Consider the following 222,537-nt stretch of genomic DNA (forward strand, 5'->3'; position numbering starts at 1 on the left):
CGCGGAAGATGACGCCGCCGAGGATGTTACGGATGGTGCCGTTCGGCGAGCGCCACATCTTCTTGAGGCCGAACTCCTCGACCCGCGCCTCGTCCGGCGTGATGGTGGCGCACTTGACGCCGACGCCGTGCTGCTTGATGGCGTTGGCGGAGTCGATGGTGACCTGGTCGTCGGTGGCGTCGCGGTGCTCGATGCCCAGGTCGTAATACTCCAGGTTGACGTCGAGGTACGGCAGGATCAGCTGGTCCTTGATGAACTGCCAGATGATCCGGGTCATCTCGTCGCCGTCGAGCTCGACGACGGTGCCCTCGACCTTGATCTTGCTCACGTCAGACATTCCCTCTCTGCAGCCCCGGCCCCTCGGGCCGGGAGTCGGTCAGTCGCGGTGCCGAGGACTACAGCTCCGCGACGTCGGCCTGCTTGGCGCGCACGGCCTCCGCCGCCTCGCGCAGCCCGGCCAGTTCGCTCTCGGTGAGGTCCCCCTCGACCACCCGGCGCACACCCTGGCGTCCGATCTCGGCCTCGACGCCGAGGTAGACCCCCGAGATGCCGTACTCGCCGTCGACCCACGCGCACACGGGCATGACGGCGCCGGAGTCCTCCATGACGGCGCGCGCCATGCGGGCCGCGGCCGCCGACGGCGCGTAGTACGCCGACCCGGTCTTGAGCAGCGCGACGACCTCGGCCCCGCCGTTGCGGGTCCGCTGGACCAGGTGCTCGATGCGGTCGGCCGCCATCACGTCGGCCAGGGGCTTGCCGTCGACGGTGCAGCGCGAGGGCACCGGCACCATCGTGTCGCCGTGCGAGCCGAGGGTCAGGGTCCGCACCGAGCCGACCGGGACGCCGAGCTCCTCGGCGACGTTGTTGGAGAACCGGGCGGTGTCGAGCATCCCGGCCTGGCCCATCACCCGCTGCTTCGGGAAGTCCGTGGCGATCTGCGCCAGGGCCGTCATCTCGTCCAGCGGGTTGGACACCACGATGACGACGGCGTCGGGCGAGGTCGACGCGACGTTCTCGGCGACCTGGCGGACGATGCCCGCGTTGGTCTCGATGAGGTCCATCCTGCTCATGCCCGGTTTGCGGGGCAGGCCCGCGGTGATCACGACGACGTCGGACCCCTCGGTGCCCTCGTACGAGCCGCCGCCGACGCCGACGACCCTCGTCTCGAAGCCCTCGATGGGGCGGGACTGGTTCATGTCGAGGGCCAGGCCCTCGGGCTTGCCCTCGACGATGTCGGTGAGCACGACGGTCTCGAAGACGTCGTACTCCGCGAGCCGGAGGGCGGTGGTGGAGCCGTAGAAGCCGGCACCGACGACGGTGACCTTGCCGTTCCTGGGCTGCTCTGCCATGGGCGTCAACCTAGACCCGGCACCCGGCGCGCCGCCTGCGGGCCGGTGCAGTCAACTGCCGGGGACCACGACGCTGAGGACCGCGACCGCGACCCCGGTCCCGGCCATGAGGACGACGTCGACCGGCCGGCTGCGGACGGCGAGGAAGCCGACCCGGCGCTCCGGCAGGACCAGCCGCAGCAGCCCGGCGCCCACCAGCGCCAGCCCGACCACCAGCAGGCCGCGCCGCCAGTGCTCGATGGCGACCATCCCGAGCCCGACCGCGACCGCCACCAGCACCGCGAGCAGCGGCAGCTGGCGCAGCAGCCCGGCCAGGAACGGCCGGCGCAGGTGGAGCGGCGGGCGGGTCATCAGGCGGTGAGGACGTCGACCGCGGCGGCCCGCTCGGCGGCGAGGACCACGTTCTGCAGCAGCATCGCGCGGGTCATCGGCCCGACGCCGCCGGGGTTGGGCGCCACGTGCCCGGCCACCCCGACGACGTCCGTCGCGACGTCGCCGGCGATCTTCCCGTCCACCCGGCTGACACCGACGTCGAGGACCGCGGCGCCCGGCTTGACGACGTCGGCGCTGATCAGGCCCGGGACGCCGGCCGCGGCGACGACGACGTCGGCGGCGCGGAGGTGCGCGGCGAGGTCGCGGGTCCCGGTGTGGCAGAGGGTCACGGTGGCGTTCTCGGTGCGGCGGGTGAGCAGCAGCCCGAGCGGGCGGCCGACGGTGATCCCGCGGCCGACGACGACGACCTCGGCGCCGGCGACCGGGACGTCGTGGCGGCGCAGCAGCTCGACGATGCCGACCGGGGTGCAGGGCAGCGGCCCGTCGACGCCGAGCACGAGCCGGCCGAGGTTGACCGGGTGCAGGCCGTCGGCGTCCTTGGCCGGGTCCATCGCCTCGAGGACGGCGTACTCGTCGACCTGGCGAGGCAGCGGCAGCTGGACGATGTAGCCGGTGCACGCCGGGTCGGCGTTGAGCTCCTCGACGACGGCGAGCACGTCGGCGAGCGTGGCCGTGCCGGGCAGCTCGCGCTGGATGCTGGCGATGCCGACCTGCGCGCAGTCGGAGTGCTTGGCGTCGACGTACCAGCGGCTGCCCGGGTCGTCACCGACCAGCAGCGTGCCCAGGCCCGGCCGGTGCCCCGCGGCGGTCAGGGCCGCGACACGGGTGGTGAGCTCCTGGCGGATGGTCGCTGCGGTCGCCTTGCCGTCCAGGATCGTCGCGGGCACCCCGACAGTGTGCCGGAGGCGTCACCGCGCCGGCCGCCGCGGCCCTACGCTCGCGGCAAGGCCCCGCACGGCCGATCCCGCGAGGAGAGCTGATGACCGAGCGCGACCCGTCCACCCAGCGGTCCGGCGCCGCCGGGCGGGGGCAGACCGAGCCCGGTCTCGACCTCGTGACCGGCTCCTCCGCGGCCGGCGGAGGCGGGTACGGCTCCCCGGGCGGGTACCCCTCGACGAGGCCGGGCTACTCGAACGAGCCGGTGGCGGTACGCGGGCCGGAGTCGCTGGGCGGGCTGCTGCTCATCCTCGCCGGCATCGCCGCGGCGGTCAGCCTGGCGCTGCGCTGGGTGACCGGGAACGGCGACACCGGCTGGCGCCTGGTCCGCCGGGGCTTCGACGAGATCGCCGGCGGGTTCGGCGGCCTGCTCGACACCGGCTTCTGGCAGCCGCTGGCCGTCGTCCTCGGGGGCGGGGTGCTGTTCCTGCTCGGCATCCTGCTGTGGCTGCCCGCTCGGACGCACCGCTTCCTCGGCTTCCTCGCCCTGCTGGTCAGCGGGCTGGCGATCGCCGGGGTGGTCGTGCCCCTCGTCGCGGAGGGCTGGCAGACGTCGGCGTTCGGCATCGGGTTCTGGTTCGCCTGCGCCGTCGGCGTCCTCGGTCTGCTCGGCTCCCTCAAGGCCCTGCTCACCGGGCGCCGCTACCGGTAGGTCAGCCCTCGACCAGGGCGCCGTACGCGGCGGCGACCTGGACGGCCTGGACGAGGTCGAGCCGGACGCCGGTGAGCTCCAGCGCCCGCCACGGCACCGCCTCGGTGGCGGCGCCCCGCAGGTCGCTGCCGCGCAGCTTCGTGCCCTGCATGCGGACCCGGTCGAGGTCGGCGCCGGTGAGGTCGCACTCGCGCAGGTCGGTGTCGGTCAGGTCCGCCTCGCGGAAGCGCTGACCGGACAGGTCGCTGCCCGACAGGTCGACCCCGCGCAGCGACGTCCAGCTCCAGTCGGTGTCGGTGCTGGTCAGCGGCCGCAGGACGGCACCGGGGAACTGCGAGCCGGTGAGCTTGCAGCCGTCCCAGACGACGTCGATGAGCCGCGCGCGGTCGAACCGGCAGGACAGGAACGCGCTGCCGGAGTGCCGCGAGCCCCCCATCCGCACGCCGGTGAGGACGCAGGAGTCGAAGACGCAGCGGCGGGTGACGACCTCGGTGAGGTCGGCGTCGTCGAAGCGGCAGCGGGTGAAGGTGACGCCGTCGAGCTCCGCGCCCCACCAGTCGACGCGGGCGAGGTCGACGTCCTCGACCTCCTCCCCCGGCCCGGGCGGACGCAGGTGCGGTCGTGGCCCCGGGGAGGGGCCCGCCGCGAGCTTGCGGGGGGTGGGTGGCACGCGGCCCCCTCGCAGGGGTCCGCTGCGGGCCTGCGAGGGGCGGGGGGCGAGGGGGTCCTTCATCTCAGTGGGCGAAGTGGCGGGTCCCGGTGAGGTACAGCGGGACGCCGGCCGTGCGCGCCGCGGCGACGACCTCCTCGTCGCGCACCGAGCCGCCCGGCTGCACCACCGCGCGCACGCCGGCGTCGAGCAGCACCTGCAGGCCGTCGGCGAACGGGAAGAACGCGTCGGAGGCGGCCACCGACCCCGCGGCCCGCTCCCCCGCCCGCGTCACCGCGAGGCGGGCGGCGTCGACCCGGTTGACCTGTCCCATCCCGACGCCGACGGTCGCCTTGTCGTGGGCCAGCAGGATCGCGTTGCTGCGCACCGCGCGTACGCTGCGCCACGCGAAGACGAGGTCGTCGAGGCCGGCGGGGTCCAGCGGCTCCCCGCACGCCAGCGTCCAGGTGGTCGGGTCGTCGCCGGCGGCGTCGATGCGGTCCGCGGTCTGCACGAGCATCCCGCCGCTGATCGGCCGGAACTCGACGGGGTCGGGCTGCTCGGCAGGCACCCGCAGCAGCCGGACGTTCTTCTTCGCGGTCAGCGCGGCGAGGGCGTCCTCGGTGAACGACGGCGCCGCGACGACCTCGGTGAACACCCCGGCCACCTGCTCGGCCATGGCCAGGTCGACCTCGCGGTTGGCGGCGATGACCCCGCCGAAGGCCGAGACCGGGTCGCAGGCGTGCGCCTTGCGGTGGGCCGAGGCGATGTCGGCGCCGACGGCGATCCCGCACGGGTTGGCGTGCTTGATGATCGCCACGCACGGGTCGCGGTGGTCGTGGGCGGCCCGCCAGGCGGCGTCGGTGTCGACGTGGTTGTTGTAGGACATCTGCTTGCCGTGCAGCTGCTCGGCGTGCGCCAGGCCCGGCCGCCCGTGCCGGTAGAGCGCCGCGCGCTGGTGGGGGTTCTCGCCATAGCGCAGCACGTCGGCGCGCTCCCAGCTGCCGCCGGTCCAGGCCGGGAAGCCGGTCTCGTCGTCGGGCGCGAGGACGCTGCCCATCCAGGAGGCGACGGCGATGTCGTAGCTCGCGGTGTGCCGGAACGCGGCCACGGCCAGCCGCTGCCGCTCGGCGAGGGTGAAGCCGCCGGCGGTGACCGCGGCGAGCACGTCGTCGTAGCGGGACGGGTCGACGACGACGGCGACCGACGGGTGGTTCTTCGCTGCGGCCCGCACCATCGCCGGGCCGCCGATGTCGATCTGCTCCACGCACTCGTCCGGCGTCGCGCCCGAGGCCACCGTCTCGGTGAACGGGTAGAGGTTGACCACCACGAGGTCGAAGGCGGCGATGCCGAGCTCCTCGAGCTGGCTGACGTGGTCGGCCTTGCGGCGGTCGGCGAGGATGCCGGCGTGCACGGCCGGGTGCAGCGTCTTGACCCGCCCGTCGAGGCACTCGGGGAAGCCGGTGACCTGCTCGACCGGGGTGACCGGCACGCCGGCGTCGGCGATCCGCCGGGCGGTCGCGCCGGTGCTCACCAGCTCGACGCCGGCGCCGGCCAGCCCGCGGGCAAGGTCCTCGATCCCTGCCTTGTCGTAGACACCCAGCAGCGCGCGGCGGATCGGGGTGCGGTCGCTCATCGGGGGCTCCTCCGTCGTCCCGGTGACGAGTCGCGCCACCGTCTCCACCAGGAGCGTGCGCTCCACGGCCTTGATCCGTTCGTGCAGGCGGTCCTCGTCGTCGCCGGGCAGCACCGGCACCTCGCGCCGGGCGAGCACCGGCCCGGTGTCCACGCCTGCGTCGACCAGGTGCACCGTGCTGCCGGTGACGTCCACGCCCGCGGCCAGCGCGTCGCGGACGGCGTGCGCGCCGGGGAAGGCCGGCAGCAGGGCGGGGTGGGTGTTGACCAGCCGGCCCTCGTAGCGGGCCAGGACGGCAGGACCGACGATCTTCATGAACCCGGCGGACACCACCAGGTCGGGCCCGTGCGCGGCGATCGCGTCGGCCAGCGCGACGTCCCAGGCGCCCCGGTCGGGGAAGTCGCGCAGCCGCACGGTGAAGACCGGCAGGCCGCGGCGGCGGGCGTGCTCCAGGCCGGGGGCCTCGCGGTCCGCGCCGACGGCGACCACCCGCGCCGGGTAGCCGGCGTCGTCGGCGGCCTCGAGCAGCGCCGCGCACAGCGACCCGGCGCCCGAGAGCAGGACGACGACCCGCGCCCGCGGTGGAGACTCGGGGCCGGGCACGACCGCGACCCTATCGACGCGGCACGCGGCCTCAGCCGAGGGACCGCCAGCGGGCGGCTGCCGCCCCGACCCCCGCGGCGATGCCGGCCTGCACGGCGACCATCAGGGCGGTGGCCACCGGCGGGGCGCCGACGTCGGCGAGCGCGCCGTTCCCGAGGGACCCGCCCGCCACCGCGACGAGGACACCGGCGGCGACGCCGAGCAGCAGCCCGGTCAGCACGCCCCACAGGCCCGCGAGCACCGAGCCGCCGTCGTCGTCGGCCATGCGGCGCCCCAGGACCGCCCCGGCGACCAGGCCGGCCAGCGCCGGGACCGCCTGCGAGACGAAGGCCAGCAGCGGCACCGCCTGGGTGTCGGGCAGCGCGGCCAGCAGCGGCAGGGCAGGGACCGGCCCCAGGCTGATCCCGTGCACCGAGACGACGGTGCCGGCGCCGACCGTGAACCCGGGTCCGGCGGCCACCCCGAGCGCCGCCGCGGCGGCGTTGGGCAGCAGCAGCGCCCCGAGCGCCAGCAGCCCGGCCGCACCGGCACCCGAGCCGCCCAGGGCGTCCTCCACGGCGGCGTACCCGGCGGTGTCGGAGGCCACCGCGACGGCCACCACCGCACAGCCCAGTCCGACGGCGGCGAGCAGCCCGGCGAGCACGGCGGGCAGCAGCGGCCGGACCGGCCCGGGCAGCCGGTCCAGCGCGGTCTCGGGCAGGTCGGTCTCGCGCAGCACGCCCCAGCCGACGGCGACCAGGGCGAGGACGGCCGCGCCGAGGGCGCAGCGGAGCAGGTCGGTGCGCGCACCCGGCCCGTCGACGGCGAGCGCCAGCAGGACGGCCAGCAGCGCGTGCACCGCGACCCCGGCCGCCACGACGCCCGCGGCCGCGCGGGCGCCGGCCGGCTCGACGAGGCGAGCGACGCCCCGTCCGGCCCGGGACAGCCCCCAGGCGACGGCGAGGGTGAGCAGCAGTGGCGCGAGGACCAGCGGACCGGACTCCAGGCGGATGCCGCCGCCGTCGGCGAGCAGCCACAACTGGCCGCCGACCCGGGCCGCACCTGCGGCCGAGAGGCCGCCGGCCGGGTCGAGCGTCTCCACCACGACGACCGCCAGACCCAGGCCGAGCAGCCCGAGCAGCGTCACCGCGGCGGTGGCGACGGCGGTGAGGGCGGCCGGGTACCAGTGCCGCCGGGCACCGGGGCCGCGCTGGGCCGGCAGGGGCAGGCGCGCCAGCAGGGAGACCACGCCCCACTCTCGCAAGCGCGACCGCCGTCTGTCCGCCGCACGCGCCGGGACCTCGCCGGCGCACGGTCCCCGGACGTCGACGAGGGCCGGCGGCAGGTGCCGCCGGCCCTCGTCGGGACGGATGCCCCTCGCGGGGCGGGAGGTCAGGGCTGGCCGTGACCGGAGGCGGTGGAGCCGCCGGGCTGGCCGTGCTGACCGGAGGAATGCTGACCGGAGGAATGCTGCCCGGAGGACTGCTGACCGGGGTCGGTCGCCGGGGACGGGGTGTACGGCTGCCCGTACCCCTGCGGCGCCTGGCCCTGAGGTGCCGGACCCGGCTGGCCGTACGGACCGGGCTGGCCGTACGGCCAGCCGGGCTGGCCGTACGGGCCGGGCTGGCCGTACGGGCCGGGCTGGCCGTACGGGCCGGGGCTGGTGGACTGGCCGGGGCTGGTGGACTGGCCGGGGTTCGTGGACCGACCCGGGTGCCCACCCTGGCCGGCGCCGAAGTCCGGCGCCTGCTGGTTGGCCCACTGGGAGGCACCGGCGAAGGCCCCGGGCAGGGCCGGCTTGTTCCGCATCTCGGGCAGCAGCCGGAGGAGGGCGAACGCCGTGACGGCCGCGGTCACGAGGAGCGCGAGCAGGCCGACGAGGCTGAACTCCCACTCGAAGGTCTGGATCCAGGCGATCAGCGTGAGCAGCAGTGCCAGTGCGGCGAGGCCCACGGTGATCCAGCTGCGCGGGAAGCCCAGGCGGACCTCGGTCACCGCCGGCAGGAGCGCCCAGACGGCGGCGGCCAGCAACAGGACGAAGCTGAAGGTGACCAGGCCGCTGAAGGAGAACCCGCTGACGTTGTAGTCGTCGGAGAAGTAGATCTCGTCGAAGTCGATCCAGGTCAGGAGTGCGAGGACCAGGTAGGCGATCGCGCCGCCGGCGACGGCGTAGTCGGCGACCTTCAGCCGCTTGAGGTCGAACCCGGCGCCGGCGGGGCGGCCGGGGCCCTGCCCGAACGGCGACGGAGCGCCGTGGGGCTGGCCGTAGGGGGGCTGCTGACCGTAGGGCTGCTGACCGTAGGGCTGCTGACCGTAGGGCTGCTGACCGTAGGGCTGCTGCGCTCCGTAGGGCTGGCCGTAGGGCTGCTGACCGGGAGCCGGCTGGCCGTGGGGCTGCTGGCCGTAGGGCGCCTGGCCCTGCGGTGCGCCGTACGGCGGCGGGGAGGCCGGGGGCTGCTGCCCGTACCCCGGCTGACCGCCCGGGCCCGGCTGCCCGGGGACCCCGGGCTGCTGGGGCGGCTGGCTGGACGTCATCGATCGGCTACCTCTCGTCACTCCAGGTACGGCATCGCGGATGCTCTCCCCCACCGTGGCCCGGGACAACCGCGCCACGCGCGCGTCTCACCAGCACGGGCGAGATCGTGACCGCCTCGCAACCGGGCTGCTCGACGCCGCTGCCCCGGCCCCCGAGGACGGGGACCGGGGCAGCACGACGGCTTGGCCGGCCTCAGGAGCCGACGATCTCCCGCATGAGACGCGCGGTCTCCGACGGCGTCTTGCCGACCCTGACCCCGGCGGCCTCGAGGGCCTCCTTCTTGGCCTGCGCGGTGCCGGCCGAGCCGGACACGATCGCGCCGGCGTGGCCCATCGTCTTGCCCTCGGGGGCGGTGAAGCCGGCCACGTAGCCGACGACCGGCTTGGTGACGTTGGCCTTGACGAAGTCGGCCGCGCGTTCCTCGGCGTCGCCACCGATCTCACCAATCATGACGATGGCCTCGGTCTCCGGGTCGTCCTGGAACGCCTGGAGGGCATCGATGTGCGTGGTGCCGATGACCGGGTCGCCACCGATGCCGATCGCGGTGGAGAAACCGATGTCCCGGAGCTCGTACATCATCTGGTAGGTCAGCGTGCCCGACTTGCTGACCAGGCCGATCTTGCCCTGCTTGGTGATGTTGGCCGGGATGATGCCGGCGTTGGAGCGCCCGGGGCTGATCAGGCCGGGGCAGTTCGGGCCGATGATCCGGGTGGAGCCGCCCTGGGCGTGCGCCCAGAAGTAGGTCGAGTCGTGCACCGGGATGCCCTCGGTGATGACGACGGCGAGCCCGATCTGGGCGTCGACGGCCTCGATGACCGCGCCCTTGGCGCTGGCCGGCGGCACGAAGATGACGCTGACGTCGGCGCCGGTCTCCTTCATCGCGTCGGACACGCTGCCGAACACCGGCACGCTGGCGCCGTCGAAGTCGACGTTCTCGCCCGCCTTCTTCGGGTTGACGCCGCCGACGATGGCGGTGCCGGAGGCGAGCATGCGCTGGGTGTGCTTGCGCCCCTCCGAGCCGGTCATGCCCTGGACGATGACCTTGCTGTTCTCGTTGAGGAAGATCGACATTCTGGTGTCCTGTCGGGAGTCGGGACGGCGATCAGGCGGCGAGCTCGGCGGCCCGGCGCGCGGCGCCGTCCATCGTGTCCACCACGGTCACCAGCGGGTGGTTGGCCTCGGCGAGGATCCGGCGGCCCTCCTCGACGTTGTTGCCGTCGAGCCGGACGACCAGCGGCTTGGTCGCCTCGTCGCCGAGGATGCCCAGCGCGCTGACGATGCCGTTGGCGACGGCGTCGCAGGCGGTGATCCCGCCGAAGACGTTGACGAAGACGCTCTTGACGGCCGGGTCACCCAGGATGATGTGCAGGCCGTTGGCCATGACCTCGGCGGAGGCGCCACCGCCGATGTCGAGGAAGTTGGCCGGCTTGACGCCGCCGAACTCCTCCCCGGCGTAGGCGACGACGTCGAGGGTGCTCATGACCAGACCGGCGCCGTTGCCGATGATCCCGACCTCGCCGTCGAGCTTGACGTAGTTGAGGTCCTTCTCCTTGGCCGCGGCCTCGAGCGGGTCGGCGGAGGCGGCGTCCTCGAGCGCGGCGTGCTCGGGCTGACGGAAGGAGGCGTTCTCGTCGAGGGTCACCTTCGCGTCGAGCGCGAGCACGGTGCCGTCGGGGGCCTTGGCCAGCGGGTTGACCTCGACGAGCGTGGCGTCCTCCTTGGAGAAGACGTCCCACAGCTGCACGGCGATGGCGATGACCTGGTCGCGGACCTCGGCGGGGAAGCCGGCGGCGTCGACGATCTCGGCGGCCTTGGCCTCGTCGACGCCCTTGCTGGCGTCGACCGGGATGCGGGCCAGCGCCTCGGGCCGCTCGACGGCGAGCTGCTCGATCTCCATGCCGCCCTCCTTCGAGGCCATGGCCAGGAAGGTGCGGTTCCCCCGGTCGAGCAGGTAGGAGAAGTAGTACTCCTCGGCGATGTCGCTGGCCTGGGCCACCATCACCTTGTGGGTGATGTGCCCCTTGATGTCCAGGCCGAGGATGTCCTGGGCGCGCGCCTTGGCCTCCGCGGCGTCGTCGGCGAGCTTGACGCCGCCGGCCTTGCCGCGGCCGCCGGTCTTCACCTGCGCCTTGACGACGACGGTCTGCCCGATCTCGCGGGCGATCGCCTCGGCCTGGTCGGGTGTCTCGGCCACGCCGCCGGGCAGCACGGGCACGCCGTGCGAGGCCAGCAGGTCACGCGCCTGGTACTCGAAGAGATCCACGAACAGGGACCGTAAACCTCGTCCCATCCGGCCGCCGCACCGGCATCGGGGGCCGTGCCCGGGCTCACGGCCCGCCGGCGGCCTCGCGCAGCGCGGCGACGACGTCGTCGGGTGCGGCGCCGTCGGCGAACCCGCGGACGCCCTGCGGGAGACCGGCGGTCGAGCCCAGGACGAAGGCGGTGACGTCGTCGACGCCGGCGGCGGACAGCCGGTCCAGCACCTCGGCGAGCAGGTCCGGTGGCGCCCCGGCCACCCCGACCGCGTCGGCGTCCTCCTGGACGACGGTCGCGGCCAGCCGGCCGGCCGAGGTGACCTCGCCGGTCAGGACCACCTCGGCGCCGGAGTCGCGCAGCGCGCGGGCGAGGGCGACCGCCCGCGGGTCGTGCTGCCCGTCGGGGCCGGCGACGACGACGCGCAGCCGCTCGCCCGCCGTCACGAGGAGGTGCGGCGCAGCCGCCAGGCGAGGACCGTGAGCAGGACGTAGGCCAGCCCCGCGGCCAGCAGCCCCGCGCCGGGGACGGTCCAGTCCAGCTCGTCGGAGGCGACGGCGTCGCGCAGACCGCCCAGCCCGGCGGCGAGCACCGTCACCGCGACGGCGAGGAAGCCGCCGACCGCGGCCAGCCGCGGCCGCAGCGAGGGGGCGAGCACCGACCCGAGCAGCACCGCGCCGGCGAGGAGCAGACCGCCGAGCAGCGCCAGGCCGGGCCGCTCGAGCAGCGCCTGCGGGCCCGGCTGCTCGACCACGACCTCCAGGCCGGTGGACGGGTCGGCGACGATCCGGTCAGGGACGTCGGCGGCCGGGAGCGCCAGGCAGAGCACCGTGAGGACGCCGAGCACGACGGCGGCGCCGGCCAGTCCGGGGCGGGCCGGGTCGAGCGCGCCGCGGTCCTCCATGACCGTGCGGTTCCACGACGCCGCGGCGAGGACCCCGGCGACGACGGTCAGCGCCAGCGCGGCGACCTGCAGCCACCACCCGCCGCCGGTCTGCACGGAACTGGTGAGCACGCGCTCGCCGGCGAGCACCTCGATGCCCGGGCGGACGGTGGAGGTGCTGCCGCGGTAGACCTCGATGAGCATCGCGCCGAGAGCCAGCGCGCCGCCGACGCCGGCGTAGGCCAGCCCGAAGCGCGGCACCCGCCCGGCCGCCAGTCCCGCTCCCACCGCCACCGCGGTCAGCGGGACGACGAGGCCGGCCAGCGCGCCGCCGAGGCCACCGGCCAGCGCGAGTTCGCGGCCGCCGACGACGAGGTAGGTCGGGAGGAGCGCGGCCACGCCCGCGGGACCGGCGAGCACGAGCAGGACGCCGACGGCGCGGGCGGCACCGGGTGGGTCCCCGACGACCAGGCCGTCGCCCGGTGCAGGCGCGACGGCACCGGCCGCGGGGCGGGCCGGTCGCCGGTCGGCAGCGGGGCCCGTGCCGGTCCGCCGGTCACCGGCCCGGGGCGACCCGGTCCTGCGGGCACCGGCGGTCGTGGTGCGGCGGGCGCCCGCCGCGCCGCGGGGCCGGTCGTCGCGGGCTGAGCTCTCACGGCCGGCCACGGGTCCCCCTTCGTCAGGATGTGTTGCGTTCCGGTATCGATCTCGTCGAGATCCCCGCACCGTCTGTGTGACCGTGGACACACCAGGGCATTACCGTCCCGTGAACAGAGCACCACTCAGGTGCTCCGCCACGACGGACCCGGGTCCCGGGACGCCGCCGCGGCCGCCGAACGGGGAGGACGTCCATGCGCGCGACCGGCGACCCCGGGTGCCGTCCAGGGTGGCACACCGACGAGCTCTCCCCGGGAACGCCACGGGCCGCCCTGCGCTCCCTGGTCACCCCCGTGGCCGTCGCCGGCGGGCTCACCGAGCTGGCCTGGGTCGGCGCGCACGCGCTGCTCTACCCGCTCGGCACCCGCAAGGAGCAGCTCCGGCTGGACCCGCGCTGCCGGCCGGGTGAGCAGCCGCCGAGCGTGCGCGCGCTCTTCGCCGCCGACCCGCTCGCCGCGCGCATCCCCGTCCTGCTCGTCCACGGGCTCATCGACAACCGGTCGATCTTCACCGTGATGCGGCGCGGGCTGCGCCGGCGCGGCTTCGCCCAGGTCTGCACCTGGAACTACAGCCCGCTGCTCGGTGACGTCGCCGAGGGCGCCCGCGACCTCGGCGAGCACGTCGAGCGCATCTGCGCCCAGACCGGCCACGACCGCGTGCACCTCGTGGGCCACAGCCTCGGCGGGCTCATCTCGCGGCACTACGTGCAGCGGCAGGGCGGCGGCCGGCGGGTCGAGTCGCTGGTCACCCTGGGCACGCCGCACGGCGGCTCGGTGCTGGCCCACCTGCTTCCGACGCCGATGGTGCGCCAGCTGCGGCCGGGGTCGGCACTGCTGCAGGAGCTCGCCGAGCCCGCGCCGGACTGGTCGACGCCGACGACCGCCGTCTACAGCAACCTCGACCAGCTCGTCGTCCCCACGCGGCTCGGCCGTTGCGACCACCCGGACCTGCGGGCGCGCAACGTCCTCGTGCGAGGCGTGGGGCACATGTCGCTGCCGTTCCACCGCGGCGTCGTCGACGAGGTGGCCGCGACCCTCGCCGGGCTGCGCCCCGCCGCTCACGCGCCGCTGGCCTCCGCCGCCTGACCGTCTCCTCACTCGTAGGAGATTTGGCGACACACAGCGTCGCCTCCCGCGGTCGGCCCTGACGGAACGTTACGGTCCGATCACGGCGCCGGTACCCACCGGCGGGCGCCCTCCCGGGCGTCTCCACCACCGTCGCTCCCCCGACGGACCGCTCCGTGCGGTCGTCCCGGGTGCGTGGACGAAGGGTGTCGGCGTGACCTCGCTCCTCGAGCCCGCGGCGACCGGCCGCCGGCCGGCCGAGCCCGAGGCGACCGGCCGCATCTCCGCCGGCCCGCTGGGGAGGGCCGGCCTGCCCCCGCTCCGCCGGCCCGCGGTCCCGTCCGTGCCGGCTCCCCGTGCCGCCGTCGAGGACTCCCCCGCCGACGAGCACGTGATCGCCGGCGAGCACGTGTCCGCTGACGAGGACGTGTCCGCCGACGAGGACGTGTCCGCCGGACCGGTCGAGGAGACCGCCGAGCGGTCCACCGAGCAGTCCGCCGAGACCGGTGCGCGCCGTTCGGTCCGCCGTCCCCCCGGCCGCCGTGGACCGCTGTGGCTGGGCGCGCTCGTCGCCGGCGCACTCGTCGCCGGCATCCCCGCCCTGTCCGGCGGGACACCGGCCCCGGCCGCGTCGGTCAGCGCCGCCGACTACGGGCTGGGCGCCGCCGACATCGGGCTGACCGGCGAGATGGAGGAGGCCGGCGTCCGCCAGGGCATCACCCAGGCCGAGGCCGCCGTCCGGCTGTCCGAGCTGGCCGCCTCCCGCGCCGCCCGCGAGCCGCAGACCGCCCTGCCCACGTCGGGCCGCCTCACCACGTGCTTCTGCATGCGCTGGGGCTCGATGCACTACGGCATCGACCTCGCCGGCCCGCTCGGCACGCCGATCCACTCGGCCACCGACGGCGTCGTGCTGCGCGCCGGCCGCGCCTCCGGCTACGGCAACGCGGTCTACATCCAGGACGCCGACGGGAACGTGCACGTCTACGGCCACATGCGCTACTACGACGTCGAGGCCGGCCAGATCGTGCACGCCGGCGACCAGATTGCCAAGATCGGCAACGAGGGCCAGTCCACCGGCCCGCACCTGCACTACGAGATCCACCGCGGCGGCATGACCGGCCGGCCGATCGACCCCGAGGACTGGCTCGCCGACCACGGCGTCACCATCTGAGCCCCACCACCTGGCGACCTCCGGCCGCATCGCCGGCGTTCTTCGCGGTCTGCGGGCACTGCAGCACCCGCAGGGCACGAGGAACACCGGCAGTGCACCCCGCCCGCCCGGTGCAGGTCCGGCTCGTGCGGTGCCGGCCACGCTCCCGCGGCGGTGCAGCACCGCAAGAGCTCAGCGAACACCGCAGGAGCGCCTGGGCCTCCGCTCCTCGGGCCTAGAGCTTGACGAGCGGGGCGTAGCGCAGGACGAGGCGCTTGGTGCCGCCGGAGCCGAAGTCGACCGTCGCCTGGGCCTTGTCGCCCGCGCCGTTGACCTCGACCACCGTGCCGAGACCGAACGCGTCGTGGCTGACCCGGTCGCCGACGTCGACGGAGATGACCTGCCGGTTGCCCGCGCCGCCGCGCAGCCCGCCGGTGGACAGCCCGGTGGCCGCGACCCGCGACTGGGCCGACCCGTAGCCGGTGCTCGGCGCCGGCGTCGGGTCTGTGCGCGCCCAGTGGACGGTGTCGGACGGCAGTTCGTCGAGGAACCGCGACGGCGGGTTGTAGGCCGGCTGCCCCCAGCTGGTGCGCACGGTGGCGCGGGACAGGAACAGCCGCTGCCGGGCGCGGGTGATGCCGACGTAGGCCAGCCGCCGCTCCTCCTCCAGCTCCCGCGGGTCGCCGAGGGCACGCAGGTGCGGGAACACGCCGTCCTCGAGGCCGGTCAGGAACACGACGGGGAACTCCAGGCCCTTGGCGGTGTGCAGCGTCATCAGCGTGACGACGCCGGCGTCGTCGCCGGTCACGGGGATCTGGTCGGCGTCGGCCACCAGCGAGACCTGCTCGAGGAAGTCGGTGACCGTGCCGCCGGGGTTGGCGGCCTCGAACTCGGCGGCCACCGAGATGAGCTCGTTGAGGTTGTCGACGCGGCCCTCGTCCTGCGGATCGGTGCTGGCCTCGAGCTCGGCGAGGTAGCCGGTGCGGTCGAGGATGCTCTCCAGCAGCGCGGCCGGGCCGGAGCCGGTCTCGACGAGCTGCTCGAACTCCTCCAGCAGGGCCACGAACTCCTGCAGCGCCTTGAGCGAGCGCGGCGCCAGCGTGGTGATCTCCGGGCAGCGGCGCAGCGCGGTGGCGAAGGCGATCCGCTCGCGGTCGGCGAACTGCTCGATGCAGGACTCGGCCTTGTCGCCGATGCCGCGCTTGGGCGTGTTGATCACCCGGCGCAGGCTGACGACGTCGGCCGGGTTGGCGACCACCTTGAGGTAGGCCAGCGCGTCGCGGACCTCCTTGCGCTCGTAGAAGCGCACCCCGCCGACGACCTTGTAGGGCATGCCGACGCGGATGAACACCTCCTCGAACACACGCGAGGCGTTGTTGGTCCGGTAGAAGACGGCGATGTCCTTGGGTTGCGCCGCGCCCTCGTCGACCAGCGCGTCGATCTGCTCGGCGACCCAGGCCGCCTCGTCGTGCTCGTTCTCGGCGACGTAGCCCTCGATGAGCTCGCCGTCGCCGGCGTCGGTCCAGAGGCTCTTGGGACGACGGCTGGTGTTCTTCGCGATGACGGTGTTGGCGGCCTTGAGGATCCGCTGCGTGGAGCGGTAGTTCTGCTCCAGCAGGATCGTCGTGGCCTGCGGGTAGTCCCGCTCGAACTCGTCGATGTTGCGGATGGTCGCGCCGCGGAAGGCGTAGATCGACTGGTCGGCGTCGCCGACGACGCACAGCTCGGCCGGCGGCACGGGACCCTCACCGGTGCCGACCAGCTCGCGGACCAGCACGTACTGCGCGTGGTTGGTGTCCTGGTACTCGTCGACGAGCACGTGCCGGAACCGGCGGCGGTAGTGCTCGGCCACGTCGGGGAACGCCTGCAGCAGGTGCACCGTCGTCATGATCAGGTCGTCGAAGTCCATCGCGTGCGCCTGGCGCAGCCGCTGCTGGTAGAGCCGGTAGGCCTCCGCGAGCACCTTCTCCGGCGCCGTCTGCGGGACGTAGGCCTCCTCGTCGACCAGCTCGTTCTTCAGGTTCGAGACCTGCGCGGCGAGGCTGCGGCCCGGGTAGCGCTTGGCGTCGAGGTCGAGGTCGCGCGCGACCATCGACATGAGCCGCACCGAGTCGCCCTGGTCGTAGATCGTGAACGACGACTTGAGGCCCAGCTTGGCGGCCTCGGCGCGCAGGATGCGCACGCACATCGAGTGGAACGTGGACACCCACATCGCCCGGGCACGCGGCCCGACCAGCCGGGCGACCCGCTCCTTCATCTCACCGGCGGCCTTGTTGGTGAAGGTGATCGCCAGGACCTCGCCCGGCTGCACCCCGCGGGCGCCGAGCAGGTAGGCGACGCGGTGGGTGAGGACGCGGGTCTTGCCGGACCCGGCGCCGGCGACGATGAGCAGCGGCCCGCCCTCGTGGACGACGGCCTGGCGCTGGGGACCGTTGAGCCCGGCCAGCATCCGGTCCAGTTCCCGGCCGGCCGAGCCGGGAGCGGAACGCTGGAGCGCGGCGGTTCCGGGGAGGGCCTGCTGCACGCTGCTCATAGACACACCACTGTAGTTCGGAGGAGCGACAGGACCGCCCGACGCCGGGGCAGCTGTGGAGACCTCCGGCCGTGCTGTGGCACACTCTGCGCCGTGCTGCTCCCCACCTCCAGCTTTTCCTACGGGCACCGGGTTCCGGTGTCCGTCGCCGCTGGCTGAGCAGCCGCCGCAACGAACGCCCCGGGCCCGAGGAGCCCGGGGCGTTTCTCGTTCCCGGGGTCCGACGGCCACCGTCCCGCCCCGGAGGAAACGATGAGCACCGCCCTTCCCAGCAGCGCCCTTCCCAGCAGCGCCCTTCCCAGCAGCGCCCTTCCCGCCGACGAGCGCATCGCCGAGCTGCGGACCGAGATCGACGCCTGCGACGCCGAGATCATCCGGCTCGTGCAGCGCCGCCTGAGCGTGTCCTCCGAGATCGGGCAGCTGCGCAGCGCCGCCGGCGGCACCCGGCTGTCGCTGTCGCGCGAGCAGCAGGTGCTCGCCCGCTTCCAGGACGCGCTCGGCCCCGAGGGCGCCACCCTGGGCCTGATGCTGCTGCGCCACGGCCGCGGGCGTCTGTAGCGGCGATGTCACACCGCGGGCGGCTGCGTCGTCTCCAGGGCATCCCCGTCGGAGAGGACGCCGTCATGACCCCCAGCAGCACCGCCCGCATCCCGCTCGACCCGCCGCGCACCCTCGTCACCCGTGCCGTGGACTGGTACTCGCGCCGCACCTTCGGCGCGACGCTCACCCCGGCCGCCGCGATGGGGCACCACCCGCGCCTGCTCGTCACCCAGCTCCGCCACGAGCAGGCCCTCGCCAGGTGGGACCGGCTCGACCCGACGCTCAAGACGCTCGCCGTCATGTCGGCGGCGGTGACGGTCGGCTGCTCGTGGTGCGTCGACTTCGGGTACTGGGTCACCGTCCAGGAGGGCATCGACCCCGCCAAGCTGCGGGCGGTACCCACCTGGCGGGACAGCGACGAGCTCACCGACCTCGAGCGGCGGGTCGTCGAGTACGCCGAGGCCATGAGCACCACGCCGATGGGCGTCACCGACGAGATGGTCGCCGGCCTGCGGCGCGACCTCGACGACGCTGCCCTGGTGGAGCTGACGACGATGGTCGCCGTGGAGAACTCCCGGGCCCGCGCCAACAGCGCACTCGGTCTGCACAGCCAGGGCTTCCGCGACCGCTGCGAGCTCCCGGCCCGGGCATGACCGACGTCCTGGCGGCCTTCGACGCGCACCGGCGGCTGCTGTTCACCGTCGCCTACCAGATGCTGGGCAGCGTCGCCGACGCCGAGGACGCGGTGCAGGACGCCTGGCTGCGCTGGTCGGCGACCGACCGGGACGACGTCGCCGACCCGCGCGCCTACCTGGTGCGGGTCATCACCCGGCTGGCCCTCGACCGGCTCGACTCCGCCCGCGCCCGCCGGGAGACCTACGTCGGCCCCTGGCTGCCCGAGCCGCTGCTCACCGGGGGTGCCGGCGACCCGGCCGACGACGCCGTGCTCGGCGACGAGGTGTCGCTGGCGCTGCTCGTCGTCCTCGAGACCCTCTCGCCCGCCGAGCGCGCCGTCTTCGTCCTCCGCGAGGTCTTCGGGGTGCCGGCGGGTGAGGTGGCCGCCGTCCTCGGCCGCTCGGAGGCCGCGGTCCGGCAGCTCGGCCACCGCGCCCGGGAGCACGTGGCGGCCCGCCGGCCGCGGTTCGACGCCGACCCGCAGGCCCACCGGGAGGTCACCGAGCGGTTCCTGGCCGCGACCACGGGCGGCGACGTCGACGCGCTGCTGGCGGCGCTGGCCCCCGGTGCGGTGCTGGTGACCGACGGCGGTGGCAAGGTCAAGGCGGCGCTGCGGCCGATCACCGGCGCGGACAAGGTGGCCCGCTTCCTGACCGCGGTGGCGTCGGACGGCGCCTCGCTGCCGGGGCTGCGGATCGGCCTGGCGGAGGTCAACGGCCTGCCCGGGGTGGCGGCGTGGACCGACGCCGGCCCCTTCGTCGCGGTGTCGCTGGTGGTCGCCGACGGGCTGGTGCAGCAGGTCTTCGTCGTGCTCAACCCGGACAAGCTGGCCGGTCTGCGGAGGGACGAGGGTCCGCCTACGCTCCGCCGGTGACCGCTCCTGCGCCCCGGAAGCCCGCCGAGCACGTCGAGCGCGTCCTCTGCGTGCTCGCCCACCCCGACGACGTCGACTTCGGCAGCGCCGGCACGGTGGCGACCTGGACGGCGGCCGGCACCGAGGTCACCTACTGCATCGTCACCGACGGCGACGCCGGCGGGTTCGACGAGACGCCGCGCGAGCGGATGGGGCCGCTGCGGCGGGACGAGCAGCGCGCCGCGGCCGCCGCCGTCGGGGTGACCGACGTGCGCTTCCTCGGGTACCCCGACGGGCGGCTGGAGCTGACGCTCGACCTGCGCCGGGACATCAGCCGGGTCATCCGGCAGGTCCGGCCGCAGCGGGTGCTCACCAGCTCGCCGGAGCGCTGGTACGAGCGGGTCGGCGCCAGCCACCCCGACCACATGACCGTGGGCGAGTCGACCCTGCGCGCGGTCTACCCCGACGCCCGCAACCCGTTCGCCTTCCCCGAGCTGCTGGCCGACGACGGCCTGGAGGCCTGGACGGTGGACGAGGTGTGGCTGGGCGCCAGCCCGCGGGCCGACCACGCCGTCGACGTCACCGACGTCGTCGAGCTGAAGTTCGCGGCACTGAAGAGCCACGTGACCCAGGTCAGCCACGTCGAGGACCTCGAGGCCTTCGTCACGGGCTGGATGGCGCAGACCGCCCGCCGCTTCGGCCTCCCCGACGGGCGCCTCGCCGAGGCCTTCCACGTGGTGCACACCGCCTGACCGCCGCGGACGCGACGACGGGGCCGGCCCCGGAGGACCGGCCCCGTCGTCGGGGGTGTCAGGCGTCGTGGTGGTGACCCAGTCCGCCGTCCTCCCCCGCGAACGTGCCCTCGGGGCCGGCAGGCGCCGGCAGCTGGAACGGCCTGCCGGGGACCCGCTTGCCCGGCACGCCGTTCACGGACTCCGTGGAGTACGCGAACGTCAGCATCGCGAAGGCGATCAGGTCGCTGTTGACCTCCAGCGCGTGCGGGTCGAGGTTCTCGATGGTGTCGCACGCCTGGTGGTAGCACGGGTCGAACTGCTCCCCGGCCGTGCCGCCCCAGATCGCCGCCTGCTCCTCGGTCTTGATGACCTCGGCGCCGGTGAACAGGCCACCGGAGGGGATGCCGGCGAGGATGAACGCCTCGTAGTCGCTCCGCCCGGAGAACTCGGTGTCGTCGTAGGGCTCACCGACATGGGTGTAGTACGACTCGTAGAGGTCCTCGATCGCGATCGAGCCCGGCGGGATGGTGACACCCTCGGGCGCCGGGAACGTCGACTCGTCGGAGTCGTACACCATGAAGACGTAGTTCGGTGAGCCGACCATGTCGTAGTTCATGTAGAGCGCGATGCGGTCCCGCTCGGCCTGCGTCAGCCCCTCGACGTAGTCCGCCGAGCCGACCAGGCCCTGCTCCTCGGCGGCCCACCAGGCGAACCGCAGTGTGTTCTGCGGCTTGGTGTCGGCCATCATCAGCGCCGTCTCGAGGATCGCTGCCGAGCCGGAGCCGTTGTCGTTGATGCCCGGCCCCTCGATGACGCTGTCGAGGTGCGCGCCGGCCATGACCACGTTGTCGGCGTTCTTGCCCGGCAGCTCGGCGATCACGTTGTGGTCGATGCGGGTCTCGGCGGGCAGGACGTTCACGTACGCGGTCGAGGTCGCCGCGGCCAGCGCGAGGCCGTCCGCGGAGCTCGCGCCGACCACGGGGATGCCGTGGGTGACCGGCCCCGGAGCCCCTGGGATCGGCTCGTCCACGCTGGTGGCGTCGGCCACGATCAGCTCTTCACGCTCCGGGGTGTTGCCCTGGTTCATGACGATGACCGCCTCGGCGCCGGCCTGCTGGGCGTAGTAGGCCTTGGTCCCGAAGAAGCAGGTGCCGCGCTGCACGAGCGCGATGTCGTTCTCGCCGCTCCAGTCGACACCTTCGAAGTCCGCGGCCTCGCAGCCGCTGGTCGAGACCGCGGTCGGGCCCGTCTCCAGGTTGATGTCGACCGCGATGACCTGGCCCTCGACCGCGCCGGAGCCGCTGCCCGTGAAGACGCCGGTCTCGTACTCGGCTGCGCCCGGGGTGAGCTGGCGGAGCACCGCCGGGAAGTTGAACGTGATCTCCACCGGGTCCAGCGTGACCGCGTAACCGGCGTCCCGGAGCAGGCCGGCCACGTACTCGACGCTGTCCGCGTAGCCGTCGGTGCCTGCGGCCCGGGTCCCCGGGTAGACCGGGTCCGTGCTGTTGTCGGCGATCTTCTGGAACTCCTCCAGGTGCTCCATGACGCCTTCGAGCGTCACGCACTCCAGGAGCTTGTCGTAGGTGTTGTTGCTGCGGTCCTCGCACCCGTGACCACCCGGCGCCCCGTGGTGCGCCGGCCACCCGTGACCACCCGGCGTCGCCCCCGCAGCGGTCGCGGGCAGCGCGAGGGCCACCAGCAACCCCCCTGCGGCCGCTGCGACGGCCTTCGTGCCGGTCCTCGCGGACCCCGTCCGACGATCTGTCATCCCGTTCCCCCTCGTCAGGTCCGCCGGGCCACGATGACCGGCGGACACGTCCCGGTTCCCGATCGGGCGAGGATGGTCCGGGGCGGTCAGGAGGTACAGGGCCGCTGCCGACCGTCGGAGGACGGCGTCCACGGGTCCGGAGCTCCCCTCGTCCGCCTGTGAGACTGCTGAGAGCCAGCTGAGAGGCGTGCCCCACCGATCACCGGAGGAGTGTGACGCCGGACACGCCACCGCCATCTCCTGACGCTGCGTGACCGGCGCGGGACGGTCTGCTGCCCGCCGGACCACCTCAGAGCAGACGGTTGGTGGCCGCCCAGCGGGTGAGCTCGTTGCGGTTGGACAGCTGCAGCTTGCGCAGCACGTTCGACGCGTGCGACTCCACGGTCTTCACCGAGATGAACAGCCGCGAGCCGATCTCCCGGTAGGTGTAGCCGCGGGCCAGCAGCTGCATGACCTCGCGCTCGCGGGCGCTGAGCAGGTCCAGGCCGGGGTCGGTGGCCGGGTCCTCGGCCGGAGCCGACGGCGTGCTGGCGGCGAAGGCGTCGAGCACGAAGCCGGCCAGCCGGGGGCTGAAGACGACGTCGCCCTCGGCCACGCGCTGCACCGCGGACCGGAGGTCCGGCCCGGAGATGGTCTTGGTGACGTAGCCGCGGGCGCCCGCGCGGATGACCGCGATGACGTCCTCGGCGGCGTCGGACACCGACAGCGCCAGCCAGCGCACCTCGGGCAGCTCCGTGCGCAGCGTCTCGAGCACGGCGCGGCCGCCTCCGCCGGGGAGGTGGACGTCGAGCAGCACGACGTCGGGACGGGCGGCCCGGATGCCGGCGATCGCGGCGTCGGCGTCGGCGGCCTCGCCCACGACGGTGACGGAGTCGCCGAGCTCGGCGCGGACGCCGGCGCGGACCATCGCGTGGTCGTCGACGAGGAAGACGCGGGTGCTCACGCGGCCGCCTCGCGCGGCAGCACGAGCTCGACCTCGGTGCCCTCGCCGGGCGCCGAGCGCACCGTCGCCGTCCCGCCCAGGCGGGCCAGCCGGCCGGTCACCGAGTCGCGCAGGCCGCGGCGGTCGGCGGGGACGGTCGCCGGGTCGAACCCGGCGCCGCGGTCGCGGACGTACACCGACACCGACTGCGCACCCACCTCGGTGTAGAGGTCGGCCGAGGTGACCCCGGCGTGCTTGGCGGCGTTGAGCAGCGCCTCCCGGGTGGCCGCGCCGAGGGCGGCCAGTGCGTCGTCGAGGGGGGCGTCACCGACGACCACCGGGTCGACGGTCAGCGCGTGGTCGCCCTCCACCTCGGCGACCATCTGCGAGACCAGCGCCGCCCAGGTGCCGCCGCCGGCCGACGACGCCGGCTCGTAGAGCCAGCTGCGCAGTTCGCGCTCCTGGCTCCGGGCCAGCCGGGCGACGGCCTGGTGGTCGCCGGCGTGCCGCTGGATGAGCGCGAGGGTCTGCAGCACCGAGTCGTGCAGGTGCGCGGCGACCGCGGCCCGCTCCTCGGAGCGGACGCGCGCGGTGCGCTCGGCCTCGCGCGAGTCCAGCAGCCGCCGCCAGAACGGCGCGGTGGCCAGCACGACGCCGACCAGGATGACGATGGTGGCGACGAAGCCGTTGCGGGCGGCGGCCAGCTGGCCGGTGGTGGCGAGCAGCAGCACCAGGCCGAGCGCGGCGAGCACCGCGCCTCCGGCGAGCACCCACCGCACGCCGGGGCGGGCCAGCGTGCTGTCGGTGTCCAGTTGCCGCCAGATGACGGCCAGCCCGCCGCCGACCAGCAGCAGCGGGGCGATGAGGTCGTTGCTGCCCCAGGTGGCGAGGTTGGTGACCAGCACGAGCGCGCCGAGGCCGAAGAACGCCAGCCCGACGGCCTGCCGGCGACTCGGCTGGGACGTGGCGCCGGGGGCCACCTCGCCCAGCGGCACGAAGAACCACAGCACCGCGTAGGCGACGACGCCGATGCCGGTCACCGCGAGGACGACGAACGCCGCACGGACGACGAGCGGGTCGGTGCGCAGGTGTGCCGCCGTCCCCGCCGCGACCCCGGCGAGCAGCCGTCCCGACCGCGGGCGCACGAGCGGCGGGCGGGTGTCCGCCGACGCGGTCACCACGGCGGTCGCCCCCGCGGACACCAGGACGCCGCCGGTCGCCGCGGGGGCGCCGTCGGGCGGCGCCGGAGCTGCTGTGGGCACGGCGACGGGACCGACCGGCGGCGGAGCACCGGCCGGCGTCCCGCCCGGAGTGGGCGCCGTCCTCGTCACGGCACCGATCGTCGCACCGCAGGGACCCCGCCCGGTACCGGGAAGACCCCGGACGGGCCGGACCAGGGTCGGATGGGGGCCTTCCCCGATGTCGCACGGGACGGCGGACGGGGACGCTCTGTGCCATGACCGCCCCGTTCCCTCCTCCCGCTCCGTCCCTCGAGCCCCCGCCACCCGTCCGGCCCACGCTTCGGCGCAGCCGCAGCGACAAGATGGTCGGCGGCGTCGCCGGCGGGCTGGCCGAGTACAGCGGCGTCGACCCGCTGCTGTGGCGCGTCGGCTTCGTCGCCCTGACCCTCGCGGGCGGCACCGGCGTCCTCGTCTACGTGCTGCTCCTGCTCCTCATGCCCAGGGCGCCGCGCCGCGCCGCCCTCGACGGCGCACCCGCCGAGCCGCCCGGGCCGCGCTCCCCCGTCGCCGGGCTGACCGTCGCGGGCCTGCTCATCGCCGTCGGGCTGATGGTCCTGGTGACCCGCTACACCGACCTCGAGCCCGGGCCCCGCGGCTTCCTCGCCACCGCGCTCCTCGTCGTCGGCCTGGGCCTGGTCGCCTCGGCGGTGACCCGGGCACGGGCGCCACGCGGCGGACTGATCGCGCTGGGCTCGGTGCTCACGCTGGCGCTGCTGTTCACCTCGGCGGTCCCCACGTTGACCGAGGACGCCGGTGTCGGGGACCGGGAGTACCAGCCGGCCACCGCGGAGGACGTCCGCCCGGTCTACCGCCTGGGCGCCGGCGACATGGACGTCGACCTGTCCCGCGTCGACGTCGACGACCTCGACGAGCCGATCGAGGTCCGCATCGAGATGGGCGCGGGCGACCTCGACGTGGTCGTCCCCGCCGACGCCGACGTCCGGATCGAGGTGGAGCACGGCATCGGCGAGACCGAGGTGTTCGGGGACAGCTCCGGTGAGGGCTACTACCGGGCGCCCGGCGGCGACGACGAACCCGAGTTCGTCCTGAGCTTCGACCACGGGGTCGGCGACCTGGAGGTGTCCCGTGCCTGACTACAGCGAGTTCCCCACCACCCCGACGGCCTGGCAGGAGCGCGCGCTGGCCGAGGACTGGCAGCACGGCTCCACCCTCCTGCCGGTCGAGCAGCCGCCCCGGCGCCGCGTCGACCTGGTGGCCCTGGTGCCCGGCGTCGCCTTCGTCGTCCTCGCGCTGGTCTTCCTCGCCGGGGTCACCGTGCCGCTCGGCTTCCTGGCCGACGGCGGGCTGCTGTGGCTGGTCCTGGTCGGCGTCGGCGTGGCGCTGATGGTCAGCGAGCTGCGGAGGGCGCGCCGCAGGCGCGGCTGACCGCACGGGGCGGACAGGACGAGGGCCCGGGGAGCGACGAGCTCCCCGGGCCCTCGCGCGTCCTCAGCCGGTGACCCGGTCGACGAAGGCCAGCGCCTCGCGCCAGAGCCGCTCGGTGGCCGCCGCGTCGTACTCGGCGGGCAGGCCCGGGTCGGTGAACAGGTGACCGTCGACCGGGTACTCGAACACCTCCAGCTCACCGCCGGCCGCGGCCACGTCGTCCGCGAGGGCCCGATCCCACTCGTCGGACCGGAACGGGTCTCCGGTCGCCCGGTGCAGCTGCGCCGGGAGCCCGGCCGGCCAGGACGGCGCCCCGAGGACCGCCATCGGCAGCGCCCCGGAGACCAGCAGCACGCCGCTGACCCGGCGCTGCGTGGCCACGGACTCGGCCATCCCGGCGCCGTTGGAGAAGCCGGCGGACACGAACCCGTCGGGCAGGTCGCGGACGGCGTCGGCCGCCCGCGCCATCAGCGCCGGGAAGCCGACCTCCTCCACGTACGCGCCGGCCGTGCCGTAGTCGTCGAAGACCCGCCCGTCGTACTGGTCGACGACGAGGACCTCGTGCCCGGCGGCCCGCAGCCGGGCGGCGGCATCGGTGACGCCCTCGCGGACGCCGAGGACGGAGTGGAAGAGCGCGACGGTCGACATGGACCCACGGTGACGGAGGGTCGGTGACACCGTCCTGTCACCGTCTCCTGCGACGATCCGGAGCGTGAACCGCACCGACCGGTTGCACGCGCTGACCGAGGAACTGCGCCGGGCCGGCCCGCGCGGGCGGACGGCGCAGCGGCTGGCGGCGTGGCTGGAGGTCTCGCCGCGCACGGTCAAGCGCGACGTCGGCGCCCTACAGCAGGCCGGCGTCCCGATCTGGGCCAGCTCCGGTCCCGGCGGCGGCTACGTCCTCGACGCCGCGGCCACGCTCCCGCCGGTGAACCTCACGCCGGCGCAGGCCGTGGCGGTCGCCGTGGCGCTGGCCGGCGCAGCGGACGCGCCGTTCGCCGTCGACGGCCGCGCGGCGCTGGAGAAGGTGCTCGACGTGCTCGGCCCGCAGGCCCGCGCGGAGGCGGAGCGGCTGGGCGGACGGGTGTGGGTGCGGTCGCGCGCGGACGGCCGCCCCGACCCGGCGCCGGTGGTGGAGCAGGCGCTGGCGAGCCGCCGCGTCGTCGCGATCACCTACCGCGACCGCCGGGGGACGACGTCGCGCCGGCGGGTGGAGCCGCACCTGCTCGCCCGCACCGGCGACCGCTGGTACCTGGTCGGCTGGTGCCGCGAGCGCGACGCCCCGCGCTGGTTCCGGTGGGACCGCATCGAGGCCGCCGCCCTCACCCCGGAGCCCGCACCCGAGCGCGACCCGGCCGTCTACGGAACCCCGCCTCCGGACGCGCACGCCGTCAGGTGAGGCGCTGGAACGGCCCCGTCGCAGGGGCCCACGCCGAGCCTGCGAGGCGTGGGGGGCGACGGGGTCCTCCTACTCCCACTCGATGGTGCCCGGCGGCTTGCTCGTGACGTCGAGGACGACCCGGTTGACCTCGCGCACCTCGTTGGTGATACGCGTCGAGATCCGGGCGAGCAGGTCGTAGGGCAGCCGGGTCCAGTCCGCGGTCATCGCGTCCTCGCTGAAGACCGGCCGCAGCACGACCGGGTGCCCGTAGGTCCGCCCGTCGCCCTGCACGCCCACCGAGCGGACGTCGGCCAGCAGCACCACCGGGCACTGCCAGATCTCGCGGTCCAGCCCGGCGGCGGTCAGCTCGGCGCGCACGATGGCGTCGGCCCGGCGGAGTACGTCGAGCCGCTCCTGGGTCACCTCGCCCACGATCCGGATGCCCAGGCCCGGGCCGGGGAACGGCTGGCGCCACACCATCGCCTCGGGCAGCCCGAGCTGCGCGCCGACCGCGCGCACCTCGTCCTTGAACAGCGTCCGCAACGGCTCGACGAGGGTGAACTGCAGGTCCTCCGGCAGCCCGCCGACGTTGTGGTGGCTCTTGATGTTCGCCGTCCCGGTGCCGCCGCCGGACTCGACGACGTCGGGGTAGAGCGTCCCCTGCACGAGGAAGTCGACGCTCTCGCCGTGCTCCTTCGCGTCGCCGACGACGTCGAGGGCGGCCTGCTCGAAGACCCGGATGAACTCCCGGCCGATGGTCTTGCGCTTCTCCTCGGGGTCGCTGATCCCGGCGAGGGCGGCGAGGAACTGCTCGCGGGCGTCGACCACCCGCAGGTCCACCCCGGTGACGGCGACGAAGTCGCGCTCGATCTGCTCGGTCTCGCCCTCGCGCATCAGCCCGTGGTCGACGTAGACGCAGGTGAGCCGGTCACCGATGGCCCGCTGCACCAGCGCCGCGGCGACGGCGGAGTCGACCCCGCCCGACAGCGCGCACAGCGCGCGGCCCTCGCCGACCTGCTCGCGGATCCGCTCGACCTGCTCCTCGACGACGTTCGCCGTCGTCCAGGTGGGCTCGAGGCCGGCGATGTCGAACAGGAAGTGCTCGAGCACGGTCTGCCCGTGCGCGGTGTGCCGCACCTCCGGGTGGAACTGCACGCCGGCCAGCCTCCGGTCGACGTCCTCGAACGCCGCGACCGGCGCCCCGCTGGAGGTGGCGGTGACGGTGAACCCGGGCGGCGGGGTGCTGACGGCGTCGCCGTGGCTCATCCACACCGACTGCTGCACCGGCAGGTCGCCGAACAGCCGGCCGCCGGTGGTGACCGTCAGCGGCGTGCCGCCGTACTCACGGTCGCCGGTGTGCGCCACCGTGCCGCCGAGCGACTGCGCCATGGCCTGGAAGCCGTAGCAGATCCCGAACGCCGGGACCCCGCCCTCGAACAGCGCCGGGTCGACCTGCGGCGCGCCCTCGGCGTAGACGCTGGACGGCCCCCCGGAGAGCACGATGGCCGCGGGCTTGCGGGCGATGACCTGCTCGGCCGGCACGCTCGAGGGGACGATCTCGGAGTAGACGCCGGCCTCGCGGATGCGCCGGGCGATGAGCTGGGCGTACTGCGCGCCGAAGTCGACGACGAGGACGGTCGGGAAGTCCATCAGGACGCGCTGCTCCCCTGTGCACTGCCACCGATCACCAGGTCCACGCGCTGGAACTCCTTGAGGTCGCGGTAACCGGTCTTGGCCATCGTGCGGCGCAGCGCACCGAAGAGGTTGGTCCGGCCGTCGGCCGTCTCGGCCGGTCCGAGGAGCAACTGCTCCAGCGAGCCCACCGCCGGGACCGGCGCCGAGGTGCCGCCGCGCGGCAGCCGCGGGTGCGCGGCCACGGAGTCCCACCACACGCCGCCGGCCGGTGCCTCCCGCGCCGAGCGCAGCGGCTCGCCGAGCTGCACGGCGTCGGCTCCGCAGGCCAGCGCCCGCGCGATCGCGCCGCTGGTCTCGATCCGGCCGTTGGCGATGACGTGCACGTACCGGCCGCCGGTCTCGTCCAGGTAGTCGCGGCGGGCGGCCGCGGCGTCGGCGATCGCGCTGGCGAGGGGCACGCGGATGCCCATGACGGCGTCACCGGTGGAGAAGCTGTCGGCACCCACCCCGACGATCACGCCGGCCGCGCCGGTGCGCATGAGGTGCAGCGCCGTCGTGTAGTTGGCCGCGCCGCCCACGATCACCGGGACGTCGAGGTCGGCGATGAAGGACTTGAGGTTGAGCGCCGCGCCCTGGGTGGTGACGTGCTCGGCGGAGACGATGGTGCCCTGGATGACCAGCAGGTCCACGCCGGCGGCGAGCACCGTGGGCGCCAGCTGCTCGGTGTGCTGCGGCGAGACGCGCACCGCCGTCGTCACCCCGGCCTCGCGCATCTCCTTGATGCGGGCGGTGACCAGGTCGGGCTTGACCGGCTCGAAGTAGACCTGCTGCAGCAGCGACACCGGCGGCGGCGCCTCGGCGCCGGCCTCGCGCAGCTGCCGGTAGACCGGCAGCGGGTCGTCGTAGCGGGTCCAGAGGCCCTCGGCGTTGAGCACGCCGAGGCCGCCGGCCTGCCCGACGGCGATCGCCGTCGCCGGGCTCACGACGGCGTCGCTGGGGCTGGTGACCAGCGGGATGTCGAACCGGAAGGCGTCGATCTGCCAGGCAGTGGAGACGTCGTCGACGTCGCGGGTGCGGCGGGACGGGACGATCGAGACCTCGTCGAGGTCGTAGCCCCGGCGGGCGAAGCGGTTGAGGCCGATCTCGACGGTGTCGCGGGCGGGCATCGTCAGCGTCCTCGGTAGTTCGGGGCCTCGACGGTCATCTGGATGTCGTGCGGGTGGCTCTCGGTCAGGCCGGCCGACGTGATGCGCGTGAGCTGGCCGCGCTCCTGCAGGTCGGCGACCGTGGCCGCGCCCGCGTAGCCCATCGAGGCCCGCAGGCCGCCGACGAGCTGGTGGGCGACCGTGGCCAGCAGCCCGCGGTAGGGCACCTGGCCCTCGATGCCCTCGGGGACGAGCTTGTCGTCGGAGAGGACGTCGTCGGCGAAGTAGCGGTCGCGGCTGTAGGACTGGTCGCCGCGCTTCTGCATGGCGCCCAGCGACCCCATGCCGCGGTAGGTCTTGAACTGCTTGCCGTTCATGAACACCAGCTCGCCCGGGGCCTCCTCGACCCCGGCGAACAGGCCGCCGATCATCACGGTGTCGGCGCCGGCGACCAGGGCCTTGGCGATGTCGCCGGAGTACTGCAGGCCGCCGTCGGCGATGACCGGCACACCGGCCGGCCTGCAGGCGAGGCTCGCCTCGTAGATGGCGCTGACCTGCGGGACGCCGACCCCGGCGACCACCCGGGTGGTGCAGATCGAGCCCGGGCCGACGCCGACCTTCACCGCGTCCGCGCCGGCGTCGACCAGCGCCTGCGCCCCGGCGCGGGTGGCCACGTTGCCGCCGATCACCTGCACGCCGCCGTCGCCGCCGAAGTCCTTCCTCACCCGGGCGACCATGTCGAGGACGGCCCGCTGGTGGCCGTGCGCGGTGTCGACGACGAGCACGTCGACCCCGGCGTCGACCAGCAGCCCGGCCCGCTTGTAGGCGTCCTCGCCGACGCCGAGCGCCGCGCCCACGACCAGTCGGCCGTCGGGGTCCTTGGTGGCGTCCGGGTACTGGTCGCGCTTGACGAAGTCCTTGACCGTGATGAGGCCGCGCAGCCGCCCGGCGTCGTCCACGATCGGCAGCTTCTCGACCTTGTGCTGGGACAGCAGTTGCAGCGCGGTGTCGGCGTCGACGCCGACCGGGGCGGTGACCAGCGGCATCTTCGTCATGACGTCGCGGACGAGCCGGTGCGGGTCGGTCTCGAAGCGCATGTCGCGGTTGGTGACGATGCCGATGAGCACGCCCTCGTCGTCGACCACCGGGGCGCCGGAGATGCGGTACCGCCCGGACAGCGCGTCGACCTCGGCGAGGGTGTTGTCCGGCGAGCAGGTGACCGGGTTGGTGACCATGCCGGCCTCGGAGCGCTTGACCAGGTCGACCTGCCCGGCCTGCTCCTCGGCGGCGAGGTTGCGGTGCAGGACGCCGACACCGCCGACCCGCGCCATGGCGATGGCCATCCGGGCCTCGGTGACGGTGTCCATCGCGCTGGACAGCAGCGGGACGGCGATCCGGATCCCCCGGGTCAGCCGGCTGCTGGTGTCGACCTCGGCCGGGACGACGTCGGACTCACCGGGGATGAGCAGGACGTCGTCGTAGGTGAGGCCGAGCGGGGCGAACTTCGCCGGCAGCTCGGGGCGGTGCCCGTCAAGGCCGTGGTCGTCGGGCTGCATGATCGCCGCCACCTTCTCCGTCGGGTCAGCCCCCGCCGGGCGCGCGGGAACCGTCCCCGATCGTAGGCCGGACCCTCCCGCGCCCTGGACGCCGCCGGGCGCTGGGCGTGGGAACGGTCGGCGCAGGCGGCTACCGTGGTCCTCCGGACGCGCGAGCCCGCGCGTCCGGGCCCGGGACGACCGCGCCGCCAGCCCCGAGGGAGGAGGCACCCGTGAGCCCGTTCGACGACGACGCCCCGGGGCCCGACTTCGACTCGCCGTCGGACCCGCCACCGCTGTCGATGGAGGAACGGGCCGGCGTCCTCGACGACCTGGCCGAGCTCGAGGTGTTCCGCACGCTGCTCGAGCCCACCGGCATCAAGGGCATCGTGGTCGACTGCCCGGACTGCGACGAGGAGCACCACGTCGACTGGGCGCTGATGCAGGCCAACCTGCGCCAGCTGCTCGAGGAGGGGCAGACCGGCCGGCACGAGCCGCCGTTCGACCCCGACCCCGACGACTACGTCAGCTGGGACTACGCCAGCGGCTACGCCGACGGGGTGGCCGCGGTGGCCGAGCGCGAGGAGCCCGGCTCCGGCCGCAGCGGCCGCCACGCCCGCGACGACTGAGCACCCCGTCGGCCGACCGGCCGACACCGCGGCCAGGAGCCGTCCCGACCTGCGCTGAGCCGCTCCCGTCGCTCGATCGCGGGAGCCTCCGGCCCCCACTCCTCCCGACGCCTCGCAGGGCGTCTCCCATGGAGGAGGCGGCCAGGTGCCGTCACCTGGGGCTGGACACGCGCCGAGGGCCCCCTCCGGCAGTCGGAGGGGGCCCTCGGCGTGGGGTCCTGGTCAGCTCATCATGCCGCGGCGGAAGCCCGTCGCGACCGCCTCGGCGCGGTCCTTGGCGCCGAGCTTGCGGAACAGCCGGCGCGCGTGGGTCTTGATGGTGTCCTCGGAGAGGTAGAGCTCCCGGCCGATCTGGGCGTTGCTCTTGCCCTGGCTCATGCCGGTGAGCACCTGCATCTCGCGCATGGAGAGGGTGACGGCCGGCGGGGCCTCGCGGACGGTCGTGCTGACCGTGCGCGGCCCGGTGCCGTTGAGCGGGGTGGCCCAGGCCGGGGCGGGCGCGCCGACCGAGGACAGCGGCACCGGCGAGGGCTGCGGCGGGCGGCCGTCGGCGCGCAGGCCGACCCGGGACAGGCCCAGGCCCATCTCGAGGGCGCTGGCGTCCCAGCGGAGGTACCCGCGGGCCCCCACGGCGACCGCGGCGCGCACCGTCTCGGCGTCGTCGGGCGCACCGAGCACCAGCACCGGGATGCCGGGGTGGTTCCGGATGACCTGGCTGGCCATGGTGAGACCGGTGTCCACGGCGCGCTGCGTGCCGACCAGCAGCACGTCCGGCTGCCGGATGGCCAGGCGCTGCACGAGGGCGGCGGCGTCCCCGACGACCTCGACCCGGCCCACGAAGGGCAGGGCCACCAGGCGGGCGGCGACGTCGTCACGGACCCGACGGCGCTCGTCGTACACCCACACGGTCGTGGCCCCGTGGCCCGGGCCGCGCATCCTGTCGTCGATCACGCTGTGCTCCTCGTCTCCCCCGGCCGTGGAGGGCACCCGGGTCGTCCCGAGACCCGGAACGGCACCGGCCTGGAAGACACCATGACCGGCAGTGACCGAGGGGAACACCCGTGATCACCCTGCGGAGGGAGACGGGGACCGGGAAAATGCTCGATCCCGGTGTGTTTGACCTCCGTGACCCTCGGGCACCGGCTCCCTGCGACCGGACCGCCCCCTCCGGCTCGCACTGAGCCGAGGAGGACCGACATGGCCGACATCCGCCGTCTCCCGACGCCCGTCGCCGAGGTGTGGGACTGGCAGCTGCACGGCTCCTGCCGTGGTGAGAGCACCGCGCTGTTCTTCCACCCCGACGGCGAGCGCGGCCCCGCCCGTGCGCGTCGCCAGGCCGCCGCCAAGGCCGTCTGCGGCAAGTGCCCGGTCGTCGAGGCCTGCCTGAAGCACGCGCTGAGCGTCCGGGAGCCCTACGGCGTGTGGGGCGGCATGAGCGAGGAGGAGCGGGCCCGGCTGATCGCCGCGGAGCCCGCCGCCGTCGCCGCGGGGGTCTGAGCACCCCCTGAAGACGACGGGAGGGCCGGTCCAGCAGTCGCTGGACCGGCCCTCCCGTCGTCTGCGCCTCAGGACACGCGCTCGGCGGTCATCCGCTCGTCGTGCACCCAGCCGGCGCCGGCGTCCCAGGAGGACTCGGCCGACCAGGTGAAGCCGTCGGGCCGCAGGTCGGTGAACCGCCACCGCAGCCACGGGTCCTCGTCGTCGCTGAGCAGCACGATCCCCCCGTCGCCGTCGGGGCCGCCGACGAAGCGGCGGACCCGCCCGTTGACCGGGTCCATCCAGGTGGAGCGCCAGATGCCCGGCGCGGAGGGGTCGGGGAAGCGGACCGTCGTCCCGTGGAAGGCGCGCGGGGGGACGCCGGCGCCCGGCTCCCCCGGGCCGGGCACGATCCACACGTCCTGCACCGCCCGGCCGCCCAGCACCCGCCCGACGTGCAGCTCCCCCACGGCGGTCGACCAGCGGCCGTCCGGCTCGAGGCCGGTCCAGGCCAGGTGCCAGCTCCCCTCCAGTCGGGCGAACAGGGCCACGGGCCCGGGATCCGCGGACCCCGGGGCGTGCAGGACGTCGGCCAGCATCGCGGTCATCCTTCTGTCAGCGTCCTGTCGCTTTGACAGTATGCTGTCAAACATGACCGATGTCCAGGAGGCGTACCGGCTGCTGGTCGCCGACGTCTACGAGCTGGCCGGCACGTCCCGCCGGACCAGCGAGGCGATCGCCGCGACCACCGGCCAGACCTCCGCCCGCTGGCACGTGCTGAGCGTGTTGTCGGGCGGACCGGCGACCGTGGCGACCGTGGCCCGGCGCCTGGGCCTGGCCCGCCAGTCCGTGCAGCGCGTCGGCGACGACCTGGTCGCCGACGGCCTCGTGGCCCGGCACGACAACCCCGACCACCGCACCGCCCCGCTGCTGGCCCTCACCGGCGCCGGCCGCGAGGCGCTGACGGCGCTCGTCGCCCGGGGCGACGCCGCCCGCGCCCGGGTCCTGACCGAGGCGGGGGTCACCGCCCGCGAGCTGCTCGACTGCCGGGACGTGCTCCGCAGGCTGACCGCCGCCCTGTCCGCGTCGCCCTGACCCCCGGACGACCAGAGGGCCGGCCCAGCAGCAGCTGGACCGGCCCTCGGTGCTCGTCAGGCCCCGTCCGGAGGCTCACGCCGCGCGGAGCGGGGCGTGAGGAGGACGGGGTCCTCCTCAGTGGCTGTGGCCGTGACCGTGCGAGTGGCCGTGGGTGTGGTGCCCGGCCCCCGCGTGGTCGTGCTCCTCCTCCGGCGCCTCGACGACGGCGGAGTCGGTGGTGAGGATCATCGCGGCGATCGACACGGCGTTGCCCAGCGCGGCCTTGGTGACCTTGACCGGGTCGATGACGCCGTCGGCGGCCAGGTCGCCGTACTCGCCGGTGGCGGCGTTGAAGCCGTTGCCCACCCCGAGGTCGCGGACCCTGCTGACGACGACGCGGCCCTCGAAGCCGGCGTTGTCGGCGATGCGGGCCAGCGGGGCCTCCAGCGCGCGCCGCACGGCGCGGGCGCCGGTCAGCTCGTCGCCGGACAGGTCCAGCGCGTCGATCGCGGTGGCGGCGTGCACGAGCGCCGAGCCACCACCGGGGACGACGCCCTCATCCACCGCGGCGCGGGTGGCGGCGATGGCGTCCTCGATGCGGTGCTTGCGCTCCTTGAGCTCGACCTCGGTGGCCGCGCCGACCCGGATGACGCCGATGCCGCCGGCGAGCTTGGCCAGCCGCTCCTGCAGCTTCTCGCGGTCCCAGTCGGAGTCGGTGTCCTCGATCTCGCGGCGGATCTGCGCGACCCGGTCGGAGATCGCGCCGGCCGTGCCGCCGCCGTCGACGACCGTCGTCGTGTCCTTGGTGACGGTGACGCGGCGGGCGGTGCCGAGCACCTCCAGGCCGACCTGGTCGAGCTTGAGGCCGACGTCCTCGCTGACGACCTGACCGCCGGTGACGATGGCGAGGTCGGTCATGAAGGCCTTGCGGCGGTCGCCGAAGTAGGGCGACTTGACCGCGACGACGCGGATCGTCTTGCGGATCGAGTTGACGACGAGGGTGGACAGCGCCTCGCCCTCGACGTCCTCGGCCACGATCAGCAGCGGGCGGGCGCCGGAGCCGAGCACCTTCTCCAGCAGCGGCAGCAGGTCGGCCAGCGAGCCGACCTTGCCCTGCACCAGCAGCACGAGGGTGTCCTCGAGGACGGCCTCCATCGCCTCCTGGTCGGTGACGAAGTAGGGCGAGAGGTAGCCCTTGTCGAACTGCAGGCCCTCGGTGACGTCGAGCTCGGTGGAGAGGGTGTTGCTCTCCTCGACGGTGATGACGCCGTCCTTGCCGACCTTCTCCATCGCCTCGCCGATCAGCTGACCGACCTCGGCGTCCTGGGCCGAGATGGTCGCGACGCCGGCGATGGCCGCCTGGTCGTCGACCGGGATGGCGACCTCGTCGAGGGCCTTGCTGACGGCGTCCGCGGCGGCGCGCATGCCGCGGCCGAGCTCCATGGGGTTGGCGCCGGCGGCGACGTTGCGCATGCCCTCCTTGACGAGGGCCTGGGCCAGCACGGTGGCGGTGGTGGTGCCGTCACCGGCGACGTCGTTGGTCTTGGTGGCGACGTTCTTGGCCAGCTGGGCGCCGAGGTTCTCGTACGGGTCCTCGAGCTCGACCTCGCGGGCGATCGTGACGCCGTCGTTGGTGATGGTGGGGGCGCCGAACTTCTTGTCGAGGACGACGTTGCGCCCGCGCGGGCCGAGGGTGACCTTGACGGCGTCGGCGAGCTTGTCCACGCCGCGCTCGAGTGCGCGGCGGGCGTCCTCGTTGAACTTGATGATCTTGGCCATGGGGCCCTTCCGATCAGGGGGAGAACAGCGTGGGACGACGACCGCCCCGGGACCCGGTCAGTTCGGGTCGCCGGGGCGGTCGGGTTCGAGCAGGTGGTGCGGCCCCCTGCAGCGGCCCGCGGGGAGCGGGCGAGCCGTGGGGGGCAGGGGGTCCTTCTACTTCTCCACGACGGCGAGCAGGTCGCGGGCGGAGAGCACGAGGTACTCCTCGCCGGCGTACTTGACCTCGGTGCCGCCGTACTTCGAGTAGATGACGACGTCGCCGACGTTGACGTCGAGCGGGACGCGGTTGCCGTTGTCGTCGACGCGGCCGGGGCCCACGGCGATGACCGTGCCCTCCTGCGGCTTCTCCTTGGCGGTGTCCGGGATGACCAGGCCGGAGGCGGTGGTGGTCTCGGCCTCGTTGGCCTGGACGACGACGCGGTCCTCGAGCGGCTTGATGTTGACCTTGGTAGCGGTCGTCACGAGGTGACGCCCCCTTCGGGATCGGACGGCGGGTGGTTTCGCATGCTGTGGCACGGGGGCCGGGCCTGCCGTCGCGGGGGTCAGGCGCCTGCCCGTGTCGATTGGCACTCTACCCATGAGAGTGCCAGCCGCTCAACCGGGTCGCCGGTTCGGAGGAGCGCCGTCTGCGGGAGGCTGACCGCGTGCCCGACCAGCCCGCCGACTCCGCCGTGCTCGCGCTGCTCCGCGGCCCCGAGGGGAGCGCGGCCACGGCGCGGGCGGCGGCACTGCTCGCCGAGGGCGCCGACGTCCTGACCGGGGTGGCGCGGCTGCGCGCGGAGGTGAGCCCGGAGCTGGCCGGCCCGGCGTGGGAGCTGGCCCGGCTGCGCGAGCGCGCCCGGCCGGTGTTCGGCGCCGACGCCGACCGACTGTTCCTCACCGCCGACACCCTCGAGCAGGCCGGCCGGCCCGAGCTCGCCGCCCGCCGCGCCGCCCGGCTGCTCGCTGACGGCACCGACTCCGCCGCCGACCTCGGCTGCGCGGCCGGCACGGACACCGTCGCCCTCACCCGGGCCGGCGCGCGGGTGCTCGCCGTCGACCGCGACCCGGTGGCCCGGGAGCTGACCGCCGCCAACGCGGCCGCCCTCGGGGTGGACGACGACGTGTGGGTGGTCGCCGGCGACGTCGTCGAGCTGGTGGCGGCCGCCCGTGGCGGGGAGGTGGCCGGGTGCGGTGCCGCCGTCCTCGACCCCGCCCGCCGGGCCGGCGGGCGGCGGCAGCTCGACCCCGACCGCTGGTCGCCGCCGTGGTCGACGGTGACCAGGCTGCTCGACCGGGTCCCGCGTGCGGTGGTCAAGGTGGCGCCGGGGCTGGACCACGACCGCGTCCCCGAGGGCGTCGAGGCCGAGTGGGTCTCGGTGCGCGGGTCGATCGTCGAGGCGCTGCTGTGGGGCCGCGGGGTGTCGGCGACGTGGCGGCGGGCGACCGTCGTCCGCGACGGGACGGCGCACGAGCTGACCGCCGACGCCGACCCCGGCCCGGCCGGCGCCGGCCCGGTGCGCGCCTGGCTGCACGAGCCCGACCCCGCCGTCATCCGCTCGGGACTGGTGTCCCTGGTGGCCGCGGAGCTCGGTGCCACGCTGGTCGACCCGACGATCGCCTACCTGACCTCCGACGACCGGGCCGCGAGCCCCTGGGTGAGCTCGTACCGCGTCGACGAGGTGCTGCCGTTCAACCTCAAGAAGCTCAAGGCGCTGCTGCGGGACCGCGGGATCGGCCGGGTGGTGGTCAAGAAGCGCGGCTCGGCGATCGAGCCCGAGACGCTCACCCGGCAGTTGCGCGGCCCGGGCGCGGGGACGGCGACCGTCGTGGTCACCCGCGTGGCCGGTGCTCCCACCGTCCTCCTGTGCGCCATCAACCCAGGTTGACGGAACCGGTGTCATCAACCTAGGTTGATGCCCGTGACAGGCGGACCGGTGACGGTGCCGGGTCCCGAGGACCCGGAGGCGGCGCTCGCCGCCGTCGTCGCCCTGCGCCGGCTCGCGAGCCGGCTCGAGGTGGAGGCGGTGGCCGAGGCGGTCGGCCGGGGCTGGACGTGGGCCCAGATCGGCGAGGCCCTGGGCATCAGCGCCCAGGCCGCGCACAAGAGGTTCGCCACCGAGGTCCGCGCGCGGCGCGGACACCGACCGGAGAGGACTGAGTGATGGGGATCGTCACCGCGGTACGGGACCTGCGCACGGTGCGGGCGCTGCTGACCGGCGCGGAGGCCGAGGCGCGCAGCAGTGGCGAGCGGACACCGGGGCCCGAGCACCTGCTGCTGGCCGCCACCGCGCTGCCCGACGGCACGGCGTCCGCCGCCCTGGCGCGGGTCGGGGTCGACCGGGACCGGCTGCGCGCGGCCGTCGAGGCCGCGCACGCGGCGGCACTCGCCTCGGTCGGCGTGGGGGCCGACCCCGGCGAGCCCGCGCTGCGCGGCCCGGCCACCGGGCCGATGCGCTCGACACCGCAGGCCCAGCAGGTCTTCCGCGAGGCGGTCGCGGCGGCCAAGGCGGCGCGCTCCCCGCTGCGCGGCGCGCACGTCGTGGCCGCGGTGTGCGACCTCGAGCGCGGCACCGCTGCCCGGGCGCTGTCGGCCCTCGGCGTCGACCGCGAGCAGCTCCGCGACGCCGCCCACGACGTCAGCTAGGCAGCAGAGATGACCATCTCTGCCGCTATCGGCTGACGACGTCGATCGGCAGGGAGCTGTCGGCGCCGAGGTCGGGGGCCGACGGCGCGACGCCGGCGGTGACCAGCCGCGAGCCGAGCGCGGCGACCATCGCGCCGTTGTCGGTGCACAGCCGCGGGCTGGGCACCCGCAGCACGATCCCGGCCGCGGCGCAGCGCTCCTCGGCCAGTGCCCGCAGCCGCGAGTTGGCCGCCACTCCCCCGCCGAGCACCAGGTGGTCGACGCCGTGGTCGCGGCAGGCGCGCACCGCCTTGGCGGTCAGCACGTCGGCGACCGCCTCCTGGAACGACGCAGCGACGTCCGTCACCGGCACCGGCTCACCGGCCCTCCGCCGCGCCTCGACCCAGCGCGCGACGGCGGTCTTCAGGCCGGAGAAGCTGAAGTCGTAGGGGGCGTCGCGGGGGCCGGTGAGCCCGCGGGGGAAGTCGACCGCCGACGGGTCTCCCTCGCGGGCGGCGCGGTCGATCGGCGGGCCGCCGGGGAACGGCAGGCCGAGCACGCGGGCGACCTTGTCGAAGGCCTCCCCGGCGGCGTCGTCGATCGTGCGGCCCAGGGACCGCACCTCCAGGGCGAGGTCGGGCACCAGCAGCAGCGAGCTGTGCCCCCCGGAGACCAGCAGCGCCAGCGACGGCTCGGCCAGCGGGCCGTGCTGCAGCTCGTCGACGGCGACGTGCGCGGCCAGGTGGTTGACCCCGTACAGCGGCCTGTCGAGCGCGAGCGCGTACGCCTTCGCGGCGGCCAGCCCGACCAGCAGCGCGCCGGTGAGCCCCGGGCCTGCGGTGACGGCGACCGCGTCGACGTCGGACGCGGACACCCCGGCCTCGGCCAGGGCGCGGTGCACGGTCGGGACCATCGCCTCCAGGTGCGCCCGCGAGGCGATCTCGGGCACCACGCCGCCGAAGCGCTCGTGCTCGGCCATCGACGTCGCCAGCGCGTCGGCGAGCAGCGTGTGCCCGCGGACGATCCCGACGCCGGTCTCGTCGCACGAGGTCTCGAACCCGATGACCAGCGGCTCGCTCGACGTCACCGTCCGCTCCCGCGGTCGCTCCGCTCCTCGCGCGCAGGGCTCGCTGCGATGCCCACTCCCCGTCCGCTCATCGGATCTGCTCCCGCCTCATCACGACCGCGTCGGTGTTGCTCGGCTGGTAGTAGCCGCGCCGCCGGCCGATCTCGGTGAACCCGCGCCGCCGGTAGAGGCCCTGCGCCAGCTCGTTGTCGGCCCGCACCTCGAGCAGCACCACGGGGCTGCGCCGGTCGGCCTCGGCCAGCAGCGCGTCGAGCAGCTGCGCGCCGATGCCCTCCCCCTGCCGGCCGGTGGCGACGCCGATGGTGGCCACGTGCGCCTCGTCGTCGTAGGCGATCAGCCCGGCGTACCCGACGACCGCCCCCTCGTCCTCGGCGACCAGGTAGTGCCGGGTGTCGGTGCGGGCGAGCTCGTCGCGGTACATCGCCCGGGTCCAGGTGTCGGGCGCGAAGAGCTCGTCCTCCAGCGCCAGCACGGCGTCGAGGTCGGCCAGCCGCATCGGCCGCAGGCGGGCGGTCACGGCGTCGTCACCGGCTTGAACGACGTCGGCGGGACGGCGTCGGGCCGGCGCAGGTACAGCGGCACCAGCGGACCGGCGGACGACGGGTCGTCGAGCAGGGTCGCCGCGGCGCGCAGCAGCCCGGCCGTGGTCACCTCGGCCGGCTCGACCGGCGAACCGAGCCGCTCGGCGAACCGCGGGTCGCCGGCCAGCGGGCCGGTCAGCCGGGCGTCCTCCGGGCGGACGACACCGGGGCCGTCCACCCGTGCGCCGTCGGCGTCGTAGGCAGCCCAGTAGACCTCCTTGCGGCGGGCGTCGGTGACCACGGTGCGCGCCCCCGAGCCGACCGCGTCGAGCGAGCAGACGCCGACGGCGGGGACGCCGCGCGCGTCGGCGAGCGCCGCGGCGGTGACGACGCCGACCCGCAGGCCGGTGAACGGCCCGGGGCCGAGGCCGGCCACGACGGCGTGGACGTCGGCGAGGGCCAGGCCGGCCTCGGCGAGCGCCTCCCGCACGGCGGGGACCAGCAGCTCGGCGTGCCGGTTGCCCGAGGGGACCGCCCGCTCGGCGAGCACCTCGACGTCCCCGCCCTCTGACCGGCGGGCGACCCCGGCGACCAGCGTGGGGGTCGCGGTGTCGAGGGCGAGGACGAGCACGGTCGGCCAGGTTAGTCCGGCGTTGTCGGACGACGGTGCGGTCGGGCAGGATCGCGCAGCCCACCTGATCGAGGACGAGGACGCCGATGACCGCATCCCTGCTGCTCGTGCACGGCGCCTGGCACGGCTCCTGGTGCTGGGGACCGCTCCGGGACGCCCTCGGCGACGACGTCCGGGTGCACACCGTCGACCTGCCCAGCGTGGGTGACGACCCGGCCGCCCTGGGCGACCTGTACGCCGATGCCGCGGCCGTGCGGGGCGCGCTCGAGGAGGTGGACGGGCCGGTCGTCGTCGTCGGCCACTCGTACGGCGGCGCCGTGGTGACCGAGGCGGTCACCGCGGACAGCGGCGCCGCGCACCTCGTCTACCTGTGCGCCTTCCAGCTCGACGTCGGCGACTCGCTGCTGGGCACCGTGGGCGGGCAGGCGCCGCCGTGGTGGGACGTCCAGGAGCAGGCGATCGGCGTGGTCGGCCCGGAGCGGGTCTTCTACAACGGGGTGCCGGACGAGCTGACCCGCGACTCGGTGGCGCGCATCGCCCTGCAGTCCCGCGCGTCGGTCGAGCAGCCGCTGACCAACGCGGGGTGGCGGCACACGCCGAGCACGTACGTCGTCTGCGAGGAGGACCAGGCCATCCCGGTGTTCGCTCAGGAGGCGATGTCCTCGCGGGCCGGCGAGGTGCTGCGCCTGCCGTCCGGGCACTCGCCGTTCCTCTCGCACCCGGCCGAGCTGGCCGCGCTGCTGCGCCCGGTCCTCGACCGCGCCGGCTGAGGTCAGTCCGGCCGCGCCGCGGGCCCGGCCACCCGCTCGACCAGGCCGGCGTAACAGGGGTGCGCCAGCTCCAGGTCGCCCACCTCGGCCGCCCCGACCCACCGCAGCTCGTCGTGCTCGGCGGGCTGCAGGTTGCGCGGCTCCCCGCGCCAGGCGCGCACGACGTGCACCGTCAGCGCCACCTCGCCGTCGGTCACCCGCAGGACCGGCTCGTCGTCCACCTCGGTCGCCTCGACGCCGATCTCCTCGCGCAGCTCGCGGAGGAGGGCGGTGCGCTCGTCCTCCCCCGGCTCGACGTGGCCGCCGACGACATCCCAGACGCCGGGGTACCAGCCGCGGCCGGGCGACCGGTGGCCCAGCAGGACGCGGCCGTCGCGGACGAGCAGGCCCGCGACGACGTGGTGCACGGTCACGCGTCCAGCTCGTACACGGTCTCGAGGCCGTCGACCTCGTCGACCTGCTCGCCCACCTCCCGGAACCCGAACGGCCGCGCCACCGCCTGCGAGGCCGCGTTGTCCGGGGCGATCGAGAGGCGCACCACCCGGACGTCCGGCTCGCGGCGGGCCCGGTCCAGCAGCACCGCGAGGGCGGCGCGGGCGTAGCCGCGGCGCCGGTGCTCCGGCAGCACGGCGTAACCGATCTCGACCATGCCGCGGGCGTCGGGCGGGCCGTGGAAGCCGGCGCGGCCGACCACCTGCCCGCTGTCCACGTCCTGCACCACGCCGGTCACCCACGCGGCGACGCCGGGGTCGTCGGCCACCTGCTGCGCCCGCATCCGCCAGACCGGCGCCCAGCCGGGATCGGCGAAGGCCGGTGGCAGCGGCACCGGGGCTGCGGCGTTCGCAGCGGCGAGGTCGCCGTCGGCCAGCGCGGCGAACACCGGGTGCGACAGGGCCAGGACTCCCACGCGCGGCACGACTGGCGACGCTAGCGGTCCGGCGTCCCGTGCGACCCTGGCACCGTGCGCTGGCCGGCCGCGGACCTGGTCGAGACGCCGCGGCTGCGCCTCGAGCCGATGACCGTCGCGCACGCCGACGACCTGCACCCCGTCCTCGCCGACCCCGCGCTGTACCGGTTCACCGGCGGGAGCCCGCCGACGCCCGACGAGCAACGGGCCCGGTCCGCGCGACAGGCCGTCGGCGCCTCCCACGACGGGACGCAGGGCTGGCTCACCTGGGTCCTGCGGCTGCGGGACACCGGTGCCGTCGCCGGCTTCGTCCAGGCCACGCTCACCCGCGACGGCGACGTCCTCACCGCGGACCTCGCCTGGGTGGTCGGCACCGCCGGTCAGGGCGGGGGGCTCGCCACGGAGGCGGCCGTCGCCGTCGTCGCCCGACTGCGGGCGCAGGGCGTCGCCCGGTTCGGCGCCTGGATCTCCCCGGACCACGCCGCCTCGGCCGCGGTGGCCCGGCGGTGCGGGCTGACATCCACTGCGGAGGTCGCCGACGGCGAGGTCCGCTGGGCGGGATGACCGCTCAGCCGCCGAGCCGGGCCTCCCAGCCGGCTCCGTGGGGCACCAGCACGGCCGTGCGGACGTCGTCGTCGCGGCGGTCGAGCCGCACCTCCAGGTGCTCGTCGGCCAGCCGCTCGACCAGCCCGGCCCCCCACTCGACCACGGTCACCGACTCCTCGGTCGAGGCGTCGAGGTCCAGGTCGTCCACGTCGGCGACGCTGCCGAGCCGGTAGGCGTCCACGTGCACCAGCGGCAGCCGCCCGCCGCGGTGCACGCGGGCGATGACGAACGTCGGCGAGGTCACCGGCTCGCCGACGCCGAGCGCCGCGCCGAGGCCCTGGGTCAGCGCGGTCTTGCCCGCACCCAGCGGGCCGGTGAGGACGACCAGGTCCCCCGGCGCGACGACGTCCGCCAGCGCCGCACCCAGCGCCCGGGTGTCGTCGACCGTGGGCAGCAGGTGCTCGCGCCTCACGGCGCCAGGCTCCGCGCCACCGACGTCAGGTCCTCCAGCAGCCCGGCCCGCGGCGCCCCGGCCGGGCCGAACCGGATGGCCGCCGACGGGTGGTAGGTGGCCCAGACCGCCCGGCCGCCGACGTCGTGCGGCCGGCCGCGAACCTCGGCGAGCTTCGTCCGCGGCCCGAGGAACCACTTGGCCGAGGACAGCCCCAGCGCGACGACGACGGGCGGGTCGAGCAGCTCCAGCTGGCGGCGCAGCCAGCCGCTGCAGCGGGCCACCTCCGGCGTCTTGGGGGTGCGGTTGCCCGGGGGCCGGCACTTCACGACGTTGAGCACCGCGGCCTCGGCGCGGTCCAGGCCGGCCTCGGCGAGCAGCAGGTCCAGCAGCTGCCCCGACTTCCCCACGAAGGGCCGGCCGGTGTCGTCCTCGTTCGCGCCGGGCGCCTCGCCGATCAGCGCGAACCGCGCCCGGCCCCGGCGCGGGGGGTCCCCGACGACCACGTGCTGCCGGGTGGCGGCCAGCTCGGGGCAGGCGACGCACGGCGTCGCGGCCGCGGCGAGCGCCGGCCAGTCCGCGGCCGCGGCGGCGGTGCGGGCGACCTCCTCGGCCGTGGCGTCGGACCGGGGCGGACGGGGAGCGGCCACGCGCCGACCCTACGGCGGCCGATCACGAGCGGCCTCCGGGCTTCCCTCCTCCCCCGCCGCCTGTCACCGTTGACCCGGGATCCCGCGACCGGGAGGAGCCGCCATGACGCAGCCGGACGTGTACGACGTCGCCTGCCTCGCGGGAGGCCCGCACCGGGTGGTCGACACCGCGCTGGTGGCGCTGCTGGTCACCGGCCGGGTCCGCGCGGTCGCCCCCGGGGAGCTGCAGGTGGTCGAGGCGCGGCGTCGCCACCCGGTCGAGGCCGCGGTCCTCGACGCCGTCGGTGCTCGCGGCCGGCGCTCGGTGGAGACGGTGCACTGGCGGGCCGAGGCCGACGAGCGGATCGCCGGGATGGTCCGGCGGCTGCGCGCCGAGCGCCTGCTGGGCCGGTTCCTCGGCCCCACCGCGGCCGGCCGCCGGGTGCTCGAGCGCGCGAGGGCCGCCGACGTCGGTCCGGTGCTGCACGCCGCGCTCCTGGGGCCGGGGCAGCTCGCCGACCCGGCGCTGCGCGCGGCGGTCCTGGAGCCGCCGCGGCGGCCGGTGCTCCCGGACAGCGGCGTCTCGCCGTGGGTGCTGTCCTTCGCCGACGGCTGCGACGCCGCGCAGCGGACCCGCGACGAGCTGCTCGGCCGGTCGGTCGACGCCCGGGGCTGAGCCTCAGTCGCGGACGCGCGCGGTCGTGGCGACGACCCGGCGGAGCAGGCCCGCCAGCGCGCGGGTGACCTCCTCGGGCCGCTCCAGCGTCACCAGGTGGCCGGCGCGCGGGACGACGACGTACTCGACCATCGGCCCCTCGCCACCGAGCAGCTCCACGAGGGTGTCGCTGTGCTCCTTGGGGATCATCCGGTCCTCGTCGCCGGTGAGCACCAGCGTCGGGACGCCCCGCAACGGCTGCAGCGCGCCGGTCTCGTCGAGGCCGGCCAGCGCCGGGTAGAACTCCGCGATCACGTCGACCGGGGTGCCGCCGATCATCGAGTCCACGTAGCGGCCCAGGCGCGGGTCGACGTCGGTGGAGGCGAAGGACAGCGAGCGGGTGACGGCCGAGACGACGTCGGCGGCCAGCCGGCGGGTGCGCTCGGCGATCGCCGGGCGACGGCGCATGGTGAACGCGGCGATCGGCAGCACCGCGGCGCGCACGCGGGTGAGGAACTCGGGCATGCCGAAGCTGAGGTCGGCGAGGTTGCCGCTCGACGTGGACACCAGCGCGACGCCGAGGACCTTCGTGCCGAACAGCTCCGGGGCGACGTCGGCCAGGCCCATGACCGTCATGCCGCCCATCGAGTGCCCGACCAGCACGACCGGCCCCTCGGGGACGCGCGCGTCGAGCACGGTGCGGAGGTCGTGGGCGAGCTGCTCGATCGTCGAGTGCTCGGCCGGGCCGCGCGAGGAGGACCCGTGGCCGCGGTGGTCGTAGAACACCAGCCGGGCCTCGGGGCGGTGCCCGTTGGCGGTGGCCAGCTCTGCGCCCAGCGAGCGCCGCTGGTAGGTCCACGACGCCATCGACAGCGTGTAGCCGTGGACGAAGACGACGGTCAGCGGCGCGTCGAGCGGGCCGACCTCCTCGACCGCCAGCAGCACCCCGTCCTCGGCCTGGACGAGGGCGGTGCGGTCGGCCCGGCGCGACGCGGCGCCGAGCGGGTCGTCCTCGCGCAGCTCGGCGTCGCTGGCCCCCTCGGGCAGCGCGCCCGTCGGGCTGACCCGGTCGGCGCGCACCCGGCGCGTGGCGATCCGGGCCACGGCCACGCCGACGGCGGTGGTGGCCGCCGCCAGGCCGACGACGGCGCCGGCGACCCCGACCCCCGGGTGCCGCTCCAGCGCCCCGGTCACGCCCGAGCGCGCTGGCCCCTTGCTGCGTGCCATCAGATCGCCCCCGCGGACCCGACGTGGCGGCGCGTGAAGCGCCCGCCGACCCGGGTCACCAGCTCGTAGTGGATGGTGTCGACCGCGTCGGCCCACTGCTGCGCGGTCGGCTCGCCGCGGTCGCCGGGGCCCCACAGGACCACCTCGTCGCCCGGCGCCACGGCCGCGTCGCCGACGTCGAGGACGAACTGGTCCATGCACACCCGCCCGGCGATGGTGCGCTGCGCGCCGCCGGCGAGGACCGGCGCGCGGTTGCCCGCCGCCCGCGGCACGCCGTCGGCGTACCCGACCGGCACCAGCGCCAGCGTGGTCCCGGCGTCGGTCGTGTAGGTGTGGCCGTAGGAGACGCCGGCGCCCGCGGGCACCCGCTTGGTCAGCGCCACCCGCGCGCGCACGGTCATCGCCGGCGTCAGCCCGTGGGCGCTCGCGTCGCCACCGAGCGGGTCGAGGCCGTACAGGGCGATCCCGGGGCGGACCATGTCGTACCAGGTGTCCGGCAGGGCCACGGTGGCCGCGGAGTTGGCCAGGTGGCGGCGGCCGTGCAGCCCGGCGTCGTCGGCGATCCCCACGGCCTCCTCGAAGACCCGCACCTGCGCGCCGATCGTCGGGTGGGTGGGGGCGTCGGCGTAGGCCATGTGGCTCCACAGCCCGACCACCTCGACCTCCCCGTCGGCCTGCGCGCGGGCCGCCGCAGCGACCAGGCCCGGCCAGTCGGCGGTCGTGGCGCCCTCGCGGGACAGGCCGGTGTCGGCGCACAGGTGCAGCCGCGCGGTCCGGCCGGTGGCGCGGGCGGCGGCGACCACCTCGGCGAGGCCCCACTCCGCGTTGGCGGACACCTCGACGTCGGCGGCCAGCGCGGGCGCGAAGTCGGTGCCGGGCGCGTGCAGCCAGGCCAGCAGCGGCGCCGTCACCCCGGCGGCGCGCAGCGCGAGCGCCTCCTCGAGGACGGCGACCCCGAGTGCGTCGGCGCCGCCCGCGAGGACCGCGCGGGCGGCGGGCACCAGCCCGTGCCCGTAGCCGTCGGCCTTGACCACCGCCATGAGCGGCCGGCCGACCCGCTCGCGCAGCACGGCGGTGTTCGCCGCGATCGCGTCGAGGTCGACGACCACCTCGGCCCGGGGTTCGCTCACGCTCCCGAGTCTCGCAGGCCGAGGCCGCGCACCCGGCCCACCGTCGGGGAGAGCCGCCTCACCAGGTCGCCGGCGATCAGCGGCCCCGACTCGCCGGCGGCCTGCCCCGCGCGGCCGTGCAGGTGGGCGGCCGCCGCGGCCGTCTCCGCGGGCGGGGTGCCGGTGGCGAGCAGGGCGCCGAGGATCCCCGAGAGGACGTCGCCGGTGCCGGCGGTGGCCAGGTCGGTGGTGCCGGTGGCGTTCACGAACGCCGTGCCGTCGGGGTCGGCGACGACGGTGGCGTTGCCCTTGAGCAGCACGACGGCGCCCAGGTCGGCGGCCAGCCGCCGGGCGCTGCCGATGCGGTCGGCACCCACCTCGGCGCCGAACCGCGCGAACTCGCGGTCGTGCGGGGTGAGCACGGTGGGTGCGCTGCGCCGCCGCACGAGGTCGGGCTCGCGGGCGGCCATCGTGAGCGCGTCGGCGTCGACCACCACGGGCAGGTCGGTGGCCAGCACCTCGGCCAGCACGCTGCGGGCGTCGTCGTCGGTGCCCGTGCCGGGGCCGACCACCCAGGCCTGCACGCGGCCGGCGTCGCCGGGGCGGGCGTCGGTGACGATCGCCTCGGGCCAGGAGGCGCGCACGCCGTCGGCGGCGGTCCCGGCGTAGCGGACCAGGCCGGCGCGGGTGCGCAGCGCGGCCCCGGTGCACAGCACGGCGGCACCGGGGTAGGTGGCCGAGCCCGCGACGATGCCGACCACACCGCGGGAGTACTTGTCGTCGCCGTCGCCGGGCGGCTCGAGGTGCGCGGCGACGTCGTCGTCGGTGAGCTGGTACGCCCGCGGCCGGGCCAGGTGCGGGCCCAGGCCGATGTCGACCAGGTGGACGGTGCCGGCGTACCCGCGCCCCTCCCCGACGACCAGGCCGGGCTTGACCGCGCCGAAGGTCACCGTGTGGACGGCGGGGAACGCCGTGCCCTCGACCGCGCCGGTGTCGGCGTCCACCCCGCTCGGGACGTCGACGGCCACCGGGATGCCCGGGCCGGTGGCCGCGCGTTCGGCCAGCCGCGCCGCCTCGGGGCGCAGCCCGCCGCGGCCGCCGATGCCGGCGATCCCGTCGAGGACGAGGTCGGCGCGGTCGAGCCCGTCGGGGTCGCCGGGGCCGGTGACCCGCCCGCCGGCGCGGCGCAGCGCGGCGAGCCCGGCGGGGTGCGCGCGCCCGGGGTCGAGCAGGACGGCGGTGACCCGGGCGCCGCGGGCGGCGAGGTGCGCGCCGGCGAAGAGCGCGTCGCCGCCGTTGTTGCCGCCGCCGACCAGCGCGGTGACCCGCGTGCCGTGGGCCCGGCCGAGCAGCCGCAGGCAGACGGTGGCCAGGCCGGTGGCCGCCCGCTGCATGAGGGCGCCCTCAGGGGTGCGCGCCAGCAGCACGTCCTCGGCGGCGCGGACGTCCGCGACCGTGGACAGGCCGATCACCGGTCGCCCCCCTCGGCGACGACCACCGCGGAGGCGATGCCGCCGTCGTGGCTGAGCGAGAGGTGCCAGCTGGTGATGCCGAGGTCGGCCGCCCGCTGCGCCACGCTGCCGCGCACGGCGAGGTGCGGGCGGCCGTGCTCGCCGACGGTGACCTCGGCGTCGTGCCAGCGCAGCGCGCCGGGAGCGCCGAGCGTCTTGGCCACGGCCTCCTTGGCGGCGAAGCGTGCGGCCAGCGACTCCGCGGTGCGGGCGCCGCCGGACGGCGTCGTCTGCTCGTCGGCGGTGAACAGCCGGTCGCGCAGCCCGGGGGTGCGCTCCAGCGACTCGGCGAAACGGGCCACCGGGACCACGTCGATCCCGACCCCCACGATCACCCGGTCAGTCTGCCTGGTGACGTGCCGTTCGGCCCCTCTGCAGGGTCCCGCCGCGAGCTCACGAGCGGTGAGGGGCAGAGGGGCCCTTCACTCGACGGTGACGCTCTTGGCCAGGTTGCGCGGCTGGTCGACGTCGAACCCGCGGGTGTCGGCGATCTCGCACGCGAGGATCTGCAGCGGCACCGTGGTGACGACCGGGGCGAGCAGGGTCGGCGTGCGCGGCACCCGGATCAGGTGGTCGGCGTAGGGGACGACGGCCTCGTCGCCCTCCTCGGCGATGATGATGGTGCGCGCGCCGCGGGCCCGGATCTCCTGGATGTTGGAGACGACCTTCCCGTGCAGCAGGCTGCGCCCGCGCGGCGACGGCGCGATGACCACCACCGGGGTGCCCTGGTCGATGACCGCGATCGGGCCGTGCTTGAGCTCGCCGGCGGCGAAACCCTCGGCGTGGATGTAGGCGAGCTCCTTGAGCTTGAGCGCGCCCTCCAGCGCCACCGGGAAGCCCACGTGGCGACCGAGGAACAGGATCGTGTCGGCGTCGGCCAGCGACCGGCCGAGCTCGCGCACCGGCTCCATCTGGGTCAGCACCTGCCCGACGGCCTCGGGCAGCCGCTGCAGCTCGTGGACGATCGCGGCGACCTCGTCGGTGTACTTGATGCCGCGGATCTGGGCGAGGAACAGGCCGACGAGGTAGCAGGCGACGATCTGCGCCAGGAAGCTCTTGGTCGAGGCGACGGCGATCTCCGGGCCGGCGTGGGTGTACAGGACGGCGTCGGACTCGCGCGGGATGGTCGACCCGTTGACGTTGCAGATGGCCAGCACGCGCGCCTTCTGCTCCTTGGCGTGGCGCAGCGCCATGAGGGTGTCCATCGTCTCGCCGGACTGGCTGATGACGACGACGAGGGTGGAGCGGTCGAGCACCGGGTCGCGGTAGCGGAACTCGCTGGCCACCTCGACCTCGACCGGGATGCGGGTCCAGTGCTCGATGGCGTACTTGGCGATCAGCCCGGCGTGGTACGAGGTGCCGCAGGAGACGACGAAGATCTTGTCGATGTCGCGCAGTTCCTGGTCCGACAGCCGCACCTCGTCGAGGATCAGCTCGCCGTCCTCGCCGAGGCGGCCGAGCAGGGTGTCGGCGACCGCCTGCGGCTGCTCGGCGATCTCCTTGAGCATGAACCAGTCGTGACCGCCCTTCTCGGCGGCCGCGGCGTCCCAGTCGACGGTGTAGGCGACCGGCTCGACCGGGGCGCCGTCGAAGTCGGTGACGGTCAGGCCGCGGGCGCGGTCGATCTCGACGACCTGGTCCTGGCCGAGCTCGCGGGCCTCGCGGGTGTGGGCGATGAACGCCGCGACGTCGGAGCCGAGGAAGTACTCGCCGTCGCCGACGCCGACCACCAGCGGGCTGTTGCGGCGGGAGGCGACCAGCGTGTCGGGCTGGTCCGCGTGCGCCGCGACGAGGGTGAAGGCCCCCTCCAGCCGGCGGCTCACCGCGCGCATCGCCTCGGCGAAGCGGCCGGGGCCCTCGGGCTGCTCCTCGTAGGCGGCGGCCAGCAGGTGGGCGACGACCTCGGTGTCGGTCTCGGAGACCATCTCGACACCCGAGGCCTCGCACTCGGCCCGCAGCGCGGCGAAGTTCTCGATGATCCCGTTGTGGATGACGGCGACCCGGCCGTCGGCGGACAGGTGCGGGTGGGCATTGCGGTCGGTGGGGCCGCCGTGGGTGGCCCACCGGGTGTGGCCGATGCCCAGCGTCGCCTCGGGTAGCGGGGAGTCGGCCAGGGCCTTCTCCAGGTTGGCCAGCTTGCCCGCCTTCTTGGCCGAGGTCAGCTCACCCGAGTCGGCGCCGCCCACCCGGACGGCCACACCCGCGGAGTCGTATCCGCGGTACTCGAGTCGGCGCAGGCCCTCCAGGACGACGTCCAGGGCGTTCTGGGGACCGACGTAACCCACGATGCCGCACATGTGGACAGAGGGTACCGGCGGAGGCGGACCGATCCGTCCTATCGGGCACGGGACACGGCCGGTCCGCACCACCCGTCACAGCACACCCGCCGGCCCCCGGCCGCCACGCGTCGGACCGACGCCGCGTCAGGACCAGACGGTGACCGGGCGGGAGCGGGGCACGGCGTCCCGGACGAGTCCGTACCCGGTCTCCACCGACCAGTGGCTCGCCCCGCCCTCGGAGGCGCAGCACGTCCGCGTGTCGCCGGGCACCGGGGCGGCGGTCACGTCCTCGGCGGGCAGGTGCCGGCGGACCGGCAGCAGGGTCTCGAGCACCGGTCGCGGCCGCGTGGACTCCGCGAGCGACGTCCGGAGCGGCGCCCCGGTCCAGGGCCGCAGGGCTCAGTCGACGGCGGCCACGACGGCGGCCAGGCGTTGGGCGATGTCGTCGGCGAGCTCCTGCGTGGGCGCCTCGACCATCACCCGCACCAGCTGCTCGGTGCCCGACGGGCGCAGCAGCACCCGGCCCTCGTCGCCGAGCTCCTCCTCGGCGGCGTTGACCGCACCGGCCACCGCGTCGCTCTCCACGACCCGGATGCGGTCGCGGACCGGCACGTTGACCAGCGTCTGCGGCAGCCGCTTCACCACCGAGGCCAGCTCGGCCAGCGAGGCGCCCGTGGCGGCCATGCGGGACAGCAGCGACAGCCCGGTGAGCGTCCCGTCACCGGTGGTGGCGTGGTCGAGGAAGACCAGGTGGCCGCTCTGCTCCCCGCCGAGGGACAGCCCGCGGGCGCGCAGCGCCTCGAGCACGTAGCGGTCGCCCACGGCGGTGGTCTGCACCGCGATGCCGGCGTCGCGCATCGTGTGGTGGAAGCCCAGGTTGCTCATCACCGTCGCGACGACGGTGTCCTGCCGGAGCTCGCCGCGCTCCTTGAGGCCGAGCGCGCACACGGCGAGGATCGCGTCGCCGTCGACGACCCGGCCGTCGGCGGTGACCGCCAGGCACCGGTCGGCGTCGCCGTCGTGGGCGATGCCGAGGTCGGCGCCGGTGTCCCTGACGGCCTCGGTGAGCGGGCCGAGGTGGGTGGAGCCGATGCCGTCGTTGATGTTCCATCCGTCGGGCTCGCCACCGATGACGGTGACCTCCGCGCCGGCGCGGCGGTACACCTCGGGGGCGACCGTGGCGGCGGCGCCGTGCGCGCAGTCGACGACGAGACGCAGCCCGGACACGGGCGCCGGCACCGTGGACAGCAGGTGCGCGGCGTAGTCCGCGGCGCCGTCGGTCAGGTCGCGGACCCGGCCGATGTCGCCGGCGGTGGGGCGGATGCCGTCGGTGCTGCGGCGGGAGGTGGCGACGGCCGACTCGATCGCCGCCTCGACCGCGTCGGGCAGCTTGTGGCCGCCGCGGCTGAACAGCTTGATGCCGTTGTCGGGCATCGGGTTGTGGCTGGCCGAGATCATGACGCCGAGGTCGGCGCCGGTCTCGGCGGTGAGGAAGGCGACGGCCGGCGTGGGCAGCACACCCACGCGGAGCACCTCGGCGCCTGCGCTCGCCAGGCCCGCCACGACGGCGGCCTCGAGCATCTCCCCGCTGGCGCGGGGGTCACGGCCGACGACCGCGACGGGACGCGAGGTCCCGTCGCGGCCGGCGAGCACGGTGGCGGCCGCACGGGCCACCGACAGGGCCAGCTCCGGCGTGAGGTCGGCATTGGCCCGACCCCGGACGCCGTCGGTCCCGAAGAGGCGACCCACGGCGGTGCCGGTCAGCGCTTCGAGTACTGAGGCGCCTTGCGGGCCTTCTTGAGCCCGTACTTCTTGCGCTCGGTGACGCGCGCGTCACGGGTGAGGAAGCCGGCCTTCTTCAGGGCCGGACGGTCGTCGGCCTCGACCTGGATGAGGGCGCGGGCGATGGCCAGGCGCAGCGCGCCGGCCTGACCGCTGACGCCGCCGCCGTGCAGGATGCCGATGACGTCGTACTGCTCGCCCTTCTCCAGGATCACGAACGGCTCGCGGACGAGCTGCTGGTGGACCTTGTTGGGGAAGTACTGCTCGAGGGTCCGGCCGTTGAGGCGGAACTGCCCGCTGCCGGGCACGAGCCGCACGCGGACGATGGCCTCCTTGCGCCGGCCGACGGTCTGGACGGGACGCCCGTCGGCGTCGGTCACGGTCGGCGCCGCGGTCATGGGCGAGGTCACTGGGCCACCTGCTTGATCTCGAAGGTCTGGGGCTGCTGCGCGGAGTGCGGGTGCTCGGGCCCCGCGTACACCTTCAGCTTCTTCGCCATCTGCCGGCCGAGGCTGTTGTGCGGCAGCATCCCCTTGACGGCACGCTCGACGACGCGGTCGGGATGGGTGCGCAGCTGGTCGCCGACGTTGATGGCGCGCAGACCGCCCGGGTAGCCGGAGTGGCGGTAGGCGGTCTTCTGGTCGCGCTTGGAACCGGTCAGCGCGATCTTGTTCGCGTTCACGACGACGACGAAGTCACCGACGTCGACGTGGGGCGCGAACTGGGGCTTGTGCTTGCCGCGCAGCAGGATCGCGATCTGGCTGGCGAGTCGACCGAGCACCACGTCGGTGGCGTCGATGACGTGCCAGTCCCGCGCGATCTCGCCGGGCTTGGGGGTGTACGTGCGCACGGCGCTCGTGTCCTCCGTCGTCGTCGGGGCGGCTGGTGGGATCGCCTCACCGAGCACGGGAGACGGGACGGCGCGCGCGCACCAGCCGGCGGCCGCGCACCAGCCGACGACGATACCAGCAGGCGACCGGCGGGAACGGCCCCGTCCAGAGGCTCACCCCGAGCGTGCGAGGCGTGAGGAGGGCGGGGTCCTTCAACCGTCGATGAGGTCGCGCTGCGCGGGCAGCAGGCGGTCCATCGCCGCGACGTCGTCGGGGGCGCCGAGGCCGAGGACGTCCACGCTGGCGAGGTGGCTGCCGTAGCCGACGTAGCAGCGCTGGTAGTAGCTCTCCCCCGACTCGAACCAGAAGCACGGGGCGTCGGGGATGGAGGGCAGCTGGAACGCGGTGCCGCCGAACTCGGCGTCCTCGAGCTGGGCGAAGGCCGTGTAGACGGTGTTCGTCTCCGTCGACGAGGGGAAGGCGTAGAGCGCGACGGCGTAGCTGAGGTCGGCCTCCTCGGACTGCTTGGAGTAGAAGCCGGTGAACCCGTTGGCGGTGAGCAGGTCGCGCTCGCGGAACGGGTCGATGGCCAGCCGCAGGTAGCCCTCGAGGTCGTAGGGGCCGGAGAAGTCGGTGAAGTCCCCCGGCGGGTCGAGGGTCAGCTGCTGCAGGCCGTCGGGGTCGGTGGGCAGCGAGGGCACCTGGTCCTGCGGGGTGGGCTGGAACGACTGCAGCAGCGGCACCTGGTCGGCCATCAGCCGGCCGACCTCCTCGAGGCCCTGGCCGGAGCCGGCGGTGTGGTAGGCGTAGGCCAGCATCCGGCCGACCGGCACGAACGCCTGGACGACGTCCTCGCCACCGCTTCCCTGCAGCAGCACCGCGCCGTCGAGCCCGGGCACCTGCGCCGGCTCGTAGCCGCCGGTCGCCTGGTCGTCGGCGAGCTCCTGGGCGGCCCGCGCGGCCGACTCGGGGTCGGACAGCTCGGCCACCATCGTCAGCGTGCCGCGGCCGTCGGCGGGGTCGCTGTTGCACTGGCCCCACGCGGTGACGAAGCCCCAGCGGTCGAGGATCGGCCCGGCGGTCCCGTTGCCGAAGTAGGCCGCGTCGAGGGCGCCGGAGTCACTCCACGGGCCCGACGGGAAGCAGGTCTCGGTCCGGCTCGGGAAGGTGACCTGTACCAGGGAGGTCACCGACGCGATCCGGTGCGACTCCAGCAGGGTGCCCACGGTCGGCTCCGGGGCGGGCGTGACGTCGATCGGCGGCTCCGACGGGGTGGTGGGGGCCGCCGACTCGCTGGTGGTGGGCGCGGCACTGGCCAGCGGCGTCGCCGTCCCGCTCACCGTGCTCGTGCACCCCGCCAGCAGCACCCCCGCCGCCACGGCGGCTGCCACGCCCCCCGCCCGCCGACCACGCATCCCCGTCACGAGCGGGCAGCCTAGGAGGGGTGTCGGCGCAGGTCACGCACCTGCGTCGGGATCCACCCGGTGGAGCCGTCCGGTCTCGACGTCGTAGACGGTGCCGCAGATGTCCTTGGACACCAGGTACGGGCTCTCCCGCAGCAGCCGGATCGACTCGCGGACGTCCTCGTCGGCGTCGGTGAAGGTGCGCGCCGGCCACGGCGGCCGGGCGCCGGTGGCCTGCTCGACCAGGTCGGCGAAGGAGGCGTCGTCGGTCTTCTGCAGGCCGCAGTCGGTGTGGTGCACCAGCACGATCTCGCGGGTGCCGAGCACGTGCTGGGAGATCGTCAGCGAGCGGATGGTGTCCTCGGTGACGACCCCGCCGGCGTTCCGGATGACGTGGGCGTCGCCCACCGCGAGACCCAGCAGCGGGAACAGCGGCATGCGGGAGTCCATGCAGGCGACGACGGCGACCTTCCGTGCCGGGGCCACGGGCAGGCCGCCCTGGAAGTCCCGGGCCCACTCCTCGTTGGCGGCCAGCATCCGCTCGTACTCGGGCACGTGCGCGGTTCCTCTCGGGTCGGCGGCACAGGAGGCTCTCCGCACGTTCTGCACGTGCGGACGCGGGGACAGCTTCCTATGCCCCGGGTGCGCTGTCGCGGGCGACCCGGACGCGCGCCAGCCGCGCCGGGGCGCATCCGCCAGGATGGCCGGGTGCGCACGGTCGAGGAACACCAGGCGGCGGTCGCCGCCCTGCTCGCCCCGCTCGGCGAGGAGGAGGTGCCGGTGGCCGCGGCGCACGGCCGCGTGCTCGCCCGCGACGTCGCGGCCGGCGTGCCGCTGCCCGGCCACGACAACTCGGCCATGGACGGGTACGCCGCGCGCTCGGCCGACCTCGCCGCCCTCCCCGTCCGGCTGCCGGTCGCCGACGACATCCCGGCCGGCCGGACCGAGGTCGCCCCCCTCGCCGCGGGCACCGTGCAGCGGATCATGACCGGCGGGCTGCTGCCGCCGGGCGCCGACGTCGTCGTGCCGGTGGAGCTCACCGACGCCGCGACCGACGTCGTCGAGATCCGCGACGCCCCGGCCGCCGGCACCCACCTGCGCCGCACCGGGGAGGACATCACGGCCGGGACGGTGGCGCTGGAGGCCGGCAGCCCGCTCGGCGCCGCACAGCTGGGGTTGGCCGCCGCCGTCGGCGCGCGCACGCTGTGGGTCCGCCGCCGTCCTCGGGTGCTCGTGCTGTCCACCGGCAGCGAGCTGGTCGAGCCGGGCGAGCCGCTGCTGCCCGGGCAGGTCTACGAGTCCAACTCGCTGCTGCTGTGCGCCGCCGTCGAGGACGCCGGCGGCACCGCGCGGCGGCTGCACTTCGTCCCCGACGATGTCGACCAGTTCCTGACCACGGTGCGCAGCGAGCTCGCAGACGCCGACCTGCTGGTCACCAGCGGCGGGGTGAGCGCGGGCGCCTACGAGGTGGTCAAGGACGCGTTCCGGACGCTGGGCACCGTCGAGTTCGGCAAGGTGGCCATGCAGCCGGGCGGGCCGCAGGGCGCCGGCACCGTCGACGGCGTCCCCGTGGTCACGCTGCCGGGCAACCCGGTGAGCTCGTTCGTGTCCTTCGAGGTCTTCGTCCGACCGGCGCTGCGCCGGGCGCTGGGGCACGCCTCGCCCGACCGGCTGCGGGCGCCGGCGCTGCTCACCGCGCCGCTGCGCTCCCCCGCGGGCCGGCGGCAGTTCCTGCGCGGCCGCTACGACGCCGGCCGCGTCTCCCAGGTCGGCGGGCCCGGCTCGCACCTGGTCGCCCACCTGGCCCGGGCCAACTGCCTGGTCGTCGTGCCCGAGGACGTCACCGAGCTGCCCGCGGGCGCCGAGGTCGACGTCGTCCTGATCGAGGGAGCCCTGCAGTGACCGACCGCCTCACGCACGTCGACGAGAGGGGCGCCGCCCGGATGGTCGACGTCTCGGCCAAACCGGTCACCGCCCGGGAGGCCACCGCCGCCGGCCGGGTGCTGGTGAGCCCGGAGGTGGTGGCGCTGCTGCGCGGCGAGGGCGTGCCCAAGGGCGACGCCGTGGCGGTCGCGCGGATCGCCGGCATCGCCGGGGCCAAGCGGACGCCGGACCTGGTGCCGCTGTGCCACCCGATCGCGCTGCACGGCGTCACCGTCGACGTCGAGGTCACCGACGACGCCGTGGAGATCACCGCCACCGCCCGCACCGCCGACCGCACCGGCGTGGAGATGGAGGCACTGACCTCGGTCGCCGTCGCCGGGCTGACCGTCATCGACATGGTCAAGGCCGTGGACCCGCGCGCCTCGATCACCGACGTGCGGCTGCTGGCCAAGTCCGGCGGCAAGAGCGGCGAGTGGCGGCGGTGAGCGGGCTGCCGGCCGGCGCCCGCGCCGTCGTCGTCACCGCGTCCAACCGCGCCTCCGCCGGGGTCTACGAGGACCGCAGCGGGCAGGCGCTCGCCGAGGGGCTGCGGGAGCTCGGCTTCGCCGTCGAAGGCCCCCACGTGCGTCCCGACGACGCCGACGCGCTGGCCGCCGTCCTCCGCGAGGCGGTGGCGTCGGGCGCCGACGTCGTGCTGACCACCGGCGGCACCGGCCTGTCCCCCACCGACGTCACGCCCGAGGCCACGCGGACCGTGGTCGAGCGCGAGGCACCCGGCCTGGCCGAGGCCGTGCGGCGGTACGGCGAGCCGCAGGTGCCGACCTCGGTGCTGTCCCGCGGCATCGCCGGCACGGCGGGGCGGACGCTGATCGTCAACCTGCCCGGGTCGACCGGCGGGGTGCGCGACGGTCTCGCGGTCCTCGGCCCGCTGCTCCCGCACGTGGTCAGCCAGCTCCGCGGCGGCGACCACTGAGTCGATCGTCGGCCTACCGGCCTCCACCGCGGCCAGGTGCCGTCCCCGGCCTGGCGTGAGCCCCACCGGCGCTCGATCGCGGGAGCCTCCGGCCCCCACTCCTCCCACCGCCCGCAGGGCGCCTCGCCTCGGGCAGACGGCCAGGTGCCGTCCCCGGCTTGGCCTGAGTCCCACCGGCGCTCGATCGCGGGAGCCTCCGGCCCCCTAGTCGTCGAGGACGATCCGCTCCTGCCGGCTGTAGACGTTGCAGCCGTCGCCGCGCAGGAAGCCGACCAGCGTGATGCCCACGTCGGCGGACAGCTCCACCGCCAGCGACGACGGCGCCGACACCGCGGCGAGCACCGGGATGCCGGCCATCGCCGCCTTCTGGGTGAGCTCGAAGCTCGCGCGGCCGCTGACCATCAGCACGTGCCCGGTCAGCGGCAGCCGGCCGGCGCGCAGCGCGTCGCCGATCACCTTGTCCACGGCGTTGTGCCGGCCGACGTCCTCGCGCAGTGCCACGAGCTCGCCGTCGGCGGTGAACAGCCCGGCCGCGTGCAGCCCGCCGGTCTTGGTGAACACCTCCTGCGCCGCGCGCAGCCGGTCGGGCAGCGCCAGCAGGGTGGCCAGCTCCAGGCGCGTGGCGTCGGCGGCCACGTCGTGGCGGGTGCGCGTCCGGATCGCGTCGATGCTCGCCTTGCCGCAGACGCCGCACGAGCTCGAGGTGAGGAAGTTGCGGTCCAGCGCGGTGTCCGGCGGCTCCACGCCCGGCGCCAGGTCCACGTCGACGACGTTGTAGGTGTTGCGGCCCTCGTCGTCGACGCTGTTGCAGTAGCGCAGCCCGGCGACGTCCTCGATGTCCGCGATGACGCCCTCGGTGGCGAGGAAGCCGTGCACGAGGTCGAAGTCCGCGCCCGGCGTGCGCATGGTGACCGCCAGCGGCGATCCGTTCAGGCGGATCTCCAGCGGCTCCTCCGCGGCCACCGTGTCGGGTCGGGTGGTGCGCACGGGCCCCCGGATGCGGAGCACCGGGGTGCGGCTGGTGACTCGTCCCACGATCAGCGACGGTACCCACGCCCGGCCCCTACGGTTCGTCCGTGACCGCGCCGCACCCGCTCGCGCCCTACGCGGCGGTGGTGCTCGCCGGTGGCCGGGCGGCCCGGCTGGGCGGGCGGGCCAAGCCGCAGCTCGAGGTCGGCGGCCGCACGATGCTCGAGACGGTGCTCGCCGCGGTCGCCGACGCAGCACAGCGGGTCGTCGTCGGACCGCCGCAGCCGGTGCCCGCGGGTGTCCGCGTCGTCCGCGAGCAGCCACCCGGCGGCGGGCCGGTCGCCGCCATGCGCGCGGGCCTGGCCGTCGTCGACGCCGACGTCGTCGCGGTGCTCGCCGGCGACCTGCCGTTCGTGACGCCCGCGCTGGTCGCCGAGCTGCGGGCGCGCCTCACGGCCGACGGCGTCCTGGTCGTCGACGACACCGGCCGCGACCAGTACCTGCTGGGGGTCTGGCGGACCGCGGCGCTGCGGACGGCGCTGACCGGTGCCGACGGTCCTGTCCCGGTGCGCCGGGTGCTGGCCCGGCTGTCGGTCACCCGGTTCTCCCCCGCCCGCGAGCCGGGCACGCCGCCCCCCTGGACCGACTGCGACACCCCCGCCGACCTGGCCCGCGCCCGCGCCGCCGCCGGCGGGTGACCGGTCCGGGCGAGGGGTAGGGGCTGCGCATGCGCGTCGTCATCGCCGGAGCCCACGGCCAGGTCGCCCGCCGCCTCGGCCGGCTGCTCACCGGACGCGGGGACACCGTGGTCGGCATCGTCCGCAACCCCGACCACACCGCCGACCTCGAGGCCGACGGCGTCACGCCCGCGGTGCTGGACCTGGAGTCCGCCTCCGTCGACGACGTCGCCGAGGTGGTGCGCGGCGCCGACGCGGTGGTCTTCGCGGCCGGCGCCGGTCCGGGCAGCGGCGAGGCGCGCAAGCACACCGTCGACCACGGCGCCGCCGTCCTGTTGGCCGACGCCGCCGAGCGCGCCGGGGTCCGCCCCTACCTGCTGGTGTCCTCGATGGGCGTCGAGCAGGCCCGGAACGGCACCCCGCGGGGCATGGACCCGGTCTTCGCCGTGTACCTGCAGGCCAAGCTCCGCGCCGAGGACACCATCTTGCCGCGCACGGCCCTCGACGTCGTGATCCTGCGGCCGGGCGGCCTGACCGACGAGCCTGGTACCGGACGCGTGCGGCTCGAACACGGCGTCGAGTACGGCGAGGTCCCCCGTGACGACGTCGCCGCGGTGCTGCTCGCCCTGCTCGACGCGGGGAAGACGGACGAGGTCGTGGAGCTGGTCTCCGGCGACACCCCGATCGCCGACGCCGTCGCCGCGCTCCCCTAGGTGCGCAGTGCGCGCGTCACCAGCGCGCGAGCGGCCAGGTCGGCGTCCGGCGGGTAGTCGACCCGCAGGAGGGTCAGCCCGCCCGGCGGCGCGACGACGACCTCGTCGGCCCGCTGCCGGCGCTCGAGCAGGCCGGCCGGCCACTCCGGCGCCCGGCGGCCCTCCCCCACGGCGATCAGCGCGCCGACCAGGCTGCGCACCATCGAGTGGCAGAACGCGTCGGCGGACGTGGTGACGGTCACCAGGTCGCCGTCCCGGGTCACCGCGAGCTCCAGCAGCGTGCGGATGGTCGTGGCCCCCTCACGGCGGCGGCAGAAGGCGGCGAAGTCGTGCCGGCCGGTCAGCAGGCGCGCGGCGGCCTCCATGGCGGCGGCATCGAGCCGACGGGGCCAGCCGGCGGTGTCCGCGCGGCGCAGCGGTGGCGGACCGGCGTCGCTGTCGGTGAGCCGGTAGGCGTAGTGCCGCGCCAGCGCTCCGAAGCGGGCGTCGAAGCCGGGCGGGGCCTCCTCCACGGCGGGCACGGCCACGTCGGCCGGCAGGAGCCCGCGCAGCCGGCGCACCAGCCGCTCGCGCTGGTCCTCCCAGGCCGCCCGCGGGACGTCGGCGTGCGCGACCTGGCCGGTGGCGTGCACCCCGGCGTCGGTCCGGCCGGCGACGGTGAGCCCGACCGGGATCCGCAGCACGGTGGCCAGTGCGGCCTCGAGCTCGGCCTGCACCGTGCGGCGCCCGGGCTGCCGGGCCCAGCCGGAGAAGTCCGTCCCGTCGTAGGCGACGGCCAGCCGGAGACGGACGAGCCCGCCCCCGGGGTCGGGGGCGGGCTCGTCGGGGTGGTGCTGGGTGTTCAGGAGATCACTGGGGGTCGGGTGCCGACTCGCCGCCGGGGGCGTGGGTGCCCGCGCTCGCGGCGTCGCCGATCTCGGCGGCCTCGATCTCCGCGGCCGCCGCGGCGGCCACGTCCGGCGACAGCGCCGGGTCGTCGACCACGGCCAGGTTCTCCGCGCGCGGCTGCGGGGTCACGTTCCCGTCGTCCTGGCGGTCCCCGTCGGGGTTGTAGAGATCGGTGACGATCTGCTGCGCCTCGGGGTCGACGTCGCCGCCGGTGACGGCCGGCGAGGTGTCGCCGCCGGGCCCGGTGGTCTCGCCCGCGAAGGTCGCGCCCTGGTCACCGCCGCCGGCGGAGACCCCGGCAGCGCCGGCGTCGCCGCCCGCGCCCGGCTGCTCGCTCACCTGGGCCCGTCCGTGTCCCCGGCGTCGCCCGGGGTCTCGGCGTCGGCGGCCACGACCTCGGTGGTGTCGTCGGCAGCGACCGGGTCGACGGCGACCGTGTCATCGGCGACCGCGTCGTCCGTGGTCTCGACCTCGGCGTCGTCGGCGACGGTCTCGTCGACGTCGGCCGTCTCGATGGCGTCGGCGGTGACCTCACCGGAGGCGGAGGCGCCACCGGCGCCGGCGGCGAAGCGGGTGCCGCGGGCACGCTCGGCCTCGCCGACGGCCTGCTGGCCGACGGTCAGGGCCTCGACCAGCTCGATGACGGCCATGGGGGCGTTGTCGCCCTTGCGCGGACCGACCTTGGTGATGCGGGTGTAGCCGCCGGGCCGGTTCTCGTAGCGCGGGCCGATCTCGGCGAACAGGTGGTGGACGACGTCCTTGTCCCGGATGACCGTCATGACCTGCCGGCGGGCGTGCAGGTCACCGCGCTTGGCGAAGGTGACCAGCTTCTCGGCGTACGGGCGCAGCCGCTTCGCCTTCGCCTCGGTGGTGGTGATCCGCCCGTGCTCGAACAGCGACGTGGCCAGATTGGCCAGCATCAGCCGCTGGTGGGCGGCGGAGCCGCCGAGACGGGGGCCCTTGGTGGGGGTGGGCATGTCGGTCCTTCCTCAGGCGGCCGGACGGAGCGTTCGCCGGCTGCTACCAGGTGGTGCTGTCGTCGCTGTTCTCAGTGTGGCGGGCGCTGCCGGTGCCGTGGACACCGGCCCGGCCGGGCGGCAGGTCCCCCGCCGCCCGGCCGGTGCAGCGTCAGAGCTGCTCGGTCTCCTGGTAGGAGCCGTCGTCGTACTGGACCTGGCCGTACTCGGTGCCGTACTCGGCGGTGCCGTGGTAGGCGTCGGTCTCGTAGCCCTCGTCGTAGCTCTCGACCGAGGTCGGGATGAACCCGGGCGGGCTGTCCTTGAGCGCCAGGCCCATGGCCGCCAGCTTCATCTTGACCTCGTCGATCGACTTGGCCCCGAAGTTGCGGATGTCGAGCAGGTCGGCCTCCGAGCGGGTGACCAGCTCCCCGACGGTGTGCACACCCTCGCGCTTGAGGCAGTTGTAGGACCGGACGGTGAGGTCCATGTCCTCGATCGGCATCGAGAAGTTCGCGATGTCGGCGGCCTCGGCCGGGCTGGGACCGACCTCGATGCCCTCGGCATCGACGTTGAGCTCGCGCAGCAGGCCGAACAGCTCGACGAGGGTCGAGCCGGCGCTGGCGATGGCGTCGCGGGGGGCGATCGAGGGCTTGGTCTCGACGTCGACCACGAGGCGGTCGAAGTCGGTGCGCTGCTCGACGCGGGTGGCCTCGACGGCGTAGGTGACCTTGAGGACCGGCGAGTAGATCGAGTCGACCGGGATCCGGCCGATCTCCTGGCCGGGCTGCTTGTTCTGCGGCGCCGGGACGTAGCCGCGGCCCCGCTCGACGACCAGCTCGATCTCGAGGCGGCCCTTGCCGTTCAGGGTGGCGATGTGCAGCTCGGGGTTGTGCACCTCGACACCGGCCGGGGGCGCGATGTCGGCGGCGGTGACCTCACCGGGACCCTGCTTGCGCAGGTACATGGTCACCGGCTCGTCGGAGTCGGAGCTGACGACCAGGCCCTTGAGGTTCAGGATGACCTCGGTGACGTCCTCCTTGACCCCGGGCACGGTGGTGAACTCGTGCAAGGTGCCCTCGATCCGGATGCTGGTCACGGCAGCACCGGGGATCGACGACAGGAGGGTGCGGCGCAGCGAGTTGCCGAGGGTGTAGCCGAAGCCGGGCTCCAGCGGCTCGATGACGAACCGCGAGCGCTGCTCGGTGATCGTCTCCTCGGTCAGCGTCGGACGCTGTGCGATGAGCATGGGGGTGTCTCCTCTGGGTCCTCCGGCGCCCGCCATATGACGCCGTGAGGGGGGTGGTGCGGGCCCCGGCGGACATCGGTCCGCCCGCCGGGGCCGGGTGGTGCAGTGGTGCTGTGGTGCTGCGAGCCCTTACTTGGAGTAGAGCTCGACGATCAGCTGCTCCTGGACCGGGGTGTCGATCACCTGGCGGGCCGGGACGCTGTGCACGACGGCGCGCAGCTGGCCACCGATGACCTCCAGCCACGGCGGCACGGGGCGCTCGCCGGCACGGGCCTGGGCGATCTCGAAGGGCACCATCCGCCGCGACTTCTCGGCGACCTCGAGGATGTCGTTCGCGCTCACCCGGTAGGACGGGATGTCGACCTTGCGGCCGTTGACCCGGATGTGGCCGTGCTTGACCAGCTGGCGGGCCATGTCGCGGCTCTCGGCCCAGCCGGCCCGGTACACGACGTTGTCCAGCCGCGACTCGAGGATCTGCAGCAGGACCTCACCGGTCTTGCCGGTCTTGCGGTTGGCCTCCTCGTAGTAGCCGCGGAACTGCTTCTCGAGGACGCCGTAGATGCGGCGGGCCTTCTGCTTCTCGCGCAGCTGCAGGAGGTACTCGCTGTCCTTGCTGCGGCCCCGGCCGTGCTCGCCCGGCGGGTAGGGCCGGATCTCGATCGGGCACTTCGGGGACTCGCACTTGCTGCCCTTGAGGAACAGCTTCATCTTCTCGCGCCGACACATGCGGCAGTCGGCTCCGGTGTAACGGGCCACGTCAGGTACTCCTCGTTCTTCTCGTCAGTGGCCGGTCAGACCCGGCGACGCTTCTTCGGGCGGCAGCCGTTGTGCGGCTGCGGGGTGACGTCCTGGATCTGCCCGACCTCGAGGCCGGTGGCCTGCAGCGAGCGGATCGCGGTCTCACGACCCGAACCCGGGCCCTTGACGAAGACGTCGACCTTGCGCATGCCGTGCTCCTGGGCCTTGCGCGCGGCGTTCTCCGCAGCCATCTGGGCGGCGAACGGCGTCGACTTGCGCGAGCCCTTGAAGCCGACGTGGCCGGCCGAGGCCCAGCTGATCACGTTCCCGGTCGGGTCGGTGATCGACACGATCGTGTTGTTGAACGTGCTCTTGATGTGAGCGGCGCCGTGGGCGACGTTCTTCTTCTCCTTGCGGCGGACCTTCTTGGCACCAGCCGCGGCGCGAGCCCTGGGAGGCATGTCTCTCCGGATTCCTTCTGACGTATGGCCTGGAAACACACGCGCAGCCCGTCGCTCCCGCCCTCACGGGTCGCCACGACGGGCCGCTGCGCGGCTTACTTCTTGCCGGCCTTCTTCTTGCCGGCGATGGTCTTGCGCGGGCCCTTGCTGGAGCGCGCGTTGGTGCGGGTGCGCTGACCGTGGACGGGCAGCCCACGACGGTGACGCAGGCCCTGGTAGCAGCCGATCTCCACCTTGCGGCGGATGTCGGCGGCCACCTCGCGGCGCAGGTCACCCTCGACGCGGAAGTGCTCGTCGATGTAGTCGCGCAGCCGCAGCAGGTCCTCGTCGGAGAGGTCCCGGACGCGCAGGTCCGGGCTGACGCCGGTCGCCGTCAGGGTCTCCTTGGCGTGGGTCTTGCCGATCCCGTAGATGTAGGTGAGCGCGACCTCCATCCGCTTGTCGCGGGGCAGGTCGACGCCGGCCAGTCGTGCCATGTCTCAGGTACTCCCTCAGCCCTGCCGCTGCTTGTGGCGGGCGTTGTCGCAGATGACCATGACCCGGCCGTGCCGGCGGATCACCTTGCACTTGTCGCAGATCTTCTTCACCGACGGCTGGACCTTCACCGGTGCCGCCCCTCATTCCTGTCGATCGATGGCCGCCCACGCGGCACCCGGAGGTGCCCCGTGCCGGCGGCGGTCACTTGTAGCGGTAGACGATGCGACCGCGGGTCAGGTCGTAGGGCGAGAGCTCCACGACGACGCGGTCTTCCGGCAGGATGCGGATGTAGTGCTGCCGCATCTTGCCGCTGATGTGGGCGAGCACCCGGTGCCCGTTCTGCAGCTCGACCCGGAACATCGCGTTGGGCAGCGGCTCGACGACGCGACCCTCGACCTCGATGGCCCCGTCCTTCTTCGCCATGCCCTACACGGCCTCCCTGAATCGGTGGTGCTGGTGGTGTGGTGCTGGAGTCGCGTGCGTCCATGCCGGGGCTCGACCCCAGGTCGCACACGGTGGTTGCAGAACAGGTGGTGCAGACACTCCCGCGAGGGCGTCCTGCATCGCGCGGCCACAGCACGACGACAGGACGGCGCGAGCGCCATCGGCCACTGTACCCCGCAGGAACGGGGCACTCCAACCCGGTCTCGCTCACACAGCGAGCAGCAGGCCGTGGTCGGAGGCCACCGCCGGCACCTCGCGGGCGGCGGGGTCCTCGCGTCCTCGCTCAGGTGCGGGGGGTGATCCCGAAGGGTGCCAGCCCCGCGACGCCGCCGTCCTCGGCCGTGAGGACCCAGGGACCCTCCGGTGTGATGGCGACGGTGTGCTCGAAGTGCGCGGCGCGCGAGCCGTCCTTGGTGACGACCGTCCAGCCGTCCTCGAGCTCGGCGGTGGCGGCGTCGCCCACGGTCACCATCGGCTCGATGGCCAGCGCGAGGCCCGGCACGAGCTTGGGGCCCCGGCCGGGGCGGCCGTAGTTGAGGACGTGGGGGTCCTGGTGCATCTCGGTGCCGATGCCGTGGCCGCCGTAGTGGTCGACGATGCCGTAGGCGTGCTCCTCGGCGGTGACGACCCCCTCGACGGCGGCACTGATGTCGGTCAGCCGGCCACCGGCGACGGCGCGGGCCAACCCGGCCCACATGCTGCGCTCGGTGACGTCGATGAGAGCGGCGTCCTCGGCCGACGGCGGACCGACGGTGACGGTGACGGCGGAGTCACCGTGCCATCCCTGGAGGATGGCGCCGCAGTCGATGGAGATGTTGTCGCCCTCGGCGAGGGACCGCTCCGGGTCCGGGATGCCGTGGACGATCTCGTCGTTGATCGACGCGCAGATGCTGCCGGTGAAGCCGTGGTAGCCCAGGAACGACGGGATGGCCCCGGCCGACCGTATGACGTCCTCGGCGATCGCGTCGAGCTCCCCGGTGGTCACACCGGGCCGCACGGCCGCCCGGACAGCGGCGATCGCCCGCGCGACGACGAGCCCGGCACCGCGCATGAGCTCGATCTCGTGCGGTGTCTTGATCTGGATCATGCGTCCACTCCACTTCGCCAGCAGCGGGAGGCGGGTCAGGATCCCGGCCGACATCGGCGGCGCCGTCCCCTCAGCTGTCGCTCGGCTGCCCGGGCTGCGGGGAGCGGCCCAGGGCGGTCATCACCCGGGCGGTGACCTCGTCGACGGAGCCGATCGCGTCGATGCGCGACAGCAGCCCCTCGCCGTCGTAGAACCCCGACAGCGGCGCGGTCTGTTCCCGGTAGACCTCGAGCCGGCGCCGGACGGTCTCGGGCTTGTCGTCGTCGCGCTGCACCCACTCGCCGTCGACCAGCATCCGGCGGCCGGAGAGCCGGCGCACCAGCTCCTCCTCGTCGACGACCAGCTCGACGACGCGGTCCAGACGCTGACCGAGCTCCTCGAGGGAGCCGCGCAGCTGCTCGGCCTGCGGGATGGTCCGGGGGAAGCCGTCGAGCAGGAAGCCGCCCTCCGCGTCCGGCTCGGCCAACCGGTCCTTGACCATGGCGACGGTGATCTCGTCGGGCACCAGGTCACCGGCGTCCATGTAGACCTTGGCCTTCAGCCCCAGCTCGGTCTGGCCGCTGACGTTGGCGCGGAAGATGTCGCCGGTCGAGATCGCCGGGACACCGAGCTGGCCGGCGATGACCTGGGCCTGGGTGCCCTTGCCCGCACCGGGCGGACCCAGCAGCACGATGCGCACTACTTCAGGAACCCTTCGTAGTTGCGCTGGTTGAGCTGCGTCTCGATCTGCTTCACGGTCTCCAAGCCCACTCCCACCATGATCAGCACTGCCGTCCCGCCGAACGGGAAGTTCTGGTTCGCACCCTGCTGCGTGACCGACAGGAAGAAGTTGGGCAGCACCGCGACGATCCCCAGGTAGATCGACCCGGGCAGGGTGATCCGGGACAGCACGTACTGCAGGTACTCCGCCGTCGGCCGACCCGGGCGGATGCCGGGGATGAAGCCGCCGTAGCGCTTCATGTCGTCGGCCCGTTCCTCCGGGTTGAAGGTGATCGACACGTAGAAGTACGTGAAGAACACGATCAGGCCGAAGTACAGCGCCACGTGGACGGGACTGCTCTGGTCGATGACGTAGTTCTCGAAGAACTGCCGGACCGGGCCGGTCTCGTCGCCCTGCAGCTGGGTGATCAGCTGCGGCAGGTACAGCAGCGACGAGGCGAAGATGACCGGGATGACGCCGGCCTGGTTGACCTTCAACGGCAGGTAGGTCGAGGTGCCGCCGTACATGCGGCGGCCGACCATGCGCTTGGCGTACTGGACCGGGATGCGGCGTTGTGCCTGTTCGACGTAGATGACCGCGCCGATGATCAGCAGGGCGAAGGCGCAGACGACGGCGAAGACGACACCGCCGCGGGTCTGCAGGATCGAGCCGCCCTCGGCCGGGATGCGCGCGGCGATCGAGGTGAAGATCAGCACGGACATGCCGTTGCCGATCCCCTTCTCGGTGAGCAGCTCGCCGAGCCACATGATCACCGCGGTACCGGCGGTCAGGGTGACGACCAGCACGACCGTCGTCCAGATGCTGTCCGACGGGATGATGTCCTGCTGGCAGCCCGGGAACAGCTGACCGCTGCGGGCCAGGGCGATGATGCCGGTGCTCTGCAGGACCGACAGGGCGATCGTCAGGTAGCGGGTGTACTGGGTCAGCTTCTGCTGGCCCGACTGCCCTTCCTTCTTCAGCTGCTCGAAGCGCGGGATCACCACGACCAGCAGCTGCACGATGATGCTGGCGGTGATGTAGGGCATGATCCCCAGCGCGAAGATCGACAGCCGCAGCAGTGCACCGCCGGAGAACAGGTTCACCAGCGAGTAGACGTCGCGCTGGCTGCCCGCCTGGGCCTGCTCGAGACAGCTGTTGATCGCCTGGACGGAGACGCCCGGCCCGGGCACGGAGGCGCCCAGCCGGTAGATGGCGATCATCGCCAGGGAGAACAGCAACTTTCGCCGGAGGTCTGGCGTCCGGAACGCCGCGGCGAACGCCTGCAGCACGTGCCCTCCCCTGCTCGGTCGGATGAGGTTAGCAACGGCGGAGGAGCCCCCTGCCCCCGCCACTCGCGAGCGCGCGGCGGGGGCCTGCGGGGGCCGCATCCGGCCCGCCTGCCGGAGCGGCAGACCGGGCAGCAGACGACCCCCGGGAGCTGTCGTGCTCCCGGGGGTCGTCGGCGGTCAGATGCGGGTGGTGCTGCCCCCGGCCGCGGAGATCTTCTCGGCAGCGGAGGCGGAGAAGGCGTGCGCGTGCACGGTGACCTGGACACCGCCCAGGTCGCCGGTCCCGAGGACCTTCACCGGGTGACCCCGGCGCACCGCGCCGGCGGTGGCGAGGCTGTCGGGGTCGACGTGCCCGCCCTGTGGGAACAGCGCCGCGATCCGGTCGAGGTTGACGACCTGGAACACGACCCGGTTCGGGTTCTTGAAGCCCGACATCTTGGGCAGCCGCATGTGCAGCGGCGTCTGACCGCCCTCGAAGCGCGCGGAGGTGTTCCCGCGCGCCCCGGTGCCCTTGGTGCCGCGACCGGCGGTCTTGCCCTTGGAGCCCTCACCACGGCCGACTCGCGTCTTGGGGGTGTGGGCGCCCGGGGCCGGACGCAGGTGGTGGATCTTGATGGTCATGAGGGGTCCCTGCTCAGATCTCTTCGACGGCGACGAGGTGCGTCACCGTGGCGACCATCCCGCGGATCTCGGGACGGTCCTCCTGCACGACCGTGTCGTGGATCCGCTTGAGGCCCAGCGAGCGCAGCGTCTGCCGCTGGTTGGGCTTCGAGCCGATCGCCGACCGGACCTGGGTGACCTTCAGCTGCGCCATGTCAGACCCCCTGACCCGCACGCGCCCGGAGCATGGCGGCCGGGGCGACGTCCTCGAGGGGCAGCCCGCGACGGGCGGCGATCTCCTCGGGGCGGACGAGGTCCTTCAGCGCCTGCATCGTGGCGTGCACGATGTTGATCGGGTTCGACGAGCCGAGGCTCTTGGAGAGCACGTCGTGGATGCCGGCGCACTCGAGCACGGCACGCACCGGGCCACCGGCGATGACACCGGTACCGGGGCTGGCCGGCTTGAGCAGCACGACGCCGGCCGCCGCCTCACCCTGCACCGGGTGCGGGATGGTGCTGGCGATGCGCGGCACCTTGTAGAAGTGCTTCTTGGCCTCCTCGACGCCCTTGGCGATCGCCGCGGGCACCTCCTTGGCCTTGCCGTAGCCGACGCCCACGGTGCCGTCACCGTCGCCGACGATCACCAGGGCGGTGAAGCTGAAGCGCCGACCACCCTTGACGACCTTCGACACGCGGTTGATGGCGACCACGCGCTCGATGTAGTTGCTCTTCTCGGCAGGCGCGCCGCCGGGCCCCCGCCCGCCGTCACGACGGTCGCGGCGGTCGTTACCGCCGCCGGCGCCGCCGCCGCGTCGCTGTGGTCCTGGCATCAGACGTCCCTCTCGATCTGCTGGTGTGCGGTGCTGTTCATCAGAAGTCCAGCCCGCCCTCACGTGCGCCGTCGGCCAGCGCGGCGATGCGGCCCTGGTAGCGGTTGCCACCCCGGTCGAAGACGACCTTGGTGATGCCGGCGGCCTGGGCACGCTCGGCGACCAGGGCCCCGACCCGGCGGGCCAGGACGGACTTGTCGCCCTCGGCCTGACGCAGGTCGGCGTCCAGCGTCGAGGCGCTCACCAGCGTACGGCCGACGGTGTCGTCGACGACCTGGACGTGGATGTGCCGCGAGCTGCGGTTGACCACCAGACGCGGACGCTCCGCCGTGCCGGCGACGCGCTTGCGGAGCCGGTTGTGGCGCCGCAGCCGCGAGACGCGGCGCGAGGTGCTGATGTCGGTGCCGACGGGCGTGTGCACCCGGGCCCCCTTGGCCCCGCTCTGTGAACTGGTCTGTGCCATCACTTACCCGTCTTCCCGACCTTGCGCTTGACGACCTCGCCCTGGTAGCGGACGCCCTTGCCCTTGTACGGGTCCGGCCGGCGCAGCTTGCGGATGTTGGCGGCCACCTGGCCGACCTGCTGCTTGTCGATGCCGGTGACCCGCAGGCGGGTCGGCGACTCGACGGTGAAGGTGATGCCCTCCGGCGCACGCACGGGCACCGGGTGGCTGTAGCCGAGGGCGAACTCCAGGTCCGACCCGCGGGCCTGGACGCGGTAGCCGACGCCGACGATCTCGAGGGTCTTGGTGTAGCCCTCGGTGACGCCGGTGATCATGTTGGCGATCAGGGTGCGGGACAGGCCGTGCAGGGCCCGGCTCTCGCGCTCGTCGTCGGGCCGCTGGACGCTCAGGGTGCCGTCCTCGCCGCGGTCGACGGTGATCGGCGTCGCGACGGTGTGGGCCAGGGAGCCCTTGGGCCCCTTCACGCTGACCGTCTGGCCGTCGACGGTGACGTCGACACCGCCGGGCACCGGAATCGGCAGTCGTCCGATCCGTGACATCTCGCTCGCTCCTCTTACCAGACGTAGGCGAGGACTTCCCCGCCCACGCCCTTCTTGTTCGCCTGCCGGTCGGTCAGCAGCCCGGTGGAGGTGGAGATGATCGCCACCCCGAGGCCGCCGAGCACCTTGGGCAGTGCAGTCGACTTCGCGTAGACCCGCAGGCCCGGCTTGGACACCCGGCGCACCCCGGCGATGCTGCGCTCGCGGTTGGGGCCGTACTTCAGGTCGATCACGAGCTCCTTGCGGGTGCTGCCGTCCTTCTCGACCTCGTCGACGCGCCAGCCGGCGATGTAGCCCTCCTGCTGGAGGATCTCGGCGATGTGCGTCTTGAGCTTCGACGACGGCATGGCCGCCGAGTCGTGGTAGGCCGTGTTCGCGTTGCGCAGCCGCGTGAGCATGTCCGCGATCGGGTCGGTCATCGTCATGGGTGTCGTGCCTCTCTCGCCGCGGTTCCGCACGCGTCCCTCGCATGGGCCTCTCGGCGACCGGGTGGTGCTGTGCTCCCGCCCCGCGCGGTCAGCGCGCGGGGCGGGTCCGTGCGACTACCAGCTGGACTTGGCCACGCCCGGCAGCTCGCCGGCGTGCGCCATCTCCCGCAGGCAGATCCGGCACAGGCCGAACTTGCGGAAGACGGAGTGCGGTCGCCCGCACCGCTGGCAGCGGGTGTAGCCGCGGACCGCGAACTTGGGCTTGCGGGCCGCCTTGTTGATCAGCGCCTTCTTGGCCATCTGGGTGTCTCCCTGCTCCTCTGTCCGGGGCCCGGCTCAGCGGATGGTGGTGACGACGGTCTGGCCGGCAAACGGGAAGCCCAGGAGGCGGAGCAGCTCGCGACCCTCCTCGTCGTTCGTGGCGGTGGTGACCAGGGTGATGTCCATGCCGCGCGGCCGGTCGATCTTGTCGACGTCGATCTCGCGGAACATCGACTGCTCGGTCAGACCGAACGTGTAGTTGCCGTGCCCGTCGAACTGCTTGGCGTTGAGGCCACGGAAGTCACGGATGCGGGGCAGGGCCAGCGCCAGGAGCCGGTCGAGGAACTCCCACATGCGGTCGCCGCGGAGGGTGACCTTGGCGCCGATGGGCATGCCCTCGCGCAGCTTGAACTGGGCGATGGACTTGCGCGCCCGGACGACGGCCGGCCGCTGCCCGGTGATGGCGGTGAGGTCGCGGACCGCGCCGTCCATCAGCTTGGCGTCGCGGGTGGCCTCGCCGACGCCCATGTTGACGACGATCTTCGTCAGCCGCGGGATCTGCATGACGTTCTCGTAGCCGAACTCCTCCTGCAGGGCAGGCAGGATCGACTCGCGGTAGTGCGCCAGGAGGCGCGGGAGCTCACGGGTGGGTGCAGTCATCGTCAGAGGTCCTTACCGGTCCGCCGCGACACCCGGATGTTGCGGCCTTCCTCGTCCTTGCGGTGGCCGACCCGGGTCGGCGTCCCCTCGGAGTCGATCACCATCACGTTGCTCACGTGGATGGGAGCCTCCTGGGTGACGATGCCGCCCTGCTGCGCACCGCGCTGGTTCGAGCTGATGCGGGTGTGCTTCTTCACCCGGCCGACGCCCTCGACGAGGACCTTCTGCAGCTTGGGGTAGGCGGCGATGACCCGGCCGCGGGCACCCTTGTCCTTGCCGGCGAGCACCACGACGGTGTCGCCCTTCTTGACCTTCATCGACGGCGTCTTCTTGTCGTTGGCCATGGTCAGAGCACCTCCGGCGCGAGCGAGATGATCCGCATGAAGCGCTTGTCGCGCAGCTCGCGGCCGACGGGGCCGAAGATGCGGGTACCGCGCGGGTCGCCGCTGTCGCGGATGATCACCGCGGCGTTCTCGTCGAAGCGGATGTAGGAGCCGTCCGGACGACGACGCTCCTTGGCGGTGCGGACGACGACGGCCTTGACCACGTCGCCCTTCTTGACGCCGGCACCGGGGATGGCGTCCTTGACGGTGCCGACGATCACGTCGCCGATGCCCGCATAGCGCCGCCCGGATCCGCCGAGCACCCGGATGCAGAGGATCTCCTTCGCACCGGTGTTGTCGGCGACCCGGAGCCGCGACTCCTGCTGGATCACGTCCTACTCCCAATCTCAGTGGTGACAGCCGGGCCAGAACGGTGAACCGGCTGTCCGGCACCCACGTGCGGACGCACCGGCAGCGCTTGCCGCCGGTGCGTCCGACACGGGTACCGGGATGTGGCGCTCACCCGGAGGGGCGCCAGTGGTCCAGGGTACCCGGTCCCGCGCCCCGCTCCGGAGGGAGTGGGTCACAGGGCCGCGTGGACCCGGACGGGTCCTACTTGGCCTTCTCGAGGACCTCGACCAGCCGCCACCGCTTGGTGGCCGACAGCGGCCGGGTCTCCATGATCTGCACGCGGTCACCGATGCCGGCGACCCCCTGCTCGTCGTGGGCCTTGAGCTTGCTCGTGCGGCGGAGGACCTTGCCGTAGAGGCCGTGCTTCACGCGGTCCTCGACCTCGACCACGATCGTCTTGTCCATCTTGTCGCTGACGACGAGGCCCTCACGGACCTTGCGGTACCCACGACCGGCCAGGCCGGGGCCGCTGGCGACAGCGGCGTTGTCGGTCTCGCTCATGCCACACCCTCGTTCGGGGCGACCGAGAGACCCAGCTCGCGCTCGCGCATGATCGTGTAGATCCGGGCGATGTCGCGACGCACGGTCTGCAGTCGCCGGTTGTTGTCCAGCTGGCCGGTGGCCACCTGGAACCGCAGGTTGAACAGCTCTTCCTTGTGCTCACGCAGCCGCGTGGCGAGCTCGTCGGCCGAGAGCTCGCGCAGCTCCGGGGCGGTCAGACCGGCGGCCATCACACCTCTCCTTCGCGCGTGATGAAGCGGCACTTCATGGGCAGCTTGTGGATGGCGCGGCGCATGGCCTCGCGGGCGACGGGCTCGGACACACCCGACAGCTCGAACATGACGCGGCCCGGCTTGACGTTCGCCACCCACCACTCCGGTGAGCCCTTGCCGGAACCCATGCGGGTCTCGGCCGGCTTCTTCGTGAGCGGACGGTCAGGGTAGATCGAGATCCACACCTTGCCGCCACGACGGATGTGGCGCGTCATGGCGATACGGGCGGACTCGATCTGCCGGTTGGTCACGTAGGCCGGCTCCAGGGCCTGGATGGCGTACTCACCGAAGTTGATCTCGGTGCCACCCTTCGCCCGGCCGGAGCGGCCCGGGTGGTGCTGCTTGCGGTGCTTGACGCGCCGTGGGATCAGCACGTGTCAGCCCTCCGTCGTCTCGTTCGCGGTCGACTCGGCCGCGGCGGTCCCCGCGGGGCCCGCGGCCTCGCCGAGGGTCTGCTCGGACCCGAGCTCGCCCGAGGTCACGGCCACGCTGCTCTCGTCCGCCGTGGTCTCGGCGGCCGTCTCCGGGCCGGTCGAGGACTCGGCCGCAGCGCGGCCGGCCTCGGTGCCACCGGCGGTGGTGCCGCTGGAGCCCGAACGGCGCGGACGCTGCGGACGCTCGCGGCGCTGCTGCCGGGCGGCGAGGGCCTCGAGGGCCTCGCGCTCGGCACGGGAGCCGCTGACGTCACCCTTGTAGATCCACACCTTCACGCCGATGCGGCCGAAGGTCGTGCGGGCCTCGTACAGGCCGTAGTCGATGTTCGCCCGGAGGGTGTGCAGCGGGACACGACCCTCGCGGTAGAATTCCGACCGGCTCATCTCGGTGCCGCCCAGGCGCCCGGAGCACTGCACCCGGATGCCCTTGACCTGCGGGCTGCGCTGGGCCGACTGCATGGCCTTGCGCATGGCGCGGCGGAAGCTCACCCGGCTCGACAGCTGCTCGGCCACGGCCTGCGCGACCAGCTGGGCGTCGGCCTCGGGGTTCTTCACCTCGAGGATGTTGAGCTGCACCTGCTTGCCGGTGAGCTTCTCCAGCTCGCCGCGGATGCGGTCGGCCTCGGCGCCGCGGCGGCCGATGACGATGCCCGGCCGGGCGGTGTGGATGTCGACCCGGACCCGGTCACGGGTGCGCTCGATCTCCACCTTCGAGATGCCGGCGCGCTCCATGCCCTTGGACATGAGCTTGCGGATGGCCACGTCTTCCTTGACGTAGTCCTTGTAGAGCTTGTCGGCGTACCACCGGGACTTGTAGTCGGTGGTGATGCCCAGGCGGAACCCGTGCGGGTTGACCTTCTGACCCACTAGCGGGTCCCTCCCCTCGTGTTGGAGCGCTGCTGCGTGCCCTGCTGCTGCCCTGTCTGCTGCACTGCCGGACCGGACTGGCCGGTGCGGCGGCGGGCGGTGCGCGACTTGCCGGCGAGCTCGGCGCTGGCGCCGAACTCGCTCACCTCGACGGTGATGTGGCTGGTCCGCTTGTTGATGCGGTAGGCGCGGCCCTGGGCGCGCGGCCGGATCCGCTTCATGGTCGGGCCCTCGTCGACGTAGGCCGCGCTCACGACGAGCGCCGCCGGGTCGAGCCGGAGGTTGTGCTCGGCGTTGGCGACGGCGCTGGCGACGACCTTGGCCACCGGCTCGCTGGCGGCCTGCGGCGCGAACCGCAGCAGCGCCAGGGCCTCGTCGGTGGGCAGGTAGCGGATGAGGTCCACCACCCGCCGTGCCTTCATGGGGGCGACGCGGACGCCACGGGCAACGGCCCGGGCGACCTGCGTCTCCTCACCCAGCTGGGAAGTCATCTCGTGTCTCTCTCTCAGACCAGGCTCAGCCGCGCCGCGACCGGCGGTCGTCCTTGACGTGACCCCGGAAGGTCCGGGTCGGGGCGAACTCGCCGAGCTTGTGCCCGACCATGGCCTCGGTCACGAAGACCGGGACGTGCTTGCGCCCGTCGTGCACGGCGATGGTGTGGCCGAGCATGTCGGGGATGATCGTCGAGCGGCGGGACCAGGTCCGGATGACCGTCTTGGTGCCCTTCTCGTTCTGGACGTCCACCTTCTTGAGCAGGTGGTCGTCGACGAACGGGCCCTTCTTCAGGCTGCGTGGCATGTCTGTCGGACTCCTCTACCCGCTCAGCGCTTCTTGTTGGTGCGCCGGCGGCGCACGATCAGGGCATCACTGGCCTTGCGCTTGCGCGTGCGGCCCTCCGGCTTGCCCTTCGGGTTCACCGGGTGGCGGCCACCGGAGGTCTTGCCCTCACCACCACCGTGCGGGTGGTCCACCGGGTTCATGGCGACACCGCGGACGGTCGGGCGCTTGCCCTTCCACCGCATGCGGCCGGCCTTGCCCCAGTTGATGTTCGACTGCTCGGCGTTGCCCACCTCGCCGATGGAGGCGCGGCAGCGGACGTCGACGTTGCGGATCTCGCCCGAGGGCATCCGCAGCTGGGCGAACCGGCCCTCACGGGCCACCAGCTGGACGCTGGTGCCGGCCGAGCGGGCGATCTTCGCGCCGCCACCGGGGCGCAACTCGATGGCGTGCACCACCGTGCCGACCGGGATGTTGCGCAGCGGCAGGTTGTTGCCCGGCTTGATGTCGGCCGCAGGGCCGCACTCCACCGTGTCGCCCTGCTTGAGCCGGGCCGGCGCGATGATGTAGCGCTTCTCGCCGTCGGCGAAGTGCAGCAGCGCGATGCGGGAGGTGCGGTTCGGGTCGTACTCGATGTGCGCGACCTTCGCCGGCACGCCGTCCTTGTCCGCCCGACGGAAGTCGATGACGCGGTAGGCGCGCTTGTGGCCGCCGCCCTGGTGGCGGGCGGTGACCTTCCCGTGCACGTTGCGCCCGCCGCGACCGTGCAGCGGTCGGACCAGCGACTTCTCGGGATGGTCGCGGGTGACCTCGGCGAAGTCGGCGACGCTAGAGCCACGGCGGCCCGGCGTCGTCGGCTTGTACTTGCGGATAGCCATTGCTGACTCAGTCCTCTATCTCTGGTCCGATCGGTCCAGGCGCTCAGGCGCCGGGACCACCGAAGATCTCGATGCGGTCGCCTGGGGCCAGCGAGACGATGGCGCGCTTGGTGTCCTTGCGCTTGCCCATCTGCGTGCCGCGGCTGCGCTTGCGCTTGCCCTGGCGGTTGATCGTGTTCACGGCGAGGACCTTCACGTCGAAGACCTGCTCGACCGCGATCTTGATCTGGGTCTTGTTCGCCTCGGGCAGCACCACGAACGTGTACTGGTTGTCGTCCAGCAGCCCGTAGCTCTTCTCCGAGATGACCGGCGCCAGCAGGACGTCCCGGGGGTCGCGGACGCTCATGCCTTCTCCTCGGTGCTGTCGGTGGCCTCGTCGGCCACGGAGTCCTGGGCGGTGCCCGGGTCGACGTCCAGGTCGGTGGTGCCCTGGGCCGGCTGGATCGACGGGATGGCGCCGGGGATGTCCGGCGTCGTCAGGTCGGGCTTGACCAGCGAGGTGCCGCCGCTGCCACCGTGGCCGCCGTGCGGACCGGCGACGAACTCGGCGAGGGCGGTCTCGGTGAAGACGACCTCGTCGCTGACCAGGACGTCGTAGGTGTTCAGCTGGCCGGCCTCGATCAGGTGCACGCGCGGCTCGTTGCGCAGGCTCACCCAGTTGAGGGTGTCGTCGCGGTCCAGGACCACGAGCACGCGCTTGGCGCTGGTCACCGCGTCGAGCGTGGCCAGGGCGGCCTTGGTCTTCGGGGCGTCCCCGTCGACGAAGGTGCTGACGACGTGCACGCGGCCCTCGCGCGCCCGGTCCGAGAGAGCACCGCGCAGGGCGGCGGCCTTCATCTTCTTGGGCGTCCGCTGTGAGTAGTCCCGCGGCTGGGGGCCGTGGACCGTGCCACCGCCGGTGAACTGCGGCGCGCGGATGGAGCCCTGACGGGCCCGGCCGGTGCCCTTCTGGCGGTAGGGCTTGACGCCACCACCCCGGACGGCGCCACGCGTCTTCGTCGCGTGCGTGCCCTGGCGGGCCGCGGCCAGCTGGGCCACGACCACCTGGTGCAGCAGCGAGACGTTCGCGGTGGTGTCGAAGAGGTCACCGGGCAGCGTCACGCTGCCGGCGGTCTCCCCCGCCGGCGTGCGGACGTCGACCTGGCGGTCGGCGCGCGCGCCCTCGGTCGCGGTCGACTGGGTCACTTGGTGTCACTCCCCACGGGGCCGCCCTTGACGGCCGAACGGACGAGCACGAGCCCGCCCTTCGGACCGGGGATCGCGCCCTTGATCAGCAGCAGCCCGCGCTCGGTGTCCACCTTGTGGACCACCAGCGACAGGGTCGTCGTCCTGACGGCGCCCATGCGCCCGGCCATCTTCAGGCCCTTGAACACGCGGCCGGGGGTGGAGGCACCACCGATCGAGCCCGGCGACCGGTGCTTGCGCTGGGTGCCGTGTGCCGCGCCGAGGCCCTTGAAGCCGTGACGCTTCATGACACCGGCGGTGCCCTTGCCCTTGCTGGTGCCGATGACGTCGACCTTGGCCACACCGTCGAACACGTCGACGGTCAGCTCCTGGCCGGCCGTGTACTGGCCGGCGTCCTCGGTGCGCAGCTCCACCACGTGGCGGCGGGGCGTGACCCCGGCCTTCGCGAAGTGACCACCCTCGGGCTTGTTCACCTTGCGGGGGTCGATCTCACCGAAGCCGAGCTGGACGGCCGAGTAGCCGTCGACCTCGGGGGTGCGCACCTGCGTCACCACGTTGGGGCCGGCCTTGACCACGGTCACCGGCACCATGCGGTTGTTCTCGTCGAAGACCTGGGTCATCCCCAGCTTCTCGCCGAGGAGTCCGCGGAAAGTACTCGCCATGACTGGTCTCGGTCCTTACTGGATGTTCACGTCGACCGAGGCCGGCAGGTCGATGCGCATGAGCGCGTCGACCGTCTTCGGCGTCGGGTCGAGGATGTCGATGAGCCGCTTGTGCGTGCGCATCTCGAAGTGCTCGCGCGAGTCCTTGTACTTGTGCGGCGAGCGGATGACGCAGTACACGTTCTTCTCCGTCGGCAGCGGCACCGGGCCGACGACGCGCGCACCGGTCTTCGTGACCGTGTCGACGATGCGCCGCGCCGAGGCGTCGATGGCCTCGTGGTCGTAGGCCTTCAGCCTGATGCGGATCTTCTGTCCCGCCATCGCTGTCTCTCGCTCCTGCCGATCGCTGTTCTGCTAGCTGGGGAACGCCGGGTGCGTCCGGACGTCATCCGGTCTGGCCCCAGCGGATGAGTGGCGGTGCACACAGCTGTGCGCGTCCGGCCACCCGAGGACGGGCGGCGGCCGCAACCGGCCGCCGCCCGTCAGAGGTGTTACTTGACGATCTTCGTGACGCGACCGGCGCCGACGGTGCGGCCACCCTCACGGATGGCGAACCGGAGGCCCTCCTCCATGGCGATCGGCTGGATCAGCTCGACCGTCATCTCGGTGTTGTCGCCCGGCATGACCATCTCGGTGCCGGCCGGCAGGGTCACGACGCCGGTGACGTCGGTCGTCCGGAAGTAGAACTGGGGACGGTAGTTGTTGAAGAACGGCGTGTGACGGCCACCCTCGTCCTTCGAGAGGATGTAGACCGAACCCTCGAAGTTCGTGTGCGGGGTGATCGAGCCGGGCTTCACGACGACCTGGCCGCGCTCCACGTCCTCGCGCTTGATGCCGCGCAGCAGCAGACCCACGTTGTCGCCGGCCTGGCCCTGGTCGAGCAGCTTGCGGAACATCTCGACGCCGGTGACGGTGGTCGAGGTCGAGTTCGGGCGGATGCCGACGATCTCGACGGTCTCCGACACCTTGACGATGCCGCGCTCCACGCGACCGGTGACGACGGTGCCGCGACCGGTGATGGTGAAGACGTCCTCGACGGGCATGAGGAACGGCTTGTCGATCTCACGCTCGGGCTCGGGGATCGCCGTGTCGACGGCGTTCATGAGCTCCATGAGCTTGTCGCCCCACTCGGCGTCGCCCTCGAGGGCCTTCAGCGCCGAGACGCGGACCACGGGGACGTCGTCGCCCGGGAACTCGTACTCGCTGAGCAGCTCGCGGACCTCCAGCTCGACGAGCTCGAGGATCTCCTCGTCGTCGACCATGTCGGCCTTGTTGAGCGCCACGACGATGTAGGGGACGCCGACCTGGCGGGCCAGGAGGACGTGCTCCTTGGTCTGCGGCATCGGGCCGTCGGTGGCGGCGACCACCAGGATGGCGCCGTCCATCTGCGCCGCACCGGTGATCATGTTCTTGATGTAGTCGGCGTGCCCGGGGCAGTCGACGTGCGCGTAGTGACGGTTCTCCGTCTGGTACTCGACGTGGGCGATCGAGATCGTGATGCCGCGGGCCTTCTCCTCGGGCGCCTTGTCGATCTGGTCGAAGGCCGACGCCTCGTTGAGGTCCGGGTACTTGTCGTGCAGGACCTTGGTGATCGCCGCGGTGAGCGTGGTCTTGCCGTGGTCGATGTGCCCGATGGTGCCGATGTTGACGTGCGGCTTGGTCCGCTCGAACTTGGCCTTGGCCACTGGGTTCCTCTCCTCGTGGTGTCGCAGTCGTGCTGACGCTGGGGTGGGCTTGCTGGGGGGCCGGGCGGGGGCTACCCCGCCCGGCGGGTCACTCGCCGGTGGCCTTGGCGATGATCTCCTTGGCCACGTTCTGCGGGACCTCGGCGTAGGTGTCGAACACCATGGTGTAGCTCGCCCGCCCCTGGGTGCGGCTGCGCAGGTCGCCCACGTAGCCGAACATCTCCGAGAGCGGGACCAGGGCCCGGACGACGCGGGCGCCGGAGCGCTCCTCCATCGCCTGGATCATCCCGCGCCGGGAGTTCAGGTCGCCGATGACGTCGCCCATGTAGTCCTCGGGCGTGACGACCTCGACGGCCATCATCGGCTCGAGCAGTGCCGGGCTGGCCTTGCGCGCGGCCTCCTTGAAGACCATCGAGCCGGCGATCTTGAAGGCCATCTCGGAGGAGTCGACCTCGTGGTACTGGCCGTCCACGAGGGTGGCCTTGACGCCCACCATCGGGTAGCCGGCGAGGATGCCGTACTGCATGGCGTCCTGCATGCCCTGGTCGACCGAGGGGATGTACTCCTTCGGGATGCGACCACCGGTGACGGCGTTGACGAACTCGTAGGTCGGGCCGTCGGCGGCGACCTCGAGCGGCTCGATGCTCACCTGCACCTTGGCGAACTGGCCGGACCCACCCGTCTGCTTCTTGTGGGTGTAGTCGACCTTCTCGACCGCCTTGCGGATGGTCTCGCGGTAGGCGACCTGCGGCTTGCCGACGTTGGCCTCGACCCGGAACTCGCGCCGCATGCGGTCGACGAGGATCTCCAGGTGCAGCTCGCCCATGCCGGAGATGACCGTCTGACCGGTCTCCTCGTCGAGGCGGACCTGGAAGGTCGGGTCCTCCTCGGCCAGCTTCTGGATGGCGGTGCCGAGCTTCTCCTGGTCGCCCTTGGTCTTGGGCTCGATGGCGACCGAGATGACCGGCGCGGGGAAGGTCATCGACTCCAGGATCACCGGCTTCTGCGGGTCGCAGAGGGTGTCCCCGGTCGTCGTCTGCTTGAGGCCGTTGACGGCGACGATCTCGCCGGCGCCGACGCCCTGACGCTCCTCGCGCTTGTTCGCGTGCATCTGGTAGATCTTGCCGACCCGCTCCTTGCGGTCCTTGGTGCTGTTGAGCACCGGGGAGCCGGAGTCGAGCTTGCCCGAGTACACGCGGACGTAGGTCAGCTTGCCCAGGTGCTGGTCGGTCTGGATCTTGAAGGCCAGCGCCGAGAACGGCTCGTCCTCGTCGGCGTGCCGCAGGACCTCGGTCTCGCCGTCGAGGGCGGTGCCCACGATCGCCTCGATGTCCAGCGGGCTGGGCAGGTAGTCGACGACCGCGTCGAGCAGGGGCTGGACGCCCTTGTTCTTGAACGCGGTGCCGGTGAGCACCGGGTTGACCTGGCCGGCGATGGTGGCCTTGCGGATGGCCGCCTTGAGGCGGTCGACCGTGATCTCCTCGCCGCCGAGGTAGTCCTCCATCAGCGAGTCGTCGAAGTCCGCGATGTTCTCGAGCAGCTTCTCGCGGTACTCGGCGGCCTGCTCGGCGAGCTCGGCGGGGATCTCCTCGATGGCGTAGTCCTCGCCCATCTTGGTCTCACCGCGCCAGGTGAGCGCGCGCATCTGGACCAGGTCGACGACACCGATGAAGTCGGCCTCGGCACCGATCGGCAGCTGCAGCACCAGCGGGTTGGCCGCGAGCCGCTCGATCATCATCTGCACACAGCGGAAGAAGTCGGCACCGGTGCGGTCGAGCTTGTTGACGAAGCACATGCGCGGGACGCCGTACTTCTCCGCCTGCCGCCACACCTGCTCGGTCTGCGGCTCCACGCCGGCGACACCGTCGTACACGGCCACGGCACCGTCGAGCACGCGCAGGGACCGCTCCACCTCGACGGTGAAGTCGACGTGGCCCGGGGTGTCGATGATGTTGATGTCGTGGTCGTTCCAGGAGCACTTGGTCGCGGCGGACGTGATGGTGATGCCGCGCTCCTGCTCCTGCTCCATCCAGTCCATCGTGGCCGCGCCGTCGTGGACCTCACCGATCTTGTAGTTGATGCCGGTGTAGAAGAGGATGCGCTCGGTCGTCGTGGTCTTGCCGGCGTCGATGTGCGCCATGATCCCGATGTTGCGGGTCTTGGCGAGCTGGGCCGCGTTGCTGGCCATCTGTCGTCTCCTCTTTGTATCTGGTCCGCGTGCGGGTGTCCGGGGGTGGCCCGGCGTTCCCGCCGGCGGGTGCTGGTGGACGGGTGCGTCACCAGCGGGGTGCGACTACCAGCGGTAGTGCGCGAAGGCCTTGTTCGACTCGGCCATCTTGTGCGTGTCCTCGCGGCGCTTGACCGCGGCACCGAGGCCGTTGCTGGCGTCGAGCAGCTCGTTCATGAGGCGCTCGGTCATCGTCTTCTCGCGGCGGGCGCGGCTGTACTGGATGAGCCAGCGCAGGCCGAGGGTGGTGCTCCGGGAGGCGCGGACCTCGACCGGGACCTGGTAGGTCGCACCGCCGACGCGGCGGCTGCGGACCTCGAGGGCCGGCTTGACGTTGTCCAGCGCACGCTTGAGCGTGACCACCGGGTCGGTGTCGGTCTTGGTACGGGCACCCTCGAGGGCGCCGTAGACGATCGCCTCGGCGACCGAGCGCTTGCCGTCGACCAGGACCTTGTTCACCAGCTGGGTGACCAGCGGCGACTGGTAGACCGGGTCGGCGACCAGCGGACGGCGCGGCGCGGGGCCCTTGCGCGGCATTAGCTCTTCTCCTTCTTCGCGCCGTACCGGCTGCGAGCCTGCTTGCGGTTGCGGACACCCTGGGTGTCGAGCGAGCCGCGAATGATCTTGTATCGCACGCCGGGGAGGTCCTTCACACGGCCGCCGCGCACGAGCACCATCGAGTGCTCCTGCAGGTTGTGGCCGACGCCCGGGATGTACGCGGTCACCTCGATGCCACTGGTGAGGCGGACGCGAGCGACCTTGCGCAGCGCCGAGTTCGGCTTCTTCGGCGTCGTCGTGTACACGCGGGTGCACACGCCGCGACGCTGAGGGGAGCCCTTCAACGCCGGGGTCTTGGTCTTCTCGACCTTGTCCTCGCGGCCCTTTCGGACCAGCTGGTTGATCGTGGGCATGGGTGGCCTGGATCTCCTACCTGCGCTGGGTCGTGCTGTGGACGGTGCTGCTGTCGTGTCGCCGGTGCCGGTCCTGCCGGGGTCGTCCGCCCTGGTCATGAGCCATCATCCGGCCCCCGCGGTCGGGCGTGTCGCCCGTCCCGGGACCGGTCGTGATCGGACCGGACAGGTCGCCCCCCGCGACTCGGCGCCGCCACCTCCGGGACCGTCCGTCGTGGACGGCTCACCGGGGCGGACCCGCGGCCTGGAGGACGGACCTCCGGACACCCAGGCGCACCGCGAACGGGAGCAGGCCCAGGACACCCTGGGCACGGCTGCCCACGATACCCGCGGTCTCGGAGCCGGTCAAAGCCGGGTCCCGATGGCCGAGCGGGCAGGGCCTGCCAGCCTCCCGGGCCCGCTCGACGGGGCCAACGGCGCGGTGTCGCCGGCCATTCCCGGCGGCCGCGGGGGCCGTCCGCGACGGTCCCGGGGGAGGTCGCACTGTACCGCGGCGGAGGGCCTCCGCCAGGCGTGCGGCACCGGCGTGGACGTCCCGACGGCCGCGCGACTGTCGGTGGGTCCCCCTACCGTCGGTCCCAACGAGACCACTCACCGCAACGGAGGCTACGGTGCAGATCGACTCGGCGCGAGAGCTCAAGGCCCGGCTGTCCGCCCGGCTGTCCGAGGGTTTCCCCCTGGCCACCGCGAGCGGACTGGGCGGCCGGCTGTGGACCCGGCCGGCCATCGGGCTGACTCCGGTCGGGCCGGGGAGGGCACACCTGGCCATCCGCGTGGCCGCCCAGGACGACGCCCGGGTGCTGCTGACCGGCCTCGACGACGCGGTGCGCGCCGAGGTCGACGTCCGCGTGACCGGGCCGATACTGCCCTTCTCCTCCCCTCCCCCGGCCGACCTGCAGCGGCGCGCCCGCCCGCTCCGCCCGGGACTGTCGGTGGCGCACCCCGCGGTGAGCGCCGGGACGCTCGGGGGCTTCGTCCGTCTCGGCGGCCGCCTGGCGATCCTGTCGAACAACCACGTGCTGGCCGCGGCCGACGCCGGCGCGGTGGGCGACGCGGTGCTGCAGCCCGGGCCGGCCGACGGCGGGGTCGCCACCGACCGGGTCGCCACGCTGAGCGCCTTCGAGCGCTTCTCCGACGGCCCCAACCGGGTCGACGCCGCGGTCGCCGTCCTCGACGAGGGCGTCGACGCCGAGCCCGGCCTGGTGCCGGGTGGGCCGCTGGCGGCCACCGTGGCCGACGGCGAGGAGGTGGAGCCCGACGAGGAGGTCGAGAAGGTCGGCCGCACCACGGGGCACACGCGCGGGCGGGTCACCGCCGTGGAGGTGGACGGGGTCGCCGTCCAGTACGACGACGGCGTGCACGTCTTCGACGACCAGATCGAGATCGAGGGGCTGTCGGGGGCCTTCTCCGAGGGCGGGGACAGCGGCTCGGTCATCTGGCGCAGCGCCGACCGCGTGCCCCTGGCCCTGCTGTTCGCCGGCAGCAGCGAGGGGGGTAGCGGCGGCGCCGGGCTGACCTTCGCCAACCCGCTGTCGACGGTGCTGGCCACCCTGGGCGTGGAGTGGGTCGCCTCCTGACCGCTCGAGGTCGTTCCCCCGGGTCAGGGGGATGTCGCTCCGGGCGGGAACGAGGCACGATGGGGAGGTGACCGAGCCCGCGCGGCCGTCCGGGACCCCCCGAGTCCCGGGCACCCGGCACGCGGGCGTCAGCGAGGAGACCTCGTGACCGACCGTGCCGCCGCCCGCGCCGCCAAGACCACGCTCGCCGGTCAGCTGTCCGCTCAGCCCGGCGTCGTCGGGATCGGGCTGGCGCGGCGGGACAGCGGCTACGTGGTCAAGGTCGACGTCGCCGACGCGGCCGCGGCCGGACTGGTCCCCCGCGACGTCGACGGCGTCCGCGTGGTCACCGAGGTCGTCGGCGTGATCCGGCCCCTGCGCAGCCGCACCGCCTGAGCCGCTCCCGCACGTCCCGGGGGCCGCCGCCCCCGCTACGGTCGCCGGTGGCGCCGACGCGGGCGCCGCCGACCAGAGGAGTGCAGGTGCGCATCGGCATCCAGGCCAGTTACGCGGGGGGTTTCCAGGAGACGGCGGCAGAGATCGTCGACCTGGAGGCCGCGGGGCTCGACCTCGCCATGTGCGCGGAGGTCTACACCTTCGACGCCGTCAGCCAGCTCGGCTACCTGGCCGCCGTCACGCAGCGGGTCGAGCTGATGAGCGCCATCCTGCCGATCTACAGCCGCACGCCGGCCCTGACGGCGATGACCGCGGCCGGGCTGGACTTCGTCTCCGGCGGCCGGTTCACGCTGGGGCTGGGCGCCTCGGGCCCGCAGGTGATCGAGGGCTGGCACGGCGTCCCCTACGACGCGCCGCTGCAGCGCACCCGCGAGGTCGTGGAGATCTGCCGCCAGGTGTGGCGGCGGGACCGGCTGGTGCATGGCGGCCCGAAGTACACCGTGCCGCTGCCGGCCGACCAGGGCACCGGCCTGGGCAAGCCGCTGAAGCTGATCAACACCCCCGTGCGCGAGCGGATCCCCGTCATGCTGGCCGCGCTCGGCCCGAAGAACGTGGAGCTGGCCGCCGAGATCGCCGAGGTCTGGGAGCCGATCTGGTTCATGCCGGAGCGCGCCGACGACGTCTGGGGCGACTCCCTGCGGGCCGGGACGGCCAAGCGCGACGCCGAGCTCGGCGACCTGCAGGTGATCTGCGGCGTGCCCGTGGCGATCGGCGAGGACGTCGACCACCTGCACGACCACGTCCGGCCGCAGCTGGCGCTCTACGTCGGCGGCATGGGCGCCAAGGGCAAGAACTTCTACAACGACCTGGCACGGCGCTACGGGTACGAGGAGGCGGCCGAGACCGTCCAGGACCTCTACCTGGGCGGCAAGAAGGACGAGGCAGCCGCGGCACTGCCCGAGGAGTTCGTCCGCAAGGTGTCGCTCATCGGACCGGAGTCCTACGTGGCCGAGCGGGTCGCCGCCTACGCCGAGGCCGGCGTCACCACCCTCGCGCTGCAGCCGCTCGACGACAGCCGGGAGAGCCGGCTGCGCACCGTGGAGACCATGCGCCGCCTCGCCGACGGCTAGGAGAGGCGTTGCGTCACGTGACGCCTCGGCGCCCGGGCAACGGCGAGGTCCCCTGACCCGTCGGGGACGGCAGGCACCGGGAGTGGCCCGGTCGCGGGGCCCGGAGGGTCCCCGACCGGGACACGGGAGGGGCTCCGCGGCGGCCGGGGACGGCACCTGGCCGCGATGGGAGCCCGGTAGGGCGACGTCATACGCAGAAGGGCCCCGCAGATCTCGCGATCTGCGGGGCCCTTCTCACGTGCTACCGGGGATCAGCCCCGCCAGTCGTACTCCTCGAGACGCACGGCCTCACCGGAGCCCGACCCGAACACGTCCGGGCTGTAGTACTGCCCGTCGTCGTACCCGGCCATCGTGTAGACGGCGGCGCGGGCCTCCTCGGTCGGCTCGACCGTGATGTTCCGGTAGCGGCTGATGCCCGTACCCGCCGGGATCAGCTTGCCGATGATCACGTTCTCCTTGAGGCCGAGCAGGCTGTCGCTCTTTCCCTGGATCGCGGCGTCGGTGAGCACCTTGGTCGTCTCCTGGAAGGAGGCGGCCGACAGCCACGACTCGGTCGCGAGCGAGGCCTTGGTGATGCCCATGAGCACCGGACGGGCCGAGGCCGGCTCGCCGCCCTCGGCGACGACGCGGCGGTTCTCGGTCTCGAACAGCGTCCGCTCGACCAGCGCACCGGGGAGGAACTCCGTGGCGCCCGAGTCGATGATGGTCACCCGCTTGAGCATCTGGCGGATGATCACCTCGATGTGCTTGTCGTGGATCGACACGCCCTGGCTGCGGTAGACCTCCTGGACCTCGCGGACGAGGTGCAGCTGCACCTCGCGCGGGCCCATGATCCGCAGCACCTCGTGCGGGTCGACTGCACCCTCGGTGAGCTGCTCGCCGACCTCGACGTGGGCACCGTCCTCGACCCGCAGCCGCGACCGGCGCGACAGCTTGTCGTAGACGACCTCGTCGGAGCCGTCGTCCGGGGTGATGGTCAGCTTCCGGAACTGCTCGCCGTCCTCGATCCGGACGGAGCCGGCCAGCTCGGCGATCGGGGCCTTGCCCTTGGGGACGCGGGCCTCGAAGAGCTCCACCACACGCGGCAGACCGTGGGTGATGTCCTCACCCGCGACACCACCGGTGTGGAAGGTGCGCATCGTCAGCTGGGTGCCGGGCTCACCGATCGACTGGGCGGCGATGATGCCGACCGCCTCGCCGACGTCGACGAGCTTGCCGGTGGCCAGCGACCGGCCGTAGCAGGTCGCGCAGGTGCCCAACAGGGACTCGCAGGTCAGGACGCAGCGGACCTTGACCTCGGCGACACCGGCGTCGACCAGGGCGCCGATGAGCACGTCACCCAGGTCCTCACCGGCCCGCGCGACGAGCGTGCCGTCCTCGGCCGTCACGTCGGCGGCCAGCGAGCGGGCGTACACGCTGGTCTCGACGTGCGCGTCCCGGGTGAGCCGGCCGTCGATCACGGTCGCGATCGGCATGATCACGCCGCGCTCGGTGCCGCAGTCCTCCTCGCGGATGATGACGTCCTGCGAGACGTCGACCAGCCGTCGGGTGAGGTACCCGGAGTCCGCGGTGCGGAGCGCGGTGTCGGCCAGGCCCTTGCGCGCACCGTGCGTGGAGATGAAGTACTCCAGCACGGACAGACCCTCCCGGAAGTTGGCCTTGATCGGCCGCGGGATGATCTCGCCCTTCGGGTTGGCCACCAGACCGCGCATGCCGGCGATCTGGCTGATCTGCATCATGTTGCCTCGGGCGCCCGAGTTGACCATGACCCAGACCGGGTTGGTGGTCGGGAAGTTGTCCACCATCGCCTGGCTGACCTCGGCCCGCGCGCGGGTCCAGATCTCGATGAGCTCGCCACGGCGCTCGGAGTCGGTGATGACACCGCGCTCGTACTGCCGCTCGATGCCCCGCGCCTCGGCCTCGTGCCGGTCGAGGATCTCCTGCTTGGCCGGCGGGGTGACGACGTCGTCGATGGCGATCGTGACGCCCGAGCGGGTCGCCCAGCGGAAGCCGGCCGACTTGAGGGCGTCCAGCGTCGCCGCGACCTGCACCTTGGGGTAGCGCTCGGCGAGGTCGTTGACGATCGCCCCGAGCTCCTTCTTCGGCACCTGGTAGTTGACGAAGCGGTAGTCCTCGGGCAGGGCCTCGTTGAACAGCACCCGGCCCAGGCTCGTGCGCACCAGCGAGGGGGCACCCGAGGTCCAGTCCTCGGGCTGCTCCCAGGGCTCGTTGACCTTGCCGTTGTCGACGCCGAACACCTCGTCGAGGCGGATCAGCGCCCGCTCCTGCAGACCCAGCGCACCCTTGTCGTAGGCCATGATCGCCTCGGCCGTCGACGCGAACGCCGCCGGCTGGCCACCGTCGGCCTCGTACCGGCTCGGCACCAGGGTGGTCAGGTGGTACAGGCCCAGCACCATGTCCTGGGTCGGCGCGGTGATCGGACGACCGTCGGCCGGGCTCAGGATGTTGTTGCTGGACAGCATGAGGATGCGGGCCTCGGCCTGCGCCTCGGCCGACAGCGGCAGGTGGACCGCCATCTGGTCACCGTCGAAGTCGGCGTTGAAGGCCGTGCAGACCAGCGGGTGGATCTGGATGGCCTTGCCCTCGACCAGCTGCGGCTCGAACGCCTGGATGCCCAGGCGGTGCAGCGTCGGCGCCCGGTTGAGCAGCACCGGGTGCTCGGTGATGACCTCCTCGAGCACGTCCCACACGACGGGACGGGCGCGCTCGACCATGCGCTTGGCGCTCTTGATGTTCTGCGCGTGGTTGAGGTCGACCAGCCGCTTCATGACGAAGGGCTTGAACAGCTCCAGCGCCATCTGCTTGGGCAGGCCGCACTGGTGCAGCTTCAGCTGCGGGCCGACGACGATGACCGAGCGGCCGGAGTAGTCGACGCGCTTGCCGAGCAGGTTCTGGCGGAACCGGCCCTGCTTGCCCTTGAGCAGGTCCGACAGCGACTTGAGCGGGCGGTTGCCCGGGCCGGTGACCGGCCGGCCGCGGCGGCCGTTGTCGAACAACGCGTCCACGGACTCCTGGAGCATCCGCTTCTCGTTGTTGACGATGATCTCGGGCGCGCCGAGGTCGAGCAGCCGCTTGAGCCGGTTGTTCCGGTTGATCACCCGGCGGTACAGGTCGTTCATGTCGCTGGTGGCGAAGCGGCCACCGTCGAGCTGCACCATCGGGCGCAGGTCCGGCGGGATGACCGGCACGCAGTCCAGCACCATGCCCATGGGCGAGTTGCGGGTCTGCTGGAACGCCGCGACGACCTTGAGCCGCTTGAGGGCCCGCAGCTTGCGCTGGCCCTTGCCGTTGCGGATGGTGTCGCGCAGCGAGGCGGCCTCGGCGTCGAGGTCGAAGTCGGCCAGCAGCTTCTGCAGGGCCGCGGCACCCATGCCACCCACGAAGAACTCACCGAAGCGGTCGCGCAGCTCGCGGTAGAGGCCCTCGTCGGCGATGAGCTGCTTCACCTCGAGCTTGCGGAAGGTGTCGAGCACCTCCTCGAGGCGGTCGATCTCCCGCTGGGCGCGGTCGCGCAGCTGGCGCATCTCGCGCTCGCCGCCCTCGCGCACCTTGCGGCGGACGTCGGACTTGGCGCCCTCCGCCTCGAGCTCGGCCAGGTCGGCCTCGAGCTTCTGCTGGCGGGCCTCGACGTCGGCGTCGCGCCGGCTCTCGAGGTTGTGCTTCTCCGCGCTGATCTCGGCCTCGATGGTCGGGAGGTCGCGGTGGCGCGCCTCGTCGTCGACCGAGGTGATCAGGTAGGCGGCGAAGTAGATGATCTTCTCGAGGTCCTTGGGCGCCAGGTCGAGCAGGTAGCCCAGGCGCGAGGGCACGCCCTTGAAGAACCAGATGTGGGTGACCGGCGCGGCCAGCTCGATGTGGCCCATCCGCTCGCGGCGGACCTTGGCCCGGGTCACCTCGACGCCGCAGCGCTCACAGATGATGCCCTTGAAGCGGACGCGCTTGTACTTGCCGCAGTAGCACTCCCAGTCCCGGGTGGGACCGAAGATCTTCTCGCAGAAGAGACCGTCCTTCTCCGGACGCAGCGTGCGGTAGTTGATGGTCTCGGGCTTCTTCACCTCACCGTGCGACCACTGACGGATGTCGTCGCCGGTGGCCAGACCGATGCGGAGCTCGTCGAAGAAGTTGACGTCGAGCACTGAGTGGACCCCTTTCCCGGGGCTCGGTTACTGCTTTTTCGATCGGAAGGTCGGGGGCGCCGGCCGGCCCACCGCGGTGGGCCGGCCGGCGGCCGATCACACGTCCTCGACGCTGGAGGGCTCGCGGCGGGACAGGTCGATGCCCAGCTCCTCCGCGGCCCGGAACACCTCGTCGTCGGTGTCGCGCAGCTCGATCGCCTGCCCGTCGCCGGACAGCACCTCGACGTTGAGGCAGAGCGACTGCAGCTCCTTGAGCAACACCTTGAACGACTCGGGGATGCCCGGCTCGGGGATGTTCTCGCCCTTGACGATGGCCTCGTAGACCTTGACGCGGCCGAGGATGTCGTCGGACTTGATGGTCAGCAGCTCCTGCAGCGCGTACGCCGCGCCGTAGGCCTGCATCGCCCAGCACTCCATCTCACCGAAGCGCTGGCCACCGAACTGGGCCTTACCACCCAGCGGCTGCTGCGTGATCATCGAGTACGGGCCGGTCGACCGGGCGTGGATCTTGTCGTCGACCAGGTGCAGGAGCTTCAGGATGTACACGTAGCCCACCGAGATCGGCTCGGGGAAGGGCTCCCCGGAGCGGCCGTCGAACAGCCGCGCCTTGCCGGTCTCCTGCACCATCCGGTTGCCGTCGCGGTTCGGGATCGTCGAGCCCAGCAGGCCGATGATCTCCTCCTCGCGGGCGCCGTCGAACACCGGCGTCGCGGTCCGGGTGCCGGGCTGCGCCTCACGCGCCTGCTCGGGCAGGTTGGCCGCCCACCCGGGGTCGCCCTCGACCTGCCAGCCGGACTTGGCGATCCACCCGAGGTGGGTCTCCAGGACCTGGCCGACGTTCATCCGGCCGGGGACGCCGAGCGGGTTGAGGACGATGTCCACGGGGGTGCCGTCCTCGAGGAACGGCATGTCCTCCTGCGGCAGGATCTTCGCGATGACGCCCTTGTTGCCGTGGCGCCCGGCGAGCTTGTCGCCGTCGGAGATCTTGCGCATCTGGGCGACGTAGACCCGGATCAGCTCGTTGACGCCGGCGGGCAGCTCGTCGCCGTCCTCGCGCGAGAACACGCGGACGCCGATGACCTTGCCGGACTCACCGTGCTTGACCTTGAGGCTGGTGTCGCGGACCTCGCGGGCCTTCTCGCCGAAGATCGCCCGCAGCAGCCGCTCCTCGGGGGTCAGCTCGGTCTCGCCCTTGGGCGTGACCTTGCCGACGAGGATGTCGCCGGGGACGACCTCGGCACCGATGCGGATGATGCCGCGCTCGTCGAGGTCGGCGAGGACCTCCTCGGAGACGTTCGGGATGTCCCGGGTGATCTCCTCGGCACCGAGCTTGGTGTCGCGGGCGTCGACCTCGAACTCCTCGATGTGGATCGAGGACAGGACGTCGTCCTGCACGAGGCGCTGCGACAGGATGATCGCGTCCTCGTAGTTGTGGCCCTCCCACGGCATGAAGGCGACGAGCAGGTTCTTGCCCAGCGCCATCTCACCCTGGTCGGTGCACGGCCCGTCGGCGATGACCTGGCCGACCTCGACCCGCTGGCCCTCGTCGACGACGGGGGTCTGGTTGATCGAGGTGCCCTGGTTCGAGCGGCGGAACTTCAGCAGCCGGTAGGTCTGCCGGGTCCCGTCGTCGGCCATGACGGTGACGTAGTCGGCGGTCGAGTCCTCGACCACACCGGCCTTCTCCGCCACGACGACGTCGCCGGCGTCGACGGCGGCCCGCAGCTCCATGCCGGTGCCGACCAGCGGCGCCTCGCTGCGCAGCAGCGGGACGGCCTGACGCTGCATGTTCGCGCCCATGAGCGCGCGGTTGGCGTCGTCGTGCTCGAGGAACGGGATCATCGCCGTCGCGACCGAGGTCATCTGCCGCGGCGAGACGTCCATGTAGTCGACGTTCTCGGGGACGAGGTAGTCGACCTCACCGCCCTTGGTGCGGACCAGGACGCGGTCCTCGGCGAACCGGCCCTGCGCGTCCAGCGGCGAGTTGGCCTGGGCGACGACGAAGCGGTCCTCCTCGTCGGCGGTCAGGTAGTCGATCGAGTCGGTGACCGTGCCGTTGACGACCCGCCGGTAGGGGGTCTCGATGAAGCCGAAGGCGTTGACCCGCCCGTAGGCCGACAGCGAGCCGATCAGGCCGATGTTCGGGCCTTCCGGCGTCTCGATCGGGCACATCCGGCCGTAGTGGCTCGGGTGCACGTCGCGGACCTCCATGCCGGCCCGCTCACGGGACAGACCACCCGGGCCCAGCGCCGACAGGCGGCGCTTGTGGGTCAGGCCCGCGAGCGGGTTGGTCTGGTCCATGAACTGCGACAGCTGGCTGGTGCCGAAGAACTCCTTGATGGAGGCGACGACCGGCCGGATGTTGATCAGGGTCTGCGGCGTGATCGCCTCGACGTCCTGGGTCGTCATCCGCTCGCGGACGACGCGCTCCATGCGGGAGAGGCCGACCCGGATCTGGTTCTGGATCAGCTCGCCGACGGTGCGCAGGCGGCGGTTGCCGAAGTGGTCGATGTCGTCGACGCCGTGGTCGGGCTCGCCGGCGTGCAGCCGCACGACGTACTCGATGGTGGCGACGATGTCGTCCTCGGTCAGCGTGGAGGTCGGCTGGGGCACCTCGACGCCGAGCTTCTTGTTGACCTTGTAGCGGCCGACCTTGGCCAGGTCGTAGCGCTTCGGGTTGAAGAAGAGGTTCTCCAGCAGGGCCTGGGCGCTCTCCCGCGTCGGCGGCTCGCCCGGCCGCAGCTTGCGGTAGATGTCGAGCAGCGCCTCGTCCTGCCCGGCGATGTGGTCCTTCTCCAGAGTGGCGAGGACGGTGGGCGACCACTGGAAGTGCTCGCGGATGCGGTCCTCGGTCCAGCCCAGCGCCTTGAGCAGCACGGTGACCGGCTGGCGGCGCTTGCGGTCGATGCGGACGCCGACGGTGTCGCGCTTGTCGACGTCGAACTCCAGCCACGCACCACGGCTGGGGATCACCTTGGCGCTGAAGACGTCCTTGTCGGAGGTCTTGTCCAGGGTCTTGTCGAAGTAGACGCCGGGGCTGCGCACGAGCTGGGAGACCACGACGCGCTCGGTGCCGTTGATGACGAACGTGCCCTTGTTCGTCATGATCGGAAAGTCGCCCATGAACACCGTCTGGCTCTTGATCTCGCCGGTGGTGTTGTTCATGAACTCGGCGGTGACGAACAGCGGCGCCGCGTAGGTCATGTCCTTGTCCTTGCACTCCTCGAGGGACGCCTTGACGTCCTCGAAGCGCGGGTTGGAGAAGGACAGCGACATCGAGCCGCTGAAGTCCTCGATCGGGGAGATCTCCTCGAGGATCTCGGCCAGGCCGCCGACGGCGGCGGCCTGCTCCTCGGGCGAGAGGGTGGCGCGCCACTCGGGGCTGCCGACCAGCCAGTCGAAGGACGCGGTCTGCAGGGCGAGCAGGTCCGGGACCTCGAGGGGCTCGGAGATCTTCGCGAACGAGACCCGGAGGGGGGCGCCGGGGATCTTCTGCTGGTCGGCCTCTCCGGTGCGGGGGCCGGCCTGGGGAGTCTGGTTCTGCTGGCCGTAGCCGCCGGACTCGGTGGTGCTGGGGGAGATGCTGGTGGGGCGAGAGCCTGCCAAGATGCGTCCTTCCAAGGACCTCACGACGTGCGGGCGGTGGGTGCTGGTTCGTCCTGGGTCGTCGTCGGTTTCGGCGGGGCTGTCCACGGCGTCCGGCCCGCTGGGTCGACGGGGTCGTCGCCGGGGTGCCGGGTGATCCCGGGCACCCCAGGTGACCCGTCTCGGCGGGCAGGCAGTCAGGGGGCAGCGCAACAGAGAACCCTACCCCTGCTCGCGAACGCTGTCCACGTCGGGGGGAGTGGCGACCCACACCACGTCCCCGGTAAGGACGGCGCCGACACGACGGGCGGCATTCCGCGCGCCGATGATGCCAGTCCGGGTGCCCCGTTGTCGCCGCCACGCCGGAAGAGGACCGCGGGGCGGGACCGCCGGAGGTCGTGAGCAGCGTCAGGTCGCTGGTCCCCCACTCGCCGTCGACGCGGGTCGGCGGCAGGGTCGGCGGGACGTCGCTCCAGGTGTCCTGGCTGCCGGACGACCTGGTCAACCCCCGGAACCGGACCGCAACGCCCGCTGTCGACATCCTCGTCCCCCGGCTCCGTCGCCGGCCGGACCAGCGCGTCCGGCTCCGACCACTCAGGGGTGACGAGGACGGCCGGGGGCGGTCGCATGCCTCACCCCCTCCACCTGACACGGGTCGCTGTCACGTCACCCGCATGCGACAGGGGCCGCTCCCCCGGAGGAGAACGGCCCCTGTGGCGTTCTGGGTTGTGCAGGTCCCCGGCTCGGGCCGGGGACGGTGTCACGCGACGGTGACGTACCCGGCCATCGGAACGGCCGGGCAAGGGGTCACTTGACGGTGACGGTGGCGCCGGCGCCCTCGAGAGCGGCCTTCGCCTTCTCGGCGGCGTCCTTGGCGACCTTCTCCAGGACCGGCTTCGGCGCGCCGTCGACCAGGTCCTTGGCCTCCTTGAGGCCGAGCGAGGTCAGGCCGCGCACCTCCTTGATGACCTGGATCTTCTTGTCACCGGCAGCCTCGAGGATGACGTCGAACTCGTCCTGCTCCTCGGCGGCGGGGGCACCGCCGTCGCCACCACCGGCGGGCGCAGCGGCCGCGACGGCGACGGGGGCAGCCGCGGTGACCTCGAAGGTCTCCTCGAACTGCTTCACGAAGTCGGACAGCTCGAGCAGCGTCATCTCCTTGAACGCGTCGAGCAGCTCCGTGGTGGACAGCTTGGCCATGATCTCTCCTTCTGGGGTCAGTCGGTGCTGGCCGCGGCGTCCGCGGCGTCAGCGGTGTCGGTGGGGGTGTCGGCAGCAGTGCCATCGGTGGCCGGGGCGTCCGCGGCAGCGGTGTCGGCGGCCGGAGCGTCGCCCTCGGCGGGCTTCTTCTCCTGCAGCGCGGCGGCCAGACGGGCGACCTGCGACAGCGGGGCCTGGAACAGCCCGGCGGCCTTGGTGAGGTTGCCCTTCATCGCGCCGGCCAGCTTGGCCAGCAGCACCTCGCGCGGCTCGACGTCGGCGAGGGCGGTGACCTCGGCGGGGCTGACGGTGCGGCCCTCGACGACGCCGCCCTTGACGACGAGCAGCGGGTTGGCACGCGCGAAGTCACGGATGGCCTTGGCGGCCTCGACGACGTCGCCCTCGATGAAGGCGATCGCGGTCGGGCCGTTGAGCAGCGGGGCCAGGTCGGTGTGCCCGACCGAGTCCGCCGCCCGCTTCGTCAGGGTGTTCTTGACGACGGCGTAGCTGCTGCCCGCACCGAGGGAACGACGCAGCTGGGTCAGCTGCGTCACGGTCAGCCCGCGGTACTCGGTGAGCACGGCCGCGCTGGACTTCTGGAACCGCTCGGTGATCTCGTCGATCACCGCGGCCTTCGCCTGCGTGGGCATGGGCCTCCTCTCGTCTGACGGGCGACCACTCGTGCGCCGTACGAGAGCGGGCGATCGGGGCCCGGAGACGACGAACGCCCCGGCGCAGGCGCACGGGGCGAGGGACGGCGGGCACGGGGCGCCGCGTCGATCGATCCGTCCTCCTGCGCGGGCCGCCCGGTGGATCCGGGACCTTCGATCGCACGCGGACGTGCGACGACCAGCGGTCGTGGGGGGAACGTCGATGAGCATACGCGACCGCGCGGCGGGGGCGGCGGCCGGTGCCCGGGAACGGCAGAGGCCCCGCCGCGCGCTCGCGCGCGGCGGGGCCTCCGGGGACCGCAGGGGTCCTCACGCGGTGGGCTCGTCCACCGTCAGGTTGCGGGTGCGGTTGGGGTCGACCGGGATGCCCGGGCCCATGGTCGTGGAGATGGTGACCTTCCGGAGGTACCGCCCCTTGGCGGCGGCCGGCTTGGCGCGCAGCACCTCGTCGAGGGCGGCGGCGTAGTTCTCCACGAGACGGGTCTCGTCGAAGGAGGTCTTGCCGATCACCAGGTGCAGGTTGGCCTGCTTGTCGGTGCGGAAGTTGACCTTGCCGCCCTTGATGTCGTTGACGGCCTTGGTGACGTCGGGGGTCACGGTGCCGGTCTTCGGGTTCGGCATCAGGCCGCGGGGCCCGAGGATGCGGGCGACGCGACCGACCTTGGCCATCTGGTCCGGGGTGGCGACCGCGGCGTCGAAGTCCAGGAAGCCGCCCTGGATGCGCTCGATCAGGTCGTCCGAGCCGACGACGTCGGCGCCGGCGGCCTCGGCCTCGGCGGCCCTGTCTCCGGTCGCGAAGACGATGACGCGGGCGGTCTTGCCGGTGCCGTGGGGCAGGTTGACCGTGCCGCGGACCATCTGGTCGGCCTTGCGCGGGTCGACGCCCAGCCGGATCGCCACCTCGACGGTCGCGTCGTAGGTGGTCGGCGAGGTCTCCTTCGCCAGCCCCGCCGCCTGCAGCGGGCTGTAGAGGCTCTCGCGGTCGACCTTGGCTGCCGCCTCGCGGTACTTCTTTCCGTGCTTCGCCATGGTGGTGTCCTCTCCCCCGGGCGCGTGGCCCGGGGATCTCGTGGTGTGCGGGCCTGGCGCGGCCCTCCCACAACTGCTCGGGCTCGGACGAGCCCGGATGGTGCAATGCCGCCGGTGACCGGCGGCTTCCGTCAGCCCTGGACGGTGATGCCCATCGAGCGGGCGGTGCCGGCGATGATGCGCTCGGCCTCGTCCAGCGAGTTGGCGTTGAGGTCGGGCATCTTGGTCTGCGCGATCTCGCGGACCTGGTCGCGGGTGACGGTGGCGACCTTGGTCTTGTGCGGCTCGCCGGAGCCCTTCTCGACACCGGCGGCCTTGAGCAGCATGCGCGCGGCCGGCGGGGTCTTGGTGACGAAGGTGAACGAGCGGTCCTCGAACACCGAGATCTCGACGGGCACGACGTCACCGCGCTGCGACTCGGTCGCCGCGTTGTACGCCTTGCAGAACTCCATGATGTTGACGCCGTGCTGGCCGAGCGCCGGACCGACGGGCGGCGCGGGGGTGGCCGCACCGGCCTTGATCTGGAGCTTGATGACCGCGGTCAACCGCTTCCTGGGGGGCATGACTTCCTTCTTCGTGACGGGATGGAACGGCCGCGTCGTCGGGTCCCGCCGCGAGGGTAGGAGCGGCGGGGGGCGACGCGGTCCTTGCTCAGATCTTGGCGACCTGCGTGAACGAGAGCTCGACCGGCGTCTCCCGGCCGAAGATCGAGACCAGCACCTGCAGCTTCTGCTGCTCCGCGTTGATCTCGTTGATGGTCGCCGGGAGGGTGGCGAAGGGGCCGTCCATCACGGTGACCGACTCGCCGACCTCGAAGTCGACCAGCGTCGTCGGCGCTGCTGCCGCAGCCGGCGAGGCGGCCTCGGCCGCCTTGGCCGCCTGGGGCGGGGCGTCCGGGACCAGCAGGTTCACGACCTCGTCGATCGACAGCGGCGAGGGCCGGGAGGTGGCACCGACGAAGCCGGTGACGCCGGGGGTGTTGCGGACCGCGCCCCAGGACTCGTCGTTGAGGTCCATGCGGACGAGCAGGTAGCCGGGCAGCTTCTTCCGGTTGACCTGCGTGCGCTTGCCGTTCTTGATCTCGGTGACCTCCTCGGTGGGCACCTCGATCTGGAAGATGTAGTCCTCCATGTCCAGCGACTGGATGCGGGACTCGAGGTTGGTCTTCACCTTGTTCTCGTAGCCCGCGTAGGAGTGGATGACGTACCAGTCGCCGAACTGGGTGCGCAGCGTGCGCTTGAGGGTCTCCCGGGGGTCCTCGTCCTCCGCCTCGGCCTCGGCCAGCGCCTCGGTCACGATCGGGTCGTGGTCGGAGGCGGGCGCGGCCAGCGGATCGCCGACCAGGCTGTCGCGGCCACCGTTCTCCACCGCCGGGGTCACGTCGGCCACGCCGGTGGCGGTGTCCTGGTCGGTGGTGTCGATCGAGCCCTCGGCCGAGCCGGGCTCACCGGCACCGGTCTCGAGGTCCACGCTGCCGCGGACGTCCATGCGCGCGTCGTCGAGGTCGATGGCCTCGACGTCGCTGTCGGTGTCGAAGGGCTCGCGGGGGTCGGTCACGGGGATCTCTTCCTTGTCGGGGTGCGTGCAGGCGCGGGGCGGTCAGCCGAAGACGGCGAGCACGCCCTGCGCGAAGAGGACGTCGAGGCCCGCGACGAGCGCCACCATGAACGCCACGAAGATGATGACCACGGTGGTGTAGGTGATCAGCTCTCGGCGGCCCGGCCAGATGACCTTGCGCAGCTCGGCCACGACCTCGCGGAGGAAGCGGCGCAGGCTCCGCCGGCGGCGCACCTCGTCGGACCGGGCGCGCTGCGCGGCGGACCGCGACCGGGTGCCGGCACCCTCGGCCGCGCGGCCGGAGGCGCTGCTGCCGGACGCGCTGCTGCCGCCGGTGCGCTCGCGGGCGGCACGGCGGGTGCGCGGGGCGACCGTCTCGTCGTCCTCGTCGTCGCCGGCGGTGATCCGGCCGCCCCGGCGGCGGGCCGGGGTGTTGACGACCTTGTCCTCGCCGGCCTCGGCCTCGGCGGCGACCTCGTCCTCGGCGGCCTCCAGCTCGGCGGCGTCCTCGACGCCCGGCGCCTCGCGGTCGAGCTGCTCGTCGGTCAGCTCGGCGTCCGAGGCGGAGCGGGGGTCCTCCCCCGGGTCCGGCTTCTCGCTCACTGCGCCTCGCTCGCGTCGTGGTGGTGGCCGCTGCTGTCGGGCCGTCTGGTGTCGTGCTCGCCGGTCGGCGACCGTGTCCGGGGTGCCGGGGCACGGTCGGTGCCGGGTCGTGCTGCGCGCCGGCACGGGCCGGCGGCACGGGCAGGGGTGACAGGACTTGAACCTGCAGCCTGCGGTTTTGGAGACCGCTGCTCTGCCAGTTGAGCTACACCCCTAGTGCCCGGGACCGGTGCCACGTGTGCGGTGGTCCTGAGCGCCCCGGGACGGCCGGACCCGCCGGTCCGACGCGGTTCCCGGGAGGTTCCGGGGCACGCCGGTGGCGGGGGTCGATCGCCCCAGGGATGCCAGTGTACGGGACCGCCGGACCCGTCCGTGACCACGCTCCGGACGGCGTCTCCCGCTCTCCTCCCCGGCGGGCGACGAGTCCGGCACGCAGCCGCGGTCCGACCGGTGACGACGACCCCGAGGAGGACCCGTGACCACGCCGGCCGTGCACGCCCCGTGCGTCTCGCTCGACGGCTCCGCCGCCGGTGCGGGCCGGGACGCCGAGAACCCGCTGGGGATCGGCGGCGAGCGCCTGCACGGGTGGATCGTCGCCGAGGGCCCCGAGGCCGCGCCCGAGCGGGCGGTGGCCGCGGCGGGCGGCGCCGGTCACGCACGTGGTGCCGCGCCGGCGCGGGGATGCCGTCCGGAACTGACGGGCCCGTCCGGCGCGTCCTCCGGCAGGATGGGCACATGACCGCCGTCTCCCCGTCGGAGCCCGCTGCCCCCTCCCCCGCCCAGCGCCGCGTCTCGCAGCGCATCGGGTCGATCGCCGAGTCCGCGACGCTCGCGGTCGACGCGAAGGCCAAGGCGCTCAAGGCGGCGGGCAAGCCGGTCATCGGCTTCGGCGCGGGCGAGCCGGACTTCCCGACGCCGGACTACGTCGTCGAGGCGGCCATCGCGGCCTGCAGCCGGCCCGCGATGCACCGCTACACGCCGGCCGGCGGGCTGCCCGTGCTCAAGGAGGCGATCGTCGCCAAGACCGCCCGCGACTCGGGCCTGACGGTCACCCCGGCACAGGTCCTGGTCACCAACGGCGGCAAGCAGGCCGTCTACGAGGCCTTCGCCACCATGCTCGACCCGGGCGACGAGGTCCTGGTGCCCGCTCCCTACTGGACCACCTACCCCGAGGCGATCCGGCTGGCCGGCGGCGTGCCGGTGCCCGTCGTCGCCGACGAGGACAGCGACTACCTGGTCACGGTCGAGCAGCTCGAGGCGGCCCGCACCGAGCGGACCAAGGTGCTGCTGTTCGTCTCGCCGTCGAACCCGACCGGCGCGGTGTACCCGCCCGAGCAGGTCGAGGCCATCGGCCGGTGGGCGCTGGAGGCCGGCCTGTGGGTGCTCACCGACGAGATCTACGAGCACCTGACCTACGGCGGGGCCACCGCGCCGTCGATGCCGGTGGTGGTGCCCGAGCTCGTCGACCGCTGCGTCGTCGTCAACGGGGTGGCCAAGACCTACGCGATGACCGGCTGGCGGGTCGGGTGGGTCATCGGGCCGACCGACGTCGTCAAGGCCGCGACCAACCTGCAGTCGCACGCCACCTCGAACGTCGCCAACGTCTCCCAGGCCGCCGCGGTGGCCGCGCTGACCGGCGACCTGTCGGCGGTCGACGAGATGCGCACCGCCTTCGACCGGCGCCGGAAGACGATCGTGTCGATGCTGCGCGAGATCCCCGGAGTCGCCTGCCCGGAGCCGCAGGGCGCGTTCTACGTCTACCCGTCGGTCAAGGGTCTGCTCGGTCGCCCGATCAACGGCCGGACCGCGTCCACCAGCGCCGAGCTCGCGGAGCTGCTGCTGGAGCAGGCCGAGGTCGCCGTCGTCCCCGGTGAGGCGTTCGGGACGCCGGGCTACGTGCGGATGTCCTACGCCCTCGGCGACGACGACCTGGTGGAGGGCGTCGGCCGGCTGCAGCGCCTGCTCGGCTCCGCGGGCTGAGGCCGCGGCTCAGTCGGGCAGGTCGTCCTCGTCGAGGGCACCGGCCGCCACCAGGACGTCGGTGGCGGCCGGGAGGTCGGCCAGCGCCGTCGCCAGGTCCGCCGGCGTGGCGATCGACCAGGCGTTGACCTGCACGTAGCAGCGCAGCGCCGCGTCGAACGGCGCGGGACCGGCTGCCTCGCGGGCGGCGAGCAGCGCGGCGCCGCCCTTGTCGTAGACGGTCTCGAAGTACGCGTCGGTGTCGGCGAACTCGTCCATCGCCGCACCGACGTCGCCCGGGCCCGCCAGCACCCGGTCGAGGGCCTCCTGCGAGACCTGCCCGTCGACGCGCTCGGCGTAGGTCGCGAACGCCTCGTCCAGCCACGGGTCACGGAACTGTGAGTCGCCGACCATGCCGTAGAACCACATGTGCGCGACCTCGTGCTCGAGGACGGCCCGGCTGGCGCCGGCCAGCAGGATCGAGCTCGGGTACTCGATGCCGCCCCCCGCGTCGGGCAGCAGCGGCACCGTGAGCGTGTCGTAGGGGAAGGCCCCGAACCGGTCGGCGAGCTCCGTGACGTCCTCGCTGGCCCAGTCGGCCAGCTCCCCGGGACCGGTCTCCGACCCGGGCAGCACCCCGGTGGTGATCTCGACGCCGCCGGGTGAGGTGAGGGTGGCGGTGCGGAACTCGCCGACGGCGACGCTGACGTCGCGGGCCACCGGCTCGCGGGAGGTCCAGGTGCGCCGGCCGTCGTCGGGCTCCGAGGGCTCGCCCTGCGCGCCGGTCATCAGCACGGTGAGCTCCTCGGGCGCCGAGACGGTGACCGTGGTGTCGGCGACCGGGCTGCTCGCGGTCTCGCCGAGGATGCCGACGAAGGGGTCGCGCGCCCAGCCGACGCCGGGCTCCCACGCCAGCAGGGGGAAGCCGCTGGCCCACCAGGACACGTCCTCGGCCGTGCCGAGCCGCTCGAACCCGCTGCCGCCGAGGGAGACGGTGAAGTCCAGCTCCACCTCGGTGGACTCGCCGGCCCCGAGCTCGCCGTCGAACTGCAGGACGTAGAGCCCACCCGGTCCCTCAGCGCCGGCGTCCTCGTAGCCGGCCTGGTCGACGTCATCGCCGCGGACGTCGTCGACGGTGATCCGGTTGCCCCGCTCGGCGGCGCCGGGGCCGTTGGGCACCAGCCGGAACACCATCTCGTCGGTGTCCACGTCGGGGGTGAAGACGACGGTCTCGGTGCCCGTGACGGTGCGCCCGTCGTCGGAGAGCCGGAAGTCGAGGTCGACGACGGGCCGGTCGGGGTCGGGCGCGGCACGCTCGGCCGGGCAGGCGGTGTCGTCGCTCTCCTCGCCCTCGTCGGGCGGGGCGGGCGAGGAGGGGGCGGCCGACGGGGTGTCGTCCGCGGCCAGCGTCTCGGTGAACGAGGTGCCGCAGCCGGCGAGCAGGAGCAGCGCCGCGACGGCGGCCGGGACGGTCCGCCGCCGCGTCATGCCAGTGCGACGGTGGCGCGCGCCAGGGACAGGACCTTCTCGCCGGCGCTGGTGACCGTGAGGTCCACGCGGACGCGGCCGCCGTCGAGGACGGCGCCGACCTTCCCGCGGACGGTCACCTCCGCGCCGGTGTCGTCGTCGGGGACGACGACCGGGCGGCCGAAGCGCACCTGGTACTCGACGACGGCGCCGGGGTCCCCGGCCCAGTCGGTGACCGTCCGGGCGGCCAGGCCCATCGTGAGCATCCCGTGGGCGATGACCCCGGGCAGGCCCACGGAGGTGGCCACCCGGTCGCTCCAGTGGATGGGGTTGAGGTCGCCGGAGGCGCCGGCGTAGCGGACGAGGTCCGCGCGGGTGACGCGGTGGGTCTGCTCGGGCAGCTCGGTGCCGACGGCGACGTCGGCAGACCGCAGGCGGGCGCTCATGCCGTGCCCCGGGCCACGAGCATCGAGGTCGCGGTGCAGACGGCCTCGCCGTCCTCGGTAGCGACGTGGACCCGCGTGCTGAGCAGGTCGTTGCCGGCCACGCTGCGGACCGTCTCGATCGTGGTCGTGCTCACCAGCCGGTCGCCGGCGCGGATGGGCCGGTGGTGGGTGAAGCGCTGCTCCCCGTGCACCACGCGGCTGTAGTCGAGGGCCACGTCGGGGTCGGCGAGGACCACGTCGGCCGCGCCGAGGGTGACCACGATGGCGAAGGTGGGCGGCGCGACGACGTCGGGGTGCCCGAGCGCGCGGGCGGCCTCCGGGTCGGTGTGCACCGGGTCGGCCGCGCCGACGGCGGCGGCGAACTCGGCGATCTTCGCCCGCCCGACCTCGTAGACGGCGGAGGGCGGGTAGCTGCGCCCGACCAGTCCTGCGTCCAGCGCCACTCCCGCCCTCCCTCGCTCCGTGCGGACCCGTGTCAGCGGGTCTCGCGGTGGACCGTGTGCTTGCGGTCGCGCGGGCAGTACTTCTTCATCTCGAGCCGGTCGGGGTCGTTGCGCCGGTTCTTGCGGGTGATGTAGTTCCGGCTCTTGCACTCCTGGCAGGCCAGGGTGATCTTCGGACGGACGTCGGTGGCTGCCATGGGGAGCGCTCCTAGCCTTGTGGGGACTGCTTCGTCGGGCCGGCCGCGGTGGCGGCCGGGGGCCCGTGGCGGCGGGTGCCGACACGGCGACGGACCCCGGTCGCCCGAGGTCCGTCTGGAGTAGCGGTGACCGGACTTGAACCGGTGACACAGCGATTATGAGCCGCTTGCTCTACCAGGCTGAGCTACACCGCCGGATGACCGAACGGCCCGGTCTCACGACTGGACCGGCTGGCCGGAGCCCCTTTACGGAATCGAACCGTAGACCTTCTCCTTACCATGGAGACGCTCTGCCGACTGAGCTAAAGGGGCGTGCTCGAAGAGCCGGGGAGAACTGTACCTGATGCCCTCGGCCTCCCTGCAGGGGCCTGCCGCGAGCCTGCGAGCGGTGGGGGCAGCCGAAGGACCCCGTCCCTCCCACCCCTCGCGGGCTCGGGGCGAGCCTCCGGACGGGGCCGTGCTCAGGCGCGGACGAAGAGCCGGCGGTGCTGGGCGCCCGGCGCGGCCGAGCGGACGCCGGTGCGCGCGAGCAGCCACTTCTCCAGCACGTCGTCCGCGAGCGGCCGGCTGACCAGGAAGCCCTGCAGCTTGTCGCAGCCCATCTCGGTGAGCAGCTTGCGGGTCAGCTCGTCCTCGACGCCCTCGGCCACCACGCGCAGGCCGAGGTTGTGCGCCAGCTCGATGATCGAGCGGGCGATGAACGACTCGCCCTGGCTGGTGGACATGCCCAGCACGAAGGACTTGTCGATCTTGACCTCGTCGATGGGCAGCTGGCGCAGCTGCGACAGCGACGAGTAGCCGGTGCCGAAGTCGTCCATCGACAGCCGCAGGCCCAAGGCGTGCAGGTCGGTCAGGACGTTGCTGGAGCGCACCGAGTCGTCGACGACGCTGCCCTCGGTGAGCTCGAGGATGAGCAGCTCACCCGGGACGCCGTGGCGGCGCAGCGCCCGCTGCACCCGCTCGACGAGGTCCGGCTCGGCCAGGCAGCGCGCCGAGAGGTTCACCGCCACGGACAGGGCGATGTCCTGGTCCAGCCACCGCCGGCAGCGCGCCAGCGCCAGGTCGAGCACGTGGTCGGTCAGCGGGCCGATGCGGCCGATCTGCTCGGCGAGGTGGATGAAGTCGTCCGGCGGGATCGCCCCGAAGCGCGGGTGCGCCCAGCGCACGAGGGTCTCCACCGACACGATGTCGGAGGTCCGCGCGTCGATGATCGGCTGGAAGACGACGCTGATGTGCCCGTCGGCCATCGCCTGCTCGAGCTCGGTGCCCAGCTGCAGGCGCCGCAGGCTCTGCTGGTCGAGCACCTGGTGGTAGCTGGCCACGCCGCTGCTCTCCGAGGCGGCCGCCAGCAGCGCGACGTCGGCCCGCTGCATGAGCGTGCCCGAGTCGGTGCCGTGCACTGGTGCGGCGGCCACGCCGACGGTGAGCGTGACCTCCAGGTCCAGGCCGGCGACGCGCGCCCGGGTGGAGGTGGCCTCGCGCAGCCGGCGGGCGGCGCGGTCGGTGGCGGGCAGGGACAGCCCAGGCAGCAGGACGGCGAACTGCTCGCCCTCCATGCGCGCCACGAGGGCGTCCGGCGGCGCGTGCTCGCGCAGCAGGCCCGCGGTGACCAGGAGCAGCTCGTCGGCGGCGGCGTGCCCGAGGGTGTCGACGATCTCGGTGTGGTTGTCCAGGGCCGCCAGCACCAGGCCGGCCCGGGCGCCGACGGGGTCGGCGTCGAGGAGCTGGTCGATCTCGGCGGCCAGCCGCTGCCGGTTGGGCAGCCCGGTGAGCCGGTCGTGGTCGGCGTCGTAGCGGATCTGGGTGAGCAGCTGCTGCTGGCGGATGGCCGCGTTGACGTGCGTGAGCATCGAGTCCAGCGCGGAGCGGTCGGTGCCGGTGAAGGACACGACGTCGCTGCGCCGGTCGCAGACCTCCAGGTAGCCGGGCTCGCCGGCCGCCGTCGCCACCGGGGCCCCGAGGACCTCCTCGGCACCGCGGCGGGCCAGGGCGGCGGCCTCGGCGGGCGTCGCCCGCCCCGCGGCCACCAGGACCGGCTCGGACGAGCCGGGCGTCAGCACCCGCTGGCGCAGGACGTCCTCGGGGTCGGCCGGCCCGTCGTACCAGCTGACGCCGCCGTCACCGGCCACCACCAGCCGTGGCGGCTCGTCGAGGTAGGGCGGCAGCCACAGCCCGACCTTGTCGGCGTTGAGCAGTTCCTGGACCGCCAGGACGATCTGCAGCGGCCCGTCGGCGTCCGGCCGGACCTGCTCGACCCGGCGGGCGAACTCGTAGACCTGCTGCACGGTGCGCCGCTCGCGCAGGGCCGAGGCCGACAGCCGGAAGACCGCGATCATCGCCGCGAGGATCGGCAGGATGAGCAGCCAGGCCCAGCCGTTGTCGCGGGTCAGCAGGACCGCCCCGACGCCGGCGGCCACGCTGAGCGGCCCGACGAGGAACTGCGGCACCAGGGCGCCGATCCAGAACTGCCGGTCCAGCCGGCCGTCGATCAGCGTGATGATGGCGGCGACACAGCCCGCCGAGACGATGTCGGCGACGGTGACGGCCACGACCAGGGCGGCCCAGGTCAGCGGCGAGTCGATGTCCGCCGTGGGGAAGAGCTGCAGGACCGCCACCGCCGCGGTCACCTCGAGGACGGCGAGCGCGACGTTGAAGACCGTCTTCATGGGCGCGTAACGCTGGTGGACGAGGACGACCACGACGGCGGCACCCCGGACGACGGCGGCCCACAGACCGCCGAGCTCGACCAGGGCGATGACGACGACCAGCTCGATCGGTGTCACCTGGAAGGTCTGGCGCCGCACCTCGAGGTCCAGTTGGACCGACTCGGTGATGACGAAGGCGAGGAAGAGCGCCAGGAGCCCGAACACCGAGACGGGCTGCCAGGTGGGCAGCAGGACGAGGGCTCCGAGGACCAGGGCGAGCACAGCCAGCGCACCGATCGGCAGCCACGGCCGGGGCGCCTTCACGGCAGGCTGCGCGGGAGCGGGAGCCACGGGCTCGCAGCGCTCGACGGCATGGGCCTGGGGCTCGGCCAACGTGACCCTGTCTTCTGGATGGGGCGGGCGTCGGCAGAGGCTAACAGCGCACGCCGTGTCCGTCCTCACCCTTCGGGGGCGGTCGCCGGACGCCGGCGACCGCCACCCCCGAGGCGTTCCCCGGGGTCACACGCCCCAGCGGTTGCCGCGGCCCCACCGGTTGCCGCGGCCCCACCGGTTGCCGCGGCCCCAGCGGTTGCCGGGCAGGGACTGGGTCGAGGACATGGTGGTGCTCATGACGCCTCCTCAGGCATGAATGGACAGCACTCGGATTGCGGCTGTCACCCAGGCGCGGGGGCAGAGCGTCGTTCGTGTACGGACCGCGCCCGGAACCCTCGTGCCCTCACTCGGGCGAGGCAAGCACGCAGGATCACGAGGGGGTGACGACCCGTTATGTCGTGACTCAGCGTGTCGGATGATCAGCAAGACGTCATCGGACGGGTGACATGTGAGACCCATGGGGTGGACCGGTCCTGTGGACGGCAGTCCGTGGGCTGCGTCCGTCCCTACGCTGCGCGCCGTGCGGGGTGCGGCAACGGCGGGGCGGGAGCGCGGCTCGGCGCTGCCGTTCGTCCTCGTCTGCTGGCTGGTGGCGGCGTTCATGGCCCTGGGTGCGGTCGCCGCGTCCGACGCCTTCCTGGAGCAGCAGGACCTCCAGGCGGTCTGCGACGGCGCGGCCCTGGCCGCGGCCAACCGCACCGACGAGGGGCGGGTCTACGCCGTCGGGGTGGGCGAGACCCTGCCGCTGACCGCCGAGACGGCCCGGGCCGCCGTCGCCGACCACCTCGCCGACGGCGCGACGCCTCTGGACGCGTGGACGGCGGAGACCGACGGCACGGAGGTGACGGTCCGCTGCGTGCGGTCGGTGGAGATCGCCTTCGGCTGGCTGTTCCTCGCCGGCCGACCCCTGGAGGTCGACGCGGTCGCCGGGGCGCGCGCACCGGCGCTGGGCTGAGGCCGGCGGACGCGAAGCGGCCCCCGACCTGCTGGTCGGGGGCCGCTGTGCGTGGGTGTGGCGGGTGAAGGATTCGAACCTTCGTAGGCTAAGCCGACGGATTTACAGTCCGCTCCCATTGGCCACTCGGGCAACCCGCCGTGGTGCCACGGGAGAAGGGTACAAGACGGGCCGACCGAGGCCCGACGGGTCCCGCCGCGGGTCAGCCCCGCGCGGGAGGAGGAGCAGACATGGCCGACTCGTCGTTCGACGTCGTGAGCAAGGTCGACCGCCAGGAGATCGACAACGCGCTCAACCAGGCGGGCAAGGAGCTCTCCCAGCGCTTCGACTTCCGCGGGACCAACGCGAGCATCAGCTGGGCCGGGGAGGACGGGGTCCTGCTGCAGGCCGACACCGAGGAGCGGGTCACCGCCGCCCTCGACGTCTTCAAGGACAAGCTGATCAAGCGCGGCATCTCCCTCAAGGCCCTCGACGCCGACGAGCCGCAGGCGTCGGGCAAGGCCTACAAGCTCTCGGCGCGCATCAAGCAGGGCATCGAGTCCGACGTGGCCAAGAAGATCGCGAAGATCATCCGCGACGAGGGCCCCAAGGGCGTGCAGGCGCAGATCCAGGGCGACCAGCTCCGGGTGAGCGGCAAGAAGCGCGACGACCTGCAGGCCGTCCAGCAGCTGCTGCGCGCCCAGGACCTCGACGTCGCCCTGCAGTTCGACAACTACCGCTGACCCCCGGCGGGCCCGACCGACGGCGCCGGGCCGGTCAGTCGCGGCCGGGTTCCTCCGCCATGCGTTCCAGCCGGGCGATCCGCTCGGCCATGGGCGGGTGCGTGGCGAACAGCGCCGCCAACCCGGAGGCCCGCACCGGCGCGGCGATCATGAGGTGGCTCTGGGCCACCAGCCGGTCCTCCGGGGGCAGCGGCCGCGCGTCGGCGCCCTCGGAGATCCGGCGCAGGGCGCTGGCGAGGGCCTGCGGGTCGCCGCAGAGCCGGGCGCCGTCGGCGTCGGCGTCGTACTCGCGGCCGCGGCTGACCGCCAGGTGCACCAGCCCCGCGGCCAGGGGACCGAGCAGCACGAGCATCAGCGTCCCGAGCACGCCGGCGCTGTCGCGGTCGTCGTCGGGGCGGTCGCCGAACAGCGAGGCGAACGTGGCCAGCGAGGCCACGTAGGTCACCACGCTGGCCAGGGCGCCGGCGATGCAGCTGACGAGGACGTCGCGGTTGCGCACGTGCGAGAGCTCGTGGGCCAGCACCGCCCGCAGCTCGCGGCGGTCGAGCAGCTCGAGGACGCCCTGGGTGCAGCAGAGCGCGGCGCGGCGCGGCGTGCGCCCGGTGGCGAAGGCGTTGGGCTGGTCGGTGGGGCTCACGTACAGGCGGGGCATCGGCTGGCGGGCCTGCGTGGCCAGCTCGCGGACCATCGCGTAGAGACCCGGCGCCTGGGTCTCGGTGACGGGGATGGCCCGCATCGCACGCAGGGCCAGCCGGTCGGAGCCGTACCAGGCCCAGCCGTTGACCCCGAGGGCGACGACGAGCGCGACGAGCAGCCCGCTCCGGCCGCCCACCACGGCACCCGCGGCGAGGGCGAGACCGGCCACCAGTCCGAGCAGGAGCGCGGTCCGCACCCCGTTGCCCCATCGCCGCACCCTCCGAGAACGGAACGACGGGGACCGCCGTTCCCCGGCGTCCCCTGCGATGCCGGTCACGGACGGGACCGGTCCGGAAGAGGCTCCCCCCGGAGGACGTTGTGCTCGGCAGTCCGCCCCGCGCAGGCCCCGTCCGTGGTCCGCGTCACGTGACCAGCCGCGACACCGCCCCGTAACCTGGGTGGTTGGAGGTACCACGCCCGATGACTGCTCTCGAACCGTCCACCACGCCCGGCAGCTCGGCCCCCGGTGGGCTCGTGAAGAGCGTCGTCGAGCTCGACCGCGTCGTCATCCGGCTCGCCGGTGACTCCGGCGACGGCATGCAGCTGACCGGTAACCGCTTCACCAGCGAGACCGCGTCCTTCGGCAACGACCTGTCGACGCTGCCCAACTTCCCCGCCGAGATCCGTGCACCGACGGGGACCCTGCCCGGCGTCAGCTCCTTCCAGCTGCACTTCGCCGACCACGACATCATGACGCCGGGCGACGCCCCGGACGTGCTGGTCGCGATGAACCCCGCGGCCCTCAAGGCCAACCTCGCCGACCTCCCCGGCGGCGGCCTCGTCATCGTCGACAGCGACGAGTTCACCCCGCGCAACCTGGCGAAGGTCGGCTACGCCACCAACCCGCTCGAGGACGGCTCGCTCGAGGCCTGGCAGGTCGTCAGCGTCGGGCTGACCAGCATGACGCTCGAGGCGCTCAAGGACTCCGGGCTCGGGAAGAAGGAGGCCGAGCGCAGCAAGAACATGTTCACCCTCGGCCTGCTGAGCTGGATGTACCACCGGCCCACCGAGGGCACCGTGCGCTTCCTCGAGCGGCAGTTCCGCCGCAAGCCGGAGATCGCCGCGGCCAACATCGCGGCCTTCCGCGCGGGCTACAACTACGGCGACACGACCGAGGCCTTCGCCGTCTCGTACGAGGTCAAGCCGGCCCCGATGGCCCCGGGCCGCTACCGCAACATCTCCGGCAACCAGGCCCTCGCTCTCGGGCTGGTGGCCGCGGGGCAGCGGTCGGGCCTGCCGGTCTTCCTCGGCGCCTACCCGATCACGCCGGCGTCGGACATCCTCCACGAGCTGTCCCGGCACAAGGCCTTCGGCGTCCGGACCTTCCAGGCCGAGGACGAGATCGCCGGCATCGGCGCGGCGCTGGGCGCCTCGTTCGGCGGTGCCCTGGGCGTCACGACGACGTCGGGCCCCGGCGTCTCGCTGAAGTCCGAGGCGCTCGGCCTCGCGGTGATGACCGAGCTGCCGCTGGTCGTCGTCGACGTGCAGCGCGGTGGCCCCTCCACCGGACTGCCGACGAAGACCGAGCAGTCGGACCTGCTGCAGGCGATGTTCGGCCGCAACGGCGAGGCGCCGCTCCCGGTCATCGCGCCCCGCTCCCCCGGCGACTGCTTCGACGCGGCGCTGGAGGCGGCCCGGATCGCGCTGAAGTACCGGACGCCGGTCATGCTGCTGTCCGACGGCTACCTGGCCAACGGCGCCGAGCCGTGGCCCGTCCCGGTCGCCGACGAGCTGCCCGACCTGCACGTGGAGTTCGCCACCGAGCCCAACGGCGCGGCCGCCGACGGGACACCGGAGTTCCTGCCCTACCTGCGCGACCCGGAGACGCTGGCCCGCCCGTGGGCGGTCCCGGGCACCTCGGGCATGCAGCACCGCATCGGCGGGCTGGAGAAGGCCGACAAGTCCGGGAACATCTCCTACGACCCGGCCAACCACGACCTCATGACCCGGCTGCGGCAGGCCAAGGTCGACGGCATCGCCGCCGACATCCCGGCCACCGACGTCGACGACCCCACCGGGAGCGCACGGGTCGCGGTCATCGGCTGGGGCTCCACCTACGGGCCGATCGGGGCCGCCTGCCGGCAGATCCGCAACTCCGGTCGCGAGGTCGCCCAGATCCACCTGCGGCACGTCAACCCGATGCCGGCCGACCTCGGTGAGGTCCTGGGCCGGTACGACCGGGTCGTGTGCCCCGAGATGAACATGGGGCAGCTCGCGCTGCTCCTGCGCGCGAAGTACCTCGTCGACGTCCAGAGCCACACCCAGGTGCGCGGGCTGCCCTTCCGGGCCGCCGAGCTCGCCGCGGTGGTCCAGGACGTCATCGACTCGGTGGACCCGACGACGCAGACCCCGACCGCCACCACTCCGAACTCCGGGGGCACCCAGTGACCACCACGCCGCACGCCCACGACCTCGGCATGCCGGGGACACCGATCGACGCGCGCATCCAGCAGGCGATCGCCGACTCGGTCGACAGCCAGGGCGAGAAGCAGACGGCCCTCAAGGCCAAGGACATGAAGACCGACCAGGAGGTGCGCTGGTGCCCCGGCTGCGGTGACTACGTCATCCTCAACGCCGTCCAGAGCTTCCTGCCCTCGCTCGGGATCGCCCGTGAGGACATGGTCATCGTCTCGGGCATCGGCTGCTCCTCGCGCTTCCCGTACTACATGAACACCTACGGGATGCACTCGATCCACGGCCGCGCCCCGGCCATCGCCACCGGCCTGGCCGCCTCCCGGCCGGACCTGTCGGTGTGGGTCGTGACCGGTGACGGCGACGCGCTGTCGATCGGCGGCAACCACCTGATCCACGCGCTGCGCCGCAACGTCAACATGACGATCCTGCTGTTCAACAACCGGATCTACGGGCTGACCAAGGGCCAGTACTCGCCCACCAGCGAGGTCGGCAAGGTCACCAAGTCCACGCCGATGGGCTCGCTGGACCACCCGTTCAACCCGGTGTCGCTGGCCATCGGCGCCGACGCAACCTTCGTGGGCCGGGCCATGGACTCCGACCGCAAGGGCCTCACCGAGGTTCTGCGGCAGGCCGCCGAGCACCAGGGCACCGCGCTGGTGGAGATCTACCAGAACTGCAACATCTTCAACGACGGCGCCTTCGACCTGCTCAAGGACCCGGCCACCGGCACGCAGTGGACGATCCCGCTGGTCCACGGCGAGCCGCTGGTCTTCGGCCCGGACGGCGCCTCGTGCGTGGTCCGCGGCGACTTCGGCGGGCTGCGGATCGCCGAGACCAACCAGGTCGACGCGAGCGAGATCGTCGTCCACGACGCGACCCGCGAGGACCCGTCCTACGCGTTCGCGCTGTCGCGGCTGTCGAGCCAGGACCTGCGCTACACGCCGATGGGTGTCTTCCGGTCGGTGCGCAAGCCCGCCTACGACCGGATGATGCTCGACCAGCTCGAGGAGGCCCGGACCCAGGGCGCCGGCGACCTCGACGCGCTGCTGGCCGGCAACGACACCTGGACCGTGTCGGCCTAGGTGAGGACCTTCCTGCCCCCCCACCGCTCGCGGCGGGCCCCTGCAGGAAGGCCACTGAGCGGCCCGCCTCCCCCCAGGAGGCGGGCCGCTCGGCGTCTCAGGACCCGGCGAGCAGCTCGGCCAGCACCGGCAGGGCGCGACCGAGCTCCACGCGGGACGGCGCCGCGAAGCCGAGCACCAGTCCGGCGGCCGGGTCGGCCGGCCCGGTGCCGGTGCGGTGCCGGCCGAGCCCGTCGACGGCGAGCCCGCGCCCGCTCGCGGCGGCGACCCCCGCCTCCTCGGCCGCGCGACCGCCCAGCGGCACGAACACGTGCGCCCCGGCGGGGTCCCCGGTCACCGGCACGCCTGCCCGGGCCAACTCCCCCACCACCAGCCCGCGGCGCTCCGCGAGCTCCCGGCGCAGCCGCCGCAGGTGCCGGGCCAGGTCGCCCGAGGCGGCCAGCGCCGCGAACACCCGTTGCCCCGCGCGGGCCGGCCGGGTGCCGGTCGCGGTCCGGGCGGCCACCAGGCAGGCGCGCAGCTCCGGCGGCGCCACGAGCCACCCGGTGCCCAGGGTCGGGCTGAGGACCTTGCTGCTGGTGCCCAGGTGCACGACGACGTCGGGCGCGAGCGCGGCCAGCAGCGGGAGCGGCGCGACGTCGTAGCGCAGCTCGCCGTCGTAGTCGTCCTCGAGCACCCACCAACCCTCGGCGCGGGCCCGGGCGACCAGCGCGACCCGCCGCGCCGCCGGCATCCGCCGGCCCAACGGCCACTGGTGCGCCGGCGTGCAGTAGACGGCGGCCAGCCCCTCCGTGACGGCGTCGACCACCAGGCCGTCGTCGTCGACCGGGCAGGGCACCACCTCCACCCCGGCGGCGCGCAGCGCCCCGGCCGCCCGCTGGTAGCCGGGGTCCTCGACGCCGACCCGGCTGCCCGGCGGGAGCAGGCGGGCGATCTCGCCCACCGCGGCCGACGTGCCGCCGGTGGCGAGCACCGCCGACGGCTCGACCGGTAGCCCGCGGTGGCGCAGCAGGTGACCGGTGACCGCGGCCTGGAACGCCGGGTCGGCCGCCGGCTCGGGCCGGGCGTCGGGGTGCAGGTCACCGGCCGCCCGCCAGGCCCGCCGCCAGGCGGCCCGGTCGAGCACCTCCAGGCAGGGCGAGCCGGCCCGCAGGTCGACCACCGACGCGCCCGCCGGCCGCACCGCGGGGCCGGGCACGGACGCCACGGGGCCGGCCGGGGCGGCGCCGACGACGAAGGTCCCCGCGCCCCTGCGCCCGGCGGCCCAGCCCTCGGCGACGAGCTGGTCGTAGGCGGCGGCGGTCACCGTGCGGCTGACCCGCAACGCGGCGGCGAGCTCGCGGGTGGAGGGCAGCCGGTCCCCGGGGCGCAGGACGCCGCCGGCCGCCGCGGTCCGCAGGGCATCGGCGAGCTGGACGGCCAGAGGTCGGGCGGCGGCGCGGTCGAGGACGACCGGGGGCATGTCCACGCGCGTCCCCCGTTCTGGAGTGGCCTGGTGGATCGGCAGCGTACTGGCCCTTCCGGGTGGCCAGTCGGCCCCGCAGAGTGGATCCGTGAGCACCGCACCGCCGCTGTCCCCCACCGCCCGCAGCACCGTCCGCCGGGGCGCGAAGCGCGCCCGCACCGACCGGGCCGAGCTGTACGCCGTCCTCGACGCCGGCCTGGTCGGCCACCTGGGGGTCGTCCTCGGCGACGCACCGGTCGTGCTGCCCACCGGCTACGGGCGCGACGGCGACACCCTGTACCTGCACGGGTCGACCGGCGCGGCCACGCTCCGCGCAGCGGCGGCCGGGGCGCCGGTGTGCTTCACCGTCACCCACCTCGACGGCATCGTGTACGCCCGCTCGGCCTTCCACCACTCGGTGAACTACCGCTGCGCCGTGGTGCACGGGGCCGCGCGGCTGGTCACCGACCCCGGGGAGCGGCTGCACGGCTTCGAGGTGCTGACCGAGCACCTGGCGCCCGGCTCGTGGTCGGCCACCCGGCAGCCGGACCGCAGGGAGCTGGCCGCCACGGCGCTGCTGGCCCTCGACCTCGCCGAGGCGAGCGTCAAGGTCCGCACCGGGCCGCCGGGCGACGACGAGGCCGACCTCGCGACCCCGGTGTGGGCGGGCGTCCTGCCGCTGCGCACCGTCGTCGGGACGCCCGAGTCGGACCCGCTGCTCCCCGAGGGCGTCCCCGTGCCGGAACGGGTGCTCAGCCGGCAGGTGTGACGCGCAGGAGGAGGTCGTCACCGCCGTTGTCGGTGGTCACGTACAGCGCGCCGTCGGTGCCGAGCAGCGGCGTCCGGATCCGGCCGTAGGCGTCCTCCAGTTCCGGCACGCGGAACTGCTCGACCAGTTGCCCGGCGTCGTCGAGGCGCAGTGCCAGCAGGCCGGTGTCCTTCTGCACCCCGACCAGCAGGACGCCGTGGTAGCCGCCCCAGCCGGCGCCGCTGACGAAGTCCGCGCCGCTGGTGGCGATGGTGGGGTCGCCCGAGGACCAGACCGCCGGGACGGCGCCGGGCAGGTCGAGGTCGGTCATCGGGACGCTCTCGTCGTAGCCGCCGTCGTCGCCGTCCGGGTCGTAGCCGTAGTTGCCGCTCGGCACCGACCGGTTGACCTCGTCGTCACGGTCGGTGCCCTGCTCGACGGTGAACACGTCACCGGTCCCCGGGCGGACGGCGATGCCCTGCACGTTGCGGTGCCCGTAGCTGAGCAGCAGGCGGGTGACCGGGTCGGGGTCGTCGGCGAACGGGTTGCCCGGAGCGGGGCCGCCGGTGACGGCGTCGACGCGCAGCACCTTGCCCGCCAGGGTGGCGCGGTCCTGCGGGTTGCTGCCGACGGCGTTGTCGCCGGTGCCCACGAGCAGTGCGCCGTCGGGGGCGAAGCGGACCCGGCAGCCGCCGTGGCGGCCGGTGCGCTCGTTGACCGGGATGTCCCCGACCAGCGGATCGGCCACGCGGGTGGCGCGGGTCCAGCCGTCGTCGACGGTCCAGGCGACCACCTGGATCTCCGCGCCGCCGTCCTCCTCGACGCCCTGGCAGGTGTACAGCCGCCGGTTGTCGGCGAAGGCGGGGTCGAGGGTGAGGCCCATGAGGCCGGTCTCGCCGTCGGCGAAGAGGTCGCCGAGGTCGGCGTCGAGCTCGCGGGCGGTGCCGTCGGGCAGCACCGCGGTGAGGCCCCCGCCGCGCTCGTCGACCAGCAGGGTGCCGTCCGGGGCCTGCGCGACGTCCCAGGGGTGGTCGAGCCCGTCGAGCACGGTCTCCACCCGGAGCGCGGGCAGTCCGCCCGGCGCCGCCACGCCGCCGTCCGGGACGTCGGTCGCGTTCTTCGCCTCCTGGCCGCCCGGCAGGTCGCCGGTGCCGTCCCCGGAGCAGCCGGTCAGCAGGAGGACGGCGGCCAGGACTGCGGCCCTCGTGCAGGGTCCCGCCGCGAGCTTGCGAGCGGTGGGGGGCACGGGGGTCCTTCGTCAGCTGGTGCGGGTGACCACGTAGTCGCAGAGGGCCGACAGCGCCTCGCGCACCTCGCCGGCGGGGACCGCGGACAGCGACGCGCGGGCGCGGTCGGCGTAGTCGCCGAGCACCGCGCCGGCCCGCTCGAGCGCCGCGGACTGCCGCAGCAGCGCCAGGGCCTCGGTGTGCTCGGCGTCGTCGGACAGCGGGCGGGCGACCAACTCGCGCAGCCGCGCGTCGGCGGGGTCGTCGCCGGCCAGCGCGATCAGCGCCGGCAGGGTGGCCACGCCCTCGCGCAGGTCGGTGCCGGGCGCCTTCCCGGAGGCGCCGTCCTGGCTGACGATGTCGAGCAGGTCGTCGGAGAGCTGGAAGGCGACGCCGACCTCCTCGCCGAAGCGGGTCAGTGCGGTCACCAGGTCGGGCTCGACCCCGGCGAAGCGGGCGCCGAAGCGGGCCGAGGTGGCCACCAGGGAGCCGGTCTTGTCGGCGAGCACCTCCAGGTAGTGCGCCACGCGGTCCTCCCCGTCCCGCGCGCCCACCGTCTCCCGGATCTGGCCGGTGACCAGCCGCTCGAAGGTCCGCGCCTGGATGCGCACGGCCTCGGGGCCGAGGTCGGCCAGCAGGTCGGAGGCACGGGCGAAGAGGAAGTCGCCGGTGAGGATGGCGACGCTGTTGGTCCACCGGCTGTTGGCGCTGGGCGCCCCGCGGCGGACGGCGGCCTCGTCCATGACGTCGTCGTGGTAGAGCGTGGCCAGGTGGGTGAGCTCGCACACGACGGCGGCCTGCACGACCTCGGGCGCACCTGCGTCCCCGAGCTGTGCGGCCAGCAGCGCCAGCATCGGCCGGAAGCGCTTGCCGCCGGCGGCCATGAGGTGGCCGGCGGCCTCGGAGACGAACGCGTGGTCGCTGGCCACCGCGGTGGCCAGCGCGGCCTCCACGTCGGCCAGCCCCTGCGCCAGCGAGTCGCCGAGGGCCCCGCCGGGGAGCCAGGGGCCCATGGTGGAGGCAGGGGTCGAGATGCGGTGCCAGACCTCGACCGGGGCGATCCCGTCGACGGTGGCACGGGGTCCGGTCATCAACCGACGAAGATAGCTGCCTGATCGGCGAGACCGAGCACCGCCCCGGGCACGATGCCCAGCACGAGCGTGGCCGCGGCGGTCACCGCCAGCACGACCGTGGTGGGCATCCCGGGCACGCCGACGGTGGGCCCGTCGGCGGCCGGCTCGGAGAAGTACATGAGCACGATGACCCGCAGGTAGAAGAACGCCGCCACCGCGCTGGCCAGCAGCGCGACCAGGGCCAGCGGCCAGGCGCCGTCCTCGATGGCGGCCCGGAAGACGGCGAACTTGCCGGTGAAGCCGCTGGTGAGCGGGATGCCGGCGAGCGCGAGCAGGAACAGGCTCATGACCGCCGCGGTGATCGGCGAGCGCTGCGCCAGGCCCGCCCACTGCGACAGGTGCGTCGCCTCGCCGTCGCCGCTGCGCACGAGGGTGAGGACGGCGAAGGCGCCCAGCGTGGTCAGCCCGTAGGCCAGCAGGTAGAACATGACGGCCGGCAGGCCCGACCCGGCGGGGTCGCCGCTGCCCGGGTAGCCGAGGACGCCGGTCAGCAGGAAGCCGGCGTGCGCCACCGACGAGTAGGCGAGCATCCGCTTGAGGTCGGTCTGGGTGAGCCCCAGGACGGCGCCGACGACCATCGAGACGATGGCCACGCCGTAGACCAGCGGGCGCCAGGTCCACTCCTCGGTGCCGAAGGCGACGTAGAGCAGCCGGAGGATCGCCCCGAAGGCGGCGACCTTCGTGCAGGCCGCCATGAACGCCGTCACCGGGGTGGGCGCGCCCTGGTAGACGTCGGGCGTCCAGGTGTGGAACGGCGCGACGCTGGCCTTGAACAGCAGGCCCACGATCAGCAGCGCCAGGCCGAGCACGGCCAGTGTGCCGCCGCCCTCCCCCGCCACCGACTCGCGGACGGCGGAGAGCCGGACGCTGCCGGTGGCGCCGTAGACGAGGGCCACGCCGTAGAGGAAGAACGCCGAGGCGAAGGAGCCCAGCAGGAAGTACTTGACCGCCGCCTCCTGCGACAGCAGCCGGCGCCGGCGGGCCAGGCCGCTGATCAGGTACAGCGGCAGGCTGAGCACCTCGAGCGCCACGAACATGACCAGCAGGTCGTTCGCCGTGACGAACAGCATCATCCCGCCGATGGCGAAGGTGGCCAGCGGGTAGACCTCGGTCTGCACCCGCTGCACGGTGAGCAGCTCGCGGTCGCGGACGCTGCCGGCCGGCACGGCGGCGGAGACGACGAAGGCCGACCGGGCGGGGTCGAGGTTGCGCTCGGCGAACAGCAGGATCGACAGCGCCCCGAGTGCGGCGATGGTGGCCTGCAGGAACAGCCCGGCACCGTCGACGGCGAGCGCGCCGCCCGCCGTCACCTCGCGGGTGCCGGCCAGCAGCAGCGTGGCGACCAGCCCGCCCAGGGTGCCGACCAGCGCGACGGCGACCTGCACGGGGTGCCGGCGGTCGCGCGGGCCGAAGGCCTCGACCAGCACGCCGATGCACGCGGCGCCGAAGACCAACAGCAGCGGGGCGAGCGCGGCCAGCGACAGGTCGGGGGCCTCGATCGTCATCAGTCGGTCCCCTCGGAGGTCGCGGTGGTCCCGGCCGGGTCGGCGCCGACGTCGCTCATGGTGGCGGCGACCGCCGGCTCGATCAGCCGGATCAGCGGCTGCGGGTAGACGCCCAGCGCGATCACCAGCGCCACCAGCGGGGCGACGACGGTCATCTCCCGGCGGGACAGGTCACGCAGCCGCGACGTCGCCCGGGCCGGGGCCGGGGCGGGGGCGGTGAGCGTCGCCGTCGCGGACGACGTGGCACCGTGCCCGCCGGTGGACGGTGCGGTGGCGTCCCCGGCCGGCTCGTCGGCCGCCGGGAACAGCACGCCGCGCTGCGGGCCGTGCATCGTCCGTTGGTACAGCAGCAGGACGTAGATCGCAGCCAGGATGATCCCGACGGTGGCCAGGATCGTGAACACCGGCCGGGTGGGGAACGAGCCGATCAGCACGAGGAACTCGCTGACGAAGCTGTTGGTGCCGGGCAGCGCGAGCGAGGCGAGCCCCGCGACGAGGAAGACGCCGGCCAGCTTGGGCGCGGCGCTCGCGACGCCGCCGTAGTCGCCGACCAGGCGGGAGCCGCCGCGGGCGATGAGCATCCCGACGACGAGGAACAGCAGGCCGGTGGCGATGCCGTGGTTGACCATGTACAGCACCGCGCCGGTGCCGGCCTCCGTGCTGAAGGCGAAGACGCCGAGGGCGATGAAGCCGAAGTGCGCGATCGAGGTGTAGGACACCAGCCGCTTCATGTCGCTCTGCCCCATCGCCAGCAGCGCGGCGTAGAGGATCCCGGCGACGGCGAGCACGAGGACGAACGGGGCGAACTCCCGCGAGGCGTCCGGGAACAGCGGCAGGCAGTAGCGCAGGAAGCCGAAGGTGCCGACCTTGTCGAGGACGCCGACGAGCAGCACCGAGCCGCCGATCGGGGCCTCGGCACCGGCGTCGGGGAGCCAGGTGTGCAGCGGGACCAGCGGCGCCTTGATCGCGAAGGCGACGAAGAACCCGAGGAACAGCAGCCGCTGCGCGGCCGGGTCGATGTCGAGCTGGCGCAGCGACTCGAAGGCGAACGTCCCCTCGCCGGCCGCCTCGCTGACGACGTAGAGACCGATGACCGCGGCGAGCATGACCAGGCCGCCGACCAGGCTGTAGAGGAAGAACTTGACCGCCGCGTACTGCCGGCGCGGGCCGCCGTAGCTGCCCACGATGAAGTACATCGGGACGAGCATCGCCTCGAAGAAGACGTAGAAGAGGAACACGTCGGTGGCGGCGAAGACGCCGACCATGCAGGCCTCGAGCAGCAGCAGCCAGGCGAAGAACGTCCGCATCGACCGGCGGGCCGGGGGCTGGTCCTCCCACGAGGCCAGCACGACCACCGGCACCAGCACGCCGACCAGCAGCAGCATGACCAGGGCGATGCCGTCGACGCCGAGCGCGAAGTCGACGCCGAAGCCCTCGATCCACGGCACCGACGACGTCAGCTGGAAGCGGTCGCCGTCGGGGTCGAAGGCCAGCGTGGCCAGGACCGCCAGGACGAGCACCACCAGGCTCACCCCGAGGGCGAGCTGCCGGGCCAGCGCGGTGCGCTCGCGGGGCAGGGCGGCGACGACGGCCGCGCCCACCGCGGGCACCGCCACCATCGCGACCAGGAGCAGGGAGTCGCTCACGCCGTGCTCCTCGTCGTCGCGGTCCTCATCGCCGGGGTCCTCATCGCCGGGGTCCTCCCGTGGTCGGTCGTCCTCGCCTGCAGGACCCTGCTCACCCGGCCGTCACCGCCAGCAGCGCCCCGGCCACCAGCACCGCGCCGCCGAGCATCCCGAGCGCGTAGGACCGGACGAAGCCGGTCTGCGCCCGGCCCAGCCGCGACGACGAGCCACCGAGCGTGGCGGCCAGGCCGTTGACCGCGCCGTCGACCCCGCGGTTGTCCACCCACACCAGCGCCCGGGTGAGCCACTGGCCGGGCCGCATGAACAGCGACTCGTTGACCGCGTCGGCGTACAGCGACCTGCGTGCCGCTCGGACCACCGGTGAGACGCGGGCCGGCGCGACCTCGGGCACCTCGCGGCGGCCGACGAACAGCCACGCCGCGAGCACACCCACCGCCATCACCGCGGTGACGACGATCCCGACGACGGCCGGCGCCACCACGTGCTCGGCCTCCTCGGGGACGCCGAACACCGGCTCGAGCCAGTCGCCCAGCGGCGCCACCACCACGAGCAGGAAGCCGGCGGCGACCGACCCGACGGCCAGCAGCGCCATCGGCAGCGTCATCACCGACGGCGACTCGTGCGGGTGCACGCCGGGCGTCCACCGCGGCCGGCCGAAGAAGGTCATGATCATCAGCCGGGTCATGTAGAAGGCGGTCAGCCCGGCACCGACGACGGCGACCGCGCCGAGCAGCCAGCCCGACCAGCCGCCGCGGTCCAGCGCCGCCTCGATGATCGCGTCCTTGGTCCAGTAGCCGGACAGGAACGGGAAGCCGATCAGCGCGAGGTAGCCCAGGCCGAAGGTCACGAAGGTGACCGGCAGCTTCCTGGCCAGCCCGCCGAAGCGGCGCATGTCCACCTGGTCGTCCATCGCGTGCATGACCGACCCGGCACCGAGGAACAGCCCGGCCTTGAAGAAGCCGTGGGTGAGCAGGTGCGCGATCGCCGCCGCGTAGCCGGCCGGGCCGAGGCCCACGGCCAGGAACATGTAGCCGATCTGGCTGACCGTGGAGTACGCCAGCACCTTCTTGATGTCGTCGTACGCACACCCCACGACCGCGCCGTAGAGCAGGGTGACCGCGCCGACGGCGAGGACGACGGTGCGGGCGGTCGGCGTGAGGTCGTAGATCGGCGCGGAGCGGGCGATGAGGTACACGCCGGCGGTGACCATCGTGGCGGCGTGGATGAGCGCCGAGACCGGCGTCGGGCCCTCCATCGCGTCGGGCAGCCACGCCTGCAGCGGGAACTGGCCGGACTTGCCGCACGCGCCGAGCAAGAGCAGCAGGCCGAGGGCGGTGAGCGTGCCCCCGGCCAGGGCGCCGGCCCCGCCGAAGACGCCCTCGTAGGACACCGTCCCGAGCTGGGCGAACATGACGAAGATCGCCAGGGCCAGGCCGACGTCGCCGACCCGGTTCATGACGAAGGCCTTCTTGGCGGCGGTGGCCGCGGCCGGGCGCTCGTGCCAGAAGGCGATGAGCAGGTAGGAGGCCAGGCCCACGCCCTCCCAGCCGACGTAGAGGGCCACGTAGTTGTCGCCGAGGACCAGCAGCAGCATCGCCGCGACGAACAGGTTGAGGTAGGCGAAGAACCGGCGGCGCCGCGGGTCGTGCGCCATGTAGCCCATCGAGTAGACGTGGATGAGCCCGCCGACGCCGGTGATGAGCAGCATGAACGTCGCCGACAGCGGGTCGATGAGCAGCCCCGCGCTGACGTCCAGCGAGCCGACGGAGACGAAGGTGAACAGGTCGGCCGTGACCGAGCGCTGTTCCTCGCCGGCGAGCTGGAACGTGATCAGCAGGGCGACGACGAACGCCGCGACGACGGTCGCCGTCCCCAGCAGGTGGCCCCAGCGGTCGGTGCGCCGGCCGCCGAGCAGCAGGACCGCGGCGCCGAGCAGCGGCAGCGCGATCACCAGCCAGGTGGCGGACAGCAGGCCTTGGGCCGCGACGGTGTCCATGGGTGCGCCGGCTCCCGTCAGTACTTGAGCAGGTTGGCGTCGTCGACCGACGCCGACCGGCGGGTCCGGTAGATCGACATGATGATCGCGAGGCCGACGACGACCTCCGCGGCGGCGACGACCATGACGAAAAACGCCATGATCTGGCCGTCGACGGTGCCGGTGGACCGCGCGAAGGTGACCAGCGTCAGGTTCACCGAGTTGAGCATCAGCTCGACGCACATGAAGACGACGATCGCGTTGCGCCGCACGAGTACGCCGACGGCGCCGATGGTGAACAGGATCGCGGCCAGGACCAGGTAGTACGTGAGCGTCATCGGTGGTCACCGCCCACGACGCCGTCGGTCGTCCCCAGGGCGGCGTCGGGGCTGCCGAGCTGGGCCCGGCCGGTGGGACGGGGCATCTGGTCGACCTCCCGGGCCTCCATGCCCGTGGCCAGGCTCTCCTCGGCGGTGCTCCCGTCGGGGAGCAGCGCGCCGGTGGCCACGGAGTTGGCGCGCGCGAACACACCGGGGCCGGTCAGCGTCTGCGGCCGGTCGGTGAGGAAGCGGGCCCGCGAGAGCTCCTTCTGCGACTGCCGGCTGCCGGGCTCGCGCTCGATGTGCGCCAGCACCATCGCGCCGACCGCGGCGGTGATCAGCAGCGCGCTGGTGACCTCGAAGGCGAGCAGGTAGCGGGTGAACAGCAGCTCGGCGATCGTGTCGATGTTGCCGGTGCCGCCCTGCGCGTCGGACAGCCCCGTACCCGGGGTGTCTCGGGTGGCGCGGGCGATCCCGGCACCGACCAGCGCGGCGAACCCGACCCCGAGGACGGTGGCCGCCACCCGCTGGCCGCGCAGCGTCTCGACCACCGAGTCCGAGGAGTCGCGGCCGACCAGCATGAGCACGAAGAGGAACAGGATCATGATCGCGCCGGTGTAGACGATGATCTGCACCGCGCCGAGGAAGGGCGCGGACTGGACGACGTAGAAGACGCCCAGCGAGAGCATCGTGGTGACCAGCCACAGCGCGGAGTGGACGGCGTTGCGGCTGAAGACCATCCCCAGTGCGCCGGCCAGCGCCACCGGCCCGAGGATCCAGAAGACGACGGCCTCGCCGGTGCTGATGACGACGTCGGTCATGCCCGCTCCACCGTGACCGGCTCGGCGGCCGAGCCCTGCTGCGGGTCGCGCAGGTAGTACGCCTTCTCGTCGTCGCCGAGGTGCATCGCGTGCGGCGGCGCCTCCATGCCGGGCAGCAGCGGGGCCATGAGCTGTTCCTTGGTGTAGATCAGGTCCTGCCGGTTGTCGTCGGCCAGCTCGAAGTCGTTGCTCATCGTCAGCGAGCGGGTGGGGCAGGCCTCGATGCACAGCCCGCAGAAGATGCAGCGCAGGTAGTTGATCTGGTAGACGCGGCCGTACCGCTCACCGGGGCTGTAGCGGGCGTCCTCGGTGTTGTCGCCGCCCTCGACGTAGATCGCGTCGGCGGGGCAGGCCCAGGCGCACAGCTCGCAGCCGATGCACTTCTCCAGCCCGTCGGGGTGCCGGTTGAGGACGTGCCGCCCGTGGTAGCGCGGCTTGGTGACCTTGGGTGTCTCGGGGTACTGCTCGGTGGTCACCTTCTTGAACATCTGGGCGAAGGTGACGCCGAAGCCCTGCCCGGGCGCCGGCAGCAGGCTGCGCCGGGGCGCGGGTGCGCCGTCGCCGCGGCCGGCCCGCTCGACCTCGCCGCGCGACGCCCGCGCCAGGCCCTTCGACCCGCCGCCGGTGGTGGGGTCCTGGTCAGGCATCGGGGTCCTCCTGGACGCTGGTGGCGGTGCTGCCCGTGCTGCTGCCGGCGGCACGGCGGCCGCTGCTGACCACGCCGCCCTCGGCGCGGCCCGCGCCCGCGGGCTCGGCCACCCGGTCGGCACGGCGCAGCCGCGGCGACGGCGGCACGGTGAGGTCCATGGGCGGCACCGGGAAACCGCCCTCGGCGCGGGCGGGGCCGGTGCGCTGAGCCGGCCGGCGCCGCGGCCCGGCCGGCAGCAGGACCTCGGCCTCGGGCTTGGGGTCGGTCGCGTGCACGCCGCCGGCCGCCGCCTCCTCTGCCATGACCCGGGTGTCGCGGTTGGCGGCCCGGCTGGCCAGCGCCAGGGCGAGGAGCACCAGCAGCGCGATCGGCACGCCCACGAAGACCGCCACCTCACCGGTGGACAGGTCGGCCTCGCGGGAGACGGTGCGCATCGTGGCGACGACGAGGATCCAGACCAGCGCCGTCGGCACCAGCACCTTCCAGCCGAAGCGCATGAACTGGTCGTAGCGCAGCCGGGGCAGCGTGCCGCGCAGCCAGATGAAGACGAACAGCGCGACGCAGACCTTGAGGAAGAACCACAGCAGCGGCCACCAGCCGGAGTTGGCCCCGTCCCAGATCGACAGCGGCCACGGAGCCCGCCAGCCGCCGAGGAACAGCGTCGCGGCCAGCGCGGAGACGGTGACCATGTTGATGTACTCGGCCAGGAAGAACAGCGCGAACTTCAGCGACGAGTACTCGGTGTGGAAGCCGCCGACCAGCTCGCTCTCGGCCTCGGGGAGGTCGAACGGCGCGCGGTTGGTCTCACCGACGACGGCGATCGCGTAGATGACGAAGCTGACCGGCAGCAGCACCGCGAACCAGCTGGGCCCGGTGAACTCCAGGCCGAAGAACGACAGCCGGTTCCCGTCGGCCTGCGCGGCGACGATCTCCGAGGTCGACATCGTCCCGGCGTAGAGGAACACCGCGACGATCGACAGGCCCATCGCGATCTCGTAGCTGACCATCTGCGCGGCGCTGCGCAGGGAGCCCAGCAGCGGGTAGGTCGAGCCCGAGGCCCAGCCGCCGAGGACGATGCCGTAGACGCCCATCGCCGAGCAGGCCAGGACGACGAGCACGCCGATGGGGGCGTCGGTGAGCTGCAGCGGCGTGCGCTCGCCGAAGATGCTGACCACCGGGCCCAGCGGGATGACCGAGAAGGCCAGGAACGCCGGGATCGTGGCGATGACCGGCGCGAGGAAGTAGACCGGCTTGTCCGCGAGCGCCGGCATGATGTCTTCCTTGAACGCCAGCTTCAGCCCGTCGGCGAGGCTCTGCAGCGACCCGCGCGGCCCGACCCGGTTGGGGCCGGAGCGCTGCTGCATGCGGGCGACGACCTTGCGCTCGAAGACGATGGCGAACAGCGTCATCAGCACCAGCACCGCGAAGACGCCGACGATCTTGACGAGCACGATCCACCAGACGTCGTTCCCGAAGTCCTCGAGCGTCGGCTGCTCGGGCGAGGCCAGGACCACGGGGGCGAGGATCACGACCGCACCCCGGAGGCGGTGGCGCCGGTGCGGACCCCGCTGAGCCGGACGAGCCCGCCCGGCGGCGTCCCGAGCCCGGTCCGCACCTCGCTGCCGGGCGAGCGCATGGGCAGCCACACGACGCCGTCGGGCATCTCGGTGACGGCCACCGGCAGGGTCACCGACCCGGCGCTGCCGGTGACGGTGAGCAGCTCGCCGTCGGCCACGCCGAGCCTGGCGGCGGCCTCGGCGCCCAGCCGGGCCACCGGCGGACGGGCGGTGCCGGCGAGCTCCGGCTCGTCGCGCTGCAGCGTGCCGACGTCGAGCAGCTGCCGCCAGGAGGCGAGCAACGCCTCGCCCTCGCCGGGTTCCGGCGCCACGGCCGGCGGGACGTCGAGGCCGGTGCCGTCGGCGCGGGTGCCGGTGTGGCCCAGCGCGGCGAGCTCGGCGCGGGCGGACTCCGGCGTGGGCAGCCGCAGGTCGGCGTCGAGGTGGTCGGCCAGGCCGTGCAGGACCCGGCCGTCGGTCAGCCGGCCGGTGCCGTGCAGCGTGGCGTCGAAGGAGCGCACCCGACCCTCCCAGTCGAGGTAGCTGCCGGCCTTCTCCGGCGCCGCGGCCACCGGCAGCACGACGTCGGCGTGCTCGGTGACGGCGGTGGGCCGCTGCTCGAGGCTGACCACGAACGACGCCGCGGCCAGCGCCTGCACCGCGAGCGCCGGGTCGGGCAGGTCGGCGGGGTCGACGCCGCCGACGACGAGGCCCGCCAGCCGGCCGTCGCGGACCGCGCTGAGGATGCCGGTGGTGTCCCGGCCGGGCGTCGCGGGCATGTCCACGGGGTCCACGCCCCACAGCGCGGCCACCTCGGCGCGGGCCACGGGGTCGTCGACCGGCCGCCCGCCGGGCAGCAGCGCGGGCAGCGCGCCGGCCTCGACGGCGCCGCGCTCACCGGCCCGCCGCGGCACCCAGGCCAGCCGGGCGCCGGTGGCGCGGGCGAGGGCGGCCAGCGCGGTGAACGCGCCGGGCACCTCGGCCAGCCGCTCGCCGGCGACCACCACCGCGCCGGGCCGGCGCAGGGCCTCGACGGCGGGGCCGCCCCAGCTGCCCTCGGCCAGCGCGGCCAGGGCGCGGGCCTCCTCGCCGGGCCGGGTGACCAGCACGGTGGCCTGCAGCTTCTGCGCGGCGCGGGTGGCGAACGGCGCCAGGTCGTAGACGGCCAGCGAGCCCGTGCGCACGGCGCGGCGCAGGCGGAGGAAGACGATCGGCGACTCCTCCTCCGGCTCGAATCCGGCCAGCAGCACGGCGGGGGCGGAGGTGAGGTCGTCGTAGGTGACCGCTCCGCGCCCCGGGCCGGTGCCGGCGACGTGCGCGGCGAGGAACGCCTGCTCCTCGGCCGAGTGCGCGCGGGCGCGGGCGTCGACGTCGTGGGTGCCCAGTGCGACGCGGGCGAACTTGGCGTAGGCGTAGGCGTCCTCGACCGTCAGGCGGCCGCCGGGCAGCACGCCGACCCCGCCGGCGGCCCGCGCGGCGCGCAGGCCCTCGGCGGCCGCGGCCCAGGCCTCCGGCCACGAGGCCGGCTCGAGCACGCCGTCGCGCCGCACCAGCGGGGTGTCGAGGCGGTCGTTGGTGGCGGCGTAGCGGAACGCGTAGCGGCCCTTGTCGCAGGTCCACTCCTCGTTGACCGCCGGGTCCTCCCCCGCCAGCCGGCGCATGACCTTGCCGCGCCGGTAGTCGGTGCGCATCGAGCAGCCCGAGGAGCAGTGCTCGCAGACCGAGGGCTCGCTGCGCAGGTCGAAGGGCCGCGACCGGAACCGGTACTGCGCGCTGGTCAGCGCCCCGACCGGGCAGATCTGCGTGGTGTTGCCGGAGAAGTAGGAGGAGAACGGCTCGTCCTCGTAGACGGCGACCTGCTCCAGCGCGCCCCGCTCGAACAGCTCGATGAACGGGTCGCCGGCGACCTGCTGGGAGAAGCGGGTGCAGCGGGCACACAGCACGCAGCGCTCGCGGTCGAGCAGGATCTCGCTGCTGATCGGCAGCGGCTTGGGATAGGTCCGCTTGACGTCGACGAAGCGCGTCTCGGACCGGCCGTTGCTCAGCGCCTGGTTCTGCAGCGGGCACTCGCCGCCCTTGTCGCAGACCGGGCAGTCCAGCGGGTGGTTGATCAGCAGCAGCTCCATCGTGCCCTGCTGCGCCTTGTCGGCGACCGCGCTGGTCAGCTGCGTCTTGACCGCCATGCCGTCGGTGACCGGCATGGTGCAGGAGGCCACCGGCTTGCGCTGCCCCTCGACCTCGACCAGGCACTGCCGGCAGGCGCCGACCGGGTCGAGCAGCGGGTGGTCGCAGAACCGCGGGATCTGGATGCCGACCATCTCGGCGGCCCGGATGATCAGCGTCCCCTTGGGCACGGCGACGTCGAAGCCGTCGATCGTGCAGTGGACGGCGTCGGGCGGGGTGTGCGGGCCCGGGGCGCCCGGCGGGACCGCCGGCGCGGGTTCGGGGGCGGTCGGCGTGAGCGTCATGAAGCAGCTCCCACGGGCTCGAGCCGCAGCGAGCGCCCGAGGCGGGCCTGCTCGGCGGCGGGCAGCAGGGCGACGTAGTCGTCCCGGAAGTACTTGAGGGAGGAGGTGATGCAGCTGGTCGCGCCGTCGCCGAGGGCGCAGAACGACCGGCCGAGGATGTTGTCGCAGGTGTCGGTGAGCAGGTCGAGGTCGGCGGCGGTCCCGCGGCCCCCGGCCAGGCGCTGCAGCACCTGCACCAGCCAGTAGGTCCCCTCGCGGCAGGGGGTGCACTTGCCGCAGGACTCGTGCGCGTAGAACTCGGTGAAGCGGAGGGTGGCCTCGACGATCGAGTCGGTCTCGTCGAACACCATCAGCGCCGTCGTGCCGAGCATCGAGCCGGCGGCGGCCACCGAGTCGAAGTCCAGCGGGACGTCGAGGTGCTCGGCGGTGAAGTACGGCGTCGAGGAGCCACCCGGCGTCCAGAACTTCAGCTCGTGGCCGGGCCGCACCCCGCCGGCCATCGCCAGCAGCTCGCGCATCGTGGTGCCCATCGGCGCCTCGTACTGCCCGGGACGGACGACGCGGCCCGACAGCGAGTAGATCTTCGGCCCCGGCGACTTCTCCGGGCCGAACCGCTTGAACCACTCCGCCCCGCCGCGGACGACGAACGGCACGGTGGCCAGCGTCTCCACGTTGTTGATCACCGTGGGGGCGCCGTAGAGCCCGGCGACCGCGGGGAACGGCGGCTTGAGGCGCGGCTGGCCGCGGTAGCCCTCGAGCGAGTCGAGCAGCGCCGTCTCCTCGCCGCAGATGTAGGCGCCGGCGCCGGCGTGCACGACCAGTTCGAGGTCGTAGCCCGAGCCGAGGATGTCGCTGCCGAGGTAGCCGGCCGCGTAGGCCTCCTCGACGGCGGCCACCAGCCGGCGGTGGGCGTGCACCGCCTCGCCGCGGACGTAGATGACGGCGAACCGGCAGCGGATCGCGTAGGCCGAGATGACCACGCCCTCCACCAGGGAGTGCGGGTCGGTCATCATCAGCGGCAGGTCCTTGCAGGTGCCCGGCTCGCCCTCGTCGGCGTTGACCACGAGGTACTTGGGCATCGCGGCCGGCCCGGTGGGCGTCTCCCCGGGCTTGGGCTGCGGGATGAAGCTCCACTTCATGCCGGTGGGGAACCCGGCGCCGCCGCGGCCGCGCAGGCCGGAGTCCTTGACCAGCGAGACCAGCTCGTCGGGCTGCATCGACAGCGCGGTGCGCAGCGCGGCGTAGCCGTCGAGGGACTCGTAGGTCGACAGCCGCCAGGGCTGGTCGGCGCCCCACCGCGAGGTGAGGACGGGGGTGAGGGGCACGGTGCTCAGGCCTCCCGGCTCGGAGGTGGATTCGGGCTGGGCGACCCGGTGGCAGCGGGCCCCTGGCCGGAGGTGCCCGGCTCGGTGCCCGCGGGGGTGTCAGGGGTGGGACGGGAGCCGCCGGGGGTGCGCCGGCCGTACTCGGTCCCGCGGTCGGGGTGGGTCTGCGCGGCGCCGGCCCGCTCGGCGGGGTTGTCGGCGGCCGCGACGCGCGCGTCGGCCGCCTCCTTCTCCGGCGTCTGCCCGGCGTCCCCGGACGGGTCCACGGTGTCCGCGGGCTCCCCGGTGTCGGCGGGCTGGGGCTCGGGGCCGGTCATCGGCGGCGCGGCCTCGCCGCGCTCCTCGGCCAGCCGGACGCCGGCCAGGGTCGGACCCCACTCCCCCGGCGCGTCGACGGCGGCGCGCGCGGCACCGGCGTCGGCGTGCTGGGAGAAGCCGGCCAGCTGCCGGGAGACGCCGCGGAAGTCGGTGAGCGGGGCGCCGCGGGTGGGGTGCGGCTTCTCGCCCCGGCGCAGCGCCGCCACCAGCGCGCGGGCGCTGTCGACGTCCTGCTGGTCGTAGAACTCGTAGTCGACGGTGACCACCGGCGCGTAGTCGCAGGCCGCCAGGCACTCGGCGTGCTCGAGGGTGACCGAGCCGTCGGCCGCCGTCTCGTCGTGGTGGACGCCGAGGTCGGCGGAGAGCGCGTCCATGATCCGCTGCCCGCCGAGGACGGCGCACAGCGTGTTGGTGCACACGCTGACCAGGTGCCGGCCTGTCGGTCGGCGCTTGTACATCGTGTAGAAGGTCGCGACCGCGCCGACCTCGGCCTTGGTCAGCCCCAGCTCCTCGGCGCACAGCGTGACGCCCTCGGGCGAGACGTAGCCCTGGTAGCTCTGCACCAGGTGCAGCATCGGCAGCAACGCCGAGCGCGGCTGCGGGTAGCGGGCCATGATCTCCCGCGCCTCGAGCCGCGTCTGCTCGGTCAGCGGCGGCAGGTCGGCCGCTGCCGGCTGGACGGGGCTGTCGACCAGCCCCGTCGTCGCCGCGCCCTCTGCCGATCCGGGGAGGGCGCTCACCGGTCGACACCTCCCATCACGGGGTCGATGGAGGCGATGGCGGCGATGACGTCGGCGATCATGCCGCCCTCGCTCATCGCCGCGGTCGCCTGCAGGTTGACGAAGCTGGGGTCGCGCACGTGCACGCGGAACGGCCGCGTGCCGCCGTCGCTCACCACGTGGTAGCCGAGCTCCCCGCGCGGCGACTCGACCGGCACGTACACCTGCCCGGCCGGCACCCGGAAGCCCTCGGTGACCAGCTTGAAGTGGTGGATCAGCGCCTCCATGGAGGTGCCCATGATGTGGCGGACGTGGTCGAGGGACTGGCCCATGCCGTCGGCGCCGAGCGAGAGCTGGGCAGGCCAGGCGATCTTGCGGTCCTCGACCATGACGGGGCCGGGCTCCAGCCGGTCGAGCGCCTGTTCGACGATCTTGAGCGACTCGGTCATCTCCGCCATGCGCACCAGGAAGCGACCCCAGGCGTCGCTGGTGTCGGCGGTCGGCACCTCGAAGTCGTAGGTCTCGTAGCCGAGGTAGGGGTCGACCTTGCGCAGGTCCCACGGCAGGCCGGCGGCCCGCAGCACCGGCCCGGTGACGCCCAGCGCCAGGCAGCCGGTGACGTCGAGGTAGCCGACGTCCTTGAGCCGGCGCTGCCAGATCGGCTGGCCGGTGAGCAGCTTGTGGTAGCCGGCCAGCCGCTCGGGCATGACGGCGAGCCATTCGCGGATGGACTCCTCCACGCCGGCCGGGAGGTCCTGGGCGACGCCGCCGGGACGGATGTAGGCGTGGTTCATCCGCAGGCCGGTGATCTCCTCGAGCAGGTCGAGGCACAGCTCCCGCTCACGGAAGCCGTTGGTCATGCCGGTGAGCGCGCCGAGCTCCATGCCGCCGGTGGCCAGGCCGACCAGGTGCGAGGCGATCCGGTTGATCTCCATGACCAGGACGCGGATGGTCTGCGCCCGCTGGGGCACCTCGATGCCGAGCAGCTTCTCGACGGCCATGCAGTAGGCGGCCTCGTTGTACAGCGGGGCCAGGTAGTCCATGCGGGTCACGAACGTCGTGCCCTGCGTCCAGTTGCGGTACTCGACGTTCTTCTCGATGCCGGTGTGCAGGTAGCCGATGACCACCCGCGCCTTGGTGACCGTCTCGCCCTCGAGGTCGAGGACCAGCCGCAGGACGCCGTGCGTCGAGGGGTGCTGCGGCCCCATGTTGACGACGAGGCGCTCCTCGCCGCTGTGGTCCACGCCGAGGGTCTGGTCCCAGTCGCCGCCGGTGACGGTGTAGACACGGCCCTCGGTCGTCTGACGGGAACCCGCGTAGGGGTCGTAGCCGGTCGCGGTCACCGGTAGCTCCGTCGGGTGTCCGGCGGCGGGATCGTCGCGTCGTGGTACTCCACCGGCACGCCGCCGAGCGGGTAGTCCTTGCGTTGCGGGAACCCGTCCCAGTCGTCGGGCATGAGGATCCGGGTCAGCGCCGGGTGGCCGTCGAAGACGATGCCGAACATGTCGTGCGTCTCCCGCTCGTGCCAGTCCGCCGTCGGGTAGACCGAGGACACCGACGGCACGTGCGGGTCCTCGACGGTGACGGCGACCTCGAGGCGGATCCGCCGCCGGAAGGTCATCGAGGTCAGGTGGTAGACGACGTGCAGCCGCGGCCGGCCGGCGCTCGCCGCGGGGCCGCCGCTGTCGAGGTAGTCGACGCCCGAGACGCTGCTGCACAGCTCGAAGCGCAGGGCGTCGTCGTCACGCAGGGCCTGCACCAGGGTGAGCAGGTGCTCACGGGCGACGAAGTAGGTGATCTCCCCGCGGTCGACCAGGACGCGCTGCACGGCGGCGGCGTAGGTGGCCGCGCCGACGGCGTCGATCAGCGCGTCGGTGACCTCGTCGAACCAGCCGCCGTAGGGCCGGTCGGTGGAGTGCAGCGCCACCGCGCCGCCGGGCTCGACGCGCACGAGGCCGCCGAAGCCGGAGGTGTCACCGCTGCCGCTGACGCCGAAGGCGCCCTTGCGGAAGCCGCCGCCGCTCGAGGACGCACCCCGCGAGGCGTCGGCGCCGCTGCGGTCGCCGGGGCCGGTCACCGGGACCCGCCGCGGGGGCCGGGCAGCAGGACGGCGTCGCCGCCGCGCTGCTCGATGGCGAACTGGCCGGTGCGGCCGAGGGCCGCTGCCTGCTCGTAGGCCGCCCGCTTGGTCTTGTCGGCGCGGATGCTGGAGGGCATCTCCACCAGCAGGTCGGGGGCACGGCCCTCGGCGCGGGCCTCCTCCATCTGGCGGGCCCGCCGGGCACCGAGCGGCTCGTTCTGGATCTTGTGGTGCAGCTTGAGGATGGCGTCCATCAGCATCTCCGGACGCGGCGGGCAGCCGGGCAGGTACATGTCCACCGGCACGACGTGGTCGACGCCCTGCACCACCGCGTAGTTGTTGAACATGCCGCCGGAGCTGGCGCAGACGCCCATGGCGAGCACCCAGCGCGGCTCGGGCATCTGGTCGTAGATCTGCCGCAGGACCGGCGCCATCTTCTGGCTCACCCGGCCGGCGACGATCATCAGGTCGGCCTGGCGCGGGGAGGCCCGGAAGACCTCCATGCCGAACCGGGCGAGGTCGTAGCGGCCCGCCCCGGTGGCCATCATCTCGATGGCGCAGCAGGCCAGGCCGAAGGTGGCAGGCCACAGCGAGGACTTCCGCGTCCAGTTGACCAGCTTCTCGACCGTGGTCAGCAGGAAGCCGCTCGGCAGCTTCTCCTCGAGACCCATGTCAGCTCCCTGCGTTCGGTGCCACGACGTCCACCTGGACGGCCGTCAGTCCCACTCGAGGCCGCCGCGGCGCCAGACGTAGGCGTAGGCGATGAAGACGGTGGCGATGAACACGACCATCTCGACCAGGCCGAACAGTCCCAGCGCGTCGTTGGCGACGGCCCACGGGTAGAGGAAGACGATCTCGATGTCGAAGACGATGAAGAGCATCGCCGTGAGGTAGTACTTCACCGGGAAGCGGCCGCCCTGCAGCGGCTGGTCGACCGGCTCGATGCCGCACTCGTAGGCCTCGAGCTTGGCCCGGTTGTAGCGGCGGGGGCCCACGAACGGCGCCACCGTCACCGAGAACAGGGCGAAGGCCGCGGCGAGCGCGAACAACCCCACGATGGGCACGTAGGCGGACAGCACGGGGCCTCCCCTCGGGTCTCCGGTGCTTGTGAAGAAATTCACAAACGTGCTCTCACGAGCCTATGCCGCGGTCCTGCGGATCGGAAGCGCGGGGGGTGAGTGAGTTCACGTCGGCGCGTCACGGTCTGGTCACGGACGCAGACCGCCGCGCGGTCACACCGAGGGCGTCAGCCTCGTGAGCAGCGCGATCGTGCGGTCGAAGCGGTCGCCGTCCCGGCCGTCGGAGAGGTTGCCCATCAGCCGCAGCGCCGCGTCGACCATCGCCGGGCGCTTGAGCCCGTGCGCCGTGGCGAAGCGGACCAGGCCGGGGCGGTCGAGCGCCGCCAGGAAGGCGATCCCGAGGCGGTGGTGGCGGCCGTAGGCCTCCTGCAGCCGCGCGGGGTAGCGGCGCAGCACGGCCTCCCGCGCCGGGCCCTCGGGCGCCGCCAGGGCCGCGGCCGCGGTCTCGCCGGCCATCCGTCCGGTCTCCAGCGCGTAGCTGATGCCCTCCCCGTTGAACGGGTTGACCACGCCTGCCGTGTCGCCGGCCAGCAGCAGCCCGCGCGTGTAGGCCGGGCCGCGGTTGAGTGCCATGGGCAGGCCCGCGCCGCGCAACGGGGTGACCGCGTGCTCCTCGCCGAGCTGCCACTCCGGCGGCAGGGTGGCCAGCCACCGCCGCAGCACCGTGCGGGGGTCGGTGTCGCCGCCGCGCCGGGTGTCGAGCAGGCCGAAGCCGACGTTCGCGGTGCCGTCGCCCATGCCGAAGGACCAGCCGTAGCCGGGCATCGAGTCGGCGGTGGGGCCCTCGGCCGAGAGGTCGAAGGAGATGTCGAGGTAGGGGTCCTCGCCGCGCGGCGTCTCGACGTAGCGGCGGACGGCGACGCCGAGCGGGCGGTCCTCGCGGCGGGTCAGCCCGATCGCCTTCGCCAGCCGGCCCGAGAGCCCCTCCGCGGAGACGACGAGCGGCGCGCGCCACGTGACCGGCTCCCTGCCCGGACCCGCCTGGGCGCGCACGCCCACGACCCGGCCGGCGTCGTCGAGCAGCGGGTCGGTGACCGTCACCTCCTGCTCGAGCCGGGCGCCGGCGGCCACGGCGTGCTCGGCGAGCATCGGGTCGAGGTCCTTCCGGGCGCGGATCAGCCCGTGGCCGGGCCAGGAGGACAGCCGCGGCCAGTCCACCTCGACCACCCGGCCGCCGCCGAAGACCCGCAGCCCCCGGTGTCGGACCCAGCCGGCCGCCGGCGAGACGTCGACGCCCATCTCGTCGAGCGCCTTGACCCCGCGGGGCGTGAGGCCGTCGCCGCAGACCTTCTCGCGCGGGAACCGGGCCTTCTCCAGGACGACGACGTCGCGGCCGGCACCGGCGAGCGCCCAGGCGGCGGCCGATCCCGCGGGCCCGGCGCCGACCACCACGACGTCGGCACTGCCCCCGCTGGTCGGACTCGTCACGCGCCGGCTCCCTCGTCGTCGTCGGCCCCGGGTGGACCGGCGTCCGAGCCTAGGCGGGGCCCGGACCGGAGGCGGCGGCGAGCGCGGAGCGGACCTCGTCGTCGGAGGTCTCGCCGAAGTCGTCGTAGTGGCGGCCCACGGCGCCGAACGGCTCGGGGGTGAGCGGGCAGACCACCTCGTCGGCGTCGAGCGCGGCGCAGGCGTCCGGGACGCCCACCGGGACGGCGACGACGACCGCGGCGGGGCCGGCGGACCGGACCGCGGCGAGCGCGGCGCGCATGGTCGAGCCGGTGGCCAGGCCGTCGTCGGCGAGGACGACGGTGCGGCCGGCGAGCACGGGCGGCGGCCGGTCGCCGCGGTAGGCCCGCTGGCGGCGGCGCAGCTCGGCGAGCTCGGCGCGGACGACCTCCGCGGCGGCGTCGGGGTCGACGGCGACCCGGGCGAGCACCACCTCGCTGCGGACGCTCTCGACGGTCTCCCCCACCGCGGCCAGCGCGCCCATGGCGAGCTCCGGCCGGCCGGGCAGGCCGAGCTTGCGGACGGCGACGACGTCGAGCTCCGCGCCGAGGGCGGCGGCGACCTCCGCGGCGACCAGCACGCCGCCGCGGGGCAGGCCGAGGACGAGCGCGTCGGGGCCCAGCGGCACGGCGGGGGCGCGGGCGGGGTCGGTCAGACACGCGGCGAGCTGCCGGCCGGCGTCGCGCCGGTCGCGGTACGGGCGGCCGTCCACCCGCAGCGCCTCAGACGGGCTGCGGCCCGGTCGGGGGTGGAGCCGTCGGGTCGGTCGGGCTCGGCTGCGGCAGCGGGGCCGGCGACGGCGGCGAGATCGGGTCCACCGGGGACGGTGACGGGCCGGGGGGCTCGGGCATCGGTGTCGGTGTCGTCATGGACCGACGCTAGCCCCGTGAGCACTCCGCGCGGCCCTCGTCCGCGCGGGACGGAGAGCGGACCCGGCGGAGGGCCGCAGGCGACGATCACGGGGCCCCGACGGCGACACGTCGCGCGACACCGGCGCGTCACACCCCCGGCTCGGTGATCGTCGCCAGAGGTGCGCCGGGGAGGCAGCTGACGACGGCGGCCGGGGACGGCGGCTAGGGCCGGCGGGCGCGGTGCAGGGCGACGACGCCGCCGGTGAGGTCGCGCCACTCGACGTCGGCCCAGCCCGCGGCCTGGATGCGGGCGGCCAGCGCCGGCTGGTCGGGCCAGGCGCGGATGGACTCGGCCAGGTACACGTAGGCGTCGGGGTTGCTGCTCACCACGCGGGCGATCACCGGCAGCGCCCGCATCAGGTACTCGGTGTAGACGGTGCGGAACGGCGCCCACGTGGGGCTGGAGAACTCGCAGACGACGAGCGTGCCGCCCGGGCGCACCACGCGGGCGAACTCGCGCAGGGCGGCGTCGGGGTCGGCCACGTTGCGCAGCCCGAAGGAGATGACCAGCCCGTCGACGCTGGCGTCGCCCAGGGGCAGCGCCATCGCGTCGCCGGCCACCTTGGGCACCGGCCGCGCGGCACCGGCTCGCAGCATCCCCTGCGAGAAGTCGCAGGCGATCGCGTGCACTCCCCCGGCGGCCAGCTCGACGGTGGAGACGGCGGTGCCGGCGGCCACGTCGAGGACGACGTCCCCCGGCCGGGCGCCCAACGCCTCCCGCGTGGCGCGCCGCCAGGACACGTCGCGGCCGCCGGAGAGGACGGTGTTGGTGAGGTCGTAGCGGCGGGCGACGCCGTCGAACATGGCCGCCACCTCGTGCGGCTGCTTGTCCAGACCGGCCCGCCGACCGGCGGTGTGTGCGCTGTCTCGCCGGTCTGCCACGGCGGACGACGCTACCGGCTGCCTACGCTGGGGAGCGTGACGGCAGCGGCGGTGACCTCGCGGGACGCCGTCGCGCCCCTGTACAGCACCGTCGAACTGCCCGACTCCCCCGACCTGCTGGACCTGCTGCCCCGCGAGGGGGCGCTGTCCTGGGTGCGCCGCGGTGAGGGCCTGGTCGGCTGGGGCGAGGCCGACCGCCTCGAGGTCTCCGGCCCCGGTGCGCTGGCCGAGGCGGCCGCCTGGTGGGCCGAGCGCAGCGCCGGACCGGCCGCCGACGACGGCGTGGGCGTGCCCGGCTCCGGCCCGGTCGTGTTCGCCAGCATCGCGTTCGACCCGGCCGCGGGGACGTCGGTGTTCGTCGTCCCGGAGGTCGTGGTCGGCCGCCGCGGCGGCGTGGCGTGGGTGACCACCACCGGCGACGCCGACCCGCGCGACGTCCTGCCCTCCTCCCGCGAGCCGCTGCTCCCGCCGCCGTCCCGGCTCCGGTACGCCGACGGCGCCCTCGACCCGGCCACCTGGTGCGGCGCGGTCTCGGCCGCCGTGGGCCGCATCGGCGACGGCGACCTCGCCAAGGTGGTGCTGGCCCGCGACCTGCTGGTCACCGCCGACGTGCGGCTGGACCCGCGCCGGCTGCTCGACCGGCTGGCCGAGCGCTTCCCCGACTGCTGGACCTTCGCCGTCGACGGGCTGCTCGGCGCCACCCCCGAGCTGCTGCTGCGCCGCACCGGCCGGCAGCTGTCGGCGCGGGTGCTGGCCGGCACCGCCCCCCGTGGCGCGGGCGCCGAGGACGAGCGGCTGGCCGCGGGCCTGCTCTCCAGCGCCAAGGACCGTGCCGAGCACGCCCTCGCCGTCGACTCGCTGGTCCGGGCGCTGGACCCGTACTGCACCACGCTGTCGGTGCCCGACGGGCCCTCGCTGCTCACCCTCGCCAACGTCCGGCACCTGGCCACCGACGTCGTCGGGACCCAGCGCCGTTCGGGCGTGCGCGGGCGCGCCGGGCTGCTGGAGCTCGTCGACGCCGTCCACCCGACCGCCGCCGTCTGCGGCACGCCGCCGGACCGCGCCGCGGCGGTCATCGCCGGGCTCGAGGGCATGGACCGCGGCCGCTACGCCGGTCCGGTGGGCTGGCTCGACGGGCGCGGCGACGGGGAGTTCGGCCTGGCCCTGCGCTGTGCGCAGCTGAGCGACGAGGACCCGTGCTCGGCGCGGCTGTTCGCCGGCTGCGGCATCGTCGCCGGGTCCGACCCCGCCGCCGAGCTGGCCGAGACCCAGTCGAAGTTCGCCGCGTTCCAGGCCGCGCTGGAGAGCTGATGCGGCTGGTCCCGGACCTGCGCTGGGACCACAACGCGCACTACTGGCCGCTGCTGCTGCGCGCCCTGCCGGACCGCTGCGAGCGGGTGCTCGAGGTGGGCTGCGGTGCCGGCGACCTGGCCTGCGTCCTCGCCGGGCGGGCCGCCGCCGTGGACGCCGTCGACCGGTCGCCGGCGATGGTCGCGCTGGCCCGCGCGCGGGTGCCGTCGAACGTCCGCGTCGTCGAGGCCGACGTGCTGGCGGTGCCGCTCCCGGCGGACGGCTACGACGCCGTCGTCGGCGGGAGCGCGCTGCACCACCTGCCGCTCGACGAGGCACTGCGCACGCTCGCGGCCGCGGTGCGGCCCGGGGGTGTGCTGGCGATGGTGGCGCTGCCCCGCACGGACCTGCCGCGGGACCTGCCGGTCGAGGCGCTCGCCGCCGTCCTGGACCGGGTCGTGGGGCTCGGGCGCCGGGTCCGCGGCCGTCCGAGCAGCGGGACGCCCGGGATGCCGGTGCGGGACCCGGTGCTCACCACCCGCCAGGTGCGGTCGCGGGCGCGCGCGGTGCTGCCCGGCGTGCGGGTGCGCCGGCTGCTGTTCTGGCGGTACTCGCTGGTCCGGCGCCGCCCCGGCTGAGCGGCCCCCGGAGACGACGAGGGCCCCGGCCGCTCGCTGCGGCCGGGGCCCTCGTCGGGGTCGTGCGGGCTCAGCCCGCGTAGTTCACGTGCACGTGGTCGAAGTGGTTCGCGGTCACGCCGCCGCGGTCCTCCATCGGCTTCCACGAGCCGGTCGGCGAGGTGAGGATCCGCTGCTCCCAGATGACGTACTCGACGCCGAGCTCGTCCCAGTGGTCGACGTGGTACTGGGCGATCGCGTCGCCGAGGGCGGCGTCGGTCATGACCATGTAGTCCACGGCCAGGCCGGACGGGTGCCCGTTCGGGTCGACGGCGCTGGCGCGGGTGCCGCCGAGGGCGATGCCGGCGGCGCCTGGCACGTTGCTGACGACGGCGTCGGCCGCGGCCTGCGCCTGCGGCTTGATCGGGCCGGCGGTGTTGGTGATGCGGGCGGTCGCCGCCGTCGGGGCGACCTCGGGTGCGGCCTGGGCGAGCGGCGGGGTGGCGACCGGGGCCGAGTTGCCGGCCGCCGCCGCGGGAGCCGCCGGTGCCGCGGGCGCCTCCGGTGCCGCGGGCGCCTCCGGTGCCGCGGGAGCCGCCGGTGCCGCGGGCGCCTCCGGTGCCGCGGGCGCCTCGGCGGCCGGGCCGCTGACGGCCAGGACCTGCCCCGGGTGGATGCGGTTCGGGTTCGAGCCGATGACGTCGGCGTTGCGCTGGTACAGCTCGCGCCAGCTCTGCTGGTGGGCGGCGGCGATCTTCTTCACCGTGTCGCCCCAGCGGACCGTGTAGTCCTCGGTCGTGGCGTCGTCGGCCTCGGCGGCGGGTGCCTCGGCGGGCGCCGCGGCGGCGGGCTGCTCGGCGGGGGCGGCGGGTGCCTCGGCGGCGGCCGCGGTGGTGCCGGCGGCCAGGTGCCTCCCGCAGGAGCCCCACGCGCCGATGCCCTGCCCGGCGAGGACCGCCTCGGCGATCTGCACCTGCTGGGCGGGGGTGGCGAGGTCGGCGCGCGGGGCCAGGTCGGTGCCGCCGAACGCGGCCCAGGTCGACGGGCTGAACTGCAGGCCGCCGTAGTAGCCGTTGCCGGTGTTGGTGCTCCAGTCGCCACTGGACTCGCACTGGGCAACGCCGGACCAGTCGTGGTCGGCGGAGGCCGAGGCGGCGGGCGTGCTCAGGACGCCGAGCCCGACGGCCGCGGCGCCGGCGGCGACGGGGGCCTTGGCGATGACGGTCTTGGTGCGGACATAACGGGGTGCGCGGTGCTTGGCCATGGTGGTGATCTCCCGATCGCCGCCGGCGAGGTGAGCTGTCGGGTTCGGGCGATCGGTGCCCGGCCGCGGTCCGCGGCTTCACCCCGAGACGCGCTCGGACAGGCCCCCGTGGCCGTCGCGCGCCGGAAGTGGTTCCCCCACCCCTGCCCTGGGGAGTTGACGTGCGCGACCGGTGGGCAGGGTTTGGCGGACCGGCGCCGCGCTCTCTCGTTTGCTGAGCGCAGCCAAAACGTTACATATCGTCATGTGGACTGTCGTCGTGACGACGGTCACACCGCGGTTCGAGTGGGGCCGCGGGATACCGCGTGACGTCGGCGTGATCTCGCTCCCCCACCACCCCGGGAAACGGAACCCGCTGGTCGTGGCGTGCGGCGCCCCGACCACCGTCCCGTGCCGAACGCCCGGCCGACGGCCCGGACGGCCGGATCGCCGTGACGGGGGACACTCCGGCCAGGCCCCGTCTCCCAGGCCGACCTCCGCGGAGCCGTGCCGCGAGGACCCCATGCCGTCCCCGGTCCTGCCTAGGGTCCCCGCATGGACATGCGACTCGAGGTGATCGGCATCCCCGTGAGCGACGTCGAGGCCGCGAAGGCCTTCTACGTCGAGAAGGTCGGCTTCGGACTCGACCACGACGTGAGCCCGGCCCCTGGCATGCGGGTGGTGCAGATGACGCCGCCGGGCTCCCCCTGCTCGGTGGTCATCGGCGAGGGCATGCCCCTGGGCGAGCCCGGTACGACCAAGGGCGCGCAGCTCGTCGTCGAAGACGTCGACACCGTGCGCCGGCGGCTCGCGGAGCGCGGCGTCGAGATCAGCGAGGTCCAGCAGCTCGGTCCCGAGGGGTCCCCCGGCTCGCGGTTCGCGTTCTTCACCGACCCCGACGGGAACGGGTGGTCGCTCCAGGAGATGCGGCGCTCCTGAGGCCGCTCAGGCCAGCGCGCGGGTCGCGGCGTCGCGGAGGGAGGTGGCGAGGTCGGCCTCGGCGCGCTGGTCGGTGCGGACGACGACCACCCGGGGACCGCCGAGCGCCAGCGCGGCGGGCAGATCGGCTGCCGACGTCACCGGCGTCGCCTCCCACCCCATCGCCCGCGCGACGCCGACCAGGTCGCGGCCGTGCGGGGTGCCGAAGACCCGCTGGTAGTCGCGGACGTATGCCGGACCTCCCGGCTCGAGCTGGGCGAAGATCCCGCCGCCGTCGTTGTCGGGCACGACCACCGTGAGGTCCGGGCGCACCTCGCCGTCGCCGGTCAGCAGCCCCTGCAGGTCGTGCAGGAACGTGAGGTCGCCCATCAGCGCCACGGCCCGGCCGCCGTGCGCCAGCGCCGCCCCCACGGCCGTGGAGACCGTGCCGTCGATCCCGGCGACGCCGCGGTTGGCCAGGACGGTGAGGTCCCCGCGAGGCACGGCGAGCCGGTCGACGTCGCGCACCGGGGTCGAGGAGCCGAGCACGAGCAGCGCCCCGGCCGGCAGCGCGGCGACGACGTCGCGGGCCAGCCGGGCCGCGGTGAGACCCGCCTCGGCGCCGAGGGCGGCGTCGACGACGGCGCCCACCCGGCCGGCGGCCGCGCGCCAGGCGGCGGCCCAGTCGCCGCCGGACGGCGGGCCCGACGGCGGCGCGGCGCGGGTCACCAGGGAGGCCGAGCGGCCGGCGTCGGGCCAGCGCGGCGTGCCGACCACCGTCTCGACGCGCACCCGCGGGTCGGCCAGCAGCGCCGACACCGGCCGGGACAGCGTCGGCCGGCCCACGACCACCACGCGCTCGGGCCGGTGCGCGTCCAGCCAGCCGGGGGCGCCGAGCAGCAGCGCCCCGCCGCGGACGGCGTCGTCGGTCCAGGCCCCGCCGCTGGGCTCGGCCACGACCGGCCAGCCGGCCGCGGCGGCACCGGTGGCCCAGGCGCGGCCGGTGGCCGGCGGCCCGTCGCCGGCGACGACGAGCGTGCGCGGCCCCTCCCCGATGGGCCCGGCCGGGGCCGGGGCGCCCGCCCCCGCGGTCCACGGGGCGCCGTCGTCCCGGCCGGTCCACGGGCCCTCCAGCACCGGCTCCCCGTCGGGCAGCAGCGGGTCGCGGAAGGGCAGGTTCAGCTGCACGGGGCCGGGGTCGCCGGACAGCGCGCCGGTGGCCGCCAGCAGCGCCCGCGACACCACCGAGCGCCAGTAGCGGTTCTGGGCCGCCTCGCGCCCGGCCTCGGGCACGCCGACGTCGGCCGCCCAGCGCACCGCGTCGCCGTAGAGCCCGGGCTGCTCGATCGTCTGGTTGGCGCCGGTCGCGCGCAGCTCCGGCGGGCGGTCGGCGGTCAGTGCGACCAGCGGCACCCCGCTGACGTCGGCCTCGAGCACCGCGGCGTGCAGGTGGGCGGTCGCCGTCCCCGACGTGGTGAGCACCGGCACCGCCCGGCCGGAGGCGCGGGCGAGGCCGAGTGCGAGGAAGGACGCCGTCCGCTCGTCGATGCGCACGTGCAGCCGCAGCCGCCCGTCCCGCTCGGCGGCGGCGAGCGCGAGGGCGACCGGCGCCGAGCGCGACCCGGGCGCGACGACGGCGTCGCGGACCCCGCCGCGGACCAGCTCGTCGACCAGCACGCGGGCCAGCGCGGTGGAGGGGTTCACGCGGCGAGCACCGCGGCCAGCCGCTGTGTCCAGCGCGCGGTCACGTCGTCCGGGGCCGGGACGTCGGCCAGCCGGCCGGGGTCGGGCCGGGTCACCGGCAGCGCGCCGTCGACCGGCAGGAGGGAGGCGTCGGTGACGTCGCCGTCGAGCAGCGCGACGGTGGCCAGGCCGCAGGCGAAGGGCAGCTCCGGGAGCGCGGCGGCGAGTGCCACGCCCGCGGCGATGCCCACCGAGGACTCCAGCGCGGAGGAGACCACGCACGGCAGGCCGTGCGCCTCGGCCACGCGCAGCGCCGCGCGCACCCCGCCCAGCGGCTGCACCTTGAGGACGACGACGTCGCCGGCCTCCCGCAGGTCGACGCCTAGCGGGTCGTCGGCCCGGCGCACGCCCTCGTCGACGGCCACGCGGACGTCGACCCGGCGGCGCAGCGCGGCGAGCTGGAGGAGGGTGGCGCAGGGCTGCTCGACGTACTCGAGGCCCACCCGGTCCAGCTCACGGATCCGCGCCACCGCGGTGTCGACGTCCCAGGCGGCGTTGGCGTCCACCCGCACCGCACCCGCAGGGCCGAGCGCGTCGCGGACGGCCTCCACGCGGGCCAGGTCGTCCGCGGCGGACTGACCCGGCTCGGCCACCTTGACCTTCGCCGTCCGGCAGCCCGACGCCGTCACGATCGCGTGCGCCCGCTCGGCGTCCACGGCGGGGACCGTCACGTTGACCGGCACGGAGGAGCGCACCGGCGCGGGCCATCCCTCCAGCGCCGCCTCGGCCGCGGCGGGCCACCAGCGCCGGCTCTCGGTCACGCCGTAGTCCCAGAACGGGGAGAACTCGCCCCAGCCGGCCGGCCCGTGCACCAGCACGCCGTCGCGGACGTCGATGCCGCGGAAGCGGGTGCGCATGGGCACCGACCACACCGCCACCCGGTCGATCCCCGCGGGGAGGCGGGCGACGGTGATCACGCCCGCCAGCGTATGGCCCTCCTGCAGGGGCCCGCTGCGAGCCCGCGAGCAGCGGGGGCAGGAGGGCCCTCCCACGTACCCTCGTTCGACGTGCCCCGGCAGCTGACCGTCCTCCCCGCGCCGGACTCCCCCGACGCCGTGCTCGGCACCGTGCTGCCCGCCGTCCGCGCCGCGCTCGACGGCACCGCGCCGCTGGCCGTCCTCCCGTCGGGACCGGCCGCGGCCGCGGCGCGCGAGGTCCTCGCGCCCGGTGAGCCGCTCGAGGACGGCGCCGACCTCGTCGTCGTCACCTCCGGGTCGACCGGTGGCGGGCGGGGGGTGCTGCTCCCGGCGTCGGCACTGGCCGCCTCGGCCGGCGTCACCGCCGACCGGCTCGGCGGGCCGGGCGCCTGGCTGCTCACACTGCCGGTGTCGGCGATCGCCGGGCTGCAGGTGCTGGTGCGCTCGGTCCTCGCCGGGACCGTCCCGACCGCGCCGGCGCCCGGTGAGGACCTGGCCGCGGCGGTCGCCCGGATGCCCACCGGCCGCCGCTACACCGCGATGGTCCCCACCCAACTGCGCCGGTACCTCCACCGCGAGCCGGAGGCGTTGCGCGCGTTCGACGCGGTCCTCGTGGGCGGCGCGGCCACCGACCCCGCTCTGCTGGCACGGGCCCGCGAGGCCGGCGTCGCCGCGGTGACCACCTACGGCATGACCGAGACCGCCGGCGGCTGCGTCTACGACGGCGTCCCGCTCGGCGGCGTGCGCGTCCGCGTGACCGGGGACGGGATCGTCGTCGGCGGCCCGGTCCTGGCCCTGGGCTACCGGCGCGATCCGGAGGGCACGGCCACCGCGTTCGCCGGCGGGGAGTTCCGCACCCGCGACGCCGGCTCGCTCGGCCCCGACGGGCGGCTCACCGTCCTCGGCCGGCTCGACGACGTCGTGGTGACCGGCGGGGTCAACGTGGCTCCCCAGGCGGTCGAGGGCGCACTGCGCGAGCACCCGGCCGTCGCCGACGCCGTCGTCTTCGGCCGGCCCGACGACGAGTGGGGGCAGCGGGTGGTGGCCGCCGTCGTCCCGGTGCCCGGTGCCGCGCCCGACCTCGCGGCGCTGCGACCCTGGGTGGCCGAGCGGCTGGGCGGCCCGTCGGCGCCCCGTGAGCTGCACCTGATCGGGTCGGTGCCCACGCTGCACACCGGCAAGCCCGACCGCCGCGGCGTGGCCGCCCGGCTCGCGCGCGACGGTGGCCTCCCTGCGGGGTCCCGTGCCGAGCTCGCGGGGCGCGGGGGGCAGGGGGGTCCTTCGTGATGGCGACGCCCGCGCAGTGGGTCGCCGGCGCCCGGCCCCGCACCCTGCCCGCGGCCCTGGCGCCGGTCGTCGTGGGCACCGGCGCCGCGGCCGCGCTCGGCGGCTTCCGGCTCGTGCCCGCCCTGCTGGCACTGCTGGTCGCGCTCGCGCTGCAGGTGGCGGTCAACTACGCCAACGACCACTCCGACGGCAAGCGCGGCACCGACTCCGACCGGGTCGGGCCCATGCGGCTGGTCGGCTCCGGGGCGGCGTCGGCCCGGTCGGTCCTCGTCGCGGCGCTGCTGGCCTTCGCCGTCGCGGGGGTGGCGGGGCTGGTGCTGGCGGCGCTGTCGAGCTGGTGGCTCGTCGCCGTCGGCGCGGTGTGCATCGCCGCCGCCTGGACCTACACCGGCGGCCCGCTGCCCTACGGGTACCGGGCGCTGGGCGAGGTCTTCGTCTTCGTCTTCTTCGGCCCGGTCGCCGTCGCCGGGACGACGTTCGTGCAGACCGGCCGGGTCGAGGGGCTGGCGCTGGGCGCCGCGGTGCCGGTCGGGCTGCTGTCGACGGCGCTCCTGGTGGTCAACAACCTGCGCGACGTCGAGGGGGACGCCCGGGTGGGCAAGCGCACGCTCGCGGTGCTGCTCGGCGACCGCGCGACCCGGGTGTTCTACGTCGGGCTGCTCGCGGTCGCGTTCGGCGTCGTCGTCGCCATCGGGGTCGGGCGTCCCTGGGCGCTGCTCGCGCTGGTCGCCGTCCCCTTGGCCGTGCCGCCGTCGCGGGTGGTGCTCTCCGGCGGGCGCGGGCCGGCGCTGATCGCCGCGCTGCAGGCCACCGGGCTGCTCACCCTCGCCACCGGCGTGCTCCTGGGCGCGGGCCTGGCGCTGTCGGGGTGAGCGGGGCTCAGGCGGCTCTCTCGCCCGGGATGTCGCCCGACAGGCGGGCGCGCAGCTCCTCCTTGCGGGCGCGGCGGGCGAGGCTGCGGGCGGCCAGGCCCTCGGTCAGCCGGTCGCGCACCGGGCGCAGCAGCACCAGCGAGACCGGCATCGACAGCAGCAGGCCGAACAGCAGCGCCGGGAAGCCGGGCAGCCCGACCAGCCAGATGAGCGCGATGAGGGCGGCGGCGATGACCAGCCGGCCCAGCGTGTAGGCGAGCAGCCACGGCACGATCCGCGGCGGCGTCGCGGGGCCGCCGGTGGGGGCGCCCGGGGTGGTGCTCTCGGCCATGCTGCTGTCCTCCTGCGTGCGGTCGGGCGTCATCCCGTCCGGCCCTCCCACTTGGTGGAGAGCACGACGGTCGTGCGGGTGCGGGCGACGCCCTCGATCCTGTTCAACGCGTTGATGGCGGCCTCCAGTGCCGGGATGTCGGTCACCCGGACCTTGAGCACGTAGCCCTCGCTGCCGGCGACCCGCCAGCAGTCCTCGACCCCGGGCATCTCCCGCAGCGCCGCCTCGACGCCGGTGTCGTCGACGGCGTCGCTCTCGATCACCCCGACGAGCGCGGTGACGTCCAGTCCCAGGGCCGCCGGGTCGACGACGGCACGGTAGCCGGTGATGACCCCGGCGGCCTCCAGCTTGCCGACGCGCTCGTGCACGGCGGGCGCGGAGAGCCCGACCTGCCGGGCCAGCTCGGCGTAGCTGGCGCGGCCGTTGGCACGCAGCAGGTCGATCAGCTGCCGGTCCACGGCGTCGATGGGGCGCTCCGTCCTGGTCGTCCGCGGCCCTGGGCGGAGACCGCTCCCCCGAGTATCCCCACGCTCGTACGCTGGGCGGGAGGGACGCTCTCGAGGAGGGGAAGCCGGGTGCCGGTCGTGCTGCTGGTGGTGGCGTTGATGGTGGTCGTGCTCGTCGTGCGGGCGACGGCCGCCGCCGGCAGCGAGGTGCGCGGGCCACGGCCCGCGCGTCGCCCGCGGACCTCGGGCACGGCCCGCCCTGCGGCACCCGACGACGACCCGGAGTTCCTCCGCGAGCTCGCCCGCCGCGTCCGCCGCGACGACTCCCCCGCCTGACGCGGCCCCCGGCCCCGCGGCGGGGTCCCGCCGCCGGCCTACGCGCGGCGGGGGCAGCGGGGTCCTGCGACCAGGTGGCCCTCCGACCAGGCGGCCCTCCGACCAGGCGGCCCTCCGACCAGGCGGCCCTCCGACCAGGCGGCCCTCCGACCAGGCGGCCCTCCGACCAGGCGGCCCTGCGACTAGGCGGCGTGGCCGCCGAAGAGGCGCCGCCAGCCGCGCGGCCCGGGCGGTTCGGGTTCGCCGTCGGAGACCGTCCCCGGCACGGCCGGGACGGCCGTCATGCGCGCGGTCGCGTCGGCCTCGCCGGCTGCGAGACCCTGGTCGACGGGGCCCTGGTCGACGGGGCCCTGGTCGGCGGCGGCCTGGTCGGAGGCCTGCTCGACGAGGCCGTCGCCGGCGGTGCCCTGGTCGGTCGAGCCGGGCCAGCCGAGCCCGCCGCCGGTGGTGGTGTCCCCGGGCCAGCCCAGGTCGCCCTCGGTCCCCTGGGCCGTCGCCGAAACGGCGTCCGGGGCGTGCCGGGTGGTCGGCGCGGCGGCGCGGGAGGCCAGCGCCGCCGCCACGATCGGGTCGGTCCCGGCATCCTCCGCGGCGGCGTGCCTACCCACGACGGCCCTCCCGGCGTGCGCCCCCCGTGCGTGCGGTCATGGCGACAAGTGGAGCACGCAGAGGGCGCCCAGGCCGCCCATCCCCTGGATGCGAGGGACAGGAGGGGACTGCTGGGACGGGCGGGGCGAGATTCAGTTGACGCCGCCGTAGCTGTGCAGCCCCGACGACACCATGTTTACGTAGAGCAGGTTGAAGACCATCACGCCGAGGCCGACGACGTTGACCCACGCCGCGGGGCGCCCGCGCCAGCCGGCGGTCGTCCGGGCGTGCAGGTAGGCGGCGTAGACGACCCACGCGATGAACGCCCACGTCTCCTTGGGGTCCCAGCCCCAGAAGCGGCCCCAGGCGCTCTCGGCCCAGATGGCACCGGCGATGACGGCGAAGGTCCAGATCGGGAAGCCGAAGACGGCGGTGCGGTGCGCGACGCGGTCCAGCGTGGCGGCCGAGGGGATCCGGGCGACCAGCCGCGACGACGACGCGTCGCCCCCGCGGGCCTCGAACCGGCTGCGGACCAGGTACAGCACGCTGGCGATGCCGCTGACGAAGAAGACGCCGAAGCCGAGGATCGCCGTCGTCACGTGCACGGCCAGCCAGCTCGAGCGCAGCGCCGCCACCAGCGGGGCACCCTCGACGTAGAGGAACAGCCCGATCGCGACCAGGCTGACCACGACCGGCGCGAGGACGAACATCCCCAGGTGCCGCAGGCCCGGCGAGCGGACGGCGAGCACGACGAAGGCCACGACGGCGACCAGCACGACCGCGGTGGCGAACTCGTACATGTTGCCCCAGGGCAGCCGGTCGACGGCGAGCCCGCGGGCGACCAGGACCCCGGCGTGGGTGAGCGCGCCGAGGACGGTGAGGAGCATCGCCACCTGCCCCCAGCGGCGCACCGCCGGGGGGTCGTCCAGGGCGGGCGTGTCCGGGGTGTGCGCGTCCGGGCCGGCCGGCTCGTCGGCCGGGGCTCCGGCGCCGACCAGCGCGCGGGCGGGCGCCGGACGGCGGCCGAAGGCCAGCTGGGCGCAGAAGGCGACGACGGCCAGCGAGTACAGGCCGACGCTGGCGGAGAACAGGGTGTCCGACAGTCCGGACAACTGGTCGGCGGTCACTCGGGTGTGCCTCCGGTCTGGGGTGCGGCCCCGGACGGGGCGCGGGTCGTGGCACGGGCGGCCAGGGCCGCCCGCAGGTCGTCGGTCAGCGCCGTGAAGCGCGGTGCGCTGTCGCCGCTGCCGCGCGCCAGCGCACCGACCTCGAGGACGGTACCGCCGTCGTCCGGCCGGCCGGTGGTGCGTACGAAGACCCGCTCCCGGCGCAGCAGCAGCATGCCGAGCAGGCCGGCGAGCACCGCGATCGCCGCGGCGAGCACCCACACCTGTCCCGGGTCGTGCGAGAACTGCAGGGCGGCGAACTCCTTGTAGCCGCTGAGGGTCACCGACGTCCCGTCGGGGAGGGTCAGCGACTCCCCGACCGACAGGTTGCCCCGGGCGACCTCGCTGAGCCGGCCGCGCTCGATCTGCGAGGCGTCCAGCGAGTACACCGACTGCGGCAGGCCCGAGTCCAGGCCGAGGTAACCCTGGTAGGCCACGATCGCCACCTGCGGTGCGAGCGGGCGCGGGTCGATCGAGGTCAGGATGCCGCCCTGCACCAGCCCGGTGGGCGCGAAGAAGCCCTGCAGCGCCAGCTGGTCGTCGGTGCCGGCGCCGAGGTCGGGGAGCTTGAGCGCGCCCTCGCTGGCCATCGTGCGCTGGTCGGTGGGCAGGAACGGGTTCGAGACGTCGTCGAAGCTCGTCCCGTCGGGGAGGGTGACGGTGAATGTCGGGCTGAACCCGTGGCCGGTGACGTAGACGCGGTCGCCGTCGATGCGCAGCGGGTCGTTGACGCCGATCGTCGTGGGCCGGCCCTCCTCGCCGGGAGCGCCGTAGGTGATGTCGGCGGTGAACGAGGAGGCGGTGAGGTCCTCCTCGTACTCGGCGCGGAAGTCGCCGAGGCCCACGCAGATCGGCGTCAGGTCGCTGCCCTCGACCAGCGCGCCGGAGGAGTGGGTGTCGTACTGCTGGAAGGAGTTGCAGAACCGCTGGCCCTCGGTGACCAGGATGCTGCCCTCGTAGCCCCAGAGCTTGCCGCCGGCCAGCGCCAGCAGCAGGCCGACGAGGGCGAGGTGGAAGACCAGGTTGCCGGTCTCCTTGAGCGCGCCCTTCTCGGCCGACAGCTCGGCGGCGCCGTTCCGCTCGCGCCGGACGACGCGGTAGCGGCGGACGCGCAGCTCCTCCTCGACCGTGTCGAGGACGTCGGCGGCCGGCAGCGCGGTGGCCAGCTGCGCGGAGTCGGGCAGGCGGGTCAGCCGGCGCGGCGCGGGCGGGGGCGCGGCACGCAGCGCACGGGCGTGCTCGAGGGCGCGCGGCAGCACGCAGCCGATGAGCGAGACGAACAGCAGCAGGTAGACCGCGGCGAACCACGGCGAGCTGAACACGTCGAAGAGGTAGAACCGGTCGAGCACCGGCGCGAGCGTCGGGTGGTCGGCGAAGTACTGGCTGACGTTGCTCTGCGACAGCGAGCGCTGCGGCAGCAGCGAGCCGGGGATGGCGGCCAGCGCGAGCAGGAACAGCAGGATGATCGCCGTCCGCATCGCGGTCAGCCGCCGCCACTGGCGCAGCAAGAACCCGCCGGTGCGGCGCAGCGCGGACGGGCGGGCCGGCGGGGTGGGTGCTGCCTCCGGCCGCGGCGGCGCGGTGATCGTCACAGCGGGGTCGCCTCCCCCAGCCCGGTGACGGCCAGCCAGGACCGCAGCCAGGACATCATCTCGGTCCAGGCGCCGGTGACCAGGAGCAGGCCGACCACGACGAGCACCGCACCGCCGAAGCGGGTGACCCCGCGGGCGTGCCGGCGCAGGAACGTCGTCGCCCCGACGGCCCAGCGTGCGCCGAGCGCCACGAGCACGAAGGGCACGCCCAGGCCCAGGCAGTAGGCGACCGACAGCAGCGCGCCGCGGCCGGCGGTCGCCTCGGTGTAGGCCAGCGAGTAGACCGCCGACAGGGTCGGGCCCAGGCACGGCGTCCAGCCCAGCCCGAAGACGACGCCGAGCAGCGGGGCGCCGGCCAGCCCGGCCGCCGGACGCACCGACAGGCGAGCGGTGCGCTGGAGGAACGGCAGCCAGCCGAGGAAGCCGAGGCCGACCAGGATGACGACGGCGCCCATGACCCGGGTGATGACGTCGTCGTACTGGACGAGCAGCCGGCCCAGCCCGCCGAACGCGGCGCCGGCGGCGACGAAGACGGCGGTGAAGCCGAGGACGAACAGCAGCGCGCCGAGCACCATGCGCCCGCGCGGAGGGCGCTCGTCGGTGCGGACGGCGGTGGCGGTCGCGGTGCCACCGCCCGCCGCGGGGGCCGGGGCGGGCGCCGTGCGGGCACCGCTGCCGACCAGCCCGGTGACGTAGGACAGGTAGCCGGGCACCAGCGGGAGCACGCAGGGCGAGGCGAAGCTGACCAGCCCCGCCAGCGCGGCGACCGCGGCGGCCACCAGCAGCGGGCCGTCGGTCACCAGGTCGCGGATGCCGTCCACTCAGCCCTCCCCGAGCAGCCGGTCGAGGACGGCCCGCAGGTCGTCCTGCGCCACCTCGCCGGTGTAGACGGCGGCCACCCGGCCCTCGCGGTCGAGCACGATGGTGGACGGGATCGCGTTGGCCGGGTAGTCCCGGAACGCCAGCGCGACCTCGCCGGCGGGGTCGTAGAGCGAGGGGAACTCGATGCCCTCGCTGTCGACGAACGCCTGCGCGAACTGCTCGTCGGTCTCCTTGACGTTGAGCCCCACGAAGGCGACGTCCTCGTCGCGGACCTCGGTGTAGACCTCCTGGAACTGCGGCGTCTCCACCCGGCAGGGCGGGCACCAGGAGCCCCAGAAGTTGAGGACGGCGACCTGCCCGGCCAGCTCGTCGGAGTCCCAGTCGCCGCCGCCGAGCAGCGTGCCGCCGAAGTCGGGCGCGGACTCGCGGTCGCCCTCCGGGATCACCTCACCGGCCGGGGTGGCCGCGACGAAGCGGAACTGTCCGCCGTTGCTGACGTCGACGGCGCCGGCGCCGGTGCTGCAGCCGGTGAGCAGCGCGGCGGACGCGAGGACGGCGGGGAGCACGCGCCTCATGCGCCGGGGACCGCGTCGGGGTCGGTGGCACCCGCGGGCTCGGCGTAGCCGATGTGCGCGACCCGGTCGCCCTCGTAGGTCACCGAGGTGACGCTGGCCAGCCCGCACTGCCGCCGTCGTGGGTCGTGGGCGTACCGCCTGCCCTCGAGGTGCAGGCGCAGGGTCCAGATCGGCAGCTGGTGGCTCACGCAGACCGCCGCGCTGCCGCGCGCGGCGTCGCGGGCGGACTCGACGGCGAGCAGCATCCGCGCGGCGATCTCCACGTAGGGCTCGCCCCACGACGGCCGCACCGGGTTGCGCAGCTTCCACCAGTCCCGCGGGCGGCGGGCCACCCCGGCACCGCCGCCGACCTTCGTGCCCTCGAAGGCGTTGCCGGCCTCGATCAGCCGCTCGTCGACGGCGACCGGCAGGTCCAGCGCGTCGGCGATCGGCGCGGCGGTCTGCCGGGCGCGCTCGAGCGGGCTGGAGACCAGGTGCGTGACGTCGCGGCCGGTGAACCACTCCGCGGCGCGGCGGGCCATGTCCTCGCCGGCCTCGGACAGCCGGAAGCCGGGCAGCCGGCCGTAGAGCACGCCGGTGGGGTTGAACACCTCCCCGTGCCGGAGCAGGTGCACGACGGTCGTCTCCATCAGGGCTGCAGCTCCTGGGCGTCCTCGGCATCCGCGGGGTGCGGGGCGTCGGCGGGGTCGGCGGCCGCGGCGGCGCGGGCGGCGGCGGGCAGGGCGTCGAGCACCCTCTCCACGGCCTCGTCGTCCATCGCGGCGCTGACGAACCAGGACTCGAACGCCGACGGCGGCAGGTACACGCCGCGGGCGAGCATCTCGTGGAAGAAGGCCCGGTGCGCCGCGGTGTCCTGCGTGCGGGCGTCGTCGTAGTCGTGCACCTGGCGCTCGTCGGGGACGAAGAAGACGGAGAACATCGAGCCGGCCTGCTGCACGCGGTGGGGGACGCCCGCGGCGAACAGGGCCGCGCTGGCCGCGCCGCGCAGGGTGACCGCGACCTGGTCGCAGCGCGCGTAGACGTCGTCGGTGCACAGCCGCAGCGTGGTGAGCCCGGCGGCGACGGCCACCGGGTTCCCGGACAGCGTGCCGGCCTGGTACACCGGCCCGATCGGGGCCAGCTGCTCCATCAGGTCGGCGCGGCCGCCGAACGCCGCGGCCGGCAGCCCGCCGCCCATGACCTTGCCGAAGGTCATCAGGTCGGCGTCGACGGGGTCGAGGCCGTACCAGCCCGAGCGGGACACCCGGAAGCCGGTCATGACCTCGTCGAGGAGCAGCAGCGCGCCGTGCTCGGCGGTGATCCGGCGCAGCGCGGCGTTGAAGCCGTCCCGCGGCGGGACGACGCCCATGTTGCCGGGCGCGGCCTCGCTGACGACGACGGCGATGTCGGACCCGCGCTCCGCGAAGACCGCCTCGACCGCGGCGACGTCGTTGTAGGGCAGCACGATCGTGTCGGCGGCCGCGCCGGTGGTGACCCCGGGGGTGTCGGGCAGGCCGAGCGTGGCGACGCCGGAGCCGGCCGAGGCCAGCAGCGCGTCGACGTGGCCGTGGTAGCAGCCGGCGAACTTGACCACCAACGACCGGCCGGTGGCGCCGCGGGCCAGCCGCAGCGCGGAGAGCACCGCCTCGGTGCCGGAGTTGACCAGCCGCACCCTCTCGACCGGGGCGACGCGGTCGACGATCTCCTGCGCGAGGTCGAGCTCGCCCTCGGTGGGCGTGCCGAAGGAGAACCCGCGGCGGGCGGCCGCGGTGACCGCCTCGACGACGACGGGGTGGCCGTGGCCGAGGATCATCGGCCCCCACGAGGAGACCAGGTCCACGTAGCGGCGGCCGTCGGCGTCGGTGAGCCAGGGGCCCTGCCCCTCCGCCATGAACCGGGGCGTGCCGCCGACGGCGCGGAAGGCCCGCACCGGCGAGTTCACCCCGCCGGGGGTGACGCGCTGCGCGCGGGCGAACAGGTCGGCGGAGACGGGTGCCGTGTAGTCGTACCGCGTCGTGTCCAGCGAGGTCACGGCCCCAGTGTCCTCCTGTTCCCCGGGCGGCCGTCGGGGGTGTCGGGCCCCGCGCCGTGTGACACTCCGCTCTCCGGCGCGGTGCTCGACGACGCCGTGCTCCCCGGCGCATGGTCGAGCAGCGCGGCGGACAGGGCCGCCGGGTCGCGGGTGGGCACGAGCACGGTGCGCCCGTCGGTCAGCCGCAGCGGCAGCCCGGTCCGTCCGCGGGGCAGCGACCAGCCGCCGCCGAGGACGGGGGCGCCGGCGTCGACCCCCGCCGTCCCCTCGCGGACCGCGCGGAGGTGGGCGGCGTCGACGTCGGCCAGCGGCACCCGCTCGCGGCCCACGGACAACGCTCGGTCGGGACCGGCGCCGGCGACCCGCACCGTCCACACCCGGCGGGCCGCCGAGCAGCCGAAGGCGACGATCCCCGGCACCGCGACGACGGCGAGGACCCACAGCAGTGGCGGCACGTCGGGGCCGGGCAGGACCACGTCCAGGACCACGAGGAGCCCGAGGACCCCGGCGACCAGCCACAGCGGCCGCCAGGAGCCCCCGGGCTCGACGTACGTCATCGGCGGCCGGTCACCGGCGCAGCAGGCGCGCGGCCTCGACCGCCCAGTAGGTCAGGACCTGGCCGGCACCCGCGCGGCGGATGGCGGTGAGCGTCTCGAGGATCGCTCGCTCGCGGTCGATCCAGCCGTTGGCCGCGGCCGCCTCGACCATCGCGTACTCACCGCTCACCTGGTAGGCGCTGACCGGGACGTCGACGGCGTCGGCGACCCGGGCGACGATGTCCAGGTAGGGCAGCGCCGGCTTGACCATGACGGCGTCGGCGCCCTCGGCGAGGTCCTGGCGCACCTCGCGCAGCGCCTCGTCGGCGTTGGGCGGGTCCATCTGGTAGGTCGAGCGGTCGCCGAACTGTGGCGCCCCCTCGGCCGCCTCGCGGAAGGGCCCGTAGAAGCCGGAGGCGTACTTGGCGGCGTAGGCCAGGATCGGCGTCTCGGGAAACGCCCGGGAGTCCAGCGCCCGGCGGATCGCCGCCACCTGCCCGTCCATCATCCCGCTGGGCGCGATGACGTGGGCGCCGGCCTGCGCCTGCGCGATGGCCACGGCGGCGTAGCGGTCCAGCGTGGGGTCGTTGTCCACGAGTCCGGCCGGCGTGACCACCCCGCAGTGCCCGTGGTCGGTGTACTCGCACAGGCAGAGGTCGGCGATGAGCACCAGCTCGTCGCCGAGGTCGTCGCGCAGCTGCCGCAGCGCCACGTTGACGATCCCGTCGGCGGCGTCGGCCTGCGAGCCCACGGCGTCCTTGTCCGACGGGATGCCGAACAGGACCAGCCCGCCGATGCCGGCCTCGGCCGCCTCGTGCGCGGCCTTCCGCAGCGAGTCCGGCGTGTGCTGGACGACGCCGGGCATCGAGCCGATCGGCACCGGCTCGGAGATGCCCTGCTTGACGAACACCGGCAGCACCAGGTCGGCCGGGGCCACCCGGGTCTGCGCGGTGAGCCGCCGCAGCGCGGGCGTCGACCGCAGCCGGCGCCCGCGCGCGAAGCCGGGGTCCGCCCCGCGCTGCGCGGGGTCCACCGGTGCGGAGGTCACTCGCCCTCACCCTCCCGCTGCGCCTCGGCGTAGGCGGCCAGCGCGTCGACCAGCGGCACGACCGCGGCGGTCTCGGGCTGCACGTCCACCCGCAGGCCGAACTCCTGCGCGGTGGCCGCGGTGGCCGGGCCGATGACGGCGACGACGGTCTTGGCGTGCGGCTTGCCGGCGATGCCGACCAGGTTGCGCACGGTGCTCGACGAGGTGAAGCACACCGCGTCGAAGCCGCCGCCCTTGATCGCCTCGCGGACGGCGGCGGCCGGCGGGGCGGCGCGCACCGTGCGGTACGCGGTCACGTCGTCGACCTCCCAGCCGCGCTCCTTGAGACCCGCGGTGAGGGTCTCGGTGGCGATGTCGGCGCGGGGCAGCAGCACCCGGTCGATCGGGTCGAGGACGTCGTCGTACTCGGGGAAGTCGGCCAGCAGGCCCTCGCTGGACTGCTGCCCGGTGGGCACCAGCTCCGGCACGATGCCGAACGCGCGGACCGCCTCGGCGGTCTGCTCGCCGACGCAGGCGACCTTCACGCCGGCGAAGGCGCGGGCGTCGAGGCCCAGCTCGGTGAACTTCTCCCGGACCGCGCGCACCGCGTTGGCCGAGGTGAAGACGATCCAGCCGTAGCGGCCGGTGACCAGGCCCTTGATGGCGCGGTCCATCTGCGCGGGGCTGCGCGGGGGCTCGACGGCGATGGTGGGCACCTCGACCGGCACCGCGCCGTAGGCCCGCAGCCGGTCGCTCATCTCGCCGGCCTGGTCCTTGGTGCGCGGCACCAGCACCCGCCAGCCGAACAGCGGCCGGCTCTCCCACCAGGAGAGCTTGCCGCGCTTGTCGACGACCGAGCCCACGGTGGCCACGACCGGCCCGCTGACGGCGTCGAGGCCCGCGGTCTTCTCCGCGACGGCCGAGAGCTTCGCGACGACGCTCTTCTGCCCCGTGCCCGAGCCGCCGGTGGTGACGACGACCGCGGTGCTGCCGGACAGGCCGCCCTCGACCAGCCGCGCGGCGGCGTCGGGGAGCTGCTCGGCGCCGCCCTGCAGCACCACCGGGGCGCCGAGGGCGCTCGCTGCGCGGGCCACCGCCGGCAGGTCGACGTCGCCGTCGCGCAGGTCGGCGGTCAGCGAGGTGCCGCCGAGCGCGACGCCGGCGAAGGCCGGGACCGCGGTCGAGGGCGCGACGCCGGGGACGACGTCGAAGGGCACCGAGGTGCGGCCGACGGCCAGCGCCTCCTTGACCACGGCGTCGGAGGTGAACGGGTCACCGGCGACCAGCCGGACGACGACGTCGCCGTTCTTCGCGGCGGCGACGGCGCCCTTGGCGACCTCGGCCGACTCGCCGGAGACGACCGTCGGCTCGACGCCGGGGCGGCTCTCGCGGACGGCGTCGAGGAGGGCGGCGGGTACGTCGGGGTCGACGAGCAGCGCGGAGGCCTCGGCCAGAGCGGCCGTGGCCCGGGCGGTGAGCATGCCGGGGTCACCGGGTCCGGCGCCGACGAAGACGACGCGGCCGGGGGTCTTGCGGAAGCGCGTCATCACGAGCTCCTGGTCCTTGTTGGTGTCGTGGCCCTGGAGAGGGCGTGGGTGGGGGTCTGGGGAGCCGGGCGCTGCTGCCCGACGGGGGTGGTCACCGTGCGGCGGCCATCAGCTCGGCCGCGCCGCGGTCGAGCAGGTCGGCGGCGAGCTCGCGGCCCAGCCGCTCGGCGTCGCCGACCGGGCCGGTGGACGAGCCGCGGACGCCGTCGCTGCCGTCGATCGCGGTGACCGAGGCACGCAGGTACAGCTCGGCGCCGTCGTCGCCCTCGGCCAGCTCGGCGTAGGCGGCGACCGGGGCGCTGCAGCCGGCCTCGAGGGCGGCCAGCGTCGTCCGCTCGGCGAGCACGCAGGCGCGGGCGCCGGCGTCGTCGAGGGCGGCGAGCAGCTCGAGGGTGGACTCGTCGTCGGCCCGGCACTCCACGGCCAGCGCGCCCTGCGCGGGGGCGGGCAGCACCTGCAGTGGGTCGAGGGTCTCGGTGACGGCGTCGAGCCGGCCGAGGCGGGCCAGCCCGGCGCGGGCGAGGACGACGGCGTCGAGGTCGCCGGGCACGACACGGGCCATCCGGGTGTCGACGTTGCCGCGGATCGGCACGACCTCGAGGCCCAGACCCAGCGCCCGCAGCTGGGCGACCCGGCGGGGGGCGCCGGTGCCGATGCGGGAGCCTGCGGGCAGCTCGCCGAGGGTGAGCCGGTTGCGGGCGACGAGCGCGTCGCGCGGGTCCTCCCGCGGCGGGACGGCGGCCAGCACCAAGCCCGGCTCCGGCGCGGTGGGCAGGTCCTTGTAGCTGTGCACGGCGACGTCGACGGTGCCCTCGAGCAGCGCCGCGCGGATGGCGGTGACGAAGACGCCGGTGCCGCCGAGCTGGGTGATGGCCGCGGCCGACCGGTCGCCCTCGGTGCTGATGTGCACCAGCTCGACCGGCACGCCGCTGGCCGCGGTGATCGCGTCGGCGACGGTCTGCGACTGGGTGCGGGCGAGCTGGCTGGCGCGGGTGCCCAGGCGCAGCGTGCGGGTGGTCGTGGTCATGCCGCACCGCCCGGGTGCAGGTCGTCGGGGTCGACGGTGACCGCCTCGGCCAGCCGTCCGCCGTCGGCGGGGACGTCGGTGTCGATGCCGAGGCCGAACAGGGCCCGCAGCGCGTCGGCGTAGTCGACGCCGCCGGGGGTGCCGGCCAGCTCCTTGACCCGCACCGTCGGCTCGTGCAGCAGCTTGTCGACGACGCGGCGCACGGTGCGGGCGATCTCGCTGCGGGCGCGGGCGTCGAGGTCGGGCAGCCGGCTGGACAGTCGCAGCAGCTCGGCCTCGACGACCTCGGCGGCCTGGCTGCGCAGCGCGGAGACGGTCGGGGCGACGGCGGCGGCCTGCTGCTCGGCGCGCAGCAGCGCGGTCTCGGCCTCGATGAGCGCGTGCGCGGCGGAGACGTCGTCGGCCGCGACCGGGTCGGCGCCGCCCGCGGCCGAGCGCTCGCCCTGCAGCAGGGCCAGGTCGACGAGGTGCACCCCCGGCAGCGCGGCGACGCCCGGGTCGACGTCGCGGGGCAGCGCCAGGTCGACGACGGCCAGCGGCCGGCCCGCGCGCGCGGCCATGCCGCCCGCCACGGCGTCGGTGCCGACCACCAGGCCGGCGGCACCGGTGCAGGTGACCACCACGTCGGCGTCGGCGATGGCCTGTTGCAGGTCGGCGAGCTCGGCGGTGCCGCCGTCGACGGCGGCGGCCAGCCGGGCGGCCGACTCCGGCGAGCGGCTGGCGACGGTGACCAGCGCGCCGCGCCGGGACAGCGTGGTGGCGGCCAGCGCGCCCATCGAGCCGGCGCCGACGACCAGCGCCGGGCGCCCGGCGAGCGGGCCGACCCGCTGCTCGGCGTGGTCGAGGGAGACGGTGACCAGCGAGGCGCCGGCGCGGTCGATGCCGGTCTCGGAGTGCACCCGCTTGCCCACGCGCAGCGCGTGCTGGGCGACCGGGTGCAGCGCGCGGCCGACCGTGCCCTCCTCCTGCGCGAGGGCGTAGGCGGCGCGCAGCTGACCGAGGACCTGGGTCTCGCCGACCACCATGGAGTCCAGGCCCGCGGCCACGGTGAACAGGTGGGCGACGGCCTGGTCCTCGTAGTGGACGGTGACGTAGGGCGAGAGCTCCTCGACGCCGGCGCCGGCCTGGCGGGCGAGCACACGGCTGACCTCGGCGACGCCGCCGTGGAAGCGGTCGACCTCGGCGAAGACCTCGACCCGGTTGCAGGTGGCCAGCACGAGCGCCTCGCTCACGTGGTCACTCCCGACCAGCTCGTGCAGGGCCTTGACCGCGTCGTCGCGCGTCATGGCGAACTGCTCGAGCAGGGCGACCGGCGCGGTCTGGTGGCTGATGCCGACGGCGAGCAGGCTCATGCCATCCCCCCGGCGGGGGCGAGCGCTGCCGGGGTGGTCTGCCCGGGGACACCCCGCTGCTTGTCGAGGAACGCGAGGACCTGCAGCTCGACGGAGAGGTCGACCTGGCGGACGCCGACCCCCGCGGGCGCCGACAGCGCCACCGGTGCGAAGTTCAAGATGCTCCTCACCCCGGCCGCGGTCAGCCGGTCACAGACCGGCTGCGCCACCTCGGCCGGTGTCGCGATGACCCCGATCGTCGCCCGCGTCCCGGTCACGACCGCGTCGAGCTCCTCCATGGGCCGGACCAGCAGGTCCCCGACCCGCTGCCCCACCCGTGCCGGCGAGGCGTCGAAGAGGCCGACGAACTCGAAGCCGCGGTTGCCGAACCCGCCGTAGCCGGCCAGGGCCGACCCGAGGTTGCCGATCCCGACGAGGACACAGGCGTGGGCGGTCTCCATGCCGAGCACGGCCGCGATGCGGTCGCGCAGGGTGGACACCTCGTAGCCGACCCCGCGGGTGCCGCAGGGACCGAGGTGGGAGAGGTCCTTGCGCAACCCGGCGGGGTTGACGCCGGCCGCCGCGGCGAGCTCTCCGGAGGAGATGGTGCCACGGCCGCTGTCGACGAGTCCGGTCAGGACCCGCAGGTACACAGCCAGCCGGGCGACGGTGGCCTCCGGGATCCGGGGCCGCGACTGCATCACGGGCCTACTCCACAGCGGTCGCGCCCGGGCGCCGGCGGGAGCCTGCGGGGGCGGACGACATCGGGGATCCGGGTGGTGGACCACCCGGCGACAGCCACGGTAACCGCTTGTGAACGCAGGAACAAAGTCGCGCGAGCAGGCCCGGGCCCAGGGCCTGCGTGGATGCGCGGCGCTGTGTCCGAGACCATACCCACCCGGGCGTCGGTCGCCCCTCCCGGGTGGCCCGTCAGGAGATCCCGAGGTCCCGGCGCAGGCGGGGGACGTCGACGGTGAAGTAGGAGTGCTCGCGGCCGTCGAGCAGCACCACCGGCACCCGGTCGCCGTACTCCGCCTGCAGCTCCGGGTCGGCGTCGACGTCGACCTCGCGGGTACCGACGCCGGCCTCGGCGGCGATCCGCCCCAGCGTCTCTGCCGCGGTGACGCACAGGTGGCAGCCGGCCCGGGTCAGCAGCTCCAGGCGGGCGGCGGGCTCAGTCACCGGCGTCCTCCTCCTGCTCCTCCGTCGCCGGCAGCCCCAGCTCGCGCAGGCGGGCCCGGCTCACCTTGCCGGTGAGCGAGTGCGGCAGCGCCGGCCGGAAGGTGATCGACGTCGGCACCTTGTAGCGGGCCAGGGCGGCCGCGGCGTGCGCCCGGAGCTCCGCGGCGGTCGCCTGCGCCCCGGGCGCCAGGACGACGACCGCGCGGACGGCGGCCCCGGTCCGTGCGTCGGGGACCCCGATGACCGCGCTCTGCGCGACGGCGGGGTGGGCGTCGAGGACCCGCTCCACCTCCGCCGGGTAGACGTTGAAGCCGCTGACCAGCACCAGGTCGCTGCGCCGGTCGACCAGGTGCAGGTCGCCGTCGCCGTCGCGGTAGGCGAGGTCGCCGGTGGCCAGCCACCCGTCGTCGTCCGGGCCGTCGGCGCCGTCGGGCCAGAAGCCGGCGAACAGGTTCGGGCCGCGCACCTCGATCTCCCCCGGCCCCGTCTCGTCGACGTCACCGGTCCGGTCCGCCGAGACGTCGCGGAGGACGACCTCGACGCCGGGCACCGGGCCGCCGATGCAGGCCGGCTTGGCCCGGCCGGTCGCCAGGGTGCTGGCCACCACGGGGCTGGCCTCGGTGAGGCCGTAGCCCTCCCACACCCGGACGGCGGCACGGTCGCGCATCGCCGTCCAGACCCCCTCCGGCAGCGGCGCGGCACCCGAGGAGGCCATCCGGACCGCGGCGAAGGCCCGCCGCAGCACGGCGTCGCTGCCGTCGGCGTCGGCGGCGGCCACCCAGGCCTGGTACATCGGCGGCGCACCCGGGACGGCGGTCACCTGCTCGCGCTGCATGACCTCCAGCGACGCCCGCGGGTCGAAGGCCGACTGCAGCACCGCGCACGCACCCGTGGCCGCGACCAGGCCGAAGCCGGCGTTGAGGCCGTAGACGTGGAACAGCGGCAGGACGAGCAGCACGCGGTCGTCGGGGCGGACCGGCGGCGGCTGCATCGCCAGGCACTGCTGCTGGTTGGCGCGCAGCGCGCCCGCGGTGAGCATCGCGCCGCGGGGCCGGCCGGTGGTGCCGCTGGTGTAGGCCAGGAAGGACAGCGCCGCGGGGTCGTCCGGGTGCACGGGTGCCGGGCCGTCGTCGTCGGGCGGCCCAGCCACCACGGGGACGCCGGCGAGCGGGGGGCGCCCGGCCGCCACGACCAGCAGGGCGGCGCCGGAGTCGGTGAGCAGGTGCTCGAGCTCGGGGTCGGTGTAGCCGGTGTTCACCGGGACGACGACCAGCCCGGCCCGCAGTGCGCCCAGCACGGCCCGCAGCCAGTCGACGCCGTTGGGCAGCTGCACCGCGACCCGGTCCCCCGGCGCCAGCCCGCGCGCGCCGTAGCCGGCGGCGGCACGGTCGACCAGCGCGTCGAGCTCCCGCCAGGACAGCCGCGTCCCGCCGTCGACGACGGCGGGAGCGTCGGGGCGGTCCTCGGCCGCGGCGCGCACGAGCGCAGCCAGGCCCGTCGGAGCCTCGGTGCCGGTCACCGGCGGGTTCACGGGCACCTCCTGCGGGCGGTGGCCGGTCCCTCCGGGGAGGTACCGCGAGGTACCACTCGGCCGGCCGACGTGGACGGTTCGCAGTGATGTTGTCACCATGGGCGAGGACCCGCAGCACCGCGGGACACCGCCGAGCCGGCTGGACCCCCGTCGGGCGAGCCGCCGCGACCCGGCGGGCCGACGAGGAGGTCGACGTCCCGCATGCCGCAGTCGCGCCCGGTGGACGAGCGGCCGTCCGCCGTCCCGGCCGGGCGGCGGCCCGGGCCGCGTCCCCGTCCGACGCCCTACCCGCGCGCCGGCGCGGAGGGCGCGCCCGGGCCGGCCGCGGACTCCGCTCCGGAGGCGGAGGCCGAGGAGGACGACGGCGCCCTCGCCGAGGAGCTGGCGGCCCTCGAGGAGGACCTGCCCGGCGACCGGGTGGACGTCTGGGCGCTTGTCCGGCAGGCGCAGGACGGAGACGCCGAGGCGTTCGGCCGGCTCTACGACCACTACGTCACCCTGGTGTACCGGTACGTCCTGCACCGCGTGGGCGACCGCGCGCAGGCCGAGGACTTCACCAGCGAGACGTTCGTCCGCGCGCTGCGGCGGATCGACTCGCTGTCCTTCCAGGGCCGCGACGTCGGCAGTGGCTCGTCACCATCGCGCGCAACATCATCCGCGACCACGTGAAGAGCAGCCGGTTCCGGCTGGAGGTCACCACCGCGGACATGCGCGACGCCGACCAGGCCACCGACGGCCCCGAGGACGCCGTCGCCGCCCGGCTGACCAACGAGCAGCTGCTCGCGTGCATCCGCCAGCTGGGCGGCGAGCAGCAGGAGTGCATCTCGCTGCGCTTCCTGCAGGGGTTGTCGGTGTCGGAGACCGCGGCGGTCATGGGCAAGAAGGACGGCGCGGTCAAGGCGCTGCAGCACCGGGCGGTGCGGCGGCTGGCCGGTCTGCTCCCCGAGGGGCTCCGGTGACGGGCATGACCACCTCCGGGGGACGTCCCGTTGCCACCCACCGGCTGGGCGTAACGCGGGGGGCTGCGCGTCGTTGCTCCGGTCGGCCACGGCCCCGACCGACCGGAGGACCCAGGTGAGCGACCGGCACGATGCCGCGGGAGCGTCCCGCCGCGCGTCCGTGCACGGGCGCGAGGCGGCCCTCGAGGACCGGCTGCGCGCACTCGCCATCGACCTCGACGACGAGCCGTCCCCGGACTTCCGCGCGGCCACCCGCGCCCGGCTGGTCGCGATGGCCGCCGTCCGCTCGCCCGAGCCGGAGCCGCGCCGCCGTCCGGCTCGGCTGGGATCGGCCCGGCCGGCGCGCCGCCCGGCCTGGCGGGCCCGGCTCGCCGCCGGGGTCGCCGGCGCGGCCGTTGCGGTCACGGCCCTGGGCACGCTGGTCGCGCTGTCCACCGACGCGGAGCCGGGCGACACGCTGTACGGCCTCAAGCGGGGCACCGAGCAGACCCAGCTCGCGCTGGCAGGCGACGAGCGCGGCCTGACGCTGCTCGAGTTCGCCACCACCCGGCTGCAGGAGCTCGACCGGCTGGTCGAGGGCTCGGCGGGGGCACCGCCGGTCGACCTGGTGCTCGACACCCTCGCCACCATGGACGCCCAGACCTCGAGGGCGCCGCCCTGGTGCTCTCGCAGGCCGTCGCCGGCGGCGACGCCGGTCCCCTCTCGGTCATCAGCGGCTGGGCGCAGGACCAGGGCGACGGCCTCGCCGGCCTGGAGGGCGCCCTGCCCGCCGGCGCGGAGGACGCCGCGACCCGCTCGCTGGGGCTGGTCGGCGACGTCGGCACCCGCGCGGCGGAGCTGCAGGCCGCCCTCGACTGCCCCACCGGCGCCGCGGTGGCCGGCACGGACGACCTCGGCCCGGTACCCGCACCGTGCGCAGCCCCCGCGACGCCGGACACGGCCGCCCCGGCGGACCCGAGCGCCGGGACCGCCGAACCCGGCGCCCCGGTCAGTGACGCGCCGGCTGCGCCGTCGTCGTCCGCGCCGTCGTCCCCGGCTCCCTCAGGTCCGCCCGCGGCGCCGTCCACCGGCAGCGGCGGCGGCTCCGCGGGGTCGACGGGCTCCGGCGGGAGGGGCCCGGGCGGTGGGACGGCGCCCTCCGGCGGCGGCAGCAGCACGCCGCCGACGTCCCCGCCGGCACCCGGTGGGGGCCTGCCCCTGCCGGTCCCGACGCTCCCGGTGCCGGGAGGTGGCGGTCAGCCGTCCGCGCCGACCACGGCCCCGACCGCGACGCCCCCGCCGATCCTGGACGTCCCGCTGCCGGTCTGCATCCGCCCGATCCTCTGCTGAGGTCCGGCTCCGGGACCTCGGTGACCGCTCGATAGTGTCGGCCGGTGCCGCCCCGAGGGCGGCGGGACCACTCCAGGGGAGGGAGCCCGTGCCGGGTCTGCCGTTCCGCGGCCGCCGCACGCCGGACGCCGGGGCACCGACCGAGGACGAGATCCGCGCGCACGTCGCGGGCGCCGCGTCCGCGGCCGCAGCGGAGGTCGAGCCGGTCCCGGCGGTGGTGGCCGACCGCACCGCCGCCGCGTTCTTCGACGTCGACAACACGATGATGATGGGCGCCTCGCTGTTCTGGTTCGCCCGCGGCCTGGCCTCCCGGAAGTACCTGAACTCCCGCGCCATCGCGCGCTTCGCGTGGCAGCAGGCGAAGTTCCGCGTCGCCGGCAACGAGAGCGCCGGCGACATGCACACCATCCGCGAGACCGCGCTCGCCTTCGTCGCCGGACGCGAGGTCTCGGAGATCGTCGATGCCGGCGAGGAGATCTACGACGAGCTCATGGCCGACCGGATCTGGTCGGGCACCCGCAACCTCGCCCAGCAGCACCTCGACGCCGGGCAGCGGGTGTGGCTGGTCACCGCGACGCCGGTCGAGCTGGCCCGGATCATCGCCCACCGGCTCGGGCTCACCGGCGCCCTGGGCACGGTGGCCGAGGTGGTCGAGGGCCGCTACACCGGCCGGCTGGTCGGCGAGCTGATGCACGGGGAGGCCAAGGCCGAGGCGGTGCGGGCACTGGCCGAGCGGGAGGACCTGGACCTCTCGCGCTGCACCGCCTACAGCGACTCGGCCAACGACCTGCCGATGCTCACCCTCACCGGCACGGCGGTGGCGGTGAACCCCGACACCGAGCTGCGCGCCGTCGCCCGCTCGCGCGACTGGACCATCCGGGACTTCCGCACCGGCCGCAAGGCCGCGCGGATCGGCGTCCCCACGGTCGCCGCGGCGGCTCTCACCGGCGGCGCCGTCGGCGGCGCGCTCGCCTTCCGCCGGAGGAGACTGCTCTGAGGAGCGGGGGCCCGGAGGGTCCCCCGACGAGGAGCAGGCGGGCGCGCTCGACGGGCCGGCTGCGGATCCCGGTCGCGGGTGCCACCGTGAGCCGCCCTGCGAGGCGCCGTGAAGAGCGGGGCCCGGAGGGTCCCGAGGAACGGCAGGGAGGGCTCAGCGCAGCAGGGGAACGGCACCTGGCCGCGGTGGGAGGCCGGAGGCCGACCGGATCAGCTGAAGACGGAGGTGCGCTGCAGGAGGAGCTGGTAGATCGACTGCTGGATCGTCTCGCGGACCTGGTCGGTCAGGTTGAACACCAGCATCGGGTCCTCGGCGGCCGCGGGGCCGTAGTGCGCCGTCTCGATCGGCTCACCGAAGGCGATGAGCCACTTCGACGGCAGCGGCACCAGCCCGAGCGGGCCGAGCGCGGGGAACGTCGGCGTCACCGGGAAGTACGGCAGGCCGAGCAGCCGCGCGAGCGTCTTCGCGTTGCCGATCATCGGGTAGATCTCCTCGGCGCCGACGATGGCGCACGGGACGATCGGCTTGCCGGTCCGCAGAGCCGCTGTGACGAAACCACCCCGGCCGAACCGCTGCAGGGTGTACCGCTCGCGGAAGGGCTTGCCGACTCCCTTGAACCCCTCGGGGAAGACGCCGACCAGCTCGTCGCCGCACAGCAGCCGCTCGGCGTCCTCGCTGCACGCGAGCGTGGCGCCGAACTTGCGCGCCAGCGAGCCCACGACGGGGAGGTCGAACACCAGGTCGGCGCCGAGCAGCCGGAACCGGCGCTGCGCGGGGTGGTCGTCGTGCAGCGCGACGGTGGCCATGAGCGCGTCGACCGGGACCGTGCCCGAGTGGTTGGCCACGATCAGCGCACCGCCCTCGGCGGGGACGTTCTCGACGCCGTGGGTCTCCACCCGGAACCAGCGGGAGAACAGCGGCCGCAGGACCGGCAGCAGCACGTGGTCGGTGAGGTCGGTGTCGAAGCCGAACTCGTCGGTCTCGTACTCGCCGGTCAGCCGCCGGCGGAGGAAGTCCAGCCCGCCGGCCACCTGCTCGTCCCAGCTGGGGTCCGACGCCGGCGGGACGTGCCGCTGCCCGTCGTCGTCGGGGCGCAGCCGGATCACGCGGGCCTCAGGCATCGCGCACCGCCCGCAGCCCCGGCGAGGCCGGTGCCGGCCGCAGCCGTCCGTGCACCGTCGTCCCCACCGAGGAGGCGACCGACCCGGCGCGCGCGACCAGCTGCTGGGCACGCGCCGTGACGTCGACGACCAGTTCCGGCGGGATCACCGGCGGGGCCGTGTGGGCGTAGTCGGCCAGCGCCTCGGCGGTGGTGTAGCGGGGTGTGTAGCCGAACTCGGTGTGCAGCACGGTCGTGTCGACCACGCGGCCGAAGCTGAGGAAGCGCATCTGCTCGGGTGAGTAGTCCACGAAGCCGAAGCGCCGGGTGAGCCGGCCCAGGGAGCCCAGCGCCGGTGAGGGCACTGGCAGCTGCAGCCGGCCCAGCCGGCGGATGACCTGCGACAGCAGCAACGTGCCCTCTCCCCCCACGTTGACCGTGCCGGCGAAGTCCCCGGTGGTGGCCTGGGCGAGCACGCCGAGGGCGTCGTCCTCGTGCAGCAGCTGGACGCGGGCGTCGTAGCCGAGCGCGGTCGGGACGACCGGCATGCGCAGGAACCCGGACAGCACCGAGTCGATGCGCGGGCCGATGAAGTTGGTGAACCGCAGGACAGCGACCCCGACGTCGGGACGGCGGCGCGAGAAGGACCGCACGTAGCCCTCGATGTCGAGGCTGTCCTTGGCGAACCCGCCCGAGGGCACCCGCCGGGCCTGCATCGCCTCGGTGAAGACGGCGGGGTCGCGCGGCGAGGCGCCGTAGACGGCGCTGGTCGACTTGAGCACCAGCCGGCGCACCGAGGGTGCGCGCTGGCAGGCGGCGAGGAGCTGCATCGTGCCGATGACGTTGAGCTCCTTCATCGGCCCCCGGCCGCCGGACCCGGCGGGCGTGGAGCTGATGTTCATGTGCACGACGGTGTCGACCGACGCGGTGTTGATGACCTTGCCGATCAGCGGGTTGCGGATGTCGGCGCGCACGAACTCGGTGCGGCCGAGGCGGCGGAGCAGCTCCGCCGACGGGGGGACGGTGTCGACCCCGATGACCCGGTCGATGGCCGGGTTGCGAGCGAGCTCGGCCGCCAGCGCACCCCCCAGCCACCGGCTGACACCGGTGACGAGGACGACGGCAGGCGGCACGAGCGTCAGCTCACTTCTTGTTGCGACGTTGCACGCGGGTCTTCTTGAGCAGCTTGCGGTGCTTCTTCTTCGCCATCCGCTTGCGGCGCTTCTTGATGACCGAACCCATGTCCTGCTCCCGACGTCGTTGCCGCGTGTCGCGCCGGGGCCACGGGGGGCGGAACCGGACGCCACGCGAGTGTGGATCAGCTCGTGTGCGACGGCTCCGGCCGGGGCCGGGGTGTCGCTCGGCGTCCGAGCCTACCCGGCGCCCCCGCGGCGACGCTGCCGCGGGAACCGGGCCGGACGGATCTCACCCGAGCGGGTCGGGCGAGGGCGCCGATCGACGGTGCGATCGAGCAGTACGTGAGGTGTTGGAACGGCCGCCCTCACGCGGAGGACGGGGTCCTCGCTCAGGCGATGTCGGTGTAGGCGTCGCGCAGGTAGTCCTGGACGGCGCGCTCGGGGACGCGGAACGACCGGCCGACGCGGACGGCGGACAGCTCGCCGGCGTGCACGAGGCGGTACACGGTCATCTTCGAGACGCGCATCATGCTCGCGACCTCGGCGACGGTCAGGAAGGTGACGGCAGCGCGCGGCTGCGGGACGACCGGGCGGCCGACGGGCATCGCGGCCGGGTGGGCCGGGCCGACCGGGCGCGCCATGGCGGCGGCCGGGATCGGGCGGGCCATGGGCCGCGGGCCGGGGACGGCCGGGCGGATGTAGGCGGCGTTGGTGCGCTGGGGCATGGTCATGATCGGCTCTCCGGACCTAGCACGAGTCGGGCGCCGGCTTCCCCACCGGCTACGGGACACGCACGTGCTGATACAGAGAGTAAGGGGACCCGCGTGACAGAAGCGATGGAAGAAACGGACACCGGGAACGGTCCGTCCCTGGCAGAACTACACGTATGCAACTCGCTTCACAGCCGTATCGGCGCGTCTCCCCGTCGATGTGTCGACACGGTAACGCAGAGTCCCCCCGAGGAGCCCCCGCGCGGGTTATCGTCACCGGCTCCCGTCAGCGGCGGGACGGCGTCACCGGTTCCCGTCGGCCCGGCCCAGCTCGACCGAGCGGGCGGCAGCCGCCTCGATGGCCGCGATGAGCGCCGAGCGCACCGAGTGCCGCTCCAGCTCCCGGATGCCGGCGATGGTCGTGCCGCCCGGGCTGCTCACCGCGTCGCGCAGCTGGGCCGGGTGCTCCCCCGACTCGCGCAGCATCACCGCTGACCCCAGCGCGGTCTGCACCACGAGCTCCGTGGTCAGCGCCCGCGGCAGGCCGAGCAGCACGCCGGCGTCGACCATCGCCTCGACCAGGTAGAAGAAGTAGGCCGGGCCGCTGCCCGACAGCGCCGTCACCGCGTCCTGCTGGTACTCCGGCACCCGCGCCACCCGGCCGACGGTCGACAGCAGCGCCTCGGCCTCGTCCAGCTCGGCCTCCCCCGCCGACGCGCCGGCCGACAGCACGCTCATCCCCTCGTCGACCAGGGCGGGGGTGTTGGGCATGACCCGCACCACCGGCACACCGGCCGGCAGCGCCGCCTCGATGGTGGCGGTGGAGATGCCGGCCGCGATGCTGACCACCAGGTGCCCGTCGTCCACCGCCGGCGCGAGCAGGGTCAGCAGGCCGGGGAGGTCCTGCGGCTTGACCGCCAGGAGCAGCACCCGCGCGCGGGCCGCCGCCTCCTCGATGTCGACGACCTCGACGCCGTAGCGCGCCGCGAGCTCGCGTCCCCGCTCCGGGTGCCGCTCGCAGACGACGACGCCGCCGGACCCCGACCGCTTCACCAGCCCGGCCAGCAGCGCCTCGCCCATCTTGCCGCCGCCGAGGACCGCCAGGCCCTGTCGCTGTGCCATGCCGTTCTCCCAGCTCTCGGTGTGCGCCGGACCTCGCGCCGGACCCCGCGCCGGACGGAGCCCCGGACCCCCGTCGGACCGTAGTGCGCGCGGGTGTGCCACCTCCCGGCCACGGGTAGCCGCGCCCGCATGGCAGGAGAACTGGACGGGATGAAGGTGGCCGTGCTCGCGACCGACGGCGTCGAGCAGGTCGAGCTCGAACGGCCGTGGCAGACGCTCGAGGAGGCCGGCGCGGAGCCCGAGCTGGTGTCGCTGGGCAGCGGCACGATCACCATGTACCAGCACATCGACAAGGGCGACCAGAAGAAGGTGGACACCACCGTCGCCCTGGCCGACCCCGAGGACTACGCGGCGCTGGTCCTGCCCGGCGGCGTCATCAACGGCGACTTCGTGCGGGCCGACGCCGACGCCGTCGCCTTCGTGAAGGCCTTCTTCGAGGCGGACAAGCCGGTGGCGGCCATCTGCCACGCGCCCTGGGTGCTCGCCGAGGCCGACGTCGTCCGCGGCCGGCGGATGACGTCGTGGCCCTCGCTGCAGACCGACCTGCGCAACGCGGGTGCCGAGTGGGTGGACGAGGAGGTCGTCGTCGACGGCAACCTCGTCACCAGCCGCAACCCCGACGACCTCGACGCGTTCGGCGCGGCGATCGTCGAGCAGTTCGCGCAGGCCGGCACCGAGGACGACGACGAGGACGAGTGAGCCGCGGCCGGGCTGCCCGGTGGCGCCTCAGGTGCCGGCGAGCAGCCCGGCGGCCGGGGCGATGGTGAGCAGCGCCCCGGCGAAGACGAGGACGGCGACCAGCCGCAGGCCCGTGGGCTCGCGGCCGGTGCGCTGCCGCCACGCCCCGACGCCGGCGACCAGGCCGGTGACCGCCAGCGGGGCGAGGACCACCGCGACCTGCGGCAACTGCTCCCAGACGACGGTGGCGAGGAAGTAGATGCCGACTCCGGCAGCGAGGGCCAGGACCAGCTCGCCGGCGAAGCGCAGCCAGGCCAGCGCCCCTTCCCGGGCACCGAGCGGCTCGTCGAGCACCTCGGTCTCCCCGGGCCGGGTCACCGGGATCGGGCCCGTGGCCGGCGCGGCGTCCGGCGCGGCACTGCCCGGGACACCCGGCTTGCGGGAGGGCCGGATCCCCGGGATGGCCGCCGTCGAGGGCTCGGACGGGCCGCGGGTGGCCCCGGCCGGCGCCCCCGCGACGCGGCCGGTGTCCCGGGCCTTCTCCACGCGGCCGGCGTCCCGGGCCTCACGGCCGGTGTCGGAGACCCGGCCCGTGTCGCGGGACAGCCGGCCGGTCTCGGAGACCCGGCCGGTGTCGCCGGCCCGGCGCCCGGGGTTGGGTTGCTCGGTCTCGTCCTCGGGCTCCCGGCGGCGCTGCTTGATCGGGAGGTCGCCGGTGTCGCCCCGGCGCCGGCGCACGCTGCGCGGGGCCTCGATGCCGGCCTCGCGCAGGATGTCGGCCAGCGGACGGCCGCCGGTCTCCGGACCGCGCCCGGGATCGGGGTCCCTGCGGGGCTGTGCCATCACGCGTCTCCCAAGGAGTCCAGTCGCCGCAGGATGACGCCCTCGCGCAGCGCCCACGGACAGATCTTGACGGAGGGTAGATCCAGCGCCTGCATCGCGGCCTGCGCCACGACCGCGCCGGCCGGCACCTGGTGGGCGCGGTCGGGAGACACACCGCGCAGCTCGGCCAGGCCGCGGGACTCGATGCGGGACACGAACCCGATCAGCTGACCCAGGCCGTCGAGGGTGAGCTGCCGGTCGACCCGCAGGCCGGCCGAGTAGGGGGCCGCGCCGGTCAGCCGCGCGAGCGTGCGGAACGTCTTGCTGGTCGCGGCGACCAGGTCCGGCGGCCCGGCCCCGCGCAGCTTCTTCGCCGCCGGCCGGAGGACGTCGGCGGCGTGCTCCTGCAGGGCCTCGAGCTTGGCAAGGTCGGGCTTCCTGCCCGCGGCGGCCTCGGGCAGGAAGCGGCGGGTCATCCGCCCGGCGCCGAGCGGGACCGACAGAGCGACGTCGGGGTCCTCGTCCACACCGCTGGCCAGCTCCAGCGAGCCGCCGCCGATGTCGAGGACGAGCAGCCGCCCGGCGCTCCACCCGTACCACCGGCGCACGGCCAGGAAGGTCAGCCGCGCCTCCTCCTCGCCGCTGGTCACCTGCACGTCGACGCCGGTCTGAGCGCGGACGCGGTCGAGCACCTCCAGGCCGTTGACCGCCTCGCGGATCGCCGAGGTGACCAGGGCGAGCACCTCGTCGCAGCCCTGCTCCTCGGCCCGCTTGCACGCCTTGCGCACCGCGTTGACCAGGGCCTTCTCGCCGGCCTTGGACAGGAAGTCGTCCTTGCCGACGTGCTCGGCCAGCCGCAGGACGGACCGGTCGTCGTAGGTCGGGGTCGGGTGGCCACCGCGGTGGGCGTCGACCACAAGCAGGTGGACGGTGTTCGAGCCGATGTCCAGAACGCCGAGCCGCATGCGGTCAGTCTGCCGGTCGGGGTCTCCCTAGGCTGGGCCGGTGCAGGACGCGCCCCCGGAGGTCGACCCGGACTTCGCCCGCGAGTGGATCGAGTTCCCGGACCCGGCCGACCCGCGGCACGTGGTCCGGGCCGACCTGACCTGGCTGGCGTCGGCCTGGACCTGCGTGTTCGGCCGCGGGTGCGCCGGCGTCGTCGAGGGCCGGGCCGACGACGGCTGCTGCAGCCACGGCGCCTTCTTCACCGACGAGGACGACCTCTCCCGCGTGACCGCCGCGGTCGCCGACCTCACCGACGAGGACTGGCAGCTCGCCCCGGTCGGCCGCGGCGCCTGGACCGAGGAGGACACGGCAGACGACGAGGGCGGCGTCCGATCCCTCCGCACCCGCCTGGTCGACGGCGCCTGCGTCTTCCTCAACCGGCCGGGCTTCCCCGGCGGCACCGGCTGCGCGCTGCACCGCATGGCGCTGCGCGAGGAACTGCACCCGCTGACCACCAAGCCCGACGTCTGCTGGCAGCTGCCCGTGCGCCGCGAGCAGGAGCACGTCGAGCGGCCCGACGGGACGTCGGTGCTGGTCAGCACGATCGGCGAGTTCGACCGGCGCGGCTGGGGCCCGGGCGGTGCCGACCTGCACTGGTGGTGCAGCGGCTCCCCCACCGCGCACGTGTCCCCCGAGCCGCTGGTGGCCACCTACGCGGCCGAGCTCACCGCACTGCTGGGCCCGGCTGCCTACGCGGAGCTGCGCCGGCTGACCGAGGCCCGGCTCGACCTCGGCCTGGTCGCCCCGCACCCGGCCAGCCCCGCGCCGGTGCCCCTCACCCTGCAGCGCCGGCGGCCGCGCGACTGACCGGAACTCCCCAGTCCGAGTGCGGCGAGGGGGCCGTGACGGCGCCTGCCGCCACTACCCTGCTCGGGACGACCGCGACGACCGGACGGCGGGAACTGTGAGCGACGGACAGGCGGCGAGTGCCGGCGCGCGCGCAGGCGGGTCGTCGGCCAGCGGCCGGGCGTCGGACAACGCGCTGCGCGCGCTCCTGCGGATCCCGGTGTTCCGTCGCATGTGGGCGGCGATCGCCGTCTCCAGCCTCGGCGACTGGCTCGGCCTGCTGGCGACCACCGCGTTGGCCCAGCAGCTCACCCGCGACGAGTCGCTGGGCGTCCAGGGCGCGGCCATCTCCGGCGTCATCCTCGTCCGGCTGCTGCCCGACCTCCTCCTCGGCCCCATCGCCGGCGCCCTGGCCGACCGGCTGGACCGCCGCACCACCGTCGTCGTCGGTGACCTGCTGGCCTGCGCGCTGTACCTGTCGATCGGGCTGAGCTACGAGCTGACCTGGCTCTACGTCGCGCAGTTCCTCGTCGAGGCCGTGGGCCTGTTCACCAACCCGGCCAAGCAGGCGATCTGGGTGGCGATCGTCCCGCGCGAGCGGCTGGCCGTGGCCAACCAGGTCTCGCTGTTCAGCGTCTACGGCGCGGTCCCGGTGGCCTCGCTGCTGTTCGCCCTGCTCTCCACCGTCGCCCGGGTGTTCCCGGGCAGCGGCCAGAACGGGGACGCGCGGACGGCCATCGTCGTCGCCCTGCTGTTCAACGCGGCGACCTTCGCGGTCTCGGCCACCACCGTGCTGCTCTCGCGCCGGCTCATCCCACCGACACCCACCGACCGCCAGGCGTCGTCGAACGTGTTCTCCCTCATCGTCGAGGGCGTCTCGTTCCTGCGCGGACAGCCGCTGATGCGCGCCCTGTACGTCGGCGTCATCGGCGCGTTCGGGGCGGGCGGGCTGATCATCGGCGTCGCCCAGCTCTACATCGCCACCCTGGACGCCGGCGCCGCCGGTTACGGCGTGGTGTTCGGCATCGTGTTCACCGGCCTGGCCCTCGGCATGCTGGTCGGGCCACGGATCCTGCCGACCATCCCGCGGCGCACCCTGTTCGCCCGCTCGATCGGGCTGGCCGGGATCGCGCTGCTGGCGATGTCGCTGATCCAGGACTTCGTGCTGGCCACGGGCGCGGCGTTCCTCGTCGGCCTGTTCGCCGGGATCTCCTGGATCATCGGCTACACGCTCATCGGCTTCGAGGTCGAGGACCGGCTGCGCGGCCGGGTGTTCGCCTTCGTCATCTCCTCGGTGCGCGTCGTCCTGCTGCTGGCGGTCGCCGTCGGCCCGGGCCTCGCCGGCGTGCTCGGCACCCACGACCTGCGGGTCGGCGAGCTCATGCTCACCCTCACCGGTCCCGGGCTCACCCTGATGATCGGCGGCGCGCTGGCCCTGCTGGTCAGCGCCTATGCCGTCCGCCAGGTCGTCCCGCGCGGGCGCCCGGGCACCCGTGCCCGCGACGTGTTCCGCCTGCTGTGGGGCAGCTCCGACATCCTCTCGGCCTCGGCCAGCGGGACCGGCCTGTTCGTCGTCGTCGAGGGCGCCGACCGCGACCTGACCCGCCGCTACACGGCCGACCTCGCCCAGGTGCTGCGCGAGTCCGGGTGCGCCGTCGTGGCCACGCACGAGCCCAGTGACACCGCGCTCGGCCGCCAGGTCCGCACGCTGCTCTACCCGCCGGCACCGGACCCGGCGGCCCGCGTGACCGACGGCGAGGGACACCCGGTGGCCGCCTACACCGCAGCGCTGCTGGCCGCGGCCGACCGCGCCGAGCACGTCGCCACGGTGATCCGGCCGGCGCTCAAGCGGCGCGAGGTCGTCGTCTGCAACCACTACGTCGACACCTCGATCGCCTTCCAGGGCGCCGGGCAGGGCCTCGACGCCGACCGCATCTACCGCACCTCGCTGTGGGCCACCCGCGGCCTGCTGCCCGACCTCACCGTGGTCGTCGACTCCCCGGTCACCGCCGGTCCCGCCGACGCCGACGCCGACGCGGTGCGCGCGGCCTTCCTCGACCGGGCCGACGCCGCCCCCGACCGCTACGTCGTCGTCCCGGGCGAGCTGCTGGGCACCGACGGGTCACCGGAGGGCTCCGGGCTGGTCTCCAGCGCCGTCCGCCGGAAGATCTCCGCCCTGCTCGTCCAGCGCTACCCCGAGCTCGGCGACGCCGGGGCCGACGGCGCCTCGGGCGCGGCCGACCCGCCGGTCGGCGCGGCACGGACCGGTACCGGGAGGATCGCCGGGGGCTCCGTAGGCTGACCGCCGTGAGCGCCCCGGTGACCCCGCCTCCGGTGACGTGGACCCCCGAGGACACCGAGGTGGTCGAATGCTGCCTCTGCGGCATCCCCGGCCGGCTCGTCCACGACCTCGCGCCCTTCGGCGTCGTCCGCTGCCCGTCGTGCGGCCTGGTGTTCATCAGCCCCCGGCTGCGTCCGGAGGCCCTCCAGCGGCTCTACGACGACGTCGGCTACTTCGAGGGCGGCGTGTACGGGGGTGGCGTCGAGGCAGGGGGCGCCGAGGACGGCGCGTCGTCGCGGGACCGCCGGTTCGACCCGGCGATGCTCTTGCAGCGCACCTGGACCGCCGGCCGCCTGGCGCTGCTGGACCGGGTCCGAGGCCGGTCTCCCGGCGGGCGGCTGCTCGAGGTCGGCGCCGGCTACGGCCTGTTCCTCGACGCCGCGCGCAGGGCCGGCTGGGACACCAGCGGGGTGGAGCTCTCCCGCACCGGCGCGGAGCACGCCACCGGGACCCTCGGCCTCGACGTCTTCTGCGGCCAGCTCGCCGACGCGCCGCTGGGGCCCGGCTTCGACGTCCTCTGCGCCTGGGACACCGTCGAGCACGTGCCCGACCCGCTGGACTTCTGGCGGACGGCGCGCTCGCTGGTCGCCGACGACGGCGTCGTGCTGTTCTCCACGCCCTACGTCTCGTCGCTGCCGGCCCGCCTGCTGGGCACCCGCTGGTGGACCCTCAAGCCGGCCGAGCACATCTGGCACTTCACACCGCGCACGCACGCGATGCTGCTGGCGCGGGCCGGGTTCGCGCTCACGCGCGTGGTGCGCAGCCCGCTGGCGCCCAGCAACGCCGGCCGCCTCGACTCCCTCGTGGGCGTCGCCCGCCCGATCCCCCGCTAGGCGGCCGTTCCCTCACCGGCCGGGACGACCTCGACCTGGCCGCTGCCGGTGCGGAAGGTCTGCCGGTAGGCCCGCGGGGAGACGCCGCGGCGCCGGCTGAACTGCTCGCGGAAGCCGGCGGCGGTGCCGAACCCGACCAGCCGCGCGATCTCCTCCACCGGGGCGTCGCTCTCCTCGAGCAGCGCCTCGGCCGCCGCCAGCCGCTGCGCGAGCAGCCAGGCGTGCGGCGTCGTCCCCGTGGTGGCCTTGAACCGGCGGGCGAAGCTGCGCGGGCTCATCAGCGCGCGGCGGGCGAGCACCTCGACGCTGATGTCCTCGGCCAGGTGCGCCCGCGCCCAGTCCAGGACCAGCCCGAGCAGGTCGTCCTCGCACCGGGCGACCGGCTCGTCGATGTACTGCGCCTGCCCGCCGTCGCGGTGCGGGGGGACGACCATCTCGCGGGCCAGCCCGTTGGCCGCCGCGGCGCCCCACTCCCTGCGGACGAGGTGCAGGAGCGCGTCCACGCCGCTCGCCGTCCCGGCGCCGCTGATGATCGTGCCCTCGTCGACGTAGAGGACCCGCGGGTCGACGTCGACGGCCGGGTAGCGGGCGGCCATCTCGCCGGCATGGCGCCAGTGGGTGGTGGCCCGTTTCCCGTCGAGCAGGCCCGCCGCCGCGACGACGAAGGCGCCGGTGCAGTGGCTGACGATCTGGCCGCCCCGGGCGTGCACGGCGCGCAGCGCCTCGAGGACCGACGGCGGGACCGGGTGGGACAGCTTCTCCCACGCGGTGACCAGGACGATGTCGGAGACCGCCAGCCGCTCGAGACCGTGCTCGACGTACAGGGTCAGCCCGGTGTCGGTGCGCACGAGTCCCGGACGGTCGGTGACCACCGCGAAGTCGAAGCGCGGCATGCCGAGACGGCGGTAGTCGTAGCCGAACACCTCGGCGGCGACGCCGAGGCCGAAGGCGCCGAGGACACCGTCCCCGGCGAGCAGACTGACGACGAGCGGGCGGTCCTCGGCCATGGCGGGAGTATGGCAGGAACGACGCGATCGGTGTCACCTCTGCCACTCGTCGGTCCCGCGGACCCCGAGCACGCTCGTCCCATGCTGCTGATCACCTGCCCCGTGACCCGGACCGACGAACTGGTCGCCGACCGGCGGATCCGGTCGGTCACCAACCACCCGACCCACGTCGCGCTCTCGGTGGAGTGCCCCTCCTGCGGGGGCGTGCACGTCTATCGGACCGGCCGCCGGTGGGAGTCCCGCCCGGCCGTTGCCGCTCGACCTGCGCGCGAGCTCTCCCACGCCTAGGATCGAACACATGAGCGAATCCAACGTGAACACCGGTCAGGCCGGCGACCCGACGGCCGAGAAGGACCCGTCGGACTGGGTGACCGGGGACGAGCCGGCCACCGGCGCCCAGAAGAGCTACCTGCACACGCTGGCCCGCCAGGCCGGTGAGGACGTCCCCGAGGACATCACCAAGGCCGACGCCTCGAAGAAGATCGACGAGCTGCAGGAGGAGACCGGCCGGGGTCAGTGACCCCGGCCGGCACGACCTGGACCCGTCCCGGGTCCCACCCTGGCCCTGCCGGGGTGGGGAGGACGGGGTGGCCCGATCAGATCTCGAACTTGTAGCCGAGACCGCGCACCGTCACGAGGTGCTTGGGGTTGGCCGGGTCGGGCTCGATCTTGGCGCGCAGGCGCTTGACGTGGACGTCGAGGGTCTTGGTGTCGCCCACGTAGTCCGAGCCCCACACCCGGTCGATCAGCTGCCCGCGGGTCAGCACCCGGCCGGCGTTGCGCAGCAGCAGCTCGAGCAGGTCGAACTCCTTGAGCGGCAGCCCCACCGGCTCGCCGTCCACGGCCACCACGTGCCGCTCGACGTCCATCCGCACCGGGCCGGCCTCCAGCGCGCCGTCGGCCGGGGCCTCGACGTCCCCGCGGCGGCGCAGCACGGCGCGGATACGCGCCACCAGCTCGCGTGCCGAGTAGGGCTTGGTGACGTAGTCGTCGGCCCCGAGTTCCAGGCCCACGACCTTGTCGACCTCGGAGTCCTTGGCCGTGAGCATGATGATCGGGACGTTGCTGCGGGAGCGCAGCGCCCGGCACACCTCGGTGCCCGGCAGTCCCGGGAGCATGAGGTCGAGCAGGACGATGTCTGCACCTGCGCGGTCGAACTCGGCCAGGGCCTCGGGGCCCGTGGCGGCCACGACCGCCTCGAACCCCTCGCGGCCGAGCATGTAGGACAGCGCGTCGGAGAAGGACTCCTCGTCCTCCACCACGAGCACTCGGGTCATTGCCGTCCTTCCTGGAGGACCCCGCCGGCGTCGGACGCCGCAGCGGGAGGTGGGGGGCGGTCCTCGACCGCCAGGGGGATGCGCAGCGTGAAGGTGGAGCCGAGGCCCTCCTCGCTCCACACGCTGACCGAGCCGCCGTGGTTGCTGGCCACGTGTTTGACGATGGCCAGGCCCAGGCCGGTGCCGCCGGTCTTGGTGGCCCGCGACTGGTCGACCCGGTAGAAGCGCTCGAAGACCCGCTCGCGGTCGGCCCGCGGGATGCCGATGCCGCTGTCGGTGACCGCGATCTCGGCGAACCCGCCGCGCGCCCGCGCCCCGACGGCGATCTTCGTGTTTTCGGGGCTGTAGGCGACCGCGTTGGCCAGCAGGTTGGTCACCGCCGTCGCCAGCTGGGGCTCGACGCCACGCACCAGGAGGCCCCGCGTTCCGCCGACGGCGATGGTGATGCCCTTGGCGGCGGCGGCCAGGCCGGTGCGGTCGACGGCCTCGGCGAGCACGGTGTCGACGTCGACCGGCGTCAGCTCCGGCAGTGGCTCGGCGCCCTGCAGGCGGGACAGGTCGATCAGCTCGCGGACCAGCCGGGCCAGCCGGTCGGCCTCGTGCGCCATGCGCGCGGCGAAGCGCTGCACGGTGTCGGGGTCGTCGGCGGCGCCCTGCATGGCCTCGGCGAGCAGGCCCAGCGCGCCGACCGGCGTCTTGAGCTCGTGCCCGACGTTGGCGACGAAGTCGCGGCGGACCGCCTCGACGCGACGGGCCTCGGTGACGTCCTGGAGGACCAGCGCCACGGGGCCGGGCACGGCCGACGCCGAGGCGTCGCCGGGAGAGGTGTCCAGCCGGATGCCGTGGGCGCCGACCAGCCGCGTGCCGCCGCCGACGACCTCGCCGGGCAGCGAGACGTCCGAGCGCCGGCTCCCCCAGCGGCGGACCTCGCGGACCAGGTCCTGCAGGGCGGGGACGACGAGCCTGCGGTCGCGCACGATGCCGAGCCCGCGCGCCGTCGGGTTGGCCACGACGACGGCGTCGTCCTTGTCGAGCAGCAGCACCGCGGGGTCCATGAGGTCGAGCAGCCGGCGGGCGAGCTGCGCCTCGGCGGCGCCGTCCCGGTCGGCGTCGCTCCCGGCGCGCTCGGCTCTCTCGGCGCCGCGGCGCGCGAGCAGCACGCCGACGGCCACCACGAGGGCGCCGACGACGACACCGGTCACGAGGGCGACCAGCGGGCTCACAGGGCCGATGCTAGGCGGCTCCAGGACCTCGTCATCCCCCGTGTGGGTGGCGACGCAACCCGGGGGACCGACTGTTCACGCCGGGGTGTCCCCGCGTTCACCGACCACTCCCGTCGCGTGCCTCGTGAGCACCTACCCTCGGAGACGTCGGGGCGGCACACCGAGCAGATGGTGACCGGCCGGCGGCACCCGGCGGACCGCCGGCCGACGAGGAGGACCCGTGCGCGAGCACTACCGCGAAGAGCTCGAGGACATCAACGCCTGCCTGGTGGAGATGTCGAACTCCGTCGGCTCCGCGATGACCAAGGCCACCACCGCACTGCTCGACGCCGACGTCGCCCTCGCCGACCTGGTCATCGCCGGGGACGAGCACATCGACGCGGTGCGCGAGAGCATCGAGGAGCGCTGCTTCACCCTGCTGGCCCGCCAGCAGCCGGTGGCCACCGACCTGCGCACGGTCACCACGGCGATGCGCATCGTCGGCGACCTCGAGCGCATGGGCGACCTCGCGGTGCACGTGGCCAAGCTCGCCCGGATGCGCTTCCCGGAGTCCGCCGTCCCCGCCGAGGTGCGGCCGATCTTCCTCGAGGCCGGCCACGTCGCGCAGAGCCTGGTCGCCCAGGTCGGCACCGTCATCGCCAAGCTCGACGTCCAGGGCGCCGCCCAGCTCGAGAAGGACGACGACCTGATGGATGAGCTGCACCGTCAGCTGTTCACCGAGCTGCTCAGCCCCGGCTGGCCGCACGGCATGGAGTCGGCCATCGACATCACGCTGCTCGGCCGCTACTACGAGCGCTTCGCCGACCACGCCGTCAGCGTCGCCCGCCGCGTCGTCTTCCTGGTCACCGGCGAGCGGGACATGGTCGCGCTGCCCAACTGAGCTGCGCACATCGTCGGCCTCGCGGCCGACACCGCGGCCAGGTGCCGTGCCCCCGTCGAGCTGAGCCGTTCGCGCTCACTCCTCGGGGACCCTCCGGGCCCCCTCGTCAGCGCTTGCCCTGGTTCTTGACCGCCTCGATCGCGGCGGCCGCGGCCTCGGGGTCGAGGTACTCACCACCGGGCTTGACCGGCTTGAGGTCGGCGTCGAGGTCGTAGCGCAGCGGGACGCCGGTGGGGATGTTCAGCCCGACCACCTCGTCCTCGCCCATGTCGTCGAGGTGCTTCACCAGCGCGCGCAGGCTGTTGCCGTGGGCGGCCACCAGCACGGTGGCGCCGCTGCGCAGGTCCGGCACGATCGCGTCGTACCAGTACGGCAGCATCCGGACGACGACGTCGGCCAGGCACTCGGTGGCCGGGCGCACCTCCGGCGGGAGGAACGCGTAGCGCGGGTCGGCGTCCTGCGAGTACTCGCTGCCGGCCTCGATCGGCGGCGGCGGCGTGCTGTAGGACCGGCGCCAGACCATGAACTGCTCCTCGCCGTACTCGGCGAGGGTGGCCGCCTTGTCCTTGCCCTGCAGGGCGCCGTAGTGCCGCTCGTTGAGCCGCCAGGAGCGCCGCACCGGGATCCACTGCCGGTCGGCCGTGCCGAGGGCCAGCTCGGCGGTGGTGATCGCCCGCTTGAGCAGCGAGGTGTGCAGGACGTCGGGCAGCAGGTCGTGCTCGGCGAGCAGCCGACCGCCGCGGGCGGCCTCGGCGCGGCCCTTCTCCGACAGTTCGACGTCGACCCAGCCGGTGAACAGGTTGGCCTTGTTCCACTCGCTCTCGCCGTGGCGGAGCAGGACCAGGGTGCCGGGCGCGCTCGCCGCAGACGTCGTCACGAGCCCATCCTGCCCGACCCGGGGAGCGCCGGGCCCGGCGAGGTGTCATCCGGCCAGCAGCGGCCAGAGCACCCAGGCCTCGTAGAGCACCGGCGGCGCCAGCCCGGCCAGCAGCCACGGGCTGAGCACCCGCCGGGAGGCACCCCAGCGGACGGCGGCCACCAGCGCCACGCTGCAGACCAGCGCGACCGCCAGCCACAGCGCGGTCGCGGCGACGTCGACGACGAACAGCTGGGTCAGCACGAGCTGCACGGCACACAGCAGCAGGGGGTAGACCAGGCCGGAGGCAGCCACCACGCCGATCAGCGCGCGGCCGAACCGTTCCTGCGCGGCGGGCTGCTCCTGCACCTCTCCCACGCTATGCGGAGGAGGTCTCCTGCGCCCCCGGCCGGCGTCGACCGGGCAGCCAGACGAGGACGACGACGGCGGCGACCGCCGCGGCGGCCGCGGTCCCGACGGCGGTCAGGTGCATCGCCGAGACGAACGCCTCGCGGGCGGTGTCGGCCAGCGCGTCGGCGGCCTCCGCGGCCTCGGGCTCGCCGGCCGCCCGCGCCCGGTCCGCCGTCGCCCGGGCCACCTCGAGGGTCGCGGCGATCGAGGTGCTCGCCTCGCCGCGCAGCCCGGCGGGGAGCACGTCGACGGCGCGGCCGAGGTTGGAGGCGTAGGCGGTGGCCAGCAGCGAGCCGAGGATGGCCACGCCGAGCGCGCCGCCCACCTGGCGGACCGTGTTGTTCACCGCCGCGCCGGCGCCGGCCTTCTCCCGCGGCACCACCGACATGATCGACTCGGTGGCCGGCGCCATGACCGCGCCCATGCCGAGCCCCTGCACGGTGAGCGTGGTGAGCAACAGCCACAGCGGGGCTGCCTCGTCCAGCAGCTGGAAGCCCAGGAACGACAGCGTGATGAGGACGAAGCCGGTGGTGCAGACGGCCTTGGCGCCGAACCGCTCGGCCAGCCGGGAGCTGCTCGGCGCCATGACCGCCATGCCCAGCGCGACCGGGATCAGCGCGGCGCCGGACTGCAGGGGGTCGTAGCCGCGGGCGCCCTGCAGGTAGTAGACGAGGTAGAAGGTCGCGCCCATCAGCGCGAAGAAGTTCAGGCCCAGCGCGGCGGCCGCGGCGGAGAACGCTGGGTTGCGGAACAGCGACACGTCGAGCGCCGGGTGCGCCGAGCGCCGCTGCAGCCAGACGAACAGCACCATGAGCAGCGCGCCGCCGATCAGGGGGACCAGCACCCCCGGCGTCGCCCAGCCCACCCCGGACCCGCCGTGGATGATCCCGTAGACCAGCCCGGCGAGGGCCGCGATCGACAGCAGCACGCCCGGGACGTCGAGCCGGCCGGGGTCCGGGTCGCGCGACTCCGGCACGAACGCCAGCGTGCCGGCGACGCCGAGCAGCGCGACCGGCACACCGATGAGGAAGATCGCGCCCCACCAGAAGTGGGTCAGCACCGCGCCGCTGGCCAGCGGGCCCCCGGCGACGGCGAGGCCGGCCGTGGCCGCCCAGATGCCGATGGCGCGGCCGCGCTCACCGGCCGGGAAGACGTTGGTGATGACGGCGAGCGTCGTCGGCTGGACCGCCGCGCCGCCGATCCCCATCACCGCCCGCCAGGCGATGAGCTCCAGCGGACTGCCGGAGAAGGCGGCCATCACCGAGCCCCCGGCGAAGATCGCCAGCCCGATGAGCAGCACCCTCCGGCGGCCGATCCGGTCGCCGATCACGCCCCAGGAGAACAGCAGGCCGGCGAAGACCACGATGTAGGCGTCGACGGCCCACTGGAGCTCGCCCTGGGTGGCCCCGAGCTCCCGCTGCAGGGTCGGGATGGCCACGTTGAGCGTCGTGTTGCCCGTGATCACCACGAGCAGGCAGACGGTCATGGTGGCCAGCACCCACCAGCGGCGTGCGTAGCCGGGGCGCTCCTCGACGGCCGACGTGGCCGGCGCCCGGGTGACGGTCATCCCCCGCCGTCCGGCGCGGGTGCCGCCCCGTCGCCGTCGTCGGGCCCGGTCCGGCCCGCCTGCGCGAACGCGGCGAAGGCCTCGAGGTTGCGCAGCGACTCGCCGCGCTTGACCCGCCACTCCCACTCGCGGCGGATCGAGCTGCCGAAGCCGATCTCGAGCATGGTGTTGAAGTGGTCGTCGGCGTAGCTGAGGACCGCACCGAGCAGCCGGTCGAGCTCCTCGGGGGTCACCGCGGCGTGCGGCACCCGGCCGGTCAGGTAGACGTCGCCGACGCGGTCGACCGAGTAGGCGACGCCGTACATGCGCGCGTTGTGCTGCAGCAGGTAGGTCCACAGCTGCTCGCGGTTCTCGTCGGGCTGGCGGCAGACGAAGGCCTCCACCCGCAGCGCGTGCTCGCCCACGATCAGCCCGCACACCGTCTTGAGCTTCTTGCTGCCGGGCAGGTCGACCAGCCACCGTCCGGGCGCGGGGTGCTCGTGCACCAGCTCGGCGTCGCGCAGGGTCCGGTCGATGACCGCGTCGAGGGCGGCGACGACGTCGGCGCGGGGGGGCGGGTCTCCTCCGGCGCCCCCGGTCACCAGGCCACCTGCGTCCCCAGGTGGACGCCGGCCACCGGCCGCAGCGCCCGCCGCGCGGCACCGGCCATCTCCGCGGCGGCCGAGGCGTAGGCGTCCACCAGCGCGTCGGCGGTGCGGTCCCAGGAGAAGGCGGCGGCGTGCCGGCGCGCCCCGGCGCCGAGCAGCTCCCGGCGCTCGAGCACCGCGCGGACGGCGGCCGCGTAGGCACCGGGGTCCCGTCCGTCGACCAGGACGCCGGACACGCCGTCGCGCACCGCCGTCCGCAGCCCGCCGACCGACGCGGCCACCACCGGCGTCCCGCAGGCCTGCGCCTCCAGCGCGACCAGGCCGAAGGACTCGTTGTGGCTCGGGACGACGGCGACGTCGGCGGCGCGGTAGTGCAGGGCCAGCCGGTCGGGCGGCTGCGGCGGCAGGAAGCGCACGAGGTCGGCGATGCCGAGGGAGGCGGCCAGCTCCTCCAGCTGCCGCGGCGCCTCGAGCCCCGACCCGCTGGGCGCCCCGACGACGTGCACCTGCAGCCGCGCGCGCAGCGCCGGGTCGTCGTCGAGCATGCGGGCGGCGGTGGTCAGCAGCAGGTCGGGCGCCTTGAGCGGCTGGATGCGGCCGACGAAGGTCAGGACGACGGCGTCGGCGGGCACGCCCAGGGCGCGGCGGGCGGCGGCGCGGTCGCCGGGGGTGAAACGCTCGAGGTCGACGCCCGGGGGGACGACGAGCGTGCGGCGCGAGTCGGCGCCGTAGTGCTCGACGAGCTGCCGGGCCTCCTCCTCGGTGTTGGCCACCAGGCGGTCGGCCTCGGCCACCACCTGCTCCTCGCCGATCACCCGGGCACGCGGCTCGGGCCGGTCGCCGTCGGCCAGCGCGGCGTTCTTCACCTTGGCGAGGGTGTGCGCGGTGTGGATGAGCGGCACGCTCCACCGGTCACGGGCCAGCCACCCGACCTGACCGGACAGCCAGTAGTGCGAGTGGACGACGTCGTAGTGGCCTGGCTCGTGCTGGGCCTCCTCGCGCAGCACCCCCGCGGTGAAGGCGCACAGCTGGCCGGGGAGCTCCTCCTTGCCCAGGCCCTCGAACGGGCCGGCGCTGACGTGCCGCACGGTCACGCCCGGGCTCATCTCGACCACCGGCGGCAGGTCGCTGGAGGTGGCCCGCGTGAAGACGTCGACGGCGATGCCGCGGGCGGCCAGCCGGCGGGACATCTCGACGATGTAGACGTTCATGCCCCCGGCGTCGCCGGCACCGGGCTGGTCGAGCGGGCTGGTGTGCACCGAGATCGTCGCCACCCGGCGGGGCACACGCGGGGTCAGCAGGCGGCGAGCAGGCACACAGACCTCCTGCCTCGCCCGGCCCCGGGCGCCGGCTCGGCACCCCTGTCGACTCTCCATCCTGCAACAGCGTCAGGATGACCACATGCCCGGTGTAACCGATGTCTCCTCCTCCGGTCCGCGCGCGCTGCCGGGGAGCGGCCGCACCGCCGTCGTCACGGGTGCCTCCAGCGGCATCGGCGCCGCCACCGCGGAACGGCTGGCCGCCGAGGGCTTCGACGTCGTCCTGGGTGCCCGGCGGATGGACCGGCTGACCGCGCTGGCCGAGCGGATCGGCGCCCGCGCGCTGCCCCTCGACGTCACCGACCCCGCGTCGGTCGAGGCGTTCGCGACGGCGCTGCCGCGGGTCGACGTGCTGGTGAACAACGCCGGCGGCGCGTTCGACGCCAAGCCGGTGGCCGAGGCCGACCTGGACTCCTGGGCGCGCACCTACGACGTCAACGTGCTCGGCACCGTCCGGCTGACCAAGGCGCTGCTCCCCGCGCTGCGGGCCTCCGGCGCCGGTGACGTGCTGTTCGTCGGCTCGACGGCCGGGCTGGTCAGCTACGAGGGCGGCAGCTCCTACACCGCGGCCAAGCACGGCGAGCACGCGCTGGCCGTGGCGCTGCGGTTGGAGCTGGTCGCCGAGCCGGTGCGGGTCATCGAGATCGCGCCCGGGATGGTGCACACCGAGGAGTTCTCGCTCAACCGCACCGGCAGCCAGGAGAAGGCCGACGCCATCTACCGGGGCGTGCGCGAGCCGCTGGTAGCCGAGGACGTCGCCGACTGCATCGCCTGGGCGCTCACCCGTCCGCACCACGTGAACGTCGACCTGCTCGTCGTCCGCCCGCGCGCCCAGGCCGCCCAGCACAAGGTCCACCGCGAGGCCGACTGACCGAGCCGCGGGCAGCGACTGCGGGGAAGTCGCTGCCCGGAGCGCGCCGCAGGCAGCGACTACCCCGCAGGTGCGCGGTCGGCCCACCTGCGGACGGCGTCCCCGGTCCGGTAGACGGCGTCCGCAGCGTCCCGGACGACGGTCCACCGACGCTCTCCCGGACGCCGGTGCGCCAGCAGCTCCCGGTGCTCCCGCGCGCGTCGGCCGTCCTCCAGGAAGGCGTGCACGCCCCACGTCCGCACCGCCGGGTGGACGACGCCCGACGACACGGTGACGTCGATCCCGGCCAGCACGGGTGTCCGGGTGCAGCGCGCGAGCAGGTCGTCGACGAGCCGCGAGGCCTCCTCCACCAGGGCGTGCACGTCCGGCTCCTCGCCCCTCGGCGTCGCACCACCGGCGCGTAGGTCGCTCCACCATCCGCGGACGGCTGCCCGTGCGCGGCGCAGGCGGTGCGGCCGGAGCAGGTCGAACCGACTCGGCGCGGTCGAAGGCGGTGAGCACGGAGGGGCGCGCCAGCGGCTCCAGGTGCGGCGCCCAGCGTGCAGTCGCCCCGTTGACCGCCCGGAGCAGCCCCCGCCGTCGTCGACGAGGACGACGGGCCGGACCGGCCCCTCGCCCCACCGCGCGGTCACAACCGCGTGGGCTCGGGGACCAGGGTGACGCCGAAGCGCTCGCGGACGGCCTCGATCACGCGGTCGGCGAAGGCCATGAGCTCGGCCGCGGTGGCCCCGGGCTCGGTGGTCAGCGCCAGGCTGTGCCGCGACGACGTCCCGACCCGGCCCGCGCGGGTGCCGCGGCCGAAGCCGGCCGACTGCACGAGCCAGGCGGCGCTGAGCTTGACCATGCCGTCGCCGGCCGGCCAGCTCGGGCAGCCGGGGACGGTCCGCGCAGCCGGGACGACGGGGTTGGTGAAGAAGGACCCGGCGCTACGGGTGTCGGGGTCGGCCGGGTCGACGACCATGCCCTTGCCCCGGCGCAGGTCGAGGACGGCCGCGCGGACGTCGGCCAGCGGCGCCCGCCCGCCCAGCTCCACGCCGACCCGCTTGGCGAGCTCCGCGTACCCGACCGGCCGGGACAGCGGCCCGGCGTCCAGCGCGAAGGTGACGGTGAGGACGACGAACCGGCCGGGCTCGCGCTTGAGCCGGCTGTCGCGGTAGCCGAAGGCGCACTCGGCGGTGGTCAGCGTCCGCTCGCGCTTCTCGGCGCGGTCGTAGACGCGGACCGCGGTGACCGTCTGCGCGACCTCCTGGCCGTAGGCGCCGACGTTCTGCACCGGGGTGGCGCCGGTCGAGCCGGGGATGCCCGACAGCGCCTCCATGCCGGCCATCTCCGCCTCGACGGTGAGCGCGACCAGGTCGTCCCAGTCCTCACCGGCCTGCACCTCGAGGACCTCGCCGCGCCGCTCGACGCCGCGGCTGCGCACCGCGACGACGTCGCCGACCCACCCGTCGTCGGGCGCGACCAGGTTGGAGCCGCCACCGAGCACCAGCAGCGGCCGGCCGGCCTCGTCGGCCTCCCGGACGGCGGCGACCAGCTCGGCGGCGTCGGTGACCTCGACCAGGCGCTCGACGGGGCCGCCGACCCCCAACGTGGTGAGGTCGGCGAGACGGGCGTCGGATCGGACGAGCACCAGCCCACGGTAGCCGCGCGAGGCGGGGACACCGGGGACGCCGACTACCCTCGGCACCGGTGAGCGAGGCGGGCAGCGGGCACAAGCGCCGGGCTGAGCTGGCCCCGAAGAAGGCCCACCCCCGGCTGGCGGCGGGCCGGGCGCGGGCACTGGGCCTGCCCACGCGGGGCACCACGAACGCCAACCGGCTGCGCCGCGTCGACCGCTGGCTGGTCGCCACCCAGGTGCCGCGGCTGCGCGACGCCGCACGCCCGCTGGTGGTCGACCTCGGCTACGGCTCCTCGGCGGTGACCACCCTGGAGCTCGCCGAGCGACTGGGCCCCGAGGTGCGGGGGCTCGAGGTGATCGGCCTGGAGATCGACCCGGCGCGGGTCGCCGCCGTCGCCGGGGACCGCGACCCGCCCCGCGTGGACTTCCGCGTCGGAGGGTTCGAGCTGGCCGGGCTGCACCCGGTGCTGGTGCGGGCCTTCAACGTGCTGCGCCAGTACGACGAGGCGTCGGCCGCGCGGGCGTGGGGGACCATGTGCGCCGCGCTGGGCCCCGGCGGGCTGCTGGTCGAGGGCACCTGCGACGAGTGGGGACGGCGCTCGACGTGGGTGGCGCTCGACGCCGACGGTCCGCTGACCCTCACGCTGGCGGCGCGGGTCTCCGACCTCGACCGCCCGTCCGACCTCGCCGAGCGGCTGCCCAAGGCGCTCATCCACCACAACGTGCCCGGGCAGCCGGTGCACGACCTGCTGCGCGCCCTCGACACCGCGTGGGCCTCGGCGGCGGGCCTGTCGACGTTCGGGCCGCGGCAGCGCTGGGTCGCGGCGGTGCAGGCGCTCGCCGACGACGGGTGGCCGCTGGTGGGGAGCAGCCGTCGCTGGCGGCACGGCGAGCTGACCGTGCGCTGGTCGGCGGTGGCGCCGCGGTGAGGCGCGCACGGCCGGAGGTGCTCCCGCCGGGTCCCACCGAGGTCGACGGCGGGACGGCCGAACTGCTGGGTGACGCCGACCGCGACGGGTCCTGGGTGCTGATGGTCGACGGCACCCCGCAGTCCCACGTCGACCTCGACGAGCCCGCCCACCTGGAGTTCGAGTACGTCCGCCGGATGGGCCACGTGCTGGACCTGGCCGCGCCGGAGGGCGAGCCGCTCGACGTCGTCCACCTGGGCGGCGGTGCGCTCACGCTGGCCCGCTACGTCGCGGTGACGCGCCCGGGCTCGCGGCAGCGGGCCGTGGAGCTTGACCAGCGGCTGACCGACCTCGTCCGCACGCACCTGCCGCTCCCCCGGGGCGCGCGCGTGCGGGTGCGGGCCGGTGACGCCCGCGCCGGGCTGGCCGCCCTCCCGACGGCGAGCGCCGACGTCGTCGTCAGCGACGTCTTCGCCGGCGCGCGCACCCCCGCGCACCTGACGACGGTCGAGTACGCCGCCGAGGCGCACCGGGTGCTGCGGCCGGGCGGGGTGCTGACGGCCAACGTCGCCGACGGCCCGCCGCTGCGCTTCGCCCGGGGCCAGGTGGCCACCCTGTGCGCGGTCTTCCGGCACGTCGGCCTGCTCGCCGAGCCGGGCACGCTGCGCGGGCGGCGGTTCGGCAACCTCGTGGCGGTGGCCTCGGACGCGGAGCTGCCGGTGTCCGCGTTGACCCGACGTTGCGCGGGCGACCCGATGCCCGCGCGGGTGGTGGCCGGCGACGACCTCGGCCGGTTCGCCGGGCACGCCCAGCCGGTGCACGACGCCGACGCCGCGCCCTCACCGGAGCCGCCTCCGGGTGTCTTCAGCCGCTGACCAGGGTCTTCCCCGATGTCCGCGGCGGCCGGCCGCGCCTACTGTCGGCGCATGACGTACCCCGCACCCGTTCCCAGCCGGCTGACCCGCGACTCGCGCAACAAGATGATCGCCGGCGTGTGCGCCGGGATCGCCCGCCGCTACGGCATCTCCACCGGGGGCCTGCGGCTGGCCTTCGTCGTCTCCTGCGTCCTGCCCGGCCCGCAGTTCATCGCGTACCTGGTCCTGTGGGTGCTGATGCCCCGGGACGACCGCTACTGACCCGCCGCACCCGCGGCGGGCCGGCTCACCAGCTGCTGTTGCCGCGTTGGACCCCGCGGACGGCAGGGCGCACGTCGACGAGGTAGACCACGGTGGCGATGACCGCGGGCAGGCCGAGGAAGCTCATCGGCCCCTGTAGGTAGAGGATCACGGCCGACAGCGCGGTGATCGCCGCCCAGGCCGGCTTGGTGAGCTTGCCGACGGCGACGAAGCCGGCGGCCGGGCGGATCACGGCGTCGACGAACGCCCAGGCGGCGACCGCGAGCATCACCAGCCGCAGGCCCTCGACGAGCGCGAAGTCGAACCCCATGCCCGGGAGGGTACTCGCCGGGGGCGACGTCGGGCCGCTCCGACGAGGACCCCCACCCCCGGACATGACAGGGCCCCGGAGCGCAGGTGCAGCTCCGGGGCCCTGGTCAGTGGCCCCCTCCAGGGCACCGCCCCGAGCTCGCGAGGGGTGGGGAGGAGGGGGTCCTTCGTCAGTCGGTGCTCTTGGTCGTGCGGGTGCGGGTCACGCGGGCCGAGGTGCCGGTGGCGGCCTTGGTGCGGGCCGCGGTGGTGCGCTTCGCCGGCTTGCGGGCGGCCTTCGCGGTCGCCTCGTCGGCGGCCTCGGCGGTCTCCTCGATCACGGCCTTGGCCTGCTCGGCGGCCTGGTCGACGACCTTCTCCGCCTTGGCGGCGGCCTTGGTGGTCTTGCCGGCGGCCTTCTGGACCAGCGAGGTGACCTCGTTCGAGGCCTCGTTCACGACCTCGGCGGTCTCCTGGATGGCGTCCTCGACGACGTCCTCGACCTTGTCGACGGCCTGCTCGGTGCGGACCACGAAGCGGCGGACGCCGGGCTGGCGGCGCAGCTCCTGCAGGACGTCGGCGCCGCGCTCGGCCAGCTGCTCGACGGCGGCGTTGGCCTGGGTGCGGGCCTGCTCGACCAGACCGGCGACGGTGCTCACGACCGTGTCGGGACGGACGGCGACGGCCAGCTGACGGCTGTTCTCGCGGGCCTGGGCGACGGCCTGCTCGGCGCGGGTGCGGGCCTCCTTGGTGGCCAGGTCGACCTGGACCTGGGCCTCGCCGGGAAGGGCCTCGGCGCGGGTGCGCAGCGTGGCCAGGACGGTGCGGGCCTGCTCGACGGCGAGGTCACCGGCGCCGACGGCGACGAGGAGCGGGCGGCGGCTGCGCTCGGCAACCTGCTCGAGCAGGGTGGTGGCGGTGGTCATGCGGACTCCTTGGAGGGATTCGGGTCGGGTGCGGGCGGGACGCCCGGTGCGGTGCCGGCGGTGCGCGCGGGGCTCGGCGGGGTGCCCGAGACCGCGTACTCACGGACGTAGGTCTCGTACAGCTCGATCAGCACGGCCTTGTGCCGCTCGGAGAGCTGGTCGTCGGACCGGATGGCCGCGACCGTGTCGGGGTTGCCGGCCCGCCGGTCGAGGATGCCCGCCTGCTCGTAGAGCGACTCGGCGGAGATCTTCAGACCCCGGGCGATGGCGGCGAGGATCTCCGCCGACGGCTTGCGCAGCCCCCGTTCCACCTGGGACAGGTAGGGGTTGCTCACGCCCGCGGTGCGGGCGAGCTCGCGCAGGGACACCCGGGCCGCGCTGCGCTGCTCCCGGATGTACTCACCCACCTGCGAGCGCACCGCCGAGACCTGCTGGGCCTCGGCCGCGACGGTCTCCGCGACGCTGCCGGCGAGGAGGTCCACCTTCTCGCGGACCGACCTCACCTGACCGCTCACGAACTCGCCGGGGGTCTGCACGTACTCGACGGTAACCAGGGGTGCTAGCAACTGCAAGCGGTCCTGCTAGCACCGGCCCGTGAGTCCTCTCACACCCGGCGTGTCGCCGTCCGCCCGCAGGTCAGCCGGCGAGGACCGCTGCGGGCCGGACCTCGCCGACGACGCCGTCGCCGCCGGTCACGGGCGTGACGGTCCACGGGGCCAGCAGGTTGGCGTCGACCCCGAGGCGGCGCAGCGCGGCGGCGAGCAGCGGCGCCCGGCCACGGTCGCCGCCGTCGTCGAGCTTGTAGGCGATCGCGCCGCGGCCGGGCAGCGCGGCGACGTGCACGCCGTCGGCACCGCCCTTCACGAGCAGGCCGGGGACGGCGGTCATGAGCTCGGTGTCGTCCCGGCCGGTGCCGGCGACGTACCAGGGGTGGGCGCGCATCGCGTCGGCGACGGCTCGCTCGGGGCTCCCCGGCTCCGCGTCGACCAGCGAGCGCAGTCCGCGCGCGAGCCCGGTGAGCGACAGGCCGTGCTGCGGCGCACCGCACCCGTCGACGACGACCGCGGCCACCTGCTCCCCCGCCGCCTCGCCGAGCCGCGCCTCGATCGCCTGCTGCAGGGGGTGCTCGCGGTCGAGGTAGCCCTCGGTCGGCCAGCCCGCGGCCACGCAGGAGGCCAGCATCGCGGCGTGCTTGCCCGAGCAGTTGAAGGCCAGCCGCTCGGGCTCCCTGCCGGCGACCTGCCAGGCGGCGCGGGTCGGCTCGTGGCCGGGCAGCGCGGGCGGGCAGCCCAGCGCGTCGGGACCCAGGCCGGCAGCGTCGAGGATCCCCGCGGCGACGTCGCGGTGGCCGTCCTCACCGGCGTGCGAGCCGCCGGCGATGGCGAGCTCCTCGCCCGAGCGAGGCTGCCAGCCGGCGGCGAGGTAGGCGGTGGCCTGCACCGGCTTGTTCGACGAGCGCGGCAGGACCGGGCGGGCGACGTCGCCGGCCGACCAGCGCACCGCGCCGTCGGGACCCAGGACGACGACCGCGCCGCGGTGCACGGACTCCAGGAACCCCGAGCGCCAGACCTCCACGAGGACCGGTGCGTCGGGCCATGACGACATCCGAGCTCCCTCTCGGCCTCCCTGCAGGGGCCCACCGCGGGCCTGCGAGCGGTGGGCGGCAGGGAGGTCCTTGCTCAGTGCCGGCCCTCGTCGGCCAGCAGGGCGGCGACGTCGGCCTCGCCGCTGCGGTAGCGGCGGGCCAGCTCCCCGGCGAGGGCGTCCATCACCTGCTGCACGCCGCGGCGCCGCTCCGACAGCGACCCCTCGGCGGCGGCGAGCGCGCGGGCGGCCCGCTCGAGGTCGGCGTCGGGGAGGCCCGCCACGTCGGACAGGTCGACGTCGGGGGTCAGGCCGTGCACCCAGGACTCGTAGACCTCGGGCGCGGCCGGCTGCACCGTCTGGTGCCGGCCCAGGCCGTGCGCGGGACCGCGGCCCTTCTCGGCGAGGATCTCCGGCAGCAGGTCCACCAGCGAGCGCCCGTCGTGCTCCGCGCGGCGCTGCAGCTCGCGGCGGACGATGTCCAGCCGGCCCTGCAGCAGCCGCCGCGTGTAGGAGAGGTTGACCTCCTCCTGCTCGGCGCGCCGGCGCAGCCCGCGCACCTCCCCCATGGCGCGGGACTCCACGCCCTCGAGGAGGCCGGGGTCGAGCAGCGCGTCGACGGCCGCACCGCCGGCGGGCGTCGGGGAGGGGCTCACGGAGGTCACCGCCCGATGGTGGCAGACCGGACCGCGCGGACCCGGTCGCGGGCCGCCGCCCGGGTGTCGTCGACGGCCGCCGCGGCGTCGTCGGGGTCGATCGACGCGCGCGAGCCGCCCACGGTCAGGTCGGCGTCGGGGGCCACCGACTGCTTGACCAGCGCGAGCGCGACGACGCCGAGCTCGTGGTGGCGCACGACCGTGCCGGTGCGGCCCACCTCGCGGGCGCCGTTCAGCACCGGGGTGCCGGGGGCGGAGAGGTCCTCGCTGACGCCGTCGAGGTGGAGCAGGACCTGCCGCCGCGGCGGGCGGCCGAGGTTGTGCACGCGCGCGACGGTCTCCTGTCCGCGGTAGCAGCCCTTCTCGAGGTGGACGGCGCTGCTCAACCACTGCAGCTCGTTGGGGATGGTGCGGTGGTCTGTGTCGACGCCGAGCCGCGGCCGGCGGGCCTCGACGCGCAGCGCCTCGTAGGCGTCCAGCCCGGCGGGGGCGGCGCCCACGGCGGTGAGCGCGTCGGCGCGGGCGGCGACGTCGGCGCGGGGCACGAGCAGGTCGAACGCCGTCGCGCCGCCGTCCCCGAGGGGCGGCATCCGGCGCACCCAGCCGCCGTCGGGCAGGGCGGTGACGGCGTACGGGGCCTCCGGCACGGGCAGTCCGGCGGCGGCGAGCACCTCCGGCGCGCGCGGGCCGACGAGGGACAGCAGCGCCCGGTCGGCGGTGACGAGCGCGGGCTCGACGCGGAGCAGGAAGCGCATCCGGTCGAGGAAGGTCTGCAGCGCCGCGCCCGTGCCCGGCTCGACGTCGGCCCAGGTGGTGCCGCCGAGCTCGGCGAGGACCAGGTGGTGCTCGACGTGGCCGTTCGGGGACAGCACCAGCGCCTCGGCGCCGGTGCCGTCGGCGAGCCGCTCGAGGTGCTGGCTGGTCAGGTTGTGCAGCCAGGTCAGCCGGTCGGCGCCGGGGATCGCGAGCACGTCGCGGTCGCTGCGGTCGACGAGACCGGCGCCCTCGGCGAGCAGCCGCTGCTCGCGCAGGGGGTCGCCGTGGTGGGCGGCGACGGTCGTGCCCTCGGCGAGGACGGCCCCCGGTCGCGTGGCCAGCGGGGAGGTGGTGGTCATGACTGCTCCGTCACTCCTGGGGTGTCCCGGACTCTCGACAGCGGCGGCACGTGCCCGACAGCGCGACGTGCCCCACGTCCAGGGTGAAACCCAGGTCGGCGGCCAGACGTTCCGCCGCCTCCTCCAGCAGCGCCGGGTCGGCCGAGGAGATCTCCCCGCAGGAGGCGCAGACGACGTGCAGGTGCGGGTGCTCGGAGGCGTGGTAGACCGGCGCGCCCTTGCCCAGGTGCGTGTGCCAGACCAGGCCGAGGCGCTCGAGCAGCTCCAGCGTGCGGTAGACGGTCGAGGTGTCCGGAGCCGCGCCGCCGGGCCCGGCCTGTTCGCGCAGTCGCGCGCCGATGGCCTCGGGCGTGGCGTGGTCGAGCTCGGCGACGGCGGCCAGGACCTGCTGGCGCTGCGGCGTCAGCCGCAGGCCCTGGGCCCGCAGCCGCTCGGCCAGCGGGGCCGGACCGGGCTCGGTCGTCACACCGCCGAGCCTAGGAGGACCTCCGTGCCCGCCACACCCCGCACGCCCGGCGCGGGTCCCTGCGGCGAGGCCGTCAGGAGACCGCGCTGCGGGCGCCGGCCAGCACCCGCTCGAGCGACTCCAGGTGGCGGTCGGGGATGGCGTGCCCGCCGCGCGGCGGGAGGAACCGCGCGACGGTCGCACCGGTCACCTCGGCGGCGGCCGCGGCCTCGGCGCCCAGCTCCCGCACGACCGGCGCGTCGCCCCACGACCGGCTGGCCGCCAGGTGGGCCATCGCCGCGGCGCTCTCCGCGCGCTCGCCCACGCAGTCGAACGGCTTCTCCGTCGCCCACAGCTTCCGGAACCCGTCGGCCAGCGAGGGGTCGGCGAGCGGGTTGCCGCCGAACATCCCCTCCGCCTCGGCCGGGGTCAGGAAGACCGCGAAGCAGAGGAAGGTGAACAGGCACTTGTCGCAGTGCAGGCACCAGCGCTGCTCGGCCTGCCCGCCCAGGTGCCGCTGGGTGTAGGAGCGGTTGCAGCTGAGGATGTCCGCGCGCAGCGGCAGCGCGGCGACGGCGGCCACGGTGGCCAGCTCCGACAGCTGCCGGGTCAGGCTGAAGTACCCGGCGCCGACCTCGGTGGCGGCCGCGGCGAACAGGCGCTCGAACTCGTAGGACTTCGAGTACTGGTGGTTCACGCTCGCGCCGTCGACGGTGAGCGTCTCCTCGTCGGCCGACCGCTCGTTGGCGAACACCACCGGGTCGTAGCCGCCGAGGACGGCGACCAGCGTGGCGATCGAGGAGTTGATCGCGGTCACCGGCACGTGCCCGTTGAGACCGCCCTGCGCCGTCCGCTCGGCCAGCAGCGGGTCGAGCCTGCGCCGGACCTCGACCAGCGGGACACCGGCCGCGCGGGCGACGTCGCGCTGGGCGCCGGTCGGGTTGACCGCCAGCGCCGTCCCGTCGGGGATGACGACGAGCGCCAGGGCGGAGTCCTTGCCGCCGCCCACCGGCAGCAGCGCGCCGCGCCCGCCGCCGGCCGGGGCCGGTCCGGGCTCGCGCACCTCGACGTCGAACTCGACGCGGTGTGGCACCGGGAGCCGGTTCACCGCGGCGAACTCGCCGAGCCCGTGCGTGTAGGCGGCCTGCGCGACGGCGAGCTGCGCGGCGGTGAGCGGCCGCTCGACGGTGACCCGGCCGGGCGCGGCGAGCTTGTAGTAGCTGGTGCCCATGACCAGGTGCACCAGGTCCAGCGCGGCGTCCAGCTGCGCGGGCGCCGGGCCGTTCAGGAACGTCGGGTCGAGGGTGAGCCGCTCGGTGAACTCGTCGTCGCCGAGCCGGTAGGTGAAGGCGGCCTCGCCGGTCGCGGGGTCCAGGGACCGGCCGGCGACGACGAACGCGCCGGTGTCACGGACGCCCGGCTCAGAGCGCACGGACGCACTCGGCGCCGGCGTCGACGAGGATCTGCTCATAGGTGGCTGCCAACTCCTCGAAGTCGCGGAAGCGGTTGTAGCTGGGGGCGCCGGGCGAGAGCAGCACGACGCCGCCGGGGGCGGTGCCGGCGATCGCCGCCGCGACCGCCTCGGCCAGCGACGCCGTCTCGGTCAGGCGCACGGCGGCACCGGCTGCCTCCCGGCGGACGTCGTCGGCCAGCCGGGCTCCGGTGTCGGGGACGGTCACCAGGGCGACCTCCTCCCGACGGGCCACCAACGTCGCGGCCAGGCCCGTGTAGTCCAGGCCCCGGTCCTGGCCGCCGGCGATCAGCGTGACCGGGCGGCCGGCCAGCGCGTCGAGGGCGGCCAGCACCGAGACCGGCGTGGTGCTCAGCGTGTCGTCGACGAAGGTCACGCCGCCCAGCGTGGCCACCGGCGAGAGACGGTGCGGCAGCGCGCGGAAGGCCGCGACGGCGGCAGTGACGTCGTCGGCGCGGGCGGCGAGGTCGAGGCCGAGGAGCGCGCACGCGGCCAGCGCGACCTCCACGTTGCTGCGGTTGTGCGCGCCGGGCAGGTGCACCGGCTGCACGCGCGCGGCGAGGCCGGCGGGCAGCACGTCGGCGGGGTCGACCAGCTGCGCGGCGTCGAGGTGCTCCTCGGCCAGCGGCCGGGCCTGGGCGCTGACGACGACCGACCGCTCCGGGCAGGAGGAGAACACGCGCAGCTTGTCGCGGTAGTAGGTCTCCGCCGAGCCGTGCCAGTCCAGGTGCTCGGGGGCCAGTGAGGTGAGCGCGCCGCGGCCGGCGAAGTCCGGGACGGCAGCGGCCTGGTAGCTCGAGATCTCGACGACGAGCGTCCGGCTGCCCACCTCGGGCAGGACGTCGAGCAGCGGGGTGCCGATGTTGCCGGCGTGCACGGCCGGGCGGCCGGCGGCGGTGAGGACGGCGGCCGCCAGCGCGCTGGTGGTGCTCTTGCCCTTGGTGCCGGTGACGCAGAGGACCGGGACCCCCCGCGCGGCGGCCTCGGCCAGCGCGACGCCGGTGCCGGTGGTCACGAGCGTGCGGTCGGCCAGCGCCCGCGCGTCCTCGCGGTAGGGGCTGATCCCGGGCGACCGGAACACGACGTCGCAGCCGGCCAGGTCTGCGACGTCGGGGGTGGCGGCGACACCGCCCGGCAGCGTCGCCGGGTCGACGGGGCGGCTGTCGGCCACCAGGACCGAGGCGGCACCGGCCGCGAGCGCCGCCGAGACCGCGGCCCGGCCCTCGCGGCCGTGCCCCCAGACCCCGACGCGGCGGCCGGCCAGCTCGGCCGGCCGGAGGGAACGCTCCCGCGGGGGCGGTGCCGGGCGGGGGTCCACGCCGACCACTCTACGGACGGCCCGGCCCACGCACGGCGACGACGAGGCCGTGCCGATAGGCTGCCCCACGGTGTGCCGGGAAGTCTGGTCGGCGGTGTCCGACCCGACCCACCACCCCGGAGCTCCCCCATGAACGCACCACACGGCTCCACCCGGGTCTTCGCCCGCGGCTCGTGGACCGAGGCCAGCCGCATCGCCGGCGTCCTGCGCAAGGAGACCGTCGGCGGTGTCCTGCTCCTCATCGGCACGGTGATCGCCCTCGTCTGGGCCAACTCGCCGTGGTCGGCGGCCTACGAGGCCCTGCGCGACACCCGTGTCGGCCCCGCCTCGCTCCACCTGGACCTCAGCCTGGGCACCTGGGCCGCGGACGGGCTGCTGGCGATCTTCTTCTTCGTCGCGGGCCTGGAGCTCAAGCGGGAGTTCGTGGCCGGCGACCTGCGCGACCCCCGCCGGGCGGCACTGCCGGTGGCGGCGGCCGTCGGCGGCATGGTGGTGCCCGCGGTCCTGTACGTACTGCTCAACCTGGGCGGTGACGGCGGCCTGCGCGGCTGGGCCATCCCCACGGCCACCGACATCGCCTTCGCCCTCGCCGTCCTCGCGGTCATCAGCACGCACCTGCCCAGCGCGCTGCGGACCTTCCTGCTCACCCTCGCCGTCGTCGACGACCTGCTGGCCATCACGATCATCGCCGTCTTCTACACGTCGGCCCTCGCGGCGGGCTGGCTGGCGCTGGCCCTGCTGCCGCTGGCGGTCTTCGGCTTCCTGGTGCAGAAGCGCATCCGCTCCTGGTGGCTGCTGCTGCCGCTCGCGCTGCTCACCTGGGTGTTCGTGCACGAGTCCGGCGTGCACGCGACCGTCGCCGGGGTGCTCCTGGCGTTCACCGTGCCGGTGGTGCGCAGCGACGCCGCCGGCGGGCCGGACGCCGGGCCGGGGCTGGCCGAGCACCTCGAGCACCGGTTCCGGCCCCTCTCCGCGGGGATCGCCGTCCCGGTGTTCGCCTTCTTCGCGGCGGGGGTGACCGTCGGCGGGCTGTCCGGCCTGGTCGAGTCCCTCGGCGACCGGGTGGCGCTGGGCATCGTCGTTGGCCTCGTGCTGGGCAAGGTGCTCGGCATCGTCGGCGCGAGCTGGCTGGTCACCCGGTTCACCCGGGCCGAGTTCGCCGACGACCTGGGCTGGCCCGACCTGGTCGGGGTGGCCCTGCTCGGCGGGATCGGGTTCACCGTGTCACTGCTCATCGGCGAGCTCGCCTTCGGACTGGGCTCCGAGCGCGACGACCACGTCAAGGTCGGCGTGCTGGTCGGCACCCTCCTCTCGGCGCTGCTCGCGACGGTCGTGCTGCGGCTGCGCAACCGGCGGTACCGGCGGATCGAGGAGCTCGAGTCCGTCGACGCCGACGCCGACGGCATCCCCGACGTCTACCAAAGCGACACGGTGCGCGACCGGGCCGGCCACGACCCCGGCCGGAAGGTCGCGCCGCCGCCCGGGCGGCGACCGGGCGATTCGGCTGACGGCTGAACAACGCCGTTGCCGACCGCGGAACTGCGACGTACCGTCGAGGCACGCGAGAGGGGAGGTGGTCCGAACAATTGAATTCTCATCGGACTCGTGAGGTGGCTGTCCGCTAGCCGCCGTCCAGATGGGCCGATCGTTCGGAGTGGAATCCGAACGGTGGCACGTCATCGCCCGTCCGTCGTACGGCGGCGAGCGAGAACCGGACAGTCATCCGACCCCCGGGCTGCCGACACTTGTCCAGTCGGCCCGTGAGCTGCCGCCCCAGGTGGCGCCGCGGAGCAGCCCGGGGGTTGTCCGTCCCCGGGTACGGATCACCACCCCGAGATCGACCCAGACCACCGCGGGGGAGGAACGGCGGCCGTGCAGACCGCTGGGCGCACCGCGCCGGACGGCCGCTGGGTCGTCGAGGCCGTCCGCGCCGCTCCCCGTGACACCGTCGCCGCGCTCGTCCCGGCGCGCTTCGCCGCCTACGCCCGCGTCTTCCACCCCGCCGTCCGCTACGACGGCGACGACGACGTGCACGTCCGCTGGGACGAGGTCGCCGCGGCCAACGGCACCACCGCGCACCGGCTCATGCAGTGGCCCGGCATCACCGGCTCCTGGGACTACCTCGGCGAGGCCGACCAGCCCGGGCTGTGGAACGACGCCCCCGCCGAGGGCCACCTGGTCGCGCACGTCGCCCGGGAACTGGCCGCCGTCCTCGTGGAGCAGACGACGACGCCGGGCGAGTGCTGGTTCGGCTGGGACGACGGCGGCGCCGCCGACCTCCCCCGGCTGCGTCTCCCCCGCGCCGACCTGCTGCTGACCCGCGGGCCCGTGCAGCGGGCCGCCACCAACTTCGCCCCCGAGCCACGCGAGCAGAGCGCCGCGCTGTGGTGGCCGGCCGACCGCGCCTGGTGTGTCGTCACCGATCCCGCGCTCACCAGCACCTACGTCGGCGCCGGTGTGACCGCCGTCGACGCGCTGCTGGCCACCCGGCTCGAGGTGGCACCGGCCGGCCCCGGCGACCCCGTCACGCCCGACTGCGACCCGGTCAACCCCGTCGCGCCGCACGCCTAGGCCCGCGCCGGCACCGGGCCGCCGGCGGTCGCGGCGACCACCTCGTCCCACGGGGTGGCGGTCAGGCCGAAGGTGTCCGTGGTCCCGGTCGCGTCGACGACGTACTCCTGGTCGAACTGGTGCCGGACGTCGACCACCTCCCGCATCATCGGGGAGAACCAGCCGACCGCCGTGAGCACCGGCCACGGGATGCCGCTGACCGGCACCGGTGCCCGGCCCATCGCCCGGGCGAGGTCGCCGAGGGCCTGGCGCTGCGAGCGCGGCGGGGTGCTCGGCACGTGCCAGGCCCGGCCCAGCGCTCGCTCGTCGGTGCCGAGGGTCGCCAGCGTGGCCGCGACGTCGGGCAGGTAGGCCCAGCTGCGCGGCGCGTCGGGGTCGCCCACCACCCAGGCGCGGCGGCCGCGGCGCAGCGCCGGGAGCTGACGCACCAGGTGCGACTGGGTGGCCGGCACCTGCGGCCCGACGAAGTCCGCGGCGCGCGCCTCGGTCATGCGGATGCGACCGGCCTCGTGCGCGGCCAACGCCTCGCGCCACATCCCGATCCGCACCCGGCCCTTGGTGTCGGTGGCCGCCAGCGGGCTGTCGGGGCTCATCGGCCCGGCCGGGCGGCCGTAGACGTAGAGGTTGGCCATCGTGACGAGCACGGCGCCGGTGCGCTCGGCCGCGGTGAGCAGCGCCGCGGCCACCGGCGGCCAGTCGGTGGTCCACCGGTGGTAGGCGGGGTTGACCGCGTTGTACAGCGCCGTCGCCCCCTCGGTGGCCGCGGTCAGTGCCGCGGCATCGGTGGCGTCCATCCGAAGGTGCTCGACCGCACCCGCCGAGGTGCCGCCGCTGCGTGACAGCACCCGCACCCGGTGACCCCGGGCGGCCAGCGCCTCCGCCGTCGTCGTGCCCACGGGGCCCTTGCCCACGATCACATGCAGTGCCATGCCGGTCTCCTCGCCGTTTGACGAGAGCGGTGCTCTCGTTCCGGAACGACGATCTCGCACGTTCCTGCCCTCTGTCAAGATCACTGCTCTCTCTTGCGGACGGCGCTCTCGACACGGCAGGATCCGCAGGTGCCCACCGCCCGCGAGCGCGTCCGCGCCGAACTCACCGCCGAGATCGCCGGGGCCGCGCGCCGCCAGCTCGCTGAGGTCGGCGCGGCCGCGCTGTCGCTGCGGGCGGTGGCCCGCGAGGTGGGGATGGCGTCGTCGGCGGTGTACCGCTACTTCCCCAGCCGCGACGACCTGCTGACCCGGCTGATCATCGACGGCTACGACGCCCTCGGGGAGGTGGCGGAGGCCGCCGACGATCCGGCCGCACCCCTGGAGCAGCGGTGGTCGGCGGTGTGCACCGCCGTCCGCGCCTGGGCGCGCGCCCACCCGCACGAGTACGCGCTGCTCTACGGCTCGCCGGTGCCCGGCTACGCCGCGCCGCGGGACACCGTCCGGGCGGCGTCGCGGGTCGGCGTCGTGCTCGGCGGGATCCTGGGCGAGGCCGCCCGCGCCGGCCTGCTGCACGGCGACGGCGGCCGCGAGCCCGGCCTGCTCGGCGACGCCGCCGTCGAGGTCCTCGGCCAGGACGCCCCGGGCATCGACGACGCCGTCCGCGTGCGCGCCCTGCTGGCCTGGAGCTCGCTGTTCGGCACGATCAGCTTCGAGCTGTTCGGCCACCTCGTCGGGTCGGTCGAGGACGCCGACGCCTACTTCGCCCGCGTCGTCGCCGAGCTGGGCGCCCTGGTCGGCCTCGACGCGACCTAGAGCTGCGCGAGCTCCGCCTCGAGGTCGTCGAGGCCGAGCGACCCCTGCGACAGCGCCGCCATGTGCCACGCCTTGAGGTCGAAGTCCGCGCCCCGCGCCCGCTGCGCCGCCGCGCGGCCGGCCAGCCAGGCCCGCTCGCCGAGCTTGTAGCTGATCGCCTGGCCGGGCAGACCGAGGTAGCGGATCAGCTCGCTGTCGAGGAACGCCGGGTCGCTGCCCAGGTGCTCGCCGGCGAAGGCCCGCGCGAGCTCCGGGGTCCACGGCCGGCCGCGGGAGCCGGCGAGCACGCCCTCGGCGTCGTCGGGGACCGGCAGCTGCAGGTGCATACCGATGTCGATGACCACCCGGATCGCCCGCAGCTGCTGGGCGTCGAGGTAGCCCATCCGGGCGCCCGGCTCGGTCAAGTAGCCCAGCTCGTCCATCAGCCGCTCGGCGTAGAGCGCCCAGCCCTCGACGTTGGCGCTCACCGACCCGAGCGACGTCTGGTACGTCGACAGGTCGCGGGAGACGTAGGCCCACTGCGCCAGCTGCAGGTGGTGGCCCGGGACGCCCTCGTGGTACCAGATCGACACCAGGTCCCACAGCGGGAACCGCTCGCGGCCCAGCGTCGGCAGCCACGTGCGCCCCGGACGGGAGAAGTCCTGCGCCGGGCGGGTGTAGTACGGCGCCGCCGCGCTGCCGGGCGGCGCGATCATGGCCTCGACGTGGCGCACCGGCTCGGCGAGGTCGAAGTGCGTGCCGTCCAGCGCGGTGATCGCCTCGTCCATCATCGACTGCAGCCGCTGCCGGATCGCCTCCACGCCGTCGACCGCGGGGCCGTGCTCGTCGAGCCAGCGCATCGCCTCGACCGGCGTCGACCCGGGCCGCAGTGCCTCGGCCTCGGCGCGCTGCTCGCCGAGGATCCGCCGGTACTCCGACCAGCCCCAGGCGTAGGCCTCCTCCAGGCCGTTCCCCGCTCCGAGGTCCGAGCCGTTCCATCGCCGCGCGGCGATCGCGTAGCGGTCCCGGCCGACGGCGTCCGGCGTCCCCTCGGCCTTCGGCAGGTACTCGTCGCGCAGGAAGTCGCGGACCTCGGCCACCGCGGCGTCGGCGTCGCGCGCGGCGGCGTCGAGCTCGCTGCGGACCGCGTCGGGCCCGGTGCCGGCCAGGCGGGCGAAGAACGGCCCGCTCAGCCACTCGTCGAGCTGACCGACGACGGTGGACACCTGGCGCGGCGCCACGAGCAGCCCGCGCCGGGCGCCCTCGCGCAGCGTCTCGAGGTAGCCGCGGTAGGCGCCGGGCACCCGGGCCATCCGGCGGGCGACGACGCCCCAGTCGTCCTCGGTCGTCGTGGGCATGAGCAGGAAGACCTGGCGGATCGAGTGCACCGGGCTGAACAGGTTCGACAGCGCGCGGAAGCCCTCGCCGGCCTCGTGCGCGGCCTGCTCGGCGCCCAGCCGCTCGCGCAGCAGGCGGGCGCAGCGGCGCTCGACCGCGTCCCCGTCCATCGCGTCGGGGTCCAGGGCCGGGTCGGCGGCGAGGACGGCGTCGAGCTCGGCGAGCGTGCGGCGGGTCAGCTCGGCCTCGGCCTCGAGCCCGGCAGGGCTGGGGTCGGGCAGCCGGTCGTCGCCGGGGCGGGTGCCGAGCGACGTCGCCACGATGGGGTCGAGGTCGCAGACGGCGTCGACGTAGCGGTCGGCCACCTGCCGGGGCGTGCCGGCCGGCCCGGTCACCGCAGCCGCTCCAGCCGCGCCGACATCGTGGGCCGCAGCGGCGTATCCGCCCCGGCGCGGTCGATCGCGTACATGAGCGCTCCCTCGACGATGCCGTACAGGCGCACGGCACGGGTGGTCTCCGGCGCATCGGGGGTCCGGGCGACGACGTCGCTGGTCAGCTCCCAGCTCGTGGTCGTGCGCGCCGTCCCGACGTAGAGCTCGATCAGCCCGTCGGGACTGGCGACCAGCAGCTCGACGTCGTCCTCGCCGCGGGGGCGCCAGAAGCCGGACTCGCGCAGCGCCGGGCCCTCGACCCTGCCGTCGTCGCCGACGAGCCAGGTCCGCGACTCGTAGGCGAGGAAGTCACGGCCGTCGTGCGCGAAGCGCACCCACTGGCCGAAGCGGCGGTCGCCGGCAGCGTCTCCGGCAGTCGTCCCGGCGAGCACGCCCTCGCCGTGCCACTCCCCCAGCAGCGGCAGCACCGACAGCAGGCCGTGCGCCACCTCGGGGCCTTCGCGGACGTCGACGGTGTCGACGACGGGCAGGTCGGTCGGGCCGGTCACCGGCCGGCGTCCCGGGCAGACATGCCCGCCACGGTAGTCAGCGCCCGCGGGCGGCGCGTCCGGGTGGGGACGGCGGCACGCGCGCGGGCTCGCGCCGGGCGCGGGGACGGCGGGCCAGCCGGTGCACGGCGACCCCGCACGCGAGCGCCATCAGCAGCGCGAGCGCGACGAGGACCCAGGCGGCGACCACGACGCCACGGTAGGCAGCCGCCCGGCGCACCGCTGCCGGACCCGCCGTACCGGGGAGGATGGGGCCGTGCCGTTCACGGGAAGCCACCCCGCGGCCGTGCTGCCGCTGCTGCGCACGGGCCTGCCGGCCTCGGCGCTGGTGGCCGGCTCGCTGGCTCCCGACCTGCCCTACTACCTGCCGGTCGACCCCGGCGTGCCGACCCACACCGCCCTCGCCGTCGTCACCACCGACGTGCTGCTGGGCGCGCTGCTGTGGGCGCTGTGGCACGGGCTGCTCTCCCGCCCGGTGCTCGCCTGGGCACCGGCGTCGCTGGTGGCGCGGCTCCCGGCGCGGGCGGCGCCCGGGGTGCGCCGGCGGCTGCGCACCCCGGGCCAGGGCGTCCGGACGCTGGCCGCGCTGGCCGCCGGCGCGGCCACCCACGTCCTGTGGGACGAGTTCACCCACCCCGGGCGCTGGGGCGCCGAGCACGTCCCGGCGCTGGCCTCGACCTGGGCGGGGGTGCCCGGGTACTCCTGGGCGCAGGACCTGAGCGGGCTGGCCGGCGTGCTGGTCCTGGCCGGCTGGCTGGTCCGCTGGTGGCGGCGCACCCCGGCCGGGCCGGCGGTGTCGCGTCCGCTGTGGTGGCTGCCCTGGACCGTCCTGGCGGTCGCGGCCGGTGCCGCCGGTGCGGTCGCGGCCGCGGACGGAGCCGACGTCCGGTCGGCCGCGGTGGCGGCCACCTTCACCGGCGGCGGCGTGGCGCTGGGTGTCGCCGTCCTGCTGGCGCTGGCCTGGACCCTGCGCGGGCAGACCGGACGCGGCTGAGCGTCCCGGCTCAGGCCTCCTCGGGGTCCGTGCCCCGGACGGCACGGCCGCCGTCGACCGGCAGCACCACCCCGGTGAGGAAGGCGGCCGCGTCGGAGAGCAGGAAGGCGACGACGTCGGCGACCTCCTCCGGCGTCCCCACGCGGCCGAGCGGGTGCTGGGCGGCCATCTGCGCCTCGGTGCGAGCCGCCTGGTCGGCGCCCTGGCCGGCCAGCAGCGCCCGGTAGCGCGCGGTGTCGATCGACCCCAGCGCGACGGCGTTGACGCGGATCCCCGCCGGGCCGGCGTCCACCGCCAGTGCCCGGGTCAGGCCCTCGACGGCGGCCTTCGCGGTCGCGTAGGGCAGCGCGCCGCGCACCGGCCGCTGCGCCTGGTGGCTGGAGACGTCGACCACGGCCCCGCCCGTCCCCGCGCGGGCGAACCGGCGAAGGGCGGTCGAGCACCCGGTCACCACCGGCGCGAGGTCGGCCACGACGAGGCCGAGGACGGCGTCCGCGGGGTCCCGGCCGAGGGTGGCGTCCCGGAACACCGCCGCGTTGTTCACCCAGCCGGCCAGGGGACCGGCCGCCTCGGCGCGGTCGGCGGCCTCCTCGGCGACCGCCTCGTCGGCCGCGTCGCCGGTCACGGCCACCAGCCCGTCCGCGGGCCGCTCCGGCGGGTCCCGGTCGAGCACGACGACGGTCGCGCCGTCGCCCAGCAGCCGCGCCGCGACGGCGCGCCCGATCCCGCGGGCGCCGCCGGTCACCACGTACGACCTGCTCACGGGCCCATCCTGGCCCCGGGGACACGACAGCGCCCCTCCCGGCCGGAACCGGGAGGGGCGCTGGGCCCTGCAGCTACTCGAGGACGACGGTGGTCTCGGTCAGACCGACCTCGGCCTCGACGACGCGCTCACCGCGGCCGACGGGGGCCAGCGACCGCAGCTTCCACTGCCCCGGGGCGGCGAAGAAGCGGAACTCCCCCTCAGGGCTGGTCACCACCTCGGCGGTGAACTCGTCGGTGGCGTCGAGCAGCCGGACGTACGCGCCGGCCACGGGGGCGCCGTCGTGCCAGACCTGGCCCTGGATCACCGTCTGGGTGCTCAGGTCGATGCCGGCCAGGGTGCCGCCCTGCTTCGGTGCTCCGCACATGTCAGCTCACTTCTCGATCGGCACGCCGACGAGCGAGCCGTACTCGACCCAGCTGCCGTCGTAGTTCTTGACGTCCTCCTTGCCGAGCAGCTCGCGCAGCACGAACCAGGTGTGGCTCGAGCGCTCGCCGATCCGGCAGTAGGCGATGGTCGCCTTGCTGTCGTCGAAGCCCTGCTCCGCGTAGAGCGCCTCGAGCTGCTCGTCGCTCTTGAACGTGCCGTCCTCGTTGGCCGCCTTGCTCCACGGGATGTTCTTCGCCGTGGGGACGTGGCCGCCCTTCTGCGCCTGCTCCTGCGGCAGGTGCGCCGGGGCGAGGATCTTGCCGGAGAACTCGTCGGGCGAGCGGACGTCGATGATGTTCTTCGAGCCGATCGAGGCCACGACCTCGTCGCGGAAGGCGCGGATCGAGAGGTCCGGGTCCTGGGCCGTGTACTGCGTGGCCGGGCGCTCCACGGCGTCCTTGGACAGCGGGCGGCCGTCGAGCTCCCACTTCTTGCGGCCGCCGTCGACGAGCTTGACGTCCTGGTGGCCGTAGAGCTTGAAGTACCAGTAGGCGTAGGCGGCGAACCAGTTGTTGTTGCCGCCGTACAGGACGACGGTGTCGTCGTTGGCGATGCCGCGCGAGGACAGCAGGGCCTCGAAAGCGCTCTTGTCGACGAAGTCGCGGCGCAGCGGGTCCTGCAGGTCCTGCTTCCAGTCCAGCTTGACGGCACCCTCGAGGTGGCCGCCGTCGTAGGCGCTGGTGTCCTCGTCGACCTCGACGAAGACGATGCCGGGCTGGCCGAGGTGTTCCTGGGCCCAGTCGGCGGTGACGAGCACGTCGTTGCGGCTCATGGGGGACTCCTCCGTGTGGTGGGTGTGCGGACGATCAGGCGGTGCGGGCGGGACTGACCCGCCGGACGGTCGGGTGCGGCTCCTGTCCGCCGGCGCCGGGGACCCGCGCGGGTGACCGCGGGCCGCGCACGTCGGCCGTGCGGGCAGGACTCGGGGACATCGATGGGCTCTCCGGACGGCGGTCAGGGCACGTCTGGGCGGAGCGGGGCCGCCCTCAGGAGGCGCGACACAGGCAGCTGCCGACGCGGCACAGGTCGACTGTGCGGCGCGAGGTCAGCAGGGTGCCCACGGGGCGAGGGTAACCGATCACGACCGGACCCCCGTGTGGGCGTCGACGAGGGCGGTGAGCTCCTCCGGCCGCGGGGCGCCGCTGCTGCGGCCGAGCAGCCGCCCCTCGCGGTCGACGTAGAACAGCGTCGGCGTGCGCCGCACGTCGAGCTCGCGGACGGCGGCGAGGTGGCTCTCGGCGTCGACGTGGACGTGGGCCAGCCCCGGCCGGGTGGCCTGCAGGTGCTGCAGCCGGGCACGCGTGGTCCGGCACGGCCCGCAGAACGCGGTGGAGAACTGGACGACGGTCAGGTCGGCGTCGGCCGGCCGCACGCCGAGGCCCTTGAGCACCGCGACGGGTCCGCCCACGCGCTCCTCCTCCGCCGGTCGCGACCGGCCGTCGCGGGTGCGCGGTCGCCGCGGCGGGCTCCGCCGGTCGGGTACCGCTCCTCCCCCGCACGAACCCGACCGGACCGGTGTGCATTCCCGGGCGGGCTCAGGACGCGCGCAGCACCGTGTCGGTGGCCTCGGCGGTGACGTCGACGCCGTCGTCGGCCGGCCGCAGGCCCGTCAGCCGCAGCCCGAACGGCAGCTCCACGGGGTAGCGCAGGTCCAGCAGGTCGGCGGCCCGGTCGACGACGAGGTCCGGGACGTCGACCCCCGCCGCCTCCGCCCCCTCGACGTCGACCACGAGGTCCTGGCCGTCGAGCGACACCGTGCCGACGGCGGTGAGCGGCACCGAGTAGCCGAGCACCTCGACCGTGCGGGTGACGCGGAGCCCGTCGCCCTCGCGCGCCAGGCGGGTGTCGCCGCCGAGCTGCCGCGCGAGCAGCGCGTAGGACAGCGTCGCGGTGCCGTCCACCCGGTCGACCGGCACCTCCCGCACCGACCCCGACAGCGCGTCGGACAGCGGCACGTGGGCCCCGCGCAGGCGGATGTCGGCGCGGGTGCCCTCGGGCTGGCCGAGTTCCGCGGCGGTCAGGGTGACCCGGACGTCGTCGTAGGTGCCCGACACCGCCTGGGTGAGGAACGGCCACCCCACGAAGTCGACGTCCGGGGTCCCGGCCAGCCCGCCCGAGTCGCGCAGCGCCTCGGCCACCCGGTCCTCGGCGACGCCCTCGGCCACCGGGTCGGCGACGAGCGCGAGCACCACGAGCAGCGCGAGGACGACGAGGAGGGCGCGCACCGGCTCAGACGACGGCCAGCGCCAGGAGCACCGGCGCGCAGACGGCCAGCGGCAGGACCGCCTCGACCGCGACCCCCGCTCCCGTGGCGCCCCGGCCCCGGGCCTCGCCGAGGACGAAGGAGGCGGCGGTCCCGGCCAGCGCGGCGACCAGTCCGAGCACCAGGCCGGTGGTGACGCCGGAGACGACGTCGACCAGCTCCCCGGTGCCGCTCTCGAGCAGCGCGACGGCGACCCCGGCCGCGACGGCGAGCAGCAGCCCCGGCACGCCGCGGTCGGCCCCGTCGGCGAGCATGGGCCGGGGCAGGACGGCGTCGACGAGGTGGCCGGCCACCAGCGCGGCGCCGACGACCAGCAGCGGCGAGCCGGTGGGGTCACCGTCGTCCCCGGCGACGTGGGGCAGCAGCAGGAGCGCCAGCGCGCAGCAGGCCGCGACCAGCAGCGCGACGCTGCCGAGCGAGCCGACGACGTCCGTGCGCGGCGGCCGGCGCAGCATCTGGTGCAGCACGGCGGCGATCATCGCGGGACCGGCCACGGCCAGCAGCAGTCCGGGACCGGGCCGGTCCCCGGAGGGGGCGAGCAGGCCGACGGCGAGGTCGGCGCCGACCGCGGCCGCGGCCCCGAGGACCGCGACGCCCACCGCACCGGCCGGTGCCGTGGCGGGCGCCCACGCGGCCACCAGGACCGCCTGCAGCACCAGGACGGCGGCCAGCCGGCCGTGCTCGCCGAGGAGGTCCGGCGCGAGCAGCAGGAGCGCGACGGCGGCTCCCGAGACGACGGCGGCGGCGACGTGCCGCGCCCGGGTGGCGGGCCGGGTGTCCAGCGCCGTGGTCACGCGCCCTCCTGCCCGGTGCCGCCCGGCAGCCCCGCCGGTGCCGTCGTCTCCTGATCGCACCGATCGTCGCAGACACCCCGGGCCCGGCGCGCCCGAACAGCCGAGCGGGGCCGGCGTCCCCGGCGTGTCCCGGCCCCCGCGACGGCTCCGGGTGAGGTCGGTCACGGATCCCACACCGAGCGGTACGTGGGGTGACGGCAACACGTCGGTTATCCTGCTGTCTCGGTTCGACAGCGCCGTCGACGCCCTCCCCGAGGAGACGACATGCGACTCGTGCTCATGACCGCGGCGCGTCAGGCCACGACCGAGGTGCTGCCCGCCCTGGGCCTGCTCGGCCACCAGGTGCGCGTCGTGGCCCCCGAACTGTCGAGCCTGCTCGACGGCGACTCCGGCGACGTCGTGCTCGTCGACGCCCGCCACGACCTCATCCAGGCCCGGACGCTGTGCGGCCTGCTGTCCTCCACCGGGGTCGCCTCCGCCCTCGTCGCGGTCCTCTCGGAGGGCGGGCTGGTCGCGCTGTCGGCCGACTGGGGCGTCGACGACGTCCTGCTCGACACCGCCGGGCCGGCCGAGGTCGACGCCCGGCTGAAGTGGGCCACCGCCCGCCGGCTGGCCGCGGCCACCCCGGCCGACGGCGCCGACGGCGGGGTCACCCAGGCCGGCGAGCTGGTCATCGACGAGCACAGCTACTCGGCCAAGCTCCGCGGCCGCCCGCTCGACCTCACGTACAAGGAGTTCGAGCTCCTCAAGTACCTCGCCCAGCACCCGGGCCGGGTCTTCTCCCGCGCCCAGCTGCTGCAGGAGATCTGGGGCTACGACTACTTCGGCGGCACCCGCACCGTCGACGTCCACGTGCGCCGGCTGCGCGCCAAGCTGGGCACCGAGCACGAGGCCCTGATCGGCACGGTCCGCAACGTGGGCTACAAGCTCGACCAGCACGTCGCCGACGCCACCGCCGCGGCCGCCCGCGCCCAGGCGGAGGAGCCCGTCACGACCACCGTGTCCGACGCGCGCGACACCGCTCCGCTGCTCTGAGCGCCGCCGCCGTCTCCGGCTCCGCGCGGCTCGACCCCGCGCGGACCGCGGCCGTCCTCGCGCTGCTGCGCGCGGCGGCCGAGGCCGACGGCGTGCGCCCGCTGTCGGAGGAGGCCGAGCTGCGGCTGCAGCACGGCGGCCCGCCCGGTGGCCACGACGTCCTGGCCACCGACGCCGACGGCGCGGTGACCGGATACGCCCGGCTCGAGCTCGGCGACGGCACCGAGGACGCCGAGGCCGAGCTCGTCGTCGCCCCCGGCGCCCGGCGGCGCGGGACCGGGCGGGCGCTGCTCACCCGGCTCGAGGAACTCGCGGCCGGCCGCCCGCTCCGCGTCTGGGCGCACGGCGACCTGCCGGCCGCCACCGCACTGGCCACCGGCCGCGGCTACACCCGGGCCCGCGTGCTGCTGCAGATGCGCCGCCCGCTCGGCGACGCCGACCTCACCGAGGGCCCGGCGCTCCCGGCCGGGGTGTCGGTGGCCGCCTTCCGTCCCGGCCGCGACGAGGCGGCCTGGCTGCGGCTCAACGCCCGGGCCTTCGCCGCGCACCCGGAGCAGGGCGCGTGGACCCCGGAGGACCTGGAGCTGCGCGAGGCCGAGCCCTGGTTCGACCCGGCCGGGTTCCTGCTCGCCTGGCGGGGCGACCGGGACGCCGGCGGCACGCTGCTCGGCGCGCACTGGACCAAGGTGCACCCGCCCGGCGACGCCGGCCCGGACGCCGTCGGCGAGGTGTACGTGCTCGGCATCGACCCCGACACCCAGGGGCTCGGGCTGGGCCGGGCACTCACCGTCCGCGGCTTGGCGCACCTGCGCGGGCGCGGGCTCGACGAGGTGCTCCTCTACGTCGAGGAGGACAACAGCGCCGCGGTGGCCCTCTACGGGCGCACCGGCTTCACGCCGTACGCCGTCGACGTCTCCTGGCGGCGCACTCCCTGATCCCCGGACCGGGTGCAAACGGTCCTTCCTCCCGCACCGCGGGTGTCCGCCGCCACAGGAAACGCCCGGGTTCACCTGCTCGACGTGACGCCGTTCTCACCCGGTCGGGAAAGCCTCCGCGGGCGTTCACCGCTCGTTCACCGAGCGACCCGGGACCGGCCACCTCGGCTGCCTACCGTCCCTCTTCGTTGGTCCCACCGTGCCCGGCAACGAGGTCCGGGTCCCCCTTCCGAAAGGCACTGGGTTGAAGCTCAGCACCAGGTCGCGCGCCGTCGTCCTCAGCACGGCGCTGACCAGCACCCTCGCGCTCGCCGCGTGCGGCGCCGCGAACGAGACCAACAGCTCCTCGGGCGGGGGCGGCGGCAGCGGGTCGAGCGCCGCGGAGCTGAGCGGCGACCTCGTCGGCGCCGGCGCCAGCAGCCAGCAGGCGGCGATGGAGGCCTGGCAGGCCGGCTTCGAGGGCGAGTACCCCGAGGTCAGCTTCAGCTACGACCCGGTCGGCTCCGGCGGCGGCCGCGAGCAGTTCATCAGCGGCGCCACCGACTTCGCGGGCTCCGACGCCCCCCTCGACGAGGAGGAGCTGACCGCTGCGCAGGAGCGCTGCGGTGGCGGCGAGGTCTTCGAGCTGCCCAACTACATCTCGCCGATCGCGGTGATCTTCAACCTCGAGGGCGTCGACGAGCTCAACCTCTCGCCCGACACGATCGCCCGGATCTTCACCGGTCAGATCACCACCTGGAACGACCCGGCCATCGCCGAGGCGAACCCGGACGCGCAGCTCCCCGACACGGCCATCACCCCCGTGCACCGCGGTGACGACTCGGGCACCACGGACAACTTCACCGACTACCTGTTCCAGACGGCCGGTGACGTGTGGACCGCCGAGCCCGACGGCGTGTGGCCGCTGCCCGGCGGCGAGGCCGCCAACGGCACCTCCGGCGTCGTGGGCGTCGTCGAGAGCACGGCCGGCGCCGTCACCTACGCCGACGCCAGCCGCGCCGGTGAGCTCGGTGTCGTCAACGTCGGCGTGGGCAGCGAGTTCGTCGCCCCGACCCCCGAGTCCGCGGCGGCCGTGGTCGAGAACTCGCCGGCGCTCGAGGGCCGCGGCGAGTACGACTTCGCCATCGAGGTCAACCGCCAGACCGAGGGCTCGGGCGAGTACCCGGTCGTCCTGGTGAGCTACCACGTGGGCTGCGTCGAGTACGACGACCAGGCGACCGCCGACAACGTCAAGGCCTTCATGTCCTACGTGATCAGCGAGGACGGCCAGCAGGCCGCCGGTGAGAACGCCGGCAACGCGCCGATCTCCGACACCCTGCGCGAGCAGGCGCAGACCGCGGTCGACGCCATCACCGCCGCCGGCTGACCGAGCACGCCACCAGGTGGCCCGGGGCGTCGATGACGCCCCGGGTCACCGCCCCGCCCGGAGACGGGCACTCCCCGCACCACCGATCGACCACCCGGAGCAGCGGTGACCGCCACGAAGGCCCCGACCGAACCCCCGAAGCAGCGCGTCGTGCGCCGGCCCGGTGACCGCATCTTCGCCGGCAGCGCCAAGGGCTCCGGCATCTTCATCCTGCTCGTCCTGGCCGGCGTGGCCGCCTTCCTCATCAGCGAGGCGATCCCGGCTCTCACCGCCCCGTCGGAGGACATCCCCGGCGGCGAGGGCCTGGCCGGGTACGTCGGCCCCCTCATCCTCGGGACGCTCCTCGGCGCCGTCCTCGCCCTGCTCGTCGCCACCCCCCTCGCGGTGGGCATCGCGCTCTACATCACCTACTACGCGCCCCGGCGGGTCGCTGCGGGCATGGGCTACGTGATCGACCTGCTCGCGGCCATCCCGAGCGTCGTCTACGGCTTCTGGGGCCTCGCGGTCCTCGCGCCGACGCTGGTGCCCTTCCACGTCTGGGCCGCCGACCACCTGAGCTGGATCCCGTTCTTCGCCGGGCCGGCCTCCGCCAGCGGGCGCACGATGCTGACCGTCGGCCTGGTGCTGGCGGTCATGATCCTGCCGATCATCTCGGCCATCGCCCGCGAGGTCTTCAGCCAGGCGCCGGCGCTGCACCGCGAGGCCGCCCTGGCCCTCGGCGCGACGCGCTGGGAGATGATCAAGATGGCGGTGCTGCCCTACGGCAAGTCCGGCGTCATCGCCGGCGCCATGCTCGGCCTCGGGCGGGCCCTGGGCGAGACGATGGCCGTGGCAATCGTCCTGTCCGGCGGTGCCGGCGCCACGCTCAACCTGATCGGCAGCTCCAACCCCTCGACGATCGCGTCGAACATCGCCCTGCGGTTCCCCGAGGCCACCGGCCTCGGGGTCAACGTCCTGATCGCCAGCGGCCTGGTGCTGTTCGTCATCACGCTCGCGGTCAACATGCTCGCCCGCTGGATCGTCAACCGGCGCGCCGACTTCTCCGGAGCCAACTGATGAGCACCGAGACCCAGTCCCCCGTCCGGGTCACGAAGGAGCCGCCCAGCGGCTCGATCCGCCCGCGACGCCGGCTGCCCCGGTTCGCCGCGCTCGGGCTCTACGTCGCCGGGATCGCGCTGGGTGCGCTGCTGTCGGCCCTCACCGGCTTCAGCATCGCCCTCACCGTGATCTACGGCGCGATCCTGGGCGCGCTGGCCGTGTACGTCGGGTCCCGGGTCGTCGAGGGCCGTCGCAAGGCCACCGACCGGCTCGTCACCGCGCTGGTCACCACGGCCTTCGCCGTGGCGATGGTGCCGCTCGTCTCGCTCGTCTACACCGTGCTCGACAAGGGCCTGGCGCGCTTCGACGGCGCGTTCTTCAGCAACTCGATGTTCCGGGTGGTCGGCGAGGGCGGCGGCGCCTACCACGCCATCCTCGGCACGGTGGTCATCACCGCGCTGGCCGCCGTCATCTCGGTGCCGATCGGCCTGCTCACCGCGATCTACCTCGTCGAGTACGGCTCCGGCCGGCTCAAGCGGGCGATCACGTTCTTCGTCGACGTCATGACCGGCATCCCGTCGATCGTGGCCGGTCTGTTCGCCTTCGCGCTGTTCACGCTGGTCTTCGGCAACGACGTCCGGCTCGGCGTCATGGGGGCCGTGGCGCTCTCGGTGCTGATGATCCCGGTCGTCGTGCGCTCCTGCGAGGAGGTCCTCAAGCTCGTCCCCAACGAGCTGCGCGAGGCCAGCTACGCCCTGGGCGTGCCGAAGTGGCGCACGGTCGTCAAGGTCGTCCTGCCGACCGCCGTCGCGGGGCTGGGCACCGGCATCACCCTGGCCGTCGCCCGCGTCGTGGGTGAGACCGCGCCGCTGCTGGTGACGGTGGGCCTGATCACCGGCACCAACCTCAACCCGTTCGACGGACGGATGGCGACGCTGCCCGTGTTCGCCTTCTACCAGCTCACCCAGCCGGGCACCGCCACCCAGGCGTTCCTGGACCGGGCCTGGACGGCGGCGCTCGTCCTCATCATCCTGGTGATGGTCCTCAACGTCGTGGCCCGCCTGATCAGCCGTCTGTTCGCCCCCAAGACCGGTCGCTGACCCGACCCCCGACCCGGAGGATCTCCACGTGGCCAAGCGCATCGAGGTCAGCGACCTCAACATCTACTACGGCAACTTCCTCGCCGTGGAGGGCGTCAACGTCTCCATCGAGCCGCGCAGCATCACCGCGCTGATCGGGCCGTCGGGCTGCGGGAAGTCGACCTTCCTGCGCTCGCTCAACCGCATGCACGAGGTCATCCCCGGCGCCCGCGTCGAGGGCAAGGTCGTCATGGACGGCCAGGACCTCTACGGCTCGGACACCGACCCGGTCGACGTCCGCCGGCAGATCGGCATGGTCTTCCAGCGGCCCAACCCGTTCCCGACGATGTCGATCTACGACAACGTCATCGCCGGCAACCGGCTCAACAGCAAGAAGATGAAGAAGTCCGAGGCCGACGACCTGGTCGAGCGCTCGCTGCGCGGCGCGAACCTGTGGAACGAGGTCAAGGACCGTCTCGACCGGCCCGGCTCGGGCCTGTCCGGTGGTCAGCAGCAGCGGCTGTGCATCGCCCGCGCGATCGCGGTCGAGCCCGACGTGCTGCTCATGGACGAGCCCTGCTCGGCCCTCGACCCCATCTCGACGCTCGCCATCGAGGACCTGATGGCCGAGCTGAAGGACCGCTTCACCATCGTGATCGTCACGCACAACATGCAGCAGGCGGCGCGGGTGAGCACGTCCACCGGCTTCTTCAACCTCAACGGGGTGGGTCAGCCCGGTCGGCTGATCGAGTTCAACCCGACCGAGAAGATCTTCAGCAACCCCGACCAGAAGGCCACCGAGGACTACATCTCGGGCCGCTTCGGCTGAGTGAGGCCCCCCTGCAGGGGGGCCAGACGAGGGCCGCCGCGGGACTCCCGCGGCGGCCCTCGTCGTCTGCAGAGCCGGTGTGGCGCGCGCCGCGTGTACACGCGAGGGCGCCGCTCAGCTGCAGCGGACGGGGCCCGCGCTGGTGGTGCGAGCCGCCGCGGTGGTGGTCTCGGCGGCCGGCGCCGGCGCCACGGCCGCAGCGGGAGCGGGGACCTGGACCGGGACGACGCCGGAGTAGCCGGGGCCGAGCACCAGCTGCACGGTCTCGCCGATGGCGTCGCTGGGCTGCAGGACCGCGCCGGGGACGGCGGCGGCCACGGTGCGGGCCTGCTCGACGACCCCGGGCCCGTGGCGGACGACGGTCTGGTTGACCGTGCCGCGCTCGTTGCCGACCTCTCCCACCGTGAAGCCCTGCTGGCGCAGCAGGTCGCCCACGGTGCCGGCCAGCCCGCTGGTGGCGGTGGCGTTGAGGACGTCGACACGGACCGCGGCCGGTGCCACGGACAGCGGCTGCGCGGCCGGGCTCGCGGGCGCCTGCTCGGCGCCGGTGTCGACCGCGGGGCCCTCGGCGGCCGGGGCAGCGGCGGCAGCGGGATCCTCGAGGGGAGCCGTGGCGGCCGCGGCGACCGGGGCGGTCGGCTCGGCGGGAACGGCGCTGTCCTCGATGACGCCGTCGAACAGCGCGCGGGTGGCCGCGCCGTCGAGCAGCACGTACGCCTGGTCGCTGCCGGCCGGCACGTAGCCGACCTGCGCCACCGGCAGGCTGGCGCGCTGCACGGCGTCGCCCTCGAGGCCGCCGAGCGCGGAGGCCAGCGTGCGCAGGTCGCCGAGCGTCGTCTGCTCGTCGACGGTGAGGGCGTCCGCGGCGCGGGTCAGGAAGCGGGTGAGCTCGTAGGTGTTGGCGAGCGTCCCGACGGTCAGCGCCGAGCGCAGCGTGGCCGACAGCAGCTGCTGGCTCCGCTCGGCGGCGGCGACACCCGTGACGTCGGACCCGGCGTCCCCCGGCGCGAGGTAGCGGGTGGCCTGGGCGCCGGTCAGCTCCGAGGTGCCGGCCGGCAGCGGGGCGGCGGACGCGGCGTCGGCCGGGCCGGCGGTGGGCAGGCAGACGCTCACCCCGCCGACGGCGTCGACCATGGCGGGCAGCCGGCCGAGGTCGACGGCGAGGTAGTGGTCGACGCGCAGCCCGGACATCTGCTGCACCGCGCGCACCATGCACGCCGGGCCGCCGGCCAGCAGCGACGTCGCGAAGGCCTCGGACACCGGCTCACGCAGCGAGCCGTCGTCGGCCCGGCAGCCGGGGGTGTCGACCAGCGCGGTCGGCGGCACGCTGACCAGCACGGCGCGGTCCTCCCGGGCGGCCACGTGCACCAGCATCGTGGTCACCGACGCCGGGCCGTCGGTGCCGGGCAGGTCGGTGCCGACGACGAGGTAGGTGGTCGCACCCTCCTGCAACTGCAGGGCGATCACCTCCGGGCCCTCGGGGGCCAGCGCGCCGACGCGGGCGATGCTGCGGTCGACGTAGGCGTAGAGACCGGCGTGGTAGCCGACGACGAGGCCCAGCAGCACGCCGAGGACCACGGCGGCGCGGACGAGCCGCCGGCGTCCGGGGCTGCGCGGCGGGCGGTCGGCGAGCGGGCGCCGGGTGCTGCCGGCACCGGACATCGCCGGGCCGTCGAGGCCGGGGATCGGCGGGCGCGCGGGGCGGCCGGGCAGCGGCGGGACCGGCCGGGAGTACTGGACCCCGCCGGTGCCGGGCAGCGGCGGGACCGGTCGCGAGTACTGGAGCCCGGAGGCCGGGGTCCCGGGCAGCGGAGGCACCGGACCCGACCGGTGGACGGCCGGCAACGGCGGCACCGGGCCCGACCGGTGGACAGCCTGGTCGCGAGGCGTGCCGGGCAGCGGCGGCACCGGCTGGGGCCGGGCGGCCCCGCCGAGCGGGGGCAGCGGCGGGACGGGGGCGGAGCGCTGGACACCGGCCGCGGCGCCCGGGACCGGCGGCAGCCCGCGACGGGGACCGACGGAGTCCTCGAGCGCGGCGGCCGGGTCCGGCCGCTCCTGCCGGACCGCCTCCGGTGCGGCCGGTGCACCCGGCACGGGCGGGAGGGGGCCCCGGTGCGGGGGCAGCGACTCACCGGGCTCGAGCGGGATGGGCACCTCGCCGGTGCGCCGCGCGGCCCGGCGGCCCGTGGCGCCGCCCTGGCGGGCCAGCAGCTGCTCGACGGTCACCGGACCGGGCGCGCCGCGGCCCGCGCCCCGCCCGTCCCGCCCCCGCTCGTCCCCCACCGGTGTCGACATCCCATCGTCGTGGCGTGCCAAGCCGTCCGTGTCGTCGCGCGCTGCACGCGCGGCAGCACTCAACGATACGGCCGCAGGCCTCCGAGGACCGGTCATCCGCGACGTGACCCGCCGGAGGAGCCCGTCGCCCGGGCCCCCGTTCGGGCGGGAACCGGCTGCTCGGGGCGGCAGGGCACCCCGTCCGGACGTAGCGTCGGCCCGTGAGACTCCCGTCGATCCCCGGTCCGTCCGACGTCTTCACCGCCGTCGAGAGCCTGCGCGAGGGGGTCGCCGAGGCGCTCGCGCTGGTGCCCCGGGTGGCGGCGGCGGTGGGCCGGCTCGAGGGGCTGCTGGACCGGGCCGACGCCGTGGTGGGCCGCGCGGAGGGCCTGGTCGACCGGGTGGACGACGCGGTGACCGCACTGGACTCCACCCGCCGGCGCGCCGACACCCTCGTCGCCGGTGCCGGCTCCACGATCCAGGCGGCCGACCGGGCCATCTCCGCGGTGGGCGAGACCCAGCGGAGGGCCGACGACGCCATCGGCAACGTCGAGAAGACCCAGGAGCGCGCCGACACCGCGATCGGGAACGTCGAGCGGACCCAGCAGCGTGCCGACGGGGCCATCGGCGCCGTCGAGGCCACCCAGCAGAAGGCCGACGCCGCCATCGGCGCCGTCGAGGCGACCCAGCACAAGGCCGACGCCGCCATCGGCGCCGTCGAAGCGACCCAGCACAAGGCCGACGCCGCCATCGGCGCCGTGGAGGCCACCCAGCAGAAAGCCGACGCCGCCATCGGCGCCGTGGACGCCATCACCGACCGGGCGCAGGGGACGGTGGAGCGGGCCGAGGGCGCGGTCGGCGGGGCCGAGGGACTGGTCGGGCGGATCGACCCGCTGCTCGCCGGCTACGAGGAGCCGCTGGCCCGGCTGGTGCCGTCGGTGCGCCGGCTGGCCGAGACGCTGGAGCCGCACGAGGTCGAGGCCCTGGTCACCCTCGTCGACCGGCTGCCGACCCTGGTGACCCACCTGGACGAGAGCATGATGCCGGTGCTCGAGTCCCTCGGCGACGTCGGCACCGACGTGCACGACCTGGTCGACACGATGCAGGACATCCGCGAGGTGGTGAAGGGCTTCCCCGGCTCGAAGCTCTTCCGGCGGCGCGGCCGGGAGGAGATCGCCGAGGACGGGAACGACGAGGGGGCCCAGGAGCGCACCGGCTCCTGAGCCCCCTGCGGGTCCTGCTCGTCAGGTCTCGGTCGGGTACCCCAGCGCGCGGGCGACGTCGCCGATCCGCTCGTAGGTCTCGCCCTCGGGCAGCCGCTGGAGCTCCTCGACGATGGCGTCGGGCGCCCGGTGGTCGAGCGCGGCCTCGACCAGGCCGGGTCCGTCAGCGGGGAAGTCGGCCCGCACCAGCCAGCGCGCCAGTTCGGCACGGGCCACGACGGCTTCCTCGGTCATCCCCACCGGGACCCCGCCCACCAGGGTGCCGGAGGGGTTGGCGGTGAGGTCGGGCTCGCCCTCGGCCACCGGCTCCACCTCGCGGAACTCCTCCGAGCGCGTGGCGTGCTCGGCCTTGAGCATCCCCTGGATCTCGTGCTCGAGTTCCTCGTCGAGCCGCGGGTTGTGCTTGGTGCTCCGCGACGACACACCGGCGAACCGGTCGTCCATCTCGCTCATGGGTTCCTCCTACTCCTTCTCGAGCGCGGACGGCTTGTGCACCGCCGTGTTGCCGCTCTTGTCGCTCTTGACCTCGTACTGGGGGTCGTCGGAGCTGGCCTTCACCTTCCGGCCCCCCGCCTCCGTCTCCTCCGTGATCTTCCTGGTGACGGTCCCCTCGGCCTTGCTGCCGTGGCTGTTCCAGGTGACGTGGTCACCCTTCTCCAGGTCATCGGCCATCTGTCGGACCTCCGTGGTCTTCCGGCACGAGCATCGAGTCGTGCCTCCCCGGTGCCCGGGGTCCGTCGGGGACACACATGGGCGCGCCGGGGGGACGTACACGCCCACCGGGCGACGTAGATCACTCCCGCGGCAGGGTGCATCACCCGCTCGTGCGGTGGCAGAACCGCCCCGCTCACGTAGCGTGGTCACCGACGGGGAGCGATCGGGCAAATCTGCTGCTGAGAGTCGAGCAGCAGTGACGCTCAGTGAGGTGCCTCGTCCTCGATCGCCGGCCCGGTCGACCTCATTCCCCCGGGGTCGGCCGGGTCGGCCCCTGCCGCGCCCGGTCCCTACGCTCGCCGCCGTGACAGAACCCGCCGGCAGCCGGCCCCAGGGCGGCCCTCCCGTGGGGCGGCCCTCCGAGGGGGAGGCCCACCTCCCGGGCAGTCCCCGACCCGTCGACGTCCTCACCGTCGTCTCGGTCGTCGAGGTCACGCCGTCGGTGCGCCGCGTCGTGCTCTCGGGGACGCCGGACGCCGTCGCCGCGACCGGGCCCACCGTCAACCTCCTGGTACCCCGGGTGGGCGATCCGGACCCGCGCTGGCCCGCCGTGGCGCGCGACGGGCGGATCGTCTGGCCGGCCGGGTCGCACGGCATCAGCCTGCGCAGCTACACCGCCCGCCGGCAGGACCCCGGTCGCGGGGAGGTGGACGTGGACTTCGTGCTGCACGGTGACGGACCGGCCGCCGCGTGGGCCGGCGCCGCGGCTCCCGGCGCCCTGCTCGGCGTGGCCGGCAGCGGCGCGCTGGGGGACCGTCCGGCCGGCACGCTGCTGCTCGCCGGGGACGAGACGGCGCTGCCGGCGATCAGCCGGATCCTGGCCGCGGCCGACCCGGCCTCGCGCGGCGTCGCCCTGGTCGAGGTGGCCGGCCCCGAGGAGGAGCAGACGCTCGCCCGGCCGCCGGGGGTCGAGGTGCGCTGGCTGCACCGCGGCGGCACGCCTCCGGGGGAGAGCACGCTGCTCGCCGACGCCGTCGCCGCGCTCGATCGCCCGGCCGGCGACGACGTGTTCGCGTGGGTGGCCGCCGAGTCGGCCGCCGTGCGCGCGGTGCGGGCCGACCTGCGCAGCCGCTGGGGACTCACGCGCGCCCAGCACCACGCGATCGGCTACTGGCGGCGCGGCCGCGCCATGTCCCCCTCCGGCTGAGTCCCCCTCCGGCTGAGCCTCCCGGGGACGGTCACCCACAGGGAACTCACAGGTGGCGTCCAGTGCGACTGCAGCCCCAGCGCGGATCCTGAGAGCATGACCACAGCAGCCAGGCGTCCGACGGGAGTTGTCGTGACGGGAGCCCGCAGCGCTCGACCCTCCGCGCCGGAGGCGCGGCTCCTGGTGGTCGACGACGAGCCGAACATCCGCGAGCTGCTCTCCGCGAGCCTGCGCTACGCCGGGTTCGAGGTAGCGACGGCCGCCGACGGGCAGCAGGCGCTGGCCATGGCCTCGACCTTCCGCCCCGACCTGCTGGTGCTCGACGTCATGATGCCGGGCCTGGACGGCTTCGGCGTCGTCCGCCGCCTGCGGGAGAGCGGCCGGCACACGCCGGTGCTGTTCCTCACCGCGCGCGACGCGGCCGAGGACAAGGTCTCCGGGCTCACCCTCGGCGGCGACGACTACGTGACCAAGCCGTTCAGCCTCGACGAGGTCCTCGCGCGCATCCGGGCGGTGCTGCGCCGCAGCACCGGCCAGCAACGCGCCGCCGAGACCAGCCGGCTCACCTTCGCCGACATCGAGCTCGACGAGGAGTCGCACGAGGTGGTCAAGGCCGGGCAGGTGGTCAGCCTGTCCCCCACCGAGTTCAAGCTGCTGCGCTACCTCATGGCCAACGCCGGGCGGGTGCTGTCGAAGGCGCAGATCCTCGACCACGTGTGGAACTACGACTTCAACGGCGAGGCCAACGTCGTCGAGTCCTACATCTCCTACCTGCGGCGTAAGGTGGACACCACCGAGCCGCGCCTGCTGCACACCATCCGCGGGGTGGGCTACACCCTGCGGCTGCCACGCGGCGCGTGAGCACACCCGCCGGGCTCCCCGGAGCAGCCGTGCGCAGCGGCCCCCGCCTCCCGCGGGTGCCGCTGCGGATCACGCTCGTCGCGGTGCTGCTGGTCCTCGTGGCGATGGCTCTCGTCGCCACCGGGGTGACGGCGACCTCCCTGCTCAAGCGCTACCTGGTCGTCCAGCTCGACCAGCAGCTCGAGCGCACCGTGCGCGACATGCGGGCCGTCGAGGGCGTCCTGGCCGGCTGCTATCGCGGTGGGGACCTGCGGTTCGTGGACCCCGACAGCGATACCTACCTGGCCTGCGTCGTGCCCGGTGACGAGGACCCGGTCGTGGTCTCCGGCCCGCTCCGTACCGATGAGCTGCCCGACCTCGACGCCGAGGAGGTGGCCGAGATCGCCGTCCTCGCCACGAGTGCCGGCGGTCCGCGTGGCGAGGGCGGCGGCCCCGACGGCCCCAGGGCGGAGACCGTGACCTCCGGCGACGGCGACACGTACTGGCGGGTCGCGGCCGTACGGCTGCCCGACGGGACGACCGTCGTCGTCGGCGGGGACCTCGACCGCGACGACAGGGTGATCGCCCAGCTGGGGCGCATCGAGATCGTCGTCGGACTCGTCGTGCTGGTCGCGCTGGGCGTGACCGGGTACTGGCTGGTGGGCAGCAGCCTGCGCCCGCTGGCAGAGGTGGAGCGCACCGCCCAGGCGATCGCCGCCGGTGACCTGTCCCAGCGCGTGCCCGACGGTGACGACCGCACGGAGGTCGGCCGGCTGTCCCGGGCCCTCAACGGGATGCTCTCCCGGATCGAGAGCGCATTCCGGTCCCAGCAGGCCTCCGAGGAACAGGCCCGGGCGTCGGAGGAGCGGATGCGCCGGTTCGTCGCCGACGCCAGCCACGAGCTGCGCACCCCGCTGACCTCGATCCGCGGGTTCGCCGAGCTGTACCGCCAGGGCGCGGTCACCAACCCCGAGGGGGTCGCCCGCCTCATGCAGCGCATCGAGAGCGAGGGCGGCCGGATGGGCGTGCTGGTCGAGGACCTGCTGCAGCTCGCCCGGCTCGACCAGCAGCGGCCGCTGGACATCGCCCCCGTCGATCTCGCCGAGGTCGCCAGTGACGC

Annotated in this window: 242 protein-coding genes, 4 tRNA genes, 1 pseudogene and 1 riboswitch (2 of these 248 cut by a window edge); of the genes and pseudogenes, 70 read left to right on the plus strand and 177 right to left on the minus strand. The window is 74.6% G+C overall.

Annotated features, from left to right (window positions below; translation table 11 throughout):
* From BM414_RS03930 to BM414_RS03945, 4 genes are all read right to left on the minus strand, one after another.
* Nucleotides 1–328, minus strand: the 5' portion of a protein-coding gene (locus BM414_RS03930) for an NADP-dependent isocitrate dehydrogenase (RefSeq protein ID WP_093578122.1). Its footprint begins 887 nt before the window's first position; 328 of the gene's 1,215 nt are visible here — the first part of the coding sequence; the start codon lies at nt 326–328; its stop codon lies off the left edge, out of view.
* A 67-nt stretch (nt 329–395) separates the two neighbouring features.
* Entirely contained in the window at nt 396–1,349 is a 954-nt protein-coding gene (gene mdh / locus BM414_RS03935; protein ID WP_093578123.1) for a malate dehydrogenase, read from the minus strand.
* A gap of 51 nt (nt 1,350–1,400) precedes the next feature.
* Entirely contained in the window at nt 1,401–1,700 is a 300-nt protein-coding gene (locus BM414_RS03940) for a DUF3017 domain-containing protein (RefSeq protein ID WP_093578124.1), read from the minus strand.
* The gene (locus BM414_RS03945) at nt 1,700–2,569 is read right to left on the minus strand and encodes a bifunctional methylenetetrahydrofolate dehydrogenase/methenyltetrahydrofolate cyclohydrolase (protein WP_093578125.1); all 870 of its coding nucleotides are present in this window, start codon (nt 2,567–2,569) and stop codon (nt 1,700–1,702) included. The genes BM414_RS03940 and BM414_RS03945 overlap by 1 nt, the downstream gene beginning before the upstream one ends.
* Nucleotides 2,570–2,661: 92 nt before the next feature.
* Between BM414_RS03945 and BM414_RS03950 the strand changes: the two genes are divergently transcribed.
* Nucleotides 2,662–3,270: a hypothetical protein gene (locus tag BM414_RS03950; RefSeq protein WP_245784467.1), complete on the plus strand. Its 609-nt coding sequence runs from the start codon at nt 2,662–2,664 to the stop codon at nt 3,268–3,270.
* Between the two features lies 1 nt (nt 3,271).
* Here the strand turns inward: BM414_RS03950 and BM414_RS03955 are convergent, their stop codons facing one another.
* The 8 genes from BM414_RS03955 to BM414_RS03990 form a co-directional block, all read right to left on the minus strand.
* Nucleotides 3,272–3,940 (minus strand): pentapeptide repeat-containing protein, encoded by a 669-nt coding sequence (locus BM414_RS03955; protein WP_245784468.1) that lies wholly within the window; start codon nt 3,938–3,940, stop codon nt 3,272–3,274.
* Between the two features lie 64 nt (nt 3,941–4,004).
* Nucleotides 4,005–6,158: a bifunctional phosphoribosylaminoimidazolecarboxamide formyltransferase/IMP cyclohydrolase gene (gene purH, locus BM414_RS03960; RefSeq protein WP_093578127.1), complete on the minus strand. Its 2,154-nt coding sequence runs from the start codon at nt 6,156–6,158 to the stop codon at nt 4,005–4,007.
* A 31-nt stretch (nt 6,159–6,189) separates the two neighbouring features.
* On the minus strand, nt 6,190–7,386 hold the full coding sequence (locus BM414_RS03965; protein ID WP_093578128.1) for a cell division protein PerM: 1,197 nt from the start codon (nt 7,384–7,386) through the stop codon (nt 6,190–6,192).
* Nucleotides 7,387–7,529: 143 nt separating this feature from the next.
* Nucleotides 7,530–8,672 (minus strand): hypothetical protein, encoded by a 1,143-nt coding sequence (locus tag BM414_RS29085; RefSeq protein ID WP_175551409.1) that lies wholly within the window; start codon nt 8,670–8,672, stop codon nt 7,530–7,532.
* Between the two features lie 193 nt (nt 8,673–8,865).
* Nucleotides 8,866–9,744 (minus strand): succinate--CoA ligase subunit alpha, encoded by an 879-nt coding sequence (gene sucD, locus BM414_RS03975; protein ID WP_093578129.1) that lies wholly within the window; start codon nt 9,742–9,744, stop codon nt 8,866–8,868.
* Between the two features lie 31 nt (nt 9,745–9,775).
* Nucleotides 9,776–10,936, minus strand: coding sequence for an ADP-forming succinate--CoA ligase subunit beta (gene sucC, locus BM414_RS03980; protein WP_093578130.1), 1,161 nt, complete (start codon nt 10,934–10,936; stop codon nt 9,776–9,778).
* A gap of 64 nt (nt 10,937–11,000) precedes the next feature.
* Nucleotides 11,001–11,372 carry a cobalamin B12-binding domain-containing protein gene (locus BM414_RS03985; RefSeq protein WP_093578131.1) on the minus strand — a complete coding sequence of 124 codons (372 nt, stop codon included), beginning with the start codon at nt 11,370–11,372 and terminating at the stop codon, nt 11,001–11,003.
* Nucleotides 11,369–12,475, minus strand: a complete 1,107-nt coding sequence (locus BM414_RS03990) for a hypothetical protein (RefSeq protein WP_245784469.1) — start codon at nt 12,473–12,475, stop codon at nt 11,369–11,371. The genes BM414_RS03985 and BM414_RS03990 overlap by 4 nt, the downstream gene beginning before the upstream one ends.
* Before the next feature lie 185 nt (nt 12,476–12,660).
* Between BM414_RS03990 and BM414_RS03995 the strand changes: the two genes are divergently transcribed.
* Both BM414_RS03995 and BM414_RS04000 read left to right on the plus strand, forming a co-directional pair.
* On the plus strand, nt 12,661–13,551 hold the full coding sequence (locus BM414_RS03995) for an esterase/lipase family protein (RefSeq protein ID WP_093578132.1): 891 nt from the start codon (nt 12,661–12,663) through the stop codon (nt 13,549–13,551).
* Between the two features lie 193 nt (nt 13,552–13,744).
* Nucleotides 13,745–14,701: a peptidoglycan DD-metalloendopeptidase family protein gene (locus BM414_RS04000; RefSeq protein WP_245784470.1), complete on the plus strand. Its 957-nt coding sequence runs from the start codon at nt 13,745–13,747 to the stop codon at nt 14,699–14,701.
* Nucleotides 14,702–14,915: 214 nt separating this feature from the next.
* Here BM414_RS04000 and pcrA read toward each other — a convergent pair whose 3' ends face one another.
* Nucleotides 14,916–17,213, minus strand: coding sequence for a DNA helicase PcrA (gene pcrA / locus BM414_RS04005; RefSeq protein WP_093578133.1), 2,298 nt, complete (start codon nt 17,211–17,213; stop codon nt 14,916–14,918).
* A gap of 252 nt (nt 17,214–17,465) precedes the next feature.
* Here pcrA and BM414_RS04010 point away from each other — a divergent pair, with 252 nt between their 5' ends.
* The 4 genes from BM414_RS04010 (at nt 17,466) to BM414_RS04025 (ending at nt 20,033) form a co-directional block, all read left to right on the plus strand.
* Entirely contained in the window at nt 17,466–17,771 is a 306-nt protein-coding gene (locus BM414_RS04010) for a chorismate mutase (protein ID WP_093578134.1), read from the plus strand.
* Between the two features lie 65 nt (nt 17,772–17,836).
* Complete coding sequence (locus BM414_RS04015; RefSeq protein WP_093578135.1) at nt 17,837–18,406, plus strand: carboxymuconolactone decarboxylase family protein; 570 nt, start codon at nt 17,837–17,839, stop codon at nt 18,404–18,406.
* Complete coding sequence (gene sigJ / locus BM414_RS04020; protein ID WP_093578136.1) at nt 18,403–19,302, plus strand: RNA polymerase sigma factor SigJ; 900 nt, start codon at nt 18,403–18,405, stop codon at nt 19,300–19,302. The genes BM414_RS04015 and sigJ overlap by 4 nt, the downstream gene beginning before the upstream one ends.
* Nucleotides 19,299–20,033: a PIG-L deacetylase family protein gene (locus BM414_RS04025; protein ID WP_093578137.1), complete on the plus strand. Its 735-nt coding sequence runs from the start codon at nt 19,299–19,301 to the stop codon at nt 20,031–20,033. The genes sigJ and BM414_RS04025 overlap by 4 nt, the downstream gene beginning before the upstream one ends.
* A gap of 58 nt (nt 20,034–20,091) precedes the next feature.
* On the opposite strand, the gene BM414_RS04030 is transcribed toward BM414_RS04025, so the two are convergent.
* The 3 genes from BM414_RS04030 to BM414_RS04040 all read right to left on the minus strand — a co-directional run bounded on the left by BM414_RS04030 (nt 20,092) and on the right by BM414_RS04040 (nt 23,967).
* Complete coding sequence (locus BM414_RS04030; RefSeq protein WP_217644536.1) at nt 20,092–21,711, minus strand: M28 family metallopeptidase; 1,620 nt, start codon at nt 21,709–21,711, stop codon at nt 20,092–20,094.
* Between the two features lie 361 nt (nt 21,712–22,072).
* Nucleotides 22,073–22,726 (minus strand): response regulator, encoded by a 654-nt coding sequence (locus tag BM414_RS04035; RefSeq protein ID WP_093578139.1) that lies wholly within the window; start codon nt 22,724–22,726, stop codon nt 22,073–22,075.
* Nucleotides 22,723–23,967 carry an ATP-binding protein gene (locus tag BM414_RS04040; RefSeq protein ID WP_245784471.1) on the minus strand — a complete coding sequence of 415 codons (1,245 nt, stop codon included), beginning with the start codon at nt 23,965–23,967 and terminating at the stop codon, nt 22,723–22,725. Before BM414_RS04040 ends, BM414_RS04035 begins: the two co-directional genes overlap by 4 nt.
* 194 nt (nt 23,968–24,161) lie before the next feature.
* Between BM414_RS04040 and BM414_RS04045 the strand changes: the two genes are divergently transcribed.
* Both BM414_RS04045 and BM414_RS04050 read left to right on the plus strand, forming a co-directional pair.
* Nucleotides 24,162–25,040, plus strand: coding sequence for a PspC domain-containing protein (locus BM414_RS04045; RefSeq protein WP_093578140.1), 879 nt, complete (start codon nt 24,162–24,164; stop codon nt 25,038–25,040).
* Nucleotides 25,033–25,332: a hypothetical protein gene (locus BM414_RS04050; RefSeq protein WP_093578141.1), complete on the plus strand. Its 300-nt coding sequence runs from the start codon at nt 25,033–25,035 to the stop codon at nt 25,330–25,332. The genes BM414_RS04045 and BM414_RS04050 overlap by 8 nt, the downstream gene beginning before the upstream one ends.
* A gap of 63 nt (nt 25,333–25,395) precedes the next feature.
* On the opposite strand, the gene BM414_RS04055 is transcribed toward BM414_RS04050, so the two are convergent.
* Nucleotides 25,396–25,980, minus strand: coding sequence for a dienelactone hydrolase family protein (locus BM414_RS04055; RefSeq protein ID WP_093578142.1), 585 nt, complete (start codon nt 25,978–25,980; stop codon nt 25,396–25,398).
* 64 nt (nt 25,981–26,044) lie between these two features.
* Between BM414_RS04055 and BM414_RS04060 the strand changes: the two genes are divergently transcribed.
* Nucleotides 26,045–26,731, plus strand: a complete 687-nt coding sequence (locus tag BM414_RS04060) for a helix-turn-helix transcriptional regulator (protein WP_093578143.1) — start codon at nt 26,045–26,047, stop codon at nt 26,729–26,731.
* 69 nt (nt 26,732–26,800) lie between these two features.
* Here the strand turns inward: BM414_RS04060 and guaA are convergent, their stop codons facing one another.
* The 3 genes from guaA to guaB are packed head-to-tail and all read right to left on the minus strand — an operon-like array spanning nt 26,801 to nt 31,049.
* Nucleotides 26,801–28,363: a glutamine-hydrolyzing GMP synthase gene (gene guaA / locus BM414_RS04065; protein ID WP_093578144.1), complete on the minus strand. Its 1,563-nt coding sequence runs from the start codon at nt 28,361–28,363 to the stop codon at nt 26,801–26,803.
* Complete coding sequence (locus tag BM414_RS04070) at nt 28,363–29,514, minus strand: GuaB3 family IMP dehydrogenase-related protein (protein WP_093578145.1); 1,152 nt, start codon at nt 29,512–29,514, stop codon at nt 28,363–28,365. Before BM414_RS04070 ends, guaA begins: the two co-directional genes overlap by 1 nt.
* Nucleotides 29,515–29,516: 2 nt before the next feature.
* Entirely contained in the window at nt 29,517–31,049 is a 1,533-nt protein-coding gene (gene guaB, locus BM414_RS04075) for an IMP dehydrogenase (RefSeq protein WP_093578370.1), read from the minus strand.
* Between the two features lie 212 nt (nt 31,050–31,261).
* On the opposite strand from guaB, the gene BM414_RS04080 reads away from it, so the two are divergent.
* The gene (locus BM414_RS04080) at nt 31,262–31,657 is read left to right on the plus strand and encodes a DUF5319 family protein (protein WP_093578146.1); all 396 of its coding nucleotides are present in this window, start codon (nt 31,262–31,264) and stop codon (nt 31,655–31,657) included.
* A 222-nt stretch (nt 31,658–31,879) separates the two neighbouring features.
* On the opposite strand, the gene BM414_RS04085 is transcribed toward BM414_RS04080, so the two are convergent.
* Nucleotides 31,880–32,608: a helix-turn-helix transcriptional regulator gene (locus BM414_RS04085; RefSeq protein WP_093578147.1), complete on the minus strand. Its 729-nt coding sequence runs from the start codon at nt 32,606–32,608 to the stop codon at nt 31,880–31,882.
* A 246-nt stretch (nt 32,609–32,854) separates the two neighbouring features.
* On the opposite strand from BM414_RS04085, the gene BM414_RS04090 reads away from it, so the two are divergent.
* Entirely contained in the window at nt 32,855–33,154 is a 300-nt protein-coding gene (locus BM414_RS04090; RefSeq protein ID WP_093578148.1) for a WhiB family transcriptional regulator, read from the plus strand.
* 68 nt (nt 33,155–33,222) lie between these two features.
* Here the strand turns inward: BM414_RS04090 and BM414_RS04095 are convergent, their stop codons facing one another.
* On the minus strand, nt 33,223–33,741 hold the full coding sequence (locus BM414_RS04095) for a hypothetical protein (RefSeq protein ID WP_093578149.1): 519 nt from the start codon (nt 33,739–33,741) through the stop codon (nt 33,223–33,225).
* A 43-nt stretch (nt 33,742–33,784) separates the two neighbouring features.
* Here BM414_RS04095 and BM414_RS04100 point away from each other — a divergent pair, with 43 nt between their 5' ends.
* Nucleotides 33,785–34,228: a MarR family winged helix-turn-helix transcriptional regulator gene (locus BM414_RS04100; RefSeq protein WP_093578150.1), complete on the plus strand. Its 444-nt coding sequence runs from the start codon at nt 33,785–33,787 to the stop codon at nt 34,226–34,228.
* 117 nt (nt 34,229–34,345) lie between these two features.
* On the opposite strand, the gene groL is transcribed toward BM414_RS04100, so the two are convergent.
* Both groL and groES read right to left on the minus strand, forming a co-directional pair.
* On the minus strand, nt 34,346–35,989 hold the full coding sequence (gene groL / locus BM414_RS04105) for a chaperonin GroEL (RefSeq protein ID WP_093578151.1): 1,644 nt from the start codon (nt 35,987–35,989) through the stop codon (nt 34,346–34,348).
* A 156-nt stretch (nt 35,990–36,145) separates the two neighbouring features.
* Nucleotides 36,146–36,454, minus strand: a complete 309-nt coding sequence (groES, locus tag BM414_RS04110) for a co-chaperone GroES (protein ID WP_093578152.1) — start codon at nt 36,452–36,454, stop codon at nt 36,146–36,148.
* 182 nt (nt 36,455–36,636) lie between these two features.
* Between groES and BM414_RS04115 the strand changes: the two genes are divergently transcribed.
* The 3 genes from BM414_RS04115 to BM414_RS04125 are packed head-to-tail and all read left to right on the plus strand — an operon-like array spanning nt 36,637 to nt 38,618.
* The gene (locus BM414_RS04115) at nt 36,637–37,860 is read left to right on the plus strand and encodes a class I SAM-dependent methyltransferase (RefSeq protein WP_093578153.1); all 1,224 of its coding nucleotides are present in this window, start codon (nt 36,637–36,639) and stop codon (nt 37,858–37,860) included.
* A 33-nt stretch (nt 37,861–37,893) separates the two neighbouring features.
* Complete coding sequence (locus tag BM414_RS04120) at nt 37,894–38,136, plus strand: RNA polymerase subunit sigma-70 (RefSeq protein WP_245784472.1); 243 nt, start codon at nt 37,894–37,896, stop codon at nt 38,134–38,136.
* Nucleotides 38,136–38,618 carry a Clp protease N-terminal domain-containing protein gene (locus BM414_RS04125; protein ID WP_093578155.1) on the plus strand — a complete coding sequence of 161 codons (483 nt, stop codon included), beginning with the start codon at nt 38,136–38,138 and terminating at the stop codon, nt 38,616–38,618. Before BM414_RS04120 ends, BM414_RS04125 begins: the two co-directional genes overlap by 1 nt.
* A gap of 25 nt (nt 38,619–38,643) precedes the next feature.
* On the opposite strand, the gene tsaD is transcribed toward BM414_RS04125, so the two are convergent.
* The 3 genes from tsaD to tsaB all read right to left on the minus strand — a co-directional run bounded on the left by tsaD (nt 38,644) and on the right by tsaB (nt 40,836).
* Nucleotides 38,644–39,684 (minus strand): tRNA (adenosine(37)-N6)-threonylcarbamoyltransferase complex transferase subunit TsaD, encoded by a 1,041-nt coding sequence (gene tsaD / locus BM414_RS04130; RefSeq protein WP_093578156.1) that lies wholly within the window; start codon nt 39,682–39,684, stop codon nt 38,644–38,646.
* Between the two features lie 67 nt (nt 39,685–39,751).
* Nucleotides 39,752–40,201: a ribosomal protein S18-alanine N-acetyltransferase gene (gene rimI, locus BM414_RS04135; RefSeq protein ID WP_245784473.1), complete on the minus strand. Its 450-nt coding sequence runs from the start codon at nt 40,199–40,201 to the stop codon at nt 39,752–39,754.
* Nucleotides 40,198–40,836, minus strand: coding sequence for a tRNA (adenosine(37)-N6)-threonylcarbamoyltransferase complex dimerization subunit type 1 TsaB (tsaB, locus tag BM414_RS04140; RefSeq protein WP_093578157.1), 639 nt, complete (start codon nt 40,834–40,836; stop codon nt 40,198–40,200). Before tsaB ends, rimI begins: the two co-directional genes overlap by 4 nt.
* 86 nt (nt 40,837–40,922) lie before the next feature.
* Between tsaB and BM414_RS04145 the strand changes: the two genes are divergently transcribed.
* Nucleotides 40,923–41,606: an alpha/beta fold hydrolase gene (locus BM414_RS04145; RefSeq protein WP_093578158.1), complete on the plus strand. Its 684-nt coding sequence runs from the start codon at nt 40,923–40,925 to the stop codon at nt 41,604–41,606.
* Between the two features lie 2 nt (nt 41,607–41,608).
* Here the strand turns inward: BM414_RS04145 and BM414_RS04150 are convergent, their stop codons facing one another.
* Nucleotides 41,609–42,019: an NUDIX domain-containing protein gene (locus BM414_RS04150; protein ID WP_093578159.1), complete on the minus strand. Its 411-nt coding sequence runs from the start codon at nt 42,017–42,019 to the stop codon at nt 41,609–41,611.
* The gene (locus tag BM414_RS04155) at nt 42,016–42,522 is read right to left on the minus strand and encodes a GNAT family N-acetyltransferase (RefSeq protein ID WP_217644537.1); all 507 of its coding nucleotides are present in this window, start codon (nt 42,520–42,522) and stop codon (nt 42,016–42,018) included. The genes BM414_RS04150 and BM414_RS04155 overlap by 4 nt, the downstream gene beginning before the upstream one ends.
* Before the next feature lie 45 nt (nt 42,523–42,567).
* Between BM414_RS04155 and BM414_RS04160 the strand changes: the two genes are divergently transcribed.
* Nucleotides 42,568–43,077, plus strand: coding sequence for a GNAT family N-acetyltransferase (locus BM414_RS04160; RefSeq protein ID WP_093578161.1), 510 nt, complete (start codon nt 42,568–42,570; stop codon nt 43,075–43,077).
* Nucleotides 43,078–43,081: 4 nt separating this feature from the next.
* Here the strand turns inward: BM414_RS04160 and tsaE are convergent, their stop codons facing one another.
* Nucleotides 43,082–43,531 carry a tRNA (adenosine(37)-N6)-threonylcarbamoyltransferase complex ATPase subunit type 1 TsaE gene (gene tsaE, locus BM414_RS04165; RefSeq protein ID WP_093578162.1) on the minus strand — a complete coding sequence of 150 codons (450 nt, stop codon included), beginning with the start codon at nt 43,529–43,531 and terminating at the stop codon, nt 43,082–43,084.
* Nucleotides 43,528–44,160: a uracil-DNA glycosylase gene (locus BM414_RS04170; protein ID WP_093578163.1), complete on the minus strand. Its 633-nt coding sequence runs from the start codon at nt 44,158–44,160 to the stop codon at nt 43,528–43,530. The genes tsaE and BM414_RS04170 overlap by 4 nt, the downstream gene beginning before the upstream one ends.
* A gap of 79 nt (nt 44,161–44,239) precedes the next feature.
* On the opposite strand from BM414_RS04170, the gene BM414_RS04175 reads away from it, so the two are divergent.
* Nucleotides 44,240–44,815, plus strand: a complete 576-nt coding sequence (locus BM414_RS04175; RefSeq protein WP_281246711.1) for a TIGR04222 domain-containing membrane protein — start codon at nt 44,240–44,242, stop codon at nt 44,813–44,815.
* Nucleotides 44,816–44,818: 3 nt separating this feature from the next.
* Here BM414_RS04175 and BM414_RS04180 read toward each other — a convergent pair whose 3' ends face one another.
* The 11 genes from BM414_RS04180 to BM414_RS04230 all read right to left on the minus strand — a co-directional run bounded on the left by BM414_RS04180 (nt 44,819) and on the right by BM414_RS04230 (nt 55,490).
* Complete coding sequence (locus BM414_RS04180; RefSeq protein ID WP_093578165.1) at nt 44,819–46,021, minus strand: alpha/beta fold hydrolase; 1,203 nt, start codon at nt 46,019–46,021, stop codon at nt 44,819–44,821.
* A complete protein-coding gene (gene alr, locus BM414_RS04185) occupies nt 46,021–47,151 on the minus strand; it encodes an alanine racemase (protein ID WP_093578166.1) in 1,131 nt (376 codons plus the stop codon). The genes BM414_RS04180 and alr overlap by 1 nt, the downstream gene beginning before the upstream one ends.
* Entirely contained in the window at nt 47,148–48,602 is a 1,455-nt protein-coding gene (locus BM414_RS04190) for an NAD(P)H-hydrate dehydratase (protein WP_093578167.1), read from the minus strand. The genes alr and BM414_RS04190 overlap by 4 nt, the downstream gene beginning before the upstream one ends.
* Nucleotides 48,599–48,976, minus strand: coding sequence for a holo-ACP synthase (locus BM414_RS04195; RefSeq protein ID WP_093578168.1), 378 nt, complete (start codon nt 48,974–48,976; stop codon nt 48,599–48,601). Before BM414_RS04195 ends, BM414_RS04190 begins: the two co-directional genes overlap by 4 nt.
* Nucleotides 48,977–49,063: 87 nt before the next feature.
* Complete coding sequence (gene glmS / locus BM414_RS04200) at nt 49,064–50,938, minus strand: glutamine--fructose-6-phosphate transaminase (isomerizing) (protein WP_093578169.1); 1,875 nt, start codon at nt 50,936–50,938, stop codon at nt 49,064–49,066.
* 126 nt (nt 50,939–51,064) lie between these two features.
* Nucleotides 51,065–51,316: a DUF427 domain-containing protein gene (locus BM414_RS04205; protein WP_093578170.1), complete on the minus strand. Its 252-nt coding sequence runs from the start codon at nt 51,314–51,316 to the stop codon at nt 51,065–51,067.
* Nucleotides 51,317–51,319: 3 nt separating this feature from the next.
* The gene (gene glmM, locus BM414_RS04210; RefSeq protein WP_093578171.1) at nt 51,320–52,669 is read right to left on the minus strand and encodes a phosphoglucosamine mutase; all 1,350 of its coding nucleotides are present in this window, start codon (nt 52,667–52,669) and stop codon (nt 51,320–51,322) included.
* Nucleotides 52,670–52,680: 11 nt separating this feature from the next.
* Complete coding sequence (gene rpsI / locus BM414_RS04215; RefSeq protein ID WP_425432346.1) at nt 52,681–53,112, minus strand: 30S ribosomal protein S9; 432 nt, start codon at nt 53,110–53,112, stop codon at nt 52,681–52,683.
* Nucleotides 53,109–53,552: a 50S ribosomal protein L13 gene (gene rplM, locus BM414_RS04220; protein WP_093578172.1), complete on the minus strand. Its 444-nt coding sequence runs from the start codon at nt 53,550–53,552 to the stop codon at nt 53,109–53,111. Before rplM ends, rpsI begins: the two co-directional genes overlap by 4 nt.
* Before the next feature lie 192 nt (nt 53,553–53,744).
* On the minus strand, nt 53,745–54,923 hold the full coding sequence (locus tag BM414_RS04225; RefSeq protein WP_093578173.1) for a DUF7373 family lipoprotein: 1,179 nt from the start codon (nt 54,921–54,923) through the stop codon (nt 53,745–53,747).
* A 66-nt stretch (nt 54,924–54,989) separates the two neighbouring features.
* Nucleotides 54,990–55,490 (minus strand): beta-class carbonic anhydrase, encoded by a 501-nt coding sequence (locus BM414_RS04230; RefSeq protein WP_093578174.1) that lies wholly within the window; start codon nt 55,488–55,490, stop codon nt 54,990–54,992.
* A gap of 153 nt (nt 55,491–55,643) precedes the next feature.
* On the opposite strand from BM414_RS04230, the gene moeA reads away from it, so the two are divergent.
* Genes moeA through BM414_RS04245 form a run of 3 tightly spaced genes read left to right on the plus strand, consistent with a single transcriptional unit; the run spans nt 55,644 to nt 57,792 of the window.
* Nucleotides 55,644–56,837: a molybdopterin molybdotransferase MoeA gene (gene moeA / locus BM414_RS04235; RefSeq protein WP_093578175.1), complete on the plus strand. Its 1,194-nt coding sequence runs from the start codon at nt 55,644–55,646 to the stop codon at nt 56,835–56,837.
* Nucleotides 56,834–57,304, plus strand: coding sequence for a cyclic pyranopterin monophosphate synthase MoaC (moaC, locus tag BM414_RS04240; RefSeq protein ID WP_075013331.1), 471 nt, complete (start codon nt 56,834–56,836; stop codon nt 57,302–57,304). Before moeA ends, moaC begins: the two co-directional genes overlap by 4 nt.
* A complete protein-coding gene (locus tag BM414_RS04245; RefSeq protein WP_093578373.1) occupies nt 57,301–57,792 on the plus strand; it encodes a MogA/MoaB family molybdenum cofactor biosynthesis protein in 492 nt (163 codons plus the stop codon). The genes moaC and BM414_RS04245 overlap by 4 nt, the downstream gene beginning before the upstream one ends.
* Before the next feature lie 204 nt (nt 57,793–57,996).
* Here BM414_RS04245 and fdhD read toward each other — a convergent pair whose 3' ends face one another.
* Nucleotides 57,997–58,827 carry a formate dehydrogenase accessory sulfurtransferase FdhD gene (gene fdhD, locus BM414_RS04250; RefSeq protein ID WP_093578176.1) on the minus strand — a complete coding sequence of 277 codons (831 nt, stop codon included), beginning with the start codon at nt 58,825–58,827 and terminating at the stop codon, nt 57,997–57,999.
* Nucleotides 58,828–58,868: 41 nt separating this feature from the next.
* Here fdhD and mobA point away from each other — a divergent pair, with 41 nt between their 5' ends.
* Both mobA and BM414_RS04260 read left to right on the plus strand, forming a co-directional pair.
* A complete protein-coding gene (mobA, locus tag BM414_RS04255; RefSeq protein WP_093578177.1) occupies nt 58,869–59,459 on the plus strand; it encodes a molybdenum cofactor guanylyltransferase in 591 nt (196 codons plus the stop codon).
* Between the two features lie 29 nt (nt 59,460–59,488).
* Entirely contained in the window at nt 59,489–60,151 is a 663-nt protein-coding gene (locus BM414_RS04260; RefSeq protein WP_093578178.1) for an NAD(P)H-binding protein, read from the plus strand.
* Here the strand turns inward: BM414_RS04260 and truA are convergent.
* The 37 genes from truA to rpsL all read right to left on the minus strand — a co-directional run bounded on the left by truA (nt 60,148) and on the right by rpsL (nt 83,354).
* Entirely contained in the window at nt 60,148–60,996 is an 849-nt protein-coding gene (gene truA / locus BM414_RS04265) for a tRNA pseudouridine(38-40) synthase TruA (protein ID WP_093578179.1), read from the minus strand. The genes BM414_RS04260 and truA overlap by 4 nt on opposite strands.
* Before the next feature lie 4 nt (nt 60,997–61,000).
* Complete coding sequence (locus tag BM414_RS04270; protein ID WP_093578180.1) at nt 61,001–61,378, minus strand: amino acid kinase family protein; 378 nt, start codon at nt 61,376–61,378, stop codon at nt 61,001–61,003.
* Nucleotides 61,375–62,016 carry a 50S ribosomal protein L17 gene (gene rplQ, locus BM414_RS31720; protein WP_093578181.1) on the minus strand — a complete coding sequence of 214 codons (642 nt, stop codon included), beginning with the start codon at nt 62,014–62,016 and terminating at the stop codon, nt 61,375–61,377. The genes BM414_RS04270 and rplQ overlap by 4 nt, the downstream gene beginning before the upstream one ends.
* 151 nt (nt 62,017–62,167) lie before the next feature.
* Complete coding sequence (locus BM414_RS04280) at nt 62,168–63,244, minus strand: DNA-directed RNA polymerase subunit alpha (protein WP_093578182.1); 1,077 nt, start codon at nt 63,242–63,244, stop codon at nt 62,168–62,170.
* A 129-nt stretch (nt 63,245–63,373) separates the two neighbouring features.
* Nucleotides 63,374–64,000 carry a 30S ribosomal protein S4 gene (gene rpsD, locus BM414_RS04285; protein WP_093578183.1) on the minus strand — a complete coding sequence of 209 codons (627 nt, stop codon included), beginning with the start codon at nt 63,998–64,000 and terminating at the stop codon, nt 63,374–63,376.
* 35 nt (nt 64,001–64,035) lie between these two features.
* On the minus strand, nt 64,036–64,443 hold the full coding sequence (gene rpsK, locus BM414_RS04290; RefSeq protein WP_012950456.1) for a 30S ribosomal protein S11: 408 nt from the start codon (nt 64,441–64,443) through the stop codon (nt 64,036–64,038).
* Nucleotides 64,444–64,538: 95 nt separating this feature from the next.
* Nucleotides 64,539–64,919, minus strand: coding sequence for a 30S ribosomal protein S13 (rpsM, locus tag BM414_RS04295; RefSeq protein ID WP_093578184.1), 381 nt, complete (start codon nt 64,917–64,919; stop codon nt 64,539–64,541).
* Between the two features lie 15 nt (nt 64,920–64,934).
* Nucleotides 64,935–65,048, minus strand: a complete 114-nt coding sequence (gene rpmJ, locus BM414_RS04300; RefSeq protein WP_012950458.1) for a 50S ribosomal protein L36 — start codon at nt 65,046–65,048, stop codon at nt 64,935–64,937.
* 73 nt (nt 65,049–65,121) lie between these two features.
* Nucleotides 65,122–65,343, minus strand: a complete 222-nt coding sequence (gene infA, locus BM414_RS04305) for a translation initiation factor IF-1 (RefSeq protein ID WP_012950459.1) — start codon at nt 65,341–65,343, stop codon at nt 65,122–65,124.
* Nucleotides 65,344–65,647: 304 nt separating this feature from the next.
* Nucleotides 65,648–66,451, minus strand: coding sequence for a type I methionyl aminopeptidase (map, locus tag BM414_RS04310; RefSeq protein ID WP_093578374.1), 804 nt, complete (start codon nt 66,449–66,451; stop codon nt 65,648–65,650).
* Between the two features lie 70 nt (nt 66,452–66,521).
* Complete coding sequence (locus BM414_RS04315) at nt 66,522–67,121, minus strand: adenylate kinase (RefSeq protein ID WP_425432347.1); 600 nt, start codon at nt 67,119–67,121, stop codon at nt 66,522–66,524.
* A gap of 8 nt (nt 67,122–67,129) precedes the next feature.
* On the minus strand, nt 67,130–68,440 hold the full coding sequence (secY, locus tag BM414_RS04320) for a preprotein translocase subunit SecY (protein ID WP_093578186.1): 1,311 nt from the start codon (nt 68,438–68,440) through the stop codon (nt 67,130–67,132).
* Between the two features lie 177 nt (nt 68,441–68,617).
* Nucleotides 68,618–69,061 (minus strand): 50S ribosomal protein L15, encoded by a 444-nt coding sequence (gene rplO, locus BM414_RS04325; RefSeq protein ID WP_093578187.1) that lies wholly within the window; start codon nt 69,059–69,061, stop codon nt 68,618–68,620.
* Between the two features lie 13 nt (nt 69,062–69,074).
* Nucleotides 69,075–69,254, minus strand: coding sequence for a 50S ribosomal protein L30 (gene rpmD, locus BM414_RS04330; protein ID WP_093578188.1), 180 nt, complete (start codon nt 69,252–69,254; stop codon nt 69,075–69,077).
* A gap of 1 nt (nt 69,255) precedes the next feature.
* Complete coding sequence (gene rpsE / locus BM414_RS04335) at nt 69,256–69,870, minus strand: 30S ribosomal protein S5 (RefSeq protein ID WP_026857030.1); 615 nt, start codon at nt 69,868–69,870, stop codon at nt 69,256–69,258.
* Nucleotides 69,871–69,910: 40 nt separating this feature from the next.
* Nucleotides 69,911–70,291: a 50S ribosomal protein L18 gene (rplR, locus tag BM414_RS04340; protein ID WP_217644539.1), complete on the minus strand. Its 381-nt coding sequence runs from the start codon at nt 70,289–70,291 to the stop codon at nt 69,911–69,913.
* Between the two features lie 41 nt (nt 70,292–70,332).
* Nucleotides 70,333–70,872 (minus strand): 50S ribosomal protein L6, encoded by a 540-nt coding sequence (gene rplF / locus BM414_RS04345; protein ID WP_093578189.1) that lies wholly within the window; start codon nt 70,870–70,872, stop codon nt 70,333–70,335.
* Nucleotides 70,873–70,886: 14 nt separating this feature from the next.
* Nucleotides 70,887–71,291 carry a 30S ribosomal protein S8 gene (gene rpsH, locus BM414_RS04350; RefSeq protein ID WP_425432348.1) on the minus strand — a complete coding sequence of 135 codons (405 nt, stop codon included), beginning with the start codon at nt 71,289–71,291 and terminating at the stop codon, nt 70,887–70,889.
* A gap of 123 nt (nt 71,292–71,414) precedes the next feature.
* Complete coding sequence (locus tag BM414_RS04355) at nt 71,415–71,600, minus strand: type Z 30S ribosomal protein S14 (protein WP_093578191.1); 186 nt, start codon at nt 71,598–71,600, stop codon at nt 71,415–71,417.
* Nucleotides 71,601–71,636: 36 nt separating this feature from the next.
* Entirely contained in the window at nt 71,637–72,221 is a 585-nt protein-coding gene (gene rplE / locus BM414_RS04360; protein ID WP_175551410.1) for a 50S ribosomal protein L5, read from the minus strand.
* A 2-nt stretch (nt 72,222–72,223) separates the two neighbouring features.
* Nucleotides 72,224–72,565: a 50S ribosomal protein L24 gene (gene rplX / locus BM414_RS04365; protein WP_425432349.1), complete on the minus strand. Its 342-nt coding sequence runs from the start codon at nt 72,563–72,565 to the stop codon at nt 72,224–72,226.
* Between the two features lie 2 nt (nt 72,566–72,567).
* Nucleotides 72,568–72,936 carry a 50S ribosomal protein L14 gene (gene rplN / locus BM414_RS04370; RefSeq protein WP_073421359.1) on the minus strand — a complete coding sequence of 123 codons (369 nt, stop codon included), beginning with the start codon at nt 72,934–72,936 and terminating at the stop codon, nt 72,568–72,570.
* A gap of 220 nt (nt 72,937–73,156) precedes the next feature.
* Nucleotides 73,157–73,456, minus strand: coding sequence for a 30S ribosomal protein S17 (gene rpsQ, locus BM414_RS04375; protein ID WP_093578193.1), 300 nt, complete (start codon nt 73,454–73,456; stop codon nt 73,157–73,159).
* A complete protein-coding gene (gene rpmC, locus BM414_RS04380; protein ID WP_093578194.1) occupies nt 73,453–73,686 on the minus strand; it encodes a 50S ribosomal protein L29 in 234 nt (77 codons plus the stop codon). Before rpmC ends, rpsQ begins: the two co-directional genes overlap by 4 nt.
* A complete protein-coding gene (gene rplP / locus BM414_RS04385; protein ID WP_093578195.1) occupies nt 73,686–74,102 on the minus strand; it encodes a 50S ribosomal protein L16 in 417 nt (138 codons plus the stop codon). Before rplP ends, rpmC begins: the two co-directional genes overlap by 1 nt.
* A gap of 3 nt (nt 74,103–74,105) precedes the next feature.
* Nucleotides 74,106–75,029: a 30S ribosomal protein S3 gene (gene rpsC / locus BM414_RS04390; RefSeq protein ID WP_093578196.1), complete on the minus strand. Its 924-nt coding sequence runs from the start codon at nt 75,027–75,029 to the stop codon at nt 74,106–74,108.
* Complete coding sequence (gene rplV / locus BM414_RS04395; protein ID WP_093578197.1) at nt 75,029–75,520, minus strand: 50S ribosomal protein L22; 492 nt, start codon at nt 75,518–75,520, stop codon at nt 75,029–75,031. The genes rpsC and rplV overlap by 1 nt, the downstream gene beginning before the upstream one ends.
* Before the next feature lie 25 nt (nt 75,521–75,545).
* Nucleotides 75,546–75,827: a 30S ribosomal protein S19 gene (gene rpsS / locus BM414_RS04400; RefSeq protein ID WP_073421347.1), complete on the minus strand. Its 282-nt coding sequence runs from the start codon at nt 75,825–75,827 to the stop codon at nt 75,546–75,548.
* 23 nt (nt 75,828–75,850) lie between these two features.
* Nucleotides 75,851–76,684, minus strand: coding sequence for a 50S ribosomal protein L2 (rplB, locus tag BM414_RS04405; protein WP_093578198.1), 834 nt, complete (start codon nt 76,682–76,684; stop codon nt 75,851–75,853).
* 43 nt (nt 76,685–76,727) lie between these two features.
* Nucleotides 76,728–77,030: a 50S ribosomal protein L23 gene (rplW, locus tag BM414_RS04410; RefSeq protein ID WP_093578199.1), complete on the minus strand. Its 303-nt coding sequence runs from the start codon at nt 77,028–77,030 to the stop codon at nt 76,728–76,730.
* Entirely contained in the window at nt 77,027–77,869 is an 843-nt protein-coding gene (gene rplD / locus BM414_RS04415) for a 50S ribosomal protein L4 (RefSeq protein ID WP_093578200.1), read from the minus strand. Before rplD ends, rplW begins: the two co-directional genes overlap by 4 nt.
* Nucleotides 77,866–78,531, minus strand: coding sequence for a 50S ribosomal protein L3 (gene rplC, locus BM414_RS04420; RefSeq protein ID WP_093578201.1), 666 nt, complete (start codon nt 78,529–78,531; stop codon nt 77,866–77,868). Before rplC ends, rplD begins: the two co-directional genes overlap by 4 nt.
* A gap of 15 nt (nt 78,532–78,546) precedes the next feature.
* Nucleotides 78,547–78,852: a 30S ribosomal protein S10 gene (rpsJ, locus tag BM414_RS04425; protein WP_014742859.1), complete on the minus strand. Its 306-nt coding sequence runs from the start codon at nt 78,850–78,852 to the stop codon at nt 78,547–78,549.
* A gap of 170 nt (nt 78,853–79,022) precedes the next feature.
* On the minus strand, nt 79,023–80,216 hold the full coding sequence (gene tuf / locus BM414_RS04430) for an elongation factor Tu (RefSeq protein WP_093578202.1): 1,194 nt from the start codon (nt 80,214–80,216) through the stop codon (nt 79,023–79,025).
* Nucleotides 80,217–80,304: 88 nt separating this feature from the next.
* Nucleotides 80,305–82,404, minus strand: coding sequence for an elongation factor G (gene fusA, locus BM414_RS04435; RefSeq protein WP_093578203.1), 2,100 nt, complete (start codon nt 82,402–82,404; stop codon nt 80,305–80,307).
* Between the two features lie 105 nt (nt 82,405–82,509).
* Nucleotides 82,510–82,980 (minus strand): 30S ribosomal protein S7, encoded by a 471-nt coding sequence (gene rpsG, locus BM414_RS04440; RefSeq protein ID WP_093578204.1) that lies wholly within the window; start codon nt 82,978–82,980, stop codon nt 82,510–82,512.
* A complete protein-coding gene (rpsL, locus tag BM414_RS04445) occupies nt 82,980–83,354 on the minus strand; it encodes a 30S ribosomal protein S12 (RefSeq protein WP_012950487.1) in 375 nt (124 codons plus the stop codon). The genes rpsG and rpsL overlap by 1 nt, the downstream gene beginning before the upstream one ends.
* A 611-nt stretch (nt 83,355–83,965) precedes the next feature.
* Here rpsL and BM414_RS04450 point away from each other — a divergent pair.
* From BM414_RS04450 to BM414_RS04460, 3 genes are all read left to right on the plus strand, one after another.
* On the plus strand, nt 83,966–84,931 hold the full coding sequence (locus BM414_RS04450) for a hypothetical protein (RefSeq protein WP_093578205.1): 966 nt from the start codon (nt 83,966–83,968) through the stop codon (nt 84,929–84,931).
* A gap of 144 nt (nt 84,932–85,075) precedes the next feature.
* A complete protein-coding gene (locus BM414_RS04455; protein ID WP_093578206.1) occupies nt 85,076–85,306 on the plus strand; it encodes a hypothetical protein in 231 nt (76 codons plus the stop codon).
* Between the two features lie 86 nt (nt 85,307–85,392).
* The gene (locus tag BM414_RS04460; RefSeq protein ID WP_093578207.1) at nt 85,393–86,436 is read left to right on the plus strand and encodes an LLM class F420-dependent oxidoreductase; all 1,044 of its coding nucleotides are present in this window, start codon (nt 85,393–85,395) and stop codon (nt 86,434–86,436) included.
* Between the two features lie 251 nt (nt 86,437–86,687).
* On the opposite strand, the gene BM414_RS04465 is transcribed toward BM414_RS04460, so the two are convergent.
* The 9 genes from BM414_RS04465 to BM414_RS04505 form a co-directional block, all read right to left on the minus strand.
* A complete protein-coding gene (locus BM414_RS04465) occupies nt 86,688–90,593 on the minus strand; it encodes a DNA-directed RNA polymerase subunit beta' (RefSeq protein WP_093578208.1) in 3,906 nt (1,301 codons plus the stop codon).
* A 96-nt stretch (nt 90,594–90,689) separates the two neighbouring features.
* Nucleotides 90,690–94,199: a DNA-directed RNA polymerase subunit beta gene (gene rpoB / locus BM414_RS04470; protein ID WP_217644540.1), complete on the minus strand. Its 3,510-nt coding sequence runs from the start codon at nt 94,197–94,199 to the stop codon at nt 90,690–90,692.
* 786 nt (nt 94,200–94,985) lie between these two features.
* Nucleotides 94,986–95,378: a 50S ribosomal protein L7/L12 gene (rplL, locus tag BM414_RS04475; protein ID WP_093578209.1), complete on the minus strand. Its 393-nt coding sequence runs from the start codon at nt 95,376–95,378 to the stop codon at nt 94,986–94,988.
* Between the two features lie 17 nt (nt 95,379–95,395).
* Nucleotides 95,396–96,028 (minus strand): 50S ribosomal protein L10, encoded by a 633-nt coding sequence (rplJ, locus tag BM414_RS04480; protein WP_093578210.1) that lies wholly within the window; start codon nt 96,026–96,028, stop codon nt 95,396–95,398.
* 330 nt (nt 96,029–96,358) lie between these two features.
* Complete coding sequence (gene rplA / locus BM414_RS04485; protein WP_093578211.1) at nt 96,359–97,078, minus strand: 50S ribosomal protein L1; 720 nt, start codon at nt 97,076–97,078, stop codon at nt 96,359–96,361.
* Between the two features lie 131 nt (nt 97,079–97,209).
* Nucleotides 97,210–97,641 carry a 50S ribosomal protein L11 gene (rplK, locus tag BM414_RS04490; protein ID WP_093578212.1) on the minus strand — a complete coding sequence of 144 codons (432 nt, stop codon included), beginning with the start codon at nt 97,639–97,641 and terminating at the stop codon, nt 97,210–97,212.
* Between the two features lie 88 nt (nt 97,642–97,729).
* The gene (gene nusG / locus BM414_RS04495; RefSeq protein WP_217644541.1) at nt 97,730–98,635 is read right to left on the minus strand and encodes a transcription termination/antitermination protein NusG; all 906 of its coding nucleotides are present in this window, start codon (nt 98,633–98,635) and stop codon (nt 97,730–97,732) included.
* A gap of 42 nt (nt 98,636–98,677) precedes the next feature.
* A complete protein-coding gene (secE, locus tag BM414_RS04500; protein WP_175551411.1) occupies nt 98,678–99,238 on the minus strand; it encodes a preprotein translocase subunit SecE in 561 nt (186 codons plus the stop codon).
* A 142-nt stretch (nt 99,239–99,380) separates the two neighbouring features.
* A tRNA-Trp gene (locus BM414_RS04505) sits at nt 99,381–99,453 on the minus strand.
* A 260-nt stretch (nt 99,454–99,713) separates the two neighbouring features.
* On the opposite strand from BM414_RS04505, the gene BM414_RS04510 reads away from it, so the two are divergent.
* Nucleotides 99,714–99,977 (plus strand): hypothetical protein, encoded by a 264-nt coding sequence (locus BM414_RS04510; protein ID WP_093578213.1) that lies wholly within the window; start codon nt 99,714–99,716, stop codon nt 99,975–99,977.
* Nucleotides 99,974–101,218 carry a pyridoxal phosphate-dependent aminotransferase gene (locus BM414_RS04515; protein ID WP_093578214.1) on the plus strand — a complete coding sequence of 415 codons (1,245 nt, stop codon included), beginning with the start codon at nt 99,974–99,976 and terminating at the stop codon, nt 101,216–101,218. The genes BM414_RS04510 and BM414_RS04515 overlap by 4 nt, the downstream gene beginning before the upstream one ends.
* Nucleotides 101,219–101,227: 9 nt before the next feature.
* Here BM414_RS04515 and BM414_RS04520 read toward each other — a convergent pair whose 3' ends face one another.
* The 7 genes from BM414_RS04520 to BM414_RS04550 all read right to left on the minus strand — a co-directional run bounded on the left by BM414_RS04520 (nt 101,228) and on the right by BM414_RS04550 (nt 106,719).
* Nucleotides 101,228–102,685 carry a M1 family aminopeptidase gene (locus tag BM414_RS04520; protein ID WP_093578215.1) on the minus strand — a complete coding sequence of 486 codons (1,458 nt, stop codon included), beginning with the start codon at nt 102,683–102,685 and terminating at the stop codon, nt 101,228–101,230.
* Nucleotides 102,682–103,110 carry a MaoC family dehydratase gene (locus tag BM414_RS04525; RefSeq protein WP_093578216.1) on the minus strand — a complete coding sequence of 143 codons (429 nt, stop codon included), beginning with the start codon at nt 103,108–103,110 and terminating at the stop codon, nt 102,682–102,684. Before BM414_RS04525 ends, BM414_RS04520 begins: the two co-directional genes overlap by 4 nt.
* Nucleotides 103,107–103,553 (minus strand): FAS1-like dehydratase domain-containing protein, encoded by a 447-nt coding sequence (locus BM414_RS04530; protein WP_093578217.1) that lies wholly within the window; start codon nt 103,551–103,553, stop codon nt 103,107–103,109. The genes BM414_RS04525 and BM414_RS04530 overlap by 4 nt, the downstream gene beginning before the upstream one ends.
* A gap of 32 nt (nt 103,554–103,585) precedes the next feature.
* Nucleotides 103,586–103,750 (minus strand): 50S ribosomal protein L33, encoded by a 165-nt coding sequence (gene rpmG, locus BM414_RS04535; RefSeq protein WP_093578218.1) that lies wholly within the window; start codon nt 103,748–103,750, stop codon nt 103,586–103,588.
* Nucleotides 103,751–103,871: 121 nt separating this feature from the next.
* A tRNA-Met gene (locus tag BM414_RS04540) sits at nt 103,872–103,945 on the minus strand.
* Nucleotides 103,946–103,989: 44 nt separating this feature from the next.
* Nucleotides 103,990–104,062: transfer RNA gene (locus BM414_RS04545), tRNA-Thr, on the minus strand.
* A 149-nt stretch (nt 104,063–104,211) separates the two neighbouring features.
* Nucleotides 104,212–106,719, minus strand: coding sequence for a putative bifunctional diguanylate cyclase/phosphodiesterase (locus BM414_RS04550; RefSeq protein WP_245784474.1), 2,508 nt, complete (start codon nt 106,717–106,719; stop codon nt 104,212–104,214).
* 589 nt (nt 106,720–107,308) lie between these two features.
* On the opposite strand from BM414_RS04550, the gene BM414_RS04555 reads away from it, so the two are divergent.
* The gene (locus BM414_RS04555) at nt 107,309–107,743 is read left to right on the plus strand and encodes a pilus assembly protein TadG-related protein (protein ID WP_245784475.1); all 435 of its coding nucleotides are present in this window, start codon (nt 107,309–107,311) and stop codon (nt 107,741–107,743) included.
* Nucleotides 107,744–107,801: 58 nt separating this feature from the next.
* Here BM414_RS04555 and BM414_RS04560 read toward each other — a convergent pair.
* Nucleotides 107,802–107,883, minus strand: a tRNA-Tyr gene (locus BM414_RS04560).
* A 90-nt stretch (nt 107,884–107,973) separates the two neighbouring features.
* Between BM414_RS04560 and BM414_RS04565 the strand changes: the two genes are divergently transcribed.
* Complete coding sequence (locus BM414_RS04565; protein WP_093578221.1) at nt 107,974–108,465, plus strand: YajQ family cyclic di-GMP-binding protein; 492 nt, start codon at nt 107,974–107,976, stop codon at nt 108,463–108,465.
* Nucleotides 108,466–108,499: 34 nt separating this feature from the next.
* Here BM414_RS04565 and htpX read toward each other — a convergent pair whose 3' ends face one another.
* Nucleotides 108,500–109,438, minus strand: a complete 939-nt coding sequence (gene htpX / locus BM414_RS04570; protein WP_342716079.1) for a zinc metalloprotease HtpX — start codon at nt 109,436–109,438, stop codon at nt 108,500–108,502.
* A gap of 143 nt (nt 109,439–109,581) precedes the next feature.
* Here htpX and BM414_RS04575 point away from each other — a divergent pair, with 143 nt between their 5' ends.
* A complete protein-coding gene (locus BM414_RS04575; RefSeq protein WP_093578223.1) occupies nt 109,582–111,549 on the plus strand; it encodes a 2-oxoacid:acceptor oxidoreductase subunit alpha in 1,968 nt (655 codons plus the stop codon).
* A complete protein-coding gene (locus BM414_RS04580; protein ID WP_093578224.1) occupies nt 111,546–112,658 on the plus strand; it encodes a 2-oxoacid:ferredoxin oxidoreductase subunit beta in 1,113 nt (370 codons plus the stop codon). The genes BM414_RS04575 and BM414_RS04580 overlap by 4 nt, the downstream gene beginning before the upstream one ends.
* A gap of 97 nt (nt 112,659–112,755) precedes the next feature.
* Here the strand turns inward: BM414_RS04580 and BM414_RS04585 are convergent, their stop codons facing one another.
* Entirely contained in the window at nt 112,756–114,120 is a 1,365-nt protein-coding gene (locus BM414_RS04585; RefSeq protein WP_093578380.1) for an aminotransferase-like domain-containing protein, read from the minus strand.
* A 91-nt stretch (nt 114,121–114,211) separates the two neighbouring features.
* Between BM414_RS04585 and BM414_RS04590 the strand changes: the two genes are divergently transcribed.
* Complete coding sequence (locus BM414_RS04590; protein WP_217644542.1) at nt 114,212–114,871, plus strand: pyridoxamine 5'-phosphate oxidase family protein; 660 nt, start codon at nt 114,212–114,214, stop codon at nt 114,869–114,871.
* Here the strand turns inward: BM414_RS04590 and BM414_RS04595 are convergent.
* The 19 genes from BM414_RS04595 to BM414_RS04685 all read right to left on the minus strand — a co-directional run bounded on the left by BM414_RS04595 (nt 114,855) and on the right by BM414_RS04685 (nt 136,909).
* On the minus strand, nt 114,855–116,096 hold the full coding sequence (locus BM414_RS04595; RefSeq protein WP_093578226.1) for a PQQ-dependent sugar dehydrogenase: 1,242 nt from the start codon (nt 116,094–116,096) through the stop codon (nt 114,855–114,857). The two genes, BM414_RS04590 and BM414_RS04595, sit on opposite strands and share 17 nt — an antisense overlap.
* Nucleotides 116,097–116,108: 12 nt before the next feature.
* Complete coding sequence (locus BM414_RS04600; protein ID WP_093578227.1) at nt 116,109–117,167, minus strand: polyprenyl synthetase family protein; 1,059 nt, start codon at nt 117,165–117,167, stop codon at nt 116,109–116,111.
* The gene (gene nuoN / locus BM414_RS04605) at nt 117,167–118,714 is read right to left on the minus strand and encodes an NADH-quinone oxidoreductase subunit NuoN (protein ID WP_093578228.1); all 1,548 of its coding nucleotides are present in this window, start codon (nt 118,712–118,714) and stop codon (nt 117,167–117,169) included. Before nuoN ends, BM414_RS04600 begins: the two co-directional genes overlap by 1 nt.
* Nucleotides 118,714–120,360 carry an NADH-quinone oxidoreductase subunit M gene (locus BM414_RS04610; protein WP_093578229.1) on the minus strand — a complete coding sequence of 549 codons (1,647 nt, stop codon included), beginning with the start codon at nt 120,358–120,360 and terminating at the stop codon, nt 118,714–118,716. The genes nuoN and BM414_RS04610 overlap by 1 nt, the downstream gene beginning before the upstream one ends.
* 91 nt (nt 120,361–120,451) lie before the next feature.
* Entirely contained in the window at nt 120,452–122,356 is a 1,905-nt protein-coding gene (gene nuoL / locus BM414_RS04615) for an NADH-quinone oxidoreductase subunit L (protein WP_093578230.1), read from the minus strand.
* Between the two features lie 17 nt (nt 122,357–122,373).
* Entirely contained in the window at nt 122,374–122,673 is a 300-nt protein-coding gene (nuoK, locus tag BM414_RS04620) for an NADH-quinone oxidoreductase subunit NuoK (protein WP_093578231.1), read from the minus strand.
* A complete protein-coding gene (locus BM414_RS04625; protein ID WP_093578232.1) occupies nt 122,670–123,476 on the minus strand; it encodes an NADH-quinone oxidoreductase subunit J in 807 nt (268 codons plus the stop codon). Before BM414_RS04625 ends, nuoK begins: the two co-directional genes overlap by 4 nt.
* Complete coding sequence (nuoI, locus tag BM414_RS04630) at nt 123,473–124,123, minus strand: NADH-quinone oxidoreductase subunit NuoI (protein ID WP_093578233.1); 651 nt, start codon at nt 124,121–124,123, stop codon at nt 123,473–123,475. The genes BM414_RS04625 and nuoI overlap by 4 nt, the downstream gene beginning before the upstream one ends.
* Complete coding sequence (gene nuoH / locus BM414_RS04635; protein ID WP_245784477.1) at nt 124,116–125,654, minus strand: NADH-quinone oxidoreductase subunit NuoH; 1,539 nt, start codon at nt 125,652–125,654, stop codon at nt 124,116–124,118. The genes nuoI and nuoH overlap by 8 nt, the downstream gene beginning before the upstream one ends.
* Nucleotides 125,651–128,149: an NADH-quinone oxidoreductase subunit G gene (locus BM414_RS04640; RefSeq protein ID WP_093578234.1), complete on the minus strand. Its 2,499-nt coding sequence runs from the start codon at nt 128,147–128,149 to the stop codon at nt 125,651–125,653. The genes nuoH and BM414_RS04640 overlap by 4 nt, the downstream gene beginning before the upstream one ends.
* Entirely contained in the window at nt 128,146–129,474 is a 1,329-nt protein-coding gene (gene nuoF / locus BM414_RS04645; protein ID WP_093578235.1) for an NADH-quinone oxidoreductase subunit NuoF, read from the minus strand. Before nuoF ends, BM414_RS04640 begins: the two co-directional genes overlap by 4 nt.
* A 5-nt stretch (nt 129,475–129,479) precedes the next feature.
* Complete coding sequence (gene nuoE, locus BM414_RS04650) at nt 129,480–130,532, minus strand: NADH-quinone oxidoreductase subunit NuoE (protein WP_093578236.1); 1,053 nt, start codon at nt 130,530–130,532, stop codon at nt 129,480–129,482.
* Complete coding sequence (locus BM414_RS04655; RefSeq protein ID WP_093578237.1) at nt 130,529–131,854, minus strand: NADH-quinone oxidoreductase subunit D; 1,326 nt, start codon at nt 131,852–131,854, stop codon at nt 130,529–130,531. The genes nuoE and BM414_RS04655 overlap by 4 nt, the downstream gene beginning before the upstream one ends.
* Nucleotides 131,851–132,588 carry an NADH-quinone oxidoreductase subunit C gene (locus BM414_RS04660; protein ID WP_093578238.1) on the minus strand — a complete coding sequence of 246 codons (738 nt, stop codon included), beginning with the start codon at nt 132,586–132,588 and terminating at the stop codon, nt 131,851–131,853. The genes BM414_RS04655 and BM414_RS04660 overlap by 4 nt, the downstream gene beginning before the upstream one ends.
* Nucleotides 132,585–133,262: a NuoB/complex I 20 kDa subunit family protein gene (locus BM414_RS04665; RefSeq protein WP_093578239.1), complete on the minus strand. Its 678-nt coding sequence runs from the start codon at nt 133,260–133,262 to the stop codon at nt 132,585–132,587. The genes BM414_RS04660 and BM414_RS04665 overlap by 4 nt, the downstream gene beginning before the upstream one ends.
* Nucleotides 133,263–133,307: 45 nt before the next feature.
* Entirely contained in the window at nt 133,308–133,670 is a 363-nt protein-coding gene (locus BM414_RS04670; protein WP_425432350.1) for an NADH-quinone oxidoreductase subunit A, read from the minus strand.
* Between the two features lie 153 nt (nt 133,671–133,823).
* Nucleotides 133,824–135,098, minus strand: a complete 1,275-nt coding sequence (locus BM414_RS04675; protein WP_093578240.1) for a geranylgeranyl reductase family protein — start codon at nt 135,096–135,098, stop codon at nt 133,824–133,826.
* Nucleotides 135,099–135,147: 49 nt separating this feature from the next.
* Complete coding sequence (locus BM414_RS04680) at nt 135,148–135,828, minus strand: phosphoribosyltransferase (protein WP_175551412.1); 681 nt, start codon at nt 135,826–135,828, stop codon at nt 135,148–135,150.
* Nucleotides 135,829–136,189: 361 nt separating this feature from the next.
* Nucleotides 136,190–136,909 carry a demethylmenaquinone methyltransferase gene (locus tag BM414_RS04685; RefSeq protein WP_093578242.1) on the minus strand — a complete coding sequence of 240 codons (720 nt, stop codon included), beginning with the start codon at nt 136,907–136,909 and terminating at the stop codon, nt 136,190–136,192.
* A 36-nt stretch (nt 136,910–136,945) separates the two neighbouring features.
* On the opposite strand from BM414_RS04685, the gene BM414_RS04690 reads away from it, so the two are divergent.
* Complete coding sequence (locus BM414_RS04690) at nt 136,946–138,220, plus strand: isochorismate synthase (RefSeq protein ID WP_093578243.1); 1,275 nt, start codon at nt 136,946–136,948, stop codon at nt 138,218–138,220.
* Nucleotides 138,220–138,837 (plus strand): class I SAM-dependent methyltransferase, encoded by a 618-nt coding sequence (locus BM414_RS04695; RefSeq protein ID WP_093578244.1) that lies wholly within the window; start codon nt 138,220–138,222, stop codon nt 138,835–138,837. Before BM414_RS04690 ends, BM414_RS04695 begins: the two co-directional genes overlap by 1 nt.
* 70 nt (nt 138,838–138,907) lie before the next feature.
* Here BM414_RS04695 and BM414_RS31280 read toward each other — a convergent pair whose 3' ends face one another.
* Nucleotides 138,908–140,080 (minus strand): LysM peptidoglycan-binding domain-containing protein, encoded by a 1,173-nt coding sequence (locus tag BM414_RS31280; RefSeq protein WP_093578245.1) that lies wholly within the window; start codon nt 140,078–140,080, stop codon nt 138,908–138,910.
* Between the two features lie 5 nt (nt 140,081–140,085).
* A riboswitch (cyclic di-AMP (ydaO/yuaA leader) is annotated at nt 140,086–140,252 on the minus strand.
* 362 nt (nt 140,253–140,614) lie between these two features.
* On the opposite strand from BM414_RS31280, the gene BM414_RS04705 reads away from it, so the two are divergent.
* Nucleotides 140,615–140,998: a VOC family protein gene (locus tag BM414_RS04705; protein WP_093578246.1), complete on the plus strand. Its 384-nt coding sequence runs from the start codon at nt 140,615–140,617 to the stop codon at nt 140,996–140,998.
* A gap of 6 nt (nt 140,999–141,004) precedes the next feature.
* Here BM414_RS04705 and menD read toward each other — a convergent pair whose 3' ends face one another.
* Nucleotides 141,005–142,681 (minus strand): 2-succinyl-5-enolpyruvyl-6-hydroxy-3-cyclohexene-1-carboxylic-acid synthase, encoded by a 1,677-nt coding sequence (gene menD / locus BM414_RS04710; protein ID WP_093578247.1) that lies wholly within the window; start codon nt 142,679–142,681, stop codon nt 141,005–141,007.
* Nucleotides 142,678–143,637 (minus strand): o-succinylbenzoate synthase, encoded by a 960-nt coding sequence (locus BM414_RS04715; protein ID WP_245784478.1) that lies wholly within the window; start codon nt 143,635–143,637, stop codon nt 142,678–142,680. The genes menD and BM414_RS04715 overlap by 4 nt, the downstream gene beginning before the upstream one ends.
* Nucleotides 143,638–143,727: 90 nt before the next feature.
* Between BM414_RS04715 and menE the strand changes: the two genes are divergently transcribed.
* Together menE and BM414_RS04725 are read left to right on the plus strand one after the other, a co-directional pair.
* Nucleotides 143,728–144,924 carry an o-succinylbenzoate--CoA ligase gene (menE, locus tag BM414_RS04720; RefSeq protein ID WP_245784479.1) on the plus strand — a complete coding sequence of 399 codons (1,197 nt, stop codon included), beginning with the start codon at nt 143,728–143,730 and terminating at the stop codon, nt 144,922–144,924.
* A complete protein-coding gene (locus BM414_RS04725; protein WP_093578249.1) occupies nt 144,924–145,796 on the plus strand; it encodes a 1,4-dihydroxy-2-naphthoate polyprenyltransferase in 873 nt (290 codons plus the stop codon). The genes menE and BM414_RS04725 overlap by 1 nt, the downstream gene beginning before the upstream one ends.
* 7 nt (nt 145,797–145,803) lie before the next feature.
* Here BM414_RS04725 and BM414_RS04730 read toward each other — a convergent pair whose 3' ends face one another.
* Both BM414_RS04730 and BM414_RS04735 read right to left on the minus strand, forming a co-directional pair.
* Nucleotides 145,804–146,127 (minus strand): DUF4229 domain-containing protein, encoded by a 324-nt coding sequence (locus BM414_RS04730; protein WP_093578384.1) that lies wholly within the window; start codon nt 146,125–146,127, stop codon nt 145,804–145,806.
* A 29-nt stretch (nt 146,128–146,156) separates the two neighbouring features.
* Nucleotides 146,157–146,585 (minus strand): Lrp/AsnC family transcriptional regulator, encoded by a 429-nt coding sequence (locus BM414_RS04735; RefSeq protein WP_217644543.1) that lies wholly within the window; start codon nt 146,583–146,585, stop codon nt 146,157–146,159.
* Between the two features lie 117 nt (nt 146,586–146,702).
* Between BM414_RS04735 and BM414_RS04740 the strand changes: the two genes are divergently transcribed.
* Nucleotides 146,703–146,909 carry a hypothetical protein gene (locus BM414_RS04740; protein ID WP_093578251.1) on the plus strand — a complete coding sequence of 69 codons (207 nt, stop codon included), beginning with the start codon at nt 146,703–146,705 and terminating at the stop codon, nt 146,907–146,909.
* A gap of 182 nt (nt 146,910–147,091) precedes the next feature.
* Here BM414_RS04740 and BM414_RS04745 read toward each other — a convergent pair whose 3' ends face one another.
* From BM414_RS04745 to BM414_RS04815, 15 genes are all read right to left on the minus strand, one after another.
* Complete coding sequence (locus BM414_RS04745; RefSeq protein WP_093578252.1) at nt 147,092–147,517, minus strand: hypothetical protein; 426 nt, start codon at nt 147,515–147,517, stop codon at nt 147,092–147,094.
* A gap of 132 nt (nt 147,518–147,649) precedes the next feature.
* Entirely contained in the window at nt 147,650–148,624 is a 975-nt protein-coding gene (gene ccsB, locus BM414_RS04750) for a c-type cytochrome biogenesis protein CcsB (protein WP_093578253.1), read from the minus strand.
* The gene (gene resB, locus BM414_RS04755) at nt 148,621–150,255 is read right to left on the minus strand and encodes a cytochrome c biogenesis protein ResB (RefSeq protein WP_093578254.1); all 1,635 of its coding nucleotides are present in this window, start codon (nt 150,253–150,255) and stop codon (nt 148,621–148,623) included. The genes ccsB and resB overlap by 4 nt, the downstream gene beginning before the upstream one ends.
* Nucleotides 150,252–151,076 carry a cytochrome c biogenesis CcdA family protein gene (locus BM414_RS04760; RefSeq protein WP_175551413.1) on the minus strand — a complete coding sequence of 275 codons (825 nt, stop codon included), beginning with the start codon at nt 151,074–151,076 and terminating at the stop codon, nt 150,252–150,254. Before BM414_RS04760 ends, resB begins: the two co-directional genes overlap by 4 nt.
* A complete protein-coding gene (locus BM414_RS04765) occupies nt 151,077–151,652 on the minus strand; it encodes a TlpA family protein disulfide reductase (protein ID WP_093578255.1) in 576 nt (191 codons plus the stop codon).
* Entirely contained in the window at nt 151,649–152,281 is a 633-nt protein-coding gene (locus tag BM414_RS04770) for a histidine phosphatase family protein (RefSeq protein WP_093578256.1), read from the minus strand. The genes BM414_RS04765 and BM414_RS04770 overlap by 4 nt, the downstream gene beginning before the upstream one ends.
* On the minus strand, nt 152,281–153,663 hold the full coding sequence (gene hemL / locus BM414_RS04775; protein WP_093578257.1) for a glutamate-1-semialdehyde 2,1-aminomutase: 1,383 nt from the start codon (nt 153,661–153,663) through the stop codon (nt 152,281–152,283). The genes BM414_RS04770 and hemL overlap by 1 nt, the downstream gene beginning before the upstream one ends.
* Nucleotides 153,660–154,220 carry a hypothetical protein gene (locus BM414_RS04780; protein ID WP_245784480.1) on the minus strand — a complete coding sequence of 187 codons (561 nt, stop codon included), beginning with the start codon at nt 154,218–154,220 and terminating at the stop codon, nt 153,660–153,662. Before BM414_RS04780 ends, hemL begins: the two co-directional genes overlap by 4 nt.
* 10 nt (nt 154,221–154,230) lie before the next feature.
* Nucleotides 154,231–155,247 (minus strand): porphobilinogen synthase, encoded by a 1,017-nt coding sequence (gene hemB, locus BM414_RS04785; RefSeq protein WP_245784481.1) that lies wholly within the window; start codon nt 155,245–155,247, stop codon nt 154,231–154,233.
* On the minus strand, nt 155,244–156,773 hold the full coding sequence (locus BM414_RS04790; RefSeq protein ID WP_093578258.1) for a uroporphyrinogen-III synthase: 1,530 nt from the start codon (nt 156,771–156,773) through the stop codon (nt 155,244–155,246). Before BM414_RS04790 ends, hemB begins: the two co-directional genes overlap by 4 nt.
* 91 nt (nt 156,774–156,864) lie before the next feature.
* Nucleotides 156,865–157,800, minus strand: a complete 936-nt coding sequence (gene hemC / locus BM414_RS04795; protein WP_093578259.1) for a hydroxymethylbilane synthase — start codon at nt 157,798–157,800, stop codon at nt 156,865–156,867.
* A complete protein-coding gene (locus tag BM414_RS04800; protein ID WP_093578260.1) occupies nt 157,797–159,152 on the minus strand; it encodes a glutamyl-tRNA reductase in 1,356 nt (451 codons plus the stop codon). Before BM414_RS04800 ends, hemC begins: the two co-directional genes overlap by 4 nt.
* A complete protein-coding gene (locus BM414_RS04805; protein WP_245784501.1) occupies nt 159,149–159,832 on the minus strand; it encodes a redox-sensing transcriptional repressor Rex in 684 nt (227 codons plus the stop codon). The genes BM414_RS04800 and BM414_RS04805 overlap by 4 nt, the downstream gene beginning before the upstream one ends.
* A gap of 229 nt (nt 159,833–160,061) precedes the next feature.
* Entirely contained in the window at nt 160,062–160,313 is a 252-nt protein-coding gene (locus BM414_RS04810) for a glutaredoxin family protein (protein ID WP_093578262.1), read from the minus strand.
* Nucleotides 160,306–161,844: an AMP-binding protein gene (locus tag BM414_RS04815; protein WP_245784482.1), complete on the minus strand. Its 1,539-nt coding sequence runs from the start codon at nt 161,842–161,844 to the stop codon at nt 160,306–160,308. The genes BM414_RS04810 and BM414_RS04815 overlap by 8 nt, the downstream gene beginning before the upstream one ends.
* A 201-nt stretch (nt 161,845–162,045) precedes the next feature.
* On the opposite strand from BM414_RS04815, the gene BM414_RS30615 reads away from it, so the two are divergent.
* The 5 genes and pseudogenes from BM414_RS30615 to BM414_RS04830 all read left to right on the plus strand — a co-directional run bounded on the left by BM414_RS30615 (nt 162,046) and on the right by BM414_RS04830 (nt 165,129).
* Nucleotides 162,046–162,513: a sigma factor gene (locus BM414_RS30615; RefSeq protein ID WP_245784483.1), complete on the plus strand. Its 468-nt coding sequence runs from the start codon at nt 162,046–162,048 to the stop codon at nt 162,511–162,513.
* Nucleotides 162,510–162,803 (plus strand): RNA polymerase sigma factor, encoded by a 294-nt coding sequence (locus BM414_RS30620; RefSeq protein WP_245784484.1) that lies wholly within the window; start codon nt 162,510–162,512, stop codon nt 162,801–162,803. The genes BM414_RS30615 and BM414_RS30620 overlap by 4 nt, the downstream gene beginning before the upstream one ends.
* Before the next feature lie 271 nt (nt 162,804–163,074).
* A pseudogene (locus BM414_RS31725) lies at nt 163,075–163,374 on the plus strand (DUF5667 domain-containing protein); the annotation flags it as partial.
* Nucleotides 163,375–163,463: 89 nt separating this feature from the next.
* Entirely contained in the window at nt 163,464–164,132 is a 669-nt protein-coding gene (locus tag BM414_RS04825) for a hypothetical protein (RefSeq protein ID WP_093578264.1), read from the plus strand.
* A gap of 88 nt (nt 164,133–164,220) precedes the next feature.
* On the plus strand, nt 164,221–165,129 hold the full coding sequence (locus tag BM414_RS04830) for an HAD family hydrolase (RefSeq protein ID WP_093578265.1): 909 nt from the start codon (nt 164,221–164,223) through the stop codon (nt 165,127–165,129).
* Nucleotides 165,130–165,338: 209 nt separating this feature from the next.
* On the opposite strand, the gene BM414_RS04835 is transcribed toward BM414_RS04830, so the two are convergent.
* The 5 genes from BM414_RS04835 to proC all read right to left on the minus strand — a co-directional run bounded on the left by BM414_RS04835 (nt 165,339) and on the right by proC (nt 169,196).
* Nucleotides 165,339–166,250 (minus strand): lysophospholipid acyltransferase family protein, encoded by a 912-nt coding sequence (locus tag BM414_RS04835; RefSeq protein WP_093578266.1) that lies wholly within the window; start codon nt 166,248–166,250, stop codon nt 165,339–165,341.
* The gene (locus BM414_RS04840; protein ID WP_093578267.1) at nt 166,243–167,361 is read right to left on the minus strand and encodes an NAD-dependent epimerase/dehydratase family protein; all 1,119 of its coding nucleotides are present in this window, start codon (nt 167,359–167,361) and stop codon (nt 166,243–166,245) included. The genes BM414_RS04835 and BM414_RS04840 overlap by 8 nt, the downstream gene beginning before the upstream one ends.
* A 10-nt stretch (nt 167,362–167,371) precedes the next feature.
* The gene (locus BM414_RS04845) at nt 167,372–167,470 is read right to left on the minus strand and encodes a 30S ribosomal protein bS22 (RefSeq protein ID WP_012854759.1); all 99 of its coding nucleotides are present in this window, start codon (nt 167,468–167,470) and stop codon (nt 167,372–167,374) included.
* Nucleotides 167,471–167,753: 283 nt separating this feature from the next.
* On the minus strand, nt 167,754–168,095 hold the full coding sequence (locus BM414_RS29090; protein WP_245784485.1) for a helix-turn-helix domain-containing protein: 342 nt from the start codon (nt 168,093–168,095) through the stop codon (nt 167,754–167,756).
* Nucleotides 168,096–168,377: 282 nt separating this feature from the next.
* The gene (gene proC / locus BM414_RS04855; RefSeq protein ID WP_093578268.1) at nt 168,378–169,196 is read right to left on the minus strand and encodes a pyrroline-5-carboxylate reductase; all 819 of its coding nucleotides are present in this window, start codon (nt 169,194–169,196) and stop codon (nt 168,378–168,380) included.
* Nucleotides 169,197–169,325: 129 nt separating this feature from the next.
* Between proC and BM414_RS04860 the strand changes: the two genes are divergently transcribed.
* A complete protein-coding gene (locus BM414_RS04860; protein WP_093578269.1) occupies nt 169,326–169,895 on the plus strand; it encodes a type 1 glutamine amidotransferase domain-containing protein in 570 nt (189 codons plus the stop codon).
* A gap of 27 nt (nt 169,896–169,922) precedes the next feature.
* Here BM414_RS04860 and BM414_RS04865 read toward each other — a convergent pair whose 3' ends face one another.
* Nucleotides 169,923–170,717: a hypothetical protein gene (locus BM414_RS04865; RefSeq protein ID WP_093578387.1), complete on the minus strand. Its 795-nt coding sequence runs from the start codon at nt 170,715–170,717 to the stop codon at nt 169,923–169,925.
* Nucleotides 170,717–171,661, minus strand: a complete 945-nt coding sequence (locus tag BM414_RS04870) for a Ppx/GppA family phosphatase (RefSeq protein ID WP_093578270.1) — start codon at nt 171,659–171,661, stop codon at nt 170,717–170,719. Before BM414_RS04870 ends, BM414_RS04865 begins: the two co-directional genes overlap by 1 nt.
* 40 nt (nt 171,662–171,701) lie before the next feature.
* On the opposite strand from BM414_RS04870, the gene BM414_RS04875 reads away from it, so the two are divergent.
* The 3 genes from BM414_RS04875 (at nt 171,702) to BM414_RS04885 (ending at nt 175,661) form a co-directional block, all read left to right on the plus strand.
* A complete protein-coding gene (locus BM414_RS04875; RefSeq protein ID WP_093578271.1) occupies nt 171,702–172,508 on the plus strand; it encodes a DUF3109 family protein in 807 nt (268 codons plus the stop codon).
* Between the two features lie 97 nt (nt 172,509–172,605).
* Nucleotides 172,606–174,789 carry a bifunctional MFS transporter/dTMP kinase gene (locus BM414_RS04880; RefSeq protein ID WP_093578272.1) on the plus strand — a complete coding sequence of 728 codons (2,184 nt, stop codon included), beginning with the start codon at nt 172,606–172,608 and terminating at the stop codon, nt 174,787–174,789.
* Nucleotides 174,790–174,794: 5 nt separating this feature from the next.
* Nucleotides 174,795–175,661: a class I SAM-dependent methyltransferase gene (locus BM414_RS04885; RefSeq protein WP_245784486.1), complete on the plus strand. Its 867-nt coding sequence runs from the start codon at nt 174,795–174,797 to the stop codon at nt 175,659–175,661.
* On the opposite strand, the gene BM414_RS04890 is transcribed toward BM414_RS04885, so the two are convergent.
* A complete protein-coding gene (locus BM414_RS04890) occupies nt 175,658–176,668 on the minus strand; it encodes a helix-turn-helix domain-containing protein (RefSeq protein ID WP_093578273.1) in 1,011 nt (336 codons plus the stop codon). The genes BM414_RS04885 and BM414_RS04890 overlap by 4 nt on opposite strands.
* Before the next feature lie 81 nt (nt 176,669–176,749).
* Between BM414_RS04890 and BM414_RS04895 the strand changes: the two genes are divergently transcribed.
* Both BM414_RS04895 and BM414_RS04900 read left to right on the plus strand, forming a co-directional pair.
* Nucleotides 176,750–176,956: a hypothetical protein gene (locus BM414_RS04895; RefSeq protein WP_093578274.1), complete on the plus strand. Its 207-nt coding sequence runs from the start codon at nt 176,750–176,752 to the stop codon at nt 176,954–176,956.
* Nucleotides 176,957–176,966: 10 nt separating this feature from the next.
* Nucleotides 176,967–177,188, plus strand: coding sequence for a DUF3072 domain-containing protein (locus BM414_RS04900; protein WP_073421249.1), 222 nt, complete (start codon nt 176,967–176,969; stop codon nt 177,186–177,188).
* 76 nt (nt 177,189–177,264) lie between these two features.
* On the opposite strand, the gene BM414_RS04905 is transcribed toward BM414_RS04900, so the two are convergent.
* Nucleotides 177,265–177,945, minus strand: coding sequence for a response regulator transcription factor (locus BM414_RS04905; protein WP_093578275.1), 681 nt, complete (start codon nt 177,943–177,945; stop codon nt 177,265–177,267).
* Nucleotides 177,942–179,168, minus strand: a complete 1,227-nt coding sequence (locus BM414_RS04910; protein ID WP_093578276.1) for a sensor histidine kinase — start codon at nt 179,166–179,168, stop codon at nt 177,942–177,944. The genes BM414_RS04905 and BM414_RS04910 overlap by 4 nt, the downstream gene beginning before the upstream one ends.
* A 220-nt stretch (nt 179,169–179,388) precedes the next feature.
* Between BM414_RS04910 and phoU the strand changes: the two genes are divergently transcribed.
* Nucleotides 179,389–180,048, plus strand: a complete 660-nt coding sequence (phoU, locus tag BM414_RS04915; protein ID WP_093578277.1) for a phosphate signaling complex protein PhoU — start codon at nt 179,389–179,391, stop codon at nt 180,046–180,048.
* A gap of 106 nt (nt 180,049–180,154) precedes the next feature.
* On the opposite strand, the gene BM414_RS04920 is transcribed toward phoU, so the two are convergent.
* From BM414_RS04920 to mshA, 5 genes are read right to left on the minus strand one after another with little or no spacing between them, the layout of a single operon-like run.
* Nucleotides 180,155–180,925, minus strand: coding sequence for a phosphoglyceromutase (locus BM414_RS04920; RefSeq protein WP_093578278.1), 771 nt, complete (start codon nt 180,923–180,925; stop codon nt 180,155–180,157).
* 45 nt (nt 180,926–180,970) lie between these two features.
* Nucleotides 180,971–181,273: a hypothetical protein gene (locus tag BM414_RS04925; protein WP_139245710.1), complete on the minus strand. Its 303-nt coding sequence runs from the start codon at nt 181,271–181,273 to the stop codon at nt 180,971–180,973.
* A gap of 10 nt (nt 181,274–181,283) precedes the next feature.
* Nucleotides 181,284–182,882 carry an MFS transporter gene (locus tag BM414_RS04930; protein ID WP_093578280.1) on the minus strand — a complete coding sequence of 533 codons (1,599 nt, stop codon included), beginning with the start codon at nt 182,880–182,882 and terminating at the stop codon, nt 181,284–181,286.
* Nucleotides 182,879–183,463 carry a type III secretion system chaperone family protein gene (locus tag BM414_RS04935; protein ID WP_245784487.1) on the minus strand — a complete coding sequence of 195 codons (585 nt, stop codon included), beginning with the start codon at nt 183,461–183,463 and terminating at the stop codon, nt 182,879–182,881. The genes BM414_RS04930 and BM414_RS04935 overlap by 4 nt, the downstream gene beginning before the upstream one ends.
* On the minus strand, nt 183,460–184,785 hold the full coding sequence (gene mshA / locus BM414_RS04940; RefSeq protein WP_245784488.1) for a D-inositol-3-phosphate glycosyltransferase: 1,326 nt from the start codon (nt 184,783–184,785) through the stop codon (nt 183,460–183,462). Before mshA ends, BM414_RS04935 begins: the two co-directional genes overlap by 4 nt.
* An 85-nt stretch (nt 184,786–184,870) precedes the next feature.
* Between mshA and BM414_RS04945 the strand changes: the two genes are divergently transcribed.
* Nucleotides 184,871–185,659, plus strand: a complete 789-nt coding sequence (locus BM414_RS04945; RefSeq protein ID WP_093578282.1) for an SDR family oxidoreductase — start codon at nt 184,871–184,873, stop codon at nt 185,657–185,659.
* A gap of 59 nt (nt 185,660–185,718) precedes the next feature.
* On the opposite strand, the gene BM414_RS04950 is transcribed toward BM414_RS04945, so the two are convergent.
* Both BM414_RS04950 and BM414_RS04955 read right to left on the minus strand, forming a co-directional pair.
* Nucleotides 185,719–186,021, minus strand: a complete 303-nt coding sequence (locus tag BM414_RS04950; RefSeq protein ID WP_093578283.1) for a hypothetical protein — start codon at nt 186,019–186,021, stop codon at nt 185,719–185,721.
* Between the two features lie 266 nt (nt 186,022–186,287).
* Entirely contained in the window at nt 186,288–187,289 is a 1,002-nt protein-coding gene (locus BM414_RS04955; RefSeq protein ID WP_093578284.1) for a UDP-N-acetylmuramate dehydrogenase, read from the minus strand.
* A gap of 59 nt (nt 187,290–187,348) precedes the next feature.
* On the opposite strand from BM414_RS04955, the gene BM414_RS04960 reads away from it, so the two are divergent.
* Genes BM414_RS04960 through BM414_RS04970 form a run of 3 tightly spaced genes read left to right on the plus strand, consistent with a single transcriptional unit; the run spans nt 187,349 to nt 189,321 of the window.
* Complete coding sequence (locus BM414_RS04960; protein ID WP_093578285.1) at nt 187,349–188,206, plus strand: class I SAM-dependent methyltransferase; 858 nt, start codon at nt 187,349–187,351, stop codon at nt 188,204–188,206.
* Nucleotides 188,203–189,060, plus strand: coding sequence for a spermidine synthase (locus BM414_RS04965; RefSeq protein ID WP_217644544.1), 858 nt, complete (start codon nt 188,203–188,205; stop codon nt 189,058–189,060). Before BM414_RS04960 ends, BM414_RS04965 begins: the two co-directional genes overlap by 4 nt.
* A 51-nt stretch (nt 189,061–189,111) precedes the next feature.
* The gene (locus BM414_RS04970; RefSeq protein WP_093578286.1) at nt 189,112–189,321 is read left to right on the plus strand and encodes a PspC domain-containing protein; all 210 of its coding nucleotides are present in this window, start codon (nt 189,112–189,114) and stop codon (nt 189,319–189,321) included.
* A gap of 25 nt (nt 189,322–189,346) precedes the next feature.
* On the opposite strand, the gene BM414_RS04975 is transcribed toward BM414_RS04970, so the two are convergent.
* From BM414_RS04975 to murD, 9 genes are all read right to left on the minus strand, one after another.
* On the minus strand, nt 189,347–189,631 hold the full coding sequence (locus BM414_RS04975; RefSeq protein ID WP_093578287.1) for a DUF2516 family protein: 285 nt from the start codon (nt 189,629–189,631) through the stop codon (nt 189,347–189,349).
* Nucleotides 189,632–189,800: 169 nt separating this feature from the next.
* The gene (locus BM414_RS04980) at nt 189,801–190,535 is read right to left on the minus strand and encodes a hypothetical protein (RefSeq protein WP_093578288.1); all 735 of its coding nucleotides are present in this window, start codon (nt 190,533–190,535) and stop codon (nt 189,801–189,803) included.
* Nucleotides 190,532–191,071, minus strand: a complete 540-nt coding sequence (locus BM414_RS04985; RefSeq protein WP_093578289.1) for a helix-turn-helix domain-containing protein — start codon at nt 191,069–191,071, stop codon at nt 190,532–190,534. Before BM414_RS04985 ends, BM414_RS04980 begins: the two co-directional genes overlap by 4 nt.
* 100 nt (nt 191,072–191,171) lie before the next feature.
* Nucleotides 191,172–192,140 carry an asparaginase gene (locus BM414_RS04990; protein WP_093578290.1) on the minus strand — a complete coding sequence of 323 codons (969 nt, stop codon included), beginning with the start codon at nt 192,138–192,140 and terminating at the stop codon, nt 191,172–191,174.
* Between the two features lie 74 nt (nt 192,141–192,214).
* Nucleotides 192,215–192,784: an RsiG family protein gene (locus BM414_RS04995; RefSeq protein ID WP_245784489.1), complete on the minus strand. Its 570-nt coding sequence runs from the start codon at nt 192,782–192,784 to the stop codon at nt 192,215–192,217.
* Entirely contained in the window at nt 192,781–193,890 is a 1,110-nt protein-coding gene (gene ygfZ, locus BM414_RS05000; RefSeq protein WP_093578291.1) for a CAF17-like 4Fe-4S cluster assembly/insertion protein YgfZ, read from the minus strand. Before ygfZ ends, BM414_RS04995 begins: the two co-directional genes overlap by 4 nt.
* Nucleotides 193,891–193,900: 10 nt before the next feature.
* A complete protein-coding gene (locus tag BM414_RS05005; RefSeq protein ID WP_093578292.1) occupies nt 193,901–194,356 on the minus strand; it encodes a Fur family transcriptional regulator in 456 nt (151 codons plus the stop codon).
* Between the two features lie 73 nt (nt 194,357–194,429).
* Nucleotides 194,430–195,767 carry a MurL-like N-terminal domain-containing gene (locus tag BM414_RS05010; RefSeq protein WP_093578293.1) on the minus strand — a complete coding sequence of 446 codons (1,338 nt, stop codon included), beginning with the start codon at nt 195,765–195,767 and terminating at the stop codon, nt 194,430–194,432.
* Entirely contained in the window at nt 195,757–197,124 is a 1,368-nt protein-coding gene (murD, locus tag BM414_RS05015; RefSeq protein ID WP_175551414.1) for a UDP-N-acetylmuramoyl-L-alanine--D-glutamate ligase, read from the minus strand. Before murD ends, BM414_RS05010 begins: the two co-directional genes overlap by 11 nt.
* A gap of 129 nt (nt 197,125–197,253) precedes the next feature.
* Between murD and nhaA the strand changes: the two genes are divergently transcribed.
* Both nhaA and BM414_RS05025 read left to right on the plus strand, forming a co-directional pair.
* Complete coding sequence (gene nhaA, locus BM414_RS05020; RefSeq protein WP_093578294.1) at nt 197,254–198,639, plus strand: Na+/H+ antiporter NhaA; 1,386 nt, start codon at nt 197,254–197,256, stop codon at nt 198,637–198,639.
* Between the two features lie 357 nt (nt 198,640–198,996).
* On the plus strand, nt 198,997–199,695 hold the full coding sequence (locus BM414_RS05025) for a hypothetical protein (RefSeq protein ID WP_093578295.1): 699 nt from the start codon (nt 198,997–198,999) through the stop codon (nt 199,693–199,695).
* Here the strand turns inward: BM414_RS05025 and BM414_RS05030 are convergent.
* Complete coding sequence (locus tag BM414_RS05030; RefSeq protein ID WP_093578296.1) at nt 199,692–200,624, minus strand: NAD-dependent epimerase/dehydratase family protein; 933 nt, start codon at nt 200,622–200,624, stop codon at nt 199,692–199,694. The genes BM414_RS05025 and BM414_RS05030 overlap by 4 nt on opposite strands.
* A gap of 129 nt (nt 200,625–200,753) precedes the next feature.
* On the opposite strand from BM414_RS05030, the gene BM414_RS05035 reads away from it, so the two are divergent.
* Entirely contained in the window at nt 200,754–201,437 is a 684-nt protein-coding gene (locus BM414_RS05035) for a TetR/AcrR family transcriptional regulator (protein WP_093578297.1), read from the plus strand.
* Here the strand turns inward: BM414_RS05035 and BM414_RS05040 are convergent.
* Genes BM414_RS05040 through BM414_RS29095 form a run of 3 tightly spaced genes read right to left on the minus strand, consistent with a single transcriptional unit; the run spans nt 201,434 to nt 203,884 of the window.
* Entirely contained in the window at nt 201,434–203,149 is a 1,716-nt protein-coding gene (locus BM414_RS05040; RefSeq protein ID WP_093578298.1) for a DUF885 domain-containing protein, read from the minus strand. The genes BM414_RS05035 and BM414_RS05040 overlap by 4 nt on opposite strands.
* A complete protein-coding gene (locus tag BM414_RS05045; protein ID WP_093578299.1) occupies nt 203,146–203,694 on the minus strand; it encodes a heme-binding beta-barrel domain-containing protein in 549 nt (182 codons plus the stop codon). The genes BM414_RS05040 and BM414_RS05045 overlap by 4 nt, the downstream gene beginning before the upstream one ends.
* A 37-nt stretch (nt 203,695–203,731) precedes the next feature.
* Entirely contained in the window at nt 203,732–203,884 is a 153-nt protein-coding gene (locus BM414_RS29095) for a hypothetical protein (protein ID WP_163479251.1), read from the minus strand.
* 66 nt (nt 203,885–203,950) lie between these two features.
* On the opposite strand from BM414_RS29095, the gene BM414_RS05050 reads away from it, so the two are divergent.
* On the plus strand, nt 203,951–204,688 hold the full coding sequence (locus tag BM414_RS05050) for a DUF4184 family protein (RefSeq protein WP_175551415.1): 738 nt from the start codon (nt 203,951–203,953) through the stop codon (nt 204,686–204,688).
* A 10-nt stretch (nt 204,689–204,698) separates the two neighbouring features.
* On the opposite strand, the gene BM414_RS05055 is transcribed toward BM414_RS05050, so the two are convergent.
* From BM414_RS05055 to BM414_RS05080, 6 genes are all read right to left on the minus strand, one after another.
* Nucleotides 204,699–205,451, minus strand: coding sequence for an SDR family NAD(P)-dependent oxidoreductase (locus BM414_RS05055; protein ID WP_093578301.1), 753 nt, complete (start codon nt 205,449–205,451; stop codon nt 204,699–204,701).
* A 73-nt stretch (nt 205,452–205,524) separates the two neighbouring features.
* Entirely contained in the window at nt 205,525–205,818 is a 294-nt protein-coding gene (locus BM414_RS05060) for a DUF1416 domain-containing protein (RefSeq protein ID WP_093578302.1), read from the minus strand.
* Nucleotides 205,819–205,824: 6 nt separating this feature from the next.
* Nucleotides 205,825–206,652 (minus strand): sulfurtransferase, encoded by an 828-nt coding sequence (locus tag BM414_RS05065; RefSeq protein WP_093578303.1) that lies wholly within the window; start codon nt 206,650–206,652, stop codon nt 205,825–205,827.
* A 306-nt stretch (nt 206,653–206,958) separates the two neighbouring features.
* The gene (locus tag BM414_RS05070; RefSeq protein ID WP_093578304.1) at nt 206,959–207,288 is read right to left on the minus strand and encodes a thioredoxin family protein; all 330 of its coding nucleotides are present in this window, start codon (nt 207,286–207,288) and stop codon (nt 206,959–206,961) included.
* 127 nt (nt 207,289–207,415) lie between these two features.
* Nucleotides 207,416–208,105 carry an LmeA family phospholipid-binding protein gene (locus tag BM414_RS05075; protein ID WP_093578305.1) on the minus strand — a complete coding sequence of 230 codons (690 nt, stop codon included), beginning with the start codon at nt 208,103–208,105 and terminating at the stop codon, nt 207,416–207,418.
* A 4-nt stretch (nt 208,106–208,109) separates the two neighbouring features.
* Nucleotides 208,110–208,937, minus strand: coding sequence for a hypothetical protein (locus BM414_RS05080; protein WP_093578306.1), 828 nt, complete (start codon nt 208,935–208,937; stop codon nt 208,110–208,112).
* Nucleotides 208,938–209,201: 264 nt separating this feature from the next.
* On the opposite strand from BM414_RS05080, the gene BM414_RS05085 reads away from it, so the two are divergent.
* The 6 genes from BM414_RS05085 to pstB all read left to right on the plus strand — a co-directional run bounded on the left by BM414_RS05085 (nt 209,202) and on the right by pstB (nt 215,219).
* Nucleotides 209,202–209,972 (plus strand): winged helix-turn-helix transcriptional regulator, encoded by a 771-nt coding sequence (locus tag BM414_RS05085; RefSeq protein WP_093578307.1) that lies wholly within the window; start codon nt 209,202–209,204, stop codon nt 209,970–209,972.
* On the plus strand, nt 209,969–210,907 hold the full coding sequence (mshD, locus tag BM414_RS05090; RefSeq protein ID WP_093578393.1) for a mycothiol synthase: 939 nt from the start codon (nt 209,969–209,971) through the stop codon (nt 210,905–210,907). Before BM414_RS05085 ends, mshD begins: the two co-directional genes overlap by 4 nt.
* A gap of 244 nt (nt 210,908–211,151) precedes the next feature.
* Nucleotides 211,152–212,273 (plus strand): phosphate ABC transporter substrate-binding protein PstS, encoded by a 1,122-nt coding sequence (pstS, locus tag BM414_RS05095; protein ID WP_093578308.1) that lies wholly within the window; start codon nt 211,152–211,154, stop codon nt 212,271–212,273.
* Nucleotides 212,274–212,378: 105 nt separating this feature from the next.
* Nucleotides 212,379–213,329 (plus strand): phosphate ABC transporter permease subunit PstC, encoded by a 951-nt coding sequence (gene pstC / locus BM414_RS05100; protein ID WP_093578309.1) that lies wholly within the window; start codon nt 212,379–212,381, stop codon nt 213,327–213,329.
* Complete coding sequence (gene pstA / locus BM414_RS05105) at nt 213,329–214,411, plus strand: phosphate ABC transporter permease PstA (RefSeq protein ID WP_093578310.1); 1,083 nt, start codon at nt 213,329–213,331, stop codon at nt 214,409–214,411. Before pstC ends, pstA begins: the two co-directional genes overlap by 1 nt.
* Nucleotides 214,412–214,439: 28 nt before the next feature.
* Nucleotides 214,440–215,219 carry a phosphate ABC transporter ATP-binding protein PstB gene (gene pstB, locus BM414_RS05110; protein ID WP_093578311.1) on the plus strand — a complete coding sequence of 260 codons (780 nt, stop codon included), beginning with the start codon at nt 214,440–214,442 and terminating at the stop codon, nt 215,217–215,219.
* A 114-nt stretch (nt 215,220–215,333) separates the two neighbouring features.
* Here pstB and BM414_RS05115 read toward each other — a convergent pair whose 3' ends face one another.
* The gene (locus BM414_RS05115; RefSeq protein WP_093578312.1) at nt 215,334–217,514 is read right to left on the minus strand and encodes an LCP family protein; all 2,181 of its coding nucleotides are present in this window, start codon (nt 217,512–217,514) and stop codon (nt 215,334–215,336) included.
* 200 nt (nt 217,515–217,714) lie between these two features.
* Here BM414_RS05115 and BM414_RS05120 point away from each other — a divergent pair, with 200 nt between their 5' ends.
* On the plus strand, nt 217,715–218,716 hold the full coding sequence (locus BM414_RS05120) for a hypothetical protein (protein WP_093578313.1): 1,002 nt from the start codon (nt 217,715–217,717) through the stop codon (nt 218,714–218,716).
* 21 nt (nt 218,717–218,737) lie between these two features.
* On the opposite strand, the gene BM414_RS05125 is transcribed toward BM414_RS05120, so the two are convergent.
* Entirely contained in the window at nt 218,738–219,169 is a 432-nt protein-coding gene (locus BM414_RS05125) for a DUF2795 domain-containing protein (protein ID WP_093578314.1), read from the minus strand.
* Between the two features lie 9 nt (nt 219,170–219,178).
* Entirely contained in the window at nt 219,179–219,388 is a 210-nt protein-coding gene (locus BM414_RS05130; RefSeq protein WP_093578315.1) for a hypervirulence associated TUDOR domain-containing protein, read from the minus strand.
* A 346-nt stretch (nt 219,389–219,734) separates the two neighbouring features.
* Here BM414_RS05130 and BM414_RS05135 point away from each other — a divergent pair, with 346 nt between their 5' ends.
* From BM414_RS05135 to BM414_RS05145, 3 genes are all read left to right on the plus strand, one after another.
* On the plus strand, nt 219,735–220,577 hold the full coding sequence (locus BM414_RS05135) for a siderophore-interacting protein (RefSeq protein WP_245784490.1): 843 nt from the start codon (nt 219,735–219,737) through the stop codon (nt 220,575–220,577).
* A gap of 132 nt (nt 220,578–220,709) precedes the next feature.
* Entirely contained in the window at nt 220,710–221,438 is a 729-nt protein-coding gene (locus BM414_RS05140; protein WP_093578317.1) for a response regulator transcription factor, read from the plus strand.
* A 29-nt stretch (nt 221,439–221,467) separates the two neighbouring features.
* Nucleotides 221,468–222,537: the 5' portion of a sensor histidine kinase gene (locus BM414_RS05145; RefSeq protein ID WP_245784491.1), read on the plus strand. The gene runs 556 nt beyond the window's last position; only the first 1,070 of its 1,626 coding nucleotides appear in the window; the start codon lies at nt 221,468–221,470; its stop codon lies off the right edge, out of view.

The sequence above is a fragment of the Geodermatophilus amargosae genome (genome assembly GCF_900116515.1).
Lineage (GTDB): Bacteria > Actinomycetota > Actinomycetes > Mycobacteriales > Geodermatophilaceae > Geodermatophilus > Geodermatophilus amargosae.

Coding starts and splice junctions, on each gene's coding strand:
- mdh (WP_093578123.1), bottom strand. CDS start 1,349: ATGGCAGAGCAGCCCAGGAACGGCAAGGTCACCGTCGTCGGTGCCGGC.
- BM414_RS03940 (WP_093578124.1), bottom strand. CDS start 1,700: ATGACCCGCCCGCCGCTCCACCTGCGCCGGCCGTTCCTGGCCGGGCTG.
- BM414_RS03950 (WP_245784467.1), top strand. CDS start 2,662: ATGACCGAGCGCGACCCGTCCACCCAGCGGTCCGGCGCCGCCGGGCGG.
- BM414_RS29085 (WP_175551409.1), bottom strand. CDS start 8,672: ATGACGTCCAGCCAGCCGCCCCAGCAGCCCGGGGTCCCCGGGCAGCCG.
- sucD (WP_093578129.1), bottom strand. CDS start 9,744: ATGTCGATCTTCCTCAACGAGAACAGCAAGGTCATCGTCCAGGGCATG.
- BM414_RS03995 (WP_093578132.1), top strand. CDS start 12,661: ATGCGCGCGACCGGCGACCCCGGGTGCCGTCCAGGGTGGCACACCGAC.
- pcrA (WP_093578133.1), bottom strand. CDS start 17,213: ATGAGCAGCGTGCAGCAGGCCCTCCCCGGAACCGCCGCGCTCCAGCGT.
- BM414_RS04010 (WP_093578134.1), top strand. CDS start 17,466: ATGAGCACCGCCCTTCCCAGCAGCGCCCTTCCCAGCAGCGCCCTTCCC.
- BM414_RS04015 (WP_093578135.1), top strand. CDS start 17,837: ATGACCCCCAGCAGCACCGCCCGCATCCCGCTCGACCCGCCGCGCACC.
- sigJ (WP_093578136.1), top strand. CDS start 18,403: ATGACCGACGTCCTGGCGGCCTTCGACGCGCACCGGCGGCTGCTGTTC.
- BM414_RS04045 (WP_093578140.1), top strand. CDS start 24,162: ATGACCGCCCCGTTCCCTCCTCCCGCTCCGTCCCTCGAGCCCCCGCCA.
- BM414_RS04055 (WP_093578142.1), bottom strand. CDS start 25,980: ATGTCGACCGTCGCGCTCTTCCACTCCGTCCTCGGCGTCCGCGAGGGC.
- guaA (WP_093578144.1), bottom strand. CDS start 28,363: ATGGACTTCCCGACCGTCCTCGTCGTCGACTTCGGCGCGCAGTACGCC.
- BM414_RS04070 (WP_093578145.1), bottom strand. CDS start 29,514: ATGCCCGCCCGCGACACCGTCGAGATCGGCCTCAACCGCTTCGCCCGC.
- guaB (WP_093578370.1), bottom strand. CDS start 31,049: ATGCAGCCCGACGACCACGGCCTTGACGGGCACCGCCCCGAGCTGCCG.
- BM414_RS04090 (WP_093578148.1), top strand. CDS start 32,855: ATGGCCGACATCCGCCGTCTCCCGACGCCCGTCGCCGAGGTGTGGGAC.
- BM414_RS04095 (WP_093578149.1), bottom strand. CDS start 33,741: ATGACCGCGATGCTGGCCGACGTCCTGCACGCCCCGGGGTCCGCGGAT.
- BM414_RS04100 (WP_093578150.1), top strand. CDS start 33,785: ATGACCGATGTCCAGGAGGCGTACCGGCTGCTGGTCGCCGACGTCTAC.
- groL (WP_093578151.1), bottom strand. CDS start 35,989: ATGGCCAAGATCATCAAGTTCAACGAGGACGCCCGCCGCGCACTCGAG.
- BM414_RS04125 (WP_093578155.1), top strand. CDS start 38,136: ATGGGGATCGTCACCGCGGTACGGGACCTGCGCACGGTGCGGGCGCTG.
- BM414_RS04145 (WP_093578158.1), top strand. CDS start 40,923: ATGACCGCATCCCTGCTGCTCGTGCACGGCGCCTGGCACGGCTCCTGG.
- BM414_RS04180 (WP_093578165.1), bottom strand. CDS start 46,021: ATGGCACGCAGCAAGGGGCCAGCGCGCTCGGGCGTGACCGGGGCGCTG.
- glmS (WP_093578169.1), bottom strand. CDS start 50,938: ATGTGCGGCATCGTGGGTTACGTCGGTCCCCAGAACGCCCTGGACGTC.
- BM414_RS04260 (WP_093578178.1), top strand. CDS start 59,489: ATGCGCGTCGTCATCGCCGGAGCCCACGGCCAGGTCGCCCGCCGCCTC.
- rplQ (WP_093578181.1), bottom strand. CDS start 62,016: ATGCCCACCCCCACCAAGGGCCCCCGTCTCGGCGGCTCCGCCGCCCAC.
- BM414_RS04280 (WP_093578182.1), bottom strand. CDS start 63,244: ATGCTCATCGCACAGCGTCCGACGCTGACCGAGGAGACGATCACCGAG.
- rpsK (WP_012950456.1), bottom strand. CDS start 64,443: ATGCCTCCCAGGGCTCGCGCCGCGGCTGGTGCCAAGAAGGTCCGCCGC.
- rpsM (WP_093578184.1), bottom strand. CDS start 64,919: ATGGCACGACTGGCCGGCGTCGACCTGCCCCGCGACAAGCGGATGGAG.
- infA (WP_012950459.1), bottom strand. CDS start 65,343: ATGGCGAAGAAGGACGGGGCCATCGAGGTCGAGGGTCGCGTCGTCGAG.
- map (WP_093578374.1), bottom strand. CDS start 66,451: ATGATCCAGATCAAGACACCGCACGAGATCGAGCTCATGCGCGGTGCC.
- rplO (WP_093578187.1), bottom strand. CDS start 69,061: ATGACCATCAAGATCCACCACCTGCGTCCGGCCCCGGGCGCCCACACC.
- rpmD (WP_093578188.1), bottom strand. CDS start 69,254: ATGGCGCAGCTGAAGGTCACCCAGGTCCGGTCGGCGATCGGCTCGAAG.
- rpsE (WP_026857030.1), bottom strand. CDS start 69,870: ATGCCAGGACCACAGCGACGCGGCGGCGGCGCCGGCGGCGGTAACGAC.
- rplF (WP_093578189.1), bottom strand. CDS start 70,872: ATGTCACGGATCGGACGACTGCCGATTCCGGTGCCCGGCGGTGTCGAC.
- rpsH (WP_425432348.1), bottom strand. CDS start 71,291: ATGACCGACCCGATCGCGGACATGCTCACGCGGCTGCGCAACGCGAAC.
- BM414_RS04355 (WP_093578191.1), bottom strand. CDS start 71,600: ATGGCCAAGAAGGCGCTGATCAACAAGGCGGCCCGCAAGCCCAAGTTC.
- rplE (WP_175551410.1), bottom strand. CDS start 72,221: ATGACTGCACCCACCCGTGAGCTCCCGCGCCTCCTGGCGCACTACCGC.
- rplX (WP_425432349.1), bottom strand. CDS start 72,565: ATGGCCAACGACAAGAAGACGCCGTCGATGAAGGTCAAGAAGGGCGAC.
- rpsQ (WP_093578193.1), bottom strand. CDS start 73,456: ATGAGCGAGACCGACAACGCCGCTGTCGCCAGCGGCCCCGGCCTGGCC.
- rpmC (WP_093578194.1), bottom strand. CDS start 73,686: ATGGCCGCCGGTCTGACCGCCCCGGAGCTGCGCGAGCTCTCGGCCGAC.
- rplV (WP_093578197.1), bottom strand. CDS start 75,520: ATGACTTCCCAGCTGGGTGAGGAGACGCAGGTCGCCCGGGCCGTTGCC.
- rpsS (WP_073421347.1), bottom strand. CDS start 75,827: ATGCCACGCAGCCTGAAGAAGGGCCCGTTCGTCGACGACCACCTGCTC.
- rplB (WP_093578198.1), bottom strand. CDS start 76,684: ATGGCTATCCGCAAGTACAAGCCGACGACGCCGGGCCGCCGTGGCTCT.
- rplW (WP_093578199.1), bottom strand. CDS start 77,030: ATGAGCGTCCGCGACCCCCGGGACGTCCTGCTGGCGCCGGTCATCTCG.
- rplC (WP_093578201.1), bottom strand. CDS start 78,531: ATGGCGAGTACTTTCCGCGGACTCCTCGGCGAGAAGCTGGGGATGACC.
- rpsJ (WP_014742859.1), bottom strand. CDS start 78,852: ATGGCGGGACAGAAGATCCGCATCAGGCTGAAGGCCTACGACCACGAG.
- fusA (WP_093578203.1), bottom strand. CDS start 82,404: ATGGCCAGCAACGCGGCCCAGCTCGCCAAGACCCGCAACATCGGGATC.
- rpsG (WP_093578204.1), bottom strand. CDS start 82,980: ATGCCGCGCAAGGGCCCCGCGCCGCGCCGTCCGCTGGTCGCCGACCCG.
- rpsL (WP_012950487.1), bottom strand. CDS start 83,354: ATGCCCACGATCAACCAGCTGGTCCGAAAGGGCCGCGAGGACAAGGTC.
- rplL (WP_093578209.1), bottom strand. CDS start 95,378: ATGGCCAAGCTGTCCACCACGGAGCTGCTCGACGCGTTCAAGGAGATG.
- rplJ (WP_093578210.1), bottom strand. CDS start 96,028: ATGCCCACGCAGGCGAAGGCCGCGGTGATCGACGAGATCACCGAGCGG.
- rplA (WP_093578211.1), bottom strand. CDS start 97,078: ATGGCGAAGCACGGAAAGAAGTACCGCGAGGCGGCAGCCAAGGTCGAC.
- rplK (WP_093578212.1), bottom strand. CDS start 97,641: ATGCCCCCCAGGAAGCGGTTGACCGCGGTCATCAAGCTCCAGATCAAG.
- BM414_RS04515 (WP_093578214.1), top strand. CDS start 99,974: ATGACCGCCGTCTCCCCGTCGGAGCCCGCTGCCCCCTCCCCCGCCCAG.
- BM414_RS04520 (WP_093578215.1), bottom strand. CDS start 102,685: ATGACGCGGCGGCGGACCGTCCCGGCCGCCGTCGCGGCGCTGCTCCTG.
- BM414_RS04525 (WP_093578216.1), bottom strand. CDS start 103,110: ATGAGCGCCCGCCTGCGGTCTGCCGACGTCGCCGTCGGCACCGAGCTG.
- rpmG (WP_093578218.1), bottom strand. CDS start 103,750: ATGGCAGCCACCGACGTCCGTCCGAAGATCACCCTGGCCTGCCAGGAG.
- BM414_RS04565 (WP_093578221.1), top strand. CDS start 107,974: ATGGCCGACTCGTCGTTCGACGTCGTGAGCAAGGTCGACCGCCAGGAG.
- BM414_RS04575 (WP_093578223.1), top strand. CDS start 109,582: ATGACTGCTCTCGAACCGTCCACCACGCCCGGCAGCTCGGCCCCCGGT.
- BM414_RS04585 (WP_093578380.1), bottom strand. CDS start 114,120: ATGCCCCCGGTCGTCCTCGACCGCGCCGCCGCCCGACCTCTGGCCGTC.
- BM414_RS04600 (WP_093578227.1), bottom strand. CDS start 117,167: ATGACCGGACCCCGTGCCACCGTCGACGGGATCGCCCCGGTCGAGGTC.
- nuoN (WP_093578228.1), bottom strand. CDS start 118,714: ATGACGATCGAGGCCCCCGACCTGTCGCTGGCCGCGCTCGCCCCGCTG.
- nuoL (WP_093578230.1), bottom strand. CDS start 122,356: ATGGACACCGTCGCGGCCCAAGGCCTGCTGTCCGCCACCTGGCTGGTG.
- nuoK (WP_093578231.1), bottom strand. CDS start 122,673: ATGACGCTCACGTACTACCTGGTCCTGGCCGCGATCCTGTTCACCATC.
- BM414_RS04625 (WP_093578232.1), bottom strand. CDS start 123,476: ATGACCGACGTCGTCATCAGCACCGGCGAGGCCGTCGTCTTCTGGATC.
- nuoI (WP_093578233.1), bottom strand. CDS start 124,123: ATGCCTGACCAGGACCCCACCACCGGCGGCGGGTCGAAGGGCCTGGCG.
- BM414_RS04640 (WP_093578234.1), bottom strand. CDS start 128,149: ATGACGCTCACGCCGACCGCCCCCGAACCCGCGCCGGCGGTCCCGCCG.
- BM414_RS04665 (WP_093578239.1), bottom strand. CDS start 133,262: ATGGGTCTCGAGGAGAAGCTGCCGAGCGGCTTCCTGCTGACCACGGTC.
- BM414_RS04695 (WP_093578244.1), top strand. CDS start 138,220: ATGCGGCTGGTCCCGGACCTGCGCTGGGACCACAACGCGCACTACTGG.
- BM414_RS31280 (WP_093578245.1), bottom strand. CDS start 140,080: ATGGCCAAGCACCGCGCACCCCGTTATGTCCGCACCAAGACCGTCATC.
- BM414_RS04705 (WP_093578246.1), top strand. CDS start 140,615: ATGGACATGCGACTCGAGGTGATCGGCATCCCCGTGAGCGACGTCGAG.
- BM414_RS04725 (WP_093578249.1), top strand. CDS start 144,924: ATGGCGACGCCCGCGCAGTGGGTCGCCGGCGCCCGGCCCCGCACCCTG.
- BM414_RS04730 (WP_093578384.1), bottom strand. CDS start 146,127: ATGGCCGAGAGCACCACCCCGGGCGCCCCCACCGGCGGCCCCGCGACG.
- BM414_RS04765 (WP_093578255.1), bottom strand. CDS start 151,652: ATGAGGCGCGTGCTCCCCGCCGTCCTCGCGTCCGCCGCGCTGCTCACC.
- BM414_RS04770 (WP_093578256.1), bottom strand. CDS start 152,281: ATGGAGACGACCGTCGTGCACCTGCTCCGGCACGGGGAGGTGTTCAAC.
- BM414_RS04780 (WP_245784480.1), bottom strand. CDS start 154,220: ATGACGTACGTCGAGCCCGGGGGCTCCTGGCGGCCGCTGTGGCTGGTC.
- BM414_RS04790 (WP_093578258.1), bottom strand. CDS start 156,773: ATGACGCGCTTCCGCAAGACCCCCGGCCGCGTCGTCTTCGTCGGCGCC.
- hemC (WP_093578259.1), bottom strand. CDS start 157,800: ATGACCACGACCACCCGCACGCTGCGCCTGGGCACCCGCGCCAGCCAG.
- BM414_RS04800 (WP_093578260.1), bottom strand. CDS start 159,152: ATGAGCCTGCTCGCCGTCGGCATCAGCCACCAGACCGCGCCGGTCGCC.
- BM414_RS04805 (WP_245784501.1), bottom strand. CDS start 159,832: ATGCAGTCGCGGCCCCGGATCCCGGAGGCCACCGTCGCCCGGCTGGCT.
- BM414_RS30615 (WP_245784483.1), top strand. CDS start 162,046: ATGCCGCAGTCGCGCCCGGTGGACGAGCGGCCGTCCGCCGTCCCGGCC.
- BM414_RS04835 (WP_093578266.1), bottom strand. CDS start 166,250: ATGCCTGAGGCCCGCGTGATCCGGCTGCGCCCCGACGACGACGGGCAG.
- BM414_RS04845 (WP_012854759.1), bottom strand. CDS start 167,470: ATGGGTTCGGTCATCAAGAAGCGCCGCAAGCGGATGGCGAAGAAGAAG.
- BM414_RS29090 (WP_245784485.1), bottom strand. CDS start 168,095: ATGACCATGCCCCAGCGCACCAACGCCGCCTACATCCGCCCGGCCGTC.
- proC (WP_093578268.1), bottom strand. CDS start 169,196: ATGGCACAGCGACAGGGCCTGGCGGTCCTCGGCGGCGGCAAGATGGGC.
- BM414_RS04860 (WP_093578269.1), top strand. CDS start 169,326: ATGGCAGGAGAACTGGACGGGATGAAGGTGGCCGTGCTCGCGACCGAC.
- BM414_RS04865 (WP_093578387.1), bottom strand. CDS start 170,717: ATGGCACAGCCCCGCAGGGACCCCGATCCCGGGCGCGGTCCGGAGACC.
- BM414_RS04870 (WP_093578270.1), bottom strand. CDS start 171,661: ATGCGGCTCGGCGTTCTGGACATCGGCTCGAACACCGTCCACCTGCTT.
- BM414_RS04890 (WP_093578273.1), bottom strand. CDS start 176,668: ATGGCCGAGGACCGCCCGCTCGTCGTCAGTCTGCTCGCCGGGGACGGT.
- BM414_RS04895 (WP_093578274.1), top strand. CDS start 176,750: ATGCTGCTGATCACCTGCCCCGTGACCCGGACCGACGAACTGGTCGCC.
- BM414_RS04900 (WP_073421249.1), top strand. CDS start 176,967: ATGAGCGAATCCAACGTGAACACCGGTCAGGCCGGCGACCCGACGGCC.
- BM414_RS04905 (WP_093578275.1), bottom strand. CDS start 177,945: ATGACCCGAGTGCTCGTGGTGGAGGACGAGGAGTCCTTCTCCGACGCG.
- BM414_RS04930 (WP_093578280.1), bottom strand. CDS start 182,882: ATGACCGTCACCCGGGCGCCGGCCACGTCGGCCGTCGAGGAGCGCCCC.
- BM414_RS04945 (WP_093578282.1), top strand. CDS start 184,871: ATGCCCGGTGTAACCGATGTCTCCTCCTCCGGTCCGCGCGCGCTGCCG.
- BM414_RS04970 (WP_093578286.1), top strand. CDS start 189,112: ATGACGTACCCCGCACCCGTTCCCAGCCGGCTGACCCGCGACTCGCGC.
- BM414_RS04975 (WP_093578287.1), bottom strand. CDS start 189,631: ATGGGGTTCGACTTCGCGCTCGTCGAGGGCCTGCGGCTGGTGATGCTC.
- BM414_RS04980 (WP_093578288.1), bottom strand. CDS start 190,535: ATGACCACCGCCACCACCCTGCTCGAGCAGGTTGCCGAGCGCAGCCGC.
- BM414_RS04990 (WP_093578290.1), bottom strand. CDS start 192,140: ATGTCGTCATGGCCCGACGCACCGGTCCTCGTGGAGGTCTGGCGCTCG.
- ygfZ (WP_093578291.1), bottom strand. CDS start 193,890: ATGACCACCACCTCCCCGCTGGCCACGCGACCGGGGGCCGTCCTCGCC.
- nhaA (WP_093578294.1), top strand. CDS start 197,254: ATGAACGCACCACACGGCTCCACCCGGGTCTTCGCCCGCGGCTCGTGG.
- BM414_RS05030 (WP_093578296.1), bottom strand. CDS start 200,624: ATGGCACTGCATGTGATCGTGGGCAAGGGCCCCGTGGGCACGACGACG.
- BM414_RS05060 (WP_093578302.1), bottom strand. CDS start 205,818: ATGTGCGGAGCACCGAAGCAGGGCGGCACCCTGGCCGGCATCGACCTG.
- BM414_RS05065 (WP_093578303.1), bottom strand. CDS start 206,652: ATGAGCCGCAACGACGTGCTCGTCACCGCCGACTGGGCCCAGGAACAC.
- BM414_RS05085 (WP_093578307.1), top strand. CDS start 209,202: ATGCGACTCGTGCTCATGACCGCGGCGCGTCAGGCCACGACCGAGGTG.
- pstA (WP_093578310.1), top strand. CDS start 213,329: ATGAGCACCGAGACCCAGTCCCCCGTCCGGGTCACGAAGGAGCCGCCC.
- BM414_RS05115 (WP_093578312.1), bottom strand. CDS start 217,514: ATGTCGACACCGGTGGGGGACGAGCGGGGGCGGGACGGGCGGGGCGCG.
- BM414_RS05125 (WP_093578314.1), bottom strand. CDS start 219,169: ATGAGCGAGATGGACGACCGGTTCGCCGGTGTGTCGTCGCGGAGCACC.
- BM414_RS05130 (WP_093578315.1), bottom strand. CDS start 219,388: ATGGCCGATGACCTGGAGAAGGGTGACCACGTCACCTGGAACAGCCAC.